194 protein-coding genes, 8 tRNA genes and 2 pseudogenes (1 of these 204 cut by a window edge) are annotated in these 230,686 nt (G+C 42.1%); 103 read left to right on the forward strand and 101 right to left on the reverse strand.

Annotated elements, in window-relative coordinates; all coding sequences use genetic code 11:
* Positions 1 to 53 precede the first annotated feature (53 nt).
* The 10 genes from WKT12_RS00005 to WKT12_RS00050 form a co-directional block, all read right to left on the reverse strand.
* Positions 54 to 212 carry a hypothetical protein gene (locus tag WKT12_RS00005; protein WP_021970600.1) on the reverse strand — a complete coding sequence of 53 codons (159 nt, stop codon included), beginning with the start codon at positions 210 to 212 and terminating at the stop codon, positions 54 to 56.
* Positions 213 to 273: 61 nt separating this feature from the next.
* On the reverse strand, positions 274 to 942 hold the full coding sequence (locus tag WKT12_RS00010) for a hypothetical protein (protein ID WP_340318411.1): 669 nt from the start codon (positions 940 to 942) through the stop codon (positions 274 to 276).
* Complete coding sequence (locus tag WKT12_RS00015) at positions 923 to 1,690, reverse strand: metallophosphoesterase family protein (protein ID WP_340318599.1); 768 nt, start codon at positions 1,688 to 1,690, stop codon at positions 923 to 925. Before WKT12_RS00015 ends, WKT12_RS00010 begins: the two co-directional genes overlap by 20 nt.
* 249 nt (positions 1,691 to 1,939) lie before the next feature.
* Positions 1,940 to 3,076 carry an aldose epimerase family protein gene (locus WKT12_RS00020; RefSeq protein WP_340318412.1) on the reverse strand — a complete coding sequence of 379 codons (1,137 nt, stop codon included), beginning with the start codon at positions 3,074 to 3,076 and terminating at the stop codon, positions 1,940 to 1,942.
* A 670-nt stretch (positions 3,077 to 3,746) separates the two neighbouring features.
* A complete protein-coding gene (locus WKT12_RS00025; RefSeq protein ID WP_340318413.1) occupies positions 3,747 to 4,478 on the reverse strand; it encodes a LytR/AlgR family response regulator transcription factor in 732 nt (243 codons plus the stop codon).
* Between the two features lie 3 nt (positions 4,479 to 4,481).
* Entirely contained in the window at positions 4,482 to 5,546 is a 1,065-nt protein-coding gene (locus WKT12_RS00030; RefSeq protein ID WP_340318414.1) for a sensor histidine kinase, read from the reverse strand.
* Positions 5,547 to 5,696: 150 nt separating this feature from the next.
* Positions 5,697 to 6,917, reverse strand: a complete 1,221-nt coding sequence (locus tag WKT12_RS00035; RefSeq protein WP_021970699.1) for an ABC transporter permease — start codon at positions 6,915 to 6,917, stop codon at positions 5,697 to 5,699.
* Positions 6,918 to 6,960: 43 nt separating this feature from the next.
* Entirely contained in the window at positions 6,961 to 7,707 is a 747-nt protein-coding gene (locus tag WKT12_RS00040; protein WP_340318415.1) for an ABC transporter ATP-binding protein, read from the reverse strand.
* A gap of 26 nt (positions 7,708 to 7,733) precedes the next feature.
* Positions 7,734 to 8,966 (reverse strand): efflux RND transporter periplasmic adaptor subunit, encoded by a 1,233-nt coding sequence (locus WKT12_RS00045; RefSeq protein WP_340318416.1) that lies wholly within the window; start codon positions 8,964 to 8,966, stop codon positions 7,734 to 7,736.
* 11 nt (positions 8,967 to 8,977) lie between these two features.
* Positions 8,978 to 10,321 carry a TolC family protein gene (locus WKT12_RS00050; RefSeq protein WP_340318417.1) on the reverse strand — a complete coding sequence of 448 codons (1,344 nt, stop codon included), beginning with the start codon at positions 10,319 to 10,321 and terminating at the stop codon, positions 8,978 to 8,980.
* Between the two features lie 147 nt (positions 10,322 to 10,468).
* Between WKT12_RS00050 and WKT12_RS00055 the strand changes: the two genes are divergently transcribed.
* Genes WKT12_RS00055 through WKT12_RS00065 form a run of 3 tightly spaced genes read left to right on the forward strand, consistent with a single transcriptional unit; the run spans position 10,469 to position 13,397 of the window.
* Entirely contained in the window at positions 10,469 to 10,699 is a 231-nt protein-coding gene (locus tag WKT12_RS00055) for a DUF4492 domain-containing protein (protein ID WP_021970703.1), read from the forward strand.
* A gap of 12 nt (positions 10,700 to 10,711) precedes the next feature.
* Positions 10,712 to 12,211 carry a cytochrome ubiquinol oxidase subunit I gene (locus WKT12_RS00060; protein ID WP_340318418.1) on the forward strand — a complete coding sequence of 500 codons (1,500 nt, stop codon included), beginning with the start codon at positions 10,712 to 10,714 and terminating at the stop codon, positions 12,209 to 12,211.
* A gap of 34 nt (positions 12,212 to 12,245) precedes the next feature.
* The gene (locus tag WKT12_RS00065) at positions 12,246 to 13,397 is read left to right on the forward strand and encodes a cytochrome d ubiquinol oxidase subunit II (RefSeq protein WP_340318419.1); all 1,152 of its coding nucleotides are present in this window, start codon (positions 12,246 to 12,248) and stop codon (positions 13,395 to 13,397) included.
* 172 nt (positions 13,398 to 13,569) lie between these two features.
* Here WKT12_RS00065 and WKT12_RS00070 read toward each other — a convergent pair whose 3' ends face one another.
* From WKT12_RS00070 to ispE, 3 genes are all read right to left on the reverse strand, one after another.
* Positions 13,570 to 14,088, reverse strand: a complete 519-nt coding sequence (locus WKT12_RS00070) for a hypothetical protein (RefSeq protein ID WP_340318420.1) — start codon at positions 14,086 to 14,088, stop codon at positions 13,570 to 13,572.
* Positions 14,089 to 14,200: 112 nt separating this feature from the next.
* A complete protein-coding gene (locus tag WKT12_RS00075) occupies positions 14,201 to 15,850 on the reverse strand; it encodes an RluA family pseudouridine synthase (RefSeq protein ID WP_340318600.1) in 1,650 nt (549 codons plus the stop codon).
* A 7-nt stretch (positions 15,851 to 15,857) separates the two neighbouring features.
* On the reverse strand, positions 15,858 to 16,685 hold the full coding sequence (ispE, locus tag WKT12_RS00080; protein WP_340318421.1) for a 4-(cytidine 5'-diphospho)-2-C-methyl-D-erythritol kinase: 828 nt from the start codon (positions 16,683 to 16,685) through the stop codon (positions 15,858 to 15,860).
* A gap of 191 nt (positions 16,686 to 16,876) precedes the next feature.
* Here ispE and dnaB point away from each other — a divergent pair, with 191 nt between their 5' ends.
* The 7 genes from dnaB to WKT12_RS00115 all read left to right on the forward strand — a co-directional run bounded on the left by dnaB (position 16,877) and on the right by WKT12_RS00115 (position 23,757).
* Positions 16,877 to 18,439, forward strand: a complete 1,563-nt coding sequence (dnaB, locus tag WKT12_RS00085; RefSeq protein WP_021970709.1) for a replicative DNA helicase — start codon at positions 16,877 to 16,879, stop codon at positions 18,437 to 18,439.
* A 156-nt stretch (positions 18,440 to 18,595) separates the two neighbouring features.
* Positions 18,596 to 21,058: a phenylalanine--tRNA ligase subunit beta gene (gene pheT, locus WKT12_RS00090; RefSeq protein ID WP_021970710.1), complete on the forward strand. Its 2,463-nt coding sequence runs from the start codon at positions 18,596 to 18,598 to the stop codon at positions 21,056 to 21,058.
* Between the two features lie 46 nt (positions 21,059 to 21,104).
* A complete protein-coding gene (locus WKT12_RS00095; RefSeq protein ID WP_021970711.1) occupies positions 21,105 to 21,842 on the forward strand; it encodes a YebC/PmpR family DNA-binding transcriptional regulator in 738 nt (245 codons plus the stop codon).
* Positions 21,843 to 21,955: 113 nt separating this feature from the next.
* Positions 21,956 to 22,201 carry a TIGR03905 family TSCPD domain-containing protein gene (locus WKT12_RS00100; protein ID WP_021970712.1) on the forward strand — a complete coding sequence of 82 codons (246 nt, stop codon included), beginning with the start codon at positions 21,956 to 21,958 and terminating at the stop codon, positions 22,199 to 22,201.
* A gap of 34 nt (positions 22,202 to 22,235) precedes the next feature.
* On the forward strand, positions 22,236 to 22,808 hold the full coding sequence (locus tag WKT12_RS00105; RefSeq protein WP_340318422.1) for a flavodoxin family protein: 573 nt from the start codon (positions 22,236 to 22,238) through the stop codon (positions 22,806 to 22,808).
* A gap of 3 nt (positions 22,809 to 22,811) precedes the next feature.
* A complete protein-coding gene (locus WKT12_RS00110; protein ID WP_340318423.1) occupies positions 22,812 to 23,357 on the forward strand; it encodes a hypothetical protein in 546 nt (181 codons plus the stop codon).
* Positions 23,358 to 23,457: 100 nt separating this feature from the next.
* Positions 23,458 to 23,757 carry a hypothetical protein gene (locus WKT12_RS00115; RefSeq protein WP_021970715.1) on the forward strand — a complete coding sequence of 100 codons (300 nt, stop codon included), beginning with the start codon at positions 23,458 to 23,460 and terminating at the stop codon, positions 23,755 to 23,757.
* A 304-nt stretch (positions 23,758 to 24,061) separates the two neighbouring features.
* Here the strand turns inward: WKT12_RS00115 and WKT12_RS00120 are convergent, their stop codons facing one another.
* Both WKT12_RS00120 and WKT12_RS00125 read right to left on the reverse strand, forming a co-directional pair.
* Complete coding sequence (locus WKT12_RS00120) at positions 24,062 to 24,217, reverse strand: hypothetical protein (RefSeq protein WP_340318424.1); 156 nt, start codon at positions 24,215 to 24,217, stop codon at positions 24,062 to 24,064.
* A 125-nt stretch (positions 24,218 to 24,342) separates the two neighbouring features.
* On the reverse strand, positions 24,343 to 24,786 hold the full coding sequence (locus WKT12_RS00125) for a hypothetical protein (RefSeq protein ID WP_021970716.1): 444 nt from the start codon (positions 24,784 to 24,786) through the stop codon (positions 24,343 to 24,345).
* Between the two features lie 224 nt (positions 24,787 to 25,010).
* Between WKT12_RS00125 and WKT12_RS00130 the strand changes: the two genes are divergently transcribed.
* The 11 genes from WKT12_RS00130 to WKT12_RS00180 all read left to right on the forward strand — a co-directional run bounded on the left by WKT12_RS00130 (position 25,011) and on the right by WKT12_RS00180 (position 40,201).
* Complete coding sequence (locus WKT12_RS00130) at positions 25,011 to 25,763, forward strand: MBL fold metallo-hydrolase (protein WP_340318425.1); 753 nt, start codon at positions 25,011 to 25,013, stop codon at positions 25,761 to 25,763.
* 23 nt (positions 25,764 to 25,786) lie between these two features.
* The gene (locus WKT12_RS00135; protein ID WP_340318426.1) at positions 25,787 to 26,194 is read left to right on the forward strand and encodes a (deoxy)nucleoside triphosphate pyrophosphohydrolase; all 408 of its coding nucleotides are present in this window, start codon (positions 25,787 to 25,789) and stop codon (positions 26,192 to 26,194) included.
* Between the two features lie 494 nt (positions 26,195 to 26,688).
* Positions 26,689 to 30,081 carry a helicase-related protein gene (locus WKT12_RS00140; protein WP_340318427.1) on the forward strand — a complete coding sequence of 1,131 codons (3,393 nt, stop codon included), beginning with the start codon at positions 26,689 to 26,691 and terminating at the stop codon, positions 30,079 to 30,081.
* 2 nt (positions 30,082 to 30,083) lie between these two features.
* Entirely contained in the window at positions 30,084 to 33,374 is a 3,291-nt protein-coding gene (locus WKT12_RS00145) for an Eco57I restriction-modification methylase domain-containing protein (RefSeq protein ID WP_340318428.1), read from the forward strand.
* A gap of 225 nt (positions 33,375 to 33,599) precedes the next feature.
* On the forward strand, positions 33,600 to 34,064 hold the full coding sequence (locus WKT12_RS00150; RefSeq protein ID WP_340318429.1) for a DNA-processing protein DprA: 465 nt from the start codon (positions 33,600 to 33,602) through the stop codon (positions 34,062 to 34,064).
* Between the two features lie 14 nt (positions 34,065 to 34,078).
* Positions 34,079 to 35,386: an AAA family ATPase gene (locus tag WKT12_RS00155; protein WP_340318430.1), complete on the forward strand. Its 1,308-nt coding sequence runs from the start codon at positions 34,079 to 34,081 to the stop codon at positions 35,384 to 35,386.
* Entirely contained in the window at positions 35,376 to 35,972 is a 597-nt protein-coding gene (locus WKT12_RS00160) for a hypothetical protein (protein ID WP_340318431.1), read from the forward strand. Before WKT12_RS00155 ends, WKT12_RS00160 begins: the two co-directional genes overlap by 11 nt.
* 44 nt (positions 35,973 to 36,016) lie before the next feature.
* Positions 36,017 to 36,652 carry a hypothetical protein gene (locus WKT12_RS00165; protein WP_340318432.1) on the forward strand — a complete coding sequence of 212 codons (636 nt, stop codon included), beginning with the start codon at positions 36,017 to 36,019 and terminating at the stop codon, positions 36,650 to 36,652.
* Between the two features lie 111 nt (positions 36,653 to 36,763).
* Positions 36,764 to 37,438 (forward strand): nuclease-related domain-containing protein, encoded by a 675-nt coding sequence (locus WKT12_RS00170; protein WP_340318433.1) that lies wholly within the window; start codon positions 36,764 to 36,766, stop codon positions 37,436 to 37,438.
* Between the two features lie 202 nt (positions 37,439 to 37,640).
* Positions 37,641 to 38,006: a hypothetical protein gene (locus WKT12_RS00175; protein ID WP_340318434.1), complete on the forward strand. Its 366-nt coding sequence runs from the start codon at positions 37,641 to 37,643 to the stop codon at positions 38,004 to 38,006.
* Positions 38,007 to 38,077: 71 nt separating this feature from the next.
* A complete protein-coding gene (locus tag WKT12_RS00180) occupies positions 38,078 to 40,201 on the forward strand; it encodes a TonB-dependent receptor (RefSeq protein ID WP_340318435.1) in 2,124 nt (707 codons plus the stop codon).
* A gap of 91 nt (positions 40,202 to 40,292) precedes the next feature.
* Here WKT12_RS00180 and WKT12_RS00185 read toward each other — a convergent pair whose 3' ends face one another.
* Positions 40,293 to 41,618 (reverse strand): cytidylate kinase family protein, encoded by a 1,326-nt coding sequence (locus WKT12_RS00185; protein ID WP_021970941.1) that lies wholly within the window; start codon positions 41,616 to 41,618, stop codon positions 40,293 to 40,295.
* Between the two features lie 78 nt (positions 41,619 to 41,696).
* Here WKT12_RS00185 and WKT12_RS00190 point away from each other — a divergent pair, with 78 nt between their 5' ends.
* Both WKT12_RS00190 and WKT12_RS00195 read left to right on the forward strand, forming a co-directional pair.
* Positions 41,697 to 42,503 carry an AraC family transcriptional regulator gene (locus tag WKT12_RS00190; protein WP_021970942.1) on the forward strand — a complete coding sequence of 269 codons (807 nt, stop codon included), beginning with the start codon at positions 41,697 to 41,699 and terminating at the stop codon, positions 42,501 to 42,503.
* Positions 42,504 to 42,618: 115 nt separating this feature from the next.
* Positions 42,619 to 42,993, forward strand: a complete 375-nt coding sequence (locus WKT12_RS00195; RefSeq protein ID WP_021970943.1) for a DMT family protein — start codon at positions 42,619 to 42,621, stop codon at positions 42,991 to 42,993.
* An 85-nt stretch (positions 42,994 to 43,078) separates the two neighbouring features.
* On the opposite strand, the gene WKT12_RS00200 is transcribed toward WKT12_RS00195, so the two are convergent.
* The 8 genes from WKT12_RS00200 to WKT12_RS00235 form a co-directional block, all read right to left on the reverse strand.
* Positions 43,079 to 44,107: a DUF4858 domain-containing protein gene (locus WKT12_RS00200; RefSeq protein ID WP_340318436.1), complete on the reverse strand. Its 1,029-nt coding sequence runs from the start codon at positions 44,105 to 44,107 to the stop codon at positions 43,079 to 43,081.
* 10 nt (positions 44,108 to 44,117) lie between these two features.
* Positions 44,118 to 44,651 carry a C40 family peptidase gene (locus WKT12_RS00205; RefSeq protein ID WP_340318437.1) on the reverse strand — a complete coding sequence of 178 codons (534 nt, stop codon included), beginning with the start codon at positions 44,649 to 44,651 and terminating at the stop codon, positions 44,118 to 44,120.
* A 186-nt stretch (positions 44,652 to 44,837) separates the two neighbouring features.
* On the reverse strand, positions 44,838 to 45,539 hold the full coding sequence (locus tag WKT12_RS00210; RefSeq protein WP_340318438.1) for an ABC transporter ATP-binding protein: 702 nt from the start codon (positions 45,537 to 45,539) through the stop codon (positions 44,838 to 44,840).
* 17 nt (positions 45,540 to 45,556) lie between these two features.
* On the reverse strand, positions 45,557 to 47,041 hold the full coding sequence (locus tag WKT12_RS00215) for a DUF5687 family protein (RefSeq protein ID WP_340318439.1): 1,485 nt from the start codon (positions 47,039 to 47,041) through the stop codon (positions 45,557 to 45,559).
* 20 nt (positions 47,042 to 47,061) lie between these two features.
* Positions 47,062 to 49,878 carry a M16 family metallopeptidase gene (locus WKT12_RS00220; RefSeq protein ID WP_340318440.1) on the reverse strand — a complete coding sequence of 939 codons (2,817 nt, stop codon included), beginning with the start codon at positions 49,876 to 49,878 and terminating at the stop codon, positions 47,062 to 47,064.
* 33 nt (positions 49,879 to 49,911) lie between these two features.
* Positions 49,912 to 50,859: a thioredoxin-disulfide reductase gene (gene trxB, locus WKT12_RS00225; RefSeq protein ID WP_021970951.1), complete on the reverse strand. Its 948-nt coding sequence runs from the start codon at positions 50,857 to 50,859 to the stop codon at positions 49,912 to 49,914.
* Positions 50,860 to 51,036: 177 nt separating this feature from the next.
* Entirely contained in the window at positions 51,037 to 51,645 is a 609-nt protein-coding gene (locus tag WKT12_RS00230) for a LolA-like putative outer membrane lipoprotein chaperone (RefSeq protein WP_340318441.1), read from the reverse strand.
* A gap of 13 nt (positions 51,646 to 51,658) precedes the next feature.
* A complete protein-coding gene (locus WKT12_RS00235) occupies positions 51,659 to 54,199 on the reverse strand; it encodes an FtsK/SpoIIIE family DNA translocase (protein WP_340318442.1) in 2,541 nt (846 codons plus the stop codon).
* Between the two features lie 130 nt (positions 54,200 to 54,329).
* On the opposite strand from WKT12_RS00235, the gene WKT12_RS00240 reads away from it, so the two are divergent.
* From WKT12_RS00240 to WKT12_RS00250, 3 genes are read left to right on the forward strand one after another with little or no spacing between them, the layout of a single operon-like run.
* Positions 54,330 to 54,989 carry a DUF5063 domain-containing protein gene (locus WKT12_RS00240; RefSeq protein WP_340318443.1) on the forward strand — a complete coding sequence of 220 codons (660 nt, stop codon included), beginning with the start codon at positions 54,330 to 54,332 and terminating at the stop codon, positions 54,987 to 54,989.
* 23 nt (positions 54,990 to 55,012) lie between these two features.
* Positions 55,013 to 55,645: a 3'-5' exonuclease gene (locus WKT12_RS00245; RefSeq protein ID WP_021970955.1), complete on the forward strand. Its 633-nt coding sequence runs from the start codon at positions 55,013 to 55,015 to the stop codon at positions 55,643 to 55,645.
* A gap of 14 nt (positions 55,646 to 55,659) precedes the next feature.
* Positions 55,660 to 56,847 (forward strand): class I SAM-dependent rRNA methyltransferase, encoded by a 1,188-nt coding sequence (locus WKT12_RS00250; RefSeq protein ID WP_021970956.1) that lies wholly within the window; start codon positions 55,660 to 55,662, stop codon positions 56,845 to 56,847.
* Positions 56,848 to 56,947: 100 nt separating this feature from the next.
* Here the strand turns inward: WKT12_RS00250 and WKT12_RS00255 are convergent, their stop codons facing one another.
* A complete protein-coding gene (locus WKT12_RS00255; protein ID WP_340318444.1) occupies positions 56,948 to 57,820 on the reverse strand; it encodes a helix-turn-helix domain-containing protein in 873 nt (290 codons plus the stop codon).
* Positions 57,821 to 57,841: 21 nt separating this feature from the next.
* The gene (locus tag WKT12_RS00260; RefSeq protein ID WP_340318445.1) at positions 57,842 to 58,753 is read right to left on the reverse strand and encodes a helix-turn-helix domain-containing protein; all 912 of its coding nucleotides are present in this window, start codon (positions 58,751 to 58,753) and stop codon (positions 57,842 to 57,844) included.
* Between the two features lie 220 nt (positions 58,754 to 58,973).
* Here WKT12_RS00260 and WKT12_RS00265 point away from each other — a divergent pair, with 220 nt between their 5' ends.
* The 15 genes from WKT12_RS00265 to WKT12_RS00335 all read left to right on the forward strand — a co-directional run bounded on the left by WKT12_RS00265 (position 58,974) and on the right by WKT12_RS00335 (position 74,275).
* Positions 58,974 to 59,513, forward strand: a complete 540-nt coding sequence (locus WKT12_RS00265; protein ID WP_340318446.1) for a flavodoxin family protein — start codon at positions 58,974 to 58,976, stop codon at positions 59,511 to 59,513.
* Positions 59,514 to 59,570: 57 nt separating this feature from the next.
* Entirely contained in the window at positions 59,571 to 60,545 is a 975-nt protein-coding gene (locus tag WKT12_RS00270; RefSeq protein ID WP_445323105.1) for an alpha/beta hydrolase, read from the forward strand.
* 159 nt (positions 60,546 to 60,704) lie between these two features.
* On the forward strand, positions 60,705 to 62,021 hold the full coding sequence (locus WKT12_RS00275; RefSeq protein ID WP_340318448.1) for a DEAD/DEAH box helicase: 1,317 nt from the start codon (positions 60,705 to 60,707) through the stop codon (positions 62,019 to 62,021).
* A 252-nt stretch (positions 62,022 to 62,273) separates the two neighbouring features.
* Complete coding sequence (gene serC / locus WKT12_RS00280; protein ID WP_021970962.1) at positions 62,274 to 63,344, forward strand: 3-phosphoserine/phosphohydroxythreonine transaminase; 1,071 nt, start codon at positions 62,274 to 62,276, stop codon at positions 63,342 to 63,344.
* Between the two features lie 92 nt (positions 63,345 to 63,436).
* Entirely contained in the window at positions 63,437 to 64,360 is a 924-nt protein-coding gene (locus WKT12_RS00285; RefSeq protein ID WP_340318449.1) for an NAD(P)-dependent oxidoreductase, read from the forward strand.
* Positions 64,361 to 64,464: 104 nt separating this feature from the next.
* Positions 64,465 to 65,712: a DUF1015 domain-containing protein gene (locus WKT12_RS00290; protein WP_021970964.1), complete on the forward strand. Its 1,248-nt coding sequence runs from the start codon at positions 64,465 to 64,467 to the stop codon at positions 65,710 to 65,712.
* Between the two features lie 257 nt (positions 65,713 to 65,969).
* On the forward strand, positions 65,970 to 66,884 hold the full coding sequence (locus tag WKT12_RS00295; RefSeq protein WP_021970965.1) for a DMT family transporter: 915 nt from the start codon (positions 65,970 to 65,972) through the stop codon (positions 66,882 to 66,884).
* 29 nt (positions 66,885 to 66,913) lie between these two features.
* On the forward strand, positions 66,914 to 67,531 hold the full coding sequence (locus WKT12_RS00300) for an IMPACT family protein (protein WP_340318450.1): 618 nt from the start codon (positions 66,914 to 66,916) through the stop codon (positions 67,529 to 67,531).
* A gap of 67 nt (positions 67,532 to 67,598) precedes the next feature.
* Complete coding sequence (locus WKT12_RS00305) at positions 67,599 to 68,600, forward strand: hypothetical protein (RefSeq protein ID WP_340318451.1); 1,002 nt, start codon at positions 67,599 to 67,601, stop codon at positions 68,598 to 68,600.
* Positions 68,601 to 68,664: 64 nt separating this feature from the next.
* Positions 68,665 to 69,717 carry a phosphate ABC transporter substrate-binding protein PstS gene (gene pstS / locus WKT12_RS00310; RefSeq protein ID WP_021970968.1) on the forward strand — a complete coding sequence of 351 codons (1,053 nt, stop codon included), beginning with the start codon at positions 68,665 to 68,667 and terminating at the stop codon, positions 69,715 to 69,717.
* A gap of 28 nt (positions 69,718 to 69,745) precedes the next feature.
* Complete coding sequence (pstC, locus tag WKT12_RS00315) at positions 69,746 to 70,603, forward strand: phosphate ABC transporter permease subunit PstC (RefSeq protein ID WP_340318452.1); 858 nt, start codon at positions 69,746 to 69,748, stop codon at positions 70,601 to 70,603.
* A 22-nt stretch (positions 70,604 to 70,625) separates the two neighbouring features.
* A complete protein-coding gene (gene pstA / locus WKT12_RS00320; RefSeq protein WP_340318453.1) occupies positions 70,626 to 71,495 on the forward strand; it encodes a phosphate ABC transporter permease PstA in 870 nt (289 codons plus the stop codon).
* Positions 71,483 to 72,253, forward strand: coding sequence for a phosphate ABC transporter ATP-binding protein PstB (gene pstB, locus WKT12_RS00325; protein ID WP_021971144.1), 771 nt, complete (start codon positions 71,483 to 71,485; stop codon positions 72,251 to 72,253). The genes pstA and pstB overlap by 13 nt, the downstream gene beginning before the upstream one ends.
* 192 nt (positions 72,254 to 72,445) lie before the next feature.
* Positions 72,446 to 73,474 carry a L,D-transpeptidase gene (locus WKT12_RS00330; protein WP_021971145.1) on the forward strand — a complete coding sequence of 343 codons (1,029 nt, stop codon included), beginning with the start codon at positions 72,446 to 72,448 and terminating at the stop codon, positions 73,472 to 73,474.
* A 93-nt stretch (positions 73,475 to 73,567) separates the two neighbouring features.
* On the forward strand, positions 73,568 to 74,275 hold the full coding sequence (locus WKT12_RS00335; protein ID WP_340318601.1) for a murein L,D-transpeptidase catalytic domain family protein: 708 nt from the start codon (positions 73,568 to 73,570) through the stop codon (positions 74,273 to 74,275).
* On the opposite strand, the gene WKT12_RS00340 is transcribed toward WKT12_RS00335, so the two are convergent.
* Positions 74,220 to 75,608, reverse strand: a complete 1,389-nt coding sequence (locus WKT12_RS00340) for an MATE family efflux transporter (protein WP_340318454.1) — start codon at positions 75,606 to 75,608, stop codon at positions 74,220 to 74,222. The two genes, WKT12_RS00335 and WKT12_RS00340, sit on opposite strands and share 56 nt — an antisense overlap.
* Positions 75,609 to 75,732: 124 nt before the next feature.
* Between WKT12_RS00340 and aspS the strand changes: the two genes are divergently transcribed.
* Both aspS and WKT12_RS00350 read left to right on the forward strand, forming a co-directional pair.
* Positions 75,733 to 77,490 (forward strand): aspartate--tRNA ligase, encoded by a 1,758-nt coding sequence (gene aspS, locus WKT12_RS00345; protein WP_340318455.1) that lies wholly within the window; start codon positions 75,733 to 75,735, stop codon positions 77,488 to 77,490.
* A gap of 117 nt (positions 77,491 to 77,607) precedes the next feature.
* On the forward strand, positions 77,608 to 77,997 hold the full coding sequence (locus tag WKT12_RS00350) for a GtrA family protein (RefSeq protein WP_021971149.1): 390 nt from the start codon (positions 77,608 to 77,610) through the stop codon (positions 77,995 to 77,997).
* Between the two features lie 652 nt (positions 77,998 to 78,649).
* On the opposite strand, the gene WKT12_RS00355 is transcribed toward WKT12_RS00350, so the two are convergent.
* Positions 78,650 to 79,579: a LysR substrate-binding domain-containing protein gene (locus WKT12_RS00355; protein WP_021971150.1), complete on the reverse strand. Its 930-nt coding sequence runs from the start codon at positions 79,577 to 79,579 to the stop codon at positions 78,650 to 78,652.
* A 156-nt stretch (positions 79,580 to 79,735) separates the two neighbouring features.
* Here WKT12_RS00355 and trxA (WKT12_RS00360) point away from each other — a divergent pair, with 156 nt between their 5' ends.
* Both trxA (WKT12_RS00360) and trxA (WKT12_RS00365) read left to right on the forward strand, forming a co-directional pair.
* A complete protein-coding gene (trxA, locus tag WKT12_RS00360) occupies positions 79,736 to 80,098 on the forward strand; it encodes a thioredoxin (RefSeq protein ID WP_021971151.1) in 363 nt (120 codons plus the stop codon).
* Between the two features lie 25 nt (positions 80,099 to 80,123).
* A complete protein-coding gene (gene trxA, locus WKT12_RS00365) occupies positions 80,124 to 80,549 on the forward strand; it encodes a thioredoxin (RefSeq protein ID WP_445323106.1) in 426 nt (141 codons plus the stop codon).
* A gap of 129 nt (positions 80,550 to 80,678) precedes the next feature.
* Here the strand turns inward: trxA (WKT12_RS00365) and WKT12_RS00370 are convergent, their stop codons facing one another.
* Both WKT12_RS00370 and thiD read right to left on the reverse strand, forming a co-directional pair.
* Positions 80,679 to 81,227 (reverse strand): HD domain-containing protein, encoded by a 549-nt coding sequence (locus WKT12_RS00370; protein WP_340318456.1) that lies wholly within the window; start codon positions 81,225 to 81,227, stop codon positions 80,679 to 80,681.
* 37 nt (positions 81,228 to 81,264) lie between these two features.
* Positions 81,265 to 82,131: a bifunctional hydroxymethylpyrimidine kinase/phosphomethylpyrimidine kinase gene (gene thiD / locus WKT12_RS00375; protein WP_021971154.1), complete on the reverse strand. Its 867-nt coding sequence runs from the start codon at positions 82,129 to 82,131 to the stop codon at positions 81,265 to 81,267.
* 263 nt (positions 82,132 to 82,394) lie between these two features.
* On the opposite strand from thiD, the gene WKT12_RS00380 reads away from it, so the two are divergent.
* From WKT12_RS00380 to WKT12_RS00390, 3 genes are all read left to right on the forward strand, one after another.
* A complete protein-coding gene (locus WKT12_RS00380; RefSeq protein WP_340318457.1) occupies positions 82,395 to 83,666 on the forward strand; it encodes an A1S_2505 family phage non-structural protein in 1,272 nt (423 codons plus the stop codon).
* A gap of 161 nt (positions 83,667 to 83,827) precedes the next feature.
* Positions 83,828 to 84,202: a PH domain-containing protein gene (locus tag WKT12_RS00385; RefSeq protein WP_340318458.1), complete on the forward strand. Its 375-nt coding sequence runs from the start codon at positions 83,828 to 83,830 to the stop codon at positions 84,200 to 84,202.
* Positions 84,203 to 84,393: 191 nt separating this feature from the next.
* Entirely contained in the window at positions 84,394 to 86,262 is a 1,869-nt protein-coding gene (locus WKT12_RS00390; RefSeq protein ID WP_021971157.1) for a RelA/SpoT family protein, read from the forward strand.
* Between the two features lie 235 nt (positions 86,263 to 86,497).
* On the opposite strand, the gene treF is transcribed toward WKT12_RS00390, so the two are convergent.
* The 4 genes from treF to WKT12_RS00410 form a co-directional block, all read right to left on the reverse strand.
* Positions 86,498 to 88,063 (reverse strand): alpha,alpha-trehalase TreF, encoded by a 1,566-nt coding sequence (gene treF, locus WKT12_RS00395; protein WP_340318459.1) that lies wholly within the window; start codon positions 88,061 to 88,063, stop codon positions 86,498 to 86,500.
* A gap of 1,030 nt (positions 88,064 to 89,093) precedes the next feature.
* Positions 89,094 to 89,180 (reverse strand) — tRNA-Ser (locus tag WKT12_RS00400).
* An 8-nt stretch (positions 89,181 to 89,188) separates the two neighbouring features.
* Positions 89,189 to 89,261: transfer RNA gene (locus WKT12_RS00405), tRNA-Glu, on the reverse strand.
* A gap of 19 nt (positions 89,262 to 89,280) precedes the next feature.
* Positions 89,281 to 89,367, reverse strand: a tRNA-Ser gene (locus WKT12_RS00410).
* Positions 89,368 to 89,712: 345 nt separating this feature from the next.
* Here WKT12_RS00410 and pflB point away from each other — a divergent pair.
* Together pflB and pflA are read left to right on the forward strand one after the other, a co-directional pair.
* Complete coding sequence (gene pflB / locus WKT12_RS00415; protein WP_340318460.1) at positions 89,713 to 91,935, forward strand: formate C-acetyltransferase; 2,223 nt, start codon at positions 89,713 to 89,715, stop codon at positions 91,933 to 91,935.
* Between the two features lie 95 nt (positions 91,936 to 92,030).
* Complete coding sequence (gene pflA, locus WKT12_RS00420; RefSeq protein ID WP_021971161.1) at positions 92,031 to 92,759, forward strand: pyruvate formate-lyase-activating protein; 729 nt, start codon at positions 92,031 to 92,033, stop codon at positions 92,757 to 92,759.
* Between the two features lie 113 nt (positions 92,760 to 92,872).
* Here pflA and WKT12_RS00425 read toward each other — a convergent pair whose 3' ends face one another.
* The 4 genes from WKT12_RS00425 to gmd all read right to left on the reverse strand — a co-directional run bounded on the left by WKT12_RS00425 (position 92,873) and on the right by gmd (position 99,304).
* Complete coding sequence (locus WKT12_RS00425) at positions 92,873 to 94,084, reverse strand: sugar MFS transporter (RefSeq protein WP_021971162.1); 1,212 nt, start codon at positions 94,082 to 94,084, stop codon at positions 92,873 to 92,875.
* 19 nt (positions 94,085 to 94,103) lie between these two features.
* Entirely contained in the window at positions 94,104 to 96,962 is a 2,859-nt protein-coding gene (locus WKT12_RS00430) for a bifunctional fucokinase/fucose-1-phosphate guanylyltransferase (protein WP_340318461.1), read from the reverse strand.
* Positions 96,963 to 96,967: 5 nt separating this feature from the next.
* Positions 96,968 to 98,068, reverse strand: a complete 1,101-nt coding sequence (locus tag WKT12_RS00435; protein WP_340318462.1) for a GDP-L-fucose synthase family protein — start codon at positions 98,066 to 98,068, stop codon at positions 96,968 to 96,970.
* Positions 98,069 to 98,230: 162 nt separating this feature from the next.
* Positions 98,231 to 99,304: a GDP-mannose 4,6-dehydratase gene (gene gmd, locus WKT12_RS00440; protein ID WP_340318463.1), complete on the reverse strand. Its 1,074-nt coding sequence runs from the start codon at positions 99,302 to 99,304 to the stop codon at positions 98,231 to 98,233.
* Between the two features lie 326 nt (positions 99,305 to 99,630).
* On the opposite strand from gmd, the gene WKT12_RS00445 reads away from it, so the two are divergent.
* Both WKT12_RS00445 and WKT12_RS00450 read left to right on the forward strand, forming a co-directional pair.
* The gene (locus tag WKT12_RS00445) at positions 99,631 to 101,163 is read left to right on the forward strand and encodes a carbon-nitrogen hydrolase family protein (protein WP_021971166.1); all 1,533 of its coding nucleotides are present in this window, start codon (positions 99,631 to 99,633) and stop codon (positions 101,161 to 101,163) included.
* A 109-nt stretch (positions 101,164 to 101,272) separates the two neighbouring features.
* Positions 101,273 to 101,716: a PepSY-like domain-containing protein gene (locus WKT12_RS00450; protein ID WP_340318464.1), complete on the forward strand. Its 444-nt coding sequence runs from the start codon at positions 101,273 to 101,275 to the stop codon at positions 101,714 to 101,716.
* 183 nt (positions 101,717 to 101,899) lie between these two features.
* Here WKT12_RS00450 and WKT12_RS00455 read toward each other — a convergent pair whose 3' ends face one another.
* The 3 genes from WKT12_RS00455 to rfbA all read right to left on the reverse strand — a co-directional run bounded on the left by WKT12_RS00455 (position 101,900) and on the right by rfbA (position 105,227).
* A complete protein-coding gene (locus WKT12_RS00455; protein ID WP_340318465.1) occupies positions 101,900 to 103,405 on the reverse strand; it encodes a family 43 glycosylhydrolase in 1,506 nt (501 codons plus the stop codon).
* Between the two features lie 340 nt (positions 103,406 to 103,745).
* Entirely contained in the window at positions 103,746 to 104,315 is a 570-nt protein-coding gene (rfbC, locus tag WKT12_RS00460) for a dTDP-4-dehydrorhamnose 3,5-epimerase (RefSeq protein ID WP_340318466.1), read from the reverse strand.
* A gap of 21 nt (positions 104,316 to 104,336) precedes the next feature.
* A complete protein-coding gene (gene rfbA / locus WKT12_RS00465) occupies positions 104,337 to 105,227 on the reverse strand; it encodes a glucose-1-phosphate thymidylyltransferase RfbA (protein WP_021971169.1) in 891 nt (296 codons plus the stop codon).
* Positions 105,228 to 105,366: 139 nt separating this feature from the next.
* Between rfbA and WKT12_RS00470 the strand changes: the two genes are divergently transcribed.
* Both WKT12_RS00470 and WKT12_RS00475 read left to right on the forward strand, forming a co-directional pair.
* Positions 105,367 to 105,720: a hypothetical protein gene (locus WKT12_RS00470; protein WP_021971170.1), complete on the forward strand. Its 354-nt coding sequence runs from the start codon at positions 105,367 to 105,369 to the stop codon at positions 105,718 to 105,720.
* 12 nt (positions 105,721 to 105,732) lie between these two features.
* Positions 105,733 to 106,863, forward strand: a complete 1,131-nt coding sequence (locus WKT12_RS00475; protein WP_340318467.1) for a glutathionylspermidine synthase family protein — start codon at positions 105,733 to 105,735, stop codon at positions 106,861 to 106,863.
* Here WKT12_RS00475 and WKT12_RS00480 read toward each other — a convergent pair.
* Positions 106,847 to 107,620 carry a DnaJ domain-containing protein gene (locus WKT12_RS00480; RefSeq protein ID WP_021971172.1) on the reverse strand — a complete coding sequence of 258 codons (774 nt, stop codon included), beginning with the start codon at positions 107,618 to 107,620 and terminating at the stop codon, positions 106,847 to 106,849. The two genes, WKT12_RS00475 and WKT12_RS00480, sit on opposite strands and share 17 nt — an antisense overlap.
* Positions 107,621 to 107,715: 95 nt before the next feature.
* Here WKT12_RS00480 and WKT12_RS00485 point away from each other — a divergent pair, with 95 nt between their 5' ends.
* A complete protein-coding gene (locus tag WKT12_RS00485; RefSeq protein WP_340318603.1) occupies positions 107,716 to 109,032 on the forward strand; it encodes a cobyrinate a,c-diamide synthase in 1,317 nt (438 codons plus the stop codon).
* Positions 109,033 to 109,051: 19 nt separating this feature from the next.
* Here the strand turns inward: WKT12_RS00485 and WKT12_RS00490 are convergent, their stop codons facing one another.
* On the reverse strand, positions 109,052 to 109,612 hold the full coding sequence (locus WKT12_RS00490; RefSeq protein WP_021971174.1) for a sugar O-acetyltransferase: 561 nt from the start codon (positions 109,610 to 109,612) through the stop codon (positions 109,052 to 109,054).
* Positions 109,613 to 110,353: 741 nt separating this feature from the next.
* Between WKT12_RS00490 and WKT12_RS00495 the strand changes: the two genes are divergently transcribed.
* Entirely contained in the window at positions 110,354 to 111,250 is an 897-nt protein-coding gene (locus WKT12_RS00495; RefSeq protein ID WP_340318468.1) for a helix-turn-helix domain-containing protein, read from the forward strand.
* Between the two features lie 84 nt (positions 111,251 to 111,334).
* On the opposite strand, the gene WKT12_RS00500 is transcribed toward WKT12_RS00495, so the two are convergent.
* A complete protein-coding gene (locus WKT12_RS00500; RefSeq protein ID WP_445323107.1) occupies positions 111,335 to 112,597 on the reverse strand; it encodes a cupin domain-containing carboxymuconolactone decarboxylase family protein in 1,263 nt (420 codons plus the stop codon).
* Between the two features lie 126 nt (positions 112,598 to 112,723).
* Positions 112,724 to 113,686, reverse strand: coding sequence for a YitT family protein (locus WKT12_RS00505; RefSeq protein ID WP_340318470.1), 963 nt, complete (start codon positions 113,684 to 113,686; stop codon positions 112,724 to 112,726).
* A gap of 332 nt (positions 113,687 to 114,018) precedes the next feature.
* Between WKT12_RS00505 and WKT12_RS00510 the strand changes: the two genes are divergently transcribed.
* From WKT12_RS00510 to WKT12_RS00535, 6 genes are all read left to right on the forward strand, one after another.
* Positions 114,019 to 115,869, forward strand: coding sequence for a hypothetical protein (locus tag WKT12_RS00510; RefSeq protein WP_340318471.1), 1,851 nt, complete (start codon positions 114,019 to 114,021; stop codon positions 115,867 to 115,869).
* A gap of 44 nt (positions 115,870 to 115,913) precedes the next feature.
* Entirely contained in the window at positions 115,914 to 118,139 is a 2,226-nt protein-coding gene (locus WKT12_RS00515; RefSeq protein WP_340318472.1) for a hypothetical protein, read from the forward strand.
* Between the two features lie 22 nt (positions 118,140 to 118,161).
* A complete protein-coding gene (locus WKT12_RS00520) occupies positions 118,162 to 119,073 on the forward strand; it encodes an Ig-like domain-containing protein (protein WP_340318473.1) in 912 nt (303 codons plus the stop codon).
* 35 nt (positions 119,074 to 119,108) lie between these two features.
* Complete coding sequence (locus WKT12_RS00525; RefSeq protein ID WP_340318474.1) at positions 119,109 to 121,391, forward strand: hypothetical protein; 2,283 nt, start codon at positions 119,109 to 119,111, stop codon at positions 121,389 to 121,391.
* A gap of 171 nt (positions 121,392 to 121,562) precedes the next feature.
* Positions 121,563 to 122,177, forward strand: coding sequence for a DUF4923 family protein (locus WKT12_RS00530; RefSeq protein WP_021971899.1), 615 nt, complete (start codon positions 121,563 to 121,565; stop codon positions 122,175 to 122,177).
* A 373-nt stretch (positions 122,178 to 122,550) separates the two neighbouring features.
* A complete protein-coding gene (locus WKT12_RS00535; protein ID WP_340318475.1) occupies positions 122,551 to 123,324 on the forward strand; it encodes a carboxylesterase family protein in 774 nt (257 codons plus the stop codon).
* A gap of 118 nt (positions 123,325 to 123,442) precedes the next feature.
* Here WKT12_RS00535 and WKT12_RS00540 read toward each other — a convergent pair whose 3' ends face one another.
* The 14 genes and pseudogenes from WKT12_RS00540 to WKT12_RS00605 all read right to left on the reverse strand — a co-directional run bounded on the left by WKT12_RS00540 (position 123,443) and on the right by WKT12_RS00605 (position 136,115).
* Entirely contained in the window at positions 123,443 to 123,625 is a 183-nt protein-coding gene (locus tag WKT12_RS00540) for a hypothetical protein (RefSeq protein ID WP_340318476.1), read from the reverse strand.
* A gap of 334 nt (positions 123,626 to 123,959) precedes the next feature.
* Complete coding sequence (locus WKT12_RS00545; protein WP_340318477.1) at positions 123,960 to 124,862, reverse strand: helix-turn-helix domain-containing protein; 903 nt, start codon at positions 124,860 to 124,862, stop codon at positions 123,960 to 123,962.
* A 312-nt stretch (positions 124,863 to 125,174) separates the two neighbouring features.
* Positions 125,175 to 126,002, reverse strand: coding sequence for an SDR family oxidoreductase (locus tag WKT12_RS00550; protein ID WP_340318478.1), 828 nt, complete (start codon positions 126,000 to 126,002; stop codon positions 125,175 to 125,177).
* 28 nt (positions 126,003 to 126,030) lie between these two features.
* Positions 126,031 to 126,555: a flavodoxin gene (locus WKT12_RS00555; RefSeq protein ID WP_340318479.1), complete on the reverse strand. Its 525-nt coding sequence runs from the start codon at positions 126,553 to 126,555 to the stop codon at positions 126,031 to 126,033.
* 98 nt (positions 126,556 to 126,653) lie between these two features.
* Positions 126,654 to 127,091: a nuclear transport factor 2 family protein gene (locus WKT12_RS00560; protein ID WP_340318480.1), complete on the reverse strand. Its 438-nt coding sequence runs from the start codon at positions 127,089 to 127,091 to the stop codon at positions 126,654 to 126,656.
* 178 nt (positions 127,092 to 127,269) lie between these two features.
* A pseudogene (locus WKT12_RS00565) lies at positions 127,270 to 127,374 on the reverse strand (Arm DNA-binding domain-containing protein); the annotation flags it as partial.
* Positions 127,375 to 127,491: 117 nt separating this feature from the next.
* A tRNA-Gly gene (locus WKT12_RS00570) sits at positions 127,492 to 127,564 on the reverse strand.
* 67 nt (positions 127,565 to 127,631) lie between these two features.
* A complete protein-coding gene (gene hydF, locus WKT12_RS00575) occupies positions 127,632 to 128,816 on the reverse strand; it encodes a [FeFe] hydrogenase H-cluster maturation GTPase HydF (protein WP_340318481.1) in 1,185 nt (394 codons plus the stop codon).
* A 21-nt stretch (positions 128,817 to 128,837) separates the two neighbouring features.
* Positions 128,838 to 130,256 (reverse strand): [FeFe] hydrogenase H-cluster radical SAM maturase HydG, encoded by a 1,419-nt coding sequence (hydG, locus tag WKT12_RS00580; RefSeq protein ID WP_340318482.1) that lies wholly within the window; start codon positions 130,254 to 130,256, stop codon positions 128,838 to 128,840.
* Positions 130,257 to 130,294: 38 nt separating this feature from the next.
* Positions 130,295 to 131,329 (reverse strand): [FeFe] hydrogenase H-cluster radical SAM maturase HydE, encoded by a 1,035-nt coding sequence (gene hydE, locus WKT12_RS00585; RefSeq protein ID WP_340318483.1) that lies wholly within the window; start codon positions 131,327 to 131,329, stop codon positions 130,295 to 130,297.
* A gap of 18 nt (positions 131,330 to 131,347) precedes the next feature.
* Entirely contained in the window at positions 131,348 to 132,820 is a 1,473-nt protein-coding gene (locus WKT12_RS00590) for a 4Fe-4S dicluster domain-containing protein (RefSeq protein ID WP_021971889.1), read from the reverse strand.
* A gap of 50 nt (positions 132,821 to 132,870) precedes the next feature.
* Positions 132,871 to 133,401 carry an FHA domain-containing protein gene (locus WKT12_RS00595; protein ID WP_021971888.1) on the reverse strand — a complete coding sequence of 177 codons (531 nt, stop codon included), beginning with the start codon at positions 133,399 to 133,401 and terminating at the stop codon, positions 132,871 to 132,873.
* A 17-nt stretch (positions 133,402 to 133,418) separates the two neighbouring features.
* Entirely contained in the window at positions 133,419 to 134,567 is a 1,149-nt protein-coding gene (locus tag WKT12_RS00600; RefSeq protein ID WP_340318484.1) for an HU domain-containing protein, read from the reverse strand.
* A 183-nt stretch (positions 134,568 to 134,750) separates the two neighbouring features.
* Positions 134,751 to 136,115 carry a cobyrinate a,c-diamide synthase gene (locus tag WKT12_RS00605; protein ID WP_340318485.1) on the reverse strand — a complete coding sequence of 455 codons (1,365 nt, stop codon included), beginning with the start codon at positions 136,113 to 136,115 and terminating at the stop codon, positions 134,751 to 134,753.
* A 219-nt stretch (positions 136,116 to 136,334) separates the two neighbouring features.
* Between WKT12_RS00605 and WKT12_RS00610 the strand changes: the two genes are divergently transcribed.
* Positions 136,335 to 137,102: an SDR family oxidoreductase gene (locus tag WKT12_RS00610; protein ID WP_340318486.1), complete on the forward strand. Its 768-nt coding sequence runs from the start codon at positions 136,335 to 136,337 to the stop codon at positions 137,100 to 137,102.
* A 32-nt stretch (positions 137,103 to 137,134) separates the two neighbouring features.
* Positions 137,135 to 138,445, forward strand: coding sequence for an anaerobic C4-dicarboxylate transporter family protein (locus tag WKT12_RS00615; RefSeq protein WP_021971885.1), 1,311 nt, complete (start codon positions 137,135 to 137,137; stop codon positions 138,443 to 138,445).
* A 653-nt stretch (positions 138,446 to 139,098) separates the two neighbouring features.
* On the opposite strand, the gene WKT12_RS00620 is transcribed toward WKT12_RS00615, so the two are convergent.
* The 3 genes from WKT12_RS00620 to WKT12_RS00630 all read right to left on the reverse strand — a co-directional run bounded on the left by WKT12_RS00620 (position 139,099) and on the right by WKT12_RS00630 (position 142,783).
* The gene (locus tag WKT12_RS00620; protein ID WP_021971884.1) at positions 139,099 to 139,572 is read right to left on the reverse strand and encodes a hypothetical protein; all 474 of its coding nucleotides are present in this window, start codon (positions 139,570 to 139,572) and stop codon (positions 139,099 to 139,101) included.
* Positions 139,573 to 139,724: 152 nt separating this feature from the next.
* On the reverse strand, positions 139,725 to 141,845 hold the full coding sequence (locus WKT12_RS00625) for a TonB-dependent receptor (RefSeq protein ID WP_340318487.1): 2,121 nt from the start codon (positions 141,843 to 141,845) through the stop codon (positions 139,725 to 139,727).
* Between the two features lie 92 nt (positions 141,846 to 141,937).
* Positions 141,938 to 142,783: a helix-turn-helix domain-containing protein gene (locus tag WKT12_RS00630; RefSeq protein ID WP_340318488.1), complete on the reverse strand. Its 846-nt coding sequence runs from the start codon at positions 142,781 to 142,783 to the stop codon at positions 141,938 to 141,940.
* A gap of 325 nt (positions 142,784 to 143,108) precedes the next feature.
* On the opposite strand from WKT12_RS00630, the gene WKT12_RS00635 reads away from it, so the two are divergent.
* Together WKT12_RS00635 and WKT12_RS00640 are read left to right on the forward strand one after the other, a co-directional pair.
* Complete coding sequence (locus WKT12_RS00635) at positions 143,109 to 145,544, forward strand: glycoside hydrolase family 2 TIM barrel-domain containing protein (RefSeq protein ID WP_340318489.1); 2,436 nt, start codon at positions 143,109 to 143,111, stop codon at positions 145,542 to 145,544.
* Between the two features lie 340 nt (positions 145,545 to 145,884).
* Complete coding sequence (locus WKT12_RS00640) at positions 145,885 to 146,811, forward strand: PGN_0703 family putative restriction endonuclease (RefSeq protein WP_021971880.1); 927 nt, start codon at positions 145,885 to 145,887, stop codon at positions 146,809 to 146,811.
* A 484-nt stretch (positions 146,812 to 147,295) separates the two neighbouring features.
* On the opposite strand, the gene WKT12_RS00645 is transcribed toward WKT12_RS00640, so the two are convergent.
* Positions 147,296 to 148,735, reverse strand: a complete 1,440-nt coding sequence (locus tag WKT12_RS00645) for a tagaturonate reductase (RefSeq protein ID WP_340318490.1) — start codon at positions 148,733 to 148,735, stop codon at positions 147,296 to 147,298.
* 318 nt (positions 148,736 to 149,053) lie between these two features.
* Between WKT12_RS00645 and uxaC the strand changes: the two genes are divergently transcribed.
* Positions 149,054 to 150,460 carry a glucuronate isomerase gene (gene uxaC, locus WKT12_RS00650; RefSeq protein ID WP_340318491.1) on the forward strand — a complete coding sequence of 469 codons (1,407 nt, stop codon included), beginning with the start codon at positions 149,054 to 149,056 and terminating at the stop codon, positions 150,458 to 150,460.
* A gap of 105 nt (positions 150,461 to 150,565) precedes the next feature.
* Entirely contained in the window at positions 150,566 to 151,375 is an 810-nt protein-coding gene (locus WKT12_RS00655) for an MBL fold metallo-hydrolase (RefSeq protein ID WP_021971877.1), read from the forward strand.
* A gap of 305 nt (positions 151,376 to 151,680) precedes the next feature.
* On the opposite strand, the gene yidC is transcribed toward WKT12_RS00655, so the two are convergent.
* Together yidC and WKT12_RS00665 are read right to left on the reverse strand one after the other, a co-directional pair.
* On the reverse strand, positions 151,681 to 153,534 hold the full coding sequence (yidC, locus tag WKT12_RS00660; protein ID WP_340318492.1) for a membrane protein insertase YidC: 1,854 nt from the start codon (positions 153,532 to 153,534) through the stop codon (positions 151,681 to 151,683).
* 27 nt (positions 153,535 to 153,561) lie between these two features.
* Positions 153,562 to 155,160 carry a CTP synthase gene (locus WKT12_RS00665; protein WP_021971875.1) on the reverse strand — a complete coding sequence of 533 codons (1,599 nt, stop codon included), beginning with the start codon at positions 155,158 to 155,160 and terminating at the stop codon, positions 153,562 to 153,564.
* A 225-nt stretch (positions 155,161 to 155,385) separates the two neighbouring features.
* On the opposite strand from WKT12_RS00665, the gene WKT12_RS00670 reads away from it, so the two are divergent.
* Positions 155,386 to 156,888 carry a DUF3078 domain-containing protein gene (locus tag WKT12_RS00670; protein ID WP_340318493.1) on the forward strand — a complete coding sequence of 501 codons (1,503 nt, stop codon included), beginning with the start codon at positions 155,386 to 155,388 and terminating at the stop codon, positions 156,886 to 156,888.
* Between the two features lie 22 nt (positions 156,889 to 156,910).
* Positions 156,911 to 157,537 carry a trimeric intracellular cation channel family protein gene (locus WKT12_RS00675; RefSeq protein WP_021971872.1) on the forward strand — a complete coding sequence of 209 codons (627 nt, stop codon included), beginning with the start codon at positions 156,911 to 156,913 and terminating at the stop codon, positions 157,535 to 157,537.
* Between the two features lie 98 nt (positions 157,538 to 157,635).
* Here the strand turns inward: WKT12_RS00675 and WKT12_RS00680 are convergent, their stop codons facing one another.
* The 6 genes from WKT12_RS00680 to pyrB all read right to left on the reverse strand — a co-directional run bounded on the left by WKT12_RS00680 (position 157,636) and on the right by pyrB (position 162,519).
* Positions 157,636 to 158,355 carry an OmpA family protein gene (locus WKT12_RS00680; RefSeq protein WP_340318494.1) on the reverse strand — a complete coding sequence of 240 codons (720 nt, stop codon included), beginning with the start codon at positions 158,353 to 158,355 and terminating at the stop codon, positions 157,636 to 157,638.
* A 99-nt stretch (positions 158,356 to 158,454) separates the two neighbouring features.
* Positions 158,455 to 159,735 carry a serine hydroxymethyltransferase gene (gene glyA / locus WKT12_RS00685; protein ID WP_021971870.1) on the reverse strand — a complete coding sequence of 427 codons (1,281 nt, stop codon included), beginning with the start codon at positions 159,733 to 159,735 and terminating at the stop codon, positions 158,455 to 158,457.
* Positions 159,736 to 159,769: 34 nt separating this feature from the next.
* Entirely contained in the window at positions 159,770 to 160,501 is a 732-nt protein-coding gene (locus tag WKT12_RS00690) for a porin family protein (RefSeq protein ID WP_021971869.1), read from the reverse strand.
* Positions 160,502 to 160,510: 9 nt separating this feature from the next.
* Entirely contained in the window at positions 160,511 to 161,077 is a 567-nt protein-coding gene (locus WKT12_RS00695) for a flavin reductase family protein (protein ID WP_340318495.1), read from the reverse strand.
* Positions 161,078 to 161,084: 7 nt separating this feature from the next.
* Positions 161,085 to 161,543 (reverse strand): aspartate carbamoyltransferase regulatory subunit, encoded by a 459-nt coding sequence (gene pyrI, locus WKT12_RS00700; RefSeq protein WP_021971867.1) that lies wholly within the window; start codon positions 161,541 to 161,543, stop codon positions 161,085 to 161,087.
* Between the two features lie 34 nt (positions 161,544 to 161,577).
* The gene (gene pyrB, locus WKT12_RS00705) at positions 161,578 to 162,519 is read right to left on the reverse strand and encodes an aspartate carbamoyltransferase (protein WP_340318496.1); all 942 of its coding nucleotides are present in this window, start codon (positions 162,517 to 162,519) and stop codon (positions 161,578 to 161,580) included.
* 327 nt (positions 162,520 to 162,846) lie between these two features.
* On the opposite strand from pyrB, the gene WKT12_RS00710 reads away from it, so the two are divergent.
* Together WKT12_RS00710 and WKT12_RS00715 are read left to right on the forward strand one after the other, a co-directional pair.
* On the forward strand, positions 162,847 to 165,174 hold the full coding sequence (locus WKT12_RS00710) for a transglycosylase domain-containing protein (RefSeq protein WP_021971865.1): 2,328 nt from the start codon (positions 162,847 to 162,849) through the stop codon (positions 165,172 to 165,174).
* Positions 165,175 to 165,350: 176 nt separating this feature from the next.
* Positions 165,351 to 166,172 (forward strand): exodeoxyribonuclease X C-terminal domain-containing protein, encoded by an 822-nt coding sequence (locus WKT12_RS00715; RefSeq protein WP_021971864.1) that lies wholly within the window; start codon positions 165,351 to 165,353, stop codon positions 166,170 to 166,172.
* 2 nt (positions 166,173 to 166,174) lie between these two features.
* Here the strand turns inward: WKT12_RS00715 and WKT12_RS00720 are convergent, their stop codons facing one another.
* Positions 166,175 to 166,558, reverse strand: coding sequence for a 2-amino-4-hydroxy-6-hydroxymethyldihydropteridine diphosphokinase (locus tag WKT12_RS00720; protein ID WP_340318497.1), 384 nt, complete (start codon positions 166,556 to 166,558; stop codon positions 166,175 to 166,177).
* 71 nt (positions 166,559 to 166,629) lie between these two features.
* On the opposite strand from WKT12_RS00720, the gene kdsB reads away from it, so the two are divergent.
* The 12 genes from kdsB (at position 166,630) to WKT12_RS00780 (ending at position 179,816) form a co-directional block, all read left to right on the forward strand.
* Entirely contained in the window at positions 166,630 to 167,391 is a 762-nt protein-coding gene (kdsB, locus tag WKT12_RS00725) for a 3-deoxy-manno-octulosonate cytidylyltransferase (protein WP_021971862.1), read from the forward strand.
* Complete coding sequence (locus WKT12_RS00730; protein ID WP_021971861.1) at positions 167,391 to 168,680, forward strand: M16 family metallopeptidase; 1,290 nt, start codon at positions 167,391 to 167,393, stop codon at positions 168,678 to 168,680. The genes kdsB and WKT12_RS00730 overlap by 1 nt, the downstream gene beginning before the upstream one ends.
* A 67-nt stretch (positions 168,681 to 168,747) precedes the next feature.
* Positions 168,748 to 169,869 carry an MORN repeat protein gene (locus WKT12_RS00735; RefSeq protein WP_021971860.1) on the forward strand — a complete coding sequence of 374 codons (1,122 nt, stop codon included), beginning with the start codon at positions 168,748 to 168,750 and terminating at the stop codon, positions 169,867 to 169,869.
* Entirely contained in the window at positions 169,869 to 170,657 is a 789-nt protein-coding gene (locus WKT12_RS00740) for an inositol monophosphatase family protein (RefSeq protein WP_340318498.1), read from the forward strand. The genes WKT12_RS00735 and WKT12_RS00740 overlap by 1 nt, the downstream gene beginning before the upstream one ends.
* 69 nt (positions 170,658 to 170,726) lie before the next feature.
* Positions 170,727 to 171,392, forward strand: coding sequence for a DUF2461 domain-containing protein (locus tag WKT12_RS00745; protein ID WP_021971858.1), 666 nt, complete (start codon positions 170,727 to 170,729; stop codon positions 171,390 to 171,392).
* A gap of 44 nt (positions 171,393 to 171,436) precedes the next feature.
* Positions 171,437 to 171,880 (forward strand): YhcH/YjgK/YiaL family protein, encoded by a 444-nt coding sequence (locus WKT12_RS00750; protein ID WP_021971857.1) that lies wholly within the window; start codon positions 171,437 to 171,439, stop codon positions 171,878 to 171,880.
* 15 nt (positions 171,881 to 171,895) lie between these two features.
* Positions 171,896 to 173,905 (forward strand): alpha amylase C-terminal domain-containing protein, encoded by a 2,010-nt coding sequence (locus tag WKT12_RS00755; RefSeq protein WP_340318499.1) that lies wholly within the window; start codon positions 171,896 to 171,898, stop codon positions 173,903 to 173,905.
* Positions 173,906 to 173,910: 5 nt separating this feature from the next.
* Entirely contained in the window at positions 173,911 to 175,062 is a 1,152-nt protein-coding gene (locus WKT12_RS00760; RefSeq protein WP_340318500.1) for a DUF6057 family protein, read from the forward strand.
* A 110-nt stretch (positions 175,063 to 175,172) separates the two neighbouring features.
* Positions 175,173 to 176,663, forward strand: a complete 1,491-nt coding sequence (gene proS, locus WKT12_RS00765) for a proline--tRNA ligase (RefSeq protein WP_021971854.1) — start codon at positions 175,173 to 175,175, stop codon at positions 176,661 to 176,663.
* A gap of 109 nt (positions 176,664 to 176,772) precedes the next feature.
* Positions 176,773 to 177,591 (forward strand): MBL fold metallo-hydrolase, encoded by an 819-nt coding sequence (locus WKT12_RS00770; RefSeq protein ID WP_021971853.1) that lies wholly within the window; start codon positions 176,773 to 176,775, stop codon positions 177,589 to 177,591.
* 333 nt (positions 177,592 to 177,924) lie between these two features.
* The gene (locus WKT12_RS00775; RefSeq protein WP_340318501.1) at positions 177,925 to 179,019 is read left to right on the forward strand and encodes a Nif3-like dinuclear metal center hexameric protein; all 1,095 of its coding nucleotides are present in this window, start codon (positions 177,925 to 177,927) and stop codon (positions 179,017 to 179,019) included.
* A gap of 5 nt (positions 179,020 to 179,024) precedes the next feature.
* Positions 179,025 to 179,816, forward strand: a complete 792-nt coding sequence (locus WKT12_RS00780; RefSeq protein ID WP_021971851.1) for a zinc ribbon domain-containing protein — start codon at positions 179,025 to 179,027, stop codon at positions 179,814 to 179,816.
* Positions 179,817 to 180,065: 249 nt separating this feature from the next.
* Here WKT12_RS00780 and WKT12_RS00785 read toward each other — a convergent pair whose 3' ends face one another.
* Entirely contained in the window at positions 180,066 to 180,515 is a 450-nt protein-coding gene (locus tag WKT12_RS00785) for a type I restriction enzyme HsdR N-terminal domain-containing protein (RefSeq protein ID WP_021971850.1), read from the reverse strand.
* Positions 180,516 to 180,572: 57 nt separating this feature from the next.
* On the opposite strand from WKT12_RS00785, the gene WKT12_RS00790 reads away from it, so the two are divergent.
* The 5 genes from WKT12_RS00790 (at position 180,573) to WKT12_RS00810 (ending at position 185,584) form a co-directional block, all read left to right on the forward strand.
* Positions 180,573 to 181,349, forward strand: a complete 777-nt coding sequence (locus WKT12_RS00790; protein ID WP_021971849.1) for an AMP nucleosidase — start codon at positions 180,573 to 180,575, stop codon at positions 181,347 to 181,349.
* Between the two features lie 10 nt (positions 181,350 to 181,359).
* A complete protein-coding gene (gene holA / locus WKT12_RS00795; RefSeq protein ID WP_021971848.1) occupies positions 181,360 to 182,376 on the forward strand; it encodes a DNA polymerase III subunit delta in 1,017 nt (338 codons plus the stop codon).
* A gap of 844 nt (positions 182,377 to 183,220) precedes the next feature.
* Complete coding sequence (locus tag WKT12_RS00800; RefSeq protein ID WP_340318502.1) at positions 183,221 to 183,673, forward strand: helix-turn-helix domain-containing protein; 453 nt, start codon at positions 183,221 to 183,223, stop codon at positions 183,671 to 183,673.
* Positions 183,674 to 183,908: 235 nt separating this feature from the next.
* Positions 183,909 to 184,685 carry a dihydroorotate dehydrogenase electron transfer subunit gene (locus tag WKT12_RS00805; RefSeq protein WP_340318503.1) on the forward strand — a complete coding sequence of 259 codons (777 nt, stop codon included), beginning with the start codon at positions 183,909 to 183,911 and terminating at the stop codon, positions 184,683 to 184,685.
* Positions 184,673 to 185,584, forward strand: a complete 912-nt coding sequence (locus WKT12_RS00810) for a dihydroorotate dehydrogenase (RefSeq protein WP_021971845.1) — start codon at positions 184,673 to 184,675, stop codon at positions 185,582 to 185,584. The genes WKT12_RS00805 and WKT12_RS00810 overlap by 13 nt, the downstream gene beginning before the upstream one ends.
* A gap of 511 nt (positions 185,585 to 186,095) precedes the next feature.
* On the opposite strand, the gene WKT12_RS00815 is transcribed toward WKT12_RS00810, so the two are convergent.
* Positions 186,096 to 186,269 carry a hypothetical protein gene (locus WKT12_RS00815; RefSeq protein WP_340318504.1) on the reverse strand — a complete coding sequence of 58 codons (174 nt, stop codon included), beginning with the start codon at positions 186,267 to 186,269 and terminating at the stop codon, positions 186,096 to 186,098.
* Between the two features lie 720 nt (positions 186,270 to 186,989).
* Here WKT12_RS00815 and WKT12_RS00820 point away from each other — a divergent pair.
* Both WKT12_RS00820 and WKT12_RS00825 read left to right on the forward strand, forming a co-directional pair.
* Complete coding sequence (locus WKT12_RS00820; protein ID WP_340318505.1) at positions 186,990 to 188,591, forward strand: hypothetical protein; 1,602 nt, start codon at positions 186,990 to 186,992, stop codon at positions 188,589 to 188,591.
* Between the two features lie 146 nt (positions 188,592 to 188,737).
* Positions 188,738 to 191,047, forward strand: coding sequence for a TonB-dependent receptor domain-containing protein (locus tag WKT12_RS00825; protein ID WP_340318506.1), 2,310 nt, complete (start codon positions 188,738 to 188,740; stop codon positions 191,045 to 191,047).
* An 8-nt stretch (positions 191,048 to 191,055) separates the two neighbouring features.
* Here WKT12_RS00825 and WKT12_RS00830 read toward each other — a convergent pair.
* Both WKT12_RS00830 and trmD read right to left on the reverse strand, forming a co-directional pair.
* A pseudogene (locus WKT12_RS00830) lies at positions 191,056 to 191,466 on the reverse strand (lysozyme); the annotation flags it as partial.
* 883 nt (positions 191,467 to 192,349) lie between these two features.
* Positions 192,350 to 193,030, reverse strand: a complete 681-nt coding sequence (gene trmD, locus WKT12_RS00835) for a tRNA (guanosine(37)-N1)-methyltransferase TrmD (RefSeq protein WP_021971837.1) — start codon at positions 193,028 to 193,030, stop codon at positions 192,350 to 192,352.
* Positions 193,031 to 193,132: 102 nt separating this feature from the next.
* On the opposite strand from trmD, the gene ligA reads away from it, so the two are divergent.
* A complete protein-coding gene (gene ligA, locus WKT12_RS00840) occupies positions 193,133 to 195,136 on the forward strand; it encodes an NAD-dependent DNA ligase LigA (RefSeq protein WP_340318507.1) in 2,004 nt (667 codons plus the stop codon).
* Positions 195,137 to 195,239: 103 nt separating this feature from the next.
* Positions 195,240 to 196,133 carry a 4-hydroxy-tetrahydrodipicolinate synthase gene (gene dapA, locus WKT12_RS00845; protein ID WP_340318508.1) on the forward strand — a complete coding sequence of 298 codons (894 nt, stop codon included), beginning with the start codon at positions 195,240 to 195,242 and terminating at the stop codon, positions 196,131 to 196,133.
* A gap of 250 nt (positions 196,134 to 196,383) precedes the next feature.
* Here dapA and WKT12_RS00850 read toward each other — a convergent pair whose 3' ends face one another.
* Positions 196,384 to 197,601, reverse strand: coding sequence for a tetratricopeptide repeat protein (locus tag WKT12_RS00850; protein ID WP_340318509.1), 1,218 nt, complete (start codon positions 197,599 to 197,601; stop codon positions 196,384 to 196,386).
* Between the two features lie 40 nt (positions 197,602 to 197,641).
* Positions 197,642 to 200,179: a DNA gyrase subunit A gene (gene gyrA, locus WKT12_RS00855; RefSeq protein WP_340318510.1), complete on the reverse strand. Its 2,538-nt coding sequence runs from the start codon at positions 200,177 to 200,179 to the stop codon at positions 197,642 to 197,644.
* A gap of 357 nt (positions 200,180 to 200,536) precedes the next feature.
* Between gyrA and WKT12_RS00860 the strand changes: the two genes are divergently transcribed.
* The 8 genes from WKT12_RS00860 (at position 200,537) to WKT12_RS00895 (ending at position 209,542) form a co-directional block, all read left to right on the forward strand.
* Positions 200,537 to 203,077: an ATP-dependent Clp protease ATP-binding subunit gene (locus WKT12_RS00860; RefSeq protein WP_340318511.1), complete on the forward strand. Its 2,541-nt coding sequence runs from the start codon at positions 200,537 to 200,539 to the stop codon at positions 203,075 to 203,077.
* 133 nt (positions 203,078 to 203,210) lie between these two features.
* On the forward strand, positions 203,211 to 205,256 hold the full coding sequence (gene htpG / locus WKT12_RS00865; protein ID WP_021971831.1) for a molecular chaperone HtpG: 2,046 nt from the start codon (positions 203,211 to 203,213) through the stop codon (positions 205,254 to 205,256).
* Positions 205,257 to 205,638: 382 nt separating this feature from the next.
* On the forward strand, positions 205,639 to 207,942 hold the full coding sequence (locus tag WKT12_RS00870; protein ID WP_021971830.1) for a patatin-like phospholipase family protein: 2,304 nt from the start codon (positions 205,639 to 205,641) through the stop codon (positions 207,940 to 207,942).
* An 81-nt stretch (positions 207,943 to 208,023) separates the two neighbouring features.
* Positions 208,024 to 208,097, forward strand: a tRNA-Arg gene (locus WKT12_RS00875).
* Between the two features lie 33 nt (positions 208,098 to 208,130).
* Positions 208,131 to 208,204 (forward strand) — tRNA-Arg (locus WKT12_RS00880).
* 29 nt (positions 208,205 to 208,233) lie between these two features.
* Positions 208,234 to 208,307 (forward strand) — tRNA-Arg (locus tag WKT12_RS00885).
* A gap of 30 nt (positions 208,308 to 208,337) precedes the next feature.
* A tRNA-Arg gene (locus tag WKT12_RS00890) sits at positions 208,338 to 208,411 on the forward strand.
* A 162-nt stretch (positions 208,412 to 208,573) separates the two neighbouring features.
* Positions 208,574 to 209,542 carry an alpha/beta hydrolase gene (locus tag WKT12_RS00895; protein WP_340318512.1) on the forward strand — a complete coding sequence of 323 codons (969 nt, stop codon included), beginning with the start codon at positions 208,574 to 208,576 and terminating at the stop codon, positions 209,540 to 209,542.
* Positions 209,543 to 209,686: 144 nt separating this feature from the next.
* Here the strand turns inward: WKT12_RS00895 and WKT12_RS00900 are convergent, their stop codons facing one another.
* The 21 genes from WKT12_RS00900 to map all read right to left on the reverse strand — a co-directional run bounded on the left by WKT12_RS00900 (position 209,687) and on the right by map (position 227,854).
* Positions 209,687 to 210,820, reverse strand: a complete 1,134-nt coding sequence (locus WKT12_RS00900; protein ID WP_340318513.1) for a universal stress protein — start codon at positions 210,818 to 210,820, stop codon at positions 209,687 to 209,689.
* A gap of 106 nt (positions 210,821 to 210,926) precedes the next feature.
* Positions 210,927 to 211,181: a hypothetical protein gene (locus WKT12_RS00905; RefSeq protein WP_021971827.1), complete on the reverse strand. Its 255-nt coding sequence runs from the start codon at positions 211,179 to 211,181 to the stop codon at positions 210,927 to 210,929.
* Between the two features lie 115 nt (positions 211,182 to 211,296).
* Positions 211,297 to 212,004 (reverse strand): phosphatase PAP2 family protein, encoded by a 708-nt coding sequence (locus WKT12_RS00910; protein WP_340318604.1) that lies wholly within the window; start codon positions 212,002 to 212,004, stop codon positions 211,297 to 211,299.
* A 27-nt stretch (positions 212,005 to 212,031) separates the two neighbouring features.
* A complete protein-coding gene (locus WKT12_RS00915) occupies positions 212,032 to 212,784 on the reverse strand; it encodes a tetratricopeptide repeat protein (protein WP_021971825.1) in 753 nt (250 codons plus the stop codon).
* A gap of 25 nt (positions 212,785 to 212,809) precedes the next feature.
* Positions 212,810 to 214,642, reverse strand: a complete 1,833-nt coding sequence (locus WKT12_RS00920) for a BatD family protein (RefSeq protein WP_340318514.1) — start codon at positions 214,640 to 214,642, stop codon at positions 212,810 to 212,812.
* A 36-nt stretch (positions 214,643 to 214,678) separates the two neighbouring features.
* Entirely contained in the window at positions 214,679 to 215,374 is a 696-nt protein-coding gene (locus tag WKT12_RS00925) for a tetratricopeptide repeat protein (protein ID WP_021971823.1), read from the reverse strand.
* A gap of 4 nt (positions 215,375 to 215,378) precedes the next feature.
* Positions 215,379 to 216,404, reverse strand: coding sequence for a vWA domain-containing protein (locus tag WKT12_RS00930; RefSeq protein ID WP_021971822.1), 1,026 nt, complete (start codon positions 216,402 to 216,404; stop codon positions 215,379 to 215,381).
* A 13-nt stretch (positions 216,405 to 216,417) separates the two neighbouring features.
* A complete protein-coding gene (locus WKT12_RS00935; RefSeq protein WP_021971821.1) occupies positions 216,418 to 217,416 on the reverse strand; it encodes a vWA domain-containing protein in 999 nt (332 codons plus the stop codon).
* Positions 217,417 to 217,436: 20 nt separating this feature from the next.
* Complete coding sequence (locus WKT12_RS00940) at positions 217,437 to 218,465, reverse strand: hypothetical protein (RefSeq protein WP_340318605.1); 1,029 nt, start codon at positions 218,463 to 218,465, stop codon at positions 217,437 to 217,439.
* A 68-nt stretch (positions 218,466 to 218,533) separates the two neighbouring features.
* Positions 218,534 to 219,403, reverse strand: a complete 870-nt coding sequence (locus WKT12_RS00945) for a DUF58 domain-containing protein (protein ID WP_340318515.1) — start codon at positions 219,401 to 219,403, stop codon at positions 218,534 to 218,536.
* A gap of 146 nt (positions 219,404 to 219,549) precedes the next feature.
* The gene (locus tag WKT12_RS00950) at positions 219,550 to 220,545 is read right to left on the reverse strand and encodes an AAA family ATPase (protein WP_021971818.1); all 996 of its coding nucleotides are present in this window, start codon (positions 220,543 to 220,545) and stop codon (positions 219,550 to 219,552) included.
* A gap of 190 nt (positions 220,546 to 220,735) precedes the next feature.
* Complete coding sequence (locus WKT12_RS00955; protein WP_340318516.1) at positions 220,736 to 221,929, reverse strand: HU family DNA-binding protein; 1,194 nt, start codon at positions 221,927 to 221,929, stop codon at positions 220,736 to 220,738.
* Positions 221,922 to 222,212 (reverse strand): HU family DNA-binding protein, encoded by a 291-nt coding sequence (locus WKT12_RS00960; protein ID WP_021971816.1) that lies wholly within the window; start codon positions 222,210 to 222,212, stop codon positions 221,922 to 221,924. The genes WKT12_RS00955 and WKT12_RS00960 overlap by 8 nt, the downstream gene beginning before the upstream one ends.
* 25 nt (positions 222,213 to 222,237) lie before the next feature.
* A complete protein-coding gene (gene rimO / locus WKT12_RS00965) occupies positions 222,238 to 223,536 on the reverse strand; it encodes a 30S ribosomal protein S12 methylthiotransferase RimO (protein WP_021971815.1) in 1,299 nt (432 codons plus the stop codon).
* Positions 223,533 to 224,495: a signal recognition particle-docking protein FtsY gene (gene ftsY, locus WKT12_RS00970; RefSeq protein WP_340318517.1), complete on the reverse strand. Its 963-nt coding sequence runs from the start codon at positions 224,493 to 224,495 to the stop codon at positions 223,533 to 223,535. Before ftsY ends, rimO begins: the two co-directional genes overlap by 4 nt.
* Positions 224,496 to 224,702: 207 nt before the next feature.
* Positions 224,703 to 224,858: a DUF4295 domain-containing protein gene (locus tag WKT12_RS00975; RefSeq protein WP_022232989.1), complete on the reverse strand. Its 156-nt coding sequence runs from the start codon at positions 224,856 to 224,858 to the stop codon at positions 224,703 to 224,705.
* A 9-nt stretch (positions 224,859 to 224,867) separates the two neighbouring features.
* A complete protein-coding gene (gene rpmG / locus WKT12_RS00980; RefSeq protein ID WP_007569553.1) occupies positions 224,868 to 225,056 on the reverse strand; it encodes a 50S ribosomal protein L33 in 189 nt (62 codons plus the stop codon).
* A gap of 19 nt (positions 225,057 to 225,075) precedes the next feature.
* Positions 225,076 to 225,336, reverse strand: a complete 261-nt coding sequence (gene rpmB / locus WKT12_RS00985; protein WP_007569552.1) for a 50S ribosomal protein L28 — start codon at positions 225,334 to 225,336, stop codon at positions 225,076 to 225,078.
* A 106-nt stretch (positions 225,337 to 225,442) separates the two neighbouring features.
* Positions 225,443 to 225,940 (reverse strand): CinA family protein, encoded by a 498-nt coding sequence (locus WKT12_RS00990; protein ID WP_340318518.1) that lies wholly within the window; start codon positions 225,938 to 225,940, stop codon positions 225,443 to 225,445.
* Between the two features lie 21 nt (positions 225,941 to 225,961).
* Positions 225,962 to 226,984, reverse strand: coding sequence for a tRNA (adenosine(37)-N6)-threonylcarbamoyltransferase complex transferase subunit TsaD (tsaD, locus tag WKT12_RS00995; protein ID WP_340318519.1), 1,023 nt, complete (start codon positions 226,982 to 226,984; stop codon positions 225,962 to 225,964).
* A gap of 15 nt (positions 226,985 to 226,999) precedes the next feature.
* Positions 227,000 to 227,854 (reverse strand): type I methionyl aminopeptidase, encoded by an 855-nt coding sequence (gene map / locus WKT12_RS01000; protein ID WP_340318520.1) that lies wholly within the window; start codon positions 227,852 to 227,854, stop codon positions 227,000 to 227,002.
* 239 nt (positions 227,855 to 228,093) lie between these two features.
* Between map and WKT12_RS01005 the strand changes: the two genes are divergently transcribed.
* Positions 228,094 to 228,312, forward strand: a complete 219-nt coding sequence (locus WKT12_RS01005) for a winged helix-turn-helix domain-containing protein (RefSeq protein WP_021970674.1) — start codon at positions 228,094 to 228,096, stop codon at positions 228,310 to 228,312.
* Between the two features lie 101 nt (positions 228,313 to 228,413).
* Here WKT12_RS01005 and WKT12_RS01010 read toward each other — a convergent pair whose 3' ends face one another.
* Complete coding sequence (locus tag WKT12_RS01010; RefSeq protein ID WP_021970673.1) at positions 228,414 to 229,082, reverse strand: MgtC/SapB family protein; 669 nt, start codon at positions 229,080 to 229,082, stop codon at positions 228,414 to 228,416.
* Positions 229,083 to 229,358: 276 nt separating this feature from the next.
* Between WKT12_RS01010 and WKT12_RS01015 the strand changes: the two genes are divergently transcribed.
* Positions 229,359 to 230,168 carry a Cof-type HAD-IIB family hydrolase gene (locus WKT12_RS01015; protein ID WP_021970672.1) on the forward strand — a complete coding sequence of 270 codons (810 nt, stop codon included), beginning with the start codon at positions 229,359 to 229,361 and terminating at the stop codon, positions 230,166 to 230,168.
* A 63-nt stretch (positions 230,169 to 230,231) separates the two neighbouring features.
* Here WKT12_RS01015 and WKT12_RS01020 read toward each other — a convergent pair whose 3' ends face one another.
* Positions 230,232 to 230,686: the 3' portion of a ferredoxin domain-containing protein gene (locus WKT12_RS01020; protein WP_340318521.1), read on the reverse strand. It continues 79 nt past the right edge of the window; only the last 455 of its 534 coding nucleotides appear in the window; its start codon lies off the right edge, out of view — the gene reads right to left on this strand; the stop codon is at positions 230,232 to 230,234.

A 230,686-nucleotide genomic window follows, 5' to 3' on the forward strand; every position in this document is an offset into this window, starting at 1 on the left:
TTCATATAGGAAGAAAGTTTATAAAGAGATTATTTTTGAGTGTCTGTATTTTTTTAATGCGTGCATAGTGAAACAATCCACCATGCCAGGTTCAGTATGATGATACCGCCTACTATGGCATAAATTGTCCGTGCAAGCATCTTTTTGTTATCTGACTTATATTCATCTGTTTCATTTTCGTTTTGCATGTTACTGAGCTGTGGTATTATCATATTCGTCTTGTTTGTTTATTACTAAAATGTACGATTCTGATAAATACTGCGTGCCGGCAGGTTATTTTTGTCTGTTTTTAAACAATTGTACTTTGGCTCCGAACGAAAAGCGTAGTATATCTTTCATTGTCAGACTCTTGTTTGTAGCCTTGCTGATAATATACAATTCGCAACTGCTCACCTCATAAAACAAGGAAATATGCTTTACTATACTGTGCTTCAGGTTGAAGTTCAGTCGTTGTCCTACAAATATATACGGACGAATCTTCGTACTGAAATTGTAATAACGGTTAGGGTATCGTCCGGGTTCCTTTTCCCAGAACTCTTCTCCGGCTATAGTCGTGAGATACAGTCCGCAATAAAACGGTTCCAGTGCCCAGTGTTCGCCAAAACTCATACTCCACGGAATATAGTTTTGCTTTATAGTCAGTGTAAAAAGAAAGTCGGTAGCATATTTGGCAGGCAGATAACCTATCAGGAAGTCGGTTTCCCACTGTCGGCGTTTGCCGTAATCCCAGCCTACACCGGCCGACATTACACCCATTCCTCCTGCATATTGTATTTTTGCATGAGTCGGTTTCAGCCTTTCCCAGCCCTCATATTTCAGATGCACTCGCTTGTCCCAGCGTTTGGGAGCTGGCAATTCTTCCGTTTCGTCGGTTATGCCGAACAGGTTAAGGGGAGCAGCCAGCAGTGCAGTCAGCAGATATTTAGAAATTGACCAGCTCATAGTTGTATTCATTTTTTTTGATTGTAAAATATACATAGTTTCTTTTGTTGATGGAAGGAGCAGAATAGTACATGGTGCCGTCTTCGAATATATCACTTTCCGAGAAGCTGTGTATGTGTCCGTATATGCAGAATTGCAGAGAAGGGAATTGCGAAATGCAATACTGGAAGACTCTTGCGATATTATTGTTGAATTGTTCGGAGCGGGGAGGAGCGTGCATGGCAACTACCGTCTTGCTTGCCTGAGAAGGAAAGTTCTGTAGTTCATGCTCTAAAAAAGAAAAGTCGGGTACGGCTTCCGAGTAATCAAACTCCAGAGCGTTGGTGTTGAGGCATACAAAACGCACATTTCCGGCTGTAAATGCAAAGTTTTCATCGCCGAAAATAGTGTTGAATACCTCCTTGCCTGTAGCCAGACAGTCGTGATTTCCCAGCAGGCATACATAGGGGACGCTCAGGCGGTTCAGAATATCGCGCTGTTTTTCAAATTCCATTTTCATGCCGAAGTCGGAAAGGTCGCCGCAATGTATCACGAAATCCACATCATTACGTTCGTTGATAGCATTTACGGCATCTTCCGTTTCATCATACCAGCGCTGTGTGTCGCTGATAAGGACAAACGAAAACTCTTCCTTTCCGTTCAAGTTTGCTTCAATGGTCTGTATGTTTTTCCGGTTAATGTCTGTATCTCCCTTTATATTCAGGTCGTAGGGATGATATTCTATCATGTCGCACCCGTTTGTCAGCATCGTAAGACCAGCAAGTGCCAGTGCGGCAAATGTGGAGTGTAAGATGCTGTTGCATCGATTTTTAGTGGTCATATAATTATTCGTTTTCCTGTTTTTTCATGCAAATTTTGCCATAAAAAGTTGCATTTTATTTATTATTTTTTCAGAAAAACTGTTCTGATTCGCTGGGTGTGGTAAAAAAGAATATTTTATCTTCCTTTTAGAATAGGTCGGAACGGATGCTTGGCTTCTTTCTGTCCGGATGCTCAATTAGTCTGTAGTAAACTTATACACCGTATGACTCTGGAAAACTTCACCAGGCCTTAGCGTGGTAGAGGGGAATTGTGGATTGTTCGGACTGTCCTGAAAGTGGCAGGTTTCAAAGCATACAGCTCCTCGGAACGGGTAACAAATGTCATTTTTCCCTTTCACTTTTCCTTTCAGTCCGTTGCCCGTATAGATATGAACAGCAGGTTCGGTAGTATAGATTTCCATTTTTCGTCCGCTGTTTTCGTCGTATATCCAGACGGCAGGTCGGCTGTCATCGCCCGGAGAACGGAGTGCCCATGCATGATCGTATCCGTTTACTACTTGCAATTGTCCATACTCATCGTTGATATGCCGACCTATGGCATGAGGTTGAGTGAAGTCCAGTGGCGTGCTTTTGACGGGCCATAATTCTCCTGTCACACATTTCTTTTTGTCATAAGGCGTAAAGTAGTCGGCATCCACCCACATAATCTGGTTTTCCACGCTGCTGTTCAGGTTACCCGACAGGTTGAAAAACGAATGATTGCACAGATTGATTACAGTTGGCTTGTCGGTAGTAGCTTCGTAGCGGATATCGAGTGCGTTGGCTTCGGTAACGGTATAGGTAAGTTTTACTTTCAGGTTTCCGGGAAATCCGTTTTCTCCGTCGGGAGAGAGGTAGGTCAGGGTGACAGAAGAAGGAGTGACCTGCTGCACTTTCCACATGCGGGCACCGAAATTCGGATCGCCTCCGTGTGCAGTATGCCCGTCGGTATGATTTGCCTGCAAGCAATATTCTTTTCCGTCGAGCACGTATCGTGCATGCAAGATGCGTCCGATATATCGTCCTACGGTAGCTCCATAATTCTGTGGCTGGCTGAGGTAACCGTTTATATCAGGAAATCCGCAGACGATGTCCTCCAGCTTACCGTTGCGGTCGGGCACCATGAGTGATACTACGCGTGCACCATAATTGGTGATACAGGCTTCCAGTCCGTTTTTATTGCTTATTTTGTATAAGGCGGTCTTTTCTCCGTTAACCTTTTGGCGGAAATCCTCCGACCGTAGTCCCGATGATGTGATGAATTTATTCCCGCTACAGGAATCTAAGATGCCGGCAAAAGCCAGACAGGCAAAGAAATATACAGTTCGTTTCATACGTGTTTATTTTTGAGTTTTGTTGCAAAGTTATGTTTTTGCCGGACTTATGGAATAGGTTCTATATATAAAAAGTAGAAAAGATAGGGAGATGATTGGAGGGACATGCAGACGTTTGCTTAAAAACGTGCAGACGTTTTTGGAAAATTTGTACAAACTTTCTGATTTTTTGTACAAATTTTCTTGAGATCTCCTGAGCTTTGTTTGGGCTTTGGGGCATGTTTCTGAAATTTTTGGAGAGATTATCGGGCAGGCGATATGAAACGGGTTGTAAAGGCTACGTGTCTTGTAGCTGATCAGTAGAAATGTTTAGATTTTTGTATAGTCTGTTGCGTTGGAACATATGGATAGGGAGTTTTTAAATGAATGTTTATGTCTGCCTTATGGTGAATAAATGTGAAATCCGTGTGACTTTGCTTGAAGGCTGCAATCGGCTGTTTTCATATGTAGGGAGGGCATAAAAAAGATACTCCCACTGAACACTATCAGTAGGAGTATCACAACACAAAAACTAAACTAGACTTAACTAAACTATTCAAATAAGAAGTTTCACAACTTCTGTTCTTATTATGTACTCTACAAATATAGAGGTTATATTTAGAAGTGACAAATGTTCGTTGGAAAAACTTTGAACAGGTCGGTAAAAAAAAGTTAAATAAACACGGTTCTTTCAAACAATATGTTCATTAACATAATTTTGGAGTTCCTGTTTGTAACTATCGGAGATCGGAATGTATTCTTTTCCGAAAACTATTCTTCCTTTGTCGATAACTTTTATCTTTTGCTTTTGGACAATAAACGACCGGTGCACGCGGATGAACTTGTCTGCGGGGAGTTTTTCTTCCATGGCGCGCATACTTACCAGTGAAAGTATGGGGCGCTCTTCTCCTTCCAGATGAATTTTTATGTAGTCCTTCAGACCTTCTATATACAATATCTTGTTCAGTTCAATTTGTATCAGCTTGTAATCACTTTTTACATAAATGTAGTTTTTCTTGTTATCGTCTGCTGTTTCGGAGTTCTGCTTGACTGCCTTTTGTTGAAGCTCAAACCATCCGACAGCCTTGTTTATTGCTTCCATAAAATCGGAGTAACTGATTGGCTTCAGCAGGTAGTCGAGTGCGTTTACCCGATAGCCGTCGAGTGCATACTGGTCGAAGGCGGTAGTAAAGATGATTCGGGTATCTTTCGGAACCATGCGTGAAAACTCCAGTCCGCTAAGTTCGGGCATCTGGATATCCAGGAAAAGCACGTCAACCGGATGCTCTGGCAAATATTTCATGGCTTGTATTGCACTGGAATAACTTCCCGAAAGTTCCAGAAAGGAAGTCTTCTTTATGTAACTCTCCAATAGTCCTAAAGCTAATGGTTCATCGTCGACAATGGCACATCTTAAGTTCATATTTTAGTCTTTTTTAGATTGATGGTTCAGATAGATTGTAATGTTGGAAAGATACTCCTTTCCATCGTCGGATACATGTCTGTCCCATTTGTAGGATTCGGGATAAATCAGTTCCAGACGTTTTTTCACTTGCTCCAGTCCGATGCCGGAACCACTTTTGTCGGCTTCGGTTTTCGGGTGATTACTGTTGCGTATCGTACACGTTATTTTATCGTTGTCTTCCGAAATGGTGATGCTGATAAAGCTGGGTTCCACGGGAGAGATGCCGTGCTTGAATGCATTTTCAATCAGCGATATGAATATCAGGGGAGCTATGGGTGTCTGACTTTGAGGCTTGATGTTGAATTGTGTCTGTATGTTTACCCGCGCCGATACGCGGATGCGCATCAGTTCGATATAGTTGCATATGAAGTCAATTTCCTTTTTCAGCGGGACGAACATTTGCTGATTGTCGTATAGTACATAGCGCAACAGTTTGCTTAGTTCCTGTACGGCCTGTTGTGCTTTTTCAGAATCGAAGGCAATCAACGCATAAATATTGTTCAGCGTATTCAGCAGGAAGTGAGGGTTGAGCTGGTTTCTCAGGTTTTTCAGTTCTGCTTCCGTACGGCTTTTTACAGCTTCCCGACGTTCTGCCTCGGCTTCGCTCCAGCGTTTACTCATGCAGATGGCCACGCTCAGTCCGGCAGAGAATATCAGACTTGCCAGATCGCGCAGATAAAAGATGTATACTGGTGGTACAGGTCGGTCGTCGGGCGGGGGAGGACAGTTCAGGTTGTTCCAGTAGCGCAGCCCGATTGTCATGACTGCAATGACTATTGAATTCACGAATATGAACCGTTTGGTCTGGCCGTGAAAGAGAATATGCGGAGTGAAAAGAAAATAATTCAGATAAAAGATGACAAAGAGAGAGGCAGGAACAATGCAGTGATGTATGAATTCTTGCCACTTTATGGAACCGTCACTGTTTTGTGTAAAGAACAGTGGAAAGGTGAAAAAGAGTCCCCAGCAAATAGTGTGGATCAAAATTTCGAGTGAACGGTGAGTCGTATAAGTGAGCTGTTTCATAGGTTGTGTGGTCAGTGAGCAAAAGTAATCAAAAAACTTTAAAAAGTCCGGCTGCTTAGCAATACTTTTATTGCCATAGGCAGCCGGACAAGGAAACCAAAGTTATGAAGAACAAAGTTATAAAAATGAACTTTCACAAGCTCATTATCGTTATTCGTATCTTAATGCTTCGATAGGATCAAGATCGGCGGCTTTCTTAGCCGGATACCATCCGAAGAAAACACCTGTAAGCGTACATACAGCAAACGAAAGCAATACACTCCAGGGCTGGATGAATACAGGCCAGTGTGCTACAGTCTTTATTACGAAACTTGCTCCGCAGCCCAGTATTACTCCGATCAATCCTCCGGTAATACTTATTAATATAGATTCGATGAGGAATTGCGACAAGATATCAATGCCTCGCGCTCCTACCGACATTCGAAGTCCGATTTCACGTGTACGTTCGGTGACGGACACATACATGATATTCATAATTCCGATACCACCTACTACCAGCGAGATTCCTGCTATACATGCCAGCAAGGTAGTCATCAGGTCGGTTGTCGTATTCAGCATGGAGCTTAGTTCCTGTTGCGTACGGATGGTAAAGTCGTCATCGTCGGTAGCTTTCAGCTTATGTACACGACGCAGGGTAGCGGATATTTCGTCGACAGCTTCTTCGGTCATGTCTTCGGTCAGTGCCGAAGCAAATATTCCGCTCAGGTACGTTTGTGCCAGCAAACGTTTCATTACGGTAGTATAAGGAGCCAGTACCACATCATCCTGGTCCATACCCATTGAGTTGTATCCTTTCGATTTCAGGACACCTATTACGCGGAAAGGTATTTTGTTGCATCGTATTACTTTTCCTATCGGGTCGGTTCCGTCGGGAAAAAGATTATCTACAATTGTTTTTCCGATGACACATACTTTCGCAGCTGTACGTATATCGTTTTCGCTGAACATTTCTCCCTCTTCTACGGTGAGCTGGCGGATTTTCAGATAATCGATGCTGACGCCGCTTACCGAAGACGGATAGTTGTTCGAACCCGCAATCAGCTGTCCGGAAGAGGAAACATCCGGACTGATAGCCGAAAGATACATACACTCGTCGCGCAGTGTCTCGTAATTTTCCAGTTTCAAGGTCTGCATGGACGATGGATCCTGGCGGACACCTCCTCGCATTTCAGCTCCCGGGTGAATCATAATCATGTTCGAACCCATTTCCGAAATCTGCTTCTGTATGCTTCGCTTTGAACCTTGTCCGATGGCGAGCATTGCAATGACAGAAGCTACTCCGATGATGATGCCGAGCATGGTAAGAAATGCACGAAGCTTGTTGTTGGCTAATGCACGGAAGGCTATTTTAAAAAGATTTGTTCCATTCATGTTACTAATAGAATTTAATAATTATGACTGACTATAAGGCCGATCAGTCTTCGTCATTTTTCGGCAGGGCAGCCAGCGCATCTGCTGCCGACAGAATGTGATTGTTTACCTTATCTTCTATTATATGTCCGTCGCGCAGTCGGATATTCCGGCTGCTGTATTGCGACAATTCCGGATTGTGGGTAACGAAGATGATGGTACGTCCTTCTGCATGTAGCTTTTGAAACAGTACCAGTATCTCGAAAGAAGTACGTGTATCGAGGTTACCTGTCGCTTCGTCGGCCAGAATTACAGCCGGATTGTTGACCAGTGCACGGGCAATGGCTACACGTTGCATCTGTCCTCCGGACATCTGGTTCGACTTGTGTTCCAGTCGGTCGCCCAGTCCTACCGCAATCAGTGCTTCAACAGCCCGGCGCCGGCGTTCGGCTGCGCTGACAGCCGAGTTGTACATCAGCGGAAGTTCTACATTTTCTACGGCTGTAGTCTTTGGAAGCAGGTTGTAGTTCTGAAAAACAAAGCCTATCTTGCGGTTACGCAATACAGCCCGCTGGGGTTTGCTCATGGTTCTTACGGAAACTCCGTCCAGCAGATATTCTCCGCTTGTAGGCGTGTCCAGGCATCCTAAGGTGTTCAGCAAGGTAGATTTTCCTGAACCGGAAGTTCCCATAATCGTGACAAACTCTCCTTCGCAGATGGAAAATGATATGCCTCGCAGTGCATGTACGGTTTCATCGCCCACCTGGAAGTTTCGTTTGATATTTTGTAATTCTATGACAACTTTACTCATGATGTATTATCTGTATAGAATTGTTTTTAGTTATTCTCTTTATTTTTGTTTTTGTTATTACCTCGAGGTCCAGGCATGAACGGGCTGCGTTCGCCTTCTCCTTCACTCGAAGTCATTTCCGACATGCTACTGGCTACAACGGCTTCGGTAACGATATTTGTTCCTTCACTGATACCTTCCAGAATTTCTGTGTGTGTACCGTCGCTGATGCCTGTTTTTACCGGATGTGCTACGAAAGTATTATTTTCCAGTGTCCATACTTTATGTTCTCCCTGACAGTTTTTGATGCTTCGTCCGCCTGCTATTTCTTTATTCGGAGAGAAGCGCAGTGCCTTAGACGGAACAACCAGTACATTGTCGCGAGTCAGTGTGTAGATGGTTACATTGGCAGTAAGACGCGGTTTCAGCTTCAGTTCAGGATTGTCGGCTGTAATGACGACTTCGTATGTTACGACAGTTTCGCTTGTTGTCGATGTGCTGCTGCTACTTGAACTGCTGTTTGTACTACCCAGACGTACCTGACGTACTTCTCCTTCGAACACATCATCCGGATAAGCGTCGACGGTAAAGGTAACACGTGCTCCCTCTGTAACACCGGCGATGTCGGCTTCATCAACATCGGCTACCACCTGCATCTTGGTCAGATCGGCAGCGATGGTGAACAATGTCGGAGTTTCGAAGCCAGAAGCTACGGTCTGTCCTTCTTCTACATCCTTGCTGGTTACGATACCGTCAATCGGTGAAGTAATGGTAGCATAAGAAAGGTTGCGTTCTGCTTTGGCAAGTGCGGCTTTGCTTTGTTCGTATGTACTGCGTGCACGCTGGTAATTGTATAATGATTCTTCGTAGTCTGTGTCGCTGATAAGTTGTTTCTTGTGTAATTTCTCGTTGCGGTCGTATAATTTTTTCTGATATTCATATTCGGCTTTGGCGCCGTCGTATGTAGCTTGCGCTGACTGGAGATCACTCGAAAGAGTTACTTTATCCATCTCGGCAATGACTTCACCTTCCTTTACTACGGAGTTATAGTCTACATATATCTTATCGATGATACCTGAAACCTGGGTACCGACTTCTACCTCTGTTACCGGCTCTATGGTTCCTGTTGCGGTAATCGAGTTGCTTACATTTCCTTTCTGTACCTGTTCGGTTGCAAAGTCTACTTTGTTTTTAGCTTTTGTTCCACCGAATATCCAGCATCCTCCGGCCACTACAATAATGACAGCCGCTGCGATGATGATTGTTTTCTTACTCTTCATATTTCAAGTTTTTATAGTTCAATTTTATTGCCTGCATAGAAATTAAGCAGTGTACGGTTTAAGATTGCCATGTATTTGGCTTGAACGCGCTGCTGCTGTGCGCTGAGCAGGTTGTTCTTTTCGGTAAGAAGTTCTACGGTATTTTTCATACCCAGGTTGAATTGCTCGCTTACCATATCGAAGCTTGTCTGACTGCTTTCCAGCTTGCTTTCGGCAGCCGCATATTGTTGCTGTGCATTCAGCGCATCCAGCCATAAGGTTTCGATGGTGCTGTATAGCTCTTTCTGCTTGTTAACCAGTTCATACTGGCTGTCGCTGTATTGCAGTCGTGCCTTCTGCACGTTACTTTTGTTCTGACGGTTATCGAATATTGGAATGCTCAAGCTGATTCCTACCATGTTGTTCCAGCCATATTTCATTTGTTGTGCCCAGTTGTTTGTGCTGGCTGTATTTGTTGTACTTGAGCTGGAAGCCGACAAACTGATAGTAGGATAATAACCGGCCTTGGCTGTGGATATAGCCAGTTTGGCATTTTCAATACTCAACTTGCTGCTCTGAATTTCAGGACGGGTTGTCAGGGCTGTCTGGTAAATGTCTGCTTGACTGGGCAATACTTGCATCACATGTTCGTCGTCCAGCGTAGGGAGTGAAAGTTTCATTTCGGCAGTGCCGTCCAGTTCCAGCAGTTGCTTTAGCTGTAACTTGTAGGAACGTAAGGAACTTTCGGCGGTTACCACCTGATATCTGTCGTTGCTGACTTGTGCTTCCAGTTGGGCAAGATCCGCTTTCGAGATACTTCCTTCCTTAAACAGCTCTTCTGCCCGGTGAAACGTTGCTTCGCTGACCTCCAGTGTATTCTTGTTGATGCTGATTGATTCGTCAGCATACAGAATCTGGATAAACAGCTTGGTGATTTCTTCCTGCAGGTTATTTTCCGTTTCGTTTACGGCAAGTCCTGCAATATCCCGGTTTGTTTTCTGCTGTTTGATGTTGTTAAGTCGTTTGCCTCCGTTCCAGAGTGTCCACTGAGCGTTGAGGCTATAGTTTCCATTGTAGGTTGTCTTATTGTCACTGGTAATGATTTCCGTACCACTTACCGTTGCACTCTGCTCCTGATAGGGTCGGTTCACTACATTGTGTCCGGTGCTGAACGACAGACTGGGGAAAAGACTTGCCTTTGCACTCTTTATGTCTATTTCGCTTTCTTGCAACGATATTTTATTCTGTTGCAGCTGAATATTCTTTTCGAGTGCATAATTGATGCAATCTTCCAATGTCCATTCTTTCTCTTCCTGGGCGTAAAAAGGAGAGGCGGCCGAAAGAATTGCGATAAAACATAGTGCTCGTTGTTTCATATTCTGTTTATTTAATTTTGACGCTACAAAAATACATGTTGTTATATAGAGGTTCAAATGAATTAGATTAATGCTGATTTTATCAGGACAAAGGCTTGCTTTTTACCGATAAAAGACTTTTCTTTGTAATCATTATAAAAATAAACTATGATTAAAAAACATATCATTCATATTTGGGAGTTCTATCGGGACGGCTTCCGGGGCATGACGCTTGGACGTACTCTTTGGTTACTTATACTGATAAAACTCTTTATCATGTTCTTTATTCTGAAACTGTTTTTCTTTCCCTCCTTTTTAAAAGGAAAGACCAGCGAGGAAAAACAGGAGTACGTAGGTTCGGAGCTTATAAATCGTTCAACTGATTCAATAACTAAATAAAAACGAAAACTTATGTTAGAAAGTATTGACACATCGATGGTCGACTGGTCGAGAGCCCAGTTCGCCTTGACTGCCATGTATCATTGGCTATTTGTGCCGCTTACGTTGGGCTTGGCTGTTATTATGGGATTAATGGAAACGCTTTATTATGTTTCCGGAAATGAATTTTGGAAGCGGACGGCTAAGTTCTGGATGAAGTTGTTCGGAATAAACTTTGCCGTGGGAGTTGCCACCGGACTGATTCTGGAATTTCAATTCGGTACCAACTGGAGCAATTACTCGTGGTTTGTAGGAGATATATTTGGAGCTCCGCTGGCTATTGAAGGTATTGTCGCTTTTTTTATGGAAGCAACTTTTATTGCTGTCATGTTCTTTGGCTGGAATAAAGTGAGCAAGAAGTTTCATTTGGCTTCTACTTGGCTGACAGGACTGGGAGCAACTTTTTCTGCCTGGTGGATTCTGGTTGCCAATTCATGGATGCAATATCCGGTAGGTATGGCATTCAATCCCGAAACGGTACGTAACGAAATGGTCAGTTTCGCTTCAGTAGCTTTTTCGCCTGTGGCTGTAATGAAATTCATGCATACTGTACTTAGCAGTTGGATACTGGGAGCGGTATTTGTTATCGGCGTCAGTGCATGGTATTTGTTGCGTAAGCGTGAAAAGGAATTTGCTGTAGCCAGCATCAAAATTGCAGCTGGAGTAGGATTGTTTGCTGCATTGGTTACGGCTTTCTCCGGTGACAAGTCGGCCTATCAGGTTGCCAAATATCAACCGATGAAGCTGGCAGCTATGGAAGCTCTTTATGACGGAGGAACTCATGAGCCGCTTACAGTAGTGGGCAGCCTCAAGATTCCAGAAATGCTTTCGTATCTTGCTACTCACGATGCAGCCGGATATGTTCCGGGAATAAACGATCTGCTGTTGGGCGGATATACGCTCCCCGACGGATCGAAAGCTCTTTCTGTTAACGAAAAAATAGAGAAGGGAAAAGTAGCCATTAAGGCTCTTTCCGATTTCCGTCAGGCAAAAGAAGAAAAAAATGAAGAAGGTATGCAGCGTGCGCGTCAGGTGCTGGATGAAAATATGCCTTATTTCGGATATGGATATATAAAGGATCCTAATTCGATTGTGCCGAACGTATGGTTGTCTTTCTGGTCGTTCCGTGTAATGGTTGGTCTGGGAATGTATTTTATTCTTTTCTTTATTGTCATTCTATTCTTGTCGTGGAAACATCAGTTGTCGAAAGCCAGTTGGCTGCATTGGGTAGCTCTCTGGAGCATTCCATTGGCTTATATTGCCAGTCAGGCGGGATGGGTTGTTGCCGAAGTTGGGCATCAGCCGTGGGCAATTCAGGATTTACTTCCGGTGAATGCTGCCATTTCCAGACTGGAAACCGGCTCTGTGCAGACAACCTTCTTTATATTCCTGATCATGTTTACCGTGTTGTTGATTGCAGAAATCGGCATTATGCTGAAAGCTATCAAGAAGGGACCGGAGGAAGTACAATAATAATCAATCAACCATTGCTTAAATCATAGAAATTATGGATACTACATATATATTTTTACAGAACTATTGGTGGTTCCTGGTGTCCTTGCTGGGAGCATTGTTAGTATTTCTGTTGTTCGTACAAGGAGGAAACTCACTATTGTTCCGTCTGGGACGGACTGAAGAAGAGCGTACATTGCTGGTAAATTCTACCGGACGCAAATGGGAGTTTACGTTTACTACACTGGTTACTTTCGGAGGAGCTTTCTTTGCATCTTTCCCGTTATTCTACAGTACCAGCTTTGGAGGTGCTTACTGGTTGTGGATGATTATTCTGTTCAGCTTCGTGTTGCAAGCTGTTTCTTATGAATTCCAGTCGAAATTAGGTAATCTTCTGGGTAAACGTACCTATCAGTATTTTCTGGTGATAAACGGAATTGTAGGACCTGTATTGCTGGGTGCAGCCGTTGCGACCTTTTTCAACGGTTCAAACTTCATTGTCCGGAAGGCAAACATGACCAACGAAATGATGCCGGTTATCAGTCGGTGGGCAAACGGCTGGCACGGGCTGGATGCTTTTACCGATCCGTGGAACCTGATTCTTGGGCTGGCAGTCTTTTTCCTGGCGCGTTTGTTAGGCAATTTGTATTTCATCAATAACATTCGCCATGAGGAACTGATTCTTCGCTGCCGCCGCCAGTTGATTTCAGATGCTGTACCCTTCCTGATATTCTTCCTGGCCTTTGTGATCCGTACTCTGCTGAAACATGGATTTGCCGTCGATCCGGCTACTCAGGCGATTGTAATGGAGCCGTATAAATACTTCCATAACCTGATGGATATGCCTCTTCTGCTGATTTTATTCTTGGTGGGAGTTATTGGAGTCTTGTTCGGCCTGATAAAAAGTATTCTCAGTACAACCTATACAAAAGGCATTTGGTTTGCAGGAATTGGAACAGTGCTTACCGTATTGGCATTGCTGCTGTGCGTAGGATATAATCATACGGCCTACTATCCATCTACGGCCGATTTGCAAAGTTCGCTGACACTCGCCAACAGTTGTTCCAGCAAGTTTACGTTTACAACCATGGCTTATGTTTCTATTCTTGTTCCATTTGTTTTGGCATACATCGTTTATGCTTGGAGAGCGATAGACAGAAAGCCGATAACGACGGAAGAAATGAAGGAAGACGACCACGCCTATTAAAAAGCTATTAGGCAGAGCGAAGTTGTAAGGACTCTGCCTGATCTAAATGCAGCATCGTCCGATCCTGAATGACAGGAGGGCAAAAAAGGAATCAGCCTCCGGTGAGAGATATATCCATCTTCATCGGAGGCTGATTCTTTATCAAATTTATAGGTCTTGCATTAAAGGAAATTTATTTCTGTGAAGCCGGACATCTGTCGCAAGATGCCGGAGCTTGTCCCATTTTTCCCTTAGGCTGCTGCGGGCACTGAGGATTTTTCATGCACGGGCGCTGAGCACGTTTGGAACCATTGTCCTTGAACAGAGCTTCTACCTGACGGATGTTTAAAACCTTTTTAAACTTCTTGTAATACGTTTCCTGCGTTTCAACAAGTTTCTTGCGGGCAGCGAAACGGTCTTGCATCATCTGGTCTATCTCGGCATCAGTCAGTTCTTTTTTCTCACCTTTTTGTAATTTCTTGCAGGCAGGCTTGCATTGCTGCATTGCTTCCAGATACTCTTTGTACAGCGGTGCGAATTTTGCAGCAGTTGCTTCGTCCAGAAGAAGACGTTGCTGTGCTTTTTTAACCTGCATTTCGATACGCTGTTCCGGTGTAAGTTTCTTGTCCTTCTGTCCCGGCTGTGCCAATATAATACCGCAACTCATCATGGTTGCCATCATCAGTGCTGTGAATAAACGTTTTGTTTTCATTGTTGTTGTAATTTTGGTTTATACTAAAAACTATTTTTAGCGCGCTTTCTGATGCTATGACACGACGCAGCCGAAAAGGTTTATCGGAAATAACAAATTTTAGTACTTTCGTCTATCCGAGCGAGAAGTCGGCTTCACGGCAGATTGTAATATCTTTTCCACTTACAGGATGTGTAAAACTCAGCTCTGCCGCATGCAGATACAGCCTGTCGGCACGTTTCCCGTACAGTTCGTCGCCCACGATTGGACACGACAGCCCCTGCTGGTGGGCAGCATGTACACGCAACTGATGTGTCCGTCCCGTAAGAGGGTAAAAGGCAATCAGTGTTTTTCCGTTTTTACGTTCCAGCACCTTGTAGCGAGTTACGGCAGGTTTGCCATGCTCAAAGCTTACCATCTGACGCGGCCGGTCGTGCAGATTCGGGCAAAGCGGCAGACTGATAACCCCTTCGTCGGTACTGACCGTTCCGGACAAGATGGCGGTATAGCGTTTTTTTATTTGTCTTCCGCTGAAAAGTGCTTGCAGTACTTGATGAGTATCTTTGTCTTTTGCAGCAAGCAACAATCCGGAAGTAGCCATATCAAGCCGGTGGACGAGCATGGGACCTGTGGCTTCCGGGTAACGTTCATGCAGAAACTGATATACCGAATTCAGCGCTTCCTTGCCGGGAACAGACAACATGCCGGCGGGTTTGTTCACTACGAGCAGCCACTCATCCTCGTAAACGATTTCGGGTTCCGTGTCTTTGTGTACATTCTCTGCCAGCGGATTCTTTGCCACTTGCAGTCCTATCAGCATATGCTTCAGGATAGGAGCGCACTTGCCCTTGCAGGAAGGGTAGAAGTGCCCTTCGTGCCTTACTTCTTCTTTCGGCGATTTGCCACACCAGAACTCTCCCATGGCAAGAGGCTTGAGCTGGTGCTGGTAAGCGTATTGCAGCAGTTTGGGCAGGGCACATTCGCCTGTTCCGGCAGGAGGAGTACCTTGCGGAGTATCTTTAAACAGTTCACACAGATCTTTTACTTCTCCTTTCGCATTCAGCATGCGGAACTGTTCGAACAACTTTTGCTGCAAGGCAGCAGAACGCGTCTTGCGCTCCTGTTTCAGTTGCCGGATAAGCTGCTCCTGATTTTCCAGTTCTTCCGCTTGTTGTTGCATCTCTTCCTTCAGCCTTTTTTCCAGACGCTTGTATTCTGCCTTCTGAAACTGGCTTTCACGAATCATGGCTTTCTGCTCTTCCTCGCCGGCACCTTCCGAACGCCGTTGCTCGCGTACGATTTTTGCCTCCTTCATCTGTTGTTTGGCATCAGCCAGCGTACGGTCTACCTGTGCCCGACATTCAGCCAGAGCCGTTCGCATCTCCGTCAACTGCCGACTGCTTTCCAGCTCCTTAATCCGTTTGTTTATGGCCGAGATATTTGCCTCTTCTATACGGAAGAAACCATCCGGCTGCAACAAGTCGTATACAGGAGGCACAAAAAAACTGTGCAGATTACTGCCCGCCAGATTTCCGGAGAAGGCAGCCAGATAACCGACTTTCCCCTCAGGTGTCTGCACAATCAGTACTCCGAACATTTTGCCTTCCGACAGTTCTTCCGTCCAGTCCGTCCGCGATGCCAGATAATCCTGAACCTCGCGGGCAGCCATGACAGTCAGTGGATGAGGAATATAGTGAAAAGGATAAGTAAATTCCGACGGAAGCTCTATTCCGTCGGAATCAAATGAAAGATAATGTATTTTATCGTCGATGAAATCTGCCATACAGAGATTATTCCAGTTCACGCTGACGGCAGAAACATTCGCCGAATTTTTCATCAACATTTTCTATTGCCTCCTTAAAGATACCATAGACAGCCGAGCCGGAACCGCTCATTGAAGCATAGAGAGCTCCCAGATCATACAGCTTGTCTTTGATAGCAGCAATCTCAGGATACTTTTGGAATACACTACATTCAAAATCATTCTTCATGCAGTCTTTCCATGTTTCCACCGGCTGTTTTGCTATTTCTTTCAGCGATACTTCCGGATGCTGAGGCTTGACCGCTGCATAAGCGTCGCGTGTAGCCACAGAAATATTCGGCTTCACAAGAACCAGATAATACCCTTTCAGAGAAAGCTCTATCGGTTCGAATATATTTCCGATGCCGGAAGCAAACACCGGTTTGTCCTTGATGAAGAACGTACAGTCGGCTCCCAGTCGGGCTGCGTACTCCTCCATTTTTTCTTCGCTCAGTCTAAGCTTGAACTTCTCATTCAGCAGTTTAATCATAAAGGCAGCATCCGACGAGCCACCTCCCAGTCCCGCACCAGTCGGAATATGCTTAAACAGATGAATATCTACAGGAAGCATTTCGTAATTCTCCGCTTTCAGCAGATTGTACGCCTTGATTACCAGATTATCTTCGGGCGCTCCTTCTATCAGCGTACCCGTAGTATGAAATTTGTAAGGTAAATCGGAGCCCTCCAGAAGGTTTACTTCCAGCGCATCTTGCAGCCTGATCGGGTAAAAAATAGTTTCCAGATTATGGTATCCGTCGGGACGTTTCTCCACGACGTTCAGTCCAAGGTTTATTTTAGCATTAGGAAAAGTAATCATATCGTTAAATTTTATTTCCTCAAAGATAATGCAAAGTTTTTAAAATCAGTTGGCATTTTTTCAAAAATATAGTTCGGCAGCAGGGAAAACGATACCGCATGTCGGCGATAAAAAAAGTTTGGTATGCCTGCCATAATGAAAATAAGAATCATTTTTTCTATCTTTGCGGAGTTAAAATCTAAAAGAGAGAAATGGCAGAAACGAGAAGAACTACCCGTGTTCCGAAGGCAACCAAGGCAAAGCCTGTTGATGAATACGGACATTTGCAGCCGCAGGCTCCTGAACTGGAGGAGGCTGTACTGGGAGCATTGATGATTGAAAAGGATGCATATTCGCTTGTCAGCGAAATTCTCCGTCCCGAATCTTTTTACGAACACCGCAATCAGTTGATATATGCAGCCATCACCGACCTGGCGATACAACAGAAACCGATTGATATCCTGACGGTGACAGAACAGTTGCGCTCACGTGGTGATCTGGATGAGGTGGGAGGACCTTTTTATATCACCCAACTTAGTGGAAAGGTAGCGTCTTCTGCCCATATCGAATACCATGCCCGCATCATCGCCCAGAAATTTCTGGCGCGCGAGCTTATCTCTTTCACCAGCAATATCCAGACAAAGGCATTCGACGAAACGCAGGACGTGGACGATCTGATGCAGGAAGCCGAAGGAAAACTCTTCGAAATTTCGCAGCAGAACATGAAGAAAGACTATACGCAGATTAATCCTGTCATTCAGGAAGCGTATGAAATGCTTCAGAAAGCAGCGGCTCGTACCGACGGTCTGAGCGGTTTGTCGAGCGGTTTCCACCAGCTTGACAAAATGACTTCCGGCTGGCAGAATTCCGACCTTATTATTATAGCAGCCCGTCCGGCGATGGGTAAGACGGCTTTCGTGCTCTCCATGGCAAAGAACATGGCGGTAAACAATAAAGTTCCCGTCGCTTTGTTCTCTTTGGAAATGAGTAACGTGCAGTTGGTGAACCGTCTGATTGTAAATGTCTGCGAAATCCCCGGTGAGAAAATCAAGAGCGGTCAGCTTGCTCCTTATGAATGGGGACAGCTCGACTACAAGATCAAGGAACTGTACGATGCTCCGCTCTATGTCGACGATACACCTTCACTGTCCGTCTTCGAGTTGCGAACCAAAGCACGCCGACTGGTACGCGAACACGACGTAAAGATTATCATCATCGACTACCTTCAGCTGATGAATGCCAGTGGTATGTCGTTCGGAAGCCGTCAGGAAGAAGTAAGTACTATCTCGCGTTCGCTAAAAGGACTTGCCAAGGAGCTGAACATTCCGATCATCGCCCTGAGTCAGTTGAACCGTGGTGTGGAAAGCCGTGAAGGTATCGACGGAAAGCGCCCGCAGTTGAGCGACTTGCGTGAATCGGGAGCCATCGAGCAGGATGCCGATATGGTATGCTTCATTCACCGTCCGGAGTATTATAAAATCTATACCGACGAAAAAGGAAACGACCTGCACGGCATGGCAGAAATCATCATCGCCAAGCATCGTAACGGTGCGGTAGGCGACGTGCTCCTGCGTTTCCGTGCCGAGTTTGCCCGCTTCCAGAATCCGGACGACGAAATGATTGTACCGATGCCCGGCGAGGAAAATGCAGCCCCGGTTCTCCGGTCAAAAATAAACAACGGCGGCGGAGGACAGTCGTTCGTTCCTCCTCCCGTGGAGATGGCTCCGCAACCCGAAAATCCGTTTGGAGGTCCGGTTCCGGATGTGCCGTTCTGATGTGCACTTCCGCATGACAGAAAGACCGGAAAGAGGGTAAAGGAGTGGGGTATCTGTCTTTGAGTGAACGTAAAAAACTCCTTGCACTCATATTCTATCCCAAATATTTATATTACATTTGCACGACAATTAAGAAATACATAAAACTATACATATATGAATATCTCGTATAATTGGCTGAAAGAATACGTCAACTTCGATTTGACACCCGATGAAGTGGCAGCCGCACTTACCTCCATAGGTCTGGAAACAGGCGAGGTAGAAGAAGTTCAATCTATAAAAGGAGGACTGGAAGGGCTTGTTATCGGCGAAGTGTTGACTTGCGAACCGCATCCAAATTCAGATCACATGCATATCACTACCGTAAACTTAGGACAGGGCGAGCCTGTTCAGATTGTTTGTGGAGCTGCTAATGTAGCTGCCGGACAGAAAGTGGTAGTGGCAACGCTCGGAACCAAGCTGTACGACGGCGACGAATGTTTCACCATCAAGAAGTCGAAACTGCGTGGCGTTGAGTCGAACGGTATGATTTGTGCTGAAGATGAAATCGGTATCGGTACAAGCCACGAAGGTATCATCGTGCTTCCTGCCGATGTTGTGCCGGGAACCCTTGCCAAAGATTATTATAATATCAAGAGCGATTACGTGCTGGAGGTAGATATTACTCCAAACCGTTCGGACGCCTGCTCACACTATGGCGTAGCACGCGACTTGTATGCATGGCTCATTCAGAACGGCCGTCAGGCAACCTTGAAGCGTCCTTCGGTTGATGCCTTCAAAGTAGACAATCACGATATGGACATCGATATCGTTGTTGAGAACACAGAAGCATGTCCACGCTACGCAGGCGTTGCCATCAAGAACGTAACGGTAAAGGAAAGCCCCGAATGGTTGCAGAACAAACTGCGTCTTATCGGTGTGCGTCCTATCAACAATATAGTCGATATTACCAATTACATCCTTCACGCATACGGTCAGCCGATGCACTGCTTCGATGCCGACAAGATTAAAGGCGGTAAGATTGTTGTAAAGACTTGTCCGGAAGGCACCAAGTTCGTTACACTGGATGAGGTAGAACGCAAGCTGTCCGACCGTGACCTGATGATTTGCAATACGGAAGAACCGATGTGTATTGCAGGTGTATTTGGCGGACTCGATTCTGGAACCACCGAAGCAACAAAAGATGTATTCCTGGAAAGTGCTTATTTCCACCCGACATGGGTACGTAAGACTGCCCGCCGTCACGGACTGAGCACCGATTCTTCTTTCCGCTTCGAACGTGGTATCGACCCGAACAATACCATCTATGCTCTGAAAGAAGCTGCCTTGCTGGTAAAAGAACTTGCCGGTGGCGAAATCGCTTCTGAGATAAAAGATAACTATCCGTCGCCGATTGCCGATTTCCCGGTAGAACTTTCTTACAACTATGTTAACGCTTTGATTGGAAAGGTTATTCCGGTAGAAACTATCAAGAGCATTGTAACCAGCCTCGAAATGAAGATTACCGGCGAAACTGCCGAAGGTCTGTCATTGCTGGTTCCGGCATATCGTGTAGACGTACAGCGTCCGTGCGACGTAGTAGAAGACATTCTCCGTATTTACGGATACAATAATGTAGAAATACCTACTTCTGTCAAGTCGAGTCTGAGCGTAAAAGGCGACGTTGACAAGTCGGTTAAACTTCAGAACCTCATTTCCGAACAGCTCGTTGGCTGTGGTTTCAATGAGATACTGAACAATTCGCTGACAGCCGCTGCCTATTATGACGGACTGGAAACCTACAAACCGGAAAATCTTGTCCGCCTGATGAATCCGTTGAGCAACGATTTGAACGTAATGCGTGCAACTTTGCTGTTCGGTGGTCTGGAAAGTATCCAGCACAATGCCAACCGTAAGAATGCCGACCTGAAGTTCTTCGAATTCGGTAACTGCTATCACTTCAATGCCGAGAAGAAGAATCCGGAGAAAGTTCTTGCTGCCTATTCAGAAGAACTGCATCTGGGCTTGTGGCTGACAGGAAAACGCGTAAGCAATTCTTGGGCACATCCCGATGAAAACAGCTCAGTATACGAGTTGAAAGCATACGTATTGAATATCTTCCGCCGTCTGGGAGTGAACTTTGGCGGACTGGTATTCGGAAACCTGACCGACGATATCTATTCTGTAGCCATTTCGGTACATACCCGTGGCGGAAAACTGCTGGCTACCTTCGGTATCATCCACAAGAAGATACAGAAAGCCTTCGATATCGACAATGAAGTTTACTATGCCGACCTGAACTGGAAAGAACTGATGAAGGCAATCAAGAACAACACTGTCTACTACAAAGAAATTTCCAAGTTCCCGGCTGTAAAACGTGACCTTGCACTTTTGATAGACAAGAAAGTACAGTTTGCCGAAATCGAGAAGATAGCTTACGAAACCGAAAAGAAACTTTTGAAGAACGTAGAGCTGTTTGACGTATACGAAGGCAAGAATCTGGAAGCAGGCAAGAAGAGCTACGCCGTAAGTTTCATGCTTCAGGACGAAAATGCTACCTTGAACGACAAGCAGATTGACAAGGTAATGCAGAAACTTATTACCAACTTGCAGAACAAGCTGGATGCAAAACTGAGATAAAAGAACATTATAACATATATAAAAAACATATTAAAACATAAATCCAATGGGAAGAGCGTTTGAATATAGAAAAGCTACTAAGCTGAAAAGATGGGGCCACATGGCTAAAACATTTACAAGACTGGGTAAACAAATTGCGATTGCTGTAAAGGCAGGCGGTCCGGAACCGGAAAACAACCCGACACTTCGTTCGGTTATCGCAACTTGTAAACGTGAAAACATGCCGAAGGACAACATCGAGCGCGCTATCAAGAACGCAATGGGTAAAGACCAGAGCGAATACAAGGGAATGACATACGAAGGATACGGTCCTCACGGAGTTGCCGTATTTGTTGATACTTTGACTGACAATACTACACGTACCGTTGCCGATGTACGTTCTGTATTCAACAAATTTGGCGGCAACCTGGGTACGACAGGTTCACTGGCGTTCCTGTTCGACCACAAGTGTGTGTTTACTTTCAAGAAGAAAGATGGAGTAGACATGGAAGAACTGATTCTCGATTTGATTGACTACAACGTTGAAGACGAATACGACGAAGATCCGGAAGAAGGAACTATCACAATTTATGGTGATCCGAAGAGCTATGCAGCTATTCAGAAACACCTGGAAGAGTGCGGTTTTGAAGATGTAGGTGGTGACTTTACTTATATTCCTAACGACCTGAAAGACGTAACTCCTGAGCAGCGTGAAACTATCGACAAGATGATAGAACGTCTGGAAGAGTTCGATGATGTTCAGACCGTGTATACAAACATGAAACCTGAAGAGGGCGAAGAATAATATATATTCATCATTCATTCCGGATAAAGCGGCAGCCTGACAGTGATAAGCTGTGAGGATACAAATGCCCGGCTTTGTCCGGAATGTCTTTTTATAACGCTTTATTTAACTCTATGAAGATTAATTACAGAACACAAGGCACATGCAGCAGCAATATCGAGGTAGAAGTAGAAAACGGCATCATTAATGACGTACATTTTACCGGAGGCTGCAACGGAAACCTGAAAGGCATCTGTTCGCTGGTTAAGGGAATGAAGGTAGACGACGTAATCAGCCGTCTGGAAGGTATTCACTGCGGAAGTAAAAGCACTTCCTGCCCCGATCAGTTGTGTAAGGCGTTGCGTGCCATGAATGCCTGATACCCCGTAGTCCGAAAAGTAAAACTCACTCTTTATGAATGTACTGATTATCAACGGAAGCCCGCGCAGGCACGGCAATATCTCTGCTATTCTGGAGGCCATTCGGGAAGAAGCCAAACACAACGGAGCCGAAGTAACCACTGTATTTGTTTCCCAGTTGCAGGTAAAGCCTTGTACCGGCTGCATGACCTGCCGCAAGACTCGCCGGTGCGTACTGCCCGAAGACGGAGCCCAGCAGGTACTCTCCGCCATCGACCGCTGCGACGTGCTGGTTGTAGGAGCACCGTGTTACTGGGGAAACATGCCCGGGCAGTTGAAAATCATATTCGACCGCATCGTCTACGGCCTGATAGGAGAGAGCTCCCGCGGGCTGCCTCTTCCCCTGCATAAAGGGAAAAAAGCCATTCTGGTTAGCACCTGCACCACCTCTTTCCCGTTCAATATCCTTTTCAGTCAGAGTCGGGGAACCATCAAGGCATTGCGAGCTATCCTGAAATGGACCGGATTCAAGGTCGTGTCCACCATCGAACTGGGAGGAACCCGCCAGCGTCCGGCCGGAGAGAAAATACTGAACCGCTGCCGCAAGGCGATAAAGAAATGCATGTAAGCAATGGCCCTGTCAGATTATTCCTGCGACTTGCGTAGCAAATTACTCGGCAGGATACACGAAAACGACATCCGTGAGCTGTGTCACATGATTCAATGCTGTGAAAACCATTCGCTGACGGAACAGCTCTACAAGCTCATGTTCGATGCCGATAAACGAGTTTCGGACAATGCCGCATGGCTGTTTACCCATCTCGCCCCAGCACATCAACGATGGCTGTATCCGAAATGTAACGAACTGATGCAAGAAGCCATGCATACACCCAGCGAAACCAAATGCCGGCTGCTGCTCACATTGCTTGCAGCGCAGCCGTTCCGTGAAGAAAACCTCCGTACCGACTTCCTGGATTTCTGTATGAGCCGGATGACTTCATCGGGCAGTCCGGCAGGAATCAGAGCCTTGTGCATGAAACTTTCCTATCTTCAGTGCCAACTGTATCCTGAACTTCTGGCTGAATTCCGTTCTGCACTTGAGATGCTGGAGGAAGCATCGCCGTTAAGTCCCGCCCTGAAAGTTGCCAGAAAAAACATTCTCAAGAAAATGCGCTGAGCCTGCTTTCTACGTTAATCTATATAAAATAGGTGCTTGCCTTTTTGGAAAAGCAATCAGAAAGACTTATCTTTAAGCAAACCACTCAAAGTAAGTTGCCATGGGAACCTTAGGATGCATAAATGACATGATGCGGCGCGACAAAGAGAACCGCGAGCTTCGGAAAGCCGGAAAGAAACGCATGGACGAAACACGCTACAACCTGTTGAAACTGACCGGCAAGCATCGCCCTACGTCGGATGTTTCCCTCGAACAGTTGGAGCAGATTCACGCCGAAACAAAAGCGAGAAAAGAATGGGAACAGGAATATTTCTTTCGCGGGAAACTGCTGTTTGCCATTATTATAATTGCAGTTTTGCTGGCAGGCGGGCTGATTTATCTATGCGTCCAACCGTTATGATAATCTGCTTTCACTAAAAACCATTTGTCGCTTATTGGACTCTTTTACTTTCTTCTTGACTGAATTTTGTGCAAATATCTTACGGCACATTGAAATAAAACATCCCATTTAGCCGTAAATTTCCCCGATAAAGCTCTTTTTTTGCCCTTCTTGCATGTCCGAATATAAAAGAAACAGCTTTAAATATCCAAAAAAGGACAAAAAAGATGCAGGAAAGTTGGACGATTTCCGCAGGGAAATTGGGAAAGATATGCTGGGAAAAAATAAAAACGTCAAGACGTTTTCAGAAAAAGACCGTATTTTGTTAAGAATTTTCTTTCATTGAAGCCAATATTACCTCTTCAGCTTCCAGAATACCTTTTGCGGCTGCTTCCCGCCATTTTGCAGAAAGTAGGAAGAACATTACCATTCCTCTCCGTAAGAAACGCGACTCCCTTGCCACAGAAACATTTGTCAGCATCCCTTTCGCTTTACCAGCTTTTTGCCATCACTCCGTTGCATCAGAATTCCACAAAAGTCAGCATATCCTCCTTTCGTGCGAAACAAGCGATTCTCATGCAACGGATTTGTCAAAATGACAAAAAGTCAATATACTTTCTGTCCCAGAGGCAATGAAAGTTTGTAAGTCTTGAAAACCTTTTTTCTTTTGATCTTAAACGAGATATACTGTTTATAGTTACGTTCCATTTTACCATGAATATTTACACAGAACTCATAACTTCCGTTTTGTTTAAGGTCGGGCAGCAATACCTTGCTTACTCTCTTGTTCTTGTAATATACATAAAAGAACGATTTTTTGAGCGTTTTTTCTCCGTTGTTCGATATTTTTATCTTTACCCGTTTCCCTTCTCCTCCGGGAAGCGTACCGAATACAGGCGGATAGATTGAAATTTTGTCTAATATTTTCGACGGGTCATTGTCCTCTACCACCTCCACATAATTTCTGTAAGATGCCGTATGCTGTGCGTGTATGCCTTGGGAGAAGCATACAGCCATCAGTGTTGCAAACAAAATAATACTTTTTTTCATATCTCATCTAATTTGTTTTTGCCTATGTTTCTTTTGCTATCGATTCTAAAATTAAAAATAATATCGGTTCGTTGTAACACGTCAGTACTTATAGAACACTTTTTAAGCGTTTTTTTAAGAGTGTTTACTTTTGTTGGAAGTCGGTTTTCTCTTTTGCCACCGATAAAATTGCTATATTCGCATTAACTTCACAGAAAAACGGAATTTAAAACAGACTTCGATACATGAAACTGACATATATCTTTCACAGCAGCTTTGCCCTCGAGACAGAGCGGTGCATCCTGATATTCGATTACTGGATGGATCCGTCGGGCATTGTGCCGCAACTGCTCAGAGCCCCGAAACCCGTGTACGTGTTTTCCAGCCATTTCCACGAAGACCATTTCAACCGGGAAATCTTTTCGTGGCGGCATACGAAGCCCGACATCGTTTATATCCTCTCGAAAGACATTCTGAAGCACCGCCGTGCACAGAAGGAAGAAGCCGATGTCTGGCTCGCCAAAGGTGCCACGTGGAGCGACGGACTGCTGCACGTAACAGCAACCGGAAGTAACGACAGCGGCGTGTCTTGGATTGTAGAAACCGACGGCAAGCGGATCTTCCATGCAGGTGACCTGAATAACTGGTACGCCCGTTTCCTGACCGACGATTATCGGGGCGGGCCGGTCTACAGTGCCGAGTTCGGCATTGATGTGAATCCTGAAAAAGAAGAGAAGCGCTTTTTAGGAGAACTGAAAGACATCCGGAAAATAACGGACAGTTTCAGTGTGGCCATGTTTCCGGTGGACGGCCGCATCGGCAACGGCTATACCCGTGGCGCCCGCCAGTTTATCGACACGTTTCGGGTAGGATTACTGGCTCCCATGCACTTTGTGGCGAGCGGATTCGAGTCGGCTTGGCGGATGAAAGAGTTTGCAGATGCCAAGAATATCCCTTTCTGGTGCATCAGTCGGGAAGGAGAAAGTATTGAATTTTGAAGAAAAAAAGTTTACAGAATAAGATGAAGCAGATAGAGGTTGTAGCGGCAGTAATTTGTCGCGAGGAAAAGTATTTTGCCACCCAGCGAGGCTATGGCGAGTTCAAGGATTACTGGGAATTTCCCGGCGGAAAGATAGAAGCAGGCGAGAGCCGGGAGGAAGCCTTGAAACGCGAGATACGGGAAGAGCTGGACACGGAAATCAGTGTCGATTCGTTCCTCACCACAGTAGAATGTGATTACCCAGCCTTCCATCTCACGATGCATTGCTTTCTGTGTTCCGTCCGTTCCGGCCATCTGGTGCTGAAGGAACACGAAAACGCTGCCTGGCTGAGTCGGGAGGAACTCGGTTCTGTAGACTGGCTGCCGGCGGATGTGGAGGTGGTGAAGAGGTCGGTAGGAGAGAAAAAAATAGGATTGACGAGGATTTGAGCCATTAATGAGCCATTAAATGAGGCTATAAATAAGCCATAAATGAGGCTATAAATAAGACAAGCGGTTATGTGTTGACAGAGAAAGGTAAAGCCTTTGTAAAATCATTAAATGAATAGCCGGCGGAAATGTATCCTGCCTTTTATCTCACGATGCACTGCTTTCTGTGCTCTGTCCGTTCCGGCCATTTGGTGCTGAAGGAGCACGAAAATGTTGCATGGCTGAGCTGGGAGGAGCAGGGTTTTGTAGACTAATTTCTGACGGACATGGAAATGGTAAAGAAGCTGGTGGAGAAGAAGTGATAGACTGAAATAGAAAATCAAAAAGTAATCTGTGGTAAATAGTTGAAATTTTCTATATTTGTAATAGCAATTATTGAATATGCGCATATTCTTTACATCATGCTATATGAAAATTTATGTGTATATTTTCTGGATTATAATTAATGATGTAGTTTATATATGATTTGAGTAATCTCCCAAAAATAGAATGATATGGCTAGGATATTTGATAATATAGAACTTAAATTTGAAGATGGATTAAATAAAATAATAGGGTCACAGGGAGTTAAGCGTGTAGACTTCTGTGTCGGTTATTTTAATCTTCGTGGTTGGAATCTTGTAGTTAATGAAATTGATCAATTATCTGGAGATTATGTTGATGAAGATGGTAGAAATATATTTCGGATTTGTCGTTTGCTGATTGGTATGCACAGACCACCGGAAGAATATATACGTGTTCTATATTCAAAATATGATGATTTGCCTGATTCTGAAATGGTTCAACGTTGTAAATTGCAAATTGCACTTGAATTTAAACGTCAGCTTTTGCTAGGGCTACCTACTAAGCAGGATGAATGGACTTTACGTCGTTTATCTGCACAGATGAAAGAAGGGAAAGTTTGTGTAAAACTTTATTTAAGAGAGCCATTACATGCAAAGTTGTATTTGGCATATAGACCAGATGATTATAGTAATCCTATTCAATCTTTAATGGGTAGTAGTAACCTTACTTATAGTGGATTGACAAGACAAGGAGAACTTAATGCTGAGTTTGGAGACAGCGACCAGGCAAGGAAATTTGCAGACTGGTTTGATGATCGTTGGAATGATCGATTTTGCGAAGATATAACAGAAGAACTTGTCAATGTAATAGATAATAGTTGGGCTTCTGAAAAAGATATTCCACCATATTACGTATATCTTAAAGTTGCTTACCATTTAAGCGAAGAAGCTAGAAATGGAATTAAGGAATTTACGTTAACACCAGAGTTTCGTAAAGAACTCTTTGAATTTCAGCAGAATGCTGTTAAAATAGCAACGCGTCATCTTAATAATGACAAAAGAGGTGGAGCTATGATAGGTGATGTAGTTGGTTTAGGTAAGACCATTACAGCATGTGCTATAGCTAAAATATACGAAATGACTTATGCAAGCAGTACTTTGATTATATGTCCGGCAAATTTGCAGGATATGTGGAAAAAGTACATTGTGAAATATGATTTAAAGGCTGAAATTATGTCTATGGCCAAGCCTATTGATGTAGATTCAGCTCGCTATTATCGCCTTATTATTGTAGATGAAAGCCACAATCTTAGAAATGGAGGAAAGAGATATCAGAATATTAAGCAACTTATAGAACATCAGGAGAGTAAAGTGTTATTGTTGACTGCAACTCCATATAATAAGGATTTCAGTGATTTGAGCAATCAGTTAAGGTTGTTCTTAAGTGACGATCAGGATTTAGGTATTCGTCCTGAAGAATATATTCGCTCGTTAGGGGGTGAGAGGCAGTTTATGCAGAAGCATAGTGATATATTCATAAGAAGTATAAAAGCTTTTGAAAAGAGTCCTTATGTAGAAGATTGGAATGAGTTGATGAAACTGTTCCTTGTTAGACGTACCCGTTCTTTTATCAAGCAATATTTTACCAAAACTGATCCATCGAACAATCGTAAATATCTTGAATTTCCAGATGGGCGACGTTCTTATTTCCCAGACCGTTTGCCTAAAGCTGTAAAATTTAAAACTATGCAGGGAGATCAATACAGTAGATTGTATTCATCTGATATGATAACTTTGATGGAAAGTTTACAGTTGCCTCGTTATGGCTTAAGTAAGTATATAAATGATGTACAAGCAGCAAATGCCTCTCTATATGAGAAACAGTTGATGGAGAATCTTTCACGCGCCGGTCAGCGCATGATGGGATTCTGTAAGAGTACTTTCTTCAAACGAATAGATTCCAGTGGCTTTTCTTTCTTGCTTACGGTATATCGACATATATTAAGAAATTGTGTTTATATTTATGCCATTGAGAATAAATTGCCTTTGCCGATAGGCGATGAGAATAATTTACCAGATGATTATAAGGAAGATGAAGATACTGGTGCATCTATATTTGGTAAGGAAGGATGTGTTGATCCTGTCATAAATGCTACATTGCATATTCCTAAAGAGTTTGAACATTATATTAATAAAGCAGCAGAATATTACAACATAATTTCAAATAAGAATAATGTGGCATGGTTGCCTTCAACGTATTTCAAGCGTACGCTAAAGCAGCATTTAAAGAAGGACTGTGAAACTCTTCTTGAAATGATAACATTATGTGGCGATTGGAATCAGAAAACTGACCAGAAACTAAATGAGTTGCAGAATCTTTTGGAACATACTCATAAGGATGAAAAAGTCATTGTGTTTACTCAATATAGTGATACGGCACTTTATGTATATAATCAATTACGCAAACGTGGAGTTAGTTCTATAGGAATTGCTACAGGCGATAGTGACAATCCGACTTCGGTTGTTGAGAAATTCTCACCTATAAGTAATGAAAAAAGCGATATATCCCAAGAAGAGCAATATCGGGTATTGATTGCTACTGATGTGTTGTCCGAAGGACAGAACCTTCAGGATTCTCATGTGATAGTGAACTTTGATTTACCTTGGGCTATTATAAGGCTAATTCAGCGTGCCGGACGTGTTGACCGTATCGGACAGACTGCCGATAAAATATACTGTTATTCTTTTTTCCCAGCAGATGGAGTAGAAGATATAATAAACTTACGAGGTCGTTTGAATGCTCGTATTAACGAGAATGCTAATATTGTAGGTTCTGATGAAATCTTTTTCGAAGGTAATGAGCAGAATCTTCGTGATATGTTTAATGAACGTAGCGGAGTTCTTGACGACGATGATGATGTAGAGGTGGATCTTTCTTCTCAAGCATATCAGATATGGAAATCCGCTACTGATGCCAGACCGGAGTTGAAACAGATTATACCTAATTTGCAGAATATGATTTATTCCACCAAAACAACCGTTAATAAGCTGGATGAGGGAGTAATAACATATGCACGTACAGCTAATGACTTTGATATGCTGACATGGCTTAATGCTGAAGGTGAGTTTATTACACAAAGCCAGAAGAAAATACTTAATGCTTTGGCTTGTAGTTCAAAGGAAATGCCTGTAAGTCCTATGGAGCAGCATCACGAACTAGTAGGAAAGGCAATAGAAATGATTAAGAACCAGAGTAAAACAGTTACAGGAGGTATATTGGGTAACCGTTTCAGTACCAGATATAGAATTATCTCTTTATTAGAGCATTATTACGAAAAGCCAGCAACTCTATTCTTTAGCGAAGAAAATCGTGAACAATTGAAATTGGCTATAGATGAAATATACAATTATCCGTTGCTTGAAGGAACGAAATTCATGTTGGGACGCATGATGCGTAGTTCCAGTAAGACAGCAAGCGACGATATAGTGGAATACGTTCTTGAAATGAGAAAAAACGGTTCATTATGTCGTGTAGAAGAAGAGCTATCAGCAAATAAGGAGAATACAATCATTTGCTCAATGGGCATTAAATATAAAGAATAAGCATGAAGAAAAATATATTTATAGAATTAATAAAAGAAGCCCGTTTTCGTGAAATGTTTATTACAGAAATGGGTTGGAATAATTATCGCGGGCAAGCAGAGTTACCTTTAATTGATATTGATGACATACAGTATCAGTTTGTTGCTGTGGCAGAACGAAATGGTTTTCAGGTTTTAACCTGTGAGGTAGATGATATTCCTACTGCATCTGTTTGCAAACGTATAGATACAAAGTTGCGCCGTTCGGCAAATGATTATATAGCGATTTATATCAAGCGTGGAACAGAACATCATCAGTGGGTGGCTCCTGTGCGTAATGTTGACAAGCGCGATTTGGTAACTATAGAGTATGAAAATGCAGTAAAGGCTGATTTTGTATTCTCAAAGATTGATGGTCTTACTTTTGAAAATAGTGAGCATACAACAATTGTAGATGTGAAGGAAAGGATTCAAGGTACATTTTCCGTTAATTCCGAGAAGATAACCAAGGATTTTTATGCCGGTTTTAAAAAGGAACATAATGCGTTTGCCCAATTTATTTCTGGTATAGACGATACTATTGAATTGAAAAACAATAGAAATAAACAATGGTACACTTCTGTTATGCTTAACAGGTTGATGTTCTGCTATTTCATCCAGAAGAAGGGTTTTCTTGATAATAATGTTAATTACCTGCGTGATAAACTGAAATGGTGTCAAGATGAAAAGGGAGAAAACCGCTTCTTTAAGTCATTTTATCAAGGTTTCTTGATGCAGCTTTTTCAGGACGGTTTGAATTCGCCTACACATAACCGTGATTTTGAAACAGTATATGGCCGGATTCCATATCTAAACGGTGGTATGTTTGATCGTCATCAGATAGAGCAGGATTATCAGAACATAGATATTGCAGATGAAGCTTTTGAACATCTTTTTGAGTTTTTCGATAAATGGAGATGGCATCTTGATACACGAATTTCTGCTTCCGGTAAAGACATTAATCCTGATGTTTTGGGATATATTTTTGAGCAGTACATTAATGACAGGGCTCAAATGGGAGCTTATTATACCAAAGAAGATATAACAGAATATATTGGGCGTAATTGTATTCTTCCATTCCTGATGGACAAAGTTAAGGACTCAACTCAGGAAATGGGTACATTGTTTATGCCTAAAGGCTTTATATGGCAGATGCTTAAAGACAGTGGTGATAAATATATCTTCAGTGCTGTAAAACAAGGCTATACTCCTGACTGGGAGTCACGTATTCCTGCAAATATAGCTGAAGGAATTGATACTGCTAAACCAAATCTTTTGGAACGTAGAAAAGACTGGAATAATAAAACTCCGGAACCATGGGCGTTGCCTACTGAGATATGGCGTGAAACCATAGAAAGACTGCAAAGATGTGAAACCATTTTAGAAAAAATACAGAAAGGTGAAATCTCGCAAATAAATGATTTTATAACTTATAATCTTGACATTCGTTCTTTTGTGGGAGATTTACTTGTTACAACAGACAATCATAGATTTATAGGAAATTTCTATCATGCTTTGCAGAAAGTTACAATACTTGACCCTACTTGTGGTTCAGGTGCATTTCTGTTTGCAGCCATGAATATTCTTGAACCATTATACGAGATTTGTATTGACCGTATGATGGAGTGGAACAGTCAGAACCCAAATTTATTTAAAGATGAAATAGGAGAGATAAAAAACCGTTATCGTTCCAATATTCAATATTTCATTTATAAGAGCATAATCTTGCGTAATCTATATGGAGTAGATATAATGCAAGAGGCTATTGAAATAGCGAAACTTCGTCTATTCCTGAAGATGGTTGCTGTAGTAGAGGTGGATTGTCGTGCTCCAAATCTTGGGCTTGACCCATTGCCGGATATAGACTTTAATGTTCGTTGTGGTAATACTTTGGTTGGATATGCTAATGAGGATGAAATAGTAGCAGGAACAAGTTATGCTGATATGTTTACTCAACAAGAGTTCCGTGAGAAGGTTGAAACTGAAATGGAGAAAGTAAGTAAAGCTTACAATATATTCCGTACGCAGCAATTAGCTGACCATGATGACTTGGAATCTGTAAAAGCCGCTAAAACAGAACTGAAGGATAGATTGTCAAAACTCACAGATTTACTTGATCATCAATTATTTTCATCATCAGGTGGAACTTCGTTTGAAGTATGGAAAGAATCTCACCAGCCATTTCATTGGATTGCTGAATATTATCAGATTATTCAAGGTAATGGTGGATTTGATGTTATTATAGGTAATCCGCCGTATTTAGAGAAAAGACAAATAAATTATTCTATTGATAATTATGTATGTTTAGATAGTAATGCTGTTCATGCATATTGTATAGAAAGAAGTTTGACTTTGCTTAATAAAAAAGGTAATATAAGTATGATTGTTCCTCTTGCGATTGTTTGTACTCAACGTATGGTAAAGATTCAACAATTATTGGAATCCAATCATTCTGTATGGTATTCTAATTACGCATGGCGTCCGTCTAAACTTTTTGATGCTGTAAATAGAGCATTAAGCATATTCGTAGCAACTGTCACTTTACCGACTTATTCTAAATATTCAACGGCATATCTTAAGTGGAGCGTTGAAAGTAGAGATTACTTATTTCAGGATATTAAGTATATCCAATATGATGAAAAACGTAATTCATTTTGGATGCCAAAATTAAGTAGTAAAATAGATAAATCAATACTAAATAAAATGTTATCTGCAGATGGTAATATTAGTTTATTTGTAAATAGTACATCTAATCAGAAGATTTTTTATCGTACAACTGGAGGTTTGTATTGGAAGGTCTTTACAGATTTTTCACCTTTGTTTTATTGTAATGGAATTAAAGGAAAATCGAGTAGAGAAACATTTATAGCTGTTAATACACAGGAAGAAGCTACTATACTTGTTGGAGTGCTAAGTAGCAGTTTATTTTGGTGGTGGTATACGATTACATCAAATTTAAGAGATTTAAATCCTTCTGATATTACAGGTTTTAAATTTTCTAAGGAGATTGTTCGAGATAAAAAAATGTTACAATTAAGTTCTTTATACATATCAGATTTAAAGGCTAATAGCTCATTACTTATTCGTCAACAAAAAAGTAAGGGTGAAACAAAAACTCAATCTTTTAAGATAAGTTTATCTAAATCAATAATAGATAGGATTGATGAAATTTTATCCCAATATTATAAATTAACAAATGAAGAACTTGATTTTATTATCAACTATGATATCAAATATCGAATGGGAGATGAATTAAATAATGAAGAGGAGGGCTGATTATTAAGAAAATGACAAAATTGAGTATCAGTTGGTTTTATGAACTCTTGATAAAGGAGAATGCGATATAATGGATCTTTAAGAACAGCTTTATGATAAATAGTTGTGAATGTATGCGTATAAATTTATTTGCTTGTACTTCTGCTTGCAATTTTAATTTTAGAAATTGCAAGAAATTGAAAGTCAGTAGATTGTAAAATATTATGCTTGCAAAAACAATATATTATGCAAATAGAATATTTAGGAAATAGAAAGTTATTGGAGTCACGTAAGGTAGCTTTCCTTTGCTCGCGAACAGTGAGTAGTGGGGCTATATTACGTTGTTATGACTGGGCTACAAAAATGGCTGATGGCGACAATGTCATAATTGGAGGATTTCAATCAAAAATAGAAAAAGACGTTCTACATTTTCTATTAAAAGGTAGGCAACCTGTGATTATAGTTATTGCCAGACAGATGTATAAGGAGCTTCCTAATGAATTGACAAATCCAATGAATGAAGGGCGATTGCTTATTATAAGTACGTCACCCAATGCTGTTAGAGTAAGTAAAGATACGGCAAATAAAAGGAATTCATATCTTTCCGAAATAGCAGATGAAATAGTCTTTGGCTATATCTCAAAAGAGAGTTCATTAAATAATATATTCCAGATGTTTATAGAAAAGTCTCAAATATTATATACACATTAAAAAATAAAAAAGGTATGCAAAAACTTACGATAAAGAATATTGGAGCGATAAAGCTTGTAGAATTTGAGGTGAATAGAATAAATGTTTTTATGGGACCTCAATCGTCAGGAAAAAGTACTATATCTAAAATACTTTGCCACTGTCAGTGGGTAGAGAAAACATGCTTCTTGAATGATAAACAATTGGAAAATTATCAAAAACAGGGCGTGTTTTATGATTCTCTTATAGAATATCATAAGCTGGATGGATATTTTCACAAAAATGCTAGTATAAAGTATGAGGGAGAAGCTATGACTATAACTTATACTCATAGTTCAAAGAAAACTACCATTAAGTTAAATGATAAAATGATATTCTCTTATCCCAAAATATGTTACATTCCTTCGGAACGTAACTTTGTGGCTGGGGTACCTAATTTTAGTAAGTATAATGAGGGAAACAATGTGTTACTTTATTTTGCTTATGACTGGTCAGAAGCTAAAGAAGATATTAAGAAACTTGATATCTCTAATCTTCTTAGTAGGGAAGTTTCTTATGAAAATATTAATGACAAGGACTATATATTTGACAATGGATCAAAGTTATTACTTACGAATGCATCAAGTGGTGTTCAATCTGTATTACCATTGTATCAGACGATAATATACATGTTATCAAATCTGTATAAGAAGCAAAGGGCTTTGTCTCCATCTAAAGAAATGGCAAGAAAGGATTTTGCTAATGAAATGATTATGGTGGCTAATAGAATTGCTGATGGAGAAAATATCAGTAACTTCAAGAAACATTCTAATATATTGATTTCTATGTTTAAAATGCTTGAGAGTTACGATGTAAAGGCGATAAACAAATTCTCGGATTTGCCACCGAAAGAATTGTCTCATAACATATATGAAGCTGTCCACGTTATAGATCGGTTGTTTAATTATCATTATACTCAGTTGTTTATAGAAGAACCAGAGCAAAATCTTTTTCCAGATACGCAACAAGAATTTGTTTATTGGTTGTTGGAAATTATGCAGAATGATAAAGAACATGCCGCTATTATTACCACGCATAGTCCATACATATTGTTTGCTCTTAATAATTGTATGATGGGAGGGCTGGTAAGAGATGATATTCCAGAAGAGGAGGTTTCTGATTTTGCATCTCATTCAGCATGGATTAATCCCAAATCGGTGTCTGTCTTTGAATTGGATAATGGTACTCTTCGTTGTGTGCAAGATGAAGATGGCATAATTGAGGATAATTATTTAAATAAGGCATATAAGAAAAATTCAAAAGAGTATTTGGAACTTTTAAACTACTACGAAGATGAAGAATAAACTACAAGCTATCTATCCGCAATCCGTCTTTTGTTGTAGTACGGCTTCTAGATTGTATATTACTGATTTCACTGAAAGAACAGGTAGTAATAGAAAAGTAGAATTTCATGAAACTGTTCCACAAATTCCAAATAGCACTACAGATATGGACTGCTTAATTTTGGAAAATTCTTCACAATTAGCTGTCGTATGTAATATTTTTAATGATAATCAGTTTAAAGATAATAATGGAGATGACTTATCTCATTGCGAATGTGTATTTTTCCCTGAAAACGAACATAAAAATGTGAGTTTGGCTTTTGTGGAGATTAAAGATTGTAAATCAAAAAATATATCTGTATATAAGGACAAAGTAAAGACCCAGATTATATCTACAGTGCAAATATTTAGGAATAAAGGTATTATTGAAAAACAACGTGTTTATGGTATAATATCATTTCCTAGAAAAAATAAGGTGTCATTTAATCAAACTATCTTTGACGATGCTACTGAATATAAGAAATTACATCAAAAATATAAAATACGCTTCTTACCAACTAATTGCGTTTCTATTATAGACGAAAAAAAACTGATTGCTAAATTGTAGTTGAGTATTTTTGGAATACATTTTAAAAGAAATTAATTATTGTTATGTCAAGGCTAAGTAAACTATATGAAGCGATGGAAACCCTCCGGAAAGAGGGACTTCCGGTAAATGAAGACCTTGAAAGAAAGGCTAATGAATTGGAGGAAGATATTATCAAGAAAGAAATCCTTCCAGTGTTGAGTAAAACTATAGAGCCGGCTTTACAACCAGTACAGCGAGAGCTTGTATTAGTTGTGGATTATATGCCGGGAAAACCACTAAGCGTACATCTAAGTCGCAAACGAAACTTTGCTGCTGAAATGGACGCAAAGGAAATTCTTCCTGATCCAGAGGTTGAACATAAAGAAATTGGAAAAACAGGTCCTAAGGTAGTAAAACAACCTGTGACACGATTGAGAATCATATTTGCCGATGGAAGCATAATTCAAGAAAGAAATGCTGCCGAAAGTTTTGTTTTGTTTGTTCGTAAGGTAGGAATGGAGCGTGTTCGTTCTTTGGGTATAAAACACTGTAAAATACCTTTGGTATCGAATACCATTGATAAGAAATATGGAGACAAGCAAAAAACTTTAGGAAATGGGTGGTTCTTGATGACGAATACCAGTACACAATCAAAGAAACATGATATTGAATTGATTGCTAAATATTTTAATATCAGCTTGAGAGTAGAAGTTATTTAATACTTTTTTATAAGTGTAATAATTATTCATTTACTTTAAAGTATGGAATATCTACTAATCGCATTATTCATATTCATTTCTATAGTTACGTATCTCAATCACCGAAGAGATATGAAGCTACTTTGTTCTGTTTCTTCTCCTACAAGAGGGACAAGGGCAGAACGGAAACTCATCATCAAGATGTTAAAGAAAGGTGTCCATCCGAAAGCGATCTTTCATGACTTGTACGTGAAGAAAAAAGGTGGGGGATATTCTCAGATTGACCTTGTAGTAGCTACACCGCAGGGATTAGTCGTTATAGAGGTGAAAGATTATAGTGGCTGGCTGTTTGGTAATGAAAAACAACGCTATTGGACTCAGATTCTGAATTATGGTCGGGAAAAGTATCGGTTTTATAATCCGATTATGCAGAATACCGGTCATATTAAGGCATTGAGGGAACAATCCGAACAGTTTGCTCGGCTACCTATTTATAACATCGTTTTGTTCGGCGGAAATTGTAGGTTAAAAGACATTAGCTATTCTCAGTTTGATACATTTGTTGGCTATGCGGGTGATATAATGGAGGTATTGAAAACTGTCAGCGGATTTGGCGATGCAGAATATACGGATAAAAGGGAAGTTGTTCGTGTACTTTGTGAAGCTATACGTAATGGTGAAAATCCTGCTATTGTAGCAAGTCACGTAGCTGAAGTACAAAATAGGAACTGGAATTGTCCTCAACCTGTTATGAACTGGCGTCCACACTTTCTAAGAATAAATTGGAGAAGGTGGAGGAGATTTTAACTTACTTCTTTGTAACAAGAATGAAGGCTGAACTGTTTATATGGAAGGATGTAGGTAATAACGTATTTTAATCTTAGATAGAATATATGTAAACATGTTAAGCACATATAAATAATCCTTTAGTTATGGTAAACGGATTGTTCGCTTCGGCTTTTTTCGTAACTTGCGCGCCTTATCATCAAAAAATCATAGGAAACGAATAATGAAGAGATCTCGTCGCCATACAGGCATACGGACGTTTTCCGCTATCATATTGCTGATGGTGATGCTGCTGCAAGTGGGAGTAAAAGGCTTCCACAGGCATCATTGTGTGGAGACGGCAAGCGTGACTTGTAGCGACTGTGAGCATCATCGTGTTCACGACGGGCACATCCTCAACTGGAATGGCAGTTGCGATGACTGTGTCGTCTGTCAGTTGTTCTCTTCTCCTTTCTGTAAGCCGCAGGGTGTTCAGCTCAATGTTATTCCTGTCGGCTATCAGCAACCTTGCATGTGCTTTGTTGCCGCCATTCTGGATGTAAGCAGATGCAGCATTATCCCCCGGGCTCCTCCTGTTTTTCTATTATAATACGGTTTGATACTCTTTGTCCTGCTGAAGGGGAAAGAGAGTTTATTTATGCAATTATAATAGAACAAAGAATGAAAAGATACATATTTATAGTGTGTCTGCTGGAGGTATGTGCCACAGCATTCGCACAGGTTCGGCATGACCATAGCGCATGCTACGAGGATAGTATATCGCTAACGGAAGCGATATTGAGTGAAGTGACGGTTTATGGATTGACAGGTACACAACGGATGAAGGATTCTCCCATAGCTTTTTCGGTTATTTCGCCCAAAAGGTTGCACCAATCGTTCGGTACCAATATAGTGGATGCTATTGCGTTTCAGCCTGGTATTTCCCAAATTTCTACGGGAGCGGGTATCAGTAAGCCGGTTATCCGTGGACTCGGTTATAATCGGGTGGTGGTGATAGAACAGGGGATACGTCAGGAAGGTCAGCAGTGGGGTGATGAACATGGTCTGGAGGTGGATGCCGAGGGAGTCCATTCGGTAGAAATTCTGAAAGGACCGGCTTCGCTGATGTATGGCAGTGATGCGATTGCCGGTGTCATGATTCTGCATCCTGAACCGTCGCTCATGCAGGGAACTATGCAGGCAAAGGTTGGTGGAGAATATCAGTCGAACAATGGTCTGTACAACTATCATGCTGGTTTTGCAGGGAACATCGATGGATGGATGTGGAACGTGCACTATGCTGATAAGGCTGCTCATAGCTACAAGAATGCACTTGACGGATATGTGCCTGGTTCTTGGTTTAAGGAACGGGATGTGCAGGCGATGGCAGGCGTTAAGAAGCGCTGGGGACATTCGTGGCTGCGTTTTTCGCATGTGAATTTTACTCCCGGTATTACTGAGGGAGAACGTGACGAGGAAAGCGGACAGCTTGTATGGGAAAAGGGGAATTCTCCGAAAGCGTACGGTTGGCATTTGCCTTTCCAGCGGGTGCTCCATACCAAAGTGGTGAGCGACAATGCGTGGTACATCGCAGACGGGATGCTGAAGGCTATTGTGGGTTATCAGCAGAACTATCGCAGGGAGTTTGAAGAGGCTATGGATGAAGCGGAACTGGCTATGCGATTGCATACGGTGAACTATGACTTGCGGTATCAGTTGCCACTTGCCAACAACTGGAGTATTGCTACGGGGGTGAATGGTATGTGGCAACGGAATTTGAATCAGGCGGAAGAGATGCTCATCCCTGATTATCGTCTTTTTGATTTTGGTTATTTCTTTACGGCCAATAAACAGATAGGACGCTGGAGTCTGTCGGGAGGCGCGCGTATCGATAACCGGCATTTGCATACTCAAACGGCGGAGAAGGACGGAAAGTTGCATTTTGAAGCGTTGGGTAAGGACTTTACCGGAGTGACCGGAAGCCTTGGAGCAGTGTATAACGTAAGTGAAGGGATGAATCTGCGGTTGAATCTGGCTCGTGGTTTCCGGGCACCGACCGTCAGTGAACTCTTGTCGAATGGAGTGCATGAAGGTAGTATTCAGTATGAACTGGGGAACAGGGACTTGAAGTCGGAATACAGCATGCAGGTCGATCTCGGCATGGATTATACGTCGCGTTATGTGGCTGTCAATGCATCTCTTTTCAGCAATTGGATTGATAACTATATCTTCCTGGGCCGACTTCCTTATGAAACGGAAGGTTACCGTACCTATCAGTATCGTCAGGGAAATGCACGTCTGATGGGGGGAGAAGTGTCTGTAGATGTACATCCGGTAAATCCTTTGCATATTGAGAATACGTTTTCGTACGTACGTGGTATTCAGTTGAATCAGACAGCCGAGAGTCGTAATCTTCCGATGATGCCTGCGCCCCGATGGACGTGTAATCTTCGATATGAGTTTCCTGATTTTGCCCAAAAACATTGCAGACGTACATTTGTCAGCTTGGGTATGGAGTACAATCTTCGTCAGGATAATTATTATGCGCTCGATAATACAGAGTCGGCTACTCCCGACTATGCTGTTTTTAATTTAGCAGCCGGCATGGATTTGCATGTTTTCGGTCATAACTGCATTGAACTGAGTCTTTGTTGTCAGAATCTTTTTGACAAGGTATATCAATCTCATCTTTCGCGTTTGAAATATGCCGAAGTCAACAAGGTTACAGGTCGCCAGGGTATTTCGGCTATGGGGCGTAATATCTGTTTGAGGGTAAATATTCCGATTGATATTCATGTAAAGTGATAACAATAAAAAGTCACGCTTATACGGGATACTCCGCTAAGCGTGACTTGGAAATGAAAACAGTTATGGTGCAATTCTAAGCATAGGGTATCTATGCTTTAGAGTAGGATTCGCATATTTCTTTGGTAATTTTAGCAACCTGATCGATTGAAACCATGCCTGTATCGAAAGTGGCGTGGTAATTTCGTGCGTCGCCCCAATGCTGACCAGTATAGTGGAAGAAGTGGTCTTGCCGTGCTTTGTCGATATTGGCAATTGTGTCGGGTGCTTGTGCAGAGGGGATACCGTATTCGGCAGTAGCTCGGTTTATCTTATGTGACATGTCGGCATAAAGAAATAAATTGATGGTGTTGGGACGGTTTTTCAGAATGTAGTTGGCGCAACGACCGACGATTACACATGGCTTTTCGGAGGCTATGCGACGGATAACTCGACTTTGGGCTACAAACAAAGCGTCGTCGTATGAAAGGCTTCGGCTGAGTGGGGCCTCATAATCTTGCATAATCATTTGGTAAAGCAATGAGCTGGGGAGTTTCTGCTCGTTTTGTGAAATGAAGTCTTCGCTGAAATTGCTTTCCTTGGCCACCAATGTGATTAGTTCTTTGTCGTAAAAGGCGATGCCCAATTGCTTGGCTATCAGTTCTCCTGCCTGATGACCTCCACTTCCGTATTCGCGGGAGATGGTGATAACAAGCGGAAGGCTGGCTTCTGTTGCTGTAGGAGCGGTTGTTTTGTGGACTTCCGGTTCTGCCAGCCAGTGACGGACAAAGATCAGGCGGGGCATTATCAGACGTACAAATGGTCCTGTAATGAGTGCTGCAATGATAGTTCCTTCTCTAACTCCTTCGATACGGCCACTCAACAGCCATGAGCAGAGGGCGGCAATAAGTACCAGCGATACATCGAAACAGATTTTTATGTTTCCGAATTCTTTTTTGAAACGTAATGTGGCGAACTGTATGGTGTACTCGGCACTGATCATTGTTACGTCGGCAATTACTTCCAGACAGATTCCGAAGGCAAGTATCATGCAACCAATGACCAGTGAGATGATTTTTACATAATAAAGTTGAGGTACGTAGCTGGCGGTTATCCACATGGTCAGGTCGGTGAAAACAGACAGGACGAAAGCTACCGGAAACTGCATCAGCAGTTCCATCTTTCGTTCCATAATGCCTTTTTTCCCCAATAGCAGCATTTGTAGACATATCAGGATAATAGTAAAAAGGAAAAAGTAACTACCTAAGGAAAGGGGGGTGTTGAGGCTTGCCACGTAGGGGACACTCGTTATCGGTGAAGTTCCCAAATCGGAACGGGTGATGATGCTTATTCCAAATGCTATGACAAGCAGTGAGATACCAAATACGAGGTATCGGCGCAGAAGTTCTGCTTTGCTTTTTGTGCGGTTTTCTTCCATGAATTTTTATTATTTAATTTGACTGCGCAAATTTCTTTAATTAAATTTGTTCCTAATCTACAGATTAAGAAATAAACAATGCAATTTACGCCACAAGATTCGGTAACAGAAAAGCGTATTTCCTTGATAGAGGAGGTACCGACAGACGAGATTTTGACTAAGGTGACAGGGCGTGAGGAGGTCAGTCTGCATCCTCATACTCATAATCGTCATCAGATAATATATATATTGTCGGGGACACTACATGTGGAGGTGGAAGAGAGTAGCTACTTTGTAACAGGACGTCACCTGATTTGGATTCCGCGTGGAGTGGAGCATCGACTGTCGAGCAATAATAGTCAGATATCGTTGCTTACCAGTTATTTTTGCATGGAGCATGCAGGGGAAGATTGTTTTGCCATTTATAAAACGGATGAACTGGTGGCTCGCAATTTGCAGTTTATCAGCAGGCATGAGCTTATTGATTGGAATCGTACGCCTGAAATTTTTGCTTTTGCAATGGGATTTTTTGGTGTGTTACCTCACATTTGTAAAAAGGCATCGTTTCCGGCTCAGCCGTTTATTATTCCTAAGGATGTTCGCTTGCTGCCTGTTCTGGATTATGTAAAGTCTAATTTAAATCAGGACTTGACTATTGAACGTGTGGCATCTTACTTTGGCTTTTCTGTCAGAAATCTGACTCGCTTATTTACTAATTCGGGAATACGTTTTGTGCATTATCTCAATTATCAGCGAATTGTCAGGGGGATTGAAATACTGACGGATGAGGCTATGAATATTGAGCAGACGGCTTATGAAGTGGGGTTCAATTCGCCTAACAGCTTTAGCCGGGTGTTTAAGCAGATAACTGGGGAATCGCCTTCTGAATATATCCGGAACCTTTAACACGTGAGATATGGATTACTGTTTGTTGTCCGGAAAATAAATTATCCGATTGGAATTTCGTCATATTTCATTGGGAAAGATTATCTTTGCAGCCGATTTTAAAATGCTTTTAAATATGGTTTCACAAGGTATATATTCGATTGTGTTATTGGTGTTCTCGAATATCTTTATGACATTTGCATGGTATGGGCACCTGAAAATGCGTGAAGAGTTCAGTTGGTTTGCTGCGTTACCGCTGATCGGGGTGATCGCTTTTAGTTGGGCAATTGCTTTTTTTGAGTATTGTTTGCAGGTTCCTGCCAACCGGTTGGGATTTAAGGATAGTGGCGGACCGTTCGACATCATGCAGTTGAAGGTGATTCAGGAGGTAATAACGCTTACTGTATTTACTGTCTTTTCAATGATTGCTTTTAAGATGGAGCTGAAATGGAATCATCTGGCTGCTTTCTGCTGCTTGATTCTGGCTGTATACTTTGTGTTTAAGAAGTAATTGAAAAGTTATTATTTTTCGCATTATAGAAAAAAGTGCGTCATGATTGTGATATCGTGACGCACTTTTTTTGTGGTGGTTATTGTCAGTTCTGTTGTTCACGTAAGCGGCGGGTTTGCATTTCTACGTCGTATACGTTGTGATTTGTCTTATCTCGCTTTAAGAACTCCTGTCGGCGAATGGAATCTTCTGCTGCCCGCTGCCGGATATAGCGCTGGTAGTCGGGAAGTGCTTCGGGCTGACGTGGTTTGTCTTTTGTTTTTTTCTCCTGCTTTTCTGGTTGCTTGTCGGTCTGCGACGGTGAAATAGAGTCGGGCTGTGCTGTGTATACAGGCAGCAAGGGCATCGACTGAAAGGCTGGAGTGATTTCGGGAGCTTCCAGCTTCAGTGAATCGTTGTCCGGGTACAAATAACCGTCGTCGTAGGAAAGAATCTCTTCGTCGGTATTATGGACTTGTGTACTGTCGGCTGATGATGGGTTGCTTGCAATATATTTATCGAGTCCGGCATGATCTTGCTTGGTTGGAATATAGTTGGCATATTTTTTCCAGGCAACGGCGTGGGTACGGTTATGCTTGATGGCACGTCCACGCTTTGTCAGACTTTCGTACAGCAACTTGTCGAAGTCGACAGAAATGCTGACACCGGGACCTGCCGGAGAGTTGACATATAAGTATGTTTCACCGGGAACGGGCTTTAAATCTCTGCCATATTCTCTACGATGTTGTTGGTTAGGATTTATGTTCCAATATATCTTCCATTTTTTCTCGATGGTAGGCATGACATCGTATACGGGATTTTCTCCGAACTTTGTCCAAATTGTGTAGGGCTCAGCACGGATATAGCCTGTTATTTTTTTTACTCGTGTGGAGTCGATCATGCTGCGTGGCATGGACAGGTCTTCCTTAAACTGCATCCATTTCTTGTCCATCGGAGAGTCGAGTGGCTTGTATTGGTTTTCTTTGGGAGTAAAGTCAAACTGTATCATCTTAATGACATCTTCATTCAGCTTGATTTCTTCTTCTTTCTTTGTTGTCTGTGCAGAAAGTGATGTAGCCTCGGCTGCAAGGACCAATAAGCCTAAATATGTTGCTATGTGTTTTGTAGATGGCATAATGATTGCTTTATAAACCCTTTACTCTTCCGCCTTGCATCCATACTCTGCGGTAATAAGGTTCGTCCAGTCGGCTGACAATGACGCCGCGACTGGTACTGGCATGGATGAAGCGGTCATTTTTTAGATAAATGCCTACATGGGTAGCAGTACGTTTGTTTTTCCCATTATGGAAGAAGACAAGGTCGCCTTCCTGAAGTTTGTTTTTGCTTATTTTCCGGCAATTTGTTTTTCGCTGTTCGTCGGAATTGCGCTTTAAATGTTTGTGGTATACTTTCTTATAGATGTTGTATGTCAGTCCGGAACAGTCTACTCCTCTTTTTGTGTTGCCTCCGGCACGATAAGGGACACCTATCCACTGAGAGGATTCAATATACAGGCGATGGTTGTCTTCCATAGCTATATCCATGTCGAGGCGAATGGCTGCTTGTGCCAGTTCTCGGTAATCGTACCGGGGAGCACGAGTACCGCATGACGTAAATAGGATGGTACTCAGTATTCCGATGAAGCAGATAAGGCGAATGGGGTAGCTTGTTTGATACATATATTTGTTTGTTGACATTTGGACAAATATACAATAATCGGAGTAAATGAGAATGTATTTGACCGAACTGTGTGGGGATTTTTTGTTTATTTAAAAGGTTGCGGATGCTTATTTTAACGGGATTTAAAACTAAAAGCGTAACGGTGACGTGGGGACTGTCTGGTTACGCTTTTAGTTGGGGGAGAGTTATACAGCGAAATAGGTTTCCAATTCGCTGCCGGCACTGCCATCGGCATTATTTAAATCTCGTATCAGCTTGCCGTGTTCCAAAAGTGCAATGCGGGTGCTGATGTCTATGGTGTGATTCAGGTTATGGCTGGATACGAGAATGGTTGTTCCGGTGGATTGGTTGTATGTTACCAGCAGTTGCTTTAAAGCTGATTGGGAGCTTGGGTCAAGAAAGTTGAATGGTTCATCTAATATAATCAGCTTCGGATTATTCAGCAAAGCTGCGAGTATGCCGACTTTCTGCTTGTTGCCGGCTGAAAGATTGCGAATCAGTTTTTTCTGTCCTAAGATTTCTCCATTCATGAATCGTTCGTAGGCTGTCAGTCGTTCGTCAACGGTCTGACGATTGAGATTGCACATGCGTCCTACAAAATAGAAATATTCTTCGGGTGTCAGGTAATCTATCAGAAAACTTTCGTCCAAATAGGCTCCTGTAATTTCTTTCCATAGTTCGCTGCTGCTGACTTCGATTTCTCCGATACGGACGGAACCTTCATCGGCTTTCAGCAAGTCGAGCATCAGTCGGAACAGAGTAGTTTTTCCGGCTCCGTTGTTTCCTACCAGTCCGATGATTTCTCCGCTGTGGATGGTGTATTGTTCTATGTCGAGGACTACTTTGCTGCCGTAGGCCTTCTTGAGTTGGTTTATTGTTATGTCCATAATATTCTTTTTCTACATTAACGTGTGTTTCTGAATCCTTCCATGTTCTGGTATTTCCGTTTCATCAGTCGGATATAGATGTTTTGTATCCAGTACCGATGGGTAATGAATCCCAGCAAACCCAGTACGATGAGTGTAATGTAAGCAGTTGTTTCGTCGAGAAACAAGGTGAGTGCTTTGTTGATTAGAAGCGGAAGGCCGAAGGCGCATGTTATAATGAGCATTTGGTACATGTTGCTACCTCGCTGTTTGCCTATGGCACTGGTATTGAGTGGGGCAGTCTTGTCGTTGTAGACGGTCATTTGCATCATCATGGGGAATATGGCTCCCATTGTAAAGCACAGATAAGCTATCGACATGAGCAGAGGAATGGTGTCCATGTATACTGGTATGAGAATGAATAAGAAGGGAACAATCAGAAAGATGCATTGCAGATAGTACTTGGCTCGCAGCATATTGTAGAGGCTTTCCTTCCGGACCATCAGTCCGTCGATGTAGTTGCCTTCGAATGTCATAATACGGCTCAGTGTCATCAGTCCCAGTATGCAGTAGCAATACAGGCAGATGAAATTGTTCATGTAGCTGTTGTCGCCGTATACATTGCCGGCAAGAGCAATTGTGAACATACACATGATGAAAAAGAAGCCCCAGAACTGGCTGCGGGGTGCTTTGTTGCGGAGCAGCATTTTTAATTCCAGACGTAGGTATTCTCCTACATTACCATAGCGGTCGAGAAAGCTGTAACTACTGATGTGCTTGATTTTGACGTCTTCTGTTCGCGCAAGCTCTTTGTAGATGAGGTGTTGTTGTACCCGGTAGTTTATGTAGATAAGCAGACCGATGAGTACGATGACTCCGAGGAAAGCCAGCGGATTCCAGAGAATAAAGCCTTCTCCCCAGTTCATCGTCAGAGTGCTGACAAGTCCTGTTTCCGGCAGAAATTCCAATAACGCTAATATACCGTATACAAGAATACTCCAAAACAGGTGAATGAACTTATCTCGCTTGAGTACGCAGATCAGCATGCTCCAATAGCTGTTCATGACAATCATGAGCCAGATACCCAGAAGGTATCCCACTACACCGGTCAGCCCGTAAAAGCGTGTAATGCTTATCAGGGCAAAGGGTATAAACAAAAATAGCCAGAAGAGATTGATGGAACGAAATAGGTTCTCGGCCAGAAAAGCAAGTATGACTCTTTGCTTAGGAACCGGCAGCAAGAGATAAGGTTTAATTTCCTGTACAGGAGTGGGAAGCATGAAGCGTATCAGAAAGTCGAGGAACAGGATAATGATCAATCCTTGGTTGAGAATGTGGTAAGGTTCCATGCCAGGAAAGCTCTCTTGAAAAGCAGAGGGCAGCATAGCCCCTATAAATAGGAGATATGCTGCCCAGAATGCTATTCCGCAATACATGAAAACCTTTGCAAAACGGTTCTTTTCGAACATCGGACTTCGCCGTGCGGCAAGTTTCCGGTTTTTACGTATTTCGACGAAGAGCATAATTCATCAGGTTTGGAGTGTTACTTCGTATCGCCTGAAGTCATGCTTACTTCGATGCGGTTGTCTTGTGAGAAGAAATCTTTAGCAAATTGCTGAAGATCGGCCGATGTAATTTGATTTACAGTGTCGGCATATTTGGTTGCCATATCTGTATTTTCCCAGAAGTAGCTGTATAGGATATTCATCCAGTAACCGTTTTCTTTTTGGTTAGCTTCATAATTCTTCAGCATATATTCTTTTACTTTCTTCAGGTTTTCTGCTTTCGGACCGTTAGCAATAAAGTCATTGATGCCTTTGTCGATCAAACCGCTCATCTTTGCGCGTTTTTCCGGATTAGTATCGAACGAGATTTGAAGAGTGGCTTCTGCTTTCGGGTACAAGCTGATGTCGCCTGATACACCTACTCCGTAAGATGCTCCTTCATCTTCACGAACAGTTTCTGTGTACTCCATGGTCAGCAGCTGAGAAAGCATGCTCATCATTAACTGGTTTTTCAGCGTGTATTCGCATTCACCGCTTCTGATAATACATACAGTAGCTTTCTGAGTCTGTAAATCTCTATGGAATACATTTTTGTGTTCACCCTTGCGGATGTCCAGATTTACATCACGGAAATCTTCTTTACGATTGATAGAAGGAAGAGAACCGAGGTATTTTTCGATAAGCGGAGTGGCAGTAGCCTGATCGATGTTACCTACGAAAATGAATGTAAAGTCGCTTGCATCTTTGAAGCGGTCTTTATACATATCCATAATCTTCTGGTAGTCGGTTTTGTCGACCATATCAGCTTTGATACGTAATACACGAGGATTGTCACCATATAATTCTTTTCTCAAGGTATCACTCAAAGCAACATTCGGGTTGACTTCCATATTAGCAAGCTGTGCTTTCAGACGACTCTTGTATGATTCGAATGCTGTAGAATCCATACGTGGGGCTGTAAAGCTGAGGTAAGTCAACTGCAACATTGTTTCCAGATCTTTGGGTGAGCATTTACCTGATACTGATTCTGTCAGTGTATTGACTGAAGCAGAAGCTGAGGCTACTTTTCCTGATAATACTTTCTGTAAGTCGACTACATTGAAGTTGCCCAAACCTCCCAGACCAGCAACGTCATTGATTTGTTTGAACTGCAAGGCATCTTTTTCATCGAACAGTGAAGTACCACCACGGCTGAATGAAGACATTCTGATTTCGTCTGCTTTGAAGTTAGTTGATTTCAGAATAACACGTACACCATTGTTCAGTGTAAGGATAGTCGATTCGAACGGGCCTTTTTCAGTCTTGATTACCTTACCTCCTGCAGGAGTTTCTTTCATCAAAGGTTCATTAGAAACTTTGTCGACATATGGTTCCAGTTTTTCAGCCTTTACGTCGGCAAGTACCTTTTTTATGTCATTTTCTGTAGGAAGTTTTACTTCCGGTTTGTCGGGACAGAATAAAGTTACGACTGTATTACTGTCGGTAACCAGCGATTTCAGCAATTGATTTACATTGTCGAGAGGAATATTCGGCACAATCTGTGTCATGAGTGCATATTCGTCTTCAATGCTTGGAATAGGATCGCCGTTGATGAAGTTTGATACATACTGGCTTACAAACTGATTGCTCTTCATCTTGTCGCGTTCATTGTAAGCATTTTCTATAGCACGCAGGTAGTCGGCTTTCATTCGGTTATATTCACCTTCTGTAAATCCGAACTGACGTGCACGTTCTATTTCACGCATCAAAGCAGACAGCCCTGTTGTGATTCCGTCGTCTTTACAGATAGCTACACCTACAAATGCTTTCTTTGTCTTGGCAAGAACAAAATCATTGTCTTCTACTCCGGCATTGATGAATGGAGGAGTGGCGGTTTGGGTAAGTTCCTGAAGACGGGTGTTCAGCATGCTTGAGATAGCGCCGGTCATGTAGTTGTATACCAGATAGCCGACAGTATTCTTCATTTCTTCGGGGAACGGGTCGTGCTTATGGTATACATATACTTGATTAATTTGCTGCTCCTTATCCTTAGCAATAGCAATAATTGGTTCCTTGTTGTCGGGAACGGGGAAATATTTGCGTTCTGCTACATCTTTCGGCATTTTGATTGGGCCAAATATTTTCTTGATTTTGGCTTCAATCTGGTCTACATCAATATCGCCGACAACAATCACTCCCTGCAAATCGGGACGATACCACTTTTCGTAATAATCGCGCAGGTCTTGATAAGGGAAGTTGTCTATGATATCCATTGAGCCGATAGGAAGGCGGTAGGCATATTTACTTCCTGCAAACATTTTAGGGAATATGGTGTCGTACATACGCATCATAGCACCAGTACGTGTACGCCATTCTTCATGTATAACGCCACGTTCCTTATCTATTTCTTTCGGATCAAGAGTCAGGTCATCGGCCCAGTCGTGTAAAATCAGTAAACAAGAATCGATGATACCGTCACGGATAACTGGTACGTTGTCGATATTATATACTGTTTCATCGATAGCAGTATAGGCATTTAAGTTGGTACCGAATTTCACGCCAATAGATTCCAAGTATTCGCGTAAAGCATTCCCGGGAAAATTGGTTGTACCATTAAAGCACATGTGTTCCAAAAAGTGAGCCAGACCACGCTGGTTGTCTTCTTCCAAGATAGAACCTACTTTTTGGGCAATGTAGAAGTCGGCTTGCTTTTCTGGTAGCGCATTGTGGCGAATGTAATAAGTTAAACCGTTATCTAATTTACCAATACGAACATTCGGATCGGTTGGGAGAGGAGGCATCTGTTGTGCACAGACTGTAACGGTTCCTCCTATCAGGATGATAGCGGCAAATGTTTTTTTTATGAAACTTCTCATAATTAAATATGTATTTTAGTTAACTTCTATAGTTTAGAGTAAACCTTTGGCAGACAGATAACGTTCTGCCTCAATTGCTGCCTTGCAACCACTACCGGCTGCGGTGATAGCCTGACGATAATGTGGATCGGCTACATCACCTGCTGCAAATACACCTGGAACGCCTGTTCGCGGTGAGTTTCCTTCTGTAATGATATAGCCTGTTTCGTCTGTTTTAACCCATGGCTTGAAGATGGCAGAATTTGGCTGGTGACCGATAGCCAGGAAGAAACCGTCGATAGCTATGTCGTAACGTTCTTCGTCTGCTTCACCCATTCGCTTTACAACGTGCATGCCTTCTACGCCATCTGTACCATAAAGTCCAACAGCATTATGCTCAAATAATACTTTAATGTTCGGATGATTCAATACACGTTCCTGCATAATTTTGGATGCGCGTAAGAACGGCTTACGAACTACCAGATATACTTGGCGAGCAAGTCCTGCCAGATAGATGGCTTCTTCGCAAGCTGTATCACCTCCACCTACTACGGCAACGACCTTTTTGCGGTAGAAGAATCCGTCGCATGTTGCACATGCACTGACACCCATACCGGCATATTTCTTTTCATCTTCCAATCCCAGATATTTGGCTGTTGCTCCTGTAGAGATAATAACCGTATCTGCTGTAATTTCTTTTTCGTCATCAATCATGAAATGGTATGGAGCCTGGCTTAAGTCTGCCTTCGTTACGATGCCGTTGCGAATGTCTGTACCAAAACGTTCTGCCTGTTTGCGCAAATCGTCCATCAGTACAGGACCTGTTACGCCTTCCGGGTAACCGGGAAAGTTTTCAACTTCTGTAGTGATCGTAAGTTGTCCACCTGGTTGGATTCCTTCGTAGAGGACAGGAGAAAGATTGGCACGACTGGTGTAAATGGCCGCTGTGTATCCGGCTGGTCCTGATCCGATGATCAGACATTTTACATGTTCTGTTGTCATATTAAAATTGAGAAATTAAAAAAATTATATATTCATTTTTATTAATTGAACAAAGATACTTCTTTTTTCGTTTGGATAGACGTTTTTGACAGCAAACTAAGCTATAAAGAAACATTTTTTACGAAAGAAGCCCCGTCGGACTTTCGGCGGGGCTTCTTTATCGTTTCTTTAGTGGATTTATCGCATATCTATAATTTCTGCATTGGGATATTTTTTTGCATCGAAACGGAAATTAGTAATGTTTAGGTTACGATGTGTTTGATAGGAGGTTATATTGAAATCCTGTATATTTCCGTTGGATAGTTGAACACCAATGTATATCGGTTCATAGTTGGTTGATATGGAAAGTGTAATTGATTTGATTTCTCCTTTTTGTCGTGGGGTAAGAACTATTTCTTGTCCTTGTTTCCCGTTACGTGTTTTGGTTCCTGTGTAGCGATAGTTAAACAGGGTTTTATACGATGTTATCAAAGCATATGGGTTGACGCTTTGTAATTCTTCTGTGGAGGGATTGGATACAGTTACTTCCTCATTTTGTTGGGCATAACTCCACTGGGTTTTCCCATCGAACCAACTTTTTATTCCGGCGCAGTCAAGATAGAAGCAAGATCCTTTTAGTAGGAGTGTCCCCTTTTGTGTCCCTCCAAAAGTAAGGGCTATGCCTCCAGCCTTTTGATAGGCTGCTGCTGTTTTATCCAGTATGGCTTGGGCTTTTGTGTCCTTTTGTCCAAACACAACCGATACACATGTCGTAAATACCAGTATAAAGAAATAAATACGTTTCATAGTTGTTGTTTTATTAGTTCTTTAAATTACTCATACGCATATCCAGGTCATTTTCATCCATGCAGAGGACATCGCGTGCTTTACTTCCGTTAGCAGGTCCTACAATACCTGCACGTTCCAGTTGGTCCATGATTCTTCCGGCGCGATTGTAACCTATGGAGAATTTGCGCTGGATAAGTGAGGTTGAACCCTGCTGATGATAAATGACCAGTCGTGCAGCTTCTTCAAACAAGGGGTCCAGTCTGTTCATGTCCACATCTGCGGCAGCACTGCTTTCTGCATTTTCATCTACATATTCAGGTAATAAGAAAGCTGTAGGGTAGCCCTGTTGACGGCTGATGTATGCAGCTATTTTTTCTACTTCTGGAGTATCGACAAAAGCACATTGTACACGTACTGGGTCATTGCCTTGCAGATAAAGCATATCACCTTTTCCTATTAACTGCTGTGCACCCGGTCGGTCAAGAATAGTACGGGAGTCCATCATTGATGCTACACGGAAAGCAACACGAGCCGGGAAGTTGGCTTTAATAGTACCAGTTATGATGTTGGTTGTCGGACGCTGGGTTGCGATTATGGCATGTATACCTACAGCACGTGCTAACTGGGCTATACGGCAAATAGGTAATTCTACTTCCTTTCCAGCTGTCATAATCAAATCGCCGAACTCATCGATAATGATGACAATATATGGCATGAAACGGTGTCCGTTTTCCGGGTTCAACTGTCTATTGATAAATTTGGCGTTGTATTCTTTTATATTACGGCAGCCTGCCTTACGTAATAGATCATAACGAGTATCCATTTCCACACACAGTGAGTTGAGGGTCTGGACTACTTTTGTTACATCGGTGATGATAGCATCGGATGCATCGGGTAACTTTGCCAGAAAATGTTTCTCGATAGGTGCGTAGATGGCGAACTCAACTTTCTTCGGGTCGATAATGACAAATTTCAGTTCACTGGGGTGCTTCTTGTAAAGCAGTGAAGTTACGATGGCATTCAATCCTACAGATTTACCCTGTCCGGTAGCACCTGCTACCAGCATATGTGGTGCTTTAGTAAGATCTACCATAAAGACTTCGTTGGTAATAGTCTTTCCTAAGGCAACGGGTAGGTCGAAGGTTGTTTCCTGGAACTTCTTGCTTGCCAGAATGGAACTCATCGGTACGATACGAGGATTTGCATTCGGTACTTCGATACCGATTGTTCCTTTACCTGGGATGGGGGCTATAATACGAATACCCAACGCCGAGAGGCTAAGAGCAATATCGTCTTCCAGATTACGTATTTTAGAGATGCGCACTCCTTCGGCTGGAGTTATTTCATAAAGAGTAATGGTAGGACCTACACTTGCCTTGATAGAACTTATTTCAATGCCAAAGCTACGCAATACTTGGATAATACGGTTTTTGTTGGCATTTTGCTCTTCCATATCAATAGTAGGCTCATGGTCTCCGTATGAGTTAAGTAAGTCCAGCGTAGGAAATTTATAATGTTCCAAATCCAGACGAGGATTGTAAGGCTGATTTATATTGCCCTGATATTCTTCATCTTCTTCTTTGTGTTCGGTGTTTATTTCAAAGGCTGGTTCATTATCTTCAATTTCTTCTTCGATATCGGATAATGGTTCAGAAACAGGAATTGTTTCTTTAATCGGTGTGGATTTTACATTTTCCGTCTGGTGAGGAAGAGATTTTTCTATCGGGTCAAGTTCAATTTCTACCGGCTGAGGATCTTTATATTGTTCTGGTTCTGCTTGAATAGGTTTTTCTTTTTCCTCTTCTTCTTGAGTTCCTTTTTCTTCAGAAACCGTTTCTGCTTTTTGTTCCTCCACCTCTTCTTTATCCGCTTTTTCGTCTTCGGTTGTCACTACTTTATTATCTTTATTGTTGTCGTTCCCCTCTTGACTCGTTTTGTTTCGTTTGGGGAGAGATGGATGGAGGGCTTTACGTACTACATCGATTGTACCTTTAGTGAAAAATATACCGATGAATATACCTGTCACTAACAGGAGGAGAACAAGACCGGATGCTCCTACCTGAGAGCAAATCCATCTGCTGGCATTGTAACCATGCAATCCTCCCGGGTAAAGAAATGAGTCTTCAAATGAGCCGCCGAATGCAAAGCCTAATGTTATGGAGAACCAGATCATCAGTGCCGTACAAGAAACGAACCATTTCCACAAAGTAAATTCGTATGCTTTCATCAGCTTCATTCCAGCAACGATTAAAAAGATTATGATGAAATATGCAGGAATACCAAAACAATCATTGATAAGAAACTGGGATAATTGGGCTCCCCGTGCTCCTGCATAGTTTTGTATGCGGTTGCCTGTCTCCAGTAATTCCCCTGGATCTGGATGCGACAGAATACTTTGATCGTTTCCTCCTGTAAAGAAGAAGGAACTGAATGCTAACAGCATGTACACGCCAAAGATGACGCATAGCAGGCCAATAATGAAATGGATGGTTTCGCCTTTGATGGCTGTCACTACTTTGTTGGGTATGCCAAACTTCCCTTCACTGGGCTTGTTATCTGTTTTTTTCTTCATGATTCTTATTCAATGTTCAAATTTGAACGCAAATGTACGAATATTTTTTGAACCCGTCAGTTGCCTCTGCTTATAATAAATTGTGGAGAATTATTTTTTTTCGTACCTTTGTCGCGAAATTCGTTTAATTATGGAAAAGAGTAATACCCCGATTATATTTGATAAAAATACCGTAGAATTTGTGACTGTTGCGGCAGAATTTTGTGGTTTTCTGGAGCGCGTTACTGAAACAAAACGGCGTACCTTTGTCGATAAGGTGCTTAAATTGCTGCCTTTGTTGTATTTAAAGGCTTCTTTATTGCCGGAGGGCGAGCGTATTGATGAGTTTGACCCTGAAACTTTTGTGACGGAGGGAGATTACGAACGTATTCGTGCCGGAGTAGCGGCACTGATGGGAGCAAAAGATGATTATCTGGACGTGTTCCTGGATGACATGGCTTATAGTGACACTCCTATCAAGCAGAATATTTCCGAAAATTTGGCAGATATTTATCAGCCCTTAAAGGATTTCATTTGTGTATATCAGTTAGGATTTGATCAGACCATGAATGATGCGTTGGTAATCTGCCGTGAACATTTTGCTGAATTTTGGGGACAACGTTTGGTGAATGCCATGCGTGCATTGCATGATGTGAAATACAGCAAACATCCCGATGATGAAGATGAAATGGACGACGAAGATGAAAATATGGCTTCTCCGTTTGATGCTGATGCCGGATATAGTGAGGACGATTTATACGAGGGACTGGAGGCTGGTGAAGATGATGGCTCAGGAGATCGTTGGGAGTGATTTACATGAGGAAAAATAAATGCATGGTTGTATTACATAATAAAATATCAAAACAGGATGTAGCTACGTTACCCAAAGTAAGTTTCGAGGGACGTATCTTCGTTATTAATACGGAAGCTGATGCCCGTAAAGCTGTCGATTATCTGAATACTCATTCTATTGTGGGGGTGGATACAGAAACACGTCCTTCGTTTCGTAAAGGAACAACGCATAAAGTCGCTTTATTACAGATTGCGACTCATGATACGTGTTTTTTGTTTCGGTTGAATCGTTTGGGCTTACCTGATTTTCTGGAAGAGTTTTTACAGAATGATGTTTTGAAAGTAGGTCTTTCACTGAAGGATGATTTTGCAATGCTTCGTAAGCGGAATACCAAAGATCCTCGAACAGGAAATTGGATTGAACTACAAGATTATGTTCCTCGCTTTGGTATAGAAGAAAAGAGCTTGCAGAAGATATATGCGCTGTTGTTTGGAAAGAAAATTTCAAAGACTCAACGTTTGTCGAACTGGGAGGCAGAGGTTCTGACTGAAGCCCAGCAAGCTTATGCAGCAACCGATGCGTGGGCCTGTGTGGAAATTTATAATTATTTGGACGATTTGCGTAGTACAGGATGTTATGAAATCGTGAAAATAGTGGAAATAGAAAATAACTAATTAAGATAATAAACGTGTCGTATAAAAAAGTATATCTGAAACCCGGTAAGGAAGAATCGTTGAAACGCTTTCATCCGTGGGTGTTTTCGGGTGCTATTGCTCGTGTAGAAGGTGAGCCCGAAGAAGGAGAAATAGTAGATGTGTATACATCGAAAAAAGAGTTTATCGCATGTGGTCATTTCCAGATTGGAAGTATTGCTGTGCGTGTATTATCGTTTGTGCAGGAAACGATTGATCATGCTTTCTGGGTGCGTAAGCTTAGTGTGGCAAAGGATTTGCGCGTGGCTTTGGGGTTGATAGGTAATCCACAGAACAATACATATCGTTTGGTACATGGTGAAGGTGACAATTTGCCGGGACTGATAATTGATGTATATGACCATACGGCTGTGATGCAGGCTCATTCGGCCGGTATGCATGTATATCGCATGGAAATAGCAGATGCCTTGTCGGAGGTTATGGGCGATGTTATCCAGAATATTTATTATAAATCGGAAACTACATTACCGTTTAAAGCTGATTTGCTTTCTACGGAAAATGGATTTATTAAGGGAGGTAGTCCGGAAAATGTGGCTATGGAGAATGGCTTGAAATTCCATGTGGACTGGCTGAAAGGACAGAAAACCGGTTTCTTTGTGGACCAACGTGAGAACCGTCATCTGTTGGAACGATATGCAAAGGGACGAAATGTTCTGAATATGTTTTGCTATACAGGTGGATTCTCTTTCTATGCCATGCGAGGGGGAGCCAATCTGGTACATTCTGTTGATAGTTCGGCTAAAGCTATCGATCTGACCAATGAAAATGTTGAGCTGAATTTTCCAGGAGATCCTCGTCATAAAGCTTATGCTGAGGATGCATTTAAGTTCCTCGATCGTATGGGTGACCAGTATGATTTGATTATTCTTGATCCTCCTGCTTTTGCCAAACATCGTGATGCCTTACGTAATGCGTTAAGAGGATATACGAAGTTGAATGCAAAAGCTTTTGAGAAAATCCGTCCCGGAGGTATATTGTTTACATTCTCTTGTTCACAGGTCGTAAATAAGGAAAATTTCCGTAATGCTGTATTTACGGCAGCAGCTCAGAGTGGACGAAGTGTACGTATACTTCATCAGTTAACGCAACCGGGAGATCATCCCGTAAATATTTATCATCCGGAAGGTGAGTATCTGAAGGGATTAGTACTTTATGTAGAGTAATTACAGTCGTTTAATTGATATATGACGGGTATGGATTTAACAGCTTTTAGTATTGAAATCCATACCCGTTTGTTATTGTTGTTACTCTTTAGTTATGGGACTATTTGTATTCGATTGGTGATGTGCCCATTATTTTCTTAAATATCAGATTAAAATATCCTATATTGGAATAGCCTAATTGGCAAGCAATAGAATACGGGGTATCCTTTCCTTTCAATAACATTTTTCGGGCTGTTTCCAGACGCTTAAATTGGAAGTATTCTTGAAATGTATTGCCGGTTTCAAATTTGATCAAGTCGTTGAAATAGGCAGTAGACAAACCTAAGTTCTCTGCGCATAGTTCAGACGTAGGCAGTGTACCCTCACGTAATTTCCCGGAATCAATATATTGATTAAGGAATCTTTCCATCTTTTCGAATATGATTTTGTTCTTGTTTTCCCGAGTGATGAATTGTCGTTCATAATACCGGGTACAATAATCAAGTAATAACTCAATGTGATGTGACAAGATTGTACTGCTATAGGTGTCGATAGTGTGCCGTAATTCGTCTTCTATATTTTCGAGGCAGCATATTATTTTAGTCGTTTCTCGTTGTGAGAGGTGTAAGGCCTCTTCTTTATGGTAAGCAAAAAAAGTATAGTTCTTGATATGGTTCTTTAACGAAGTTCGGAACAATAAGTCGGGATGAAATGCAAGCAGATAACCTTTATCGGGAAGGGGGTGGCTTTTACTCATGCGGAATATTTCTCCGGGAGCAAGAAAAACCATTGTAGCGTTGGAATAGTCATAATGTTTTCGTCCGCAACAACAGTCGTCCGGGCATTCTTCTATTAGAAGGACTGCATAAAATTCGAACTTCACAGTATCTTGTTTCAGATTGGGATTAGCGAGATTGATAATACTTACCTGAGGGTGTAATGTCTTGCATCCCAAACAATGGTTACATTCATATACTGTTTTGAAATCTAACATTGTTGCTTTCATTAGGTATTTTTATGTATGTCTGTTATTTTGCGTACGATACTCGTTTGGAGTACATCCTACTCGTTTCTTGAACAGACGACACAAGTGCTGAGGGTATTGGAATCCTAATGAATAGGCAACCTGACTGACGGTTTCTTCCGAATCGGAGATGCGCTCTTTAGCCAGTTCTATAAGTTTCTCTTGAATGTATTCTTGTGGGTTTTTCCCTGTTTCTTTTTTCAGCATGTCACCAAAATAATTGGGTGAAAGGCATAACTTGTCCGCAAAATATTTAACAGTTGGTAGTCCGTTCTGTTCTGCAAGCGTACCCTCAAAATATTCATTGAGGAGTTTCTCAAAGCGTGTCAGTGCATCACTGTTGATTCTACTTCTGGTCGTGAATTGTCGTTCGTAGAATCTCATACAGTAGTTTAGTAGTAGCTCAATATGATTCACTAATAGTACTTTACTGTGTTTATCAATGCCATATTCCAGTTCCATTCGGATTATTTTCAATAAATCTTCTATGATATATCTTTCTTCAGCCGATAGATGCAGTGCTTCGTTTACTTCATAAGAAAAGAATGTATATTTTTTTATGTTTTTGCCGAGTGCTGTTCCCCGTAGCAAATCTGGATGGAAAAGAATTCCAAGTACATTTAGTTGTATACGCTCTGTGTTCAATGTCGTTTCTGTAGTCTGACCAGGAGCGAAGCAAACAACAGTTCCTTCTTGATAGTCATAAGTTTGGCGTCCGTATTTAATGTCGCATGCTTTTTCCATTTTCAGATACAAAGCATAAACGCCGTAATTCCAGTGGGTGCAGGTCATTTTACGGGTAGCTTTGTTCAGGTCGATGACGCTGACTAATGGATTTAATGTTTCGAGCCCATATAGTTGGTTGTATAAATCTACACTATTTAAATTGAGAATCTTATCCATAAGGCGATAGTTATTTCAAGACAAAGATAGGATAAAGTTTATACATCTGTATAACCCCAATTACAGATTGTATAACCGATGTTACAGATTTAAATCTACTTTAAAATGGAATAAAATGATTCCGTAATTCAGGTTATAACATCTGTAATTTATCTACAGGGCAGTTACTCTTTTCTTCTGAAATTTGCCTTGTTGAAAAATAGAAACTAATAATGATAATATGGCTAAAAAGATTTTGATTTTATCATCTAGTCCGCGTCGTGGTGGAAATTCTGATACTCTTTGTGATGAATTTATGCGTGGCGTAGTGAAAAGTGGAAATACTGCAGAAAAGATTTTTTTGCGCGATAAAACAATCCATCCTTGTTTAGGCTGTAGTGTTTGTAGTCTATACAAAAAACCTTGTCCGCAGAGTGATGATGCAGCTGGAATAATCGATAAGATGCTGGAAGCTGATGTGATTGTTATGGCTACTCCTGTTTACTTTTATGCAATGAGTGCACAGATGAAAACATTGATAGACCGTTGTTGTGGTTCTTATATTGAAATGAAAAATAAAGAATTTTATTTCATTGCGACGGCGGCCGAAGATGATAAGACGATTATGGATAGGGTTGTCGATAATTTTATGGGTTTCTTAGATTGTCTGGAGAACCCGGTTGTAAAAGGCACTTTGTTTTGCGGTGGGGTGTGGCATGTAGGAGAAATAAAAGGCAAACCTGTCTTGGATGAAGCTTATAAGATGGGGATGAATGTATAATGAATCAATTATGTAGCGATGAAAGAAAAAATAATATATATAGTTTGTTTTATATCTATGATTATGAATACACTTTATGCACACGAGAATGAGAAAACTTTTCCGTTAAGTGATAAGGTAACGGTGGAAAGTGTTCGTTTTAAAAATCGTTTTGGCATTACATTGGCTGCCGATTTGTATAAGCCTAAACAGGTTGAGGGTAAACTCCCGGCGATAGCAGTTAGTGGTCCTTTTGGGGCGGTGAAGGAGCAGTCATCAGGACTATATGCTCAGACCATGGCTGAGCGAGGATTCTTGGCTATAGCCTTTGATCCTTCTTATACAGGGGAAAGTAGTGGGGAACCTCGTTATGTTGCTTCTCCTGATATTAATACAGAAGATTTTTCAGCGGCAGTTGATTTTCTCTCTATTCGCGATGATGTGGATCCTGAACGGATTGGAATTATTGGAATTTGTGGCTGGGGAGGAATGGCTCTTAATGCTGCTGCCATAGATACTCGCATTAAGGCTACTGTGACTGTAACCATGTATGACATGAGCAGGGTTAATGCCAACGGATATTTTGATTCGATGGATGAAAATACTCGATATGAACTTCGTAAGAAGTTAAATGCGCAGCGTACTATTGATGCACGAAATGGCTCGTATGCACGTGCCGGTGGTGTGGTTGACCCTCTGCCGAGTGATGCTCCTCAGTTTGTGAAAGATTATTATGATTATTATAAAACGAAACGAGGTTATCATAAACGTTCTCTCAATTCGAATGGCGGCTGGAATATTACTTCGGCACTTTCGTTTATCAATACCCCTTTGCTGACTTATAGTAGTGAGATTCGTAGTGCGGTATTGATGATTCACGGAGAAAAAGCGCATTCCAGATATTTTAGTGAAGATGCTTTCAAAAAATTGAAAGGTGACAACAAGGAGTTGATGATTATTCCTGGAGCAAGTCATGTCGATTTGTACGATAATCAGGCAGGGGTTATTCCTTACGACAAGATAGAACGATTCTTTTTTGAATATTTAAAATAAGGAATACCATTCGGGGCAGACGGCTATTTTTCTGTATTAAGGATAAACGTTTTTACTTCATCTTACAGTCTGCCCCTGCTTTATTTCTTTGACTGAAATGCTGAGAATATCATGAGTTCTATTTATATTTGCGTATAACTTAATTAAAATCCTGCTTTTATGAATATACAGACTATACTTGCAAATTTAAAAATAGAACAATTGAATGCCATGCAGCAAGTGGCCATTGATACTTACCGTGAAGGATGTGATTTGATTCTTTTATCCCCAACAGGGTCAGGTAAGACATTGGCCTATTTGTTGCCTCTTGTTTCATCATTAAAGTCTGAGGTAGAAGGAGTGCAGGCTGTAATATTGGTTCCTTCTCGAGAGTTGGCATTACAGATAGAGCAGGTGTTCAAGTCGATGAATACGGGATTTACTATTATGAGTTGTTATGGAGGGCGACCGGCTATGGATGAACATCGTACAATGAAAGGAATTCGTCCATCGGTAATAGTAGGAACTCCGGGTCGTATGAATGATCATCTTGAAAAGCTGAACTTTGATGCTGCTGTCGTTAATCTGCTGGTGATTGACGAATTCGATAAATGTCTTGAGTTTGGTTTTCAGGAAGAGATGGCAGCAGTAATAGGTAAATTACCTAATTTGCGTCGACGTTTTCTGCTTTCTGCTACCGATACTGAGGAAATACCTCGTTTTACGGGGTTGAACCGTACAATAAAGCTGAACTTTCTCAATCCGGATGGAGGTGTTTCTGAACGCTTACGTTTGTATAAAGTGATCTCTCCGGTAAAAGATAAGCTGGAAACTCTTTATAGATTATTATGCTGTTTAGGTAATCAATCCACATTGGTCTTTTGCAATCATCGTGAGAGTGTTGAACGGGTAGGAAATTATTTACATTCCATGAAAGTGTATTGTGAAACTTTCCATGGAGGAATGGAACAAGATGATAGAGAGCGTGCGCTATACAAGTTCCGAAATGGCAGTTGCCATATTTTCATCTCAACCGATCTGGCTGCCCGTGGACTGGATATCCCGGATATAAAAAATGTTATTCACTATCATCTTCCTGTTGCAGAAGATGGATTTGTACACCGCAATGGACGTACTGCCCGATGGGAGGCCAATGGTAGTGCTTATGTCATACTTTACGCTGAAGAGCAATTACCTTCTTATATAAAGGAAGATCCTGAGGAATATATATTACCGGCTATTACTCCTAAACCGGTGCAGCCCGATTTTGTTACCTTATATATAGGTAAAGGGAAAAAAGATAAAATAAATAAAATCGATATTGTCGGCTTCCTGTCTAAGAAAGGAAATTTAGGAAAGGAGGACATAGGTCGTGTAGATGTAAAAGATCATTATGCTTTTGCTGCGGTTTTACGCTCTAAATACAAACAAGTGTTAAAACTTGTGCAAAATGAAAAGATTAAGGGGGTAAAAGCTTTGATAGAACTGGCTAAATGATAACTTTGTGATAGTGTTACCTGCGATTATATAAAAAATCTCTCAAAATGCTATGGCTATAGTTCAGACGGAAAGTCATAGAGCCTATCTCATGTGTCAATATGTAAATTAAAACGGTTTGTTTTGTGTAATTTGTTATGAAAAGGCTTTTATAGGTATAAAAATATTACGAAATCCTTTGGAAGTCTAAAAATAATAGCTATATTCGCAAATGTAAGAACGAATCAATGTTTAACCAAAACAAACTTCCAAATGAAAAAACATAATTTTAATGCGGGACCTTCGATATTGCCTCGCGAAGTGATCGAAAAAACAGCTCAGGCTATTCTTGACTATAATGGTTCGGGACTTTCGTTGATGGAAATCAGTCACCGCGCTAAAGACTTTCAGCCGGTGGTAGACGAGGCTGTTGCCTTGTTTAAAGAACTTTTGAATATTCCTGAAGGATATTCAGTACTTTTCCTGGGTGGAGGAGCAAGCATGGAGTTCTGTATGGTTCCCTATAATTTCCTTGAAAAGAAGGCTGCATATCTCAATACTGGTACATGGGCGAAAAAAGCATTGAAAGAGGCAAAGGCATTCGGAGAAACTGTCGAAGTTGCTTCTTCCGAAAAAGATGGATATACCTATATCCCGAAGAATTATACTGTACCGGCTGACGTGGATTATTTCCATATCACGACCAATAATACGATTTATGGTACTGAACTCCATGCCGATCCGGATGTAGATGTTCCGATGGTAGCTGATATGTCATCCGATATATTCTCCCGTCCGGTGGATGTTTCAAAATATATATGTATTTATGGTGGCGCACAGAAAAATCTGGCTCCGGCAGGTGTTACGTTTGTTATCGTAAAGAATGATGCTTTGGGCAAGGTTTCTCGCTATATTCCTACCATGCTGAATTATCAGACTCATGTAGATAAAGGTTCAATGTTTAATACTCCTCCTGTTGTTCCTATTTATGCAGCTTTGCAGACTTTGCGCTGGCTGAAAGCTCAGGGTGGAGTGGAAGAAATGCAGCGTCGGGCTAAACAGCGTGCCGATATGCTGTATGCCGAAATTGATCGCAATAAATTGTTCCGTGGTACTGTTACAGTCAAAGAAGACCGTTCGTATATGAACATCTGCTTCGTTATGGCTGATGAGTATAAAGATCTGGAAGCTGATTTCTTGAAATTTGCGACAGAAAAGGGAATGGTGGGTATTAAAGGTCATCGTTCTGTTGGTGGATTCCGTGCTTCTTGCTACAATGCTTTGCCGATAGAGAGTGTTCAGGCATTGATTGACTGCATGCAGGAATTTGAAAAAATGCATTAATTAACAAGTTTGTTATAGAAGGCACACAGACCTGCACGGATAGACGGTGTGCGGGACTGTGTGCCATTTTTATTATATTAAATCTGATAGTTATGAAAGTTTTAGTAGCAACAGAAAAACCGTTTGCAAAAATAGCTGTCGACGGTATCCGTAAGGAAGTTGAAGCAGCTGGTTATGAATTGGCTTTGCTTGAAAAATATACTGAAAAGGCTCAGCTCCTTGAGGCTGTAAAAGATGTCAATGCCATTATTATTCGTAGTGATATTATTGATAGGGAAGTATTAGATGCTGCTCCTGAACTGAAGATTGTCGTTCGTGCAGGTGCTGGTTACGATAATGTTGATCTGGAGGCTGCTACAGCTCATGGCGTTTGTGTTATGAATACGCCGGGACAAAATTCCAATGCTGTGGCTGAACTGGCTTTTGGCTTGATGATTATGGCTGTACGTAATTTCTATGATGGAAAGGCTGGTACAGAATTGAAAGGTAAAAAGTTGGGTATACATGCTTATGGCAATGTAGGCCGTAATGTTGCTCGTATAGCAAAAGGTATCGGCATGGAAATCTATGCTTATGATGCATATTGCCCGAAAGAAGCAATGTTAGCCGATGGCATTAAACCTGTAGATTCTGCCGAAGAATTGTATACGCAATGTAATGTAGTTTCTTTACATATTCCGGCTACTGCTGAAACGAAAAATTCAATCAATTATGATCTGATAAACCGTATGCCGAAAAATGGTTTGCTGGTCAATACTGCCCGTAAAGAAGTTATTAATGAAGATGATTTGATTCGCTTGATGAATGATCGTCCGGATTTGAAATATGTGACTGATATTATGCCGGTTCGTCACGAAGAATTTTCTGCCAGATTCCCAGGACGCTATTTCTCAACTCCTAAGAAGATGGGTGCTCAGACTGCTGAAGCTAATATTAATGCTGGTATTGCTGCTGCACGTCAGATTGTCGGATTCCTGAAAGATGGATGCGAGAAGTATCGCGTAAATAAGAAGTGAGAAAAATCAATGATGCATAGATGAAAATGACGGTGTGTGAAATGCTTGTATGTTTTCTATATGCCTCAGAACTTTGTATTATTTTTTAAGAAACTTCAAACATTATGGCAGTAGTTAAACCGTTTAGGGGGATTCGTCCACCTCAGGAAATGGTAGAGCAGGTTGCTTCCCGTCCTTACGATGTGTTGAACTCGGCTGAGGCTCGTGCTGAGGCTGCCGGGAATGAAAAATCACTTTATCATATTATCAAGCCTGAAATTGATTTTCCGGAAGGAACTGACGAGCATGATCCGTGTGTGTACGATAAAGCTGTGCAGAACTTTCAGATGTTTCAGGACAAGGGATGGCTGGTGCAGGATAAGAAAGACTGTTACTATATCTATGCACAGACCATGAATGGTAAAACACAATATGGCCTGGTAGTTGGAGCCTATGTTCCCGATTATCTGAATGGCGTAATTAAAAAACATGAGCTGACACGCCGGGACAAGGAGGAAGATCGTATGAAGCATGTACGCGTGAACGATGCTAATATTGAGCCGGTCTTTTTTGCTTATCCGGATAATGCGGTGCTGGATGCAATTGTTGCTAAATATACAGCTAAGAAACCGGTCTACGATTTTGTTGCTCCCGATGATGGCTTTGGACATACCTTTTGGGTGATCGATCAGGATGAGGATATAGCTGCTATTACGAAAGCTTTTGCCGCGATGCCCTCTTTATACATAGCCGATGGTCATCATCGTAGTGCTGCAGCTGCTTTGGTTGGAGCGGAGAAAGCGAAGGAGAATCCTAACCATCGGGGTGATGAAGAATATAATTATTTCATGGCTGTTTGTTTCCCGGCAAGCCAGCTTACCATTATCGATTATAATCGCGTGGTGAAAGATTTGAACGGATTAACTTCCGCACAATTCTTGGAAGCCTTGAGGAAACATTTCGATGTAGTGGATAAAGGTTCGGAAGTATATAAGCCTGCTGCACTTCATAATTTCTCCTTGTATCTTGACGGCAAGTGGTACAGCCTGACGGCAAAGCCTGATACATACGATGATAATGACCCGATTGGAGTTTTGGATGTTACCATCTCATCGAATTTGATTTTGGATGAAATTTTAGGTATAAAGGATTTGCGTTCAGACAAACGTATTGATTTTGTCGGAGGTATCCGGGGACTTGGTGAATTGAAGAAGCGGGTAGATAGTGGTGAAATGAAAATGGCATTGGCTCTTTATCCGGTTTCCATGAAGCAACTGATGGATATTGCCGATACAGGCAATATTATGCCTCCTAAAACTACCTGGTTCGAACCTAAACTTCGATCTGGATTAGTTATACATAAATTGAAATGATAGTTTGACAAAATATATCAGATTCCCTTCCTTTTGTAAGATTTCTCTTCAAACCGTAAAAGAGCACTGGTGGGTGCTGTAGCATAAATATGGTTTGTATGCCGGAAAGGGAAGTCCTTTCTGGCAAAGGTTGAGTCTGATATTGTGAAAGGTCAGGACATTTTAGCGAAAATATCCTGACCTTTTTCTTGTTTGGCCGGATGTTTTTGCTTAAGATTGTGTACCTTTGCTGCCGGTTTTGAAAAATAGACATTTACATGGTTAGTAATACATTCAAAGGTTTTGTTTACGGTGCTGTAGCTGCTGCCAGTTACGGTCTTAATCCTCTGTTTACTTTACCGCTGTATTCCGATGGTATTAGTGCCGATTCAGTCTTGTTTTATCGTTACGGTCTGGGGGTAGTAATGCTTGCTTTGTTGATGAAAATGCAGAAGCAGTCGTTTGTCTTACATCGTTCCGAAATATTGCCACTGTTTGTAATGGGAATGCTCTTTGCCTTTTCGTCGCTTACATTATTTTTGAGCTATAATTATATGGACGCAGGAATAGCTTCTACCATACTTTTTGTCTATCCTGTGCTGGTAGCCATTATTATGGCTGTGTGCTTTAAGGAAAAGGTTTCTGTTATAACCGCTCTTTCCATAGCCTTGGCTTTTCTCGGAATTTCCTTGTTGTACAAAGGAGAAGGTGGTAAAACATTAAGTCTGGTAGGTGTTTTGCTGGTCTTTGCTTCATCGCTGACTTATGCTGTCTATATTATTGGAGTAAATCGTTCTTCATTGAAAGACATGCCGACATCCAAGTTGACTTTCTATGCATTATTATTTGGCTTGAGTGTGTTTGTTGTGCGTCTTAAGTTTTGTACGCAACTTGATATTATTACGACTCCTGCATTATGGGTAAATCCTATAGCTTTGGCTTTGTTTCCAACAGTGATTTCACTGATTGCCATGACTAAATCTATCCATTATATCGGATCTACGCCAGCAGCTATATTGGGAGCGTTGGAACCGATTACAGCATTGTTTTTTGGGGTACTGGTATTTGGAGAACGTCTGACTCCACGTATTATCTTGGGGATTATTCTGGTACTGACAGCTGTTACGCTGATTATAATCGGAAAATCGCTGATGAATACAATCCGGGTACACATACTGCGAAGTAATAAATAGTATATTTCAAAATTAGATAAATCCGAATCGTGTTGGAAGATACATATAAAACCATAGAAGGACAGTCAGAAGCTGTTTATACCGAAAAAAGAAGTAAGTTTATTGCGATAGCCATTCCTGTGCGCACGCTGACCGAGGTGAAAGCACATCTGGAAGAGTATCAGAAGAAATATTACGATGCACGTCACGTGTGCTATGCTTATATGCTGGGAGCAGAACGGAAAGAGTTCCGTGCCAACGACAATGGCGAGCCGTCTGGTACTGCAGGTAAACCGATTCTCGGACAAATCAATTCGAATGAGCTGACCGATATTTTGATTATCGTAGTACGTTATTTTGGAGGTATTAAGCTGGGTACGAGCGGTCTGATTGTGGCATACCGTACCGCAGCGGCGCAAGCTATTGCCGAGGCTACGATAATAGAAAAGACAGTAGATCAGGATGTAAAGATTATCTTTGAATATCCATTTATGAATGATGTGATGCGTATCGTAAAAGAAGAGGCGCCCGAGATATTAGAACAGTCGTACGACATGGATTGCATTATGCGCCTGCGTATACGTAAATCGCTGATGCCCCGCCTGCATGCTCGTTTGGAAAAAGTAGAAACACTTCGTTTTCCCGATGAGGATGTAACAGTTTTGTAATATTTATGACATAACCAAGTTACTTGTTACTTATACCTTTGCTCTCGAAATAAAAAGCAGATGTATAGTGAATAAAAAGAATTTAAAGAAACGGTGTGCCATTGTTGCAGGCTTGCTGGGATATGCAGTTGTACCGATGCATGCAGAGGACAAAGGTAAAGAAGAAGCTCCCAAGGGTAAGGCTATCATTACAATCTTTTCCGATGTTCATTCCGGATTCGGTCATGTAAACGATGACCGTGGTTTCAATCTTGACCGCGCTTATCTGGGGTACCAGTACGACTTGTCGAAAGAATTGCAAGTAAAAGTCGTTGCCGATTTCGGACAGTCCAAAGATGTAGACGATCATCATCGTATAGGTTTCGTAAAGAATGCGATGCTGTCATGGGAACGTGGAAAATGGACATTGAATGCCGGTCTTATTTCGACTACCCAGTTCAAGTTTCAGGAAAGTTTCTGGGAGAAACGTTATGTAATGAAATCTTTCCAAGATGAATACAAGTTTGGAAGTAGTGCCGATCTTGCTGTTTCTGTTGCCTATGATTTTAACCGTTATATTTCGGCAGATGTTATTCTGGCAAACGGTGAAGGATATAAGCAGGTGCAGGTAAAAGATGGACTACAGTATGGTGCCGGTCTGACATTGACGCCCGTAAAAAATCTGTTTATCCGCTTGTATGGTTCTTTTAACGAAGCTGCCGAAAAAACAGATAAGGGCATTACGAATCTGGCTTCTTTCATAGGATTCAAAAATAAATCTTTTTCACTGGCTGCTGAATATAATTATCAGACGAATACAGGGTATACCGACGGATGCGATCAGAGCGGTATCTCTGCATATACAACCATTAATCTGACTAAGAAAATAGGACTTTTTGGGCGTTGGGATTACCTGACATCAAAGGATAAATGGAATGAAGAGGGGGATGGTATGGCAGGAATGGTCGGCGCAGAATTCCGGATTGGAAAATACATTAAGCTGGCTCCGAACTTCCGTATATGGTCGCCCAAGTCGGGAAGTACCCCCGATTCTTATTATGCTTATCTGAATGCTTCCTTCTCACTTTAATGTGAATCTAAAGAAAAAGAGAAAATCCAATATAAGAAAAATCAATTTATTAAATTAATAAACAATGAAAAAACATTATTTGTCTTTGGTAGCAGGTATAATGGCCTTGGCTGTTACTGCATGTGGTGGACAGAAGTCATCAACAGATTCCGTTGAATTAACAGGTGCGGGAGCTACATTCCCATTGCCTTTCTATAACATGAGCTTTGAAGGATATAGTGCAACACACAACAATAAAGTATCTTACGGTGGCATCGGTAGTGGCGGAGGTGTTCGTAACCTGAAAGATGGTATTGTCGACTTTGCCGGAAGTGATGCGTTCCTGAGTGATGCTGAAATGAAAGAAATGGATCCGGTAGTTCACATCCCGACATGTATGGGAGCTGTCGTACTGGCCTATAACTTGCCGGATGTAGTAAAATTGAACTTGTCTGGTGATATCATAGCCGATATCTATGCAGGTAAAATTACAGACTGGAACGATGCACGTTTGCAGGAATTGAATCCGGATGTAAAATTGCCGGCTAAGAAAATTATTCTTGCATATCGTTCAGACGGTAGTGGTACTACATTTGTATTTACCGATTATTTGTCTAAAGTCAGCGAAAGCTGGAAGAATACCTATGGAGCAGGAAAAACTGTTGACTTCCCTGTAGGACAGGCAGCCAAAGGTAATCCGGGTGTAGCAGGTATCATTGCACAGACTCCATATTCTTTGGGATACATTGGTTCCGAATATGCTTTTGCACAGAAAATTCCTTATGCCGCAGTCAAGAATCAGCGTGGTGAATTAGTTTCTCCGTCTACCGAAAGCATTTCGGCTGCTGCAGGTGATATTCCTCAAGATACCCGTTGCTCTATTACTAACGCCGATGCGGCCGGAGCTTATCCTATCAGTTGTTTCACATGGTTGCTGATTTATAAAGAACAGAACTATTCAGACCGTTCGGAAGCTCAGGCAAAGGCAACAGTAGACTTGATGCAGTACATGTTAAGTGATAGCGTACAGCAGACTACTGCTACAGTACACTATGCTCCGCTGCCTAAGAAAGCCATCGAACAGAGTCTGGCAAATCTTAAGACTGTGACATATCAGGGTCAGCCGATTTTAAAGTAATAGATAATCATTGCAAAGCTGATATTTTATGCAAGACAAAATTTTTAGAGTTTTACTTATTCTGTCGGCTGTTATTATTCCTATCATCGGTGGGGGAATTGTATATTCCCTCACTGTCGATGCCTCCGGAGCATTCGAGCATTTTGGCTTCTGGAACTTTATCTTTTCAGACGATTGGGTAACAACGGCAGGAAAAGAAAGTTACGGCGCTCTTCCGTTCATTACCGGAACATTACTTACTACAATTCTTGCTTTATTGATGTGTATCCCGTTTTCTTTGCCGGTCGCTTTATTTACTGGTGAGTATTTCCGAGGAAAGAAAATTGCGGCGGTACTGGGTACTGTTACCGACTTGCTGGCAGGTATTCCTTCTATCATTTATGGCTTGTGGGGATTTTATGTATTGCGTAATGTATTCATGCATCTGAATCTCTCTCCGCAAGGTTCGGGAATCTTGACCGCAGCCTTTGTACTCGCCATAATGATTGTGCCTTATGCAGCTTCTCTGAGCTCGGAATTCATTAAGATGGTTCCTTCCGATTTGAAAGAAGGAGCATACGCCATGGGAGCCACTCGTGCAGAAGTTATCCGCAGGGTTATTTTCCCAATGGCCGGATCGGGTATCTTCTCAGCCTATATTCTGGCGATAGGTCGTGCATTGGGTGAAACCATGACCGTTACGATGCTGATAGGAAACACTAATCAGATGCCCGAAACTCTGCGTACTACGGGTAATACGATGGCCAGCATTATTGCCAATCAGTTTGGTGAAGCCGACGGACTGAAACTTTCGTCACTGATTGCCATCGGATTGTTATTGTTCCTCATAACAGCCGTTATCAATATGATTGGAAAAATATTGATACGTAAGGCAAGACATGTATAATCAATAAACAGAATTTGTATAAATGGTACGTGATAATAACATTCGAATCCGTATATTCAAGAATCGGTTGCTTTATGTTCTGGTCTGTGTGCTTTCGGGACTTACGGCAATTCCTTTGCTGGCCATTCTGGGAGAAGTACTGGTAAAAGGATGGAAACAGCTTGGCTGGTCATTCATTACCGAAGCAACTCCTAATGCATATAAGGCAATGCAGGCTGTTTCCGCCGGGCAGGAGATTCCCGGAGGTATTGCCAACGGCATTGTCGGTACTTTCCTGATGCTGTTGCTTGCAGCTGTAGTTGCCATTCCTATTGGCGTATTCTGCGGAATCTGTCTGTCTGAATACCGCAAGAACTGGTTCGCAATTATTGTAAGTTATCTTACCGACTTACTTCAGGGTACTCCTTCCATCATCATCGGTATTATTACATATATCTGGGTGGTGGTGCCCATGAAAGGATATTCGGCCATAGCCGGAAGCGTAGCATTGTTTATCATGATGCTGCCGCTCATTATCCGTTCAACGGAAGAAACCATGAAAGTCCTTCCGGATACATTAAAGGAAGCCGGACTGGCGCTGGGAGGAAGTTACTGGCGTGTTATGTTGCAAGTAATGTTACCTTCGGCTCTGGGTAGTATCTTTACAGGTATTTTGCTGGCAATATCGCGTGTAGTAGGTGAAACTGCTCCGCTGATGTTTACTGCACTGGGTGGTGCCGCAGTAAGCTGGAACATGACCAAACCGATGTCGGCAGTTCCCTTGCTTATTTGGGAATTCTTCAATGATCCCAACTTGCAGAGCCTTATCTGGGGAGCTTCGTTGTTCCTGCTCACCTTTGTATTATGTCTGAACTTATTAGCAAAACGAATCGCAAAGAAATGGAAAATATAAAAGACCCGATATTACAAATAAAGGATGTCTGTATTTCGTATACATCCAGTACGATGGCTGTGAAGCATGTGTCGGCAGACATTCAGAAAAATACCATTACGGCTATCATGGGACCTTCCGGTTGCGGAAAAAGTACCTTGCTGCGTGCTGTGAACCGTATGCATGAACTTTATAAAAACATTCGTGTAACAGGAGAAATTCTGTTAAATGGTGAGAACGTCCTTCAGATGCAACCAATGGAAGAACGCCGCCGTATCGGTATGGTGTTCCAGCGTCCTAACCCGTTCCCTACGATGAATATCTACGATAATGTGCTGGCAGGCTATTTGCTGAACGGTATCCGTCTTTCAAAATCGGAAAAAGATGAAATCGTAGAGCGAAACTTACGTAGCGTTGCCTTATGGGATGAAGTGAAAGATTCATTGACGAAGCGTGGAACCTTCCTTTCGGGAGGTCAGCAGCAGCGTCTGTGTATTGCACGTTCACTTGCCCTGAAGCCAGATGTGTTGCTGATGGATGAACCGACTTCGGCTCTGGACCCTATTGCTACCAAGTACATAGAGGAACTGATGGATGATTTGAAGAAAGATGTGACTATCTTGATTGTGACCCATAACATGTCGCAGGCTATGCGTATATCCGACTACTCAATGTTTATGTATATGGGTGAGTTGATAGAGTATGACCGTACAGACAAGATGTTCGATAATCCGACAGATGAACGTACACGTGCCTACCTGACAGGAAAGATGGGATAAACAGAACGTGTATATATACTTCGATATTATCCGGAGTAAACGAGAGAAAGCATTCGGCTTATTCTCGTTTGCTCCGGATTGTTTTTTTTAAGAGATTACAACAAATTCACAATGTGGCTTGTTTATTAGATAAAAGATTCTTTCTTTTGAATTTTTTTTATTACTTTTACAATGAACATTAACCACTTTGCTATGGAAAAGGGCTTCTCTATATTGCTGTTGGCTGCCTGCTTGTTATTGTATGCTTGCGGAGAACAACAAACCGATGTGCCCCGTTTGTCGGAATATACAGAACTGCCTTCCGACACCCTTGTCTTTCCTGATACGGCGGATCGTACTCCGAAACTTCTTGTCGCTGCCGATATTCATCTGACAAAAGATTTGCTTTATGATCAGTATACGCTCGAAGATACTTATCCTTACGGCGATACGGTACGCAGTTTCAAATGGGAAACGATTCGCAAATGTCTTGCTTTTATTGAAAACATGCATCGTGATACGTCACAATGGGTCGTGCTGAGAAATTATAAGAACTTCAACAGCGAAGCACCTTTGGTACGACGTTATATCCGCAATGCGTACGGACGTGTAGCCGATACACTTGGTGTAGAACGATATCAGTCGGTTCCTCTTTATCTTACAACCGACTCTTCCGTTCCCGAACGTTACGGTCGGGATGGTTCGCTGGCTTATCTCCGGGGAAAGACAGGCAGTTTCCTGCGTATAACTCCTGTGGTAGAAGATACCGAATATCTTGTTCCTCCACGTTATATTCGTGTATTGCCCGACAGTGCAGTCTTTCATCATGTCATTTTTGTGGACCGGGGCGACCAGAATATTGCGACCTTAGAGCGGATTTCCGAAGGTGAATGGGCCATTCGGAGTATGAATCCGGCTACAACGGGAGTGCATCGTCCGCCGTATGCTCAGGAAACCCCGTTGGGAATGTTTCTGTTGCAGGAAAAGAAAGCAAAGATGGTCTTTTTGAAAGACGGAGGATCGGCTACCGGAGGGTATGCTCCTTATGCATCACGGTTTACCAACGGCGCATATATACACGGAGTGCCCGTCAATGTTCCTCGTACAGCCATGATCGAATACAGCTGGTCGCTGGGTACGACGCCTCGTTCACACATGTGTGTACGCAATGCTACCTCGCATGCCAAGTTCGTATTCGATACAATGCCTTCCGAAGCTACGCTGATTATTGTTATAGAGTGAATAAATGATAAAACATGTTGCTTTTAACTGTCTGATAATAAATAGTTACAGATAAAATGAGTAACTTTGCAGCCGTTATTGTTCAAGAAGATTATGCTGCGTATTTCGTTATCTGTATTTTTTCTGTTTGCATCTTTTTTATATTCCTTTACCGGAGTAGGTGAGGGAGCGTCTGCCGTATCGGAAGTTAAACATGTGGCAAAGCCCGATGTATGTGCCGAACTGTTCCGGGATATGCAACTGGAGGGTACGGTTAATTATACAGCTTTCCGTCAGGCGGTGACAGGATATTACCGGATTGCGCAGCGTAAACGAGATATACTTACCTTAATCGATTTTTCCAAACCTTCTACCGAAAAGCGTCTGTATGTATTCGATATGAAGGAAAAGAAAATGCTGTTTTCATCGGTCGTTGCACATGGCAAGAACAGCGGAGGAGTATATGCTACTTCTTTTTCCAACGAATACGGTTCCTACAAAAGTTCGTTAGGATTTTACCTTACAGCATCTACCTATCAGGGCAAGAACGGCTATTCGCTGATTCTGGATGGACTGGAAAAAGGAATAAACGACCGCGCCCGCGAACGTGCCATCGTTGTACACGGAGCTGCCTATGCCGATCCTTCAGTTATCCGTACGGGAGGCAGACTGGGAAGGAGTTTCGGATGTCCTGCTGTTCCGCAGAAAATTTCACGTCCGCTGATTGATACCATCAAAGGCGGGAGCGTGATGTACATCTATGCCGCTACTCCCGAGTATCTTGCACAGAGTCATATCTTGAATTCCAAAGACCGCGCTTGACCGCTTTCCGGTAATACCATACGCCATAAGCGTCGGCCAGTGCCCACCCGACAGGGATAGACCACCAGATGCCGTGTACGCCTATTGCCGGTATTGCTGCCAGTGCATATGCCAGCAGGACTCGTGTCCCTAAGGAGAAAACAGTAAGTACGACCGACATGCCGGGCATACGTATAGCCCGATAAAATCCGTATAAAAGGAACAGATAGCCTATCCCCACATAGAAGCTGCCCTCTACCCGCAGATATTCTACACCGATACTGATTATCTCATTCTCGCTTCCATCGATAAAAAGCTGCATCAGCGGACGTGCGAAGATAAATACGATAGCCGAGATCAGCAGACAGAATCCAGTTGTAACGCTGAAGGCACTACGGATTCCTTGCCGGATACGTTTCTGTTGTCCGGCTCCGAAATTCTGCGCAACGAATGTAGAGAATGCATTTCCGAAATCCTGTACCGGCATATAAGCAAACGAATCTATTTTTACAGCAACGGCAAAAGCCGCCATTACACTTGTTCCGAAACTGTTTACCAGTCCCTGCACCATCAGAATCCCGAAGTTCATCACCGACTGCTGCATACATGTCAGCGATGAATAAGTGGCTATTTCCTTTATCGACTGCCTGTGTAGCCGGATATGAGTCAGTTTCAGCCTGAAAATCGGGAAACGATACAAGGCATAAACGCAAAGTCCGGCGGCTGCTGCGGTCTGCGATATGACGGTAGCCGCTGCTGCTCCCGACACACCCCAGTGACATACCAGAATAAAAATCAGGTCGAGTACTATATTCAGTACCACGGAAACAGCCAGAAAATAAAGCGGAACTATGGAATTGCCCAAGGCACGCAGCAGGTAGGCGTAATAATTGTAGATGAAAGTACTCACTATACCTAAAAAGATAATGAACAGATAGTCGAACATCAGCCCCTCTATTTCAGCAGGCGTCTGCAACAGACGGATGATGGGATGAATACCTGCCAGCACGGCGACGTTCAGAATCAGTGTGATGCCTCCCGTCAGAACGAGTGAGGAAACCAGACTCCGTTTCATGCCTTCGTAATCCTTTGCCCCATATTGCAGTGAGAATACGGCACCACTGCCCATACATAGTCCGATGAATACCGATGTGATAAATACCATGAGTGTATAGGCCGATCCTACAGCTGCCAGCGCATCCGCTCCCAGATAATGTCCCACGATGAATGTATCGGCTATGTTATAGCATTGTTGCAGCAGGTTGCCCAGAATCATTGGAACTGCAAAGCGCAACATTGTTCCCGTAATACCGCCTTGGGTCAAGTCGTTTGTTTTATTATAATGTAAGCTCATTTTACAGGTCATTTGTAAGGTCTGTCAAAACCTTTCCCTTGTTTGCAGACGCAAATTTATTGCATAAATCAAAAACATGTGCTACCTTTGTCACAAATTATAAGTGTCCATAAATAGAAAAAATATGTTCAGAACGAATACATGCGGCGAGTTAAGACTTGCCGATGCTGGTAAAAACGTGACACTTGCCGGATGGGTGCAGCGTACACGTAAAATGGGCGGAATGACATTTGTCGATCTCCGCGACCGTTATGGCATTACTCAGTTGGTGTTCAATACAGATGTGAATGCAGAACTGTGTGACCGTGCCAATCATTTAGGACGTGAGTTTGTGATACAGGTAAAAGGACAAGTCAGCGAACGTTCAAGTAAGAACAGCAATCTCCCGACCGGAGAAATTGAAATCATCGTTTCAGAGCTGAATATCCTGAATACAGCACTGACTCCTCCATTTACTATCGAAGACAATACTGACGGCGGAGATGATCTCCGTATGAAATATCGTTACCTTGACCTGCGTCGTACAGCAGTCCGCAAGAATCTGGAACTGCGTCATCGTATGACGATGGAGGTACGCCGTTATCTCGACAGCAAGGGATTCCTTGAAGTTGAAACTCCGATGTTGATTGGTTCTACTCCGGAAGGCGCACGCGATTTCGTTGTTCCTTCTCGTATGAATCCGGGGCAATTCTACGCACTGCCGCAGTCACCGCAGACATTGAAGCAGTTGCTGATGGTTTCTGGTTTCGACCGTTACTTCCAGATTGTAAAATGTTTCCGCGATGAAGACCTTCGTGCCGACCGTCAGCCGGAATTTACCCAGATTGACTGTGAAATGAGTTTCGTTGAACAGGAAGACATCATTCAGATGTTCGAGGGTATGGCTAAGCATCTGTTCAAGGAACTGCGCGGTGTGGAACTGACAGAACCGTTTATCCGTATGCCGTGGGCCGATGCCATGAAGTACTATGGTAGCGATAAACCCGATTTGCGTTTCGGCATGAAGTTTGTCGAACTGATGGATATCCTGAAAGGCTATGGCTTCTCTGTATTCGACAATGCAGCTTATATTGGTGGTATCTGTGCCGAAGGTGCTGCACACTATACACGTAAGCAGCTCGATCAGTTGACAGAGTTCGTGAAACGTCCGCAGATTGGTGCAAAGGGACTGGTTTACGCACGTGTGGAAGCCGACGGTAATGTGAAGTCGAGCGTCGATAAGTTCTATAGCCAGGAAGTGCTTCAGCAGATGAAAGAAGCTTTCGGTGCCAAACCGGGTGACCTGATTCTGATTTTGAGCGGCGATGACGCCATGAAGACTCGCAAGCAGTTGTGCGAACTTCGTCTGGAAATGGGTAACCAACTGGGACTGCGCGACAAGAACCAGTTTGCTTGCTTGTGGGTAGTAGATTTCCCGATGTTCGAATGGAGCGAAGAAGAAGGCCGACTGATGGCAATGCACCATCCGTTCACTCATCCGAAGGACGAAGATATTCCATTGCTTGATACTGATCCGGCAGCCGTTCGTGCCGATGCATACGATATGGTAGTCAACGGCGTTGAAGTAGGTGGTGGATCTATCCGTATCCACGATTCTCAGCTTCAGGCTAAGATGTTCGAAATTTTAGGATTTACTCCCGAAAAAGCTCAGGAACAGTTTGGCTTCCTGATGAACGCCTTCAAGTTTGGTGCACCTCCTCACGGAGGTCTGGCTTATGGTCTTGACCGTTGGGTTTCATTGTTTGCCGGACTCGATTCAATCCGCGACTGTATCGCTTTCCCGAAGAACAACTCCGGACGCGATGTCATGCTGGATGCACCGGGTTACCTCGACCAGAAGCAGCTTGACGAACTTAATCTGAAAGTAGAGATTAAAGACTGAATATCTGACAACGTTGTTATTTAAAAGATATAATTATTTCGGGCAAGGCAAGATAGTCGGGAAGACTATACTTGCTTTGTCTCGAAATCTTTTTATGCCTTTTCCAAATTACCTTTAATGAGAGAGTCTGTCCGTATTATGCGTTTTGCCATTGTGGGAACGCTGAATGCCCTGATTACTGCATTGATCGTGGGATTATTGATGCATATAGAGGGCGAACATTACATGATAGCCAATGTAGTGGCTTATGTAGTGGCGCAGATTCATAACTTTATATGGTGTAAATATTGGATTTTTCCGTTTGAAGCCGACCGGAAGAAAAATACTATCTGGCATGAAATCTTGTTCTTTTCCTGTGCTTTTGCTGTGGCATATGGTGCACAATTCTTGTTTCTTCTTTTCCTTGTAGAAATTTGTGGATGCAATGAGTATCTTGCTCAGTTCCTCGGACTGTTTGTTTACGGAGGAATCAACTTCATGAGTAACAAGTGGATTACCTTCAGATAATCTTTTCCTTTTAATCAAAATGACATTTTGAAAATTTACTTTGCCGAGAATGTGTATATTGCGGAGTGGAACAGGTGCGGCTCGGAAAAAACGGATTCTTATCGGCTTGGTAAAAGACATGAAGCGTCTATTCTTGTCGTCTGACAGTCTTATTGTAAGTTTAAGGGGAGGTTTGAATGTTGCATTGTCTTGTATTCTTTCGGATTTATGAGCTTTCTGTTTAATTGAACTTGGCGTCCTGAAAATTTCTTTTAGAAAATATTCTGTCGTTTTTGAGCATTTTTGTCTGCTCTCATGGCGTTTTTCAGAAAACATAATGATGTTTTAAAAAAATGTCTTTATGTTTATCCAAAAACCTCGTGGTCTTTTTGCAGACATCTGCGCATAAATTACTTCCTTATTTGTTAAACAAAAATAGAAATTTAAGAAACGGATGCAATGAAGTATGCAATTTATTACATTCAACCGTAGGCCTATTAACAGAACAAACTTATTCGTTATCCGGTGCAAAGGTAGGGAGTAAGCAAATATCTGTTTTTGCTGACATCCGTTTACCTTTTTCTGTCAGTCTATGACCAAGTGTAAATTCTCAGTCAACTGCCGGTTCGTATGAAAAAATGTGACAAAAGCCAGTACGCAATCAGCCGACGGTTTATCTGAGTTTGATTGCAAGCGTTTTGAAACGTTCATCCATCATGTGCGACGGGATAATGGCTTTTATGGTGTCGAGCACGGCATTCACAATCCGCTCTCTGATAAAGTCATCTTTTATCAGGATAGAAACCGTTCGCTGTGCCGGCGGATTTACGTTCAATGTCTGAATATTTTCCTTTTGTTTCTCATTTAACGTGCTGATATGTAGTTCGGGGATGATTGTATACCCGCCGTTTCTGTCCACAATTTTGATAAGCGTATCAATACTTCCGGCTTCATAGATATGATTGCCGATGTCCTTGTTTTCGCATAAATTGATGCCTCCATTGGGAATACAGTGACCTTCTTTCAGAATCCACATCTGTTCCGGAGGAAGATTGCCGTTCACAATCATTTGCCGTGCCTTGCTGCATGTTTCCGAAAAGTAAGCGACAAACTTTTCTACATACACCGGAATTTCCAGAATGTTGGCGTGAGCTTCGGGGGGTGTCGTTATCGCAATATCAAGGTTGCCGAACCTGAGATCCTGTATCAGTGACCTGTTTTCCTTTTCGTCGATAAACAGATTTACGTTGGGATAAGACTTCCGGAAATAGTAAATAAAATCGGGAACAAGATAGGGTGCAATGGTAGGAAGAATACCGATACGCAGGTTTCCGTTCATGTTGCTGCTTTCGTCGGCTACCACTTCTTTGATTTTCTGAGTTTCATTCAGTGCGATTTTTGCCTGTCGGATGATTTTTTCTCCAATGCTGGTAGGGGTGATGTTTTTCCGGTCACGGCTGAAAATTTTGACATCCAGCTCTTCTTCCAACTTTTGTATCATGGCACTCAGTGTAGGTTGAGTTACCCCACAAGCCTCGGCAGCCAGTACAAAGTGACGATACTTGTCCAGTGCCACAATATATTCCATTTGCTGTAAAGTCATAGTTCTATAGATTTTATCTATGCAAAGATAGAAAAAAGCTGTTGTAAACCTTTCTTGTGCATTGTATTTTTGCATCAGTAACAAATATCTCATGTTCATAAAACATAACAGCATTTGTTCCGTAAATGAAATATAAACTTTAAACATTGATTGAATATGAAAGCTGTAAATCTTACAAAGGCCGATTTCTTGGCAAAAGTGGCAAACTATGAAGCAAATCCTGAATGGAAGTTTCTGGGTGAACGCCCGGCAATAATTGATTTTTATGCGACTTGGTGCGGTCCGTGCAAGATGCTGGCTCCCGTGCTGGAGGAAATAGCTGAAGAATATGCCGGCCGGGTGGATGTATATAAAGTAAATGTGGATGAAGAAGAGGAGCTGGCTGCTCTTTTCAGAATCAGGACTGTGCCTACTTTACTTTTTGTTCCGATGACAGGTGCACCGCAGATGGCGCAGGGAGCATTGCCTAAGAAGACATTGGTGGAAGCCATTCAAAATGTTTTGCTGGAGGGTAAATAAATATTACATTAAAAGTGAATTTTACATGAAAAAGATATTTTTGTTATTGGTGTCCGTTTTTATGATCGGATGCATGGCTTACGGAGAGAACGGGCAGGTGGTTCATGTCACAAAATCGGAATTCATCGAGAAGGTTTACGATTATGAAAAAAATCCGGATAAGTGGGTATATAAAGGAACGAAGCCGGCAATTGTCGATTTTTATGCCGACTGGTGCGGCCCTTGCCGCAGACTGTCGCCTGTATTGGAGAAGCTGGCAGAAAAATATAAAGACAAGATTGTAGTATACAAGGTTGATACGGATAAGGAACGTGAACTTGCTGCTGCTTTCGGTATAACCAGTTTGCCCACACTTGTTTTCATTCCGATGGATGGAAAGCCTCAGGCCTCGCAAGGTGCCTTGCCGGAGGAAGTTTTGGAAAAAGGGATTAATGAAGTCCTTTTGAAATAATGAAAGCGACATACCGGATACTTACCGGTGCGTAATAACTATATTGGGGATAAATTGACAGAAAGGTGATCCCTCTGCTCCCGCCTCTTCATCATGAACTCAAGGTCGGTAGCAGAGGGATCTCTTTGTTTAGTTGCCTGAAGGAGAATATGTCTGTAAAAACATCTTATCGAGCAGTTCTATGCCTGAAGCTGTCTTGAATATTGTTTGTCTAACTTTTCTAATAGCTTCGGGCGGAAGATTGTCTTCATAAATATTTACCAGAAAATCCGCTTCTACCAGAATCTGGTGGTCTATTGCCGTAATATCATGGTATGTGTGATGATGTCCTACCAGCCAGCAGATACGTTCTGTCTGCTCTGGGGTGAAGCCTCCAGTTTCTGACAAAATATTTTTAGCAACGGCCGGACCTTCGAGTTCTTGATGTTTACCGTCGCATGTACCATATTTCTTTTCGCAGATATGGATTCCGATGTCGTGTACGATGGCAGCCGCTTCGAGAATGAACAACACCTCGGGAGCAAGTTGTTCGGACATTCCAATCAGTCGGGCAAAGTAATGTACTTTTATGAGGTGCTGTATACGTTTGGGGTCGCCTTCATCGTAACACATAGTCCGTTTTGCCAGTTCGTTCAGTCTTGTCTGCATCGTGTCTGGTTTCGTTGTATCAGTATTCATATTCTATGGTAAATATAGTTAACAATATATTTTCTCGTTAAATTGTGTACTGTTCTACTTGTATGGCTGCTGCATACTGGATATCTTCTTTCAGGAAATTGCTTAAATTCTCGTAAAACGGATAAACAGGACCATATCCAGAGCCGAACTTGACATTAGAGCCATAGAGAATAGCGTTGTAGATAAAGTTTTCCGCTTTGTCGACAGCCGTGTTCATGTCATATCCTCTTGCCAGATAAGTGGCTATAGAAGAAGCAAACGTGTCACCTGTACCATTTACGTTCTTGGTCTGTATGCGTGCCTTCTTGTACACCTTGAAGCACTTGTTGGCGGGATTGTAGTACACGTCAATCAAATAATCTCCGTCTTCGATGGATTTGACGATAACGCAGTTTCCCCATTTGCTCAGCTCGGGGATATATTCCTTCATGTTATCCTTTGTCAGGCTCTTTCCCAATAGCAAATCCGCCTCTCTCCGGTTGGGCGTAATGATGGTAGAGTGGGGGAAAAGATGATCCTTATAGGCCTGAATCGCGTCGTCCTGCAACAACTTGTCACCGGCTGACGATACCATGACAGGGTCTATCACAATAGGTATGGTTTGTTTCTCTATTACTTCTCCGATAGCTACTACCAGTTCCTTGGAATAAAGCATGCCCGTCTTGATACAATCGGCGCCTACATCCTCCAGAAACGAATACGCCTGATCGGTTACCATTTTAGGGGGAATCGTGTGTATGCTTTTTACCTTGATTGTGTCTTCATCGACGATGCATGTAATGGCACCGGCAGCGTAGCCTCCACATGCCGAAACCGATTTGATGTCGGCCTGCATGCCCGCTGTACCCAGCGGTTCACTTCCGGCAATCAGAAAAACCTTGTAAAGCTTGTTGGTTAAGTCCATTCTTTTAAATCTAATAATTATACCCGAAAGCTGTCTGGGTATGACAGGCTGTCGGCCTCGTTTAAGTTCTCTTTAGTTTGCATGCAAAGTAAAGAAATATCGGGTCTTGATAGATACTTGAAATGTCACATTAACATAAATTTAAATAATTAAAAATGGTGGAAATGCATTTCTTTGGCATGTTTTATGACAAATAGTACGTATTATTTGTCGGAATGGAAGAAAATTTCTTTACATTTGTATGATCTTTAAAATATCATGCTATGTTAGGTGCAGTTCTTGGTGATGTTGTTGGTTCCGTATACGAGTTCCACAATACCCGCGATTACGGTTTTCAGATGTTTTCTCCTTCCAGTAATTATACAGACGATACCGTCATGACCATGGCGGTAGCCGATTGGGCGATGAAGTGCAAGGCAGCAGGTGATACGGCTTACCCACATCAGTTGCTGGAAGAATGTATGGTAAAAATAGCGAACTCCTATCCTTGTCCGATGGGTGGTTACGGAGGCAAGTTCCGTCTGTGGCTCTTTCATCCTCAAAGCCTGACAGACGACACAATCGGAAAGCCGGCAGTACGTCGGTGTCCTTACAACTCTTGGGGAAACGGCTCTGCCATGCGAGTTTCATCCGTAGGCTGGCTGTTCGATACGTTGGAAGAAACCGAGAGAGTAGCCGGTATCTCGGCTTCCATTACGCACAATCATCCCGAAGGAATAAAGGGTGCGCAGGCAGTAGCGGCAGCGGTCTATCTGGCACGTACCGGCAGTGGGAAAGAAGAAATCAAACAATATATTGAAAAACGGTTCGGTTACAACCTGAATGAAAGCTGGGAGCATTTGCATCAGACCTACCGTTGGGATTCGAGTTGTCAGGGCACGGTTCCGCAGGCACTGATTGCTTTTCTCGAAAGCAAGGACATGGAGAGTGCCGTTCGGCTGGCGGTTTCCATAGGAGGCGACAGCGATACACTGGCCTGCATCACGGGGGCAGTGGCTGAAGCATACTATCAGGAAATTCCCTCATCTATAGCAGACAAGGTACTTGCTCTGTTGCCTGAAGAATTTCTCAGCCTGCTGAAGCGGCTGGCTGAAGGGGCTTATGCTTCATGTTATGCGAAATATATAGCCGGACATACGCCGGTGAAAACCAGAGAGTGTACGCCCGACCGTATTTCTTCGCTGAAACCGGGTGAGATATTTGTCTTTGGTTCCAATCTGGCAGGGCATCACGGTGGAGGAGCTGCCCGGCTGGCCTACGAAAGATTTGGAGCAAAGTGGGGGACAGGCGTTGGAATGACCGGACAATGTTACGCCATACCTACCATGCAGGGAGGAGTAGAAACCATCCGTCCCTATGTAAAAGATTTTATAGCATACGCCAAAGCACATCCGGAATACAAGTTTTGGGTAACCCGAATCGGTTGTGGCATAGCGGGATTTAAGGACAGAGAAATCGCTCCGTTGTTTGCCGATGCACTCGACGTGCCGAACATCATCCTTCCCAAGACCTTTTATGATGTACTGATGAAGTGATTTTAGGTAGTTGTTTATTCGTTCATCAGAAAAAATCCCTGCATACTACCAATAAAAAATACTTTGAACCTCTGAAAAAAGCGCAAAAGAAATTGCTCGTCTGCTATTTTCCGCTTATCTTTCGGTTGAACAATATTAACATAACAGAAGTAAAATCAACTATGGGAATAATGAACGCAATTTTCGGAAATGTGTCCGAAATGGATATTGCCGGTTTACAAAAAGAATTCGGAGCGCTGCTTTGCGACGGAGAGCATATTGAAAGAGCTTATAAGCTGATCAGGGATAAATGGGTATTTACCAATAAGCGTCTGATTCTTCAGAACGTTCAGGGAGTGACAGGTAAGAAAAGAGAATATCTGTCTGTGCCATATCGTTCCATCGAACGTTTTTCAGTAGAAACAGCCGGAACATTTGATATGGATGCAGAGATGAAAATCTGGATAAGGGGAAGCGAAGAACCTTTGGAACAGAACTTCGGCAGGGATTCGAACATTATTGAGATACAACGGGTATTGGCACAATATGTGCTGTAACGTCAGTTGTGATTTCTATTAAGCCTGACAGAAAACAAGTTGCAGAGTTTAGCTTTTGGATATAAGTTGGACAGGCCAACCAGATTACGCTGAAATAATCGAGGTAAAATTCCTTGATATATTATAAAAAAACAAAATAAAAAAGTAATTTTGTATGGGATAATCGAAAAAATACACAATACATACAAATTATGGACGACTATATTGCTCATATTAATGAAAGTGTCAGCCAGTTGTTTCATTTCTTGGAATCAAGGGTATCGGCCGAAGATATGAAACGCATTCGTGCAGCATACGCTTTGGCTGCGGAAGCACATAAGAACCAGAAACGCAAGACCGGTGAACCTTATATCATCCACCCTATTGCGGTGGCTCGTATTGTGGCTGAAGAACTTGAACTGGGAACCAATCCGATAATTGCCGCTTTCTTACATGACGTAGTGGAAGATACTCCTTATACCATCGAAGATATCCGTCAACGTTTTGGAGATGACGTGGCTTTTCTTGTAGGTGTGGTAACCAAACAGAAGAAAGAGCGGTATGAGCGTTCTAAACAAGTCGACAATTTTCGGCAGATTCTGGCTTCCGTACAGTATGATGTGCGTGCGATACTGATCAAGCTGGCCGACCGGCTTCATAATATGCGGACACTGGATAGCATGAGTCCTGATAAACAGATGAAGATTGCTGGGGAAACGGATTATTTCTATGCTCCTTTGGCAAATAGATTGGGATTGTATCATGTGAAAACGGAATTGGAAAATCTTTCATTCAATTACCGATGTCCGCGAGAATATAGACATCTTCAGTTGTTACAGCAAAAGGAAGAGGCGGCGGAGCTTGTGCATATCAATGAATTTATAGCTAAAATCGAGGCGTTGTTGAAGGAGAACGGTATTCAGGCGCGTACAGAACTTCGGAACCGCATGCCTTATAGTATCTGGCGGAAAATGCAGTCGAAAGGATGCGATTTCAATCATGTAGACGGTAAACATTATATACGTATTATTTATGATGCTCCTAATCTGCATGAAGAAAAGAAAGAGAGTCTTCATATTTATGCCGTGCTTACCGATAACTTCAAGGAGCGTCCGGGAAGTGTGTCTAATTATATCAATGCCCCCAAGGAAAATGGTTATCAGAGTTTCCATGTCAAGCTGCTGAATGCACAGGGCGGATGGGAGGAAATGCATATTTCTTCGGAGAGGATGGTTCGTAATTCTCGTCTTGGCTGTACGGCAGAACGGACGGAGGATAATGTGAAGGCATGGCTGGAGAAATTTAAGTTGTTGTTGCAAGATGTAGCCAATAGTAGTGAGATTGATTATATGGACGGTGTGACTGCGTCTTTCTACAACGATGATATCATGGTTTTCACACCTCAGGGTAGGGGGATTATCCTGCCCAAAGGGGCAATTGCTCTGGATTTTGCTTTTGAAATACACAGTAAGGTAGGACTTCATGCCCTCTATGCCCGTATAAACGGTAAGTTGTCGTCTGTGAAAACGGTACTACACCGTGGGGATTGCGTAGAAATAGGTACTTCGGAAGATGCTGTACCGGATGCGGACTGGATAAATTATGTGCTGACATACAAGGCAAAACGTAATTTGCGTAATTACTTGGTAAATCGTTCTACCATTCCGTATAAGCGATGTACCTGTTGCCATCCATTGCCGGGTGATGAGGTTATTGGATTTAAAGATACCGACGGACATATCACATTGCATAAGCGTAATTGTCCGACAGCAATCCGGCTGGCATCAGAATACGGAGATTCTATCGTTGCCGTTAATTTCGAGGAAAATGAAAAGTTACTGTATCCGGTGCGAATCCGTATTCGTGGAGTAGACCGGTATCATTTGTTGAGCGATGTTGTGGCATGTGTGACGGAGCAGCAGAGTTTGTCTATCTCCAAATTGACTACAGTGACCATCGACCGTATTGTGGAAACTTCCATTGACTTTGCTGTACATTCGGCAGAAGAATTACAGACAGCGATAGATATGATTTCCCGTATTCAGAACGTAGATGAGGTATTCAGAGTAAATATTGAGTAATTGTACGGTCTGATTTGAAATTAATCAATAAATTCATGATGCTGTCAGAAATATTTGATGTAATTTCAAAGAGTGTGTTTATCGTAGGCTTACTGAAAAAATACTTTTACATTTCTTTTGTCCGGATATTTAAAGTCATCGAATTATATTTCTGCAAATATGAATACGGAATTTATTGTTGATAATTTTGTACTCATATTGCAGAAAATATTTTTATAGTGATGAAAAATGTGGCTTATTTTGATGTACAGAACGCTCTATAGACACCGTTTGTCCATCCGAAACCATCCTGGTTAGGATATTCACCTCCACCAGTAGTGCTGACATTTACGACATCATATTTCTCAAGTAATTTGCCTGTTTCAGAATATACATATTCTACCATTTGAGTCCAGCGTTTCTTTATTTCATCGGCTAACTTGTCGTATGAGTAATTTTTTAATCCTTTATACGTAATCCACTGGAGAGGAGCCCAGCCGTTTGGATAATCCCATTGTTGTCCGGTATGGTATAATGTAGTAACTACACCTCCATCTTTCAAGAAACGGGTTTGTATCTCTTTGGCAACCTTTTCTGCCTGTTCTTTTTGAGCTATTCTTGCGAAGAGCGGAAAAATTCCGGCCAGTGAAAAGTTGTTGGTGAAATTGTTTTGAATTATATCATAATCCATAAAATAATTAGCTTCTTTATTCCATAGATATTTGATTATAGCATTTTTTCTGTTCTCGGATTTTTGTGTATAAAGTTTTGCTTTTTCTTTATCGCCATAGACAGCATAACATTTAGAGAGAGTGCATTCCAAATGATACATTAGGCAGTTAAGGTCTATAGGAATAATGTCAGTTGTATGAATGGAATAAAGATTATCATAATCTTTGAGCCATCTGCTTGAAAAGTCCCATCCCGATTCTGCTCCGGAACGAAGATTCCTAAAAAGTTCTTTTTCGTTGAAATTAGGATTGATCTCTTTTAATTGTTTTGCTGTTTCCACGTCATTTCGATACATTTCCTCGCGTGGAGTATCGGATGAATCATAATAGCGGTTTAGTATTTCTCCATCGTGCATTCTTACGCAATGATTTTGAAATTTATTTGATGTTGATAATTGTTGGTTGCCTTTCATCCAGAAATTATATTCAGCCTGTAAGGCATTAAGATATGTAACATATATAGAATCTGATGATTTATATTCAGCGAAGGCTTCCACCATATAGGAGAAGAAAGGAGGCTGTGAACGGCTTGCGTAGTAGCTTCTGTTTCCATTGGGTATAAATCCGATATGGGTTATCATGTCGGCAAAGTTATTTATCATGTTTTCAACCAGTTCTATTTCTCCGTCGGCAAATAAACCTAACATCGTAAAGTAACTATCCCAATAATAGATTTCTCTAAATCGTCCCCCTGGAACAATATAATCATGCTGTAATGGCAATAGTGTTCCATTGAATTTCTGATTATTGGCACTACGGCGCAGAACTTTCCATAATGTTTTAATATGAGTATTGATGTCACTGCTATCGGAAAATTGGGGAGTATTATGGGTGGAAGGTATATCGAAATTCTCTAAAAGAAATTGCTTCAGACATGAGGTGCTGTTTTTATTTGAAAGTTTCTTATAGTCGGATAAAATATCACTCATTTCTCTTTTGGGAGTGCAGTCCATAAAATCTTTGGAGTCTCCAAAAAGTTTATGTTTGCCGAAGAGTGAATCGTTATTCAATACATCCGTGAAAAGAGCTCCGTAGAGTTCGCGTGGAGTTTCTATTTGATTCTCATTTTGGGTGCTTGTTGTAGAGGGCATGCAAGCTGATGCGATTAAAATTGTTATGATTATGCTTAGGCTTTTGATATACGATATTGTCATATTTTTTGTATTTAGATATAAAGAAATAGTGTTTGCTTTTCTTTTTGTTGTTGATTCAGTTTTCTTTATTTTAGGTGACGAAAGAGTAATTGTGTATTATTCCTTTTTTGCTTTTTATAGATGTATGTAGTAGGTGTTGTTTTTCATATGCATAATGTTTATATTTTTATATTAGATATTTCTGACATATAGTTATATTCAAATTTCTGTTAGTTGTATACCTTGGTTAAAGGTACAATTATTTATTAATAGTCAAGGTATCTGGGAGGCTTTTTCTTTTACTCACCTTAAATCGTCTGTGGTAGCATTATATTTTGAATAGTGTGGAAACTATGCTTTTATGGATATTGCTAAGCCGTAAAATGGTTTACCTGGCTGCAAGATAACAAGTACAATGAAGCAGATTGAAAAATATTCATAATGATTATTTCTTCATTACTATTATTCTTTATAGAATATTGTATGAGTTTAGATGATTTGCCTTTGTATGGGTTACTATTCAAAATATTGGTAATTCATACAAAGATGCCAATAAAGCAGAGTTTAATGCAAGAATGAATTATAATTAACTTATACAGATACTATGTTGTATCAAAAAGAATTATCTGCTATTTAAGTCGTATTTAAGTGTTGTTTGAATGTATACACAAAATAGGTGGATGAAATGACTTTTAGATTTATATATCCTTTTAGGATAAAAATCACATTTCGCTTTGAAAAAGAATCACAATTCGTATAGAGGCTTGTATCGGTAATGTACAAACATAGAAAGTAGTTTACGAAGAATTGGAACTAATGATCCGGAATCTGGATAGATTTTTACAGAAAAGAGTGACTGCCAACCGATGCAAAATGGGCTTCACCCGCAAACAAAAATATACGAAAAAAAGCACCGTAATCAATTGATATACGGTGCTTTGACTCCTTGAGTGAAGGCTAAATTGAAAACCTTCAAAAAATCTCTCTGCGGAAGCTGGGGGATTCGAACCCCCGGTACGGTTACCCGTACGGCAGTTTAGCAAACTGCTGGTTTCAGCCACTCACCCAAACTTCCAAATGGGGTAGCGCATACGGGAATCGAACCCGTGTTTCAGCCGTGAGAGGGCCGCGTCCTAGGCCACTAGACGAAAGCGCCATGTTTATAGAAACTGAAGCGGAAGCTGGGGGATTCGAACCCCCGGTACGGTTACCCGTACGGCAGTTTAGCAAACTGCTGGTTTCAGCCACTCACCCAAACTTCCAGTTTTCGTAGTTTCTGATTACGTTTTCTCTCAAACGCGGTGCGAAGATAGAGTGATTTTTTGATTTGTGCAAACTTTTGCAATACTTTTTTTGTACTTTTTATGGCACGATTGGGATAGATTTCTGATTCTAAACTGATTAAGAAATGCATTTTTTTCTTGTAATCGTGCACTCATTTGTTTTCTCAAAAGTCCATGTCTTTAACTTAATGTATAGATATTCATTTTTGTAATTATTGCAAATTAACAATATCACTAATTTTAGGTATTGTGTAATTTGTGCTAATTGCCTATCTTTGCACTCGGTTTTCAAATAGAGTAAAAAACTATATTAAATTATTGATTATGGCAATGAATTTTAAAGAAGGTCGTTGGAACCATGAAATCAACGTTACCGATTTCGTAAAGACAAACATTACCCCTTACGAAGGCGACGCCTCTTTTTTGGCAGGTCCTACTGAACGTACAAAAGCTGTATGGAATAAGTGTTTGGAGGCTTTAGCCGAAGAACGTGCGAATAATGGAGTACGCTCGCTCGATCCTTCTACTATTTCGACTATTACGTCTTTTGCTGCAGGATATATTGATAAGGATAATGAGGTGATTGTTGGATTGCAGACTGATGAAGTACTGCGTCGCGCCATCAAGCCTTTCGGTGGTATTAAAGTTGTAGAGAAAGCGTGTCGTGAAAATGGGGTAGAAGTTGACCCTAAGGTAAAAGATATTTTTACTCATTATCGTAAAACACATAATGATGGTGTGTTTGATGCATATACTGAAGAAATTCGTTCATTCCGCTCTTTGGGCTTTTTGACCGGATTGCCTGATAACTATGCACGTGGACGTATAATTGGTGACTATCGCCGTTTGGCTTTGTATGGCCTTGATCGTTTGATTGAAGCTAAACAGGATGATTTGCGTCATCTGACAGGTCCGATGACTGATGAACGTATTCGCTTGCGTGAAGAAGTCGCAGAACAGATAAAAGCTTTGAAGGAAATTAAGGTGTTGGGACAGCAATATGGACTGGACTTGAGTCGTCCGGCTACTACTGCACAAGAAGCTGTTCAGTGGGTATACATGGCTTATCTGGCTGCTGTGAAAGAACAGGATGGTGCTGCAATGTCGCTTGGTAATGTTTCTTCATTCCTTGATATTTATATAGAATATGATATGGCTCATGGCAATCTTGATGAGTTACATGCTCAGGAATTGATTGACCAGTTTGTTATCAAGTTGCGTATGGTACGTCATTTACGTATGCAGGCATATACAGATATTTTTGCAGGTGATCCGACTTGGGTAACAGAGTCTATTGGTGGTCGTTTCAATGATGGTCGTACAAAGGTTACAAAGACATCCTTCCGTTTCTTGCAGACCTTGTATAATCTTGGTCCTTCTCCAGAACCAAACTTGACAGTTCTGTGGAGTCCACAGCTGCCTGAAGGATTTAAGGATTTCTGTGCTCGTGTTTCGATTGATACTTCTTCTATTCAGTATGAAAATGACGACTTGATGCGTGAGGTTCGTAACTCTGATGACTATGGTATTGCTTGTTGTGTATCATATCAGGATATAGGCCGTCATATCCAGTTCTTCGGTGCACGTTGTAACCTGGCAAAGGCTTTATTGCTGGCTATCAATGGTGGACGTTGTGAGAATACGGGCACGTTGATGGTGAAGGATATTCCGGTACTGACTGGCGATGTGCTGAATTTCGAAGAGGTATTGGCTAACTATAAGAAGGTTTTGAAAGAGATGGCACGTGTATATAATGAAGCGATGAATATCATTCACTACATGCATGATAAGTATTATTATGAAAAAGCGCAGATGGCATTTGTTGATACAAATCCGGCTATTAACTTGGCTTATGGTGTAGCTGGTATGTCTATTGCTGTCGATTCTCTTTCAGCTATTAAATATGCGAAGGTTACTGCTAAACGTAATGATATCGGTTTAACAGAAAGCTTCGATATTGAAGGTGAATTCCCTTGCTTCGGTAATGATGATGATCGTGTAGACCATTTGGCTGTAGACCTGATTTATTACTTCGATGAAGAATTGAAGAAATTGCCGGTTTATAAGAATGCGAAACCTACATTGTCTATCCTTACAATAACTTCGAATGTGATGTATGGTAAGAAGACAGGTGCTACTCCTGATGGACGTGCCAAAGGCGTTGCTTTTGCTCCTGGCGCTAATCCGATGCATGGACGTGACAAGAATGGTGCTGTTGCTTCGTTGAGTTCGGTTGCTAAACTGCGTTATCGTGATTCTCAAGATGGTATTAGTAATACTTTCTCTATTGTCCCGAAATCATTAGGAGTAGATATGGAGAGCCGTGTAGAGAATCTGGTGACAATGATGGATGGCTATTTTATTAAAGGTGCTCATCACTTAAATGTAAACGTATTGAATCGCGAAATGCTGGAAGATGCAATGGAGCATCCTGAAAAGTATCCGCAACTTACTATTCGTGTATCAGGTTATGCTGTAAACTTCATCAAGCTGAGCCGTGAGCATCAGTTGGAAGTAATTTCGCGTAGCTTCCACGAACGCATGTGATTTTTGTGATAATTATTTGACATATAAACATTTGTCGTTCTCCTCGCCGAGTTGGACGGCAAATGTTTTTTCTTTATACCAATAAGTAAATACTGATGATTAGAGTACATTCATACGAATCTCTTGGCACTTATGATGGGCCGGGAATACGTCTCGTGGTTTTCTTGCAGGGTTGTAATTTCCGTTGTCTGTATTGTGCCAATCCTGATACTATCGATGCAAAGGGAGAAAGTAAAGAAACTGCTCCTGAAGATATTTTGAAAATGGCTGTCAGCCAGAAGCCTTTTTTCGGGAAGAAAGGGGGAGTTACGTTTAGTGGTGGAGAGCCGACTTTCCAGGCTAAAGCTTTGATACCGCTATTTCGAATGTTGAAAGAAGCTGGAATTCATATTTGCGTGGATACCAACGGAGGTATTTGGAACGAAGATGTGAAAGAACTTTTCTCACTTGCTGATTTGGTTTTGCTCGATGTGAAGGAATTCAATAACGAACGTCATAAAACTCTTACATCGCGTAGTAACGAGCAGACACTTCGCACAGCGGCATGGCTGGAAGAAAACGGAAAACCTTTTTGGCTGCGTTACGTACTGGTGCAAGGTTATAGCTTTTTCCGTGAGGACATAGAGGCATTAGGTGAGCATTTTAAAGACTATCATATGATACAGCGTGTAGAGATTCTTCCGTATCATACTTTAGGAGTACATAAATATGAAGCAATGAAGCTGGATTATAAATTGAAAGATGTAAAACAAAATACGCCCGAACAACTGGAAGAAGTTCGAGCGCTTTTTGAAAAGTATTTCCAGACAGTCTATGTAAATTGATATCTTGTTATTGAACAAATTCCTTATAAACTTCCATTGTCTTTTCAGAATATACGGAATACCAGCCTGATGTATTGGCTTAGCATCAGGCTGTTTTTACATAGCAAAATATGTCATTTCTTTCGTAAATCAATAGCGTAGGCCAGAATTACAATAAAACAAAGCAATGGTACAATGAATCCGGTTGCAGTACTTATTGTATCGGCTATATAGCCCATAATGACAGGAGCTATTGCACCTCCTACGATGCTCATAATCAAATAGGACGAAGCTCGTTTGGTATGTTCCCCAACGCCACGGATTGCCAGAGCAAAGATAGTAGGAAACATGATTGATTCACATAAAAAGCAAAAGAAGAATGCTCCAGACGATATATGTCCTAATCCCATCATGACTAATATCATTGCTAAAATAGCCCCGGCAGCAACAAAGGCTAATAGTTTTTCAGCACGGATAAATCCCATAATCCAACTACCGGCCATTCGTCCTGCCATGAATAATCCCATACCGACAAAGGAAAGCCACAGAGCGGCTTCACGGGCTGATATGTTGATATGCTCTGTTACGTAATTGATAAAGAAACTATTGATACCGGTTTGGGCTGCAACATAAAAGAACAAAGCAATAAGTCCGAATGTAAAGTTGCGATGCTTCCATAGAGAGGTGGATTTATTGGTTGTGGTTGTACTTACAGGTTCTTCTGGAATGCTGATTTCTGGTAAATGAATTCTTGAAAATACAATTGCTACAAGTAATACCAATATTCCAATAATGGCATATGGGATAGCAATATTTCCACTTCCTCCATCAGCGGAGAATAGAAATAAACCTCCAACCAGTGGACCACAAATCCATCCTAATCCGTTGAAAGACTGCGCTAAATTTATTCTTCTCTCTGCCGATTCTTTTTCGCCTAATACTGTTACATAAGGATTGGCAGCTGTTTCCAGACAAGTCAGTCCGCAACCGATAATGAATAATGACAGCAGGAAAAACTCAAAAGACATGATTCGTTCTCCCGGAATAAACATGAGTGCACCGATGCCGTAAAGTAATAATCCGGTAACCACACCTGCCCGGTAGCCGTAACGGCGGATAATTTCTCCAGCTGGCATTGCCATCAGAAAATACCCTCCATATACTACTGCTTGTATTAATGCCGAGTGAGTTTTTGAAATACTTAATGCATCTTGAAAATGTTTATTCAATACATCTAAGATGCTGTGGGCAAATCCCCACAAAAAGAACAATGTAGTAATAAGTACAAACGGCACGAGGTAGTTTACCCCGTCGGCCGTCTGCACCAGTTTTATTTTTTGTTTCATATAATTAGCTTGATAGTTCTTAACTGCGGCTTACCTCCAAACCTTTGTCAGAAAGACTCATTTCAACAAAACGAGCACGATTATTAGGCGGGTTCTGAGTCAGAATCTTGCGGATACGTACTGCCGCCTCTGGATCTTTTGCTACCATATATAGATATCCGCCACCTCCAGCACCAGGAAGTTTATATCCCAGACAGAGATCGTCTATCTGGCGGGTGATAGCCGCTACTGCATCAGGGTTGGTTCCTGCATCGAGCAATTGGTTCTGCTGCCAAGTCTTTCGTACCAGACGTCCCATCTCTTCAAAACTGTTGCGTTGGATGGCATCATATAAGTCAAGAGCATGTTGTTTCATCTGTCCAAGGAGGTTCAGATGCTCTGTTGAGTTAAGGAACATTCCACGTACGATTTCAGCTAAAATACCTTTGGCTGTACGGGTTATACCTGTATAGTATAGCAAGTGGCACTGACGATATTCGTCGTGCGTGAACAAATGATCTGGTAACCAGCGTACCATAGGCTCCTGATTCCATCCTGAATGTGTCTGTAACAGTTTTACACCTTGCAATACTCCTCCATACTGATCTTGCCAACCGCCACCGGTAGTAAGTAATTGCTCCAGTATCAGTGTACGGCTGCCTATTTCATGCTTGTCCCAGTTTAAACCGCAAAAATCATTTATCGCACCTAAAACTGTAGAGGCAAGAATGGAACTTGTACCTAATCCGGAACCGGCGGGAATTGCAGAAAGTAGTGTTACTTCAATACCTGCTCCAAATGAACGGAGTTTAGCTTCCAGTGAGGGACAAGATTCTGCTGAAAAATCAGGGTGGAAGCCGGCCAGCACCAAGGCTGCTTTAGGTATAGAGAAAGGAGAACCTACTTTGTTAAATGTATGGAGCTCATCAAAGGTTGTAATAACTTCCATTGCTCCCAAATCGATGGAACGAAGAATGATTTTATACTCTTTGCAGGGTTTGACATAAACTTGCAAAGGGGGCTGGCCGTTTAGCTCGATAGCAATATTTACAACATTTCCACCTTCCATCAAGCTGTAGGGAGGTGTATCGGTCCAACCGCCCGCCAAATCTATACGTACAGGACTTCGTCCCCATACTATTTGGTCTGGGTAGACCGAAAGACGAGGCTGTTGTTTATGATTAACTGTCGAAGTCAATCCTTCACGCATCAGGCTAAAAGCTTTTTCTTCTTCTTTTGCAACTTCGTTTGCCAATTGTCCGTTAACATCCTGGAGCTGTAAGGTGCGTGCACGAAACATTGCATCACTTATACGTGTCATTAGAGGAGCCGAGTCGGGAAGGGCTTCGGGTAGTGGTAATTGGTGACGGGCATATTCTTCAGCAGCTTCTTGCAGATTGATCTGATAGAATACACTACGTTCATAATTCTTTGCCAAAGCAATCCAACTGTTTTTGCGGAACATATCGCGCTGCTGTGTCAGTCTACGAAGATTGGCATAAGCTGAAATTTCGTCAGCTGAGACTTTTTTCGATTGCAACCAGATTGTTTTTCCGGCCTCTAAATCAGGTTCACTTGTCATCCATCGCATAACTAATCCCAAATCGTCTATCGAACTGCATATAGGAAATATGCGTGCAGACTGAAGGTCGTGATTCTGTTCAATCATATCAGGAGTTAGTCCGCGGGTGGAAAGCCACTCCTTTACAGCTATGCCTTGATATAGTGTTGAATCATTTTCCAGACTACCTTTGAATGCATCGTTAAAGCCATAAGGGCGAGCTGCATAATCGTTTTCTCCCATTGGTACTACATCGATACAAATACCTTCTGGTACATTAATATGCCATTGGTTGACAGGTACTCCTGTTATAATATTACGACAGTGAAGATTCCACTCTTTACCTATACAACTGTTTTCAATCCATACTTCAGGATTCTTGGCGGTCAGCGTATAGTCTATTATTGCATTCTGTACAAAGATTGCAGGATGTGGTTTAACCTTTTTGTGCATGATGGCTCGTTGGTCAATAACACAATTTTGTACAGCCAGGGTAGATGAAATCATTTCCCGACTTGTACCATAATGGTGAAATTCACCTCCTGGTAGTGGAAGAATTGCTACAGTCAATTCGTTTAATTCCTTATCTTTTATGCGCGGATGTCTGCCGAGGGCAGGACCGAAATCAGAGTACATGTCATAAAAGCCAATGGAACCATCTGACTTAAGTGAACGCTTTACCATCAGTTCGATAGCTCGGTCGCTTAATAGCCAGATACCTATATCCATAAGGAAGAGATAGTTTTGCATCAAAGTTCCTAGCTCTTCTACGCTTGGCTTTTGTAGCATGAAGTCCAGCTCCTCTGGATTATTGCGTGATGAAACGAATACACCATGATTTTTAGCTAATTCAGGATCTACCCATAAGCCATAGCATACGACGTCAACATCGGGGATGTCTTGAAGTGCTTCTTTTGCGCGAATATAAACGTCACCACTGGCTATAAGAGTATGTAAGCTGTCAGGAGCTTTTTGCATAATTTGCTCATAAAGAGGAAGCTGAAGTGACAGCAGATTTTGTGTGAGTCGTTGTCCGCGTCCCCAGCGGAATACGGGGATAGGAGTGAGGATTTTTCCTGATGGAGCGTAGGCTGGCAATCTTCGGCTCTGTCCACCGGCGTGTAACAGAATACGTTTTTCACTACTTAACCAGTCGGTAAGTGAGGATGCGTTGCCTTCATGTTCTTTACATGCTTGCAACAGCCATGCAGTACCTCCACCTGATCCTAATTTTGCTCCTATAGGATCGGATGTACAAAACCATTCGTTATGACTTGCGTGTTCTATATCGTAAAAGCATTCCACTAAATTGGGTGGAAGTGACAAAAGTTTTTTCATTTTGGTTATATAGTTTGGTGATTGATACAAATACCTTTCAGGTACCATTCGTACAGTCGATGTATACCTTCGTCTATCTCTATTTTATGCTGCCATCCCAGGCTATGTAATTTTGATACATCCGTTAGTTTGCGCATGGTACCATCCGGTTTAGAGGCATCCCAACGAAGTTTACCCTTGAAGCCAATTTCCTTTATTATTTTTTCTGCTACTTCGCGGATGGATAATTCTTTGCCTGTTCCAACGTTTATATGACAATTGCGTATCTCTTTTGAGCCTTCGGTATAAGTATCTTTAAAATCTACGTTCAATAATACATGTACACTGGCATCTGCCATTTCTTCACTCCATAAAAATTCGCGCAATGGCTTTCCGGTTCCCCAAAGCGTTACAGTTTGAGGAGTAATACCGAACTTAGCCAACTTATCAAGAATTTCCTGGTCCGAATAGCTCCCGTCAACACCTTCTACCGGTCGTAGGTCGATATCTTTGCGGACAGCATCCCAGTTGTTCTCATTCAAGCATTTTGCTAAATGAATTTTACGGATCATAGCCGGCAGTACATGACTGTTTTCTAAATGGAAATTATCGTTAGGACCGTATAGGTTAGTTGGCATGACGGCTATATAGTTTGTACCATATTGCAAATTGAAACTTTCACACATCTTTAGTCCCGCTATCTTAGCAATAGCGTATGGTTCATTAGTGTATTCTAATGGAGAAGTTAGAAGTGCTTCTTCTTTCATAGGCTGTGGAGCTTCACGTGGGTAGATACAGGTACTACCTAAAAATAGCAATTTCTTTACGCCATGACGGAAACTTTCTCCTATCACATTTTGCTGGATTTGTAAGTTCTGGTAGATAAAATCCGCACGGTACTGCAAGTTTGCCATAATACCTCCCACATGTGCTGCAGCCAGTACTACAGCATCGGGACGCTCTTCATCGAAGAAATTTCGTACGGCCACCGGATCAAGCAAATCTAACTCCTTGTGTGTGCGTCCTATCAGATTGGTATATCCACGTTGCATCAGATTTTCCCAAATAGCAGAACCGACTAAACCACGGTGTCCTGCCACATATATTTTTGCTGATTTTTCTAACATGTTAAATTTGTTTTAAAGCAGGGAAGTGAACTTAATGTTTAAGTTCGCCTTTATGGAATTCTATTTTTAGAGTTATCCTAATTTTTCTTATGTACTTTAATCTTACAGAAGATTAATTGCAGAAATTAGAAGCCAACTCTGATTCTATTAAAAATAAAATATTTACTCCATTTTAGCATGTAGCTTTTTTACGAATTTCATGTCATGTTCTATCATGATACGTACTAGCTCAGCAAAAGGTGTCTTGGTAGGATTCCAGCCTAAAAGTGTTTTTGCTTTAGTCGGATCACCTAATAATTGTTCAACTTCGCATGGACGGAAATATTTGGGGTCGACTTCTACTAAAATTCGTCCGGTAGCTCGGTCGATACCTTTTTCGTCAACACCACTACCTTGCCATTCAAGCTCGATGCCCAGGTATTGAAATGCCAGCGTACAGAATTCACGTACAGTGTGCATTTCACCAGTAGCTATGACAAAATCTTCCGGCTTATCATACTGAAGAATAAGCCACATACATTCTACATAATCTTTAGCATAACCCCAGTCACGGCGTGCATCCAGATTTCCCAAATACAATTTGTCCTGGAAACCTTGTTTGATACGGGCGGCTGCTAATGTGATTTTACGAGTTACAAATGTTTCTCCACGACGTTCAGACTCATGATTAAACAAGATTCCGTTTACGGCAAACATGTTGTAGCTTTCACGATAATTTTTAGTAATCCAAAAACCATATTGCTTGGCGACGCCATACGGAGACCGTGGATAGAACGGAGTAGTTTCTTTCTGAGGAACCTCTTGTACTTTACCGAAAAGTTCGGAGGTGGATGCCTGATAGATGCGGCAAGTTTTTTCCAAACCGCAGATACGTACAGCTTCCAGCAATCGCAATGTACCTATCGCGTCCGCTTCGGCAGTATATTCGGGGACGTCGAATGAAACTTTTACATGGCTTTGTGCTGCCAGATTATAGATTTCAGTAGGGTGGATGTCTCCAATGATTCGTATTAGTGAACTGGAATCTGTCATATCTCCCCAGTGAAGATTTACTAAACGTGATTGTTTCATATCACGTACCCATTCGTCCAAATATAAATGTTCAATACGTCCCGTATTGAATGACGATGAACGGCGTAGAATACCATGTACCTCATATCCTTTTTCAATAAGGAATTCGGCCAGATATGAACCGTCTTGTCCGGTAATACCGGTTATTAAAGCAACTTTTCTCATAAATGAATTTTTCTCAACAGATTAAATATCATTTTATATATGGCAAAGATATATCAAAAAAATAGCATGGCAAAAAAATGCCTGATTTTCTTATTTCTACAGAAAATCACTTTATTACTCATAGTTCAGTAGTCGTTTATCTGCTTTTGTGCGATAAGTATATAGATTTGAAAATGTCTATTTATGAAAATAATTTCGTGATAGTTGGAATGGATTAAATATTCTTTTATTTTCATAAGGGAAAAGCTGACTGAAAAAAAGATTGTTGGTTGTATAGCCGAATAGATTTATTTGTACTTTTGCCTTGCATAAAAATAATATATGTTATGAAACCGATCCAAAAAATCAATAAGGTGGAAGTCCGCAACCTGCAAATCGAGGACTATGCCCAGCTTGCACAGTCGTTTACCCGCGTCTATGCAGATAAAGATGTCTTCTGGACACATGAACAGATAGAAAAATTGATTACTATTTTCCCGGAAGGACAGATTGTAACTGTCGTTGATGATAAGATTGTGGGATGTGCATTATCTATTATTGTAGATTACGATATGGTAAAAGGGGATCATACCTATGCCAAGGTAACAGGAAACGAAACGTTCAATACGCATAATCCTAAGGGAAATATCTTATATGGTATCGAGGTCTTTATTCATCCTGATTACAGAGGTCTGCGATTGGCTCGCCGTATGTATGAGTACCGTAAGGAGCTTTGTGAAAAGCTGAATTTAAAAGCTATTATGTTTGGCGGACGTATTCCGAACTATCATAAGTATGCTGATACGATGCGTCCGAAAGAATATATTGAAAAGGTTCGTTCACGTGAAATTTATGATCCGGTATTGACCTTCCAGCTTTCGAACGATTTCCATGTACGTCGTGTAATGCGTAATTATTTGCCAAACGATGAAGAATCCAAACATTGTGCGACCTTGTTGCAGTGGGATAATATTTATTATCAGCCACCTACAGATTCGTATGTAGACCGTAAGACAACCGTACGTGTGGGACTGGTACAGTGGCAGATGCGTTCGTATAAAACACTGGATGATGTATTCGAGCAAGTGGAATTTTTTATCGATGCTGTATCGGGTTATAAAAGTGACTTTGTATTGTTCCCCGAGTATTTCAATGCGCCGTTGATGGCAAAGTTCAACGATATGGGAGAAGCGCAGTCCATTCGTGCCTTGGCTCAATATACAGAAGAAGTACGCGACCGTTTTATCAATCTTGCCATTAAGCATAATATCAATATTATTACTGGTAGTATGCCTTATGTAAAAGAAGATAACGGATTATATAATGTCGGTTTCTTGTGCCGTCGTGACGGTACTTATGAGATGTATGAAAAGGTACATGTTACTCCGGATGAAGTAAAAAGCTGGGGACTTAGTGGAGGACGTATGGTGAAGACCTTCGATACGGACTGTGCCAAGATCGGTGTACTGATTTGCTATGATGTGGAATTCCCTGAATTGTCGCGCCTTATGGCTGATCAAGGTATGCAGATTTTGTTTGTACCTTTCCTGACCGATACACAAAATGGTTATTCACGTGTACGTGTATGTGCGCAAGCTCGTGCTATAGAAAATGAATGTTTTGTGGTTATAGCCGGAAGTGTAGGTAATCTGCCTCGTGTACACAATATGGATATTCAGTATGCTCAGTCGGGGGTATTTACTCCTTGTGACTTTGCTTTCCCTACAGATGGAAAACGTGCTGAAGCGACTCCGAATACAGAAATGATTCTGGTATCAGATATTGATCTTGACTTGTTGAGTGAATTACATACGTACGGAAGTGTACGTAACCTGCGAGACCGTCGTAGTGACTTGTATGAGCTTAAAATGAAAAAATGAGATAAAAAGTGAATTTTACAGGAAGATTCCCAATTCTTTTCAGATTCGGGCGATAGTTTTGCATTAGAAAATTAAAACAAATCAATTATAAACTTAAAAACTTACGATTATGAAAAAATTGGTATTCTTCCTGGTATGTTTGTTCACGATGCAAGTTGTAGTAGCAGATAACGATAAACCTATTAATTTCGAACAGCTCCCTCAGGTAGCTCAGACATTCGTCAAGAAACATTTTGCTAATAAGAGTATTGCTTTTTCGAAAGTAGATAAGGATCTATTTGATACGACTTACGACGTGATGTTTGTTGACGGCGACAGACTGGAGTTCGACAAGCAAGGAAATTGGAAAGAAATGAAATGCAAGCGTACTTCTGTTCCTGAAGCTGCTGTTCCGGCACAGATTGTAAAATACGTAAAGACAAATTATCCTGATGCTAAAATTATACAAATTGAAAAAGACCGATATGAGTATGAAGTAAAATTGTCTAATTTTTGGGATTTGAAATTTGACTTGAAATATAATCTGATTGATATGGATCGTGATGATGATTAAACTGGTTATTACTACTTGATAAAGTTACAGAAAAAAATAAAAAATGCAGGCCTTAAGTTTGAGGTCTGCATTTTTTATTTGCTTGTTGTCGTAGTCCAAGACACGTACGAATGTTTCGATTAAGTTAAAGTCTTTTTAATGTGTCGGACAGTTTTTTGAAGAGCACAATTTTAAACATATATGTCAGAGTGCCTGATAGGTGAAATTGGTAACGTAGACTTCGCCTTCACCTCCAGCGTAAATACCTGGACGTACAGAGAGAAACTCTCCTAATGTGTTATGATGATATCCTTGCATATCGAAGCCCCATGGATATTTGTGCCATGTCTTTCCGTCGCTACTATACCATCCTGAGATTATATTATTAACATTTTGCAGTCGTATCCACAAACGACACTTGCCATCTTTGAATTTTATTTCTACTTTAGGCTGGTTGCGATGTACAGCTCCTCGGCGATAGCGTAATAGTTCTCCGGGGCGGAAGCCTAATCCGAAATGCATATCCTTATTATAATACATCACTAAACCAGCAGATGCTTTTTCATTGTTCAGTTCCAGACACGCTTCGATTTTGTAACTGTGATCTCCTGCTCGTGCTAAAAGGGGAGATGCATCTTGAGGACTATTGCCTTTACCTTGTAGTGTAATTTGCTCGGGAGATACATGAAACCTGGTGGAGAAGTTTTCTCCGGCTGCTTGCCATACAAAATCTTTTATATGACGTTGCTTGGGACGCTGAGGAGTAGGAAGCGGAGCTGGCTGGTTCGTCAGGTGTAGCCATTTGTCCTTACCAATCGTAACTTCACGTACTAATGTTTGACGTCCCAATGTCAGAAAACCTTTTTCATAACCATGAAAGAACAGCAGTAATTTGCCATCCGGAGTATCAACTATCGATCCATGCCCCTGACTCCACCATGTTTCCTCGGGAGATAAGGTACGAAGTAATGGATTTTGGGGAGCGTTTTCCCATGGACCTTGTATCTTTTTGGAACGTGCCTGTATTACCATATGGCCGGTAGGGGGACCGGCTGTACCACCTTCAGCAGCTAATAGATAATACCATTCTCCTATTTTCTTTACATTAAGTCCTTCGAGAGAGAAACTTTCTATATCCCATTCTTCAGGAATTTCCCAACCTTTATAGATTATTGTCGGTTTAGCAGTGATCGAAAGACCATCTTTACTTAGAGGATGCAAATCTCCTGAGCTAAGTAATAAATAGCGGTTTCCTTCGTCGTCAGTAACATGCTCGGGATCTATACCGCCTACTTTTAAGTCGATTGGTGTACTCCAGGGACCTTCAGGACTATCTGCCCATGTTACCATATTTGTTTTTTCTCCTTTTTCATTGCGAGTCGGGAAATAAATGTAAAAGCGATTGTTATATACACATAAATCGGGTGCCCAAATATCTCCATTATATTCTGGTAAAGCTGCAGAACATGGAGTCCAGTCGGCAAGGTTCTTGGAATTGTAAACAATGAGTCCCGGGTTATAAATGAAAGATGAATGTACCATGTAATAGGTATCGTTGACCCGTACTACAGAGGGATCGGGCATGTCGCCTTCCAGTAGTCGGATTGTTGTGGAAGGTAATGTTGTTTTGTCTTGTTCCTTTTGTCCCTCATTCCCGGTGCAAGCCGTAAACAAAGCGGCCAGCAAGAGGGTGTAAAAACTTGTTTTCATAGTTATAAAATTTGTGTTAGTGTTTCGTTTTGCAAGTTCGTTAAAAGGGGCGAGAAATGCAAATGTTTAAACAAGGATTAATTCCGAGCCCTTGAGTCTTGGGAATATTTCTGCCCTTCTCGAGTGGAAATAATGGATTTGTCTTTTAAAATTAGGATAGTAACTTCTTAGGAAATTGATTGATTTAGGAATTTGGAGATTGATTTGAAGGAAATATATCAGGCTGGCCATAAACTTTCGGCAACCAATGAGCTGGTTGTTTATAATAAAACAAGCGGACATTTTTCAATGAAATAAGGTTGAGAAATGTTCGCCTGCTTATTTATTTATGGATTGCAGTTCAATAGAGCTCTTCATTGTAATTGAATAACCAGTCTGCGTCCTTCAGAAGCGGATGATGTTTATCCTTTTCGGAAAGAACGACCTTGTCAGCCGGAATCCGCCAGTCAATACTAAGAGCCGGATCATTCCATGCTATGGCACCTTCACTCTGAGGAGCATAGAAATTATCACATTTATACTGGAAAATAACTTCCTCGGTCAAAACGCTGAATCCGTGCGCAAAACCACGTGGAATAAAGAACTGACGGTGATTTTCCTCGGTCAGTTCAACAGCTACATGCTGTCCGAAAGTAGGAGAGCCTTTACGGATATCTACAGCAACATCGAGAACTGCCCCCTTTACAACACGGACCAGCTTGCTCTGTGCAAAGGGAGGTTTCTGGAAATGTAGCCCGCGTAATACACCGTAGCTTGATTTACTTTCATTATCTTGCACAAAACGTACAGTACGCACCTGTGCATTGAAATCTCTTTCAGAAAAAGATTCAAAAAAATATCCTCTGTCGTCTTTAAACAAACGGGGCTCGATAATGACCACCCCGTCGATAGCTGTTTTGATAACGTTCATTTTCTTTATATAAATAAATATTTAATCGTTCAGTCCCAGTTCATCAATTACTTTTAGCAGATACTGGCCATATTGGTTTTTTAGCATAGGCTGTGCAAGCTGACGCATTTTTTCAGCAGTAATCCAGCCATGGCGTAAAGCTATGCCTTCCAGACAGGCAACTTTCAGTCCCTGACGTTTTTCTATCACTTCGATGTAAGTAGATGCTTCAGCCAGTGAATCGTGTGTGCCAGTATCAAGCCATGCAAATCCACGTCCCAGCGTTTGCACTTTTAATTCCCCATCGGCAAGGAAACGTTGGTTGACAGTTGTAATTTCAAGCTCTCCTCGTGCCGATGGTTTGATATGCTTGGCTATGTCTACAACCTTGTTCGGATAGAAATAAAGTCCGGTTACCGCATAGTTCGATTTGGGATGTTCAGGTTTTTCTTCAATGGAAAGACAGTTTCCCGCTTCATCAAATTCTGCAACTCCATAACGTTCAGGGTCGCTTACCCAGTAACCGAAGACTGTTGCTTTTGCTTCTTCTTCCGCTGTACGGACAGCCTCTTTAAGCATGGCAGTAAATCCGTTGCCGTGGAAGATGTTGTCACCAAGTACCAGACAAGCGGCATCATTACCGATAAACTTTTCGCCGATGATGAATGCCTGTGCCAGTCCATCGGGTGAAGGCTGTTCTGCATATTCAAAATGTACGCCGAAATCACTTCCGTCACCCAGCAGACGACGGAATCCCGGAAGGTCGTATGGAGTAGATATAATAAGTATTTCGCGTATTCCGGCAAGCATCAGCGTTGAAATGGGATAATATACCATAGGCTTGTCGAAGATGGGGAGCAGTTGTTTGGAAACTCCTTTTGTAATGGGGTAGAGGCGAGTACCTGAACCTCCCGCTAAAACTATACCTTTCATAATTCTTCTGTGTTTTTTCTATTTCTATGCAAAGTAAGAAGATTTTCTTATATCGGCAAAGTTTTCGGTTGTAAAGTAGTTATGTTAGGGATTTTATCTATTTTTGTGCATCCTATTTACATAAAATAATTAAGATTCAATGAATAGACGACACTATCTGGTGGCAGCAATGTGTCTGATGACGCTGGCTGCTTGCACACAGAAGACCGAATTACCCGAGAATCCGAAAGACAAGGAAGAATATCGCGACAGTCAGGGCAACAGTTGGATTTACAATGCCATGCTGATGCGTTGGGCCTTGATGCCTTCTCTTGCCAACGGACTGAGTACGACTCATTATTATTATCCGAAGTCGGGTTCGTGGACCGATGCGAACGGTACTCGTGTGAACGCTCCTTCGGGAGTAAAGGTCAGCCCGTCGGGTACAAATAAGTCGAAATCGAGTGGGAATGTGTTTGGTACTACCCGCCGTTCATATAGTATTCACGGATAAACTCTGGGTAAGATGGAAAGAATCAACGTTATCCCTCGTCCTGATTACAAGGAGAAAATAGAGGCTTTAGGCTTCGATTTTCATGGAGATTACTGGCGGGAGGAAGCTTGTTACCGCTTTACGACAGCCGAAATTGAGAAACTGGAAGAAGCGACAAGGGAAGCCTATCGCATGTATTGTGAGGCTGCCGAATACATTATCTCGGAAAAGCCGGAATTTATGGAACGCATGTTGCAGATTCCTCCTGAGATTTGTGAGCGCATCCGCGAGTCATGGAATCGGGATGAATTGAGCTTGTACGGACGTTTCGATTTCCTGCTCGACGGGAAAGGAGTACCTCGTATTCTGGAGTTTAATGCTGATACGCCTACCTCCCTGCTCGAAGCATCAGTCATCCAGTGGCAGTGGAAGGAAGAATGTTTCCCGGAGTGCGACCAGTACAATGGCATTCATGAAGGTTTGGTGCAGTCGTGGAAAGATATTTTCCCGGCGGGAAGCGATATACATTTTGCCGGAGCACTCGACGACCACGAAGATACCGGAACCTTGCAATATCTGGCAAGTACGGCTATGGAAGCAGGTTTCTCTACCCGTGTGCTCGACATGAATACCATGAACTTGCAGGACGGTCTTTTTTACGACCCCTCCGGTGAACGTATCCGCAGATGTTTCAAACTTTATCCTTGGGAATGGATGGTAAACGAAAGTCCGGACGGATGTCTGGCTCAGGTGGAATGGCTGGAACCTATCTGGAAACTGGTGATGTCGAACAAGGCCATTCTGAGTGTCTTGTACGAATTGTTCCCCGATTCACCTTATGTTTTGCCTTGTTATTTATCACGTCCGCAGCAGGGAACATTTTGCAAGAAGCCGGTCTTCTCGCGCGAAGGACATAATGTAAGTGTAGTCGATATCCGCCAATGGGAAGAGCATGCACTTCTGAAAGAAACGGAGGGTGACTACAATACGGGAGCTTATGTCTATCAAGAGTATGTAAAACCCACAACCTATAGCGGACGTTATCCGGTCATCGGGTCGTGGATAGTAGGAGGAGAGCCTGCCGGAATCGGTATTCGTGAGAATCGTACCGAGATAACCGACAATCTCTCCGAGTTTGTCCCGCATATTATTTCATGCCTCTAGCCTTGTAGATACGTTCCTTGGCATTGTTGATGCTTTGGAACTTTTCTTCTGCGGCCTTGCGGATGTCTTCTCCCAGCGTAGCTACGCGGTCGGGATGATGCTTCAGCGCAAGGCGGCGATAGGCGGCGCGCACCTCATCGTCGGTAGCCGTAGGTTCTACTTCCAATACCTTGTAGGCTTCTTCCAGCGAGTCGCCGGACAAGTTCAGCATCGATTCTACTTCCTTGGCCGACAGTTGCATAGACTGTGCGACCTCTTTCAGTGCGTCAATTTCGGCCGCGCACACATTTCCGTCGCTGCGTGCTATCTGTGCCAGAAAACTTAGCAGTTGCAGACGCTCCTCATAGCTCATGTTGGCTGCAATCTGTGCGCCACATTCGCGTATGGTATTCTGAAAAGCGTGCGGGTTGGTTGCGTCCATCTGCTTGCGCTGTTCAAACAAGTTCAGCAGAATCTGTTCACCTTCCGTTACGGCATTCTCCCCGAAATTGGTTCGCAGAAAGCGCCGTACAAACTCCATTTCACTGTGCATGATTTTTCCGTCGGCACGGATGATATACGAAGCCATGACCAGCAGCGAGAACAGAAAACTGTTTCGCTGTCCTTCGTATGTTGCGTTTCCGTTGTCGGTACCCATATTTTCGGGTACATATGCAGCTTTGTCGAACAGTGAGCCGATGGCATAACCCGCCAGTGCTCCCAGTGGTCCCATAGCCATGAATCCCATGATACCACCAATCCATTTTCCTAATTTCATTTATGCGATATTAATTTTTAGTTTTACGCGATAAAGGTAGTAAAAACCGCGGAATATTTTATAGGCATACAGAAAATCCTTACATTTGTGGCATGATGAAACCACAACTACTGATTGGAGCTGCCGCTTCGGGCAGTGGAAAAACTATTTTTACCATGGGACTGCTGCGGGCACTGAAGAAACGTGGCTTGCAGGCACAGCCGTTTAAATGCGGTCCCGATTATATTGATACCCAGTTTCACGCGGTTGCAGCCGGACGTCCGTCGGTGAATCTTGATACGTGGATGATGCACCACCATCATATTCAGCGTATCTATAACCGCCAGTCGGAGGATGCTGATGTCTGTGTGACTGAAGGGGTCATGGGATTATTCGACGGATACAGCCGCGACAAAGGTAGTGCGGCTGAAATAGCCCGGCTTCTGAATCTTCCTGTAGTGCTGCTGGTGAATGCACGTACCGCAGCTTATTCCGTGGCTCCCATGCTTTTCGGCTTCAGACATTTTGCGCGAGGTATGAAGATAGCAGGAGTTGTGTTCAATCAGGTTTCATCGGCTTCGCATTATGCTTTTCTAAAAGAGGCTTGTACCGATGCCGGGCTGGAGGCTTTGGGGTATCTTCCGTATTCAGAAGAACTGTATGTACCTTCTCGCCATTTGGGACTGACACTGACGGCGCGGACTTCCATGAACGAGATTGTGGAAAAAGCCTCGGTTCTGGTCGAGAAATATGTGGAGATGGATAAGCTGCTGAACTTGTGTCAGTCGGTTTTTCCCTGTCCGTATACGTTGCCTTATGTTTCTGAAACGGCTGTTGAAGAAACTTTGCGCCGGAAACTGAAGATAGCGGTTGCAAGAGATGAAGCGTTCTGCTTCATCTATTACGAAAACCTGAAGCGCTTGGCCGAGCAGGGACGGATTACATTTTTCAGCCCTCTGCGCGATAGCAAGCTCCCGGCAGCCGATTTAGTCTATCTTCCGGGAGGGTATCCCGAACTCTATGCACGCCGTTTGCACCATCGCCGGGAAATCATGCAGCAGTTGTGCGATTATGCAGCAGAGGGTGGCAAGATTTATGCCGAATGTGGCGGCATGATGTATCTGGGACGTACGCTCACTACGCGAAAAGGGGCAGCATTTGATATGGCAGGTGTGTTGCCGATAGATTGTACGGTGGAGCATCCACGCCTCCAAGCAGGCTATCGCGAAACGGAATACAACGGTGTGTCGTTGCGGGGGCATGAGTTCCATTTTTCGGAGGTTGTTTCTTCCGGTAACTTGGCTTCTGTTGCCCGTTTATGTGATGCATGTGGCACTGAGGTCGACACTCCTTTGTACCGATACAAAAACGTCATTGCAGGATATACCCATTGGTACTGGGGAGAAACCGACCTCATGCAGTTATGGAAATAAACGAAACCGTTTCGCTAAGTTAAATGTGGCGGATAACCCGTGCCGGAACCCCGCCGACAATCGTATTTTCGGGCACATCTTTCGTAACTACCGCACCGGCTCCTACTACAGCATTGTCGCCGATGGTCACTCCTTGCAGGATAGTTGCATTGGAGCCCACCCAAACATTTTTACCAAGCACGATAGGTGCCGGATAAGTGGTCTGCCGGTCTTCTGGAGCCAGCCCGTGGTTCAGGGTGGCAAACACCACGTTATGTCCAATCTGGCAGCCGTCGCCCAAGACGACTCCTCCGTGATCCTGAAAATGACAGCAGGCGTTGATGAATACATCTTTTCCTATCGTAATATTTTTTCCGAAATCAGTATAAAAGGGTGGGAAGACGCGGAAAGAGCTGTCTACCTCTTTCCCAAACAGGCGCGACAGCAAGGCGCGTACCTCTTCGGGAGTATGGTAAGCATTGTTCAGCTCGAAAGTAATGCGTCGAGCCTCGTTGCTCATATCGTTCATAAACTGATGGATTTCGGCTGTGTTGAGTGCACGGCGTGTCTTCACATATGCTAAGAAATCAGGAAGTGTCATAACTTTTATATATTGATTGTTTATGCTACAAAGTTACTTCGGGTTATGTAAAGATGTTGTAGATAAATTACAGAGACTATAACCTTTATTACAGATTTTGTATCGACCTGCTTCTCTCGACGGGCGTATGCAACGGGGTTTTGCAGGATACGTTATTCTTCTTTGGGCAGACCTCGAGGTAAAGAAACTGGCAGTTTCTTGAAACATGCCGACAAGTCCTCTGTTTTTTGTACAAAAAATAAAATCTTTTGTACAAATTTTGAAAAAAGATGCAGAGGTTTTTGAGGAAACTTCCTGACCTGACGGATAGTGTCTGCTGGACAAGTTTTTTGATTGTTATACTCCCTTGAACCAAACGTGCTTTTAAGGCTTGGGTAGAAGTGCTTTCTATGAGTGCTGCAGTGAATGAATTTTTATTTGCTGTCAATTAAATTTGATTACTTTCCCTGTGATTGTTGTTTTTAGTTTTGCTGACCGGATGAACTGGCAGTGAATGTTTCCTCGTTTGCCGGACTGCAAGTTGATAATGAAATACAGGCAAGTAGTATGAAGGAAAAAGGTGATAGTCTTTTTATGGAACATTCTTTTTTTTGAATTATCGTTGTCATTTGTTTTCTGATACAGAATGTGGAATATAAATCATTGGTATATGCATCCGGATTACTGATTTATGTATCGGGCGTTTACGGTTTTGTGGGTTGTGTATTTATTGGTATCTTTGTACGGATAAAAACAGAAAATATGGGAGATGTTATCAGATTCGATTCAGTAGAGCAATATAATAAATTGTATGGTCAGGAAACTCTTCATCCATTAGTGACGGTAGTCGACTTATCTAAGGCCTCAACATTTCCGACACATGCTATAATGAATTTTGGATTGTATGCTCTTTTCTTGAAGCAAACTCGTTGTGGTGATTTACGGTATGGCAAACAGACGTACGATTATCAGGAAGGTACAGTGACAAGTTTTGCTCCGGGGCAAGTAGTTGAAGTGAATATGGAACCGGGAGTACGCCCTTTGTCGTATGGTTTGTTGTTTCATCCAGACTTGATAAAAGGGACTCCACTCGGGCAGGAGATAAAGCATTATTCTTTCTTCTCTTATGCATCGAATGAAGCATTGCATCTTTCGGATGAGGAAAAAGGTATTTTTCGCGATTGTCTGGATAAGATTCATTTGGAGCTCGTCCGTCCGGCTGATAAACACAGCAAAAAGTTGATTTCGCGTAACATTGAATTGTTGCTGGATTACTGTATGCGTTTTTATGAAAGGCAGTTTGTTACTCGGACAAAGGTGAATAGAGGAATCTTAGTTCAGTTTGAAGAACTGCTGGAACAATATTTTCAAAGTGACCGTCCGCAAGTACAAGGACTTCCTACCGTGAAATATTTTGCCGATAGTGTGCATTTATCGCCTAACTATTTTGGTGATTTGATAAAGAAAGAAACAGGTAAGACTGCCCAAGAATATATTTTGGAAAAACTGATTGACGTAGCAAAGGAAGAAATCTTGGGCACGGACAAGAGTGTCAGTGAGATTGCGTATGGATTGGGCTTTCAATATCCTCAGCATTTTACTCGTATTTTTAAGAAAACGGTAGGGTATACTCCTTCGGCATATAGGATAATTCGGTAGAAAAAGGTTTTATCGATATGGTTAAGCCACGTTTATAATTTGCTGTTCTGTAAGATAGGGTAAACTATAAACGTGGCTTACGTTTTAATTCTCAGGAATAACTTCATTCAGACAGGCTATGGCATTTAGTGTACGCGGATATCCTATATAGGGCAATAGCTGCGTGGCGACAGTCAGTAATGTTTGTTTGTCATTCCCTACATTGACGTTTCCTGCGATATGTCCTTTCACTTGAGGTTCGCATCCTCCCAGAGAAATTAGAATTGCGAATGTCAGGAGTTCTCGTGTCTTAGGGTCGAATACAGGGCGAGTCTGATAATCTCCGAAACAGTTTGCTGAAAGATATTTTTGAATGTGCAACTGATTTGCAGGGGATGTTTCATACAGATGGTCTATCTGGTTGCCGAAAATATCTTTTTGTAGAGCCAGCCCTTTCTCCATTCGGGTAGCCGGAGTTACAACGGACTGAGGCGCCAATGGGAGTTTTACTCCTTTCTCCGAAAGAAAATCATTTGCCACTTCAATCAGTTCCTCCACTTTCGACATGCCGGCATAAGGTACAGCATGGTATAAAACCTCTTTTATTTCTAAGGGAGTAATGTCATTGGCAAGAGCGGCATGAAGTGTCTTTCGGTATTCCGTTGTAGAGTTTGTTGCTATGGTGGAAGCCATTGTAACCAGAATTCGGCTTCGTGTTTCCAGTTGACCGTATTTTGCTACGTTTCCAAAGGTAAAATTGCCAAATATTTCAGCCAGCTCTGGATCAGTGATTGCTAAATTATCGTGATATGTGGCATACCATGTCGACTGATTTTTGGCTGCTTCGGCAGATAACTCTCCGTTTGGTGAAGTTGCAGCTGAGTATTCTTCATCATCGACAGGCTCTAACCAGGTATTTTTATTCGTCTGGGGATTACATTCAATAGCGAGATGCGAAAACCAACTATCGGGTGCTGCTCCATGCCAGTGAATTACATTGGGAGCTATTTCTACAATATCTCCTGGAAGCAGCAAGCGTGCCGGTTTATTCTTTTCTTGATAAAATCCTTTTCCTCCTACCGCAATCAGGAGTTGCCCTCCCGTATGGCTGTGCCAGTTGTTGCGGCATCCTGGTTCGAAAGTCACATTACATATCGGAGTGTTCAGCTCTTTATTGCTCGTTAATGGGGCTAAATAAGATTTTCCGATAAAGAATTTGGCATATTGCACATTCTCTTCACCAATGGGAAATGTGCTGAGATGTTGGGGTACACGATTTTCTTTTTCCATATTCTGTGCATTTAATATAGTTATTGGGAGCATTGCTGTCAGGGCAATACATATAGTTGTAATTTTTTTGACTTTCATGGTACGAAGGGTTTAGAATAATCCTTTTTTATATACCACAAAATTACTGTGCTCCACGTTAACCGAACATAAACAGATTACAGATTCTTGTACCCGAATTACCGAAATAAAACGGATATGCCTTTATTATTCGGGATCAATCTCGTTGGGTGAAGGAAGTTGTTTCCAGCCTTCGCCAAATGTGTCGTAAGCGTCCGTTACTACAACAAAAGCCTTAGGGTCTGCTGCCTTGATAGTGTGTTTTACACCAGCTACTTCTTTATAACTTACAACGAGGAATATCATTTCTTTTTCTTTGCCTGTATAGAGTCCGCTGCTCTTTATACAAGTGGCTGTACGATCAAGGTCTTTTAGTATATACGAATGCAGTTCAGTCATTTTTTTATCGCTGATGACAAATATCAGTTTGTCGTTTTTAGAACCGTTTATCATGTATGCTATGACTCGGGAAATAATAAAAATGGTGATAAGTGAGTAGAAAGACAAGTGCCAGGAAGGTTGTATGGAGTCTTCTGCGCTGCCTATTCCGAAACCTATAACCAGAAGGCCAAAACAAACTACCGTTCCGTCGACCAGCAAGATAGCTTTTGAAAAACGTATATGACAATACTTTTGGAGCAACATACCTACAATGTCACTACCTCCCGTTGTTGCTTGATTACGGATTACAATGCCTGTGCCTATACCTATCAGCGTTGCTCCCATGATGCATGCCAGCATCAGATGATCGGACAGGTTCATGCTTCCTCCTATCAGTTGGGACGGATCAAGTGCCTGAAGGGCTTCTTCGGTAGGATAGACCATTCTTGACATCATATTCATCAGAAAGGGAGTGGTCATGGCTGCGGCAATAGTACGTGATCCCAGCTTCGCTCCAAGTAGAATAACCGACAGGATGAGTAACGGAATATCGAACATGTAACCAAATGTTCCCACTTGTATGGATGGAAATAGGTTATGCAGTACGATGCTGGCACCATAAACTCCTCCCGGAACGATATTATATGGATTGATAAAGAAAACGAATCCTGCTGCTAAAATGATGCATCCCATCAGGATATTGAGCCATGAACAGAGTGTTTTTTTCATAATTGACCTTATTTTTATGCAACAAATTTACATAAAAGCTGGAAAATAAAAATATGATTTGATGGTTTGCTTTATGTTTTTTCTGAAAATGTTTCGTGAATTAAGTTTGAAAGTTAAAAAGATAGTTGTTGAGTGAGAGGAGGTTAGCTGATTTATTCATTTTTTTTATTGGAAAAGTTGAACAAAATGCGGAACATGAATGTTTCTCTTTACGTAAAAAATGGGGGATAAACGTTAAGCATTTTACAAAACTTTGCGTTTTTTCTACGAATATGTAACAATAATTGATGAAATAACTTTTAAAACTTTGACATAGTAAAAGCAGAAAACGAATGAAGAAAATTACTTTAATTACATGTTTGTGTAGTCTGTTGCTGATGGCTTGTAGCCGGGAAGAATGGAATACTACTGCAAGCACAGATACACCGGAAGCAGTTTTCAAATTATACGATGTAGGATATAGTGGCACTTTGTCACGTGCTTCTACACTGGAAGAAGCACGTTATGACCGACTGGAATACTGTATTGTAGATGAGAATGGCAATCGTGTGAGAGATACCAAAAGTAAATATAATCCGTCGACTTCCGAAATTTATGTAGAAGGGTTGCACGAAGGGAATTATCGCTTGCTGGTATTGGGAGTGAAAGGTAATGAGAGCTTGGATAGAGCAACAATTCACGAATTGAATCACATTGATGAAACCTGGCTCGAGTTTCCGGAAGATTTGCAGAAGCCGCTGGATGCTGAATATTTTTATTCGCAGACACCGTTTACGGTAACAGTACAGCAAGGTACAGGTGGCAAGCAGGAAGTTGCTACAATACGACAGGATGTAAAACAGCAACGTATTATAAGTAAGGTTGATTTTGAGTTTGCATACAACAATCCGTATGTACGTACGGCTGTAACTGCTAAGAGAGCTACATTGGGTTCTGTCCACTTTTATACAGTACTTTCCGGTGATGGAGCAATGGCAGGCGAGAGTGACGGTACATTACAAGACTTGCTTTTGGATAGTGTTACCTCTTATTGCTTTATGCCTTTGAAGGAAGGTTCTGTGTTGAATGGGGAAATCAGTATCCAGACACGGAATTATCGTGGTAGTGAAGTCAGTCAGGTTTATGCATTCGGTCAGAAGGAAATGGAATCGAATCATATTCATCAGATAGAAACGAAGGTCAACCATCCGGATGACAAGTCGGTTGTTATGTTCCTTACTTCATCGGCTTATGCAGAAGGCAAGCATACTAAAATCTTGCAGGATGATGAAACGAAAGAAGTATACACGAATCCTTCACTGAGAAAGTTCAACACGGCGCAACCGCTTCAGTTAAACATTACCGACGACGGGGAATTGCATATGCGTTTTTATTCGCCACGCGATTTGAAAAATGTTCTTGTCAAGGTGCATATTCCTGCTGTAAGTGATGAGTATTTTGATTTGGCTTACTTCGATACGATTCCGGGATTTGCCGATTTTTATGAGGCATTGCCTTTGGTACAACGTTCGTCTATGTGTCGTACTGAATCAGGAAGACAGATTGAAGTACATCAGATGCAAGCTTCTGAACTGGCAGGTGCCGAGTTTAAGGTTGAGTCGACTGACCCATACTGGGAGAAATTGACGAAAATAGAACACGGATGGGATATTTACTGGGGCTTGTATGGTGGCGATCCTGAACGCGAAGATGGTGGTCCGGTTGGAAACTGGATGGGTATCCGTCCTGTACATTGTCGTGAATCTGTTGCCTTGTTCCTTAATTTCACTTACATGATTGATATGCCGGAACACGAACAGATTCTGACTGAAAATGCAGATCAGCTTTATGATGATAATAAAAATCCTATACAAGTAGAACGGGTTTTACAGCAAATGAGACAAAAACGCACCTTACAGGTCGGGCTGGTTTATCCGGGTAACGGTATCATTGGTCTGGGAGGAGGAAGCACGTTTGGAGCTTACCAGCAGGCGTGGTTCGAACATTACTGGAATGCTTATGCATGTAGTATTATGTTTCACGAATTGGGACATGTAATGGGTTATGGTCATAGCAGTTCGTTTACTTACGGGCCATGGGCCGAGAAGTTGATGAATAATTTTTATGTACAGAATTTAAGCAAGTTCCCGATAGATTCATCCACTTACCTGAACAGTAAGAATAATCCGAACAGATATAAATAGGAGTCTGATTGTTCGAAATAGATTAATAATAACAATACGAAATAATGAGTAAGATAAGAAATCTGATAGGAGTGTGCAGCCTTATGATATTATTTCTTTGCGGCTGTAACTCGGATAATGATATACAAGGGCGTTTGCCTGAAGGTACAATCGGTGTACGTCTGATCGCTTCCGGCATGGCGGAAGGAGAAACTTCGGATGCTGAATGTCGTGTAAATGAAGTAGAAGGTTTCCGTTTTGAGGAAGGTGTTCTGGAAGAGATTTTCGACCGCCTGAATCCGGATAGTGAGGGAACTTGTCACTTGCAGCCGTTGCAGATGCGTGGTACGGTTTACTTTTTGGCAAATGCTGGAGAAATAATCCGCAAGGCTGCTTTACAGGTTGGGCAGACTACTCTGGAAGAATTTTTGGACTTGCAGGCTACTGTGGACGAACTGACTGCCTCTGGAATGGTAATGACTGGACGTATAGAACTTGACCGCGAGATGATTTCGGCAACGGTAGCCATGAAGCGATGTGTTTCCCGCATTGACCTGGATTCGTCTTTCGAAGGAGTAAAGGTAAACAATCTGAAGATAAAAAATATAGTACCCTCCGGCTATGTAAATGAAAGGCAGGAAGCTCAATCTCCTGAGGAAATCGATCCGACAGAACTGATGAAAGATTTTGGAGAGGAACCTTTCGAGAATCGCAAGGAAACCTTGTTTTATGTGTGTGAGCAGGGAGGCAGACAATACGATGTGGAGTTGATGGTTACTACAGCCGATGGTGCATGGCATCGCCTCAAGACTTCTTTCTCCGTTATTAAACGTAATACAATATATACCTTGAAGGTGTATGGCAACGGAGCTGATGCTCGTGTAGAGGTCATGACTGATGATTGGGAAAACGGAATCTCCTCAGAGTCGGGACAATTGCTGAAAGGCTTGATTGACAAGAATGCTTCTGAACTGTCGGAAGGCGTGGAAATCAATGAACGTGGAGATACTGTTTTTGTACCTTATCAGGAAAGTGATTTTCAGTTGTCTTTGCTGGCAGAAGAGGGTACACGCCTGATTGTAGATGGCATGGCTGAAGGAGTAAATGTCGTTCCACAGGTTGCAGCACGTGGTTTGCAGCAGTTGGCAAAGGTTAGTGTAAGCAGTTCCCGAAAGATGCCAGGAAGCGTACAAGAATACATATATCTGGATGTATATAAACAGAATGTTTGTACCGGACGAGTGGTACTGGTCTTTCGTCCCAATCCGATTAAGCTGACAGGCAAGATTCGTTTTGATGGAAATGCCGTATGCGATTTTAATACTTACATTGATGGAGAACTTGGAATACTTACTCTGCCCGAAGGTAAGGTCTTAAAGACAGAAATCGCAGGAACTGCTCCGTGGATGAAGGTTGAAGCAGGTGAAACGGCGGGTACTTATCGTATCATTGCTGGCTGGAAACCTAATGATCCCGATGCAGACGGACGAGTACAAGAAGCACGATTACTGATTGCAGACGCAGATGGAAGTCGTCAGGAAACTTATACGATAAAAAGACAAAATTGGGGGTTGCCGGTGGTTAATATAAACGGGACCTGGTGGTGCAAATACAATTTGCGGGGAAATGTGAAAAACTTTTCCGACCAGATTTTGATAAAGAATGATCCGGTGTCTGAAGAATCCAACGTATTTGAGTATTTGAAGACTTGTTCTGATGAAGATTTGCTGAAGGCAATGGGTGACCAGTATCAGGCAGGAAATCAGGATGGATTAAAGCTGACCCACGAAGGTGATACATTTTATTATGAAGGGTATCAGGGAACATCTGGAAATTTTGGAACAATGGATCCTACAGAAATGGCTCCTGACGGATATCAGATTCCTAATTATAACAATTATCGTTTCTTTACATGGAATGAAAACTGTAATCTGGGATATAATACTTGGGGAGTATTTAATAATGGATTAGGGCAACGTATGAATTTTTCGGTAGCCGAACGTACACTGGTTGTCGATGGAGTAGAATATGGTACGATTGGACTTTATGACTTTGTCTACAACAATACTCATTGGACTATATTCGGTTTGGGACATCAGTGGGCAGATAAAAGCATTTCAAACATGATGGTCTTGCTGGCAACTTACGGCAATGTCAATAATACTTGGCTGATAGAGGGCTATCCTAAGAGTGACGGTAGAGGTAACTGGTTCAAGTATTCAAACAATAATGCTCAGAAAACTCGTACGATACGCTGTGTGAAAACTCCGGTAGAATATATATATGAATAATAAAAATAGAACAAAAAACATAATGAAAACAACTAAGAAAACAATGATGAAAATGAAAAATTTGGGATTGGTAGGTATTGCATTTTTAGGGTTAGCTTTTACTGCGTGTTCAAACGATAACGAAGGGGATGGAGGTTTAGGAGAAACAACACGTCCGTTGGTAATTGCTACGCGTCAGATTAGCTATGAGGGGGCAGGACAAGAGCTTGCAGGAGAAAATTCCATTACCGATATGAAAGCGTGTGTATTCGAAAAAGGAATCATGACTAAGGTTTTTGAAAACTTACAGCCAACAGCTGATGGCTACAACTTGCAGGTGGATAGTTACGACGGTACTATCTATATGGTGGCAAATGCTGATGGTATGTTGGATTTGAAACAGATGCAGACTGAAGGTATCAGCGAAGAAGAATGGAAAACTACTGCTTTGGGCATGAACGAAGGCAAGGTTGCCAATGTATTTACAGGAATGCTGACCTTGAACGGACAAGGTCAATCGGCACAGACTTTGACTCTGAAGCGTGGCGTTGCTCGTTTCGATTTGAATGTAAATGTGGCAGGAAGTGCATCTATTGAGAGATTGACACTTAAAAATGTAGCTCAGTCGGGATATTTGTTCTCACAGAGTGAGGGTGTGAAATCGCCGACAGATGTAACTCGTAAGGACATGGAAGTAACTTTCGATACACCGTTGACGGCTTCTACTCCGGCAGTGCTCTATGTGTATGAACAGGAAAACAATGGAATGGAAGTTAGCATCGATGCTGTAATAGACGGGCAGCACAAGGTTTTGACAAAGACTTTGGAAGGAAACCTGAAGCGTAATACCATTTATACGATTACAGTACGAAAGAATGATATTGACATTGTAGTAAAAGTGGGCATTGATGATTGGGAACCGGGAACAGATACGGAAATCGTCCCCCAGTTGTAATTGTTTTAATTATATTTTGATAGATATAGGTGATAATGATATACAATAAAAGAAACTATTTAGGTTTGTACAGCATATTGCTGTCGGCTTTTCTTATGGCTTCGTGTTCGGATGAACACGAAGCGGTACAGAAGGGCACCGAAAGTCCGGCCGTTGTTCAGGCAGACATTTCAGCTTTTAAGGTGGACGGAAGGGTTTCTTCTCTTGAAGGCGAAAATGAGATTAAGGATATTCAAGCGTGTTTATTCGAAGACGGCTTGATGACAGAAGTTTACACTGATCTGAACAAATCGTCGGACACATATTCGCTGAAACTGAAGAGTATGTCGGGTACGCTTTATATGCTCGCAAATACTGAAGGATTAATCGATTTGCAGCAGATGAAGGATAGAGGAACGACAGAACAGGAGTGGCTGAATACCACTGTAAAGGCCGAAGAAGGAGTAATGCCTCGTTTCTTTGCAGGCAAGTTGGACTTGAAGGAGCAGCCGCAGGGACAGTTTGTATTTCCTATGAGCCTGAAACATGGGACAGCTCGTTTCGACCTTTTGGTAAAGACCGGGGGAGTGTTGTCTGTAAAAAGCCTGACATTGAAAAATGTTGCACAAGAATCTTATCTGCTGCCGCAGACTGGGGTGGTTTCTCCCGAAGGTGCACCTGTCGAGGATATGCATATTGTATTTCAGCAGCCTTTGTCACGAGATTCTTCGGGCATTGCCTATGTAGGCGAACAGGCTAATCAGCAGTTAAAGGTGGCAGCCGAGATGGAAATGAACGGGAAAACCTATGTAAAGGAGGTTGATTTGCCCTCGTTCCTGAAACGTAATACCGTTTATACGATTACAGTCCGAAAAGATGCTTTGTCGGCGGATGTCAAGTTGGAAGTGACTGCATGGGAAGATGGAGGAGACGTAGCTTTACGTCCCGATTTCGACGGTACCATAACGGTCGACAAGGGAGCTTCTGTATTACCGGAAGGGGTTGTTGTGTCAGAATCGGGGAATGTGGTTTCTCTGCCGAGTAGAGCATTGGATTTTACGCTGGCATTCGATTGCGATGACGAACTGGAATTTGTATCATCGCAGAGCCCGGACATTACGGTAGAAGCCGTATTGTCGGAAGTGGCAGGCGAAAAGAAAAATTGTTTTACCTTCCATAAGGCACTTCTCCCTCCTGGATACCCTCAGGAAGAAGCGAAAGTGTATTTCCGCCGTAAAGGGTTGAACGAAAATTATGAAGAAGACTGCGTGACACTGGTAATGGAAGAAAATCCTATCCGGCTGGAAGGATTCAGTTTCGACCGTGAAAATTATACATGCGACTTTGGACGTTACATTGATAACGAAATGGGGCGTTTTACCATTCCTGAAGGTCTGGAGCTTGTTGCTGAGTTTGGCGACGAAGACCCTTGGGTGAAGGTGGAAAAGGCTGGAGAAGATGCCAATACTTATCGCGTGGTAGGAGGATGGAAGCCAAATGACCCGAAAGCTGATGGACGTAAACAGTCTGCTCGGCTGGTGGTGCGCCGCATCTCGGACGAACAACCCATGGAAGTTTATACAGTCGTTCGCCGTAATTACGGATTGCCTGTAACTTATCTCAATGGTACTTGGTGGTGTCGTTACAATGCTATAGGTAATTCCAGAAGTTTCGACGATCAGGTGTTAAGTTCCAGCGATCCGGCACGTCTGGCAGGGCAAACCGTACAGGACTATCTTAAGACTTGCTCATCCGAGGAATATGTGCGTTTATGGAATGCTGCCTATGAAGGGAATAATGGGATAGCCTTGCAGGCTGTGTATCGCGACGGTAAGGTGACATTGGACGGCTGGCGTAGTAGTGAGTCGAACCATATCAATAAAGCGGAACCTGCTTCATTGGCTCCCGATGGTTATGAAATGCCGACATTTGATGATTACAAGAATATTCTTGGACTCTTTTCCATACCCATACCGACAACCTGGTCAGGATTCTATCCTGAGAACGATGCAACAAACAGACAGTATCGTAGTGAAATTATTCTTGAAAAGCGTTCTGGCATACAGCTTGACGGACACGCTTTGAACGAGCAGTGGAGCTTTTCTGTCAGAAGTATTGCAGGACACGGTGATGAACCTCTTACATTCTATGGAGTAGGTTGCCAGTGGAACAATGACGGAGTGAATGGAAACTGGTTGCTGCTTGCATGTTATAATCCGAATGTAACCGGATGGCTGTTGAGAGGAAACAATGCAATTTTGGAACACAACGGGGCGGGCGCAAACAATACTCGTAATGTGCGTTTCAAAAAATCACCGGTAGAGTATATCTATCAATAAAATAGCCTAAGTTAATCGGGTGCAAATTTACCGGAGGTAGAGAATCGGTAAATATTGTACCCGATTTTATTGCATTACATATGCTCTTTTTTATCGGGATTTTGTATCTTTGTATGTCATTTTATCATAAAAAATGACCAAATAGATTCAATGTAAAAGAAATGTAAGAAAATGAAAAAGATGAACATTATCAGATTAATCTGCCTGTCATGCTTTATGTACATGGCAAGTGGTGCGGTTAATGCACAAAGTTTACAATCTATTCTTTCGGGTGTGGCAAATGCTGTTACAAATAAAGTAACCAACTCATCGGGTGTTTCTCTGGAAGGAACATGGAAGTACACGGGGCCCGACTGTAAGTTTGAAAGCGATAATTTTCTGGCACAGGCGGGTGGAGAAGTAGCTTCTCAAAAGGTAGAAGAAAAGATGTCGGATGTGCTTTCCAAACTGGGTTTTACCGACGGGTGTACATATGTGTTTAATGCCGACAGTACTTATACTTCTACCGTAAAAGGTCGTACAACCAGCGGTACTTATTCTTATAATGCCGATACAAAGGAGCTGACCTTAAAGACTAAGCTCGGCATTAAGTTTAATGCAACCGTTTCGCAGCAGGTATTGTCGCCTAATAAGATGAGTCTGCTTTTCAAGGCCGACAAGTTGATGTCGCTGGCACAGACTATCGGTGGTGCTTTGGGAAATTCGAATTCTACTATCAGCGCTGCTACTTCTTTGCTGAACCAATACGATGGGCTTCAGCTTGGATTTGAACTTGAAAAGCAATAAACAATTGTTTTTTCTAAGTTTTATTGTTTACGGGCTTGACATTTGATATGTCAGGCTCGTATTGTTTTGTGTAACACGTCATGTGATCTACTGAGACATATCAGGTTATATTACAAAAAACGTCTGGACGTTTTTTTATTTTTTGTACAAAAAACAAAGAAATTTGTACAAAAAATAATTGGGTTTCCAGCTCCTTCTTTCTGAATGGTCAGGAGAAACCTTTTCGGACGATTAATTTATTCTCGACAGGGGATGCCAGAATTGCTGTTAACGAAAAAAGTGTTACTTTTGAAAGGTGGTATGAGTTTGCTCTATTGGGACAGATATAAGAGTATCACATTATTTTATTTCTAATCCATTAAAAAAACACATTATGAAAAAAATTATTCTGCTGTTGTCTGTGCTGCTTTTTAATTTAGGACCTATCTTGGCACAAGATAACTATGAACGCAAGGTTTTTGTTTCTGTGTCGGGCGATAGCCTGAATTACCGTCTGCTGGAGCCGGAAGCAATGCAGGCCGGAAAAAAGTATCCGCTGGTATTGTTTCTGCATGGAGCAGGTGAAAGAGGCAATGACAATGAAAAACAGTTGACGCATGGTGCACAGATGTTTCTGAATCCGGTCAACCGGGAAAAATATCCTGCCTTCGTTTTGTTTCCGCAATGTCCCGAAGATAGCTATTGGGCATATGCCACTCGTCCGCTTTCTTTTATTCCGGCTCAGATGCCGGTCGGTGAGGAGATGCCATCTGCATTTCGGGCTGTAAAAGAAATGCTCGATATGTATCTGGCAAACCCGCAGGTTGATAAATCGAGAGTTTATATTATCGGATTGTCGATGGGAGCAATGGGAACTTACGATATGGTTTCCCGCTTTCCTGACATGTTTGCGGCTGCTGTTCCTATCTGTGGTACGATAAATCCGACACGCTTGTCGACCGCTAAGAACGTGGCATTCCGTATCTTTCATGGCGACGCTGATGATGTGGTTCCCGTAGCCGGTTCCCGTGAAGCCTATAAGGCATTGAAGGCGGCAGGTGCTTCGGTGCTGTATACCGAGTTTCCGGGTTGCAACCATGGTAGTTGGAATCCTGCCTTCAACTGTCCGGATTTTATGAGCTGGCTTTTCGGTCAGCAGAAAAAATAAGACATACGATATTTGCAAAATGATTGCCGCCTGCGGTTATATCGATGATGTATATCCAGCATTCCGGCAATCATTTTTACTTGCAAAGATAAGCATCCGCTATCTTTGTGTGGTAGAGTTAATGCTTAAGATACCCCGGAGCATCGAACTTGGCCGATTTCTTGCCATGTAACTTTTTGGCGTGTCCCGGAGGAATTTCCTTCTTGTGTGGCGGTTTAGCACGATGTCTGGTTACGATACATGAGGTCGTACTCAGGCAAAGCGATAGAATGAACAAGGTTAGTAATGACTTTGGTTTCATGGTAACAGTATTATTTTTTACAAAGATAAAATAATTTTGGAATATGCGTATGTTATCATGTATTCATTGAATGTTCAATGCGTATATCTACTATTCTTAATCAGGAAATAATGGTACAGATATACTTGCAGCCGTAGTATGAGAAGATATTGCATCGGGAAATACGATTTCCGGAGAAAGAGCATAATATCTGTAAAGAGGGCTCCATTTATCTGCATTGACGGCAGTACATGTCACCCTAATTATCGCAGATAAAATCATTTGGTTGATGCTAAGAATGCCCTTAGCATAAGAAGAACGATGTGCTTTTCTGTAAAACCAGAACAGGAAAGTTTCAGTCTGTTGCCGCTCTGAGCTCTGTGGGCGAGATACCTGTTCGTCTCTTTATAAAATTACTAAATGAGGAAAGTTCTTCGAACCCAAGGCTGTATGCAATTTCACTGATACTTAGCTGGCTATGCTGTAATAACCGTACTCCTTCCTGCGCGATGCGAGCATTGATAAGATCGGAGGTAGTACGTCCGGTTGTTGCTTTAACAACTCGATTCAGGTGATTGACATGAACGGAGAGGCGGTCGGCGAAATCAGTAGCTGATTTCAGGCGTAAAATCTTTTTCGGCCATTCAATAGGAAATTGACGGTCGAGTAATGCAAGAAATAGTTCCGCAATACGCTGGGCGGCATTCTTATGGGGCACGTAAGTACTGCTGGGGGCAACTTTCATTGCTTCATGTACCATCAGATGGACGTAACAGCGCAGAATGTCAAGCTTCTGAGAATAATCAGTCTTCAATTCTTCTCGCATTTTATTAAAGATATCTGTAACACTTTTCAGTACATTGTCATTTAGAAAATAGATACGTTCTTTCGACTGATTGAAAAGTGGGGTGTCTGCCAGTGTTCCCATTTTCTCACTTGCTTCAATAAATGCTTCATTGAAAATGCAAAAACATCCTGTACCAAGAGCTTTTCCCGTAGCTTCCCATGCGTATGGAATCATCGGATTAGAAAATAATAAGGCAGGGCGGTCAACCATAATCCATTTGTCGGCATAGTAGAGTTTACCTGTTTCCAAGACCAACGCAATTTTATAAAAATCACGATAGCTGAATGATACATGTCCGATACGACATTTACTCTCTTGTATGGTGAAATAGGGCTTCTCCTTAATGTATGCTTCGGCTGCAAGATCGTTGCGCCCGATACGCTTGTAAAATTCGGTAAGATTTTCTATCATAACTGCCTGCTTTTCCTCTATTCATTTTCATTGCTTGTAAAGATAAGCTTTCGGGTAAAGATGAACAAATTATCAGGCTGATAATCTCATTTTTCCGATGCTTCAGCCTCTTCTCAGAGTTGGCATTTCTCCAACTTGCTCTTGTTTGTGACCGAAGAGAATCTGCTTACAGACTGTACCTTGTCTTTATCTTTTATGGCTTTGGGGTATATTCTATATGGCATGATACATTCTTGTTAGTTGGTGAGTTATCTGTTCTTTGCCGATTTTTAGCTTCATAATCAATCTGGGAACCGGTGAAATATGAGAATATTACGGACGGAGTGGACCATAAAAATAGGATGCTGTAGCTCCACCATCTATCAGAAAATCGGATCCGGTGATGAAAGCTCCACGTTCACTCATCAGCAGTTCGGCTACATTTGCTACTTCGTCGGCTGTACCCGGACGGCCTGCAGGGCATTTAGCAAACATGTTCTTGTAGAAATCTCCACGTGGACCATTGAACTCATCAATGGCAAGTGGGGTAACAATAATACCCGGAGAGATAGAGTTGATACGTGCTCCCCGTTCACCCCAACGGACTGATTCCGACATAACACGCTTTACATTGCATCGTTTTGCCAGTTGGTAGGCATGTAAAGTGTCGCGGATATTGGCCGGTTGTAAAATATCCAGTTTCAGCAGATCCTCTGCTGGAGTCATAGCAAGCTGTTCATCTATTTCTGTTCCAAGGGCAGGCAACCGATGTCCCGATTGGCTGGAGATGGTTACTCCTGTACCTCCTTCGGCAATCACTTTGCCTACCTCCTCCAAGAGGACTGCTGTCCCGTAAAGATCTACATGAAGGATTGTTTCGATAGATGCTTGACTGGGCGATACTCCGGCAGCATTGATAAGCATCTGGATTTCTCCATAATGTTTAGCCGAATCTATCAGTTCTAAAATAGATTCACGTGATGAGAGATCCATCTCTATGGGTACTGTTTCAAATCCCGCTTTGTTCATTGTTTCGGCGATAGTTTCTGCGTTATCCCTGCGCTTGTCTCCAATAACGATTTTCATTCCGTAGCCCATACGGCGTGCGATGGCCATGCCGATTTGCCCCGCACCGGTCAGTATCATTACATTTTTCTTCATTGTTTTATTATATTTTTTCTCTTATTAGCTAAAAGTTTACTTTACTAAGCCAGGCTATTACATTTTGTTTTGCCTGTATCTGTCTGTTTTGAGCTGTAGTTCCCTGTATGGCAAATCCTTTCTGGAACGTTGCTCCTTTGCAGGCGTTCTTTAGTTTATTTTCTGTGTTGCCTAATCCACTACCTTCGTGGGTGCAGAAAGGGATAATGTTTTTGCCTTGCCAGTTATGCTTTTCAATAAATGTATAGACTGCCATTGGCACATCGCCCCACCAGTTGGGGTATCCAAGGAAGATAATGTCATAGTCTTCTATCTTTATATCGCCTTTGATAGCAGGACGCGATTTGGAACTTAATTCTTTTCGAGCAACATCGATGCAATCCTTATAGGCAATGGGATAGGGAGTTACAGTTTCGATGTGAAATAGTGTGCCTCCTGTCTGTTCGGCTATTATCTCGGCTATAATTTGTGTATTGCCTTTTTTTATGTAGCCCACGTTATAGTTCTCGTCAGCACGCGAAAAGAAGGCTACCAAAATTTTATTTCCGTTCATGTTTGTTCCTTTCTTTGAATGGTTTTGTGCATATAAAGTCGTTGTCAAAAGGCTCATCAGTATTGTGCAAAGGGTTATTAGTTTTATTCTCATAATACTTAAACCAATGGTGGAACAGATGAGTAAACAAAGTGCTGTTCACGTTCGGATATCCACCAGCGCCCTTCTATCTTGACATATTTGTCATAATAGCGTACAGCATGCAAGGTCAGCTTGTCCTTGCCCGCTTCCTCAGTAACAAGGGTAGCGATGGCATAACAGATACCAGTAGCATGTGTTTCATCCGTAAAGTCTATGACTTGTTGTCCATTTTGGTGAAATGAAGCCTTAGCTGCGCCGAATGCTTTGTATTTGGCAATCATGTCTTCTACGTTGTGAATATCCATACCGAGTTTATCTCCGAAATACACTTTCAACTTAATGTCTGATGTAAAAATCTCACGATAGTAATCTTGGTTATTCTTATCCGATTCAGTTGCATAGCGATCTACTAAGTCTTTCAATGCCATACGGTCTTGTAATTCTTGTTGCATCATGATTTTTATACTCATTTATTTTATTACAAAGGTAGGAGGTTGGTACGACAATGACTTTTGCAAATCAAACCATAAGTTGCTCAAATCAAACAATTTCGTTTTTCTTAATGTGATAGTTTCGAGAGTATCGATATAAAAAAGGAAGGAGATATCTGTCTGTTTACATTGACTGGTTTGGTTTTATTTTCTTCTTACCGTCTTTACAAATGCGAAGCATTAAAGGGTGTTCGCCATTAGATAAAATCTTAGATATGTAACATACGATATCAACAGTTGCATTCATCATTTTTGGGTTTAACTCTCGGTTTAACTCACATGGTTAAACCATAGGTAAAACCAGCTTTATTTCAAAAGAAAAAATCAGAAACTTACATTACGTAAGCCTCTGATTTCCAGAAAGAGCGGTAAGCGGGATTCGAACCCGTGACCCTTAGCTTGGGAAGCTAATGCTCTACCAACTGAGCTACTACCGCAGACGAAAGTATGACAAAAGTAGGTTATATTATGCAAATAAGCAATAATAAAACCTACTTTTTTTCATCAATAATCTATTTTGTCTAATATTCCTGCCAGATATGCGATTGTTACTCCGTAATTCGTCATCGGGATTTGCTGATTACGTGCTTGCATTACGCGGTTTAATACATATTTCCGGTTAAACATGCAGGCTCCACAATGAATTACAAGATCGTACTTGCTCAAATCTTCCGGAAAGTCTGTTCCCGAAACGTGGTCAATCTGTAATCCGGTTCCGAACTTCTTACGAAGCATGTTCGGTATTTTTACACGTCCAATATCTTCGGTAAGTGGGGCATGAGTACATGCTTCTGCAATTAGTACATGCGAATTTTCCGTCAGACATCCGATGGCATTTGCCCCTTCGATAAAGTAGTCTATATCGCCTTTGTATTGAGCAAACAATACAGAAAAGGAAGTTAGTCGACTCGTAGCCGGCTTTTTTTCGTAAACGGTCTTGAATACTTGTGAGTCCGTAATGATAAGCGATGGAGGTTGTATCAATGCTTGAAGCATCTGGTCTATTTTATCTGTTGTACAACTCATTACAAGACATTTTCTGTCGAGCAATTCACGTATAGTCTGAACCTGTGGAAGAATTAATCTGCCTTTAGGAGCTTGGATGTCTTGCGGCATAACTAACATGACAGTATCGCCTTCCTTTACCAGTCTTCCCACAATTCCCTGTGACATGGTTTCGTCGGGTAACTTAGCAATCAGGCTACGGCGTATGTCATCCATTCCTTGTTTAGTACGGGTACTGACCGCAAGAGGAACTTGTCCACATTTTTTCTCTATGGAGCGAACGGTAGAAGTAACATCTGTCAGCAAGTCCACTTTATTTAATATCCATATTACCGGGATATTTTTCTCTTTTAGCAGACGATTCCATTCAAGCTCTTTTTCGATATTATCTCCGGTACATACCAGCAGGGCTACATCTGTACGCTCCATGGCACGCATGGTCTGTCGGATACGGAGTGCTCCCAATTCCCCTTCATCATCGAGTCCTGCTGTATCAATAAAGACACACGGACCTATGCCATGTATCTCCATTGCCTTATATACAGGGTCGGTTGTGGTTCCTGCCACATCGGAAACAAGAGCTGTTTCCTGATTGGTCAGCGCATTAATCAGCGATGATTTACCACTATTACGTTTGCCGAACAGTCCGATGTGCAGACGGTTGGCACGAGGTGTTTCTTGCATAAACTTCAAATCTTATAAGAGTTAGAATCTGAAATCTCGTTTTCCTTCGGAAATACGTTCCAGATTTTCCAATGCACGACGACGGATAGCTGGATTAGGAATCTGTTCCATTTGTTCACGAATCATCTTTACACCCAGTTCACGTGTTTCGGGAGAGGCATAATCTTCCAGATACTCTTGCAAGGTCATCAGTGCATTCGGAGCGCAACAGTTGGCTATCTGTCCGGTTTTTACCAGAGACATGAAGCGATCACCTGTACGTCCTTCACGGTAACATGCGGTGCAGAAACTGGGAATATATCCCAAACGCAACAGCCAGGCCACGATTTCATCGAGTGTGCGGCGGTCGCTTACATCAAACTGTGCCGAATTTTCTTCAGGCGTTTCTTCGTGTACATACCCGCCTACGCTGGTACGTGACCCCCCGCTAAGCTGAGAAACTCCTAATGCCAGTACTTTCTCACGTGAGCGTTGTGATTCGCGAGTAGAAACAATCATGCCGGTATACGGTACACTGATACGGATTACGGCTACTATTTTCTGGAAAATATCATCCGAAATAGCATTTTCAAAGTCAGAAGAATTGATATCATCGGCCGAACAAATACGTGGTACACTGATGGTATGCGGTCCTACACCATATGTCGCTTCCAGATGTTCGGCATGCATCAGCATACCCACGAAGTCATAACGGTAAGTATTCAGACCAAACAGAACACCAATGCCTACATCGTCGATACCTCCCTGCATGGCACGGTCCATTGCTTCCGTATGATATGCATAGTTGCTTTTCGGGCCCCGTGGATGCAGTTTTTCATAATTTTCCTTGTGATAGGTTTCCTGAAACAAAATATACGTTCCGATACCGGCATCATGCAGACGGCGGTAGTTCTCGACCGTCGTTGCTGCAATGTTTACATTTACGCGGCGGATGGCACCATTCTTGTGTTTGATGCTGTAAATGGTCTTGATTGATTCCAAAATATATTCTATCGGATTGTGTAACGGATCTTCTCCGGCCTCAATAGCCAGACGTTTGTGTCCCATATCCTGCAAAGCGATAACTTCCTGGCGGATTTCATCCTGCGTAAGTTTCTTGCGGGCAATCGATTTGTTTTTGATGTGGTACGGGCAATATACACAACTGTTTACGCAATAATTGGAAAGATAGAGAGGCGCAAACATGACGATACGGTTACCATAGAAACGTTGTTTGATTTCACGTGCCAGAGCATATATTTCTTCCAGCAGACTGTCATCCTGACATTCCAGTAATACAGCAGCTTCACGATGGGTCAGTCCCTTGCACTCGCGGGCCTTCTCAATAATAGAACGAATCAACTCACGATTATCTTTATTGGCTTGTGCATAGTCTAATGAAGCCATGATTTCATCGTGGTTGATGAACTCTTCTGCATGAGGTGAATCTATTTTATACATAATTGATTTTATATTTTAAACGATAATAAAACAATGTTTTAATGTGCACTATAATCTCCTCTTCCTTTATCGATGGTATATCCGATTGCTTCCAGCCGCTTTTCCAGCAAAAGAAGTCCTTCGGCTGCTTCAGCTCCCAAAGAAGCCTTGTTATCGTATAGAGAATATTTGCTTCGCTGTACGACAGGGGAGAGGTTAGGCATCACGACATTTGCTCCTGCCAGTATGCCCTTCTCCCTGCCTTCAGGAGTAAGAGTGGCAAGTGCCGTTGTAGAAGGTATCAATGCATGTGGATGCATCAGCCGGAAAATGGAGAGCAACAGCAAGGTCAGTTTCATGCTGCCCGACGGCATCTTGGCAAAAGGAGTATCATGGTGTGGAAGAAAAGGTCCGATACCAATCATTTCAGGCTGGAGTTTCTCTATGTAAAGAATGTCTTCTACCAGCGTGTCGATAGTTTGATACGGGCTTCCTACCATGATGCCGGTACCAGTTTGAAAGCCAATACGCTTTAAATCATCCAGGCATCTCAACCGATTGGAAAGCGACATACCTTCAGGATGCAGTTTCCGATAATGCAAATCATTATGCGTTTCGTGACGAAGCAAGTATCGGTTGGCTCCTGCCTGGAAAAAACGTTCGTATACAGACGTATTTTTTTCTCCAAGCGAAAGCGTAATAGCCACATCCGGGAACTCTTTTCGGATAGAGGTTACAACACGTATCATCATTTCGTCGTCATTGATTTCTCCACCTTGAAGAACGAATGTCCGGAATCCCAATTCATACCCATGTCTACAGCATGCAAGTATTGTGTCCTCATCCAGATGATAACGTTCTATCAGCTGATTGCTTTTGCGAATGCCGCAATAATAACAATCATTCTTACAGCAGTTGCCAACTTCAATCAGTCCTCGTATGAAAATTTTGTTTCCGAAATTAGCCAGTGAAACCTCACGGGCCAGAGCATTGATAAAGGAGAGGTGCTCTTCCTTACATTGACTTAGTAAAACACGAAATTCATCGGAAGCAAGTGTATGCTCCCGATGAAGACGTTCTATTAAACTTCTCATATAAAATGGAGAAGGAATTTATTCTTCCTTATAGTTTTCGTATTTCAGCGTACGTTTCAGCAGATCCTGATTCAACTGGCGCTTTCCAGCTACCGAATCATTGTAGGCACTTGGTCCTGTTACACAGCCACCTTCGCAAGCCATCATTTCGATGAACTGAGCATCTACTTTTCCTGTTTTTGCCCATGCGCGCATTTGTCCGATACTCTTCTTGTTAAAGTCGGAGAATTGCAGCATCTTGATACCGTCAGCCTTAGGACCGAGATATGCTTTGACTGCTCCGGCAACACCTCCTGCCTGTGCAAAGCCATGAGCTTCACAAACAGATTCATAGGCAACCTTGTACGGATTAGCCTGAGCCAGCTCAATACCAAGTCCACGGAATACAGAATGTAACTCTTCGAACGTTACTACGTAGTCTACACATTCATCGCGTTGTGCTTCCTTACGCTTGGCAATACACGGACCGATAAAGACAACTTTTGCATTGGGATATTTTTTCTTGGCGATACGTGACGCATAATACATCGGCGAACCTGTAGTTGAAACATAAGGCTTCATGGCAGGAATATGCTTGTTTACCAGTTCGATGTATGACGGGCAGCAAGATGTCGTCATGAACTTCTGTCCTTCTTCCAGCTTTTCAAGCAATTCGTGTGCTTCATTGCTGGTAGTTTCCATAGCACCTTCTGCCACTTCGATGACATCGGCAAAGCCAACTTCCTTCAGGGCACCGTATACCTGATCGATTGTAGCGTCGAACTGTCCCAATACGGAAGGAGCGGGAATTGCTACAACTTGTTCGCCTCGGCGGATTGCTTCCAGCACATCGAATACTTGAGAAATCTCGAAGATTGCACCAAACGGACATGCATTCAGACACTTTCCGCAATAGATACACTTGCTTTCGTCAATATGTTCTATGTTATTTTCATCTTTGCTGATAGCCTTTACAGGACATGCTTCTTCACATGGAACCGGGATGTATACAATTGCATGATACGGACAGCTCTTATGACAGATACCACAACTGATACAAGTATCATGGTCGATGTGTGCCTGACCGGTTTTCTTATCGAAATGAACGGCTCCTTTCGGACAGTTCATGTAACAGCTTCTTGCTACGCAGCCGCGGCACAAGTTACTTACTTCATAGTTCACCTGTACGCATGAAGAACATGCTTCATCGATGACACAAAGAATATTTTCTTTCAGTTTATTTCTTCTTTCCAGTGCCTGGCGAGCGTATTCAGAAAGCGGAGTCAGCTCGTCTGTTTCGTCGGACATATCCCAGCCCAGCAAAGGGAGTGACTTGTATTTCGTTACGGCGCGTTCTTTATGAATACAGCAGCGTCCCACCGGTTGAGAACGGCGCGGACTGAATTCTAATGGAACACGGTCAATTTTTTCAATAAGTTGGTCTTCTTTCCACAGAGCCACGAGTTTTTCCAGCAATCTGTGGCGTACGATCATTACGTTGTTTGATGCCATAACACAAAAGTTAGGTTTATTAGTTTAGTTATCCTTAAATAAATAAAAGTTTACTTTTCTTCTGCCGCCCGCAAAATGAGCGTGGTGGCTCCTAATGTGAAGATCGCTCCGTCTTCTATGCGGACACGGTCTTTAGGTCCTAAGAGTTCATTCATCAAGAATGTACCGGTGATGCTATCGTTATCGCGCAGCGTATATGTGATGCTTCCCTGCTTGTTTACCTTCACGTTCAGTATACAGTGACGGCGATCCATGCTCGGATCATTTGTTTCTACGGGAATATCTACGTCCGTTCCCTTGCAACGGCGTCCTATTACATTATCTCCTTCGTGCAGAGGAAGTACCTGTTTGTAGCCGAAGACATTTTCTATGGCTACTACATTTCCGAAATCTTGCGTACCTTCCTTTTCGTCCACCACCTCTTCACGACGTGAGCCGGCGTTTAATTTAGATTTTCCGATACGAATGCCAAACTGCTTCTTGCAATTGTCGCATACAAAAACCAGTGACTGACCTTCTTCATATTTTGTTTCATCGAATTGTATATAGTTGTCACATTTCGGACATCTGACTCTTTTCATAACGTGATTTGTTCGGTTTATTTAGAAGTGAATACCCATGCCGACGCAAATTTTGCATCACTTTTCAAAGCTTTTACTTGTTTGTAAGCATCAGTCTGCTTGTCATACTGGTTGATTGCTACACGAAATCTTCCGTTCGACTCAAGTATCTGTGCGTTATTATAACCTTTCTGCTTCAGTTGCTTTACTTCCTGCTGCGCATCATTCATAGTTGTCAGGCTGGCTACAATCACATAATAACCGGCTTGCTCCTTTTTTGTCTTCTGTGATGCATTGGCAGAAGCAGATGTCTGCTTCTTTTCCACTTCCGGTTTCTGAACCGATTTGACCGCCTCTTTTTGAACTGGCTTGTCAGAAGTTGCCACTACCTTCTCAGTCTTGACAACGACCGGCTTCAGTGTATTGATATTATTCTTTATATATTGTTTCTTTACAGTCTTTTGCTCTTTTTTCTGGGCTTTGACCTGTGGCTTTGTTTCCGGTGATGTTATGATACTTGAAGCCATCGAGTGATTTCTGATTGCATCAAACAATCCTGCCGAACCTAATGAAGCATATTCCGCATCATCCATATAGGTATTTTCTACAGGTACGGAAAACAAGAAGAACAACAGTACAGCCGCAGCAACAGCCACAATGTTCTTTGCCCATTTGCGGTAATGAGGCTGGAAACGTCGGGAACTGATTTTGACCGTACGTTGCATGACCGGTTCGAAAACAGCCGGTTGTACAGACGGTTTTTCCTGAGCCAGTTTCGGAAAGGTAAAAGCCTGAAGTCCGTACAGTGACGGTGTAAAGAAACCGTTTGCTTCCGGCTCAAATTCATACACACCGTTCATGTTATAGTACAATGTACCTACGTTGTTCAGATGTATATGTCCTTGCCGGTAAATATCTTCTTTCAGTTGTGATACTATTTTCTCTATTCTGCGAGTTGCATCGGGGAAATCTGTATTATACGCTTGCATATACGACTGCACCAACAGACCATCGTTCATGACAAGTTGCGGATTAAATCCGATGGTACGAGCAGGCGGACAAAACTCTCCCGTATCTTCGTTGAATACAGACGAACGATAGTGAGCTATAAAGCCTCCTAATCCCGGAACGATTACACAATCGTTTTCCAGAAGTAATACTTCAATATGTTTTGCCAATTCAATCATAATGCAAATATAGGATTTTTTTCTCTTATATCGTATGTCTTTTACGCATTTTGTTCGAAAAGATGGATGTACTTTTTATAAAGTCGCAGCGAACAGCAACTTTACGTGTATTTGGCAAGATGAGATACGATGAAACTTTTTCTTGTATGTATGGTGGCCGTTGTATAGATATTTTCCTGTGGATTAAGGAAAAACCAATGAATCTGTTTCTGTCTGGCTTTTTCCCCACAAGTCGAGCATCTCAGTTTCTCCCCAGTACCAGCGAACGAGGCTTGCAAAGACATTTTTGTATCGGAAGAGCGAAGTGGAAGTATTGCTGCCGCGCATGGTATAAACGGGGATGGCGGAAAACGAATTTTCTTCAGGATTTATCGTTTCGGTGTAGTGAGATTCATAACCACGTAGTGTTATTCCGTGATATTCTGCCTGACGATAGCCTGCATTTGTCCGCGCTGTCATCGTAAAGTCGAAAGGAAATATATTTGCCATTTCGTAAGCTGTTCCTCCCTGACGGACGGTAAGCGAATGGGAAAGCAGTACCATTCCTCCACATTCGGCAAGCAATTTGCCACCTCCTTCGATATAATCACGAAGTTGACTAAAAAGTCTTTTTCGACGATATAACTGGCGTGCAAACAACTCCGGATAACCTCCGGGAAGATATACCAGATCAGCACTCGGAAGATCACTGCCATACAGTGGACTGAAATAGGAAATCTGACCGTTGCGGGCCAATGAATCTACATTTTCCTGCGATAAAAGGCAGAAAGCAGGGTCACGGGCGATGGCTATTTGCAATTCCTTTCTGCCCATAATGTGCCTGTTGTCCAGTTCCGACTCAGACGTATAGGGCAGGATATGCTGGCATGGAAAGATACGCTCGCATAAACTTAGTAGTTTATCTATATTTACATGCTTTTCGATAAGAGAAGCTATCCGGTCAATTTGTTCGTCCATGGACTGTCGGACGGACAAAACCAGTCCCGAATGTCGTGGAGGTAATTTAAAATCATTCACAACAGGCAGATAGCCCAGACATTCTACTCCGGCATCCATGCACGCCTCCTGCAACAAAGTCAGGTGAGCAGGCGAAGCAACCTGATTGAACACAACTCCCACGACCTGCACATAACGTTTGAAATGCTTGAATCCGTACAGAATGGGAGCGACAGAATATGCTGTAGCACGGGCGTTAACAATCAGAACGACCGGTATTTTCAGCAACCGGGCAATATGCGCATTGCTCCCTTGCATCCGATTATATCCGTCGAAAAGTCCTGCGGTTCCTTCCGTTACGCAGACATCCGCCTGTTCGGCATACTTATTATATATTGTTTGAATATGACCATCCGACGCCAGCCAAGTGTCCAGATTTACCGAATCGTGACCAGCCGCAAGTGCATGATACTGTGTGTCAATATAGTCGGTACCACATTTGAAAGGCTGAGCGTGCAGTCCCCTTTGCCGAAGCGCGCGCAGCAATCCCAGCGCAAAGGTTGTCTTTCCGCTGCCGGATATGGGGGATGCTATCAGTAATTGTGGTTTCATACTTGCCTCGGTGGTTAAAATCGGGGACAAAGATAGGGAGAACTCACGAAATTCCGGCATAAAACCAATAAATATGTAGCAAGTGCCCGCTGGCATCCAGTAAATTTATTTTCCAGACAGATGGTACAAATTTGTAACACAACTGCCGCTTTATATGCCGAAAGCATTTTATTTATCGTGCGATTTTCAGTACTTTTGCAGGCAATAAAATAAAAATCAATGAAAACAATCGTTATAACCGGCGGAGCCAAGGGTATAGGGCGCTGCCTGGTAGAGTATTTTGCATCGCAGGGCAATACGGTCTATTTTATCGATATGGACGCAGATGCTGTTGCGACTGTAACGGAAAAGTTATGTGCCAGGCAGATGGACGTGCATGGCTTTACAGGGGATATTGCCGACGAGCAGGTATTACAGAAGTTTGCGGAGAAAGTGATAGAAGAAACTCCGCAAGGCATACACTGCCTGATAAATAATGCTTGCCTGATGAAAGGAGGAATCCTGAGTGGATGCAGTTACGAGGATTTCCTATATGTGCAGCGTGTAGGTGTTGCCGCACCTTATCTGCTCAGCAAGCTCTTCATGCATCATTTTGCCGGTGTCGGCTCTATCGTAAACCTTTCCTCAACCCGCGCGTTTCAGTCGCAGCCCGATACCGAAGCGTATACGGCTGCCAAAGGGGGCATTACCGCACTGACTCATGCGCTTGCCGTAAGTCTTTCGGGTGTAGCCCGCGTCAATGCCATTGCTCCGGGATGGATTGATACCGGTAAGTTCCACGACGAAAGTTATGTTCCCGACTACACGGAAGGGGATATCATGCAGCATCCGTCGCAACGGGTGGGAGAGCCCGAAGATATTGCCCGCGCCGTTGAGTTCCTGTGCGACGAACGCAATTCTTTCATCAACGGACAATGCATCACTATCGATGGCGGGATGAGTAAACTGATGGTTTATCACAACGACTGCGGATGGAGAAAAGAATAAAACAGTTATTAATTATTTTATAAAGATTCTTTATGTTATTACAATTATTATTTGTCCTTGTTGCGATAATTGTCGGCGCAAGAGTAGGCGGTATCGGACTGGGAATATTGGGCGGACTTGGTCTTGCCGTGCTGACTTTCGTGTTCGGGCTTCAGCCCACTGCTCCTCCGATAGATGTGATGCTTATGATTGTGGCAGTTATTGCGGCGGCAAGTTGCATGCAGGCAGCAGGGGGACTGGACCTGATGGTGAAGTGGGCAGAGAAGATTTTGCGGAAAAACCCGCATCACATTACGCTGCTTAGCCCGTTTGTGACATACTTTTTTACCTTTTTCGCTGGTACGGGACATGTAGCTTATTCCGTTCTTCCCGTCATTGCCGAGGTTGCCAAAGATACAGGTATTCGTCCGGAACGTCCGCTGGGTATCGCAGTCATCGCCTCGCAGCAGGCTATCACGGCCAGTCCGATATCGGCAGCAACGGTTGCCATGCTCAGCATGCTTGCCGGATACAATATTTCGTTGTTCGATATCCTGAAGATTTCCATTCCCTGTACGCTGATAGGAGTTCTCTTAGGAGCCTTGTACTCGATGAAAGTCGGCAAGGAACTGAAAGATGATCCTGAATATCAAAGACGACTGGCTGCCGGTGAAATTTCCGGCGACGGTTATCATACGGCAGAGGTGGCAAGCTATGGCAAGGCGTTAACTTCCGTCATTCTCTTTTTGGCTGCCACGATAGGCATCGTTTTGTTCGGATCGATCGACGGACTCCGTCCGACATTTGCAACGGCTCAGGGAGAAGTGCAGATGGAGATGTCGCACATTATTGAAATATTGATGCTTTCTGCCGCATCACTCATCCTGCTTCTGACTAAAACAGACGGTATAAAGGCGGCTAAATGTTCCGTATTCAATGCAGGAATGCAGGCTGTAGTTGCCATCTTTGGTATTGCATGGATGGGAGATACCTTCATTGCCGGAAACATGGAAGTGATGAAAGAGAACATCTTCGGTCTTGTTACCGATATGCCTTGGCTGTTTGGTGTAGCCTTGTTTCTGATGTCCATTCTGTTGTTCAGTCAGGCAGCTACCGTTCGTTCCCTGTTACCGCTTGGCATAGCACTGGGCATCTCTCCTTACATGCTTATCGCACTTTTCCCGGCAGTGAACGGCTATTTTTTCCTGCCCAACTACCCCACGGTGATAGCTGCCATCAACTTTGATACTACCGGAACGACACGAATAGGCAAATACCTGCTGAACCACTCGTTTATGATGCCCGGACTGATAGCGACGATTGTATCGGTTGTGCTGGGTATTGTGTGGGTTTCAATGATGTAACGAACGTAAGGAAACCGGTATATATGCAGTAAAAAAGTAATTAAATCGCTAAATTTGCTGACACACCATTTGAGGTGAAAATAGAATATAGAGGAGAATGTTAAATATCTGCATGCCCGAAATGCTTATTTCCTGTATTCTACTTATGTTATAAGTTAATCTTCTAAATAAAATTAACGTTTCTTCGCGGGAAAAGACGAAGAGATTCTACCCAAAACCTCGGGTTGTTTAGTACAAAAGATGCAGACGTTTTTCAGAAACGTCTGCATCTTTTTAGTTACCCCCCTGTTCGTTTAATTCATACCGTTTGGAAAGCCTTGTTTTTCTCTATTCAGCTTTCTTGAATAACCTGTTTCCATTTATCCTTTTGAATAATATTCCCTGCAATAAATTACGGTATGTTTAAGATATGATATATAGAAAAACATCCTGATTGGATTATATTGTCTTTGCTATCCTGCTGATAAAGCCCAAACGCTTGAGAATCTTATATTTCATGCCAGCCAAGATGGAAGCTCGGAATTATCTCGCAAAATACGGTAAAAAAAACATTTTGTCAAATTAACACAAGGGGCAATCAAAATGATTCAGGGCTGAACTATAAAAAATATAATCCATGTTGTTATCTTACAAGAATAAATAAAATAATCAATTCAGAAACTTATACAAACACCTAATGCAGGCTGCATTTTTTCCATTCCATTGGGAAACATCGAAGATACATTCGAACCCTTCAATGACAACTCGAAAGCTTCTTTGGCTTTTCTTTTATTTTTATGTGATACAACGAATAAAGGAATGCTGGAAATAGTTAGGCCTATACCTACACCTAAAATAATATCCCACGCTTTGCCATCATTCTTCCAATTGCTGTTAGTATATGCAGTGTTACTAATTTCTCCAATCCAGCCGACAACTGTTCCACAAACACCTAATCCAAGCGTACCAAAAGCATATCTTTTGAGCTTTTTATATCTTTCCCAGTAAGCCGTTTGTTCATATTTCTGTTGGAGCTTCATTTCTTTCCTATTTATAGATGAATAAACAAGAGAGTCAGACTTGTACTCTTTTGCGCTACTGGTTAATACCGCACAATGTAGAAGCAGAAAGAATAATACATACCTCATACGTGTAATTCTTTAATTAAGATTTATACAAATATAATCATATCGGACATATACTATATACGGATGATCCCTTTTAGGATATTTTTTAGGAAAATAGAAATAGTAACTCTGCTTTTACTTCAATGTCGGAGTGAGATTTCACTTTTAATCTTTCACTGAATAATTCCCGTATCGCTGTCTTTTAGCTGAATGGATTTGTTGACCGCCCGGTATTTACGTCCTTTGTGCAGTCGCCAGGTTACAGTCAGACTGACGAGGTTGCAGATGTCCGTACTGTAAAGAGCTGTCGATTTCTGAAGATTACGGTTCAAGATATCTGTTTCGAACATCTTATACCGCTGTATCAAAGGCAACTGCCAGGCAAGGGCAAACTGGCAGGATTTGTACTGATAGGAACCTTTCAGCACAATGCTGCTTCCGTTGTATCCCTTGGTTTCTCCTTCCAGAAAGCGCCATCCGTTGTCGGCATACGCCTGAAGCGAAAAGTTCCCCAAATAAGCCTGAACATTTCCCGTCAGGAAATAAGAAGTATAGCAGTGAGTATAGTCATACCCGAAATTGAAGCAGCGGAACAGTCCGCCATATAAGGCTACGGAAAGTTTCTCGGGCAGCAGCCAGTAGTTGGCATATCCTGACGTCTGCAAGACATCGATTTCTTTTTGGTTACGCTGGGTATAGATAAACTGATCGTCTGCCGTCCGTTCGTACACCGCCATGTTCGGGCGATGACATAGTTTATAAAAGCCTTCGATGTATGCTTGCAGGCGAGCATTGGAGTATGATAGTCTGAGAGTGTGATATGTTTCTCTGTTAGGCTTGAGGTCAGGACTTCCGGCAGTCCATTCCATGCTGTTGGTACGAATCATGGCATCGCTGATCATGGCTATGCGGGAAGTACGTTCGTTCGACTGGAAATTATAGCTTACTTGCAGGGCATTGGTAAAATCGTAGCTCAGTGCCGCCTTCGGACAAAACGTCCAGTAGTCGTATGTATGTTCTTGTTGACGGTAGTGCAGGTAGCTTGCGCCTACGCCTGCCGAATAACGCAATTTGCCCCAATAGCCTTTTATCTCAGAAAACAGATAGAGGCGATTGTTGTGCATCAGGGTGAGTGAAGAAACATCTCCCGTATATGCATTGTTCGTGTACTTCTGGCTGTAATTGATACCGGCGGTAAGGGTAAAAGGCTTCAGCTTGTTTTCGTAAATTGCTTCACTCAACAGCGAATAGGTCTTACCATCTACATTGTACCGGTAAGGAAAGCCTTCATCGTAACTGGTAGAAGAATTTGTATCGATATAGGTACCTACGGCATTCAGTGTAACCGACTGTCGGGGGGTGAGTTGCTGGAAATAATAAAGGTCGAGCACCGGACTTCCCGTCCGGCTGTTGTCTTGCTGGGTAGCGACGTATTCATTCGTCCCGTCCACTACATTTTTCCGGTTGAAGTCGCCCGGCACGTGATTGAAATCGCCGCTTAGCGATGCCTGAAACACATAACGTGTAGAATCAGCCAGATTGTAAGTCAGCTTCACACTATTATTAAAATACCGGCTGCGTGAAGCAATATCGTTACGCTGAATGGTATAGACCGAACCATCATTCAAGTGATAATAAGCCGTTTCCTCCATCCGGTCTCCCTCGAAATCCTTATATCCGAAGTCGTAGTTCAACGAAAATTCGCTTTTCCCCGTATTCCACTTACCATAAACCGTATAGTTTCCGTTTTTGGCATTCAGCGACTGGCTTAGGGATGTACCAACCGTATATCCACTGCTTGCACGCCGTGTCGTGATATCGATAACGTAAGCGATTCCCTCACCGTAACGCACACCGGGATTATCGATGAAATCAATCTTGAGAATACTTTTCGGATCGAGCGACAACATTTCCGCCTGATCTACAATAATGCCATTGATGCGCAATTGTACGCTTCCTTTATTGTCGATAGCAGATATACTACGGGCATCTTCATCGATACGAATATTGGGCAGACTAAGCTTTTGCAAGACACTATACCCCGAGCTGGATGCTTCTTTCTGAGCATCGGAAGGGTAGAGCAATAAGCCGTCTGTTTTATATACAATCCGTGCAGCTTTTACTTCTACTTCGCCAAGTTCAATACTCTGATCAGTAGTCTGTGCAGATACGGTAAGCGAAAAAAATATGAACGTGATGCAGACACAGCCTTTCCGGGCAGTCCGACTGATACCATATACCAAGGAATGCTCCGCAGAGGCATTACCTTGAAACTGATTTGTTAACCATTCCATTTGTTTCTGTTTTGATGTTTCGGAAACAAATGTAAAGGGTTGAGTCAGACTACTACCAGAACAAACACTGACATTTGCCTGACATTTCGATGTCAGTTTTCTACCTTATTGATTTCCAGTGAATAATTCCGACCTCTATCTGCCACGATTTTCAGATCTGTATGCTCTTCTACTATCGGCTTTAGCCTGCGAATAAGCGTGTAAAGCGTGTCATTGGCATCCTCTTTCTTGGGCCAGAGTGCTGTGCAGATAGCTTCTTTAGTCAATGAATGTGACGGTGCATTCCAAAATAACAGCATGAGCTGCTGTTGCATGGGAGTAAAGCGGATAGGAGTGTGTGCCGTTGTATAAAACCGCCGGTCCGCTTCTGAATAAACCAGTCCCCCGAAACCGGTAACAACTTCCGGCTCTTCCTGTTTCTTTCTCAGATAGAGCCACGACAGCATCGCCCAAAGGAAAGCAGAAATCATGCAGGCTGCCGGAATACGCTGATCCGACATGCCGAACACGCTGGCGGCCGACAAGCGGGCATATCCCTTCAGTGCAAGTATTTCTCCCGCATGCTTGTCACGCACCATCAGTGTGTCGCTGCAAATAACATGCCCATCCGGTGATTGGTTCCGATAACGATTGTCTACCACATCGAAAGTAATAAATGCCGTTTTCTGCAACCGTTTATTCTTCAGATGGTGGCAAAAACGTTCGTCGGAAACCGCAATCAGTACCTGTCCGCCCGAAGTCTGACGAAGTTGTTTGTAAGTCTTTATCGTATCTTGTGTAATGATATAATCCTTATTCTCTTTAAGTGTCTGTGCCAGTGCCTGATTCAAATCGGCTGTTATTTCATTTCTGGCAGTACAATAGTTGTGATGTTCAGCCAACAAAGAAGTCAGCATGAGCGTCAGAAATACGGCAACGGATAGTAATTTGCGGTTCATAAGATCAGAATTTATCTACTATTAGACACAAATGTAGCTAATATTTTTGGCCTGAGATATCGTATTGTGTGAAAAACATTATTGTTATAACTCTTTTTTCCTTTACATAAATAGATTTTATAGATTAAGATGAATAGTAACTTTAATGGCTAACTATAGTTTTTCTTCTGTTGAGAAATCGTATCTTTGTTGAATCCTTATAATCTGATGGTGAAAAATACAGAAAAATAGTGCTGTCTTTACTCAGAAATACTTGTAATCTTCAGATAAAACAAGGAATAGGATATAAAAAATCATTAACATTTTAATATTAAGAGAAACAAGAATGAAGACATTTTATCTCATGGCAATGGGATTTTGCCTGACTTTAAATCTCAATGCTCAGCGAAGTGAATACTTGCTGGAAAAAGGATGGAAGTTTACGAAAGGAGAGGTGAGCGACGCCGAAGCTCCCGCATTTAATGATACCAAGTGGGAAACTGTAACCATTCCGCACGATTGGGCGATTTTCGGACCTTTCGACAAGAATAATGATTTGCAGAATGTAGCTGTTACACAGAATTTTGAAACTCAGGCAAGCCTGAAGACCGGACGTACGGGAGGGCTGCCATACGTGGGTACGGGATGGTATCGTACAACATTCCATTCTACTCCCGGCAAACAGACCACGCTGATTTTCGACGGGGCAATGAGTGAGGCACGGGTGTTTGTCAACGGAAAGGAGGCTTGCTTCTGGCCTTATGGCTATAATTCGTTTTATTGTGATGTTACTGGACTGGTAAATGAAGATGGTAAAAATAACGTACTTGCCGTGAGATTGGAGAATCGTCATCAGTCATCGCGCTGGTATCCGGGTGCAGGACTTTACCGGAATGTGCATGTGGTAACGACGGAAAAAATTCACGTACCGGTATGGGGTACTCAAATTACGACTCCGTTTGTGAAGGATGAATATGCTTCTGTCTGCCTTCATACTACGATTCTGAATGCAGAAAAGACGGAGCTAACTGTGACGACGGACATTGTGGATGCCGATGGACAGGTGGTTTCGACCAAGACTAATAAGGGATACATTAATCACGATCAGCCTTTTACGCAGAATTTTATTGTGGAGCAGCCGAAACTTTGGTCGCCCGAAACTCCGGTATTGTATAAAGCGGTGTCGAAAATCTATGCGGGCGATACGTTGCTCGATACGTATACTACACGTTTCGGTATTCGTACCATCGAATATGTGCCCGACAAAGGTTTTTACTTGAACGGGAAACGCCGCAAATTTCAGGGAGTGTGCAATCATCACGACCTGGGGCCTTTGGGAGCGGCTGTCAATGTGGCGGCACTCCGTCATCAGTTGACGTTGCTCAAGGACATGGGATGTGATGCGATCCGTACTTCACATAACATGCCTGCGCCCGAGTTGGTTGAGCTTTGCGATGAAATGGGCTTCATGATGATGCTTGAGCCGTTCGACGAATGGGATATTGCCAAGTGTGACAACGGGTATCACCGCTTCTTTAACGAGTGGGCGGAAAAGGATATGGTGAACATGCTTCGCCAGTACCGGAACAATCCGTGTGTCGTGATGTGGAGTATCGGCAACGAGGTGCCTACACAGTGGAGTCCGGAAGGCTACAAGGTGGCGAAGTTCTTGCAGGATATCTGCCATCGGGAGGATCCGACGCGTCCGGTAACTTGCGGTATGGATCAGGTGAAGAGTGTGCTGGCAAATGGCTTTGCTGCAATGCTTGATATTCCGGGGCTGAATTATCGTGCACACATGTACGACGAGGCTTACGAGCGTTTGCCGCAAAATCTCATTCTTGGGTCGGAAACGTCGTCTACCGTCAGCTCACGTGGCGTATATAAGTTCCCGGTGGAGCGTAAGGCAGGTGCGATGTACGATGACCATCAGTCGTCGTCGTACGATCTGGAGTATTGCAGTTGGTCGAATATTCCTGACATTGATTTTGCTCGTGCTGAAGATCACGACTGGACCATCGGACAGTTTGTATGGACGGGCTTCGATTATTTAGGTGAGCCAAGCCCGTATGATACGAATGCATGGCCGAACCATAGTTCGATGTTCGGCATCATCGATCTGGCATCTATTCCGAAAGATCGTTATTATCTGTATCGTAGTGTATGGAACAAGGAGGCTGAAACGCTGCACATCCTGCCGCACTGGAACTGGGAAGGACGTGAGGGAGAAAAGACTCCGGTGTTTGTCTATACAAATTACCCTTCGGCTGAGTTGTTCATCAACGGAAAGAGTTACGGGCGGCAGACCAAACGTAAGGATGGAACGGTGGAAAACCGCTACCGGTTGATGTGGTACGATGCGGTTTACCAGCCGGGAGAAGTAAAGGTGGTGGCTTACGACGAACAGGGTAATCCGGCCGCCGAAAAGACTATCCGCACAGCAGGCAAGCCGCATCACATTGAACTGGTAACGGATCGTACTTCGCTTCAGGCGGATGGTAAGGACTTGGCATATGTAACACTCCGTATTGTCGACAAGGATGGCAACTTGTGTCCGAACGACGGACGGCTGGTCAGCTTCAAAGTGAAGGGAGCAGGTAAGTACCGTGCTTCGGCAAACGGCGATCCTACCTGTCTCGATTTATTCCACAAGCCGGAAATGCATGCTTTCGGAGGTATGCTTACGGTGATCATTCAGTCGGGAGAAAAGGTTGGCGATATAGAACTTCAAGCCACAGCCAAGGGCGTGAAGGCCGGAATTATCCGTATTCCGGTAAAATAAGTCTGTTTTAAGAAATTTATTACCCCTTTTTGCTCTTCACGCCCTTCACACTGCTGCTGAAACAATCGGAAATCGGCAGTATCTATGAAGGAGGTGAGGGGTAAAAATTATAGAGAGAAGTGCTTAGAATAAAGAAGAATAAGTAAAAAAAAGAGAATATGAAACGTGGTATAATTTGCATAGAAACAGAATGACAGATAACTAAAAAGCAAAACAAATTAAGTTTAAACTCTGAGCCATCGATGAAATTTGTCAGTAAATTGTATAGAATTCCATATATTTTTACAGAATAGTATCAGGCTTTATTTATCACAAGTAATTCATAATAATATTAGAAAAGATGAATAATATATACGGGAACCAGTGTAAAAGCGATAATATTTTTACACAGAAAGCGCGATTACTCCAATCTATGTATAGAGTAGAAATAGAGGAAAAAGAAGGGGTTGGACCAACAAGAACTTCCAAGAGAAAATACGGGAACATGATTACTGGAGGCGAAGTTTCTGGGAAAAACTTTTTAATGAAAGAAACTTTCGAATATGCCAAAGAGAGAGTCAAAAATAGGAAAAATGGTGAAACAATAGATGAATTCCGATTGTTCAATAATTTGCTTTCGAGTATGCCCATGGCATTCAATTTATTTCATCCTCTAATGTTACTCTTGAAACAAAATCCAGATAAGGTAACGCTTGCCATAAAATCTGTTTTTAAAGATATTCCAGTATTTTGTGTAACGGAGATAGGTCTGGAGTTCATACCGACACCGACCGAAAAATATACGAAAGACAAATCGGCTATGGATGCTTATATTAAATTCCTGGATGATAAGGGTGATAAGTATATCATTGCAATCGAAACAAAATATACGGATGTGCTTGGAGTAAACGAAGCACAAAAATGTGAGGAGCAGAAACAAATGCTCATTGATACAGGTTTATTCGACGATATATTTAAAGGGCTATTAATAGATCATAAAATAAAGCTTACACAAATTTATAGAAATCTTTTACTTACAGAACGGTACAGAATCGTTGAAGGACTGAAAGACTCGTATTCTGTAGTGCTTTCTCCTAAGGAGCATCCGTCAACGGAAGAAGAAATCCGGTCGGTTACAACATATTTGAAACCGGAATATGCTTGTAAGCTGAGTGCAATCACATTGGAAAATTTTGTAGATACAATGATTCTCTATTTACCGGAATATTACGCACAAGTTTATAAGAGATTTAAAAAAAGATACTTGGAGTTTGGAAGGTGTATTTGATATATTAAATATTATATTTCCAAATAAAGTTATTTACTATAATAAATATCATATATTAATTGGAAATATTCTATATAAGGTCGTCATAAATATTATATTGAAAAATTGGTGATTCCATGTGAATAACAGGTAAAAAGGCATCTTTAGAGAGGATGATATAGGTTGGATGTTTGTAAGGAAAAATTTAATAGGATGAGAAGCCGCAGATCTTCTGCAAAAAACGTCAGCACGTTTTGGACAATTTGTCTCGACGTTTTTTTTAAATTTGTACAAAAAATATTTTTTTCTCGGCACGTTTTTCACACCCCCTGCAGAGAGTGCTGTAGAGGCATCCGGAGGAATTTTCCAGCAGAGAAGCCGGATTTGAATCATGTAAAGATATTTTCAATATAAGAGCCGGAATGTATAAATAAGAAAAGAGGGAAATATCCTAAATCTTACAGGATATTTGCCCTCTTTCTTTTATGGAATTTCTAACAATTAATTACAGAATAGATTTTACTGTTTCCAGCATACCTTTAGACTGAATGCTGTCCAGGTCAGCTTTTACGGCAGCGGCCAGTCCCGGGATGTTGTTCAAGTTTTCGCCCCAGATGAATTCTGCTCCCAATACGCCTTCGGTGACTTTCTGAGTATCGCCTGTAGCCCAAAGCTCTTTCAGCAGATCCATAATGTTCTGTGCGTCGTTTGGTACGATTTCTGCTCCATCTTCACGTACGCCACCTTTATAATAAGTGATGATGGCAGCAAGACCCAGTACAAGTCCTTTCGGAAGTTCGCCCTTACGTTCCAGATATACTTTCAATCCCGGCAAATCACGAGTCTGGAATTTCGGGAATGAGTTCAGCATGATAGAAGTAACCTGATGGTCGACAAACGGATTGTTGAAACGTTCCAATACATCGTGAGCAAATTTCTCGAGTTCTTCTTTCGGAAGATTCAGCGTTTCCATCAGCTCGTCGAACATTACTTTGTGGATGTACTTGCCGATAACCGGATGCTGGCAGGCATCGCGGACAATATTCACGCCCGACAGGTAAGCTACCGGTGACAATACGGTGTGAGGACCGTTCAGTAAGGTAACTTTTCTTTCGTGGTAAGGAGCTTCAGACGGTACAAACAATACGTTCAGTCCGGCCTTGTCGGCAGGGAATTCTTTGGCAACTTCCTGCGGAGCTTCGATAACCCACAAGTGGAAAATTTCGCCCTGTACAACCAAGTTATCATCGTACTGTAATTTTTCTTTAATCTCAGCAATTTCCTTGCGCGGGAATCCCGGTACGATACGGTCTACCAGTGTAGCGTATACGCCGCAGGCTTTTTCGAACCAGTTCTTGAAATCGTCGCCCAGGTTCCACAATTCGATGTACTGGTAGATGGTTTCTTTCAGTTTATGTCCGTTCAGGAAAATCAATTCGCACGGGAAAATGATCAAACCTTTTGACATATCGCCGCTGAAGGTCTTGTAACGGTGATACAATAACTGAGTCAGTTTTCCGGGATAAGAAGAGGCAGGAGCATCGGTCAGCTTGCAAGAAGGATCGAAAGCGATACCAGCTTCGGTTGTATTTGAGATTACGAAACGCATTTCAGGCTGTTCGGCCAGTTTCATGAATTCGTCGTTTTGTGTATAGGGATTCAGTGCGCGGCTGATAACGTCGATAAGTGTCAGGCTGTTTACGGTTTTGCCTTTATCGAGTCCTTGCAGGTTAACGTGGTACAGGCAGTCCTGTGCGTTCAGCATGTCTACCATACCTCTGTCGATAGGCTGTACGACAACTACACTGCTGTTGAAATCTGTCTTCTGGTCCATGTTATAGATAATCCAGTCTACAAATGCACGCAAGAAATTACCTTCACCAAATTGAATGATTCTCTCAGGACGAACTGTCTTGTTTGCAGTTTCTTTGTTTAATGCTTTCATACTTGTATATTTTAAGTTCCGTATTTTTACAATTAAAATTTTCTCTTTATAAGAAAGGTATAAAGACGAAAATATTATTTAATCAGCAGTAAAAAATATTTATAGTTAACGTTTTATTTCTGTTTTTCAGAGATTAATTTTATTAAATAATCGCTGCAAATATACGAAATATTTTGTTATTCCAAATAAAATTTCTACTTTCGTGTTCGATAACGGCAAATAAAACGGAATTGATGTTGAACAACACAAATTCTACTACCGTTATTCGATTTTTATGAAAATACCGAACAAAATACATAAACTCAAAAACAAAGCTTTATGAAAAAATTTATGGATGAAAATTTCCTGCTCAAAACAGAAACAGCGCAGGAATTGTATCACAATCATGCAGCCAAGATGCCTATTATCGATTACCATTGTCACTTGATTCCGAAAATGGTGGCCGACGACTATCAGTTCAAGTCTATTACAGAAATCTGGCTGGGTGGCGATCACTATAAATGGCGTGCAATGCGTAGTAATGGTGTGGACGAACGTTACTGTACAGGAAAAGATACTACCGACTGGGAAAAATTTGAGAAATGGGCTGAAACGGTTCCCTATACTTTCCGTAATCCGCTGTATCACTGGACTCATCTGGAATTGAAAACTTGCTTTGGAATTGAAAAAATATTGAATCCGTCTACTGCCCGCGAAATCTTCGATGAATGTAATGCTAAGCTGGCAACTCCTGAATATTCTGCTCGTAACCTGATGCGCCGTTATCATGTTGAAACAGTATGTACTACCGATGATCCGGTCGACTCGCTGGAATATCATATCGCAACACGCGAAAGTGGTTTTGAAATCAAGATGTTGCCTACATGGCGTCCTGACAAGGCTATGGCTGTGGAAGTTCCGGCAGACTTCCGTGCGTACATGGAAAAATTGTCGGAAGTAAGCGGTGTGACTATTTCTTCATTCGACGATATGGTAGCTGCTTTGCGCAAACGTCATGAATTCTTTGCCGAACAAGGCTGTAAGTTGTCCGATCATGGTATCGAAGAGTTCTATGCTGAGGATTATACTGACGCAGAAATCAGAGCTATCTTTAATAAAGTGTATGGTGGTACGGAACTGTCTAAAGAGGAAATCCTGAAATTCAAGTCGGCTATGCTGATTGTATTTGCTGAAATGGACTGGGAAACTGGATGGACTCAGCAGTACCACTACGGTGCTATCCGTAACAACAATACGAAGATGTTCAAGCTTTTGGGCCCTGATACCGGTTTCGATTCTATCGGTGAGTTCACGACTGCAAAGGCTATGGCGAAGTTCCTGGATAAACTGAATACTGAAGGTAAGCTGACAAAGACTATTTTATATAACTTGAATCCGTGTGCCAACGAAGTTATTGCTACTATGCTGGGTAACTTCCAGGATGGTTCTATCCCGGGAAAGATTCAGTTCGGTTCAGGATGGTGGTTCCTCGATCAGAAAGATGGTATGGAAAAACAGATGAATGCCTTGTCACTGCTGGGCTTGTTGAGCCGTTTTGTTGGTATGCTGACAGATTCTCGTTCGTTCCTGTCGTATCCGCGTCATGAATATTTCCGCCGTACTTTGTGTAACTTGCTGGGTAATGATGTAGAAAACGGAGAAATTCCGGAATGTGAAATGCCTCGTGTACAGCAGATGGTGGAAGATATCTGCTACAACAATGCGAAAAAATTCTTCGAATTCTGATTATAAAAGAATAGTAATTTGTGGAAGGGGGTCTGCATGGATATTGGCAGGCTCCTTTCTTTTTTGTACTTTTGTGCTTCCAAAAAATAAAGAATACAATAATATATGGAGGTACGATTTCTTAGTCTGGGTAGCGGAAGCAGCGGCAACTGTTATTACCTGGCGACAAAAACATGTGGAATATTGATTGATGCGGGTATCGGCATACGAAATATAAAGAAGATATTCAAGGATTATGCGTTGAATCTGGATACTGTGCGTGCAGTATTTGTAACCCATGATCATGCTGATCACATCAAAGCGGTAGGTCATCTGGCGAAGAAGCATAATATTCCAATCTATTCAACTCCGGAAGTGCATGCTGGTATCAATCGGAGTTATTGCATGACAGAAAAACTGGATGCCGAACATACTCGTTTCATACGCAAGGGGGAAACTGTTGAGCTGGGGGATTTTAATGTAACGTGTTTCGAGGTGCCTCATGATGGTACGGATAACGTTGGATATTGCATACAGGTGGAAGATAAAATATTCTCTTTCCTGACTGATATCGGTCATATTACAGATACGGCGGCTACATATATTGACCGTTCTGATTATTTGGTACTGGAAGCTAATTATGATGAAGCTATGCTGCAAATGGGACCTTATCCACGGTACCTGAAAGAGCGTATCGCCGGTCCTAACGGACATATGAGTAACCGGGAAATGGCTAATTATCTGGCCGAGCATTTCCCTTCCCGACTGAAATATCTCTGGCTTTGCCACCTGAGTAAGGATAACAATCATCCGGACTTGGCATATAAAACAGTGGAAACGGCATTCAAGCAATATGGTATATCAATAGGAGATGGGGGAGTTCAGGTTATCCCGTTGAAACGAACTACGCCTTCCGAATTATATTGCTTGAAATAATTCTCAGGCCAATCTGCAAAACGGCATTGCATTTTTAATTTTATATGTAAAAATCTCTCTGCTCTTTCTGCTTTTTTATGTAATATCAGATAAGAGCTGGGAGATTTTTCTTTGGATATAGCATGGGAGTTTACCGTTCTTTCTGCTTTTGCCTTGAAACGGCTTACACTTTATAGTACCTTTATTTTCTGTAAAGACTTATCATAAGGTAAATGCTACCTGAAAATCTGAGATAAAAAATATGCAGGTAAACCAGAATTTGTTTTCCCGATTTACCTGCATTCTGATTATTATGCAAGAAAGTATTATTTCTTATTCATACGTTCCTGACGTTCTTTCTGAAGGCGCTCCTGCTCTTTCTGCAGAGCTTCCAGCTTAGCCATCAGTCCGCTTGTCTTTCTCTCTGAAGGAGCTTTCTTATTAGCTTCAAGTTGTGCCAGCAATTTCTTTTCATCGGTCATACGGCGCATAATCCACATGGTAATAATACCGATCAAACCTGAAATGAAATAATAGTAACTCAATCCGGAAGCATACTCATTGAAGATGAAGAAGAACATGACAGGCATGATGTACATCATCCACTTCATGGCAGCCATTTGAGGATTGTTGCCCATATCTTGCTGTTTCATCATGATGATCTGATTCAAAACTGTTGTTATACTAAACAACAGACAGAACAAACTCAGGTGAGTTCCCAGCAAAGGAATATGGGTACTCCAGCTGATTAAGTCATCGTATGCGGAAAGGTCGCTTGCCCACAGGAAGCTCTGCTGACGCAATTCAATAGCGTTAGGCACAAAGAAGAACAGTGCCATGAACACCGGAGTCTGGATAAGCATAGGAAGACATCCTCCCATCGGGCTTACACCATACTGACTGTATAGTGCCATTGTTTCCTGTTGTTTCTTCAACGCATCTTCCTGTTTCGGATATTTAGCATTGATCTTATCGACATACGGCTTCAATGCACGCATCTTTGCCGACGAAATGAATGATTTCCAAGTAGTCGGAAGTACCAGAATCTTAACAATAATGGTCATCAGCAAGATTACGATACCCATACTCAGTCCCCAGCTTGACAGCCAGTCGAAAAGATTGATGGTGAACCAGCGGTTAATCAAACGAATAATCGGCCATCCCAGATAAACCAAATCTTCAAGTTCCTGATCTTTATCCTTGAACGACAAATCATTGGAAGCTAAAAGAGTTTTAAAGTGATTCGGTCCGAAATAGAACTGGAAATGACTGGGCTGTGCTCCTGTCGGATCGAAAGCCGCCTTCATTTCAGCTGAATAGCTCTTCATGTAACCACTTCCTTTTTGTTCCATCTTTGACTCGAGCGTTGCATTTTCAAAATTCTTTTCTGCCATGAAGACACACGAAAAGTACTGATTCTTGAAAGCTACCCAGTCAAGAACTTCTGGAATGGTTTCTTTTTCATCCTTTGTTTCACTCAAGTAGTCGAAACTGTCGTCTACAGGCTTGTAAGTAAGTGAGGTATACCGCTGTTCGAAAGTGTAACCTTTTTCCATCTGACGAGCACGCTGTTTCCAGTCTACGCTCATGGTCTTAACAGAAGGAGAGAAGAAATTCTGCAAGCCGTTTGCTTGAACGGTAAAGTCTACTACATATGAATTCGGGAGCAACTTATAGATGAAATCCAGATGACCGCCATTGGCTGCGTTCAGACGCATGGTAACAGTGCTGTCTGTTACATCTGTAGCCTGAAAATACATTTGGCTGCTCAGTATGTTTTCATTTTTACCATCAAAGCCAAGGCTCAGAGAAGCATCTTTTCCATCGAAAAGAACCAAAGGCTGATGCTGCTGGTCGTTGTATTCCTTTAGCATGGCCTTGCAAACCCGTCCACCTTTGTTCGAGAAGGTAAGTTGAACCAAATCGTTCTCTAACGTAGTAAATTGCTCTGTTCCCTGCGAAGACTGAAAGAACAGAGATGTAGAATCCGGCAATACAGGCTGTGATGCTGTAATTTCTTGAGCTTTACGCATCTGCTCTTGTTTTTGTGCTACAGCCTGAATTGAATCCTGATAATGTTGTGCACGTGTCATTTCCTCCTGACTGGGGCGATTGTAGATTCCGAAACCTACAATAACCGCTCCAATCAAGGCAAATCCCACTAACGTGTTTTTGTCCATTTCTTTCTATTTACAAATTAATACCTATTATTTATCGATAGCCGCTTTGACGAACGATAAGAAAAGAGGATGTGGTTTCAATACCGTACTGCTGTATTCCGGATGGAATTGTGTTCCGATATACCATTTCAAAGTAGGAATTTCTACGATTTCTACCAGATCAGATTCCGGATTGATACCTACACATTTCATGCCAGCTTTCTCGAATTCAGCTTTATAATCATTATTGAATTCATAGCGATGGCGGTGACGTTCCTGGATATGTTCAGTCTTATAAGCCTGATATACCTTTGAGTTCGGATCGAGTACACATTCATAAGCACCCAGACGCATCGTTCCACCCATATTAGTAATAGACTTTTGTTCCTCCATGATATCAATTACATTATGAGGAGTCTTTTCATCCATTTCACGACTGTTTGCATCTGCATATCCCAATACATTACGAGCAAATTCAATAGCCATGCACTGCATACCCAAGCAGATACCGAAGGTCGGAACATCGTGTGTACGACAATATTTCAAGGCAACGAACTTTCCTTCAATTCCACGCTGACCAAATCCCGGACAGATAATAACGCCATCCATATCCTTCAGCATTTCCTCTACATTTTCATCATTCAACTTTTCACTGTTGATGAAGTGGATGTCTGCTTTGCGGTCGTTATATGTTGCTGCCTGTGACAATGCTTCCAGAATAGACTTGTATGCATCCTGCAAATCATATTTTCCAACCAATCCGATTGTAACCTTTTCAGTTGCATTATGACGGCGGTTAAGGAATTCTTTCCATGGACCAAGTTCTGGAGTTTCACCGACAGGAAGTCCCATCTTTTCAAGGATAGTTACATCCAGCTTCTGTTCCTGCATGCGGAGAGGCACTTCGTAAATTGTCGGCATATCCATTGATTGTACTACAGCATTGTCGTCTACATTACAGAATAAAGCAACTTTTTTCTTCAGATTGGTATTAAGGTTATGCTCCGTACGCAATACCAGAATATCAGGCTGAATACCTACCGATTGAAGTTCCTTTACAGAATGCTGAGTCGGTTTAGTCTTCAGTTCACCAGCAGCAGCCAAATAAGGAACATAAGTAAGGTGTACACACAAGGCATTCTTGCCCAATTCCCATTTCAACTGGCGTATACTTTCCAGATAAGGCAATGATTCGATATCACCTACTGTACCACCAATTTCTGTAATGACAAAATCGAACTTATATTTGTTTCCCAGCAATTTGACATTACGCTTAATTTCATCGGTAATATGAGGGATAATCTGAATTGTTTTACCCAGATAGTCACCACGACGTTCCTTATCGATAACACTCTTGTAGATACGGCCGGTTGTGATATTATTCGCTTTGGTTGTCTGAATACCAAGGAAGCGTTCGTAATGTCCCAAGTCCAGATCGGCTTCATGCCCATCGACTGTCACGTAACACTCTCCGTGTTCATAAGGGTTCAAGGTTCCCGGGTCAATGTTGATATACGGGTCGAACTTTTGTATAGTTACGCTGTAGCCTCTGGCCTGCAGCAATTTACCGATAGATGATGATATAATACCTTTACCTAATGAAGAGGCAACACCACCTGTTACGAAAATGTACTTTGTTTCTGCCACAATATAATTGTTTTAAAGTGATTTATTAATCTAACACTACTATTCAAAGTTGCAAAATTATAAAAAAAAGCCAAATCTCCCACAAGGAAAACAACAAAACATTACAAAGAACTAATTAGTCGACAAGAACTTGAGTAAAAACAAGGACACAATTTGTTATAATATCATTTTATATGACTAAATTTAATTGTATTTTTGCAGGAAAATTGACGAATAAGAATAAGAATGAAAACACTAGGTATGTTTATAACTATGTCCTTCCTGATAAATGAAGCGAGTCAGGCTAAGGAATTACAAGACTTAACATTAGCCAACGATACGATTGTAGAAAGTATCAAGCAAGCAGAGGGTCTGAAACAAGCTAGTTCCGCCGATACAGTATACCGTAAGAAGGTTGTAGAAACTGTGAAAGCGAAAATGGCGCAATCAGCGTCTTTACGGATTAACCCTTCCGTAAAAAAATTCCAGTCTTTTTTATATGGTTTCCGTCAAAATTATCAGGATATGCTGGACCGCTGGGATGATATTTTCCTACCGGAGGCTCCATCGTGGATTCGTTCTAATCCAGATTTTTACAAGTTTATTGTGCCGGCTACTTATTATTCAGAACCGATTGAGCAGGCTTTCTCCATAGACGACTGGAAACCTGTTATTCCTTTTGTAAAGGAAGATGCCATAAAAGATTCTGTTTTTCAGGTTCCACGGCTGACACGATCGGCTGATATTAATAAGGAGGTAAACAAACAGCTGCTTACGTTCTATCTACAATATCCTAATCTGGTGCATAAAAATGAAAATGATTTGAAGGGAATAGAACCTTTATCGGATAAGTTGAAGGTAAGAAAGCCCAAAAAAGAAAAAGTATTTTATCTGGTGGGAGCAGCTTCGCAAACCGGACAGGTGAGAGAAAAGGACTTGCTGGTTGTAAAACCGAACTTCTGGTCTTTCAGCGGAAATGGATATGCGCAATTCTCACAGAACTATATTTCAGACAACTGGTACAAAGGAGGTGAAAGTACAGTTTCGTTACTTTCGGGAGCTGTATTGCAGCTTAACTATGACGACAAGCAAAAAATACAATTCGAGAACAAACTGGAGTGGAAACTTGGTTTTATCTCAGCTCCGTCTGATACCGTGCATCAATATAAGACAAGTGAAGACTTGATCCGTTTAAGTTCAAAGTTTGGTTATAAAGCCATTACCAACTGGTATTATACGGTTTCGGCAGAATTTAAGACACAGTTCTTTTCCAATTATGAAACGAACTCCGACAACTTGGTTTCTTCTTTATTATCTCCGTCTGAGTTGAATATCGGTATCGGTATGGATTATAAGTATACAAGAGACGCAGTTTGTAATTTGTCTGTACTGATTAATCCGTTCAACTACACACGCTATAGTGTGGCAAGTGATAGAATCGATCCTACAAAGTTTAATATCGATGCGGGAGAGAAAGTAAAGAACCAGTTGGGTTCCCGATTGGAAGCTACGTTGAAATGGATTGTCCTGACTGGTCTGACATGGGAGACTCGTTTTTCTTATACGACAAACTATGAACAAGTCTTGTCGGAATGGGAAAATACCTTCACCTTTGCTTTCAACAAATACTTCTCTACGAAACTGTTTGTTCATACTCGTTTCGACGATTCAGTTTCTAAAGCCGATCCGGAAGACAGTTACTTCCAGTTACAGGAACTGCTTAGCTTTGGTGTAAGTTATACTTGGTAATTATTAATAAACTCAATATAAAATGCCATCATTTGTTCAGATACTTGATTTTATAGGAACATTTGCTTTCGCCATCAGTGGCATCCGCCTGGCATCAGCTAAACGATTTGACTGGTTTGGCGCATACATTGTAGGTCTGGCAACAGCAATCGGTGGAGGGACCTTGCGTGACGTTATGCTAAACGTCACGCCTGTCTGGATGACAGACCCTATTTACTTGATCTGTACTGCCTTTGCAATGTTCTTTGTTATCATTTTTGGAAAATATCTTATTCACTTGAACAACACCTTCTTTCTTTTCGACAGTATCGGATTGGCCTTGTTCACCGTTGTAGGCTTTGGAAAAAGCATTTCGTTGGGCTATCCTTTCTGGGTAGCTATCATCATGGGTAGTATAACGGGAGCGGCAGGAGGAGTCATTCGTGATGTATTCATCAATGAAATTCCATTGATTTTCCGTAAGGAAATCTACGCAATGGCATGTGTCATAGGAGGACTGGTTTACTGGATTTGCCTGCAGATAGGACTGGAAACGTACATTTCACAAATAATGGGAGGGGTTACGGTTTTCATCGTTCGTATTCTTGCCGTTAAATATCAGATAACCTTACCGATACTGAAAGGCGATGAAACCGGAACAGAAGAGTGAGAAAGATAAATTCTCTTTTTGTAAAGAAATAAAAAATCCAACTGAAAATCGTTCCAGATTATTCAGTTGGATTTTTTATTTTCAGGAATAGCTGAGTTTTACTTCAATGTTCCAGCTTCTGCCTGCTGAATCATTTGCTGGCTGGCATACATATATACTTCTACACGACGATTTTCTTTTCGTCCCGCTTCAGTACTATTGTCTGCAACAGGATTGCTTTCTCCCATACCTTCTACACTTTTAATCTGTGAAGTTGCAACGCCGCATCCCAGCAGATAACTTGAAACGCTCTGGGCACGTGCCTGAGACAGCTCCTGATTTTTCTGTACACTTTCGGCAGCTGTACTGTTTTTCCAGCCAGTATTGTCAGTATATCCGTAAATGGCAACGTCCATGTCCGGGTTCTGGTTCAATACATTGTTTGCGAACTTGCTGAGTGATGCCTTGGCAGAAGTACTCAGAGATGAACTGCTTGTACTAAACAAGATACCAGAATCGAAAGTAACTTTTACTGCCTGCAAGCCATTGTTGTCAGTTACCTGTTCTACTTCAGCACCCTGAATCTGGGCAGCCTGTTCTGCAGCCTTGTCCATTTTCTTTCCAATCAGGACACCGGCACCTGTACCGACGGCAGCACCTACTGCAGCACCGATAGCAGCTCCTTTGCCATGTCCGGCAATACCACCGATAATAGCGCCCAATGCAGCACCACTTCCGCCACCAATCATACCACCTTTGGCAGTATTATTCAAAGAACCGCAACTGCTAAGTACCAAGCATGAGCTCAGTAAAATAGCCATAAAACTCGTTTTTTTCATATATTCATATTTTATTAAGTACCGTCAGAGAAACAATTTATCAGGACATTTGTTTACCTTTTCCTCCACATTCCTGATAAAAAACAGAAACGGACTTTATTAATAAGCAAAAATCGGATAGTTCTTCATCGTATCGTTTACACGTGCACGAACGGAAGCAATAACTTTCTCATCGTCTACGTTCGACAATACGGTTTCTATCATTTCTGCAATTTCGTACATCAAATCTTCTTTAGCACCACGGGTCGTTATAGCCGGAGTTCCCAAACGAATACCTGAAGTCTGGAAAGCAGAACGAGTATCAAACGGAACCATATTCTTGTTTACGGTAATATCGGCCGAAACCAATGCCTTTTCGGCTACCTTACCCGTAAGATCTGGATATTTGCTACGCAAGTCTACCAGCATAGAATGGTTGTCTGTACCGCCGGAAACGATGGTAAAGCCACGGTCCATCAAAGCCTGTGCAAGCACAGCTGCATTTTTCTTAACCTGCTTCTGATATTCCTTATATTCAGGTTGCAGACATTCGCCGAATGCTACAGCCTTGGCAGCGATGACATGTTCCAGCGGTCCACCCTGAATGCCCGGGAATACAGCAGAATCGAGCAACTGAGACATCATCTTGATTTCTCCCTTAGGAGTCTTTTTGCCCCATGGGTTAGGGAAGTCCTTACCCATCAGAATTACACCACCACGCGGACCACGCAAAGTCTTGTGAGTAGTAGAAGTAACAATGTGAGCATACTTCAACGGATTATCCAGCAAGCCAGCGGCAATCAAACCTGCGGGATGAGCCATATCTACCATGAAAATAGCACCTACCTTGTCGGCTATTTCACGCATACGCTTGTAATCCCATTCACGCGAGTAAGCAGAACCACCACCGATAATCATCTTAGGATGTTCGCGCAATGCGATTTCTTCCATCTGGTCGTAATCTACACGTCCGGTTTCTTTATTCAGATTATATTCACACGGAGTATAAATGATACCCGAAGTATTGACAGCCGAACCATGAGAAAGATGACCACCATGTGCCAGATTCAGTCCCATGAACTTATCTCCCGGGTTCAATACAGCCAGAAATACGGCAGCATTGGCCTGTGCACCAGAATGAGGCTGTACGTTTGCCCATTCGGCTCCGAAGATTTGTTTCAGACGGTCGATAGCAATCTGTTCGCTCTGGTCTACCACCTCGCAGCCGCCATAATATCGTCTGCCCGGATAACCCTCTGCATATTTATTGGTAAGGCATGAACCCATAGCCTGCATAACCTGATCACTCACAAAGTTTTCGGATGCAATCAATTCGATACCTTTCAGCTGGCGCTGATGTTCTTTTTCAATGATGTCAAAAATCAAATCGTCTCTTTTCATGTTATAGCATTTTAAAAAGGTAATATTATGTTCGTTAAAAAATTACTCCCAATGAAAAACTCAGTACATTCTTTCGTCGCTTGAGAGATATATCCTGGTCGCAATAAGGAGATTCGGTAAGATTCTTGTCGAACGTTACCGCTTTCACCATATTATGCAGGGCTGCTTCGTAACGGAAGTCAAAGAAGATATTCGAAACATTGACCGCAAGTCCCACTACGGCACTGTAACAAAACGGATGGAGTTTTTCTGTTATGTTTTGCTGATAGAAGCCTGAATATTCGTTCTTGCAATGCTTTCTCCAATTATACGACACTTTCGGACCGAGAAAGAATGCCATTCCATACGGGCGTGCATCCACAAATTTATACCCATAAAGCACAGGCAGGTCGATGGAATTTATGGAAGTCTTTACCAGTGCGCTATGCTGCAAGATATCCCGGTTGTCGGCCGTACTGGCAACGGAAATACTTCCTTTTGAAACATTGTAAGAAATTTCTGTCTGAAGATAATGATGCTTTTTCAGGTTAAAACGGCAAAAAAATGCTCCGAAATAACCTACTTTGTAGTTGTTTTGGATATCGTTTAGTTCCTGTCCTCCTACCGAGAGGCGGTCTATAAAGAACATCGACGAATTAAAGCCTGCTTTTACCCCCACGTTGACCAGCGGGTCGCGCGAGGCATCCCGTCTGCTCCCTCTCGACTGGCCTTGAAGATTCGTTGCCAGCAGGAGGCTTGCCATGAGGATAAAAGCAGCTTTTTTCATATTAACGCTCTATTTTTTCTTTTCTACCGACCAGCCGAATTTCCCGATTTTACTGCCCATTTCGTAGTAGCCTCCATGCGCATAAACCAGTAAATTCGATTTTGCCAGGTCGAACTTTCCCGTATCGGAGTCCAGGTATTTCTCGTCAGCCTTTACGTTTACCACATCGGCGATAAACATATCGTGCGAGCCCAGTGATACAATTTCCTTTACCCTGCACTCGATGCACAAGGGCGACTCCTCGATGATAGGGGCCCGTACCACAGAAGCCGATCCCGGGGTAAGATGCATCTCCTCGAACTTGTTGAAGTTCTTGCCCGATCGCACCCCACACCAGTCTGTTGCGTAAGCCATATCTTTAGTCGTCAGGTTAATCACGAACTCCATATTCTTCTTCAGAATGGGATAGGAGTGCCGTTCCGGCCTGACAGATATATAACACATCGGCGGATTGGTACAGATGGTTCCTACCCACGCCACAGTGATGATGTTATATTCTTCTTTACAACTACCGCAGCTGACCAGCACGGCTGGCAACGGATAAATCATTGTTCCTGGCTTCCAGTCTTGCTTCATACGGTTATCAGATCAGTTTGATATTATCCTTCTGTTGCTCTTTTTCGCAATAGTGGCATTTCAAGATACCCTGTTCCTTATCGATAACATGGAACCACGTCTGCATCGGCTCGTTATTGGTAATACATTTCGGATTGTTGCATTTTACGATACCCTTCAGCTCGTCGGGCATCAGCACCTGCTTTTTCTCCACTACTTCGTAATGGCGGATAATGTTCAGCTTTACGTTGGGGGCAACAACCGACAGGCGGCTCACTTCTTCGTCAGTAAAATATCTGTCGGCCACCTTGATAATGCCTTTCTTTCCCAGCTTCTTGCTTTCGAAATTATTTCCGATAGTGATGTTGCTGTCCGTGTTTTCCAATCCGAGCAGTGCAACAACTGTAAATACTTTATCCGAGGGTATATGGTCGATAACCGTTCCATTCTCAAGGGCGGCTACCTGCAGTTCTTTCTTTTCGTTCATAATCTTTCTTGATTAATTTGTTTAAAAAGTTTATTTATCTTTCGGTGTCCGCCTTAACTTCGTCCAGTGTAATGCCCAGTACGTCGCACAAAATAGCTTCGCGGGCATAAAGTCCGTTCTGAGCCTGCTGGAAATAGTATGCTTTTTCGTTGTCGTCTACATCGTAAGCAATCTCGTTTACACGAGGCAGCGGATGAAGAATACGGAGGTTGGGGCGAGTATGTTCCAGCATCTTGTTGCGGAGGATATACACATCTTTAACTCGTTCGTATTCCATCAGGTCGGTAAAACGTTCCCGCTGTACGCGTGTCATGTACAAGATGTCCGCATCGGCAATGGTTTCTTCCGTGAAATCCGTATGCTCGATATATTTAATGTTGTGCTCCTTGCAGTACAGTTTGTATTCTTCCGGCATTTTCAGTTCTTCGGGTGCGATGAAATGGAAGGTCGGATTAAAGTGGCGCATGGCCATCAGCAGGGAATGTACCGTACGACCATACTTCAGGTCGCCCACCAGATAAATGTTCAGGTTCTCCAGTGTGCCCTGTGTTTTATATATGGAATAGAGGTCGAGCATTGTCTGAGAAGGATGCTGGTTGGCTCCATCGCCGGCGTTGACAATAGGCACCGGAGCAATTTCACTGGCATAACGTGCCGCTCCTTCCAGATAATGACGCATTACGATGATGTCGGCATAGTTGCTTACCATCATAATGGTATCTTTCAGTGTTTCACCTTTTGAAGAACTTGTCACCTTCGGGTCTGTAAATCCGATAACCTTGGCACCCAGTCTGTTTGCCGCAGTCTCAAAACTTAAACGAGTACGCGTGGAAGGTTCAAAGAAAAGGGTTGCAACGATTTTTTCATCCAGTAAGTGACGGTTGGGTTTCTTTTCAAACTCTCTTGCCATTTCCAAAAGATAAAGGATACGTTCTTTAGAATGATTGGCAATGGTTACTAAACTTCTATTTTCCATATTTTCGGTTTTATGAATTGTTTTTATAATACCGGAGTTCAAAGGTAGGCAAAAAAAATAAAAGCGCCACTCTTTTTTCATATAAATTCACTGAAGTTTTTATTTCCCCGTCATTGTGTTTTCTTATTTTTTGTACGAAAAATTTTATCTTTTGTACAAATCATTCTATTTTTTGTACAAAAACTCAGTAACTTCTCATATTGTTTTATTCGTTTATTCCAGTGAATTTCCTTATTTTTGCACGTTTTCTTAATTCATTCTGCCGGAAACAAATTTATTTCCGCAGAATTTGTTGTAAATTAAATAGGTATAGCATATTAATTTATCATGAGGAAGAAATTTATATACGTGTTGTGGGCATTGCTCGCATTAGGAGTATTATCGGTAACTGTAGTCTTTACAGCTATCGCAAAAGGGTGGATTGGTTATGTGCCTCCGGTGGAGGAATTGGAAAACCCGAATCTGAAATTTGCAACCCAGATTATATCCGACGACGGTCAGTTGCTGGGTACCTGGTCTTACAGTAAGGAAAATCGTGTATATGTAGGCTACAATGATCTGTCGCCTAATCTGGTACATGCACTTGTTGCAACAGAGGATGTACGTTTCAGCGAACATTCCGGCATAGACATCCGTGCGTTTATGCGTGCCGTTATCAAACGTGGTATCTTTATGCAGAAACATGCAGGAGGTGGCAGTACCATTACGCAGCAGCTGGCTAAGCAGTTTTATTCGCCTACTGCAGATAATGTAATGGAACGTTTGTTGCAAAAGCCGATAGAATGGGTGATTGCCGTAAAACTGGAACGTTATTACACCAAGGAAGAAATCCTGACTATGTACCTCAACAAGTTCGACTTTCTGAACAATGCAGTAGGTATCAAGACTGCCGCCAAGACTTATTTCTCGAAAGACCCGAAGGATCTTACAATAGAGGAAGCTGCTACGCTGATAGGTATGTGCAAGAATCCGTCGCTGTATAATCCTCGCCGGTACAACGAGCGCTCACGCGGACGCCGTAACACGGTGCTCGACCAGATGTACAAGGCCGATTATATTACCAAAGCCGAGCGGGATTCACTGCAGGCTTTGCCGCTGACACTGAAATTCCAACCTGTTGACCATAAGGACGGACTGGCAACTTATTTCCGCGAGTATTTGCGTAGAATTATGACTGCAAAGAAACCTGAGCGCTCAAACTACAGAGGCTGGCAAAAGCAGCAGTATTATGAGGATTCTCTGGCGTGGAAAAACAATCCGCTGTACGGATGGTGTGCAAAGAACAAGAAAAAGGATGGAACAAACTATAACATCTATACCGACGGACTGAAAATTTATACAACTATCAACTCGCACATGCAGCAGTATGCCGAAGAGGCTGTGTACGAACATGTAGCGAAATACTTGCAACCGCGCTTCTTCAAGGAAAAATACGGACGTAAGACTGCTCCGTATACCAACGAACTTACTCAGGAAGAGGTCGACAAGATTTTGGAACGTTCCGTTCGTCAGTCCGACCGCTACCGTGAGATGAAGGAAGCGGGCTGTTCGGAGGCGGAGATTCGCAGGGCATTCAATACCAAACATGAAATGACAGTCTTTTCATGGGACGGAGAAAAGGATACTATTATGACTCCGCTGGATTCTATCCGCTATTACAAACATTTCTTGCGTGCGGGATTCATGTCGATGGATCCGATTACCGGTTATGTAAAGGCTTACGTGGGTGGTCTTAACTATAATTATTTCCAGTACGATATGGCTATGGTCGGACGCCGTCAGGTTGGTTCAACCATTAAACCTTATCTATATACGCTGGCTATGGAAAACGGTTTCTCGCCATGCGACGAGGTAAGAAATGTTGAACAGACCTTGTTCGATGAAAATGGAAAAGCGTGGACTCCGAGAAACAGTTCCAAGTCGCATTACGGCGAAATGGTTACGTTGAAGTGGGGACTGGCAAACTCCAATAACTGGATCTCTGCTTACCTGATGAGTAAGCTTAACCCGTATGCTCTGGTTCGCCTGATCCATTCGTTTGGTGTCCTGAACAGAGATATTCAGCCTACAGTATCTTTGTGTCTGGGACCATGCGAAATTTCAGTAGGCGAAATGGTCAGTGCTTATACGGCTTTTGCCAACCGGGGTATCCGCACTGCGCCGCTCTTTGTTTCTCGTATAGAAGATAACGAAGGCAACATTATTGCAACATTTACACCGCAGGTAGAAGAAGTTATCAGCGAATCGAGTGCTTACAAGATGCTCGTCATGTTGCGTGCTGTAATCAACGAAGGAACCGGTGGACGTGTTCGCCGTCTGTATGGAATAAAAGCAGATATGGGTGGTAAGACAGGTACAACGAACCGTAATTCGGACGGTTGGTTTATGGGATTCACTCCTTCACTGGTTTCGGGTTGCTGGGTAGGCGGTGAAGAACGTGATATCCACTTCGATACGATGCGCGATGGACAAGGTGCTTCAATGGCACTGCCGGTATGGGGCTTATACATGCAGAAAGTTTATGCCGACAAGTCACTGGGGTATTCTCAGGATGAATATTTTGATATTCCTCAGGATTTTGACCCGTGCAAGGATAAGCTTACTGAAATGGAAGAGGACAATAACAGCCAGCTGGATGATGTATTCTTCCAATAAAAATTCCAACTAAGCAAACTTGTCGGCATAGGACTCCAAAAACGTGCCGATGTTTTAATACAAACGTGCTGACGTTCTTTCTGAAACGTCAGCACGTTTTTTTATGTTGCCGCCGTTGGATATTTGGATAATTTTCTTTATCTTGCAGAAACCTATAAAAAAGAAGGAGGATTGTAATGGATCGTAATCTTACCTTATACCAGCTATCTCCTGAACTTGCAGCCAAAGTTTTCGACCGAATCGAAGTGTTTAATCGTGGAAGAATATTGAATAATGGCAAATATATTATCAGCATGCCGACTCCTTACCGCCCTTATTACGGCTTTTGGCGGGTATTTGCCGACGATAAGACTCCGCTGTTTGTACGGACACTGGCCGTAACATTCGATGCAGCAGCCGAAAGAGCCTTTGCGTTACTCCAGAATTGCAACGTTTTCCTCGATGTGCAGGATAATGCTGCGTTCGAAGATTGTTATGGGCAGTCGGACGATATCATTCCTTTTGGTAAATACAGAGGCAAGCGCCTGGCCGAGATTTTTTATGTAGATCCCTCGTATGTGCTTTGGCTGGCAAATAAATTTGTTGTCGAAACCAAGCGCTATGAACCATTGGTTGCTCTTGCCAAAAAGTTTGCCAAGGTACATTTCGAACTGACAATCCAGAAAAGACATATATCGTCTGTAAGCCGTTATATCGGTGAAGTGGGAGAAAAGTTGAAAGATATGTTTCTCACTGTACTGAATGTCCGTCTGCAAGTAGATACTTACAAAGCCGATTTCTATGTGGATCAGAATGTGCTGGCAGCCGATCGTGACGGGAACCGCTATACCTTTTTCGTAAAAGCCGCTGCACGAAGTCAGACGCCCAATGTGCTAAGCTGCCATAGCCGCAAAATCAACCTCCACGAAGTACTGCATTTGTCGTCGGCAAAAGTCATGTCACACTATGAAAGCAATGGCGTTCATTATACACGTTTAGGTTACATAAAACTGGTCTGATGTTAGGATTCTCTGATTGAAGCCAGAGCCTGTCGGACATAGTTCTTCTCCATGTCTGCGGGTTTCAGAAGGATTGTGTCATACACCAATAAATCAATATCCAGCGGAATAATTCCTCTCAGTTTCCCGTCAGGAGTTCTTCCGCATTTTTTTTCTATTTCCTTGAAAAAAGAATTCAAGTCTTCGGCAGACATGTCGGTTTTCATTACAGCAGCCTGGTTCAGATAAGGAGAAGGATCGTTTGTACCCTCAGGAGGCGTTTCTATAATCTGCCCCCACGATATGCAGGGAAAAGTATTGTCTAATATTTTCCTTGCTGCAGACAAATGATATTCACCTTCTAAGTTCGATCCCAAGCAAATGACACAACGATATGCAGTTTTCATATTTATGAAGTTTTGAATACAAAAATAGATTTTTTTTGTAAATTTGCATACCAATAAAAAGTATGAATGCCATGAAATTTATCGGAATAATTCCAGCAAGATATGCTTCCACACGCTTTCCGGCAAAGCCACTGGCGATGCTGGGCGGGAAGACCGTTATTCAAAGAGTATATGAACAAGTATCCGGAATCTTGGATGAAGCATACGTAGCGACCGACGATGTACGTATAGAAGAAGCTGTCAAGGCTTTTGGAGGAAAGGTCGTAATGACCTCAGTAAACCATAAAAGTGGTACAGATCGCTGCTACGAAGCATTTTGCAAAGTAGGTGAAGGATACGATGTTATTGTCAATATTCAGGGTGATGAGCCGTTTATCCAGCAATCTCAGCTGGAGGCTATTAAAGCTTGTTTCGATGATGAATCGACTCAGATTGCAACATTGGTGAAACCTTTTACCCCGGCTGACGGCTTTGATGCGCTGGAGAATGTAAACTCTCCGAAAGTAGTGGTCAGTAAAAATATGAATGCCTTGTATTTCAGTCGCTCCATCATTCCTTATCAGCGTAACAAGGATAAGTCGGAATGGCTGAAGGAACATACATATTATAAACATATCGGACTATATGCTTACCGCGCCGGTGTATTGAAAGAAATCACTTCTTTACCACAGTCTTCTTTGGAACTGGCAGAATCACTGGAACAATTGCGCTGGCTGGAAAATGGATATACCATAAAAGTCGGTATCAGTGAAGTAGAAACGATTGGAATAGATACTCCGCAGGATTTGGCTCGTGCGGAAAAATTTTTGCACGAACATAAAGAAATGAAGTAATGGCCTTAGACAGAACAAAAGCTCCGAAAATACGTCAAATAGACCATTTTTCTATTGCCGCTCCTGAGCGCAGGGTAATGCCGAATGGAATGCCGCTGAATGTCATCCAGGTAGGAAGTGAAGATGTAGTACGATTCGACCTGCTGGTTAAAGGAGGACAGTGGAATCAGACACAACCGTTGCTGGCAATGTTTACAAACCGTATGTTACGTGAAGGCACTCGGTCATTCTCTTCATCGCAGATTGCCGAGAAGCTGGATTATTACGGCGCGTGGCTGGATTTGTCTTCATCATTGAATTACGGCTTTATTACATTATATTCTTTAGGAAAATATTTTCCTAAAACAATTGAAATTTTAGCTTCGATGATCAAGGAACCGGCGTTTCCGGAGAAAGAATTGTCGGTTGTGGTAGATGTCAACAAACAGCAGTTCTTGGTTAATGCCCAACGTGTAGATGTCATGGCAAGAAAGCGTTTAAACCGTGCTTTGTTCGGCTTGTCACATCCCTTGGGACGCTATGCGGAGCTGGAAGACTATGACCGTATCAACAGTCAGGTCTTAAAAGATTTTTATCACCAGTACTATCATTCTGATAATTGTTCGGTATATGTTTCAGGAAAGGTCACTCCCGAAATTATACACTGTATTGAGCATCATTTCGGAGAATCAAAATGGGGTGATACTTCCCGCAAGATTGATCATAAGGCTTTTAAGCCTGAAACTGAAGAAAATAAGCGTATCTTCGTAGAAAAAGCAGATGCTTTGCAAAGTTCTATTAAAATAGGAGCTTTTTCTATCGGGCAGAAACATCCGGATTACCAAAAGTTACGTGTTCTTGTTACATTGTTTGGCGGTTATTTTGGAAGCCGGTTAATGTCAAACATTCGCGAAGATAAGGGATATACATATGGAATCGGTGCCGGACTGGTCAACTATCCTGGCATCGGAGTTCTGGGTATCAGTACAGAAGCTGCAAATGAATATGTAGAACCTCTCATATCCGAAGTCTATAAGGAAATGGATATTTTATGCACGGAAAAGGTTTCGGACAAAGAATTGGAAATGGTTCGTAATTATATGCTGGGAGATATGTGCCGTTCGTATGAGAGTGCCTTTTCTCTTTCGGATGCTTGGATTTTTATCGAAACATCCGGTCTGGAAAATGATTTCTTCGAACATACGCTAAAAGCTATTCGTGAAGTAACTTCCGATGAGCTTCAGATATTGGCGCAACGGTATTTCTGTAAAGAAAACTTAATAGCGGTCGTTGCGGGTAAAAAAGTGTAATGATTTTATAATCTCTCTGTTAAAAACACTATTTTTGAACATCTAAATAAAAACGAAAGAGGAAATAATGACAAGACATACATTTTTATTATTTGCACTGATGGCATTTGGAGGCTTGTCGGCTTCTGCACAGATGTCGTTAGGGTATTATAAATTTAAAGACGGAGCAGAGTATACAGGTGAATTGAAAGGAAAGCGTCCAAACGGAAAGGGAAAAACGGTTTTCAAAAATGGAGATGTATACGAAGGCGAATATGTTAAAGGAAAACGTGAAGGAGAAGGTACCTATATATTTAGCGACGGAGAAAAATATGTAGGACACTGGTATCAAGATCAGCAACACGGACAGGGTACTTATTATTTTATGAATAATAACCGTTATGAGGGTATGTGGTATGCCGACTTTCAGGAAGGTGAAGGTACGATGTTCTATTATAATGGAGACTTGTATATTGGCATGTGGCACGAAGATAAACGAAATGGCCACGGCACATATACCTGGAAGGGTGGGGCCAAGTACGAAGGTGAATGGACTAATGACCTGAAAAACGGAAAAGGTATCATGACGTGGGAGGACGGCTCGAAATATGAAGGCGAGTGGAAAAATGGTGAACGACACGGTAAAGGTACTTTTTATTATACTAATGGTGATAAGTATATTGGCGACTGGGTTCGGGATGTACAGCACGGAAAAGGTATTTATTACTTCCAGAACGGTGAACGTTACGAAGGCGACTATGCTGACGGAGAACGTACAGGAAAGGGAATTTATGTCTATCCTAATGGCGACAAATATGTCGGTCAGTTTAAAAACGGATGGCAGGAAGGAATCGGTACTTTTACATGGCAGAACGGAGCTGTATACGAAGGTGAATGGGTGAAAAACCAACGTTCAGGAAAAGGACACTATAAATGGGGAAACGGTGACGAGTACGAAGGCCAATGGAAGAATAACATGGCCGAAGGAGAAGGAGTTCTGCGCATGCAGGATGGCTCTGTTTATACCGGACATTTCTCAAAAGGCAAAGAAGATGGTAAAGGTACTATCGTTACAAAGGACGGAATTCGTTTTGAAGGCTTTTTCAAACAGGGAAAGAAAGACGGTCCATTTATAGAAACAGACAGCAACGGAAAAATTATCCGTCAGGGTACATTCCGATATGGCAGACTTTTAGAGGAGAAAAAATAATGTTAGATTTATCAGAACTCACAGATAAAGTACGTGCTCTTGCGGTAGAAGCCGGAAGTTTCATCCGCGATGAAAGGAAGAAATTTCATCGCGAAGCGGTAGAGAAAAAGCATGCACACGACTATGTGTCGTATGTAGATAAGGAATCTGAGAAAAGAATTGTAACCTGCTTGAAGGGATTGCTCCCTGAAGCAGGTTTTATTGCAGAAGAGGGTAGCGGTAGTCTCTCCGATGAAGAATATTGCTGGCTGGTCGATCCGCTGGACGGAACCACAAACTTTATTCACGATAATGCTCCTTACTGCGTAAGCATTGCCTTAAGAAGTAAAAAAGAATTATTGATAGGCGTGGTATACGAGATTTGCCGGAATGAATGTTTTTGGACTTATAAAGGTGCTCCATCCTATCTTAACGGCAGAGAAATACATGTATCATCAGTATCGTGCCTCGATGATTCGTTTATAGCACTTGGCTTCCCGTATGCTTCCGATGCATACAAGCCTATGGCATTGCATCTGGTAAACAATCTTTATGGGAATGTTGCAGGATTGCGATTGCTTGGAGCTGCCGCCGCAGAGTTGTGTTACGTGGCAGCCGGTCGGTTCGAAGCCCGTATTGAAGCTTTCATCGGACCATGGGATATTGCAGCGGGTACCATCATTCTGCAAAACGCTGGAGGCAAGGTTACCGATTTCGAGGGAGGAGATTCTTTTTACTCCGGCTCACAGGTACTGGCTTCCAATGGAAAGATACATCAGAATTTGTTGAATATAATTGATAACCTATAAAATACTTACGTTTTATTCGGTTTATCAAAATATATTTTGTATGTTTGTGTTACAAAAAGGGATAAGGACATGAATATACCAGAAATTTTAGATTTTCTGAAACGCTTGTCAGAGAATAATACCCGTGAATGGTTTCAGGAACACAAAGCCGAATATCAACATGTGCAAAGCTGCTTTGAAGATCTGCTTGCTACCATTATAGCACGTATCTCGTTATTCGATGAAAGTGTTTCGCATGTTCGTCCCCATGACTGTACCTACCGAATTTATCGGGATATCCGTTTCTCGGCGGATAAATCTCCCTACAAAAATCATATGGGGGGATATATAAACTCCCGGGGAAAGAAATCAAACCATTGCGGATACTATATACATCTGGAGCCGGGTCACTGTATGCTGGCAGGAGGAAGCTGGTGTATGCCGTCGAATATGCTGAAAGCTGTCCGCCAGTCGGTAGTCGACAATATTGATGAATACCGTTCAATCGTGGAAGATCCTGCTTTCAAAAAGTATTTTCCCATAATAGGAGAGAGTCACCTGAAGACCTTACCCAAAGGCTTCCCAAAGGATTTTCCATATCCGGACTATATAAAATGTAAAGACTATACAGTCGCTTATTACATTCCTGATTCATTTTTCGACAATCCTCATTTTATGGACGAAATCACAACTGTTTTCATGCAACTGAAACGTTTTGCAGATTTCACGAATTATACAATTGACGACTTCGAATAATAAGATGATATAAAAAAACAAAATCACAAATAAATATTACTACTATGGTTGTAGATAAATTAGAAAATCTTGAGAAATATGTTTCTCTGAATCCTTTGTTTGCACAAGCCGTAGAATTTCTGAAAGCTACCGACTTAGATGCACATGAAATCGGTAAGATTACGTTAAAGGAAGGTGAGCTGATGGTTAACTTCTCACAGACAAAACCAAAGACCAAAGAAGAAGCCAAACTGGAAACTCATAATCAGTTTATTGATATTCAGATTCCATTGTCTGGAGTTGAGGTTATGGGATATACTCCTCGCACTGACCTGCCGGAAGAAGCATATAATGCAGAAAAGGACATCACCTTCTATAAAGGATTGGCTAAAGATTATCTGACTATAACTCCGGGCATGTTTGCTATATTTTTCCCACAAGACGGACACGCTCCTGGCGTGACACCCGACGGGGTAAAAAAAGTCATAGTAAAAGTTCGGGTACATTAATAAAACTCTAATACTATGGATGAAGTATTGAACATCATTAAAAATGATCCTTGGCTGGAGCCCTATAAAGAGGCTATCACTGGCAGACATCAGCATGCCATCGATAAGGAAAAAGAATTAATCGGAAAAAAGACATTGTCCGACTTCGCTACAGGACACCTTTATTTCGGTCTGCACCGGACTGAAAAGGGATGGACATTCCGTGAATGGGCGCCCAATGCCACAGAAATTTATCTGATTGGTGATTTCAACGGCTGGCAAGAACAGGCCAAGTACAAGCTGAAAAGAGTAAAAAATACCGGAAACTGGGAAATCAACTTGCGGGAAAATGCCATGAAACATGGTGATTTATATAAGTTGAAAGTCTATTGGGAAGGTGGATGCGGAGAACGTATTCCTGCATGGGCAACACGTGTTGTTCAAGATGACCAGACCAAGATTTTCAGCGCGCAGGTATGGAACCCTGGAAAACCTTATAAATTCAAGAAAAAGGTATTCGTACCAAATGTTTCTCCTCTGATGATTTATGAATGCCACATCGGTATGGCACAAGATGCAGAGAAAGTTGGTACATACAACGAGTTCCGCGAAAATATTCTTCCGCGTGTGGTCAAAGATGGCTATAACTGCATTCAGATTATGGCTATTCAGGAACATCCATATTACGGCAGCTTCGGATATCATGTTTCAAGTTTCTTTGCTCCGTCATCCCGATTCGGAACGCCCGAAGAACTGAAACAGCTTATCGATACCGCACACCAGATGGGTATTGCCGTCATTATGGATATCGTTCATTCACATGCCGTAAAGAACGAAATAGAAGGATTGGGCAACTTTGCCGGTGATCCTTGCCAGTATTTCTATCAGGGAGAACGCCGCGAACATCCGGCATGGGACTCTTTGTGCTTCGATTATGGAAAGAACGAGGTCATTCATTTCCTGCTTTCCAACTGCAAATACTGGCTGGAAGAATTCCATTTCGATGGATTCCGCTTCGACGGTGTGACTTCCATGCTTTATTACAGTCACGGACTGGGAGAGGCTTTCTGTAATTATGGCGACTATTTCAACGGACATGAAGACGACAATGCAATCTGCTATCTGACACTTGCCAACAAGCTGATTCATCAGGTCAATCCTCGTGCCATTACCATTGCCGAAGAAGTTTCCGGTATGCCGGGACTTGCAGCTCCATTCAACGACGGTGGATACGGCTTCGACTACCGTATGGCAATGAACATTCCGGATTATTGGATTAAGATTATCAAGGAACGCCGCGATGAAGATTGGAAACCGTCCAGCATGTTCTGGGAAGTAACCAACCGCCGCAAGGATGAAAAGACCATTTCTTACTGCGAAAGCCATGACCAGGCTTTGGTAGGCGACAAGACCATTATTTTCCGTCTGATAGATGCCGATATGTACTGGCACTTCAAGAAAGGAGATGAAAACGGCGTTGTACAGCGTGGTATAGCCCTGCATAAGATGATCCGTCTGCTTACGGCTTCTACCATCAACGGTGGTTACCTGAACTTCATGGGAAATGAATTCGGACATCCTGAATGGATTGATTTCCCGCGTGAAGGCAACGGATGGTCGTACAAATACGCTCGTCGTCAGTGGCATCTGGTAGATGATAAGGACTTATGTTATCACTATTTAGGTGATTTCGACAATGCGATGGTACACCTGATCGAGGGAGTCAAGAATATACAAAAGACCGATGTGGTAGAAATCTGGCACAACGACGGCGACCAGGTATTGGCATATCGCCGGAAAGACCTGATTTTTGTATTTAACTTCAGCCCGACCCGTTCGTTTACCGATTACGGATTCCTTGTTCCGCGCGGCGAATACCGTGTTGTTCTGAATACAGACAATAAAGCATTCGGCGGATTCGGATTTGCAGACGATACCATAGCCCATTTCACATGTGCCGATCCGTTGTATGCAAAGGAAAAGAAAGAATGGCTTAAATTGTATATACCTGCCCGTTCGGCAGTAGTGTTGAAACGCCAGAAGTAATATTTATGAATGAATATATCCATAAAAACTACAAGAAAGCCGCACGCATACAGACCGTCGTGTGCGGCTTTCTTTTTTCCATTTTCAGTTTTATCTATCTTTATGTATTTCAGTGCGATGTACTGGAAGCCCTACATTTTTCGCTGGCTCATGGCAAGACCCATTTTGCCCCTCTGCCAAGCGCCATTATCATTACCCTGATACTGGTTCTTTTGCGCTGGGGAGTAAACAGCCTGCTCGGATTGAAAGGAGAGGTACGTGCTCTGTCATACTTCCCGTCCTGCCTTATTCTGGGGGTACTTACCGCTGTAGGCAGAACCATCTATATGCACGATTATCACACCCCATGGGGATGGCTGCTGCCCGTTGTGCTGCTGGTTTATTTCCTGCTTGCCTTTTGGTTAAGAAGAGTGTTCCGCGTACAGTTGAATGTGGAAAGCAGTCCGACTGCTTTGATGAACAGTAATCTTATTATATTGCTGCTGCTCATTATCATGACTGTTTTGATAGGCAACAGCAATCGTACTTTTCACCGGGAACTGCAAGCCGAGCATTATCTGCGCACCCACCAGTACAATGAGGTACTGAATATAGGAAAACACTCCGTCGAGGCAAGTCGTACGCTTACCGTGCTGCGTAGCATAGCCATGTCACACGCCGGAACTTTAGGTGAAAAACTTTTCGAATATCCACAATATTACAAGACCGACGGGTTGTTTTTTGCCAACGATTCGTCTACAGTTCTCCGCTATACCAACGACTCAATTTACTATCTGCTGGGAGCTCGTCCGTATAACGGGGAAGACCGTATGGTGTTCCTGCGTAACATCTGCTACAAAGGAACCGGAAAATCGACCTCGCTCGATTATTACCTCTCAGCCTTGCTGCTCGAAAAGCAAGTCGATGCATTTGCCGGAGCGATAACAGACCTTTGTGAGCCCGATGAAGATTTCGCACGTTACTATAAGGAAGCGATGCTGATATATCGTGACCGTCATCCCGATTATCCCATTCAGATAACGGACAGTGCAATGATTCAGCGCTATGCCGACTACAAGATACGTCGTAAAGACTTCACATCGGAAATAGAAGAGCGCAACAAAATGCGTAGGGAATTTGGCGATACTTACTGGTGGTATTTCGATTATCAGCACTAAAAACGTAGTTTGCTGCTGAAATGAATGCCACATTTGTAGGCTATCAACGGCTTTTTTACTAATTTTGCAACTTCGAACAAACGATTATAAAGACAATAACAACATAAATTATGGCAAAAGAATTAAAAGAACTCACCAAAAGAAGTGAGAACTATTCACAGTGGTATAATGACCTGGTAGTAAAAGCCGACCTGGCTGAGCAGTCACCGGTACGTGGATGTATGGTTATCAAACCTTACGGATACGCTATCTGGGAAAAGATGCAACGCATACTGGACGATATGTTCAAGGCAACCGGACACGTAAACGCATACTTTCCGTTGCTGATTCCGAAATCATACCTGAGCCGTGAGGCAGAACATGTTGAAGGTTTTGCCAAGGAATGTGCCGTAGTTACTCACTACCGTTTGAAAAATGCAGAAGACGGTTCGGGAGTTATCGTCGACCCTGCCGCTAAACTGGAAGAAGAACTGATTATCCGCCCTACTTCTGAAACTATTATCTGGAGTACATATAAAAACTGGATCAACTCATACCGTGATCTGCCTATCTTGTGTAACCAGTGGGCTAACGTAGTACGTTGGGAAATGCGTACACGTCTGTTCCTGCGTACGGCCGAATTCTTGTGGCAGGAGGGACATACTGCACACGCTACTCGAGAAGAAGCTGAAGCTGAAGCTCAGAAGATGCTGCACGTATATGGCGACTTTGCTGAAAAGTACATGGCAGTACCTGTTGTAAAAGGTGTAAAATCGCCGAACGAACGTTTTGCCGGAGCACTCGATACATATACTATCGAAGGACTGATGCAGGACGGAAAAGCACTGCAGTGCGGTACTTCTCACTTCCTGGGACAGAACTTTGCCAAGGCATTCAACGTACAGTTTGTCGACAAGAACAACAAGCTGGATTATGTATGGGCTACTTCATGGGGTGTTTCTACTCGTCTGATGGGTGCGCTTATCATGACTCACTCCGACGACAACGGTCTGGTTCTTCCTCCACACTTGGCTCCTATACAGGTAGTTATCGTTCCGATTTACAAGAACGACGAACAGTTGAAACAAATCGACGCAAAGGTAGAAGGAATTGTTGCCAAGTTGCGCGGAATGGGCATCTCTGTAAAATATGACAATGCCGACAACAAACGTCCGGGATTCAAGTTCGCCGATTACGAACTGAAGGGTGTTCCTGTACGTCTGGTAATGGGAGGACGCGACCTGGAAAACAATACCATGGAAATCATGCGCCGCGATACACTGGAAAAGGAAACCCGTTCTTGCGAAGGCATCGAAGAATATGTAAAGAATCTGCTTGAAGAAATACAGGCAAATATCTATCAGAAAGCATTGAAGTACCGCAACGAACATATCGTGAAGGTTGATACTTACGATGAATTCAAGGAACAGATTGAAAAAGGCGGATTTATCCTGGCTCACTGGGACGGAACAACCGAAACAGAAGAACGTATCAAGGAAGAAACAAAGGCTACTATCCGCTGTATTCCGTTCGAAGCAGACGAGGAAAGTCTTACTCCGGGCGTAGATATGGTAACTGGTAAACCGTCGGCTCGCCGCGTATTGTTTGCACGCGCATATTAATACTGAGTAAATCGATTTTATCATAATTCGGAGCAACAAGTATTGCGCCAACCGGAAGGGGCCGATAGTTGTTGCTCTTTTTTTGTCGCAATCATTCAATGAAGAACTTATGAAACCAAACGAAACTACAGAACTTGTCATGCTGGGAACCGGCAATGCGGCGGTTACCCGATGCTATAATACCTGCTTCGCCCTGAGATGTCAGGATAAGACACTGCTGGTAGATGCCGGAGGAGGAAATGGTATACTGGTACAACTCGAGAAGGCAGGCATACCGTTGACCGATATTCATGCCATGTTCCTTACCCATGCACACACCGATCATATACTGGGAGCGATATGGGTAGTGCGTGTCATTGCGCAACTCATGCAGGCCGGAAAGTACGAAGGTACCTTTCATGTATATGGACACGACAAGGCGATACAGGTACTCGACTGGATCTGTCGCATGACGCTGCCTGCCAAAATTGTGGCACGACTGGGAAAGGGTATCGAACTGCACACCGTAACCGACGGCATGTGCTTCGAAGCCGGAGGATTCAGCTTGCAGTGTTTCGACATAGCCTCAACAAAAGAAAAACAATATGGGTTTCGCACGACACTGCCCGACGGAAAAAAGCTGGTTTGTCTGGGCGACGAGCCGTACAATGAACTGAACCACGACTATGTGGCAGGAGCCGACTGGCTGCTGTGCGAGGCTTTCTGTCTGTACGACGACCGTGAACGCTTCAAGCCTTACGAAAAGCATCACAGCACTGCCCTCGATGCCGGACGACTTGCTTCATCACTCGATGTAAAGAATCTGCTGCTGTATCACACCGAAGACAAGACACTCGCTACACGTAAAGAGCGCTATACTGCCGAAGCCCGACAGGAGTTTTCGGGAAATGTGTACGTCCCCGATGATCTGGAAAAGATCATGCTTTAACTTCGTGTCCTTCGTTTCCAGATACAGAAGAATAATCATTCATTAAAAGTCCTGTGACTTTTCTTGCCCTTGCCGGAAAACCTCATCGTTTCCCGGCAAGTTCGTCTAAAAACGTCGGCATCTTTTTTTATTTTTTGTACAAAAAACAAAAAAGTTTGTACAAAAACATCAGGCGATATCCCGACACCTTTTTATCTGTATGCCCGCCTTACGATGAGATTCTGCTCCGGAACGAAAATCCTTTTCCTGCACCTTAAAAACAATAAAAAGTAAAGCATTGTAGTGTATGTATCACAGAAAATTCGTATCTTTGCATGAAAATTTTCGCGAAACATGAAAATTAAGGAAGTAGTAGATGCCCTTGAGATGTTCGCGCCTCTGCCTTTGCAGGACGGATTCGACAATGCCGGACTGCAAATCGGATTGACAGACGCGGAAGCTGCAGGGGCTTTGTTGTGTCTGGACGTAACCGAAGCGGTGGTAGACGAAGCCATTTCGCTGGGGTACAACCTGATTGTATCACATCATCCCTTGATTTTTAAGGGATATAAGTCGATAACCGGAAAGGATTATGTGGAACGCTGCATCATGAAGGCTATCAAGCACGATATCGTAATCTTCTCGATGCATACCAATCTGGACAATGCTCCTCAGGGAGTGAACTATAAAATAGCCGAAAAGATAGGCTTGAAGAACTTGCAGATACTGGAACCTAAGGACAATGCTCTGCTGAAACTGGTGACGTTCGTCCCTGTAAAGCAGGCAGAAGAAGTCCGTCGAGCACTGTTCAAAGCAGGGTGCGGGTGTATAGGCAACTACGATTCTTGCAGCTATAATCTGGAAGGAAAGGGGACTTTCCGTGCAGGCGAGGGTACACATCCGTTCTGCGGCAAGCAGGGAGAACTGCACGAAGAAGCAGAAATGCGCATCGAAACCATTCTTCCGGCCTTCCGGAAAGGAGCTGTGGTGCGTGCATTGCTGGCTGCCCACCCGTACGAAGAACCGGCATACGACTTGTATCCGCTACAGAATGCCTGGACACAAGCAGGTTCGGGCGTAGTGGGAGAACTCCCCACACCGGAAGCTGAAACCGATTTTCTGCTACGTATCAAGCAGACGTTCGAGGTGGGCTGTGTGAAGCATTCGCATACCAGCGGACGGATGATACGGAAGGTGGCACTTTGCGGAGGAGCAGGCGCTTTTCTGCTGCCCAAGGCTGTAGCAAGCGGCGCTGATGTGTTTATCACCGGTGAAGTGAAATACCACGACTATTTCAGCTACGAAAACGACATTCTCGTGGCGGAGATAGGACATTATGAAAGCGAACAATATACAAAAGAAATATTTTATTCAATCATACGGGAAATGTTTCCGTCACTTAACGTCAGCATGACGAGTGTCAACACAAATCCCATCAAATATTTATAATAACTATGGCTAAAGAAGCAAAAAAAGATCCCAGCGAACTGAGCGTTGAAGAAAAGCTGAAAGCACTGTATCAGTTGCAGACAATGCTGTCTGAAATCGACAAGATCAAGACCTTGAGAGGAGAGTTGCCTCTTGAAGTACAGGACCTTGAAGACGAAGTGACAGGTTTGAGCACACGCATCGAAAAAATCAAGACCGAAATCGAGGAACTGAAGTCAAACATTGCCAGCAAGAAGATTGAAATCGAAACCGCCAAGGCTTCTGTAGAAAAGTATAAAGCTCAGCAGGACAACGTACGCAACAACCGTGAATACGATGTATTGACGAAGGAAATCGAATTCCAGAGCCTGGAAATTGAATTGTGCGAAAAGCGTATCAAAGAATACACTGCTTCAATCAAGGCTAAGGAAGAAGAAATCGAAAAGAGCAATACAGCTCTGGAAGAGAGAAAGAAAGATCTGGAAGTTAAGAAAAACGAATTGGAAGAAATCATTTCTGAAACTAAGCAGGAAGAAGAAAAGCTGAGAGAAAAAGCCAAAAATCTGGAAACAACTATCGAACCGCGTTTGCTTCAGGCATTCAAACGTATCCGTAAGAACTCTCGCAACGGATTGGGTATTACTTACGTTCAGCGTGATGCTTGTGGTGGTTGCTTCAATAAGATTCCGCCTCAGAAACAGTTGGATATCCGTATGCGCAAGAAAATCATCGTATGCGAATACTGTGGTCGTATCATGATCGACCCGGAACTGGCTGGTGTAGTTCCTGAAAGACATCTGGAAACAAAAGTCAAATAATATCGGTCTGCCGACTGATTGAGAATATTCAATCCGACTCTCTTCTGCCATCATGCAGAAAGGAGTCGGATTTTTTTATTCCTTTTCAGAATGGATATCCTGCCGTTTTTTCTTTATTCTATGGTAATTTTTACGCACATTTATCAGTCGGATTATCAAAAGAAAACTACATGAATATCAATATATAACAGATTTGTATATTTTAAACGATATGGTAATATTCATACACTATAAAACATTTGGAAAATATTACAGAGAAGCGTAATCCGGAATCTCAGGCAGAAACACGTACGAATTGGTAGCATAATCTATCCGACAGCAATAATGATTAATGCCGTTCGTTACAATCAGATACTCTACCCGAAGCACCATGTTATAACGTGTTATCTGGTCGAAGACAGCCTGAGTAATAACTACATCGGGAGCCTTGTATTCCACAATCATCCGTGCGGTCAAATCACGGTTATACAGCACGGTATCACAACGTTTTTTAGTACCGTTCAGGTTAATCTGTATCTCGTTTGCCAGTAAGCCCGACGGATAGCCCTTATGTACCAGCAGATAATTGGTAAAGTGCTGCCGGACCCATTCTTCAGGTGTCAAGGCTACGTATTTCTTACGCAGCACGTCGAAAATATACTTTTTCCCTTCTTTATTAGAGATTTTAAACGAGTAAGGTGGTAAGTTTAATGCCAACATTTCGTAAATTTGCAATAATAGACAATATTGTTTTTCATACAAAAATAGTGAAATATCATGAAAACTAAAGCGGAAATCGTGGCAAACTGGTTGCCGCGATACACAAAAAGAAAACTAGAAGACTTCGGAGAATATATTCTGTTGACAAACTTCAATAAGTATGTAGAGATATTTGCAGATCGTTTTAACGTGCCTATTCTGGGACGCGATGCTAACATGATTTCGGCACATGCAGAAGGTATGACCATCATCAACTTTGGAATGGGAAGTCCGAATGCGGCTATCATCATGGATTTGCTGAGTGCCATTCATCCCAAAGCATGTCTTTTTCTGGGCAAGTGTGGGGGAATAGACAAGAAAAATCAGATAGGCGACTTAATCCTTCCGATTGCGGCCATACGCGGGGAAGGAACGTCGAACGATTATTATCCGCCCGAGGTTCCTGCTTTGCCTGCGTTTATGCTTCAACGTGCTGTTTCGTCTGCTATCCGTGACCATTCACGCGACTATTGGACAGGTACGGTTTATACGACCAACCGCCGTATCTGGGAGCATGACGAGAATTTCAAACAGTATCTTCTGAAGACGCGTGCCATGGCGGTGGATATGGAAACGGCAACCTTGTTTACAACCGGGTTTGCAAACCATATTCCGACTGGTGCCTTGCTGCTGGTTTCCGACCAGCCAATGATACCGGAAGGCGTTAAAACAGAAAAGAGTGATTCACTCGTTACACAGCAATTCGTAGACGAACATGTGGAAATCGGTATCGATGCCCTGCGTATGATTATCGATGAAAAGAAGACTGTGAAACATCTGAAATTTGACTGGTAATTTTACTATCATGGCAAAAGAAGTAACATACGAAGAGATAGTCAGAAACGTCAAGAATAAGGTCTATTCTCCCATCTATTTTCTGATGGGAGAAGAAGACTATTATATCGATCGCATCTCCGATTACATTATGGACAGCGTGCTGACCGATACTGAAAAGGAGTTTAACCAAACGGTTCTGTATGGTGCAGACACAGATATCGCCACCGTCATCAACGGCGCAAAGCGTTATCCGATGATGTCGAAATATCAGGTGCTGGTAGTAAAGGAAGCTCAAAACTTAAAGAATCTGGATGAGCTGGTCTACTACCTGCAAAAGCCTATGCCGTCTACTATTTTGGTCATTTGTTACAAACATGGAGCGCTTGACCGAAGAAAAAAACTTACAGCTGAAATTGAAAAGGCAGGGGTTCTGTTCGAATCAAAAAAGCTGAAAGATGCACAACTCCCCGGATTCATCTCCTCGTATCTGAAGCGCAAGCAAGTAGAAATAGAACCGAAAGCTGCGGAGATGATGGCCGAATTTGTAGGTACTGACTTGAACCGGATGGCGGGTGAATTGGAAAAATTAATTATCACTCTACCATCGGGACAAAAACGTATTACACCGGAACAAATAGAACGGAATATCGGAATCAGTAAAGACTATAACAACTTCGAATTGCGAAACGCGCTAATCGCCAAAGATATTCTGAAGGCAAATCAAATAGTAAATTATTTTGAAGAAAATCCGAAAAGCAATCCGCTCCAAGTCACCTTGGCCGTTCTCTTCAATTTCTACGCAAACCTGATGCTGGCGTACTATGCACCCGAAAAAACGGAGCAAGGAATCGCCGCACAACTGGGTCTGCGTTCTGCCTGGCAAGCCAAAGACTACATGCTTGCCATGAGAAAATATACGGGCGTGAAAGTGATGCAAATCATCGGAGCAATCCGCATGTGTGATGCCAAGTCGAAAGGAATAGGAAATGCATCGATACCGGACGGCGAACTGCTGAGGGAACTTATCTTTATGATTCTCCATTGACGTTGATCGCTGCTTGTGGGAAAGCCTCGGTTCTGTACGTTTGACAACCAAACATACAGAACCGAGGTTTTTTTTATGCCTTTGCGAGATTTTAAAATTTGGGAGCAAACGACTCATCGGTCATGATTTTTAAAATCTGAGAGCTTTGAGGTATTTGGATTGTTTGGGGGAGAAAAACAAATTTATAGTATATCAAAGGAGCAGTGTAACGATAGCATCAAAATACATAAATACCTTCTGGCAAAATGTGCGAGTGATTCTTAAATATTCCCTTTACGAATGTATAATGCACACTGGTCATTAAGCAATCTTCAACAGATGATAAAAGCTCTTTGTTTACAATTGTTGGAGCGTATTTGTGCACAAATGTATTGAATACATTTGTAAAGCAGTCCAAAGAAGTACATAAATATAAAAACGAGGCAGCTAACTACTTGAATAGGAGAGGGGATGGCCATTTGTTTTGTATACAATTCTATATGTAAATAAGGTTTTATTCGGTTAATAATTATAGGATAAAATAGTCTTATAACCAGTGCTTTTCTATCATTATAATAAGAAAAGCTTTAACAAATTTACATTTGTTTCCTCAAAAAGGGCATATTCGCGTATAACAAATGTATTTTACACCAATAAATACGTCTATATCAGATAGATATAATAATATGTTAAAGTAGAAACTTCATAATATCTTCTATAATTTACATAAGTAAAGATTCGGAATGTTATTTGCGGTTTACATTTATAAAGTCCAATTGTCTTAAACTTTTATACATGTAAATTTGCAAAAGAAAACATTAAATATTACCTTTGTAAACAGATAAATAACCTATTCCATTTGTTAATGAAGGACCGTATTATACAAATAATGCAGAAAGAAGGCTTGAGTAATGCCGAATTTGCCGAAAAGATTGGAATCTCAACCTCTTCGTTATCTCATATATTCAATGGTAGAAACAAACCGAGTCTTGATGTAGTGATGCGTATCCATAAAGCCTGTCCTTATGTCAACATCGAATGGTTGCTCTATGGAGAAGGCGAAATGGAAAGCGGAGAAAACTCAAATACCCCAACAGCGCAGCTTACACAAGACCATGAGAATCCAGAAAAATCGACCGGAAGTCCGATTCTTTTTGATTTTCGCAAGGAAAATGCACCAGAAACGCCTGTATATACACCTAAAGAAACTGTACGTGAGGAAATTAGATACATAGAAAAGCCTCACCCGAAAATTACTGAAATAAGAATTTTCTTCGACAATGGTACGTATCAGGTGTTTAAACCTGAAAAAATGTAATATGGGAAATTACTTTGCAGCATAAGGCTGAAATGAAAAGGAAGATGTTAGGTATCAAGAAGACATCTTTCACACAAAAGTTTTTGATTTCAGTATGAGTTAAGCAAACGTCTGGATGTCTTTTCTAACATCCGGACGTTTTTTCATTTCTATCAGGGAGTTTCCCACAGACAAAGGGAAAGATACTGAGTAAATTCGTTATCTTTGCATCACGAAACGAATTTACTATAGTTTTATGAAGAAATACATATTAGATTTGACAGTAACAAAGAACATTCGTTTGCATACAAACTATGTTCTGATCAAGCTGACTCAGTCAACCCCGTTGCCGGAAATGCTTCCGGGGCAGTTCGCCGAAATCCGTATAGACGGCTCAAATACGACATTCTTACGGCGTCCTATTTCCATTAATTATGTAGACAGAAAGACCAATGAGGTATGGTTTCTTGTACAGTTGGTAGGTGACGGTACACGCAAGCTGGCAACTGTAAAAGAAGGTGACACAGTAAATGTGGTACTGCCTTTGGGTAATGGCTTTACCTTGCCGGAAACTCCCGACAAGAAAGTTCTTCTGGTAGGTGGTGGCGTAGGTACTGCCCCAATGCTATATTTGGGTGAAGCATTGTTGAAGATGGGATGCAAGCCGACTTTCCTGCTGGGTGCACGCTCCAAAAACGATCTGCTGCAACTGGAACAATTCGAGCAGTTTGGTGATGTATACACCACTACCGAAGACGGAAGTATGGGAGAAAAAGGCTATGTAACTATGCACAGCGTATTGAAAGACCATAAGTTCAACATGATTTACACTTGTGGTCCCAAACCGATGATGGTAGCAGTTGCCAAATATGCTAAAGCAAACGGCATCGAGTGCGAAGTATCGCTGGAAAATACGATGGCATGTGGTGTCGGAGCTTGCTTATGTTGCGTAGAAAAGACCGACGAAGGTCATGTGTGTGTTTGTAAAGAAGGTCCTGTATTTAATATAAAGAAACTATTATGGCAGATTTAAGTGTAAACATCGGTAAATTAGAAATGTCGAATCCGGTGATGACTGCATCGGGTACATTTGGATATGGACTGGAATTTCAGGACTTTGTAGACCTGGAAAAGATTGGCGGTATCATTGTAAAGGGTACCACTCTCCATCATCGTGAAGGTAATCCATATCCACGTATGGCAGAAACTCCTATGGGTATGCTGAATGCCGTAGGATTGCAGAACAAAGGTGTACATTACTTTGTAGACCACATCTATCCGCAGATTAAAGACATCCGTACAAATATGATTGTAAACGTTTCGGGTTCACAAGTGGAAGACTATGCCGAAACGGCAAGCATCATCAACGAACTGGAAAATATTCCGGCTATTGAACTGAACATTTCCTGTCCAAACGTGAAACAAGGCGGTATGGCCTTTGGCGTTTCGGCACATGGAGCTGCTGAAGTAGTAAGTGCCGTACGTAAAGTATACCATAAGACACTGATCGTAAAACTCTCGCCGAACGTAACCGACATCACCGAAATTGCACGGGCTGCAGAAGGTGCAGGAGCCGACAGTGTATCGCTCATCAATACCTTGTTGGGAATGGCTATCGATGCTGAAAAGCGCAAGCCTATCCTGTCGACCGTAACCGGCGGTATGAGCGGTGCAGCCGTAAAACCGATTGCCTTGAGAATGGTTTGGCAGGTAGCCAAAGCCGTAAAGATTCCGGTAATAGGACTGGGTGGTATCATGAACTGGAAGGATGCCGTTGAGTTCCTGTTGGCAGGTGCTACTGCCATCCAGATAGGAACCGCCAACTTCATTGACCCGGCTATCACAGTGAAGGTCGCTGATGGTATCAACGACTATCTGGATCGTCATGGCTATTCATCTGTACGCGACATTATAGGAGCGCTAGAAGTTTAAAATATTTTGACAGAGAGATTCTGTAGGATTCTATAGCTAATAAAGAAGAGGTGCATATATCAGAAAGGATGATCTAAGTACCTCTTCTTTATTATACAGAGATATGAATTATTACTCCATTCTCTTTTCCGTATAAATTGTAAAATATTTTCCTCGCTAACAAATTTAGTTGTAAATAGTCTGTAGCGATCATTAGCTCAGATCAAGAGGAAACAAACACATGCCTATAGCTCCCCTGACAATTCAGACTTTATCCTATCCGTTCATTGCAGTCATTAAAACTCTATAGTAGAATCCGTGTCTTATAAAGAATCTCTCAGCAATAAAAAATCTTTAACTCATATTTCTAATCTGCAAACGATTCCCAACCAACAATAAAACTTTGGGCTCTCCTGAATACTCCTTTAATCTATCTCTTCAAACAAAAGTATAAGCAACTGAAAACGTAAACCTCTCATATCTGTTCTTTTCACGTCATCCAACCGGTTCCTGTTTCATCATCAGCCTGATACTATGGGATACACTTCTTCGTCCATATCTCATCCCATATCGAATCTACGCCATACAATTCATAATGATGCAAACGTTCCCAGTTCATCGTATAGAGTCCTCTTCGACAAGAGCCATATAGATGCGTTTCGTTCGTATACAAGCTATTGAAGTAATCCTTTATAAGGCATTTCATTTGTCAGCAATTTTATACATAAATTTCTATATCTGTTGCAGGAAAAATAAACATTGTTTTATCCCCTCTGAAAGCTGCTCAATCATCTCATAGCCCAACGATATATTAGAATTTTAGAAGAAGATTTCTAAGCTGAGTATACCCCTAAATAAATCGCATTTCTCTATTTGTAATCAGGCAAGTTTTGGATAAAAAAAAGCCGGACTGTTCCGAACCGCTATATTTCTCATGCTTTCAAACAACTCATTATTTCATTTGCAAAGAGAACATTTCTTTCTGAAAAGGCCGAATAAAAAGGCCATAATCTCACCACACAAACATACCTCAAAAGAGAAGTCATACCGCGGCTGAGTTCCCATAACCACAGGCAAAGGTAATTCGTGTTCTTCTCGTACAAGCAAGGCCAGCCCTTCGGGTTCATGGAAAAAATCATCCTCGCCCCAGAGGGCTTGCAGTATTTTTTCCCGAAGCCTTGCATGTTCGGAACACGACCTTTTTAAGCCTGTAGTTATGGGAACTCCGGCCCCTGTAAGCCGGACTAACAAAAAATCAAATGTCATGTTACAGAAAGCGAAGAAGAAGTACACGGTGGAAACACTCAAGCCATTGAATGTACTTACGATCACGAACACTGGCTGACACTGCAGGACGTGGATCTTTCTTTTTTCCTTAACGGTTTTCTTAAAAGAAATATATACTTTTGTATCAAAAGGGACAAGTATGAGAAATATACTATATATCATTATATTAGCAGTGGCGTTATGTGCATGTAACACTTCCGCACAAAAAGAGAGGATTTTGGATACGGCAGAATCAATGGTCGTTGAGCATCCCGATTCTGCCCAAACAATACTGGAAACATTATATCCATATTCAAAATTGACCCAGCAACAAAGAGCACGATGCGGAATATTGCTTGCTACTGTAAAACTTCAACAAAGCAAAGCCTTTGCCTCTGATAGCCTTTTGGACAACAGTGTATCCTATTTCAAGCAAAATAGTGACAGTATAGAGCTATTCAAAGCCTATCAACTCAAAGCCTATCAGTCTATGTGGCGTGGACAACAGGATTCAATGTTCTATTATTTTCAGCAATCAATCAATATGATAGGTGAGGGAAATAAAACCCAGTTATATTCTTTAAATATGAAACTGGCAGATATTTATTGTGAACCGTCTGCTGAAAAAGATTACAATAAAGCAATAGTATATGCAAGGAAAGCATTAACTTATGCGGAAACAGAACAACAAAAGGCCTATACTCTGCACCAAATTGGGGCCTGCTATGGCTTTATCAATGAAAATGACTCCGCATTGGTTTATATCGCCCGTGCCATTGATTTTTTACAACAAAATAAAGGAGAATCTAATTATACAACCTATGTGCTGAACTATGCAAATACACCAGGCGTAAATTACGAAAAAGCCAAAAGCTATTTAACGGAATTACCTGAAAACAGTTTGGGAAGGTTTATTACTTTAGGTTTTCTCAATCTAAACAACAGGCATACAGGCATTGCAAAATATTTTTGCGACAAAGCTGATTCGTTATATAGTAGTGCTCCCGATAAGTATTCAATCAATACATACAACAGTCTTAGAATACTCAATGCATGTGTAAAATACACCTTGGGTGAAGAAGTTTCTGCAAGTGAAGGAATTTCAAGGAACGATTCAATTTCACAAGTCATTTCAAGAAAAGAAGCTCTGAATAGTGAGATTTCAAGCAACAACTTACTATTACAGAAACACATTCATGAATCTCAATTAAAAACCCAAAGAAAGATTGTCATCATATTGTCAATCGTATTCTTTGGTATAATATTGTTCTTCCTATACGACAGAAATAACAAGAAACGATATATAAAAATAAGAAAAGAACTGGACCAGATTCGTGTCAATCAGATAGAATTACAATCTATTGATTCTGAGAATGGCCAAAATTCTGAATTGACTAAGATTTGGAAGAAAAGAGCTGATATTTGCAGAGACAATTTCATTCGGAATGGATGGATGAAGAAACTTCAAATATTGGAAGGGAATGACAAGCATGCCAATGGTTCTTTTCTTCCGCCTGCAGAAAGGGACAAACTCAGGAAACAGTTATTCGAAGAATTCACAGACATGATAATCGATATAAAAGCGACAGGCAATGGAGTCAATCTGGATGATCTGACACTATGTCTCTTTTGTCTTCTGAAAATAAATAATACAACGATTTCCAAGTGCATGGGAGCTTCGGAAAATGCTATCAGAACCCGAAAAAGCAGACTTAAAGAAAAGCTTGACCCTCAGATGTATCAATTTATATTCGGTAGATAATAAACTGATATACATTATGATATACAAACATTGAAACAAATGTGAAACACTGAAATGCACATTGCAACAAATCTGCAATGCATAGTTCTAAAGCCCCTATAACTAAAATCATACTTTTGCATTGAGTCATAAAAATGCAAGCAAGTATGAAAAGAAATCTTTTATTTATTTTTGTTTTAATGATTGTGCCATTTACAGTCAAGGCGCAAATCAAAGGTGTGGTATGTGACGAGAATCAAAACCCCGTAGAGTTTGCAAATGTTATTTTGATGGGTGCTGATTCCGTATATATCGCAGGAACAGTAACAGACGCAAGTGGTAAATTTGATTTTTTTACCGATTATGCAAAAGCAAAGTTTCTACAAATTTCCGCTCTCGGATACAAGACAATTATAAAAACACTGGATGAGAAAAACGATATTGGAACACTCGTACTTGTTTCAGACAATATCCTGCTGGACGAAGTTACGGTAACGGCACAACGACCTTCTCAACATTTGACAAAAGGTGGCATAATCACAACTGTAAATGGGTCTGTTTTGAGCCTGCTCGGGAATGCAATGGATGTGATTGGACAACTTCCTGGCGTTATGCGTGAAGATGACAAATTTACTGTTTTTGGCAAAGGGACACCAATAATATATGTGAATGGGAGAAAACTGACGGACAACAGCGAATTATATAGAATATCATCAAAAGATATTGCAAGTGTGGAAGTAATCAGTAATCCCGGTGCAAAATATGGTGCAGAAGTAAGATCGGTGTTATTAGTTCGCACAATCAAGAAACAAGGAGACGGATTAAGCGGCTCAATACAAGCTGTCGTCCGGGCTGCTCACTCTTGGTCTAATTCGGACAACCTTTCACTCAATTTTAGGAAGAATAATCTTGACATATTCGGGGCCTTTGCTTTTGACCATTCAAGACGATATCAGCAGCAGAAAAATGTTACCATGATAAATAATACTGGGCATAATCTGTATGATCTGAATTCTGACATTATCATATTGCCTGTCAGCACAACTTATAATGCCAATTTAGGTCTCAACTGGCAAATTAACCCTAAGAATGTATTGGGAGTAAAATATGAATTTCGAGGTACACCTTACAATCATTCAGACTGGACCACAAATGAAACAATCGAATTAAATGGTATCCTTGATGATAAAATAGATTACTATACATACTGGAAAAGAAAGAATATGCCGACAAATATATTGAATATGTATTATATAGGCGAATATGGAGATTGGACGCTTACTGTAAATAACGACTATTATTCAAGTCGCAATAAAGCTGAACAGGAAATAGATGAAATCAGTTTATCGGAAGGTGAATCGACAATAAGCAGCCTGAATCACATCAACAGTTCAATGTTTGCCTCCAAGTCCGTCCTGGAATACGACTTTGGTAAAAATACACTTGAGGCCGGTTATGAGTACACCTATACAAACAGAACTGACCGATATGATAACTATAACGATTTTTTGCCGGATGCAGATGACAATATCAAGGAACATAATATTGCGGGGTTCATAAGTGCCACTTTCTCCATAGGAATCTATGAACTTTCAGGGGGATTAAGGTATGAGCATACTATATCCGATTACTATGAGAATGGGCTCTTAATATCAGAGCAAAGCCGAAAATATGATCGTTTGTTTCCCAATATAGACTTTACGTTCCCTATTAAAAAAGCTAAGTTTACTCTATCATATACTGCCAAGACAAAACGGCCGCTGTATAGTCAATTGAGCAGCAATATACAATATGACGACCGCTTTACCTATGAGACAGGAAATCCTCTATTGAAACCGGAAATGAATCACGATGTTTCTATGGCTGGTATTTACAAATGGGTTTTCTTTTCAGCAAGCTATCAATATGTAAAAGATGCTATAGTCGGGATTGTTGAAGCATATAAGGAAGGAGAACCAGTAAATCTGATGACTTATATGAATTATGATCATATCTCAAAATATACAGCGATGGTATCTCTATCCCCTAAAATATCAATCTGGTCACCTCGTCTCCAATTTAATCTGATGGGACAAAACCTTAAAATACCATTTATGGGGACAGAACTGCGAATGAACAATCCATTGTTGTTTATCAATTTCTACAACAGCATATCTGTCGGAAAAGGTTTCACCATTACAGGTGATATGTTATATCATACATCGGGAGATATGGATGTGGTTACACTAAAACCGTCATGGCAAATAAATCTGGGTGTAGCCAAGACAATTGGTAACTGTTTTTTCCAGCTTAGTGCAACAGATATATTCAAAACAGCCCGTAATTCAATGATAACCTATGGAACTCAAATGAAACTTGACAAATGGAACTATAGTGATTCACAGGCTGTTCGGTTTACCATACGTTATGCATTTAACTCTACGATGAGCAAATATAAAGGAAGGGGTGCTGGTCAAAGCGAAAAGAATCGTTTATAAGATTCAGATTAAGAGAATTCAAAGAGTAGCAGATATTCCACCTTCCTCCTTCGTTCGATACTTGGAACTACCTTGCCTTTATAACATCGGAAAGAAACATACTCCTTATAGATATTCCGATCTCCGGCCTCCAGCTTCTTGACAAGAGTATTCTTGGGTATTTTCTTGCTGCCTAAAAGCCTGTATGGACCGACATTATAGGCAAGCGTGACCAGCAGCAGAGAGTCTTTTCCGAACTGCCGGAACATGGCGCAGAACTTACGTAAGTCCTTCCTGAGAAGTTCATCTGCTTGTTGTCTTGTCATGGTATGGGCAGAATATCTTTCCCCCAGTTGCAGGCAATGACCCCAACCTACATAGGGGTAATGCCGGGAAGAATGCTAGCCCTCGAACCACTTGATATAATTTCTGTCGAATAAGTATGCCGAGCTGCATGAAAAACCCAATTACGCTCTATACGGCAAATTTCGGCGATACGCTTCAAATAGCGATTCAACGAACTGTAATAGTTTACATTATTCTCCCTTAATCCATCCGAAATCGGGTGAGTTTTACTATATTTGCTTATACATACATTAAATCAAAATAATATGGAAAACTTCAAGCTTAAAAACAGATTCATATATGGAAGTCACATTATCTTGTTATGGTTTCTCTGTGGATTGCTATTCTATTGTTTCCTGAATCTGGTCACCCAAGTTCCCCAGGAAGATTCGAATTTTCTGTCCCATTATTCATCTTACATCCTCATTGGAATCGTTACAACCTGGATATATGGCCGTATCTATTATTCTTTAAGGAATGGCATCTTGCAAATACGTACTCCATATCTTGTATTGAAAACCCTGATTCTACAAGACATCATAAAAGCTGGTTATTATGCATCCGCAAAACTCCACTTTCTTCATGGATGGTATAACGTATGCTTAACAGATCAGAAAGGAAAGAAATACTACTTATACGTTAAGAACGAGAAAAGATTCATCGAATTACTAAAGGAAAAGAATCCAACCCTATCGGTTACGATGTAGCCGAACAAACTACTCGGCAAATGCTATGCTATTAAAAATGACGACTTGACGAAGATTTAATTCGGGATATTCAGTAAATATATAAAATGGCATATGAAGTGATTATGGTCTATCATCTTCATATGCCATTCTCGCTTTTAGGAGATTTGCCAAAGCGCTTATTTATCGTTAATTTTCATTTACAATATAATAGGAAAGAGAAATAAACCTTTTCGTTTTCTACGATATCATTTTTATATGCCGCCTTATTTCTACCTTAGGATAAGAATCCTTATTTATCTTCCAGTAAATCCGGCCTCAAACGCTGTGTACGCTCCAATGACTGTTGAAACTCCCATTCGCGGATCTTAGCTTCGTGTCCCGACAAAAGAATGTCTGGAACCTTCCATCCGTTGTAATCTGCCGGACGGGTATATACAGGAGGAGCCAGTAAATTATCTTGAAATGAATCCGAGAGAGCTGACTGTTCGTCGGAGATGACTCCAGGAATAATTCGCACAATAGCATCCGAAATGACAGCCGCAGCCAGTTCTCCTCCGGTCAGCACATAATCGCCAATACTGATTTCCTTCGTAATGAAATGTTCACGAATGCGGTAATCTATTCCTTTAAAGTGTCCGCAAAGAATAATCAAGTTTTCGCTCATGGAAAGTGTATTTGCCATTTTTTGGTTGAATTGCTCACCGTCGGGAGTTGTAAAAATGACTTCATCGTAATGACGTTCTGCTTTCAGAGCCGAGATGCAACGGTCTATTGGTTCAATTTTCATTACCATCCCGGCACATCCCCCAAAAGGATAATCGTCCACTTTCCGGTAACGGTCGTAAGCATAGTCGCGCAAGTTATGTATATGGATTTCTGCAATGCCTTTTTTCTGTGCACGGCTCATGATAGAACAATTGAAAAAGCCTTCTATCATTTCTGGCAAAACGGTTATAATATCTATTCTCATAAGTCTTGTTATTTTTTGCAAAAGTACAAAGTTTCCGCCGTACGTACATAGCCCGCTGGGACATTTTTGCTAATTTTGCAGGAAACATCATTTACTTACAACATGACCGACATTGAAAGAATAGACCAGTTACGTGAAGAACTGCATCTTCATAATTATAATTACTACGTACTAAATGCTCCTGTAATCTCCGATCAGGAATTCGATAAGCTGATGCGTGAGCTACAAGATCTGGAAGCTCTGCATCCCGAACATTACGATCCCAACTCGCCGAGTGTCCGTGTGGGAAGTGACCTGAACAAGAACTTCACGCAGGTGGAGCATAAGTATCCGATGCTTTCGCTGGGCAATACCTATTCGCAGGCAGAAGTTACCGAATTTTATGAACGTGTAAGCAAATCGCTGAATGAAGAATTCGAACTTTGTTGCGAAATGAAATACGACGGCACTTCTATTTCGCTAACATATGAAGACGGAAAGCTGATACGTGCCGTAACTCGAGGCGACGGAGTACGTGGAGATGATGTAACCGACAACGTAAAAACGATCCGTTCCATTCCTTTGGTCTTGCATGGCGAAGGATATCCAAAAAGCTTTGAAATACGAGGGGAGATTTTGATGCCGTGGAATGTTTTTGAGGAATTAAACCGAGAACGAGAACTGCGTGAGGAGCCTTTATTCGCCAATCCGCGTAATGCAGCTTCGGGCACGCTGAAATCACAGAACTCGGCCGTTGTAGCCAGTCGAAAGCTCGATGCATACCTGTATTATCTGTTGGGAGATAATCTTCCACACGACGGGCATTATGAAAATCTGCAGGAGGCAGCTAAGTGGGGTTTTAAGATCTCTCATGTTTCGCGTAAGGCACGTACCTTGCAAGAGGTATTCGACTTTATTAATTATTGGGATGTAGAGCGTAAAAACCTTCCGGTTGCAACCGACGGTATCGTATTGAAGGTAAACTCGCTCCGTCAGCAACGAAATTTGGGCTATACGGCAAAATCTCCACGTTGGGCAATCGCCTATAAGTTTCAAGCAGAACGTGCACTTACCAAACTCGAAAAAGTTACTTATCAGGTAGGACGAACCGGTGCGATTACTCCTGTGGCCAATTTGGATCCGGTTCAGCTTTCGGGTACTGTAGTTCGCCGTGCCTCGCTTCATAATGCCGACATCATCGCTTCGCTCGACCTTCATATCGGAGACATGGTGTATGTGGAAAAAGGAGGGGAGATTATCCCTAAAATAACAGGAGTGGAACTGTCTGCTCGTCCGGCAGGAAGTGAAAAAGTCAAGTTTATCACACATTGCCCAGAATGTGGCAGTCCTTTGGTTCGTTACGAAGATGAAGCGGCTTATTACTGCACAAATGAAACGGCATGTCCGCCACAAATAAAAGGCAAGATCGAACATTTTATCAGCCGTCGGGCTATGAATATTGAAGGGCTGGGACCGGAAACTGTCGACCAGTTTTATCAGGAGGGTTTGATTCATGACGTAGCCGATTTGTATACGTTACAGGCTGCAGATATTTGTCGCTTAGATCGTATGGGAGAAAAATCGGCAGAGAATATCATTCAGGGGATTACTCGTTCTAAGGATGTTCCTTACGAACGTGTACTTTTTGCCCTTGGTATACGATTTGTTGGTGAAACTGTAGCCAAAAAGGTAGCCAAAGCTTTCCGCTCAATAGATGCTTTAGCCTCGGCAAATCTTGATGATTTGATTCATGTAGATGAAATCGGTGAAAAAATAGCTGGAAGTATTATCCAATATTTTGCAAACGAAAAGAATCGTACACTGGTAGAGCGTCTCCGCCAGTCGGGACTTAAATTGGAAGCTGACGAAAAAGACTTATCAGGACACTCAGACAAACTGAAAGGGATGTCCATCGTAATAAGCGGAGTATTTGCTCACCATTCACGTGATGAATACAAAACGTTAATAGAAAAGCATGGAGGAAAAAATGTAGGTAGCATATCGAAGAAAACATCTTTCATTCTTGCAGGCGACAATATGGGGCCAAGTAAACTGGAAAAAGCACAGCAGCTTAACATTCCTATCAAGAACGAAAACGAGTTTTTGGCAATGATAGGGGAAGAATAAATTGACATTTCCTTATTTTATAAGCAAAAAAGTGATAAAATCGAAGTATAAATAGAAAATATTCGTACTTTTGTATATTTGAAATAGCATTTATATTTTACTTATGATACAAAGAAGGTTGAAAGGAATGGGAGTCGCACTGATTACTCCCTTCAATGAAGACGGAAGTGTGGACTATGATTCCCTGATAAAGTTAGTTGAATATCAGGTACAAAACGGTACAGACTTTTTATGCGTACTGGGTACTACTGCAGAAACTCCAACACTGACAAATGAAGAAAAACAGAAAATAAAACGAGTCGTTATAGAGCGTGTAAACGGACGTATTCCTATTTTGCTGGGGATCAGTAGTAATTGTACACAAACCGTAGTTGACACCTTAAAAAATGATGATTTTACAGGAGTAGATGCTGTATTAGTAGCTGTACCATATTATAACAAACCTTCACAAGAAGGTATTTATCAGCATTATAAGGCTATAGCTGAAGCAACAAAACTTCCAGTAGTATTGTATAATGTTCCAGGACGTACAGGAGTTAATATGACTGCGGAAACAACACTTCGCCTTGCTCGTGATTTTGGTAACATTGTAGCAATCAAGGAAGCTTCTGGCAATATAACTCAGATGGATGATATCATCAAAAATAAACCTGCTAATTTCGATGTAATATCAGGGGATGACGGGATCACTTTTCCATTGATTACATTAGGAGCTGTAGGTGTCATTTCTGTAATTGGAAACGCGTTTCCACGTGAATTCAGCCGTATGACTCGTCTGGCTCTTGCTGGAGATTATGCTAGTGCCTTATCGATTCATCACCAGTTTACAGAACTATTCAAGTTATTATTCGTAGATGGAAATCCAGCTGGTGTAAAGGCTATGTTAAGTATGATGGGTATGATAAAGAACCGATTGCGTTTACCATTGGTTCCAACGCGTATCACAACTTTCGAAGAAATGCGGCGCATTTTAAATGAATTAAAAGTGAAATGCTGATAAAATATCTGTTTATTAAATAGATAAAGAAACTCGGTTACCATAAGCCGGGTTTCTTTATTTTTACGCCTCTCTATTTTTTATAATCACGATTATGTTTAATTGTATAATAAGAAATACGCCCCTACGACCGACAACAAAGAATCTTTTATTGTTTTATCTTTATACAAGAATTCCAAAGTCTAAAAATAAAAAGGCTGTTTCAATTTCTTGAAACAGCCTTTCATATGAAGAACTAGATGATCCTTAATTACATAGTTAATTCTTTTTCCAAAGCATCATATTCAGCCTTATTGAGCTTCCAGTAAATATTCAGCAAATACTGTCCCCACAACTGTCTGTTATCCGGCTTAAGTTCTTTAGCCTTTTCATAGTTCGGTTTTGCTTTTTCATAAAGCTCTTTGATTTTTGCTTCATTCTCAGCATACTTCGGATCATCCATAGAAATTTTACTATTTTCTTCTACGATAAGCTGTGCCGGGAAGAAATAGCAGTCACCAATCTTAGAATAAGCTTCAGCTACGAAATCCGAGTTCTTTGCAATAATAGAATTGAATGTTGCTATAGCAGCATCATAATCTTTCTTTTCATACTGCAGTACACCTTTTACATACAAGAAGTACGGAGTTTCATTCTTAGCCAAAACCTGATCGATTTCAGTCAAACCATCATCGATTCTGCCCTTCTGAATATAATAATCCATCAAGTTACCGATGAAATATTCCTGAGCTGGGAATCTTTCTGTACCTTCTTTGATAGTAGCCAACCACTGAGTTGAATCAGGATTTTCTCCTTTACCATAAGCTTCAGCCAAGCACATCAAAGCTCTGTAACCTTCTTCCTTGTGAGATTTACCTACAGTTGCATATTTGATAACAGCAGCCTTATCATTCAAAGAATTTGCAGCCAACGCAGCGTAACATGCGATTAACGGAGTCAATGTATCGTTTTTAACGGCAGCTTCATCTTCAAACATCCGATTTTCAGCAGCATCAACATACAAGCCAAAGAATTTCAATGCATTTGCATAATTTCCTGAGTTGTAAGCATCCGAACCACCATTAGTCAAGTTAGGACGAACTGTAGCCAATGTCTTTGACAATTTCTTTCTCAATTTAGGCTTTTTCAATTCTCCACTCTTTACCTTTGCCTGTTCTACCTCATCACACTTTGTATAATACTCGAACATTTTAACCAAGCTGTTATACAATTTCGATGTATCTGCCTGACCACCCGGCAAATAAAGTTTCATGTTTTCCTCATCGTAAATTGCTTTCTGGAAATCACCAGCCAACTTCCATGTTTCAGGATCGTTAGCAGTTGAAGGATCCACCAAAGCCGGTTCAATAATCTGCGCTGCCTTTACAGGATCGCTTTTAGCAGATTTAGCTTCCTTCACAACACTTTCCTGTGCTGATACGGCACATGCTGTAAGGAATAAAGCTGTAGTAAACAATACTTTTTTCATAACTGTTTTTGATTTAGTAATACAAATATATTCAATTTATTTATTCTTGCTTTTCTTCAGCAGAATTTTCTTCATTAAAAGGTTCACCATCCACAGAAACAGAGTCTTCACTATCTACATTTTCCTCTTCTGTCTCAGATGTTACCTTACAAACTGAGCCAATCTGATCGTTACGTTTCTCGAGGTCGATTAGACGAACACCCTGCGTTGCACGTCCCATGATACGAACATCTGCCACATGCAAGCGAATCGTGATACCCGACTTATTGATAATCATCAAATCGTTTTCGTCTGTTACCGATTTGATAGCCACCAGTTTTCCGGTCTTATCTGTGATGCTCAAGGTCTTGACTCCCTTACCGCCACGATTCGTCTTACGATAGTCCTCAATATCCGAACGTTTTCCATAACCGTTTTCCGAAATAACCATAATGGTTTCTTTCTGCGGATCTTTGATGCATATCATTCCGATAACCTCATCAGAACCATCTTCATCGAGAGTGATACCACGAACACCTGTAGCCGTACGTCCCATCTCGCGGACTGCACTTTCGTGGAAACGAATAGCACGACCGTTACGATTAGCAATTACGATTTCATTATTTCCATTCGTCATACGAACTTCGATAACCCGGTCGTCTTCACGAATTGTAATAGCATTTACACCATTCTGACGCGGACGAGAATACTGCTCAAGCAATGTCTTTTTAATCACACCGTTCTTTGTACAGAACAATACATAATGGCTGTTAATAAATTCAGTATCATTCAGATTTTTCACACGCAGATAAGCAGTTACCACATCATCTGCATCGATATTCAGCAAGTTCTGTATAGCACGTCCCTTCGAAGTCTTGTTGCCCTCCGGTATTTCATATACTTTCAGCCAATAACATTTACCCTTCTGAGTAAAGAACATCATGGTATTGTGCATTGTAGCCGGATAGATATGTTCGATGAAATCTTCATCGCGCGTTTCACTACCCTTCGATCCTACTCCCCCACGATGCTGTGCACGGAACTCAGACAACGGAGTACGCTTGATGTATCCCAGATGCGAAATAGTAATTACCATTTCATCGTCAGCATAGAAATCTTCCGGATTGAACTCTTCGGAAGCATATACGATTTCAGAACGACGCTTGTCACCGTATTTCTCCTTCACTTCGATAAGCTCATCCTTGATAACCTTCTTACAGAGCTCCTCGTTGGTCAGGATTTCTTCGAAATAAGCAATCTGCTTCATCAGTTCCTCGTACTCTGCATGCAACTGATCCTGCAAGAGTCCTGTAAGCTGACGAAGACGCATTTCCACAATAGCGCGCGACTGAATTTCAGACAACTGGAAGCGGTCCATCAAATTTGCTATCGCTTCATTCGGAGTCTTTGCCGCACGAATAATACGGATGACTTCATCAATATTATCGGAAGCGATTATTAAGCCTTCCAAAATATGAGCACGTTCCTTTGCCTTACGCAAATCATACTGTGTACGGCGAATAACCACCTCGTGGCGATGTTCAACAAACAGACGAATCAAATCTTTCAGATTCAACAACTTCGGTCGTCCATGTACCAAAGCAATATTATTCACCCCGAAAGAGGTCTGCAAGGCCGTCATCTTGAACAATTTATTCAATACAACACTTGCATTGGCATCACGTTTTATATCGATTACGATACGCATACCCTCACGGTCTGACTCATCGTTTACATACGAAATTCCCTCTATTTTCTTTTCGTTTACCAGAGCTGCGATATTTTCGATCAGCTCCTTCTTATTTACGTTATAAGGAATTTCATTTACGATAATCTTATCATGCGTAGGATGTGATTCTATTTCAGTCTTAGCACGCATAACCACACGTCCACGTCCGGTTTCATAAGCATCACGTACCCCGCTGATACCATAAATATATCCTCCAGTCGGGAAATCGGGAGCCTTGATGTAGTGCATCAGACCATCTATATCAATATCATTATTATCAATGTAAGCGACACATGCATCTATTACTTCCGACAAGTTATGCGTTGGCATATTTGTAGCCATACCGACCGCAATACCCGAAGCACCGTTTACCAGGAGATTAGGAATACGAGTAGGCATTACAGTTGGTTCCTGCAGCGTGTCATCGAAGTTATTCGTAAAGTCAACAGTTTCCTTATAAAGATCCTGCATCATATCTTCACCAATCTTCTTCAGACGTGCTTCAGTATAACGCATGGCAGCCGGGCTATCACCATCAACAGAACCAAAGTTTCCCTGTCCGTCGACCAGCGGATAGCGCATTGCCCAATCCTGTGCCATACGAACCAGTGCTCCATACACGGAAGAGTCACCGTGTGGATGATATTTACCTAAAACTTCACCAACGATTCTTGCTGCTTTTTTATATGGCTTGTCCGAAGTATTTCCCAGTTCCATCATTCCGTATAAGATACGGCGATGTACGGGTTTGAAGCCATCTCTTACATCCGGAAGGGCGCGAGCAACGATTACTGACATAGAGTAGTCGATGTACGACTTTTTCATTTCCTCCTCGATGTTGATTTTTATTATTCTGTCTTGTTCTTGCATTGAAACAAAATTAGTTATTATTTAGATCTCTCTGGCTTATTAAAAACCACGCTAAAGTACGACATTTTATTGAAATGGCAAAAAAAAAGCTGAAGTTTTAGCCATACAGCCCTCTCTGCCGCTATTCTACCGCGAAACCTTCCTATGGCAAAATTTGTTATATATAAATAACGACACCGCAAAACAACGTCAAAGAAGAGACAGAAAGGCAAAGTTCACTTGAAGAATGCTACTTCTGCGCGAAAAACCTTATCCATTTGGCATGATTTTTGTTAAATAGAAAGAAAGAACTTAATCATATTATTTATATAATGTATCTTTGCAAAAAGAAAGTGTTTTAGGAAGAGACTCAAATTTATGAACAACCCATTTTCACAAAGAATATCCGATGTAATACAGTTCGGCAAAGAAGAGGCCAACCGATTACGCAATAACTATATCGGTCCCGAACATTTGCTGTTAGGCATTATTCGCGAAGGCGAAGGTAAAGCTGTCCAGATTTTGGAAAGCTTGTATGTGGATTTGAAACAAGTAAAAAAGGAAATAGAAGATGAACTCAGATTGGCGGCCGAAGCTTCCGACAATTATTCAGAAGAAATTACATTCAATGAAAAAGCTTCAAAAATATTAAAAATGAGTATACTGGAGTCGAGAATGCTGAAAAGCCCGACTACAGATACAGAACATATGTTATTGGCCATTATGAGAGAAAACCAAAATAGAGCTTCGCAAGTATTGGAAGAAAACGAAGTTACCTACCAAAAAGTAATGGATAAACTCGTCCCGAAGGCGGAACCGCAAGGCGGACTGGACTTTGGCGAAGAGGAGGAAGATGAGGATGAAGGCATCCGCCGCCAGCCTACAGGCAATGGCGACAGTTCTTCTTTCTCACAAGAATCCAGATCGGCAACCCGCACCCAGCAACAAAAGCCCAACAATGACACACCTGTTCTCGACTCGTTCGGTACAGATATGACGAAAGCCGCTATGGAAGGGAAGCTGGACCCGATTGTAGGACGTGAAAAAGAAATAGAACGACTGGCACAGATTCTGAGCCGACGCAAGAAGAACAATCCAATTCTGATTGGAGAACCGGGTGTAGGTAAATCGGCTATCGTAGAGGGACTTGCCTTGCGTATCATCGAGAAAAAAGTATCACGCATTTTGTTCGACAAACGCGTGGTGGCACTCGACATGACAGCTGTAGTAGCCGGCACCAAATATCGCGGACAGTTTGAAGAGCGTATACGCGCCATCCTTAACGAACTGAAGAAGAACCCGAATATTATCCTCTTTATTGATGAAATACACAATATTGTAGGAGCCGGTTCTGCCGCAGGTTCCATGGATGCAGCCAATATGCTGAAGCCTGCCCTGGCTCGTGGAGAAATACAATGTATCGGAGCAACGACTCTCGATGAATACCGTCAGAACATTGAGAAAGACGGTGCTTTGGAACGACGTTTCCAGAAAGTCATCGTCGAACCGACCACTCCGGAAGAAACACTCCAGATTCTACAGAACATCAAGGATAAGTATGAGGAACATCACAATGTTACTTATACCGACGAAGCACTGCAGGCATGTGTCAAATTGACAGACCGGTACATTACCGACCGTAATTTCCCCGATAAAGCCATCGATGCGATGGATGAAGCCGGCTCACGCGTACATTTAAAGAATATCACTGTCCCGAAAGAGATTGAAGAACAGGAACGGATGATAGACGAAGCCCGTGCGCATAAGAACGACGCCGTACGCTTGCAGGACTTCGAACTGGCAGCCAGTTTCCGCGACCGTGAGAAATCGCTGATGAGTGAGCTGGAAGAAATGAAACAGCGCTGGGAAGAGAGCCTGAAGGAAAACCGCGAAACCGTCGACAAGGATCAGATTGCCGATGTTGTTTCCATGATTTCGGGTATCCCCGTACAACGAATGGCACAGGCTGAAGGAATCCGACTGAGAGGTATGAAAGAGCAGTTGCTCTCGAAGGTCATCGCACAGGACAAGGCTGTCGATACTTTGGTAAAAGCTATTCAGCGAAGCCGTGTGGGACTGAAAGATCCGAATAAGCCAATTGGTACTTTCTTGTTCCTTGGCCCTACCGGTGTGGGAAAGACTCATCTGGCGAAAGAACTTGCCAAGCAGATGTTTGGCTCGGCCGATGCGCTGATTCGTATTGATATGAGTGAATACATGGAAAAATTCACTGTGTCACGACTCGTAGGAGCTCCTCCGGGATACGTTGGCTACGAAGAAGGTGGTCAGCTGACCGAGAAAGTTCGCCGGAAACCCTACTCTATCGTCTTGCTGGATGAAATAGAAAAAGCACATTCCGACGTGTTCAATCTGTTGCTTCAGGTGATGGACGAAGGACGCTTGACTGACAGTTATGGCAGAACCGTAGACTTCAAGAATACAGTCATCATCATGACTTCAAACATCGGAACCCGTCAGTTGAAAGAGTTTGGCAAGGGAATAGGTTTCGCTGCCCAGACTCGTACCGACGATAAAGAATATTCGCGAAGTGTGATAACAAAGGCATTGAACAAATCGTTCGCACCCGAATTCATCAACCGTCTGGACGAAATCATTACATTCGACCAGCTTGACATCGAGGCTTTGACCAAGATTATCGAAATAGAGCTGAAAGGACTGTACGAACGCATTGAATCTCTGGGATATAAACTGGAAATCGACGATGAAGCCAAACGTTATGTCGCATCAAAAGGCTACGATGTTCAGTTTGGAGCACGCCCGTTGAAACGTTCCATCCAGAACAATCTGGAAGACGGTCTGGCAGAACTTATCCTCAATGAAGACCCACAAAATGGAGATACCATCCACGTCGGCATGAATCCGGAAGGAAACGGACTGAAGATGGAAATAATAAAATAGACGGACAACAAGAGCGTATTGCAATCCGAATACAGACAAAATGTCAGGCGTAAATCGTCTGGCATTTTTTTTGTCTTAGCCCCACTGTTTTCTAACAAAAAATAAAATATAGTAAAACTTAAATATAAAAATTATGCAGAAAGGTAATATTGGGGTAACGACCGAGAACATCTTCCCCATCATTAAAAAATTCTTATATAGCGATCACGAAATATTCCTTCGTGAATTGGTTTCGAATGCAGTCGATGCAACACAGAAACTAAAGACTCTTTCATCTACAGGCGACTTCAAAGGTGAGCTGGGAGATCTTACAATTCATGTTAAGGCAGACAAGGACACTATTACCATCTCCGATCGTGGACTGGGACTTACTGCCGAAGAAATAGATAAGTATATCAACCAGATTGCATTCTCCGGAGCAAACGACTTCTTGGAGAAATATAAAGAAGATGCCAATGCGATTATCGGACATTTTGGATTAGGTTTCTATTCGGCTTTCATGGTAGCCAAAAAGGTAGAAATCGTAACTCGTTCCTACAAAGAAGGCGCAAAGGCCATCAAATGGAGCTGCGACGGAAGTCCTGAGTTTACGCTGGAAGATGCAGAAAGAGACGACCGTGGTACCGACGTCATCCTGTACATAGACGATGACTGCCGCGAGTTTCTGGAACCGTCACGCATTCAGGCTTTGCTGAACAAGTATTGCCGCTTCCTGCCCGTACCGGTTGCTTTCGGAAAGAAGAAAGAGTGGAAGGACGGCAAACAGGTAGATACAGACGAAGACAACATCATCAACAGTACTTGTCCTATCTGGACAAAGAAGCCAAGTGAGCTGAAAGATGAAGACTACAAGCAGTTCTACCGCGACTTGTATCCGATGTCGGACGAACCGTTGTTCTGGATTCACCTGAACGTAGATTATCCGTTCAACCTGACAGGTGTACTCTACTTCCCGAAAATCAAGAGCAACATCGACTTGCAGAAGAACAAGATTCAGTTGTACTGCAATCAGGTATATGTAACGGATTCGGTTGAAGGCATCGTACCGGACTTTTTGACATTGCTTCACGGTGTCATCGACTCACCGGACATTCCGTTGAACGTTTCTCGTTCTTACTTGCAGAGCGATTCGAATGTAAAGAAGATTTCTACTTATATTACCAAGAAAGTAGCCGACCGCTTGCAGGCTATCTTCAAGAACGACCGTAAGGAATTTGAAAACAAATGGGATGACCTGAAGATTTTCATCAACTACGGTATGCTTACTCAGGAAGACTTCTACGAAAAAGCAAGCAAGTTTGCCCTGTTCAAAGATACAGACAGCAAGTATTATACCTTCGAAGAGTATCAGACACTGATTAAGGATAACCAGACCGACAAGAACGGAAGCCTGATTTATCTGTACGCCAACAACCTCGACGAACAGTATACTTACATTGATGCGGCCAAGAACAAGGGTTACAATGTTCTGTTGCTCGACGGACAACTGGATGTTCCTATGATTAACATGCTGGAGCAGAAGTTCGAGAAGAGCCACTTCACACGTGTGGACAGCGATGTTATCGACCGTCTGATTGTGAAAGAAGAGCAGAAAGGAGAAGAACTTGCAGATACTAAACGAGAAATCTTGTCTACAGTCTTTACCGGTCAGCTGCCGAAAGTCCAGAAGACTGAGTTCCACGTAGAAACACAAGCCATGGGTGAAACAGCAGCTCCTATCATCATCACGCAGGCCGAATACATGCGTCGTATGAAGGAAATGGCCAATATCCAGCCGGGCATGAGCTTCTATGGTGAAATGCCTGACATGTTCAACCTTGTCCTGAACAGCGACCACCGACTCATCAAGCAGGTACTGGAAGATGCAGAAGCTGCCTGCTCTGAAAAACTGGTTCCGGTTGAATCGGAAATTGCCATGCTGAAACTGCGTGAAAAAGAACTTCACAAAGCTCACGAAGGCAAGAAAGATGAGGAAATCCCGACCACAGAAAAAGATGAGTTGAACGATGTGGAAAAGAAACTCGACGAACAGAAGAAGCAGAAGACTGACATCATCAATGAATATGCTGCCGGAAACAAGGTAGTACATCAGTTGATTGACTTGGCATTGCTGCAAAACAACATGCTGAAAGGAGAAGCCTTGACAAACTTCGTAAAACGAAGCATCGAACTGATTTAAGGTCTTTCTCTAAAATAACATATAGAAAGCCGTACGAGGTTGATAGGCCCCGCACGGCTTTTTTTATATCTTCCTCCCCGACTTACAGCATCAGGTAAGTCAGTGTACCACAGCTCCATACTCCATTGTCGGCACATGAAGCAATACATATCGTGTCCTTTCGGAAAATTTGTCTTGACGTTTTCCGAAAATTTGTACAAAAACAAATATTTTTTGTACAAAAAATACGGGAAACTTCTCCAGCTTCTCCGGCAAAGACCGTCAGCTTATAAAAGAACGGACCGGATGATTTTTTTCAAGGCTGAATTGAATTTCTTCTTTTCCTTGTACAAGAAATAGTTTTTTTCTATCTTTGGTTTCATATCATCAACAATCCCGACTAATGAAAAAAATACTATATACACTTTTCCTGCTTATCTTCCTATCCGGCACTCTTCACGCACAGAAAGTCGGACTCGTATTAAGCGGTGGAGGTGCTAAAGGTCTGACTCATATAGGTATTATCAGAGCACTGGAAGAAAACAATATTCCTATCGATTACATTGCAGGAACCTCTATGGGTGCCATTATAGGTTCGCTGTATGCCATGGGTTACTCGCCCGACGACATGGAAAAGCTGTTGAAATCGGACAGTTTCAAACGCTGGTATACCGGAAACATTGAAGAGAAATACATTTACTACTTCAAGAAAAACCCTCCGACTCCCGAATTTATCAACATCCGTGTTTCCTTAAAAAATCCGCTGCACAAAGTAAAGACTCAGTTCCTTCCTTCGAGTGTGGTAGACCCTCTGCAGATGAATCTTGCTTTTCTCGAATTGTTCGGACAGGCTACAGCAGCGTGCCAGAACGATTTCGACAAACTTTTCATACCTTTCCGCTGTGTGGCATCGGATGTATACAACAAAAAACCTATGATATTCGAAAACGGTGATCTGGGAGATGCAGTACGTGCTTCCATGAGTTTTCCCGGCATGTTCAAGCCCATCGAAATCGATTCTACGCTGGTATACGACGGTGGAATATACAATAATTTCCCGGTCAATGTCATGGTAAACGACTTTCATCCGGATGTCATCATAGGAAGTGTGGTAAGTTCCAATCCGGGGAAGCCGCAGGAAGGAGATATCATGGGGCAACTGGAAAACATGATCATGCAGAAGACGGACTATTCACTACCCGATTCGCTGGGAATCCTGATGACGTTTAAGTACGACAACGTGAACCTGATGGATTTCGACCGCTTCGACGAACTGCATGACAACGGATATAAGCGCACCATGCAGCTCATGGATTCTATCAAGGCTCGTATTCCTCGCCGTGTCAACTATCGCCAGCTTGAGCTGAAACGAATCGCCTACAAGAAAAATATGCCCGAATTGCGGTTCAGGGATATAAATATTCAGGGAGGCAGCGAACAGCAGAAAAGGTATATACGCAAGGAGTTTCATACCTCAGACCAGGGTTTGTTTTCACTGGAGGATTTACGTAAGGGGTATTTCCGCCTGATGTCCGACAATATGATTTCCGAAATTATCCCCCATGCCGTCTACAATCCGGCCGATTCTACCTTCAACCTTCATCTGAAGGTCAAAATAGAAGACGACTTGTCACTGCGCGTCGGAGGAAACGTTGGCTCAAATGGAGCCAACCAGATTTATATAGGAGGGACTTACCATAACTTGAACAATTTCTCGAAAGAAGTTTCCCTCGACGGACAACTGGGACAGATTTACAATAATCTGCAAATATCGGGACGCATAGATATACCGACCTATATTCCGACTTCGTTCCGCCTGGTAGCATCGACTTCTTCGTTCGATTACTTCAAACAGGAAAAGATTTTCACCAAGGGAAGTACTCCTGTCTTCAACAAGAAGAAAGAGCACTTTGTCAAACTGCTGGTTTCGCTTCCTTTCCTTACACGACAGAAGGCCGAATTCGGAATAGGCATCGGAAAACTGCAGGATCAGTATTTCCAGAGCAATGTAATCGACTTCAACAACGACAAGAACGACATCAGCCGCTATACCATATTCGGCGGTTCTGTAGCCATGGATGGAAATACATTAAACAGCAAACAATATCCTACAGCAGGGCGAAGAGAACGGCTTGTGGCCAATATATATACCGGAAGAGAGTATTTTCAGGGTGGTTCGACTCCCGACCCTTACAATGGCTCATATAATTATGTGCAGTCATGGCTGCAAGTATCGTATGAAATGGAACGCTACTATCCCCTTTCTTCCAGATTTGTACTGGGAAACTATATTCATGCCTACTATTCTTCGCGCAATTTCAGCCAGAACTATACGGCAACCATGATGCAGGCCGGAGAATTCGCTCCTACTGCCCACAGCAAAATTACCTACAATGAAGCATTCCGGGCCAATCAATTCATCGGAGCAGGTGTCATGCCTATTTTTCAGATAACGCCGGTCTTTCATGTAAGAGCAGAAGTTTACGGCTTTGCTCCGATTTTTCCGATAGTATGCAATGAAGAATCGAAGGCTTCTTACGGAAAACTCTTCAGCCGGATAGAATATATGGGAGAATTGTCACTGGTAGTAAAGCTTCCTTTCGGCGCAATCAGTGCTTATCTAAATCACTATAGCTCACCATCTAAGAACTGGAATATAGGCCTTACACTGGGCTGGCAGATATTTGGATCGCGGTTTATCGAATAAAAAATCTGCAAAAAATAGCTGGAAATATTTGGAAGTTTCGGAAAAACCTCATACCTTTGCACCCGTTAAGAAAAAAGACATGGCCGCGTAGCTCAACTGAATAGAGTAGCTGACTACGGATCAGCCGGTTACAGGTTTGAATCCTGTCGCGGTCACCCTCTTCTTTCTGACAAAATAAATGAAGAATTGGTCGCGTAGCTCAACTGAATAGAGTAGCTGACTACGGATCAGCCGGTTACAGGTTTGAATCCTGTCGCGATCACTCTTCTAGATTGAAATATTGAAAGAATTGGCCGCGTAGCTCAACTGAATAGAGTAGCTGACTACGGATCAGCCGGTTACAGGTTTGAATCCTGTCGCGGTCACTCTTCTTTATTGAAAAATTGAAAATTATTGGCCGCGTAGCTCAACTGAATAGAGTAGCTGACTACGGATCAGCCGGTTACAGGTTTGAATCCTGTCGCGGTCACAAAAGGTTGTATCTTTCACGATACAACCTTTTTTGTTTTCTCCCCTTACTCCAGGCCCGCATCCGAATTGGCGTCATATGATAAGTTTTTGGCATTATACAAGAAGCGTAAACGAACGGATAGTCTTATTTTTGCCATACAAAATCAAGAACAAGAAGAATATGAATCAAAAGAAAGTTTTAATGTGCCTTGGCATCTGTAGTCTTTCATTGGCTCTGCATGCACAGAATGGGCCAAGAAACAACAGTAAAAATTTCCCCGAAGCAGTTCCGACCAACAGTCAAGTACAATTCTTCAATCAGACAGATGAAGTATATTCATTAGATTATCTGAAGGACGTGGTATATGCAACCAAGGACAATATGGATTTGAAATTGCAGATTGTCATGCCTAAGCCCTATGGAGAATCAGACAAGATCTTCCCTTGCATTCTTTATGTGAGAGGTTCTGCATGGATGAAACAAAACTTATATGTGGATGTACCACAGATTTCAGCTATGGCAAAGCGTGGATATGTAGTTGCCATTGTAGAATACCGTCCGTCTGATGTGGCTGTTTTTCCAGCCCAGCGTAATGATGCTATCTCTGCGATAAACTTTATGAGAAAGAATGCGCAGAAATATAGTGTCGATGTAAACAATATCTTTGTATGGGGAAGTTCATCGGGAGCACATACAGCCTTGTTTACGGGACTTCATCTTAAAGGTGCCGACAGCAAGAACGATTCTCTTCCGGATATAAACGGAATCATAGCTTATTATCCTCCTGCCGACGTACTTCATCTGAAAGATGATCCTACAGCAGCTTCGAAGGGCGACGAAAACAGCCCCGAGGGATTGCTTATCGGTAAAATTGCCGTCTGGAACGCCCCTGAGAAGGCTAAGGAAGCAAGTCCTTTCTACTACATAAAAGATAATAAGGATATGCCTCCGGTATTTCTTGCACATGGAACAAAAGACAGGGTGGTTCCTTTCTCTCAGGCTGACCTGCTGGCCAACGAAATGGAGAAAAACGGATGCGAATACGAATTTTATGCTTTACGCAATGCTGACCACGGCAGTTGGCAGTTCTGGACCGAAGCAATGCTCGATAAGGTTGAGAAGTTCATCGTAAAACACCTTAAGAAGTAGAGCCGGAGAATCTCTGTTTCATCCTCTCCTATTAGAATTAGGAATATAAATAAAAGTCTCAGTCCCGAAGGTATATACGGAGAATTCTGTATATTTCCTTCTGCGGGACTGAGACTTTTCGAGTGTAGTAGGGTTAATCTCCCCTTACTTTATAATCAGAATCGGCGTATTGGAATGGAAAAGCATCTTGCGTGCAATGCTGGGATTAAACAGACGGGCAAAGATATTACGTCTGTAGTTAGAAGTACAGATTACGTCAATGCCATTCTCCCGTACAAATTTGTCTACATTGCTCAACAGGTCTTCTTCGTCAATATTCAAATAAGTAAATTCAAGCTGAGGATATTGCTTCTTGAAATACTCCTTGATGCCTGCCAGTTTTATTTCGTTCCATGTACGTTTCTCTTCGTGGGAATTCACATGAATGAATGAAATCTCAAACTTGTTGTCCTTGAAAGTCGTAATCAGCGAATCGAAAGCAATCAAATCACGCTGGTCGAAACTGGTAAACAATGCTATTTTATGAATATCTTCAAGCGATTTCTCCGGAGCATTTTCGGGTATCGCATAAACAAAGGAGCGGCTCCGTTCGATAACTTCTGCCGTTACGCTTCCTATCAGGTCCAGATCTTTCTGATGCTCTCCACGGGTTCCCATAACCACAATGAGAGGTTTCTCCTGACGTATGTAATATATTATTTCTTCTTCTGGTATACCCTCACGCAGCACGCATGTGAATTTCACGTTCGGATACTCTCCTTTTTCTATTTTCTCGGCTACGTCTGCCGACAACTTATTCAGTTGCTTGTGCACATTTTCTATCATTCCTCTTACTGTAGTGGCATCGTTTGCCGAGGGGACATGATAGTTCTCTGTATCGTACTGCAAGCTTGGTATGTAAATAGGTGTAAAATGTACATGCAGAAGAACCACTTCAGCATGCATGTGTGCAGCTACCTTAAAACCAAAATCACATGCTTTGAGAGAATATGCAGAGAAATCGACCGGGACAAGTACCTTGGGGATTTTTTCCGATTTCGATTCGGCGGACTTCTCTTCCAGAGTTTCTTCAGACAACCAGGAAGAACTTTCTATAATCTTCAAGGCACGAGGCAAATCACTTTCCTTAATGCGCACTCTTACACCCGACGAGATAACAGGCTGGATAAGATTCACATTATGTATGTACGACTCGATTCCTTCGCTTTCGAGTACAGACTTTAAAATCTGTGCCTTCGAATAAGTGAGGATAGCTAATGTAACAAGTTTATCTTCCATAGTTTAAAGTTTTAAAAGGTTTCACATAAAAACACTACGAGATTAACAAAAAATCCTAATCAGTAAGAAACCATACCGATTAGGATTTTGCCACTTATCTTCAACCTTAGGCTGTTTGCTCTTTCAAAATTTCTATCGCTTTATCAAGCACGGTCGTATCATCGAGCATTACCAGTCCACCATCCGGCCCCGGCTCCAGGTGAATACCTACGCTCTTGCCATCCTTAAAATTATGTCCGCCAAAGAAATTGCGTACAGTTTCCACACTCAAATTTAACTCATCGGCTATACGATGCATGCTTCCACTGGGTAAAGAATCTTTTATTTTTCGAAGTTCGTTGAAAGTTATCGTTCTATTCATAGTAATCAAAATTTAAAGTGTTAGACAAAACTTTTGTTAATTCGCGATATAAATGTAATGAAAGAAAATGAATAAGCCAACAAAAAATTAACTTTTTTACTTTGCTGGCAATATATCAGAACGATAATAATCTGGAAATGACCATAGCTGCCATAACAGCATAAAAATAAGTCAGCAGCAAGACTGTATGGAAAATCTTGAGATCTGCAACCTCAAACCCCGTCAGAGTATATTGTTCTGACACAAACTGGGGCTGTTCGAAATATTTTTTCCGGATAAACGCATAAAGCCAATAAACCAGTGAAGCGATAACGCTGCCTGCAATTGCACCGCATATAATATCTCCCGGATAATGTACACCCAGATATATGCGTGAATACGAGGGAATCAATGCCCATATAAACATGACAGCGGTCATTTCCTTTCTCCGTACAAGCAGCGAAACAAAAGTAGCTACAGCAAACGTATTGGCTGCATGGCTTGATATAAATCCGTACATTCCTCCCCTGTATCCGTTGACAACATGCACCATATACATAATCTCGGGATCTTGTGCAGGACGGAAACGCATGAAATATGGCTTGCAGAAACCGGAAGAGAACTGGTCGGCCAGGGTTATGCTTAAAGCTATCATGGCAAGTATAAGCAGTCCCTGAGTAAATTTGGTATTTTTGAATATGACATACAGCAGCACTGCGGCAACAGGAATCCATATTTTTGTACCGGATACAATCCACATAAAACCATCCCAGAACATGGAATCACTTCCGTTCAGGGTCAATAACAGATTCTGATCTGCCTCAATAAGCTGCTGTATATCAATCATAAATATTATATATTTTGGAAAACATCAGATAACTTCTATTGCCGATACGGGCAGCCATCCTTTTTTCCCATCTTCCAGACGGATTTCTTTCCAGCCTTTCATCGAATTGTCTTCTATATAGACTTTAGTACCCTCGTGCAAGACAAACAGATCGGTTCCGCTTTCATTGGGAGTACTTTTAACTGTAATACTTGGCGACATTACAATGGCACCTGTACGGTTCAGAAGCTCTTCCTTCTGTTCGCTGGCAAAGAAATTGGCGCATACGGCTACAATCAAGAACACTACAGCCGAAATAAAACCTATTTTCTTGAAAAGGATTCTGTTTCCAAAAATATACAATGCCATACCCGCGAGAAGAAGGATAAAGGAAACGATACCTGTTACTCCCCATCCGCTTTCGCTCATACAGTTTATCAATGAGTTTATCCATGTCACAATGAAAATTTCACTGGCAGGAGTAACCTGGTCTACAGTCTTGCTTCGCGCCATTTCCAGATTGAAACGTATATCTGCATCACCAGGATTCATCAATAAGGCTCGTTCGTAATTCAAAACGGCTTTGGCTATATTCTTGTTCTTGTAATAGCTGTTTCCCAAATTGTAGTAAATGTCTGCCGACTCGCCTTCCGAACTTAGAATAGCTTCGTACTTTTCAATTGCATCAGCAAACTTGTTTTCCTGATAATCCTTGTCGGCTTCGGCCTTTGATACTGCGGCCGAAGTGAACTGGACTATGCCAATCAGAAATGCAATAACTATAAATAGTCTTTTCATATCAATATGGTTCTTCTGTCTGTTTTTAATGTTTGATACTGTTCTCCATTCTACTGATCGCTTCTACCGATGTCGTATATACCTTGTCCATCGCTTCATTTTCATCTCCCGGAGCGTAACGGGCAAATTCGCATTCGTTCAAGGCATTGATGAAATCTTTTATTACATCGTCTGCTACACCGTATTTCACCAGCTCGGCTTCGATATTATCTTTAGAAAGCTGCGAAACAGGTATACTCAGTTTATCACTGATATATCCCCATAAGGCTTTCAATACTTCATCATAGAACTCATTCTTACGGTTCTCTGCCAGCAGCTTTCCGGCAAGTTTCATACGCTTGGTCGCTACCTTATTAGCCTTCTTTGTCTTCACTTTTGCTACATTGGCATTTTCGGCAGCCTGCTTGCGGAAGAAGACAACTAATCCCACAAATAAGATAAACGGAATGATATACCACAAATAGTAACCTACAGTGCCGAAGAAGACGGCGCCCTTCTGCATCAGTTTTGTATCGCCCAGTTTGATGAAACGGATATCCTGTCCCAGAACCTTGACATTTTCCTTATTGGTAAAGTCGGCAATTACCTGATCGGCATTTCCATTTCCTTTTGCTACGTTAATATTATAGGCTTCGGTTTTCAGTGTCTTGTATGAATTCGACTTCAAGTCAAAATAAGTAAACTCGACAGGAGGTATTGTAAAGTTTCCCGCATGACGAGGTATGGCCAGATACTCGATGGTCTGGCTTCCGCTCAGTCCGGCACGTGATGCTTCAAAGTTATTCGTTACTTTCGGGTCGTACACTTCAAAATCTTCAGGGAATTTCACTTCAGGCGTACTGATCAGTTTCATGTTTCCCGAACCACTGATGGTCAGTTTTATCGTTACTGCATCATTGGTCTTCACATCTTTGGCATTGATGGAAGAAGCAAGAGTAAATTCTCCTACACCTCCCGAGAAGTTAGCCGGCTTGGCAGGTAGCGGCTGAACGTTGATAGTCAGCTTAGGAGTAACGATTTTTTTCTTTACTTCCTGATATCCTCCTCCATTGAAGAAAGCATCAAATGGATCGTCCGACATGGTCTGTATGGCAACTACGCCTTCGAAAGTAATCGAAGGAATCTCCAGCTTACCGGTCTGTTGTGGAAATAATACATACTGGCTCCACACGGTGGTATTGTAATTGCGTCCTTTATAATGCTCCAATGAGAAAGTCTTCTGTTGGGGCAATTCAATTTCCTGAGTATGAAAACCTTTCAAATCGGGCATTTTACCAAACAACTGACGAAGATTTACCAACGTATAAACCTTATAAGTCAGCAATATAGCTTCCTGTTCATGTACAGTCGTCTTACTGGCAGTTGCTGTAATAAACAAATCATTGCTTGTAATACGTCCGTTTGTAGTCTGACGGCGGTCAGCCTGTGCACTTCCCCCCTGACTGCTCTTGCTTCCTCCTGCCGACTGATCAGGTGGAAGTACTTTAATCGTAACGGCATTGGAAAATATTTTTTCTCCATTAGCCTCGATACTTGCAGCTGGTATTGTATAAGTTCCTGCGTTGCCAGCCATCAGTATATAAGTATACGTAATGGAACTACTTGAAGAAACCTTGCCGTTGATAATTTGTGTACTGCTTTGCTGAGAACGACTTGGTCCCATCAAAACATCAAATCCTTTCGTTATAGAAGGTGCACGAAAATCCTTCACCTTTTGCGTGTTGACTGTAAACGTCAGGCGGAACTGATCTCCGCTTACAACCACATCAGGTGCATCGGCTGTTAAAGTAGCTTTGTTGTCTGCCCATGCATGTACTGTAGTAAGAATCAACAGTAGAAAGAAAATAACTTTTCTCATCATTCCTTTATTTCATTTATAATTATTCACCATTAATTACCAGTCTTTTTCCAACTTACGTCCTTGTACCTGAACCGCTTTCTTCACTTTATCCTGTACATTTTTCTCATCTTGCATAGCTGCCTTCAGAAGCTGCTCTGCATTCTCTTTCGACATTTGGTTCTGGTTCTGTTGCTGCTGCTGATTATTTTGCTGCTGATCTTTCTTATTCTGATCCTGCTGGTCTTTGTTTTGTTGCTTATCATCCTGCTTTTGATCTTGCTTCTGATCTTTCTCCTGATTCTGGTTCTGCTGTTGCTGATCTTTCAACTGCTTTTGTGCCAAAGCCAGGTTGTAACGAGTTTCATCGTCTTTCGGATTATTTCGCAAAGCCTTTTTATATGCTTCTATGCATTGTGGCAATTGTTTAGACGACTGCAAAATCACCCCCATATTATGATAAATCTGTGCAAGCTTGTTTTTGTCTTTTTCTATCCGCGATGCAGCTTCATATTGCTCCATCGCTTCTTTCGCTTTTTGTTGCATCAACAGGGAGTTGCCCAGATTATACATGGCGTCCGTCGACTTCGGTTCTAATTCCAAAGCTTTCCGATAATCGACTTCAGCTTTTACAAATGTGCTGTCCTTATATAACTTATTTCCACTGCGCAAATAATCACGCTCTGTTTTCTGTCCGTAAGCAGCAACCGATACGAACATTATTCCCAGCATCACATATTTTTTCCGCAACATAAAATCAATTCTGTTTAAAGAGTTTTATATTCTTGAAAAGTGGATTTTTACGTTCCAATAACATCAAATCAACTGCCAGCAGAATCAAAGCCAGCCATGCCAGTACCTGAAACTGCTCATCAAACTCAGTAAAGACCTGAGTTTCCACATCAGCTTTAGCCAATTTATTTATCTCGGCATTCAAAGCTCTTTCAGCATTATTGGTATTATCCACTCGTACATATATACCATTTCCCGCTTTTGCAATTTCCTGACACATCTGTTCGTTCAGACGGGTTACAATCACATTGCCGTCCTTATCACGACGGAATTCATTTGTCCCTTCAGCCGGAATAGGTGAACCATCTGGTGAACCGACTCCTAATACAAAAACACGAACACCTTTTTTGGCTGCTTCTTGTGCTGCTTCAACAGCTCCTCCTTCATGATTTTCACCATCGGTTATAAGTACAATAGCTCGTCCGACTCCTTCATTCGGAGTGAAACTCTTCATTGCCAAATTTATGGCTCCGGCAATATCAGTACCCTGAGTCGAGATAAGTGAAGGATTGATTGTTTCAAGAAACATCTTTGCCGAGATATAGTCACTTGTAATAGGCAACTGTGTAAAAGCCTCTCCGGCAAAAACAATCATGGCAACCTTGTCATTATTGAATGTTTCCACCAAACGAGAAATCAGCTTTTTCGACTTTTCCAAACGACTGGGTGTAACATCTTGCGCCAGCATAGAGTTAGAAATATCGAGTGCTACGACAGTTTCAACCCCCTGACGTTTGACGGTTTCCATTTTTGAGCCGAACTGAGGTCGTGCCAGCATAAATATCACCATAGCCAAGGCTGCAAAAACCAGCCAAAACTTTACATCCGGACGATATTTCGATACGTCAGGCATCAGATGAGCCAATAATTCAGGATCACCGTATTGAGCAATTTTTTTACGCCGGCGATAATTGGAATATATATATAGCCCTACCAATATCGGCAAAACGATAAGTAGATACAAATAAACAGGTTCTCCAAATCGAAACATAATATTTTTGGTTTTAAGGTATTTTCTTTAATACTGTATTACGCAGCAATATTTCCAACAAAATACAGAAGAATGCTACCAGAGCAAAGGTTGTATAAGCTTCTTCTCGTTTACTGAACTCCTTGACATTCAGTTTTGTCTTTTCCAGTTTATCGATTTCCTTGTAAACTTCCTCCAGTTTAGAATTGCTGGTTGCACGGAAATAATTTCCATTCGTAGTACCTGCAATCTGCGTCAAAGTCTGCTCATCTATTTCGACGGGAACATTGACATATTGAACGCCAGCATATGTTTGCATCGGATAAGGAGCGGTTCCGTTCGTGCCGACTCCAATCGTATAAATACGAATACCGAACTGCTTAGCAATTTCGGCTGCTGTCAACGGAGAAATATCTCCTCGGTTATTACTACCATCTGTCAAAAGAATAATTACCTTCGATTTTGCCTTACTATCTTTCAAGCGGCTAATAGCATTTGCCAGCCCCATACCAATAGCTGTACCATCCTCGATAAGTCCACGCTGGGCTATATCACCTTTTATACTATTGAATAAATTTAGCAAGACTCCATGATCTACGGTAAGTGGACATTGTGTAAAGGCCTCTCCTGCAAAAATAGTCAAACCGATATTATCATTTGGACGTCCATTTATAAACTCAGCAGCTACCTGCTTTGCGGCTTCCAGACGATTCGGCTTCAAATCTTCCGCAAGCATACTGGTCGAAACATCGACAGCCAGCATAATATCAATACCTTCTATCTCAGTATTCTGCCAGTTATCTGTTGTTTGAGGACGTGCCAAAACCAGTACAATCATAACAAACGTCACGATCCTTAAGACAAAAGGAGCATGCAGAAGATATACCTTCCAACTCTTTGGTGCATTCATATACATGCGGGTCGTAGAAACCTGCATGGTAGGCTCTGTCTTCTTTCTGCGCATAAAATACCATACAATGTATGGAATGAGCAGAAGTAATAAAAACAGATATTCCAGATTTGCAAAAATCATAGTTCCTTACATGTTAAACGTTAAAAAAAGAGGTCGATAATGTGACAGATAACCAAATACAGACAAACCACGGCACCTATACTTACCACAGTAATACTGCACAGCAAGATGATGCGTCCTTGCTTTGAACGCTTTTCCTCCACCCTGATTTCTGTAGGTTCTTTCTTCGCATTCGGATCTTCTTCTACCTTAGTTTGATTGATAAAATCGACTGCATTAACCAGATTCATGTCATTTTCATTCATCATCGGAGCGTGCTTAGCAAATTTTACGAGGTCGGCTGTCTCAAACAAACTTTTCAAATCGTTGATGGACTGCTGATCCTTTACTTGCAGTAAGTGTTCGATGATTTCCGAAGAAGTCATTTCCAGCGCATTGAATCCAAACCGTTCTTTAATATATGTTCGCAAGACCTCGGTCAGTTCTGTATAATACAACTTCGGATCTTCACGCTGTACCTGCTTGTCAGCCTTAATCTCTTCGATTTTCTTCATAGCAGCCTGATGAGGAGGCAACTTAGGTTCTATCTTGATAATCTTGATAATAGGCTTATTATCGCGATAACGGATAATAAAGAATACAGCTGCTGCTCCCAATATGAGCATAGCTAATCCACAATATACCAAAGGAGCAATATCATTCCATGTAATAGGTACCTCTCGGATATCTTTCGGACCAAAGAACTGATCAGGATGCAAGGTATCAACGGGAACTGAATAAACTTTCAAAGCCAACGCTTTCGAACGATAAGGCTTGTCATTTACAAAAACTTCAAAAGGAGGCAGGTAATATAACGCCGAATCGAATGAGGTAATTGTATATTCCTGAGAAATCAACCAGCGCTTGTCATTATTTAATAGCTGAGTATCAGGCTTTGCAACATCTAATATCTCTACCCCTGTGACCAGTGTATCACGTAGCAATGGCAAACGTAATTTCTGATTTGCATCCATGCTTACCTGAAGCTTTATTTTCGCCTGTTCACCTATCAGAAGCTGTAAAGAATCAATAGTAGCTTCCACGGTGACCTGTGCTTTTATACCCGGCATGGATATAAACAAAAATAAAGCAACCCACAACGCTTTCAGATATTTCTTATAGTATTTCATATTCCTTGTTAGTTTCGTTTAGCAAACAAATTAAGCAATGCTTTTACGTAATCTTGGTCGGTACGTACCGAAACTGAATCGACGTTGCTATGCGTAAATATGTCGTGCAACTTCTGCTGACGGGCTTTCCACCATTCATGATGCGCATTACGCAAAGCTTTGGAAGAAGTATCAATCCATTGCTCATGTCCCGTTTCAGCATCTTTCACCTTCATTAAACCTACATCCGGGAGTTCCTCCAGACGACGATCGTATACCTGCAAAGCCACAACATCATGTTTCCGGTTGGCTATAGTCAATGCATTCTGAAAATCTCGTTCATCAATAAAGTCACTCAGCATAAATGCAGTACAACGTTTCTTCAAAACATTCGTCAGATATTCAATAGCACACTGGATATTCGTACGAGTACTTTCCGGTTTAAAGTCAAGCAGTTCACGAATAATATACAAAATATGTTTACGTCCCTTCTTGGGAGGGATAAACTTCTCAATACGGTCGGAAAAAAATATTACTCCAATCTTATCATTATTCTGAATAGCCGAGAAGGCCAATGTCGCAGCAATTTCCGTAACCATACTCTTCTTAAGCTGCTTGACTGTACCAAAGTCCAGACTATTCGACACATCAATCAACAGCATGACGGTCAGCTCACGTTCCTCTTCGAACACCTTTATGAATGGTTTGTCAAAGCGAGCAGTTACATTCCAGTCTATATCGCGCACATCATCTCCATACTGATATTCGCGCACTTCGGAGAATGCCATACCTCTGCCCTTGAAAGCCGAGTGGTACTGTCCTGCAAAAATATTGCTGGAAAGCCCTCGTGTCTTTATTTCAATCTGACGAACGCGTTTTAATAGTTCACTTGTTTCCATTCTTTCTTGGATTACGCTTCGGACAACCAAAGCAAAATATACCTATTTTTTACATGACATCTTTTCTCTGTATGCCATGTATAATTGGGGCCTGAACAATTGAATATACACAATCATTCAGGCTATGTCTTATTCTTTCAGACGAATCAGGGCACTTCGACCTTATTCAATATCTTACTTACTATCTCGTCGGAAGTAACATTGGTTGCTTCGGCTTCATATGTCAAGCCGATACGGTGACGAAGCACATCATGTGCAACAGCACGTACATCCTCAGGAATAACGTATCCACGACGTTTAATGAAAGCATAGCTGCGGGCAGCCAAGGCTAAATTGATAGAAGCACGCGGAGAACCTCCGAAGCTGATCAGACCCTTCAAATCTTTCAAGTCATATTTTTCTGGATAACGAGTTGCAAATACAATATCAGCAATGTACTGCTCTATCTTCTCATCCAAGTATACCTGACAAACCACTTTACGTGCTTCCAGAATATCTTCAGCTTTCAAGATAGGACGAACTTCAGTTTTATTACCTGAAATGTTCTGACGGATAATCTTCTTTTCTTCTTCCAGCTTTGGATAGTCGATAATTACCTTCAGCATGAAACGGTCGACTTGTGCTTCAGGAAGCGGATATGTACCTTCCTGTTCAATCGGGTTCTGAGTTGCCATTACAAGGAATGGATCAGGTAAACGGAAAGTATCCTTGCTCAATGTAACCTGACGCTCCTGCATAGCTTCCAGCAAAGCACTTTGTACCTTAGCCGGCGCACGGTTTATTTCATCAGCCAATACGAAGTTTGCAAAGATAGGACCTTTCTTTGTAACGAACTGTTCATCTTTCTGGCTGTATATCATTGTACCAAGCACATCGGCAGGAAGCAAGTCGGGAGTAAACTGAATACGACTATACTTAGAGTCAATCAACGAAGCCAAGGTCTTAATGGCCAATGTCTTTGCCAATCCCGGAACACCTTCCAGCAAAATATGTCCGTCGGCCAATAAGCCGATCAATAATGATTCTACCAAATGTTTTTGACCTACAATTACCTGGTCCATACCAGCCATCAGATTGGTCACGAATGCACTCTGACGTTCAATGCGTTCGTTCAATTCACGAATGTCAATAGCTTCAGCCATAATTTTTTATTTTTATGTTTCAAATATGCAATTTTATCAATTGGTCAACTGACCTTTTTTTAATCGAACCCAAAAGTACGGCATTATATTAACAGAAGCAACTAATTTTTATTAAAAAAAATTAGTTGCTTCTTTCGTTTAAGTCTTATTGGACTAAAGATATTTAAAAAATAACATTGTCCTATTCCTCCTATTTTCTATTCATTTCTTTTGGAGTAAGCTCCGGTATGCGAATAGTCGTACCAACCGGTACTACATCCGCATCTTTAATGATATCCTTATTATATTGTACCAGATAGGGCCACAACTTCTTATTACCATAAAACTTCAGCGCAACACGAACCAGGCTTTCACCCGATTTTATGGTATAAGTAGAGCGTGTACCTGTAATCATATATTCAACAGTATCAGCCAAAGTTTCCCGTTTGACAACGGTAGGCAACTGTTGTTTTTCTTCATCCGGCTTTACCTGAGCAACGACCTCGCGAACGGTATCTTGCTGAACCGCAGGAATCTGTTTAACCGGCAATATACTATCCTTCTCCAAGTCTGAGCGTATACCGACAGTATCCTTATTCAGGTGTACAGTTTCCTTTTCCATAAGCATATGGACAACAGATTCTGGAATGTATCTTCTTCCTGAAAAAATACTCCATACAATAATACCTCCCAGAATAACACCCACCAATAACACTGTAGCAACCATACACCAAGGAAAACGGAATATCTTTTTTCCTACGGCAGGCTCCAAATCTTCATGTATAGATTCGGGGACCTTCTGTACAGGTTCTGCCGTTTCATCTTCAGGCTTTTCCGCTTTTTCAGATACAGGTTCTGTCGTCTCACTATCGGGCTCCTTCTGAGGACTATCAGGCACGGCCTTATTGCCATCAGCTTCTTCCGGTACAAGTTTTTCTTGATTGGCTTTTTCCTCTTCAGCTTCCTCTATTTCAGAATTACTGTTTGCATCCGGCAAAGAAACACTTTCGCCGATTTCTTCTTCCGACGCATCAGCATCCTCGTCCAATGAAGAAACTTCATCCATATCATCAAACCGAGTACCTTCGTTCAGCAGTACGGTTTCAAAATGCTCGAAAGGCTTATTTACCGTTTCTCTCATCCAAGAATCCGGCGTAAACGAGATACGTGAATGCCCTTGTATTTCAATCCGCTCTCCGGTATTGACATCTATACTTTCACGAGCATCAACATCTATCAGCTTAAACGTTCCTAAGCCTTTGATCTTTACATATTTGTCCGTTTCTATAGACTCTTCGATCAGGGCAAACAGAGTCTTTACAAATGCTTCTGCATCTGCCTGCTCCATTTCATGGCGTTGTGCCAACAAATCAGCTAAGTCTTGCTGTGTGAACTTATCACTCATTACCCAGAGTATTCTTTAGCCGTTCCTTCCATACCGGACTCGGCTTAAAATTCAAAATCAATTTCGGAGGGACCAGAAATCGTTGCTTGGTAACAGGATTTACCGTAATACGTTCCATCTTTTTCCGAACTTCAAACGTTCCGAAATTCTGAATTGCAATCGTTTTACCTTCCTGCAACTCCTCTCCCATAATAGCCGTTACCGATGCCAACAAACGCGAAGCATCCTTATTGGTATATCCCAAGCGGCGTGACAATTCGCCTGTCAATTCTTTATTGTTCATGTCGTCCGCTCCACAATAAAATTAATTATACTAATGTTGCATACAGATCAAAATCATCCGCATCATATATTTTCACACGATGGAACGAGCCCGTCCGCAACAACTTTCCTTCATCTTTAATCAAAACTTCAGGATCAACCTCCGGCGAGTCAAATTCAGTACGTCCAATGTAATAATCCCCTTCCTTACGGTCGATGATTACTTTAAACTCCTTACCGATTTTATTATGACTTAACTCATTCGAAATCTCCTGCTGAATGCTCATAATCTCATCCAAGCGCTTCTGCTTCACCTCTTGCGGAACATCATCCTTATAATGTTTTGCCGAATAAGTGCCTTCTTCTTCCGAATAGGCAAATGCCCCCATACGGTCGAAACGCGCCTTGCGTACAAATTCTTTCAGTTCCTCGAAGTCCTGTTCTGTTTCTCCGGGATGTCCTACCATCAGCGTTGTACGCAAATGAATTCCCGGAACCTCCTTACGGAACTCCTCAATCAACTGATACGTTTCCTCCTTCGTCACATGGCGACGCATTCTCGTCAACATATTATCGCTAATATGCTGCAAGGCAATATCCATATATTTGCACACATTATCGTGTTCACGCATCACGCGGAAAAGATCTTTCGGGAAATGCGCCGGATAAGCATAATGCAAACGAATCCATTTCACACCCGGAATTTCAGCCATACGTTCTATCAATTCCGGCAGCATCTGTTTCTTATACAAATCCACGCCATAATAAGTCAACTCCTGCGCAATGACCTGAAATTCTTTTACGCCTTCGGAAACCAGCAAACGGACTTCGTCTAAAATCTCCTCCATCGGACGAGAAACATGTTTTCCTGTAATGATAGGAATAGCACAATACGAACATTTACGGTCGCATCCTTCCGATATTTTCAGATACGCATAATGTTTAGGAGTCGTCAGATGACGTTCAATAGCATAATCAGACTGATAAGTCTTACCCAAGTCGGCAAGCAACTCATTCCAGTTAAATTTACCATAAAATTTATCAACCTGAGGAATTTCCACCTGCAGTTCCTTCAAGTAACGTTCAGACAAGCATCCCATTACATAAAGTTTCTTTAAACGTCCTTCTTCCTTAGCCTGACAAAACTCAAGAATCATATTGATAGACTCTTCCTTCGCATCGCCAATAAATCCACACGTATTTATAACTGCAATTTCCCCTTGAGGATTTTCACTATCATGCGTCACCTTATAGCCATTCGCCTCAAGCTGTTTCATCAGCTTTTCCGAATCGACCAGATTTTTAGAGCACCCTAAGGTAATAATATCTATTGTATTTTTTCTCATTTATTAGCTGTTCCAAACAATGAATCAACAAACTCCCGACGACGGAATATCTGCAAATCTTCAATACCCTCGCCCAAACCGATATATTTCACAGGTATTTTAAACTGATCGGAGATACCTATCACAACTCCTCCCTTAGCAGTTCCATCCAGCTTCGTAATTGCCATAGCGTTCACCTCTGTAGCCAGTGTAAACTGTTTTGCCTGCTCAAAAGCATTCTGTCCGGTCGATCCGTCAAGAACGAGCAAGATTTCATGAGGAGCATCCGGCACAACCTTCTGCATCACATTCTTAATCTTGGTCAACTCGTTCATCAGACCGATTTTATTGTGCAAGCGTCCTGCGGTATCAATAATAACGACATCAGCATTATTTGCGACAGCAGAGCTCAACGTATCAAATGCAACAGAAGCCGGATCCGCACCCATTTTCTGTTTGATAACAGGAACTCCAACACGGTCGCCCCAGATGACAAGCTGTTCTACGGCCGCTGCGCGGAATGTATCGGCAGCCCCCAGATAAACAGACTTGCCAGCCTTTTTAAACTGATAGGCCAATTTACCGATAGTCGTAGTTTTACCTACCCCATTTACACCTACCACCATTATTACATAAGGTTTCTTACCTTCAGGCACAGTAAACTCTTCTGTATCGACTGTATTGTTTTCTGTAAGCAGTGCGGCAATCTCTTCCCGCAAGATGTTATTAAGCTCCTGCGTATTTACATACTTATCTTGAGCAACTCTTTTTTCGATTCGCTTAATAATCTTCAATGTTGTTTCTACACCCACATCCGAAGTAATCAAGACCTCTTCCAGATTATCCAACACTTCATCGTCCACTTTAGACTTTCCAGCCACAGCACGAGCTATCTTCCCAAAAACACTTTCCTTTGTTTTTGACAAGCCCTTATCCAAAGTTTCCTTCTTTTCCTTCGAAAAAAAACTAAAAAATCCCATACGGCTTACGTTTATTATCTATTTATGATACAAAGATATAACTATTCTCGTTCACTCACAAATAAATACCCCACCATTATTACAGCACAAAACGAGTGAAGCAAGAAGAATTTACCAGACCGATAACCATCGAGAAACAAAAAAGCTCCTTCTATCTTTCGATAAAAGGAGCTTTTCCTTATTAAGAAAATACTATTCTCTTTTCAATTATTTCTTAAAGAAGTCCTGAACTTTGTCGTTAGGAACCATTTGTTCGTCAAAAATGTAAGCACCAGTTTTCGGTGACTTAACCATTTTGATAACCTTAGTATAAGAACGTCCTTCTTTACCTGTCTGAAGGGTTGCGACTGTTTTCTTTGCCATGGTTTCTTATTATTTAATTTCTTTATGTACTGTTACTCTTTTCAAAATAGGATTGTACTTCTTCAGTTCCAATCTTTCAGCGGTATTTTTTCTGTTTTTTGTAGTAATATAACGAGAAGTTCCCGGCATACCGCTATCCTTCATTTCTGTGCATTCAAGGATTACCTGTACTCTATTACCTTTAGCTTTCTTAGCCATAGTCTTTCTCTCCTTTTAATTAACCAATAATTTTGATAGTTTTCCAATCACAGTAACCTTTAGCAACAGCTTCATTCAGCGCAGCGTCCAGGCCTTTCTTGTTAATAACTCGCAAGCCGTTAGCACAGATATTCAGGCTAATCCAGCAATCCTGTTCTACATAGTAGAATTTCTTAGTAAACAAGTTCACATCGAAAGTTCTTTTAGTTCTTCTCTTTGAGTGTGAAACATTGTTGCCAATCATGGCTTTTTTTCCGGTAATTTGACAAATTTTCGACATTTCTATCTAGTTTTTATAGTTTTATTCCTATTTCTCTCAAACGGAGTGCAAAATAAGTGATTTTATTTTATATACACAAACTTTTCAGCAACTAATTGCAGTTTTATCACTCATTTTCTTGATTTTGGCAGAGTTCCAGCAATAATTGGAGCGCCTTTTTCGTTGCAGCCTGTATATTTTTCTCTCTTCCCTCGTCTTCCGTCAACTTTGCAGTAATCACTTTTTTATTACTGCCAGCAGCAATCCAGATGGTGCCAACAGGCTTTTCAGGAGTGCCACCTGCAGGACCGGCAATACCTGAAGTAGCCATTGCATAGTCAACATCAAGTGTCTGCATAACACCTTTTACCATTTCTACAACAGTTTCTTCGCTTACAGCTCCGTATTTTTCCAGTGTTTCTGCATCCACATGGAGCAAATCCTGCTTTACTTTATTATCATAAGCGATGACTCCCCCTTTGTAAAAACGAGAACTTCCGGGAATTGCCGTAATAATTGCAGCGACATTTCCAGCCGTACAACTCTCGGCTGTAGCCAGTGTATACCCTTCCCGCCAGAATATTTCGCTTATTTCTTTACTTAGTGTTTTAGTTTCTACTGACATAATAATCTCTTTTGGTTAATGTTACTTAATTGTAACCCGTGAATATGCGGGTTTGTCTATCGAGCAAAAATCCTTGTCCAAATATTTATAGTAGCCTGTAATGGCAATCATGGCAGCATTATCTGTCGTATAACCGAACTTGGGAATATAAATTTTCCATCCATACTTCGCAGCATGTTCCCGGTAAGCATTACGCAAACCATTATTTGCAGAAACACCTCCAGCTACAGCCACTTCATTTATACCCGTATCTTTTACCACCTTACGCAACTTATCCATCAGGATGTCAACGATTGTTTTTTCCAGCGACGCAGCCAGATCCACTTTATGATGTTCGATAAAATCCGGATCATCCTTCAGCCAGTCGCGCAACGAATACAGGAAAGAAGTCTTCAAGCCACTGAAACTATAATCATACCCAGGAATATGAGGCTTGCTGAACGTATAGGCATTCGGATTTCCCTGACGTGCCAACTTATCGATAATAGGGCCTCCCGGATACCCCAGTCCCATCACTTTGGAACACTTATCAATAGCCTCGCCGGCTGCATCATCGATAGTCTGCCCCAGCACCTGCATGTCGTTATACGCATTCACACGGATAATCTGTGAGTTTCCACCTGAAACAAGCAGGCAAATAAACGGGAACTTAGGCTGATCGGTATCATCTTCCGATTCTTTGATGAAATGCGCCAGCACATGTCCCTGCAGGTGGTTTACATCAATCATCGGGATATCCAGAGAACGAGCCAAGCCTTTGGCAAACGATACTCCAACCAGCAAAGAACCCATCAGGCCCGGACCACGAGTAAAAGCAACGGCACTGAGCTGTTCCTTTGTCACGCCGGCACGTTTCAACGCTTCATGTACCACTGGTACGATATTTTGCTGATGCGCCCGCGAAGCCAGCTCCGGCACCACGCCTCCATAAGCTTCATGTACAGCCTGACTTGCTATAACGCTGGACAGCAAAACACCATTCTTTATTACAGCAGCCGAAGTATCATCACAAGAAGATTCTATTCCTAATATAATAGTATCCATAATATATATTCATTATTAATATGTCAAAATCTCCAGACCATTGTCTGTCATTACAAACGTGTGCTCCCACTGTGCAGAAGGCAATTCATCTTCCGTCACTACAGTCCATCCGTCTTCCTCATCTATGAAAACCTCCCAGGTTCCCATATTGATCATAGGTTCGATCGTGAAGACCATACCCGGCACCAGCAGCATACCGGTACCTTTTCTGCCATAATGCAGCACATCCGGCTCCTCATGGAATTTAAGTCCCGTACCATGACCGCACAAGTCCCTTACCACCGAGAATCCGTTTTTCTTTGCATGCTTCTCTATAGCATGACCTATATCTCCCACAAAGCTGAAAGGCTGTGCAGCTTCAATACCTATTTCAAGGCATTCCTTTGCTACACGAACCAGCTTTTCCTTCTCCGGAGTGGTCTTACCTATAATAAACATACGCGAAGCATCAGCGTAATACCCATCCAGAATGGTAGTAGCATCTACATTTATAATATCCCCTTCCTCCAGAATTTCTTCTTCCGAGGGTATACCATGGCATACAACCTCATTAATAGAGGTGCATACACTTTTCGGGAAACCTTCATAATTTAAAGGAGCAGGTATACCTCCGTGGCTTGTCGTATACTCATATACAATTTTATCAATCTCAGCCGTACTCATTCCTTCACGGATTACCTCCGCTACTTTATCCAATACAGCTGTATTCAGCATACCACTCCGACGGATACCTTCTATCTGTTCAGGAGTCTTGATTAATTGACGGGTAGGAACTTCATGTCCCTTGTTCTGAAAATAAAGCACCTTCTTATCGAGCTCTGTCAGTTCAGCTCCTTTGGGAACTACCCAATTCATCCTATTCCTCCTCATAATTCTTATTCATCTTTTTATTATGTCGTGCAAAGTTAGCAGAAAAAAAATAGAAATACAGATTAATCTGACAAAAAATGTCACTCCCGTTCTCCTTTCCCTGACAGAGTTTAATTAAAGTTAAAAGAAAACTTGCATAATAATAATTCATCAAAAAGACATACGATTTTCTCGAATTTAAGTTATTTTTGCTATAGACTATTAGAAAACCGAATACAAACCTTTAAAATTGAAGCCATATGAACAAAACACAAATTGGCGAAAATGCAGGGATCGTTTGGAATATACTAAAAGACAACAGACACTGGGAATATGACAACCTTAAAAAAATTTCCGGTTTATCCGACAGAGACCTGAATGCAGCCTTAGGCTGGCTTGCCAGAGAAGATAAAATTGATTTCGACATGAACGAAGGAAGCGACCGCGTATTCTTAATAGTCAATGTATTTATCGGCTAACACGCCACAAAGCTTCCGGGCAAAAAGACAAAGGTTGCATCAAAACACTCCCAGAGGAGATTCGAGATGCAACCTTTATTTTTCCACGTCAAGGCAAAAAATCAGATGATTCTGTTTACGGTTATATCGGGAAATTCCTGCAAAAACATCAACAGCAGCCCTTCCTCATTCATCCGTTTAGCCTTGACCACCATACTGATGTGATAAATATTCTTTCCGTCCGAATAAGCTTCGGTCATTTCATAAGATACTACGACATAATTTCTGGTATTAAATTTTTTCGACACCCGTTTGATTGCCTCCTTATCATCCGTAGAAAAATCAATCATCATATTCCGCAAGCCGATGCTTTTAAAAAAGTAACTCAGCGTTTCCAGTCCCAGCAGCACCAGAAACGTAGCAGCAATTCCGATAGCATACATGCCGGCGCCCACCGCAAGACCAATCCCCGATGTCGCCCAGATACCGGCAGCCGTAGTCAGTCCCCTGACAATTTGCTTCTGCAAAATAATCGTTCCCGCACCTATAAAACCGATTCCGCTTACCACCTGTGCCGCAATCCGGCTGGGATCCACCCGAATCAAGTCAGTCTTAAGCACTTCCATAAAGCCATATTGCGAAACAATCATCATAAGCGCACTGCCCAGCGCTACCAGAAAATGCGTACGATACCCCGCTTCCTTTGCACGGTATTCACGTTCCAGTCCTATCAGCACCCCCATTGCTCCAGCAACAAAAAGGCGCAAGGCAAAATCCCAAAAGATACTCATAACATCTACTCCTTTTTATATTTCCTTCCCAGACCTTGCATCCGCACCCTACCACGTGCAGAAATAAACCTGCACGCCATCGCCGGATGTCAGCATCTGCAAGCCCTCGTCATTTTCCTCCGGCAACCACCTTCACGAAAATTCCCCGTACACCGATACACTTTCACAATCTTGCCAGAAAAGAAATGAGTCCGATAAAAAACTTTTATTACCCCGAATATACGGATAAAATTCGATTTGTGCTATCTTTGCGCCGATAAAACACCTGGATAAATTATGAAATATAAACTTTTAGTACTCGATCTCGACGGAACATTAACCAATTCACAAAAAGCTATCACAGAACATACGCGTGCCACCCTTATTGAAGCACAAAAACGTGGGCTGAAAATAGTGCTTGCCTCCGGCAGACCTACCTACGGAGTTGCGCCACTGGCCAACGCATTAGAGCTAGACAAATACGAAGGATACATTCTTTCATACAACGGAGGAGAAATCATCGACTGGAAAACCAGCAAAATAATGTATAAAAATCTGCTCGACCCGGAAGTACTTCCCTATTTATACCAATGCGCAAAAGACAATAACTTTGCCATCGTAACATACGAAAACGAATTTGTACTGACGGAACACCCCGATGACGAATACGTATTAAAAGAAGCATTGCTTAACGTAATGAAAATAAAGAAGGTAGACAATTTTCTTAAAGCAATACATCACCCGATAGCCAAGTGTCTGATTGTAGGAGATCCTACCCGTCTTGCCGTACTCGAAAAAGAAATGTACGAACACCTGAAAGACCGGATGGGAGTATTCCGTTCGGAACCTTATTTTCTGGAACTGGTGCCTAAAGGTATCGACAAGGCACAGTCGCTTGCCGTTCTCCTCAAGGAAATCGGTATGACCAAAGACGAGATGATAGCCGTAGGCGATGGATTCAATGACCTGTCGATGATAAAATACGCCGGACTTGGAGTCGCCATGGCAAACGCCCAGCCCGTCGTACGTGAAAATGCCGACTACATTACACTGTCGAACGATGAAGACGGTGTAGCAGCCGTAGTAGAAAAGTTCATTTTAGCATAATTTTATCGCCGCCGGGAACAAAGTTTTTTTCTTCCCGGCGGCGATATTTTATTTCATTTCCCATTACGGATTTTTGGGTTTACGGTCGAAAAAAGGATTTTTGGAAGATGCGCTTACAGGAATAGCATACACTTGTGTGCATCCGTCCAGCCAGTCAAGCTGCTGAGCAGCAAGTCCCGCAGAAAACATAACGCGAGTATCTACCCTGTTGTCGGCCGCGACAGAACAAGCCGACCCTATGGCTATACCCACATCCACACTGTTGATGGCACACGGAACGCCCTCCTCTCTTTCCCCGCAAGTGGCAAAGCCGCAATGACCGCAGTTCATTCCATGCGGATGTTCATGCGTCCCTATCAGCACCACACACTCTGCTTCCAGAATATTGTCGGCATCACGCAAGAAAAACTTGAAGCCGTTTTCCTCATACATCTGTTTCATCGTATCCGAAAGAATACGGATATTACTTTCCGTCACCATTGCCACTTCAATGATATCCACTCCTTTAGCCTTCGGAG

The organism is Phocaeicola sp. HCN-6420 (genome assembly GCF_037890145.1).
GTDB lineage: Bacteria > Bacteroidota > Bacteroidia > Bacteroidales > Bacteroidaceae > Phocaeicola.

What these genes read in the sequence shown, in the direction of transcription:
- WKT12_RS00005 (WP_021970600.1), bottom strand. Translation starts at nt 212, where the DNA reads ATGATAATACCACAGCTCAGTAACATGCAAAACGAAAATGAAACAGAT.
- WKT12_RS00010 (WP_340318411.1), bottom strand. Translation starts at nt 942, where the DNA reads ATGAGCTGGTCAATTTCTAAATATCTGCTGACTGCACTGCTGGCTGCT.
- WKT12_RS00015 (WP_340318599.1), bottom strand. Translation starts at nt 1,690, where the DNA reads ATGCTGACAAACGGGTGCGACATGATAGAATATCATCCCTACGACCTG.
- WKT12_RS00020 (WP_340318412.1), bottom strand. Translation starts at nt 3,076, where the DNA reads ATGAAACGAACTGTATATTTCTTTGCCTGTCTGGCTTTTGCCGGCATC.
- WKT12_RS00025 (WP_340318413.1), bottom strand. Translation starts at nt 4,478, where the DNA reads ATGAACTTAAGATGTGCCATTGTCGACGATGAACCATTAGCTTTAGGA.
- WKT12_RS00030 (WP_340318414.1), bottom strand. Translation starts at nt 5,546, where the DNA reads ATGAAACAGCTCACTTATACGACTCACCGTTCACTCGAAATTTTGATC.
- WKT12_RS00035 (WP_021970699.1), bottom strand. Translation starts at nt 6,917, where the DNA reads ATGAATGGAACAAATCTTTTTAAAATAGCCTTCCGTGCATTAGCCAAC.
- WKT12_RS00040 (WP_340318415.1), bottom strand. Translation starts at nt 7,707, where the DNA reads ATGAGTAAAGTTGTCATAGAATTACAAAATATCAAACGAAACTTCCAG.
- WKT12_RS00045 (WP_340318416.1), bottom strand. Translation starts at nt 8,966, where the DNA reads ATGAAGAGTAAGAAAACAATCATCATCGCAGCGGCTGTCATTATTGTA.
- WKT12_RS00050 (WP_340318417.1), bottom strand. Translation starts at nt 10,321, where the DNA reads ATGAAACAACGAGCACTATGTTTTATCGCAATTCTTTCGGCCGCCTCT.
- WKT12_RS00055 (WP_021970703.1), top strand. Translation starts at nt 10,469, where the DNA reads ATGATTAAAAAACATATCATTCATATTTGGGAGTTCTATCGGGACGGC.
- WKT12_RS00060 (WP_340318418.1), top strand. Translation starts at nt 10,712, where the DNA reads ATGTTAGAAAGTATTGACACATCGATGGTCGACTGGTCGAGAGCCCAG.
- WKT12_RS00065 (WP_340318419.1), top strand. Translation starts at nt 12,246, where the DNA reads ATGGATACTACATATATATTTTTACAGAACTATTGGTGGTTCCTGGTG.
- WKT12_RS00070 (WP_340318420.1), bottom strand. Translation starts at nt 14,088, where the DNA reads ATGAAAACAAAACGTTTATTCACAGCACTGATGATGGCAACCATGATG.
- WKT12_RS00075 (WP_340318600.1), bottom strand. Translation starts at nt 15,850, where the DNA reads ATGGCAGATTTCATCGACGATAAAATACATTATCTTTCATTTGATTCC.
- ispE (WP_340318421.1), bottom strand. Translation starts at nt 16,685, where the DNA reads ATGATTACTTTTCCTAATGCTAAAATAAACCTTGGACTGAACGTCGTG.
- dnaB (WP_021970709.1), top strand. Translation starts at nt 16,877, where the DNA reads ATGGCAGAAACGAGAAGAACTACCCGTGTTCCGAAGGCAACCAAGGCA.
- pheT (WP_021970710.1), top strand. Translation starts at nt 18,596, where the DNA reads ATGAATATCTCGTATAATTGGCTGAAAGAATACGTCAACTTCGATTTG.
- WKT12_RS00095 (WP_021970711.1), top strand. Translation starts at nt 21,105, where the DNA reads ATGGGAAGAGCGTTTGAATATAGAAAAGCTACTAAGCTGAAAAGATGG.
- WKT12_RS00100 (WP_021970712.1), top strand. Translation starts at nt 21,956, where the DNA reads ATGAAGATTAATTACAGAACACAAGGCACATGCAGCAGCAATATCGAG.
- WKT12_RS00105 (WP_340318422.1), top strand. Translation starts at nt 22,236, where the DNA reads ATGAATGTACTGATTATCAACGGAAGCCCGCGCAGGCACGGCAATATC.
- WKT12_RS00110 (WP_340318423.1), top strand. Translation starts at nt 22,812, where the DNA reads ATGGCCCTGTCAGATTATTCCTGCGACTTGCGTAGCAAATTACTCGGC.
- WKT12_RS00115 (WP_021970715.1), top strand. Translation starts at nt 23,458, where the DNA reads ATGGGAACCTTAGGATGCATAAATGACATGATGCGGCGCGACAAAGAG.
- WKT12_RS00120 (WP_340318424.1), bottom strand. Translation starts at nt 24,217, where the DNA reads ATGCTGACAAATGTTTCTGTGGCAAGGGAGTCGCGTTTCTTACGGAGA.
- WKT12_RS00125 (WP_021970716.1), bottom strand. Translation starts at nt 24,786, where the DNA reads ATGAAAAAAAGTATTATTTTGTTTGCAACACTGATGGCTGTATGCTTC.
- WKT12_RS00130 (WP_340318425.1), top strand. Translation starts at nt 25,011, where the DNA reads ATGAAACTGACATATATCTTTCACAGCAGCTTTGCCCTCGAGACAGAG.
- WKT12_RS00135 (WP_340318426.1), top strand. Translation starts at nt 25,787, where the DNA reads ATGAAGCAGATAGAGGTTGTAGCGGCAGTAATTTGTCGCGAGGAAAAG.
- WKT12_RS00140 (WP_340318427.1), top strand. Translation starts at nt 26,689, where the DNA reads ATGGCTAGGATATTTGATAATATAGAACTTAAATTTGAAGATGGATTA.
- WKT12_RS00145 (WP_340318428.1), top strand. Translation starts at nt 30,084, where the DNA reads ATGAAGAAAAATATATTTATAGAATTAATAAAAGAAGCCCGTTTTCGT.
- WKT12_RS00150 (WP_340318429.1), top strand. Translation starts at nt 33,600, where the DNA reads ATGCAAATAGAATATTTAGGAAATAGAAAGTTATTGGAGTCACGTAAG.
- WKT12_RS00155 (WP_340318430.1), top strand. Translation starts at nt 34,079, where the DNA reads ATGCAAAAACTTACGATAAAGAATATTGGAGCGATAAAGCTTGTAGAA.
- WKT12_RS00160 (WP_340318431.1), top strand. Translation starts at nt 35,376, where the DNA reads ATGAAGAATAAACTACAAGCTATCTATCCGCAATCCGTCTTTTGTTGT.
- WKT12_RS00165 (WP_340318432.1), top strand. Translation starts at nt 36,017, where the DNA reads ATGTCAAGGCTAAGTAAACTATATGAAGCGATGGAAACCCTCCGGAAA.
- WKT12_RS00170 (WP_340318433.1), top strand. Translation starts at nt 36,764, where the DNA reads ATGAAGCTACTTTGTTCTGTTTCTTCTCCTACAAGAGGGACAAGGGCA.
- WKT12_RS00175 (WP_340318434.1), top strand. Translation starts at nt 37,641, where the DNA reads ATGAAGAGATCTCGTCGCCATACAGGCATACGGACGTTTTCCGCTATC.
- WKT12_RS00180 (WP_340318435.1), top strand. Translation starts at nt 38,078, where the DNA reads ATGAAAAGATACATATTTATAGTGTGTCTGCTGGAGGTATGTGCCACA.
- WKT12_RS00185 (WP_021970941.1), bottom strand. Translation starts at nt 41,618, where the DNA reads ATGGAAGAAAACCGCACAAAAAGCAAAGCAGAACTTCTGCGCCGATAC.
- WKT12_RS00190 (WP_021970942.1), top strand. Translation starts at nt 41,697, where the DNA reads ATGCAATTTACGCCACAAGATTCGGTAACAGAAAAGCGTATTTCCTTG.
- WKT12_RS00195 (WP_021970943.1), top strand. Translation starts at nt 42,619, where the DNA reads ATGGTTTCACAAGGTATATATTCGATTGTGTTATTGGTGTTCTCGAAT.
- WKT12_RS00200 (WP_340318436.1), bottom strand. Translation starts at nt 44,107, where the DNA reads ATGCCATCTACAAAACACATAGCAACATATTTAGGCTTATTGGTCCTT.
- WKT12_RS00205 (WP_340318437.1), bottom strand. Translation starts at nt 44,651, where the DNA reads ATGTATCAAACAAGCTACCCCATTCGCCTTATCTGCTTCATCGGAATA.
- WKT12_RS00210 (WP_340318438.1), bottom strand. Translation starts at nt 45,539, where the DNA reads ATGGACATAACAATAAACCAACTCAAGAAGGCCTACGGCAGCAAAGTA.
- WKT12_RS00215 (WP_340318439.1), bottom strand. Translation starts at nt 47,041, where the DNA reads ATGCTCTTCGTCGAAATACGTAAAAACCGGAAACTTGCCGCACGGCGA.
- WKT12_RS00220 (WP_340318440.1), bottom strand. Translation starts at nt 49,878, where the DNA reads ATGAGAAGTTTCATAAAAAAAACATTTGCCGCTATCATCCTGATAGGA.
- trxB (WP_021970951.1), bottom strand. Translation starts at nt 50,859, where the DNA reads ATGACAACAGAACATGTAAAATGTCTGATCATCGGATCAGGACCAGCC.
- WKT12_RS00230 (WP_340318441.1), bottom strand. Translation starts at nt 51,645, where the DNA reads ATGAAACGTATTTATTTCTTTATACTGGTATTTACGACATGTGTATCG.
- WKT12_RS00235 (WP_340318442.1), bottom strand. Translation starts at nt 54,199, where the DNA reads ATGAAGAAAAAAACAGATAACAAGCCCAGTGAAGGGAAGTTTGGCATA.
- WKT12_RS00240 (WP_340318443.1), top strand. Translation starts at nt 54,330, where the DNA reads ATGGAAAAGAGTAATACCCCGATTATATTTGATAAAAATACCGTAGAA.
- WKT12_RS00245 (WP_021970955.1), top strand. Translation starts at nt 55,013, where the DNA reads ATGGTTGTATTACATAATAAAATATCAAAACAGGATGTAGCTACGTTA.
- WKT12_RS00255 (WP_340318444.1), bottom strand. Translation starts at nt 57,820, where the DNA reads ATGTTAGATTTCAAAACAGTATATGAATGTAACCATTGTTTGGGATGC.
- WKT12_RS00260 (WP_340318445.1), bottom strand. Translation starts at nt 58,753, where the DNA reads ATGGATAAGATTCTCAATTTAAATAGTGTAGATTTATACAACCAACTA.
- WKT12_RS00265 (WP_340318446.1), top strand. Translation starts at nt 58,974, where the DNA reads ATGGCTAAAAAGATTTTGATTTTATCATCTAGTCCGCGTCGTGGTGGA.
- WKT12_RS00270 (WP_445323105.1), top strand. Translation starts at nt 59,571, where the DNA reads ATGATTATGAATACACTTTATGCACACGAGAATGAGAAAACTTTTCCG.
- WKT12_RS00275 (WP_340318448.1), top strand. Translation starts at nt 60,705, where the DNA reads ATGAATATACAGACTATACTTGCAAATTTAAAAATAGAACAATTGAAT.
- serC (WP_021970962.1), top strand. Translation starts at nt 62,274, where the DNA reads ATGAAAAAACATAATTTTAATGCGGGACCTTCGATATTGCCTCGCGAA.
- WKT12_RS00285 (WP_340318449.1), top strand. Translation starts at nt 63,437, where the DNA reads ATGAAAGTTTTAGTAGCAACAGAAAAACCGTTTGCAAAAATAGCTGTC.
- WKT12_RS00290 (WP_021970964.1), top strand. Translation starts at nt 64,465, where the DNA reads ATGGCAGTAGTTAAACCGTTTAGGGGGATTCGTCCACCTCAGGAAATG.
- WKT12_RS00295 (WP_021970965.1), top strand. Translation starts at nt 65,970, where the DNA reads ATGGTTAGTAATACATTCAAAGGTTTTGTTTACGGTGCTGTAGCTGCT.
- pstS (WP_021970968.1), top strand. Translation starts at nt 68,665, where the DNA reads ATGAAAAAACATTATTTGTCTTTGGTAGCAGGTATAATGGCCTTGGCT.
- pstC (WP_340318452.1), top strand. Translation starts at nt 69,746, where the DNA reads ATGCAAGACAAAATTTTTAGAGTTTTACTTATTCTGTCGGCTGTTATT.
- pstA (WP_340318453.1), top strand. Translation starts at nt 70,626, where the DNA reads ATGGTACGTGATAATAACATTCGAATCCGTATATTCAAGAATCGGTTG.
- pstB (WP_021971144.1), top strand. Translation starts at nt 71,483, where the DNA reads ATGGAAAATATAAAAGACCCGATATTACAAATAAAGGATGTCTGTATT.
- WKT12_RS00330 (WP_021971145.1), top strand. Translation starts at nt 72,446, where the DNA reads ATGGAAAAGGGCTTCTCTATATTGCTGTTGGCTGCCTGCTTGTTATTG.
- WKT12_RS00335 (WP_340318601.1), top strand. Translation starts at nt 73,568, where the DNA reads ATGCTGCGTATTTCGTTATCTGTATTTTTTCTGTTTGCATCTTTTTTA.
- WKT12_RS00340 (WP_340318454.1), bottom strand. Translation starts at nt 75,608, where the DNA reads ATGAGCTTACATTATAATAAAACAAACGACTTGACCCAAGGCGGTATT.
- aspS (WP_340318455.1), top strand. Translation starts at nt 75,733, where the DNA reads ATGTTCAGAACGAATACATGCGGCGAGTTAAGACTTGCCGATGCTGGT.
- WKT12_RS00350 (WP_021971149.1), top strand. Translation starts at nt 77,608, where the DNA reads ATGAGAGAGTCTGTCCGTATTATGCGTTTTGCCATTGTGGGAACGCTG.
- WKT12_RS00355 (WP_021971150.1), bottom strand. Translation starts at nt 79,579, where the DNA reads ATGACTTTACAGCAAATGGAATATATTGTGGCACTGGACAAGTATCGT.
- trxA (WP_021971151.1), top strand. Translation starts at nt 79,736, where the DNA reads ATGAAAGCTGTAAATCTTACAAAGGCCGATTTCTTGGCAAAAGTGGCA.
- trxA (WP_445323106.1), top strand. Translation starts at nt 80,124, where the DNA reads ATGAAAAAGATATTTTTGTTATTGGTGTCCGTTTTTATGATCGGATGC.
- WKT12_RS00370 (WP_340318456.1), bottom strand. Translation starts at nt 81,227, where the DNA reads ATGAATACTGATACAACGAAACCAGACACGATGCAGACAAGACTGAAC.
- thiD (WP_021971154.1), bottom strand. Translation starts at nt 82,131, where the DNA reads ATGGACTTAACCAACAAGCTTTACAAGGTTTTTCTGATTGCCGGAAGT.
- WKT12_RS00380 (WP_340318457.1), top strand. Translation starts at nt 82,395, where the DNA reads ATGTTAGGTGCAGTTCTTGGTGATGTTGTTGGTTCCGTATACGAGTTC.
- WKT12_RS00385 (WP_340318458.1), top strand. Translation starts at nt 83,828, where the DNA reads ATGGGAATAATGAACGCAATTTTCGGAAATGTGTCCGAAATGGATATT.
- WKT12_RS00390 (WP_021971157.1), top strand. Translation starts at nt 84,394, where the DNA reads ATGGACGACTATATTGCTCATATTAATGAAAGTGTCAGCCAGTTGTTT.
- treF (WP_340318459.1), bottom strand. Translation starts at nt 88,063, where the DNA reads ATGCCCTCTACAACAAGCACCCAAAATGAGAATCAAATAGAAACTCCA.
- pflB (WP_340318460.1), top strand. Translation starts at nt 89,713, where the DNA reads ATGGCAATGAATTTTAAAGAAGGTCGTTGGAACCATGAAATCAACGTT.
- pflA (WP_021971161.1), top strand. Translation starts at nt 92,031, where the DNA reads ATGATTAGAGTACATTCATACGAATCTCTTGGCACTTATGATGGGCCG.
- WKT12_RS00425 (WP_021971162.1), bottom strand. Translation starts at nt 94,084, where the DNA reads ATGAAACAAAAAATAAAACTGGTGCAGACGGCCGACGGGGTAAACTAC.
- WKT12_RS00430 (WP_340318461.1), bottom strand. Translation starts at nt 96,962, where the DNA reads ATGAAAAAACTTTTGTCACTTCCACCCAATTTAGTGGAATGCTTTTAC.
- WKT12_RS00435 (WP_340318462.1), bottom strand. Translation starts at nt 98,068, where the DNA reads ATGTTAGAAAAATCAGCAAAAATATATGTGGCAGGACACCGTGGTTTA.
- gmd (WP_340318463.1), bottom strand. Translation starts at nt 99,304, where the DNA reads ATGAGAAAAGTTGCTTTAATAACCGGTATTACCGGACAAGACGGTTCA.
- WKT12_RS00445 (WP_021971166.1), top strand. Translation starts at nt 99,631, where the DNA reads ATGAAACCGATCCAAAAAATCAATAAGGTGGAAGTCCGCAACCTGCAA.
- WKT12_RS00450 (WP_340318464.1), top strand. Translation starts at nt 101,273, where the DNA reads ATGAAAAAATTGGTATTCTTCCTGGTATGTTTGTTCACGATGCAAGTT.
- WKT12_RS00455 (WP_340318465.1), bottom strand. Translation starts at nt 103,405, where the DNA reads ATGAAAACAAGTTTTTACACCCTCTTGCTGGCCGCTTTGTTTACGGCT.
- rfbC (WP_340318466.1), bottom strand. Translation starts at nt 104,315, where the DNA reads ATGAACGTTATCAAAACAGCTATCGACGGGGTGGTCATTATCGAGCCC.
- rfbA (WP_021971169.1), bottom strand. Translation starts at nt 105,227, where the DNA reads ATGAAAGGTATAGTTTTAGCGGGAGGTTCAGGTACTCGCCTCTACCCC.
- WKT12_RS00470 (WP_021971170.1), top strand. Translation starts at nt 105,367, where the DNA reads ATGAATAGACGACACTATCTGGTGGCAGCAATGTGTCTGATGACGCTG.
- WKT12_RS00475 (WP_340318467.1), top strand. Translation starts at nt 105,733, where the DNA reads ATGGAAAGAATCAACGTTATCCCTCGTCCTGATTACAAGGAGAAAATA.
- WKT12_RS00480 (WP_021971172.1), bottom strand. Translation starts at nt 107,620, where the DNA reads ATGAAATTAGGAAAATGGATTGGTGGTATCATGGGATTCATGGCTATG.
- WKT12_RS00485 (WP_340318603.1), top strand. Translation starts at nt 107,716, where the DNA reads ATGAAACCACAACTACTGATTGGAGCTGCCGCTTCGGGCAGTGGAAAA.
- WKT12_RS00490 (WP_021971174.1), bottom strand. Translation starts at nt 109,612, where the DNA reads ATGACACTTCCTGATTTCTTAGCATATGTGAAGACACGCCGTGCACTC.
- WKT12_RS00495 (WP_340318468.1), top strand. Translation starts at nt 110,354, where the DNA reads ATGGGAGATGTTATCAGATTCGATTCAGTAGAGCAATATAATAAATTG.
- WKT12_RS00500 (WP_445323107.1), bottom strand. Translation starts at nt 112,597, where the DNA reads ATGAAAGTCAAAAAAATTACAACTATATGTATTGCCCTGACAGCAATG.
- WKT12_RS00505 (WP_340318470.1), bottom strand. Translation starts at nt 113,686, where the DNA reads ATGAAAAAAACACTCTGTTCATGGCTCAATATCCTGATGGGATGCATC.
- WKT12_RS00510 (WP_340318471.1), top strand. Translation starts at nt 114,019, where the DNA reads ATGAAGAAAATTACTTTAATTACATGTTTGTGTAGTCTGTTGCTGATG.
- WKT12_RS00515 (WP_340318472.1), top strand. Translation starts at nt 115,914, where the DNA reads ATGAGTAAGATAAGAAATCTGATAGGAGTGTGCAGCCTTATGATATTA.
- WKT12_RS00520 (WP_340318473.1), top strand. Translation starts at nt 118,162, where the DNA reads ATGAAAACAACTAAGAAAACAATGATGAAAATGAAAAATTTGGGATTG.
- WKT12_RS00525 (WP_340318474.1), top strand. Translation starts at nt 119,109, where the DNA reads ATGATATACAATAAAAGAAACTATTTAGGTTTGTACAGCATATTGCTG.
- WKT12_RS00530 (WP_021971899.1), top strand. Translation starts at nt 121,563, where the DNA reads ATGAAAAAGATGAACATTATCAGATTAATCTGCCTGTCATGCTTTATG.
- WKT12_RS00535 (WP_340318475.1), top strand. Translation starts at nt 122,551, where the DNA reads ATGAAAAAAATTATTCTGCTGTTGTCTGTGCTGCTTTTTAATTTAGGA.
- WKT12_RS00540 (WP_340318476.1), bottom strand. Translation starts at nt 123,625, where the DNA reads ATGAAACCAAAGTCATTACTAACCTTGTTCATTCTATCGCTTTGCCTG.
- WKT12_RS00545 (WP_340318477.1), bottom strand. Translation starts at nt 124,862, where the DNA reads ATGATAGAAAATCTTACCGAATTTTACAAGCGTATCGGGCGCAACGAT.
- WKT12_RS00550 (WP_340318478.1), bottom strand. Translation starts at nt 126,002, where the DNA reads ATGAAGAAAAATGTAATGATACTGACCGGTGCGGGGCAAATCGGCATG.
- WKT12_RS00555 (WP_340318479.1), bottom strand. Translation starts at nt 126,555, where the DNA reads ATGAACGGAAATAAAATTTTGGTAGCCTTCTTTTCGCGTGCTGACGAG.
- WKT12_RS00560 (WP_340318480.1), bottom strand. Translation starts at nt 127,091, where the DNA reads ATGATGCAACAAGAATTACAAGACCGTATGGCATTGAAAGACTTAGTA.
- hydF (WP_340318481.1), bottom strand. Translation starts at nt 128,816, where the DNA reads ATGCAAGAAACACCTCGTGCCAACCGTCTGCACATCGGACTGTTCGGC.
- hydG (WP_340318482.1), bottom strand. Translation starts at nt 130,256, where the DNA reads ATGTATAAAATAGATTCACCTCATGCAGAAGAGTTCATCAACCACGAT.
- hydE (WP_340318483.1), bottom strand. Translation starts at nt 131,329, where the DNA reads ATGAGAAGTTTAATAGAACGTCTTCATCGGGAGCATACACTTGCTTCC.
- WKT12_RS00590 (WP_021971889.1), bottom strand. Translation starts at nt 132,820, where the DNA reads ATGGCATCAAACAACGTAATGATCGTACGCCACAGATTGCTGGAAAAA.
- WKT12_RS00595 (WP_021971888.1), bottom strand. Translation starts at nt 133,401, where the DNA reads ATGAAAAGAGTCAGATGTCCGAAATGTGACAACTATATACAATTCGAT.
- WKT12_RS00600 (WP_340318484.1), bottom strand. Translation starts at nt 134,567, where the DNA reads ATGATTGAATTGGCAAAACATATTGAAGTATTACTTCTGGAAAACGAT.
- WKT12_RS00605 (WP_340318485.1), bottom strand. Translation starts at nt 136,115, where the DNA reads ATGAAACCACAATTACTGATAGCATCCCCCATATCCGGCAGCGGAAAG.
- WKT12_RS00610 (WP_340318486.1), top strand. Translation starts at nt 136,335, where the DNA reads ATGAAAACAATCGTTATAACCGGCGGAGCCAAGGGTATAGGGCGCTGC.
- WKT12_RS00615 (WP_021971885.1), top strand. Translation starts at nt 137,135, where the DNA reads ATGTTATTACAATTATTATTTGTCCTTGTTGCGATAATTGTCGGCGCA.
- WKT12_RS00620 (WP_021971884.1), bottom strand. Translation starts at nt 139,572, where the DNA reads ATGAGGTATGTATTATTCTTTCTGCTTCTACATTGTGCGGTATTAACC.
- WKT12_RS00625 (WP_340318487.1), bottom strand. Translation starts at nt 141,845, where the DNA reads ATGGAATGGTTAACAAATCAGTTTCAAGGTAATGCCTCTGCGGAGCAT.
- WKT12_RS00630 (WP_340318488.1), bottom strand. Translation starts at nt 142,783, where the DNA reads ATGAACCGCAAATTACTATCCGTTGCCGTATTTCTGACGCTCATGCTG.
- WKT12_RS00635 (WP_340318489.1), top strand. Translation starts at nt 143,109, where the DNA reads ATGAAGACATTTTATCTCATGGCAATGGGATTTTGCCTGACTTTAAAT.
- WKT12_RS00640 (WP_021971880.1), top strand. Translation starts at nt 145,885, where the DNA reads ATGAATAATATATACGGGAACCAGTGTAAAAGCGATAATATTTTTACA.
- WKT12_RS00645 (WP_340318490.1), bottom strand. Translation starts at nt 148,735, where the DNA reads ATGAAAGCATTAAACAAAGAAACTGCAAACAAGACAGTTCGTCCTGAG.
- uxaC (WP_340318491.1), top strand. Translation starts at nt 149,054, where the DNA reads ATGAAAAAATTTATGGATGAAAATTTCCTGCTCAAAACAGAAACAGCG.
- WKT12_RS00655 (WP_021971877.1), top strand. Translation starts at nt 150,566, where the DNA reads ATGGAGGTACGATTTCTTAGTCTGGGTAGCGGAAGCAGCGGCAACTGT.
- yidC (WP_340318492.1), bottom strand. Translation starts at nt 153,534, where the DNA reads ATGGACAAAAACACGTTAGTGGGATTTGCCTTGATTGGAGCGGTTATT.
- WKT12_RS00670 (WP_340318493.1), top strand. Translation starts at nt 155,386, where the DNA reads ATGAAAACACTAGGTATGTTTATAACTATGTCCTTCCTGATAAATGAA.
- WKT12_RS00675 (WP_021971872.1), top strand. Translation starts at nt 156,911, where the DNA reads ATGCCATCATTTGTTCAGATACTTGATTTTATAGGAACATTTGCTTTC.
- WKT12_RS00680 (WP_340318494.1), bottom strand. Translation starts at nt 158,355, where the DNA reads ATGAAAAAAACGAGTTTTATGGCTATTTTACTGAGCTCATGCTTGGTA.
- glyA (WP_021971870.1), bottom strand. Translation starts at nt 159,735, where the DNA reads ATGAAAAGAGACGATTTGATTTTTGACATCATTGAAAAAGAACATCAG.
- WKT12_RS00690 (WP_021971869.1), bottom strand. Translation starts at nt 160,501, where the DNA reads ATGAAAAAAGCTGCTTTTATCCTCATGGCAAGCCTCCTGCTGGCAACG.
- WKT12_RS00695 (WP_340318495.1), bottom strand. Translation starts at nt 161,077, where the DNA reads ATGAAGCAAGACTGGAAGCCAGGAACAATGATTTATCCGTTGCCAGCC.
- pyrI (WP_021971867.1), bottom strand. Translation starts at nt 161,543, where the DNA reads ATGAACGAAAAGAAAGAACTGCAGGTAGCCGCCCTTGAGAATGGAACG.
- pyrB (WP_340318496.1), bottom strand. Translation starts at nt 162,519, where the DNA reads ATGGAAAATAGAAGTTTAGTAACCATTGCCAATCATTCTAAAGAACGT.
- WKT12_RS00710 (WP_021971865.1), top strand. Translation starts at nt 162,847, where the DNA reads ATGAGGAAGAAATTTATATACGTGTTGTGGGCATTGCTCGCATTAGGA.
- WKT12_RS00715 (WP_021971864.1), top strand. Translation starts at nt 165,351, where the DNA reads ATGGATCGTAATCTTACCTTATACCAGCTATCTCCTGAACTTGCAGCC.
- WKT12_RS00720 (WP_340318497.1), bottom strand. Translation starts at nt 166,558, where the DNA reads ATGAAAACTGCATATCGTTGTGTCATTTGCTTGGGATCGAACTTAGAA.
- kdsB (WP_021971862.1), top strand. Translation starts at nt 166,630, where the DNA reads ATGAAATTTATCGGAATAATTCCAGCAAGATATGCTTCCACACGCTTT.
- WKT12_RS00730 (WP_021971861.1), top strand. Translation starts at nt 167,391, where the DNA reads ATGGCCTTAGACAGAACAAAAGCTCCGAAAATACGTCAAATAGACCAT.
- WKT12_RS00735 (WP_021971860.1), top strand. Translation starts at nt 168,748, where the DNA reads ATGACAAGACATACATTTTTATTATTTGCACTGATGGCATTTGGAGGC.
- WKT12_RS00740 (WP_340318498.1), top strand. Translation starts at nt 169,869, where the DNA reads ATGTTAGATTTATCAGAACTCACAGATAAAGTACGTGCTCTTGCGGTA.
- WKT12_RS00745 (WP_021971858.1), top strand. Translation starts at nt 170,727, where the DNA reads ATGAATATACCAGAAATTTTAGATTTTCTGAAACGCTTGTCAGAGAAT.
- WKT12_RS00750 (WP_021971857.1), top strand. Translation starts at nt 171,437, where the DNA reads ATGGTTGTAGATAAATTAGAAAATCTTGAGAAATATGTTTCTCTGAAT.
- WKT12_RS00755 (WP_340318499.1), top strand. Translation starts at nt 171,896, where the DNA reads ATGGATGAAGTATTGAACATCATTAAAAATGATCCTTGGCTGGAGCCC.
- WKT12_RS00760 (WP_340318500.1), top strand. Translation starts at nt 173,911, where the DNA reads ATGAATGAATATATCCATAAAAACTACAAGAAAGCCGCACGCATACAG.
- proS (WP_021971854.1), top strand. Translation starts at nt 175,173, where the DNA reads ATGGCAAAAGAATTAAAAGAACTCACCAAAAGAAGTGAGAACTATTCA.
- WKT12_RS00770 (WP_021971853.1), top strand. Translation starts at nt 176,773, where the DNA reads ATGAAACCAAACGAAACTACAGAACTTGTCATGCTGGGAACCGGCAAT.
- WKT12_RS00775 (WP_340318501.1), top strand. Translation starts at nt 177,925, where the DNA reads ATGAAAATTAAGGAAGTAGTAGATGCCCTTGAGATGTTCGCGCCTCTG.
- WKT12_RS00780 (WP_021971851.1), top strand. Translation starts at nt 179,025, where the DNA reads ATGGCTAAAGAAGCAAAAAAAGATCCCAGCGAACTGAGCGTTGAAGAA.
- WKT12_RS00785 (WP_021971850.1), bottom strand. Translation starts at nt 180,515, where the DNA reads ATGTTGGCATTAAACTTACCACCTTACTCGTTTAAAATCTCTAATAAA.
- WKT12_RS00790 (WP_021971849.1), top strand. Translation starts at nt 180,573, where the DNA reads ATGAAAACTAAAGCGGAAATCGTGGCAAACTGGTTGCCGCGATACACA.
- holA (WP_021971848.1), top strand. Translation starts at nt 181,360, where the DNA reads ATGGCAAAAGAAGTAACATACGAAGAGATAGTCAGAAACGTCAAGAAT.
- WKT12_RS00800 (WP_340318502.1), top strand. Translation starts at nt 183,221, where the DNA reads ATGAAGGACCGTATTATACAAATAATGCAGAAAGAAGGCTTGAGTAAT.
- WKT12_RS00805 (WP_340318503.1), top strand. Translation starts at nt 183,909, where the DNA reads ATGAAGAAATACATATTAGATTTGACAGTAACAAAGAACATTCGTTTG.
- WKT12_RS00810 (WP_021971845.1), top strand. Translation starts at nt 184,673, where the DNA reads ATGGCAGATTTAAGTGTAAACATCGGTAAATTAGAAATGTCGAATCCG.
- WKT12_RS00815 (WP_340318504.1), bottom strand. Translation starts at nt 186,269, where the DNA reads ATGAAATGCCTTATAAAGGATTACTTCAATAGCTTGTATACGAACGAA.
- WKT12_RS00820 (WP_340318505.1), top strand. Translation starts at nt 186,990, where the DNA reads ATGAGAAATATACTATATATCATTATATTAGCAGTGGCGTTATGTGCA.
- WKT12_RS00825 (WP_340318506.1), top strand. Translation starts at nt 188,738, where the DNA reads ATGAAAAGAAATCTTTTATTTATTTTTGTTTTAATGATTGTGCCATTT.
- trmD (WP_021971837.1), bottom strand. Translation starts at nt 193,030, where the DNA reads ATGAGAATAGATATTATAACCGTTTTGCCAGAAATGATAGAAGGCTTT.
- ligA (WP_340318507.1), top strand. Translation starts at nt 193,133, where the DNA reads ATGACCGACATTGAAAGAATAGACCAGTTACGTGAAGAACTGCATCTT.
- dapA (WP_340318508.1), top strand. Translation starts at nt 195,240, where the DNA reads ATGATACAAAGAAGGTTGAAAGGAATGGGAGTCGCACTGATTACTCCC.
- WKT12_RS00850 (WP_340318509.1), bottom strand. Translation starts at nt 197,601, where the DNA reads ATGAAAAAAGTATTGTTTACTACAGCTTTATTCCTTACAGCATGTGCC.
- gyrA (WP_340318510.1), bottom strand. Translation starts at nt 200,179, where the DNA reads ATGCAAGAACAAGACAGAATAATAAAAATCAACATCGAGGAGGAAATG.
- WKT12_RS00860 (WP_340318511.1), top strand. Translation starts at nt 200,537, where the DNA reads ATGAACAACCCATTTTCACAAAGAATATCCGATGTAATACAGTTCGGC.
- htpG (WP_021971831.1), top strand. Translation starts at nt 203,211, where the DNA reads ATGCAGAAAGGTAATATTGGGGTAACGACCGAGAACATCTTCCCCATC.
- WKT12_RS00870 (WP_021971830.1), top strand. Translation starts at nt 205,639, where the DNA reads ATGAAAAAAATACTATATACACTTTTCCTGCTTATCTTCCTATCCGGC.
- WKT12_RS00895 (WP_340318512.1), top strand. Translation starts at nt 208,574, where the DNA reads ATGAATCAAAAGAAAGTTTTAATGTGCCTTGGCATCTGTAGTCTTTCA.
- WKT12_RS00900 (WP_340318513.1), bottom strand. Translation starts at nt 210,820, where the DNA reads ATGGAAGATAAACTTGTTACATTAGCTATCCTCACTTATTCGAAGGCA.
- WKT12_RS00905 (WP_021971827.1), bottom strand. Translation starts at nt 211,181, where the DNA reads ATGAATAGAACGATAACTTTCAACGAACTTCGAAAAATAAAAGATTCT.
- WKT12_RS00915 (WP_021971825.1), bottom strand. Translation starts at nt 212,784, where the DNA reads ATGAAAAGACTATTTATAGTTATTGCATTTCTGATTGGCATAGTCCAG.
- WKT12_RS00920 (WP_340318514.1), bottom strand. Translation starts at nt 214,642, where the DNA reads ATGAGAAAAGTTATTTTCTTTCTACTGTTGATTCTTACTACAGTACAT.
- WKT12_RS00925 (WP_021971823.1), bottom strand. Translation starts at nt 215,374, where the DNA reads ATGTTGCGGAAAAAATATGTGATGCTGGGAATAATGTTCGTATCGGTT.
- WKT12_RS00930 (WP_021971822.1), bottom strand. Translation starts at nt 216,404, where the DNA reads ATGTTTCGATTTGGAGAACCTGTTTATTTGTATCTACTTATCGTTTTG.
- WKT12_RS00935 (WP_021971821.1), bottom strand. Translation starts at nt 217,416, where the DNA reads ATGATTTTTGCAAATCTGGAATATCTGTTTTTATTACTTCTGCTCATT.
- WKT12_RS00940 (WP_340318605.1), bottom strand. Translation starts at nt 218,465, where the DNA reads ATGCCGGGTATAAAAGCACAGGTCACCGTGGAAGCTACTATTGATTCT.
- WKT12_RS00945 (WP_340318515.1), bottom strand. Translation starts at nt 219,403, where the DNA reads ATGGAAACAAGTGAACTATTAAAACGCGTTCGTCAGATTGAAATAAAG.
- WKT12_RS00950 (WP_021971818.1), bottom strand. Translation starts at nt 220,545, where the DNA reads ATGGCTGAAGCTATTGACATTCGTGAATTGAACGAACGCATTGAACGT.
- WKT12_RS00955 (WP_340318516.1), bottom strand. Translation starts at nt 221,929, where the DNA reads ATGAGTGATAAGTTCACACAGCAAGACTTAGCTGATTTGTTGGCACAA.
- WKT12_RS00960 (WP_021971816.1), bottom strand. Translation starts at nt 222,212, where the DNA reads ATGAACAATAAAGAATTGACAGGCGAATTGTCACGCCGCTTGGGATAT.
- rimO (WP_021971815.1), bottom strand. Translation starts at nt 223,536, where the DNA reads ATGAGAAAAAATACAATAGATATTATTACCTTAGGGTGCTCTAAAAAT.
- ftsY (WP_340318517.1), bottom strand. Translation starts at nt 224,495, where the DNA reads ATGGGATTTTTTAGTTTTTTTTCGAAGGAAAAGAAGGAAACTTTGGAT.
- WKT12_RS00975 (WP_022232989.1), bottom strand. Translation starts at nt 224,858, where the DNA reads ATGGCAAAGAAAACAGTCGCAACCCTTCAGACAGGTAAAGAAGGACGT.
- rpmG (WP_007569553.1), bottom strand. Translation starts at nt 225,056, where the DNA reads ATGGCTAAGAAAGCTAAAGGTAATAGAGTACAGGTAATCCTTGAATGC.
- rpmB (WP_007569552.1), bottom strand. Translation starts at nt 225,336, where the DNA reads ATGTCGAAAATTTGTCAAATTACCGGAAAAAAAGCCATGATTGGCAAC.
- WKT12_RS00990 (WP_340318518.1), bottom strand. Translation starts at nt 225,940, where the DNA reads ATGTCAGTAGAAACTAAAACACTAAGTAAAGAAATAAGCGAAATATTC.
- tsaD (WP_340318519.1), bottom strand. Translation starts at nt 226,984, where the DNA reads ATGGATACTATTATATTAGGAATAGAATCTTCTTGTGATGATACTTCG.
- map (WP_340318520.1), bottom strand. Translation starts at nt 227,854, where the DNA reads ATGAGGAGGAATAGGATGAATTGGGTAGTTCCCAAAGGAGCTGAACTG.
- WKT12_RS01005 (WP_021970674.1), top strand. Translation starts at nt 228,094, where the DNA reads ATGAACAAAACACAAATTGGCGAAAATGCAGGGATCGTTTGGAATATA.
- WKT12_RS01010 (WP_021970673.1), bottom strand. Translation starts at nt 229,082, where the DNA reads ATGAGTATCTTTTGGGATTTTGCCTTGCGCCTTTTTGTTGCTGGAGCA.
- WKT12_RS01015 (WP_021970672.1), top strand. Translation starts at nt 229,359, where the DNA reads ATGAAATATAAACTTTTAGTACTCGATCTCGACGGAACATTAACCAAT.